The following is a 226,500-nucleotide window of genomic DNA, read 5'->3' as shown; positions in this document are numbered from 1 at the left end:
CGCGTGGGTACGCGGCGGACGTCGAGGAGACCTGGGAGGGCATCGCCTCCGTCGCCGCTCCCATCCACGACCGTCGGCGGATGCCGGTGGGCGCGGTCGGCGTGACCGGCGCCGTGGAGCGTGTCTGCCGGGACGGGGAGCTGCGGCCCGAGCTGATCGCCGCGGTGCGGGATTGTGCGCGCGCCGTCTCCCGTGATCTCGGAGCCGGGCGCTTCTGACCCGGGCCCGCCCGCCCCTCGCCGCCCCTCGCCGCCTCTCCCTTCACCCCTCGCCGCCCCTCCCCTCGCCCCTCGACGTGCAGGTGGAACCCATCCGCGCGACGATCGACAGGCGTGCGCGAGCCGCGGCCCGGCGGGCGTAGTCCGATAAGGCGGAACGATCAATAACGATCGTGTTTTCAATAACAGAACTCTTGACGAGCAAGTAACCCCGGGGTGAGACTCGCGTCCATCGGTCGGCATTGTCGAACACCTAACGGCATTACGCGCTAGAGTGTGGCAAGGCCAAGGGCCGGCACAACGACCTCACCTGAGGTCGCGGACCACCGGAGGGACCCGGGGTTCGCCTTCCCCTGGACGAAGGACAAAGGAGTCGCGGGTGTCCAGCTCCGACATCTTCATCGGCGAGACCATCGGTACCGCCGTGCTCATCCTGCTGGGCGGTGGCGTGTGCGCCGCCGTCACGCTCAAGCGCTCAAAGGCCAAGGACGCCGGCTGGCTGGCGGTCACCTTCGGGTGGGGCTTCGCGGTCATGACCGGCGCGTACCTCGCGGGCGGTGTCTCCGGTGCCCACCTCAACCCGGCGGTCACTCTCGGCCTCGCCATCGAGGGCGGCACCAAGTGGAGCGACGTTCCGCTGTACCTGGGCTCGCAGCTGCTCGGCGCGATGATCGGCGCCGTACTGGTGTGGATCGCCTACCTGGGCCAGTTCAAGGCCCACCTGACGGACCCCGAGATCCTCGCGGCGCAGCCCGTCGAGGACGGCATGGTCGACCAGAAGGCCGCCCCCGCGGCCGGTCCGGTGCTCGGCGTCTTCTCGACGGGACCCGAGATCCGTAACTACGTCCAGAACGTGCTCACGGAGATCATCGGCACGACCGTCCTGGTCCTCGCCATCCTGACGCAGGGCCTGAACGACGGCGGCAACGGCCTCGGCACCCTCGGCGCCCTGATCACCGCACTCGTCGTGGTCAGCATCGGTCTCTCCCTCGGCGGCCCCACGGGCTACGCGATCAACCCCGTCCGTGACCTCGGCCCGCGCATCATCCACTCGGTGCTCCCCCTGCCGAACAAGGGCAGCTCGGACTGGTCGTACGCCTGGGTGCCGATCGTCGGTCCGCTGGTCGGCGGCGCGATCGCCGGCGGTCTCTACAACGTCGCGTTCAAGTAGAACCGCGACAGCGACCGATGACCGCCACAGAGGCCAGAGAGCCGTCAGCAAAGAACTTCTGGAGCACACCGTGACCGACGCACACACCGCAGGCCCCTTCATCGCGGCCATCGACCAGGGCACCACTTCGAGCCGCTGCATCGTCTTCGACAAGGACGGCCGGATCGTCTCGGTCGACCAGAAGGAGCACGAGCAGATCTTCCCGAAGCCGGCCTGGGTGGAGCACGACGCCGCCGAGATCTGGACCAACGTCCAGGAGGTCGTCTCCGAAGCCGTCTCCAAGGCCGGCATCACCCGCGACGACATCAAGGCGATCGGCATCACCAACCAGCGTGAGACCACGCTGCTCTGGGACAAGAACACCGGCGAGCCGGTGCACAACGCCATCGTCTGGCAGGACACCCGCACCGACGCGCTCTGCAGGGAGCTCGGCCGCAACGTCGGCCAGGACCGCTTCCGCCGCGAGACCGGCCTCCCGCTGGCCTCCTACTTCGCAGGCCCCAAGGCCCGCTGGCTGCTCGACAACGTCGAGGGCCTGCGCGAGCGCGCCGAGGCCGGCGACATCCTCTTCGGCACGATGGACACCTGGGTCATCTGGAACCTGACCGGCGGGGTCAACGGCGGCAAGCACGTCACCGACGTCACCAACGCCTCCCGCACGATGCTGATGAACCTGCACACCATGCAGTGGGACCCGAAGATCTGCGAGTCCATCGGCGTGCCGATGGCGATGCTCCCCGAGATCCGCTCCTCCGCCGAGGTCTACGGCGAGGTCACCGGCGGCTCGCTCGGCGACCTGCTCGGCGGCATCCCCGTCGCCTCCGCGCTCGGCGACCAGCAGGCGGCCCTGTTCGGCCAGACCTGCTTCGACGAGGGCGAGGCCAAGTCCACCTACGGCACCGGCACCTTCATGCTGATGAACACCGGTGACAAGGCCATCAACTCCTACTCCGGGCTGCTGACCACGGTCGGCTACCAGATCGGCGACCAGAAGCCGGTCTACGCCCTGGAGGGCTCCATCGCGGTCACCGGTTCGCTGGTGCAGTGGATGCGCGACCAGATGGGCCTGATCAACTCCGCCGCCGAGATCGAGACGCTCGCGTCGTCGGTCGAGGACAACGGCGGCGCCTACTTCGTACCGGCCTTCTCCGGTCTGTTCGCCCCGTACTGGCGCTCCGACGCCCGCGGTGTGATCGCCGGTCTGACCAGGTACGTCACCAAGGCGCACATCGCGCGCGCCGTCCTGGAGGCCACGGCCTGGCAGACCCGTGAGATCACCGACGCCATGACGAAGGACTCCGGCGTCGAGCTCGCGGCCCTCAAGGTCGACGGCGGCATGACCTCCAACAACCTGCTGATGCAGACCCTCTCGAACTTCCTCGACGCGCCGGTGGTGCGTCCGATGGTGGCCGAGACGACCTGCCTCGGTGCCGCCTACGCCGCCGGTCTCGCCGTCGGCTTCTGGTCCTCGACCGACGAGCTGCGTGCCAACTGGCGCCGAGCCGCCGAATGGACCCCCCACATGGACGCGGGGACCCGCGACCGTGAGTACAAGAGCTGGCTCAAGGCCGTGGAACGGTCCATGGGCTGGCTCGACGAGAACGCTGCCGAGGAGTAAGAACCATGACCACCCTGCAGAGCGTCCCTGCCCTCGGGACGCATCCGGCCGCCGGTTCCCACCAGAGCCGCGCCGAGACCCGGGAGCAGCTTTCCAAGGCGACGTACGACCTCCTGGTGATCGGCGGCGGGATCCTGGGCATCTCCACCGCCTGGCATGCCGCGCAGTCGGGACTGCGGGTGGCCCTGGTGGACGCCGCCGACTTCGCCGGCGCCACCTCCTCCGCCTCCTCCAAGCTCCTCCACGGCGGTCTGCGCTACCTGCAGACCGGCGCGGTCAAGCTGGTCGCGGAGAACCACTTCGAGCGGCGTGCGGTGTCCCGTCAGGTGGCCCCCCACCTGGCGAACCCGCTCACGTTCTACCTGCCGGTCTACAAGGGTGGCCCGCACGGCGCCGCCAAGCTCGGCGCGGGCGTCTTCGCCTACTCGGCGCTGTCCGCCTTCGGTGACGGCGTCGGCCACCTGCTCAGCCCGTCGAAGGCCGCGCAGGACGTGCCGGAGCTGCGCACGGACAACCTGAAGGCCGTGGCCGTGTACGGCGACGACCAGATGAACGACGCCCGCATGGCCCTGATGACGGTCCGCGCGGCCGTCGAGGCCGGTGCCACCGTCCTCAACCACGCCGAGGTCACCGGCCTGCGCTTCACCAAGGGCCGGGTCACCGGCGCGGAGCTCAAGGACCGCATGAGCGGCGACGAGTTCGGCGTCAACGCCCGCCTGGTCCTGAACGCGACGGGCCCCTGGGTCGACCACCTGCGCAAGCTGGAGAATCCCGACGCGGCGCCCTCCATCCGCCTCTCCAAGGGCGCGCACCTCGTCCTCAAGCGCACCGCCCCCTGGAAGGCCGCGCTGGCGACGCCGATCGACAAGTACCGCATCACCTTCGCCCTCCCGTGGGAGGACATGCTGCTGCTCGGCACCACGGACGAGGAGTTCGAGGGTGACCCGGCGGACGTGCGCGTCACGGAGGCCGACACCGCCCAGATCCTGGACGAGGCCGCGTTCTCCATCCGCGACCAGCAGCTGTCGCGCGACCTGATCACGTACTCCTTCGCGGGTCTGCGGGTGCTGCCCGGTGGCCCCGGCAGCACCTCGAAGGCCAAGCGCGAGACGGTCGTCACCGAGGGCACCGGCGGCATGCTTTCGGTGGCCGGCGGCAAGTGGACGACGTTCCGCCACATCGGCCGTACGGTGATGAAGAAGCTGGAGTCGCTGCCGGGCCACCCGCTCGGCGACGACTACGAGCCGATCTCCGAGCTGCCGAAGAAGCTGCCGCTGCCCGGCATCGCCAACCCGCGCGCGGTCGCGCACCGCCTCCTGGTCGACGGCCCGGCCCCGGGCCCGCGGATGGCCGCCGACACCGCCCAGCACCTGGCGACGCACTACGGCTCGCTCTCCTTCGACATCGCCCGCCTGGCGAACGAGAACCCGGAGCTCGCCGAGCGCGTCCACCCGGACGCCCCGGAGATCTGGGCCCAGGTCGTCTACGCCCGTGACAACGAGTGGGCCGAGACCGCGGACGACGTGCTGCGCCGCCGCACCACGCTGACGATCCGCGGCCTGGCCACGGACGAGGTGCGCGGCAAGGTCGACGACCTGCTGGGCAAGAAGGCCTAGCAAGAAGGCCTGACCCCAGCGGTCGGGCTCTGAGGGGCGGCTCCCGTCGGGGGCCGCCCCTCACCCGTGCCCGGCGCTGCGTACGATCACCCGCGTGAGCTCTCCCCTGACGTCGCCCTCCGACGCGCTGCCCATCACCCGCGTCCCCCGCACCGGCCTGCCCGCGCGGGCGGTGGTCGTCGGCGACCCGGGGCGGGCGTCCGCCGTCGCCGACCTCCTGTCCGACGCGAAGGAGGTGTCGTACCACCGCGAGTACCGCACCTTCACGGGCAGTTGGCAGGGCACGCCGGTCGTCGTCGCCTCGCACGGCGTCGGCGCCCCCGGCGCGCTGCTCCTCTTCCAGGAGCTCGCCGAGGCGGGCGTCGGCACGATCCTGCGGCTCGGCACGGCGGGCGCGATCCGGCCCGGCATCCGGGACGGCGATCTGGTCATCGCGGACGCGGCGGTACGCGACGACGGCGTGACCCAGCAGCTGATCCCCGCCGAGTACCCGGCGTTCTCGGCGCCGGAGGCGGTGCTCGCGCTGCAGCGCGCGGCGCGGGCGGCCGGCGCCCCGCACCACCGCGGTGTGGTGTGGACGCGGGCCGCGTTCCAGCCGGGCTTCCTGCCGCTGCCCGGCGAGGCGTACGCGCGGGCCGGGATCGCCGCGATCGAGATGGAGCTCTCCGCGCTGCTCGTCTTCGCCGCCACGCACGGTCTCACCGCGGGCGGGGCCCTTGTCGTGGACGGCGCGAACGCCGACGAGCTGGTCGACAAGGACGCCACCGGCGGCTACGACCCGCACCGCGACGTGGTCGCTCTCGGGGTGGAGCGGGGCGCCCGGATAGCCTTGGACGCGCTGCGTCTGCTGGCCGCGGCCGAGCACTGAACGACGGACGACCAGGGAGAGCGCGACCCCGATGCATGCCACTGACCTGCCGGCCCAGGACCGCGGCGGCCCCATAGACCTGCTGGTGCACGGCGGCGACGTCCTGACCGTCGACGACGGGGGCACCGTCGTGACGGACGGCGCGGTCGCCGTCCGCGGCGGCCGGATCGTCGAGGTGGGGCCCGCGGAGCGGCTGCGCACCGCGTACGAGGCGGCGGAGGAGATCGACGCGCGCGGCTGCCTCGTGCTGCCGGGCCTGATCAACACGCACACCCATCTCGCGATGACGCTGCTGCGCGGCATCGCCGACGACGTGACGCTGCAGGGCTTCCTGGCCCGGGTGATCCCGCGCGAGGCCGAGCTGCTCTCTCCGGAGACGGTGGCCGCGGGCATGCGGGGCGCGATCGCCGAGTCCGTGCGCGGCGGGGTCACGACCGCGCTCGACATGTACTGGTTCCACGAGGCGGCCGACGACGTGGCCCGCGAGGCCGGGTGGCGGCTGCTCACCGGCCCGACGTTCATGGACGTGCCGGGTCCGCCGGACGGCCGCCCGTACGCCGAGCGGCTCGACTGGGCGACGCGGTACCTCGCCTCCCGTACGCAGGCGCCGGGTACGCGTCCGGTCGTCTTCGCGCACTCCGCGTACACGCTGGCCCCCGAGCAGCTGACGGCGATCGCCGCGCTCGCTCGCGCGCACGGCGCGCTGCTGCACCTGCACGCCGCGGAGAACGCGGGCGAGGTGAGTGTCGTCACCGAGCAGCACGGCATGCGGCCGGTGGAGCTGCTCGACTCGCTCGGCGTGCTCGGCCCCGACACGCTCCTCGCGCACGCCGTGGACCTCACCGACGCGGAGATCGCGACGCTGGCCCGCACGGGTACGGGTGTCGCGCACTGCCCGGTGTCGAACCTGAAGCTGGGCTGCGGCATCGCGCGGGTGCCCGCGCTCCTGGACGCGGGCGTCACGGTCGGTCTCGGCACGGACGGCGCCGTGAGCTCCAACACGCTCGATCTGCTCGGCGCGGTCAGGGTCGCCGCGCTCGTGCACAAGGCGGGCGGCGACCCGACGGCGGTCGGCGCCGAGCAGGCCGTGCGGATGGCGACCATCGAGTCGGCGCGGGCCCTTGGCCTCGGCGACCAGCTGGGCTCGATCGAAGCGGGCAAGCGCGCCGATCTGGTCGTCCTCGATCTGGCGCGGCCGCACCTGGCGCCCCGGCACGACCCGTGGTCGACGCTCGCGTACGCGGCGTCGGCCGCCGACGTCCGGGACACCGTGGTGGACGGCCGCGTCCTGATGCGCGACCGCGCCCTCCTGACCCTCGACGAGCCCGCCGTACTGCGGGAGCTGACCGCGGCGGCGCGCCTGAGGACGAGCGCCGTATGACGCCGGGCACCGACTTCGAACCGACCCGCGGCTTCACCGGCCGTGCCCGCGCCGCCGACCGTGACCCGCGGCTGCCGCCCGGCCAGTACGACGCGGGCGACACCTGGCCCGTCCTGTCCGCCGAGGTGACCCCGCAACTGGCCTCCGCCGACTGGACGTTCCGCGTCGACGGGCTCGTCGCGGCGCCGCGGACCTGGAGCTGGGACGAGGCGCACGCGCTGCCCGCCGCCGAGTACCGGGGCGACATCCACTGCGTGACGAGCTGGTCCAAGTTCGGGGTGCGGTTCGGCGGGGCGAGCCTGGACTCGTTCCTTGCGGCGGCCCGCCCGCTGCCCGGGGCGACGCACGTCATCGCGTACTCCCACACCGGCTACACCTCGAACCTTCCGCTGGCCGACGTCAGCGACGGGCGGGCGTGGATCGTGTGGGAGTACGGCGACGCGCCGCTGCCTCCCGAGCACGGCGGCCCGGCCCGGCTCATCGTCCCCCATCTGTACTTCTGGAAGAGCGCCAAGTGGGTGGCGGGGCTGCGCCTCACCGACCGCGACGAGCCGGGCTTCTGGGAGCAGAACGGCTACCACCACCGGGGCGACCCGTGGGCCGAGGAGCGCTACGCCGGTGACTGACCCCTCGAACACCCCTGTATCCCCTGTGTCCCCCGCTTCGGCGCCGTTCGTGCCGCCGACGGCGTTCGCCGTGCCCGGCCGTATCGACGTGAGCAGCCGCTCGGCGGCCGTGTGGCAGCGGGCGACCGTCGTGGAGATCCGCCGCGAGACCCCGCTCGTCTCGACGTTCCGGCTGAAGGTGCCCGAGTGGGAGGGGCACGTGCCGGGCCAGCACCTGATGCTGCGGCTCACCGCCGAGGACGGTTACGTCGCCCAGCGGCACTACTCGATCGCGTCCGCGCCCGACGGCAGCGGCGAGATCGAGCTGACCCTGGACCACGTGCCGGACGGTGAGGTGTCGGGCCATCTGCACACCGTGGCGCGCGTCGGCGACACGGTCGAGGTGCGGGGGCCGCTGGCCGGCTTCTTCGCCTGGCCCGGCGACCGGCCCGCGCTGCTGCTCGGGGCGGGATCGGGCGTGGTGCCGCTGATGTCGATGGTCCGCCACCGCCGCCTCGCGGGCCTTGACGTGCCGCTGCGCCTTGTCGTGTCGGCACGCACGCCCGAGGACCTGATCTACGCGAACGAGTACGCCGAAGAGACCACCGTCGTCCTGACCCGCTCCGAAGGCCGCCTGAACGCGGGCCACTTGGCCGACGTCCTTGCCGCGGCCGGACGGCCCGAGGGCGGCTGGGAGGCATACATCTGCGGCTCCAACGGGTTCGCGGAGCACGCCTCGCGGCTGCTGGTGAGCGGCGGCCAGCCGGTGGACCGGATCAGGATCGAACGCTTCGGCTGACCGGGGCCGCGCGACCAGCCATAATCGCCTGATACATCGGATGTCTTTTCGGCACCTTCGACTCCGACACCGACTCCGACACCGACTCCGGCACCGACTCCGGCACTTCTGACTGGCGAGGCGAGGTCCCCATGGCTGTCACCGACGAGGCCATCGAGAAGATCAAGGGCATGATCGTCTCAGGCGCCCTGCGCCCCGGCGACCGGCTGCCCAAGGAGAGCGAACTCGCCGCCGAACTGGGCCTTTCGCGCAACTCCCTGCGCGAGGCGGTGCGCGCTCTGGCGCTGATCCGCATCCTCGACGTGCGCCAGGGCGACGGCACGTACGTCACGAGCCTGGACCCCCAACTCCTCCTGGAGGCGCTGAGCTTCGTCGTCGACTTCCACCGCGACGACACGGTCCTGGAGTTCCTCGCCGTGCGCCGCATCCTGGAACCGGCCGCCACGGCGATGGCCTGCGCCCACATCTCCGACCGCGAACTCGACACGTTGACCGAGCAGTTGGACGCACTGGGCGCCGAGCCTTCCGTGGAGGAGCTGGTCGCCTGCGACCTGGAGTTCCATCGCGGCATTGTCCAGTCGTCCGGCAACTCCGTGCTGTGCTCCCTGCTCGACGGACTCTCCGGGCCCACCACGCGGGCCCGCGTCTGGCGCGGCCTGACGCAGGAGGACGCCGTTAGCCGCACGCTGCACGAGCACCGGGCGATCCTCACCGCGCTGCGGGACCGTGACGCGGAGGCGGCCAGGTCGTGGGCGACGGTGCACATCGCGAGCGTCGAGCAGTGGCTGCGTTCGACGCTGTGAGATCACTCCGCTCCCCTGCGTGAACGCACCCACTGCCACCCGGCGCGAAGCCGCCGTTTCCCGGCCTCGAGCGTGGGCAGTGATCACTGCATTCCCCATGCAAGGGGGCTGCGGACGGACCCCGCCGACGCCGTAAGGTTGGGGGGTACGCAAGGGAACGTCGGAAGGAGGCCTGGGTGATCGAGCTCGAGGGGGTTCCCGAGCTGGTCGACCCGGTCATGGTGGCCGCGTTCGAGGGCTGGAACGACGCCGGCGACGCCGCCTCCGCCGCGGTCGCGCATCTCGACAAGGAGTGGAAGGGCGAGGTGTTCGCGGCGCTGGACGCCGAGGACTACTACGACTTCCAGGTCAACCGCCCGACGGTCTGGCTGGACGGCGGGGTGCGGAAGATCACGTGGCCGACGACCCGGCTCTCGGTGGTGCGCGTCGGCGGTGACAAGCCCCGTGACCTCGTCCTGGTCAGGGGCATCGAGCCGTCCATGCGCTGGCGGTCGTTCTGCAACGAGATCCTGGGCTTCGCGCACGAGCTGGGCGTCGAGCTGGTGGTGATCATGGGCGCACTGCTCGGCGACACCCCGCACACCCGCCCGGTCCCGGTCAGCGGCGTGACGTCCGACCCGGACCTGGCGCGCACCATGGACCTGGAGGAGACCAAGTACGAGGGTCCGACGGGCATCGTCGGCATCCTCCAAGAGGCGTGCACCCACGCGGGCGTGCCCGCCGTCAGCCTCTGGGCGGCCGTCCCGCACTACGTGTCGCAGCCGCCCAACCCGAAGGCCACGCTGGCCCTCCTCAACCGCCTGGAAGACCTCATCGACCTGCGCATCCCGCTGGGCGAGCTGACCGAGGACGCGCGCGCCTGGCAGGTGGGCGTGGATCAGTTGGCGGCCGAGGACAGCGAGGTCGCGGAGTACGTCCAGTCGTTGGAGGAGGCGCGGGACACCGCGGAGCTCCCGGAGGCGTCGGGCGAGGCCATCGCCCGCGAGTTCGAGCGGTATCTGCGGCGGCGCGACGGCGGTGACGGCGCCGGGGCGGCGTATCTGCGGGACGCTCCCAGCGACCGCACGAGGCCGCCGAAGCCGAAGCCGACGCAGCGGCCGGGACAGGGCCCGGACGGCGAGGGCGACAACGAGGACTCCGGCCCTCCCGGTCCCCCTGATTCCTCGGACGACTGATTCCTCGGACGACTGAAGCTTCGGGCAGCCGGGGCCTCGCAGGACAGACGATGGGGCGGCACCCGCACGGGTGCCGCCCCATTGTGCTGCTCATGGCCGATGTGTGGCTCATGGCCGAATTGCGTGGGGTTCCCCTTTCAACTTCCCTTCAAACTCTGTTGCGCAAAAGTGGGGTGGACGGCTCGGTCCACCCGTAGCAAGGTGTGCCCCGGACACCGACCCAGCGCACAGCACGGCACCCGAAGGACGGAAGGGAGCGGTGAAGCGATGACCGAGCAGGCAGACCCGGCGCAGGACCCAGGAGCGAGCGGGCCCGGCCCCGATGGAATGGGATTCACCTACCGAGGAGCCGAGCAGGAACTGATCGTCGTCGCCCGGCCCGAGGCCCGGCTGCGCGCCGGCGAGCAGGACGTCCGCTCGGCCTCCGGCGCCGACGTGTCGGCCCTCAACATGTTCCTGTCCGACGAACAGCTCACCCTGGAGCCCCTGTTCGGCAGCGAGGAGCGGCTGCGGGCCGCCGCGCCCCAGGGGGACGACGGGAACGACGTACCGGACCTGGCCCTCTTCTACCGCGTCCGCGGCGGCGATGACCGGTCCGAGGAACTGCGCTCGCGGATGGCGGCGCTGCCGGGCATCGACACGGCCTACGTCAAGCCCGGCGCGGTACCGGCCTCCATCGACCCCTCGCCGACCCGGCCGCACGACCTCGGCGAGTCGGCCCGGCGCCGTAAGGAGGGCATGCCCGTCACGCCCGACTTCACCAGCCGCCAGGGGTACTTGAACCCGGCGCCCGAGGGCATCGACGCACGCTGGGCGTGGCAGCGGCTCGGCGGCTCCGGCGAGGGCGTCACCGTCGTCGACGTGGAGGGCGCCTGGCAGCTGCGCCACGAGGACCTCGCCTCGAAGCTCGCGGGCGTCGTCGTCGGCAGCCCCATCGAGGACCTGGCCTGGCGCAACCACGGCACCGCGGTGATCGGCGTCATCGGCGGCGACCGCAACAGCGTCGGCATCACCGGCATCGCGCCGGAGGCCGTGACGGCGGTCGCCTCCTTCCAGCCCCTCGGCACCGCGGCCACCATCCACGCGGCGGCCGAGCGGCTGAACAGGGGCGACATCATCCTGCTCGAACTGCACCGCCCCGGACCGAAGTTCGACTTCGCGTCGCGCGACGACCAGAAGGGCTACATCGCCATCGAGTGGTGGCCGGACGACTACGCCGCGATCCGGTACGCCACCGCGAAGGGCGTGCTCGTCGTGGGCGCCGCGGGCAACGGCGCCGAGTCCCTGGACGACGCGGTCTACGAGCGCCGCCCCGACGGCTTCCCGTCCTGGTGGCGCAACCCCTTCAACCCGGGCAACCGCTCCTCCGGCGCGGTCGTGGTCGGCGCGGGCGCTCCCCCGCCCGGCACCCACGGCCGCGACCACGGCCCCGACCGCTCGCGCCTGGCGTTCTCCAACTACGGCGCCCGGGTGGACGCGCAGGGCTGGGGGCGCGAGACCACCACGACCGGCGGCTCCTGGAACGGGGCCGGTGATCTGCAGGGCGGCGCCGAGGAGCTCGCCTGGTACACGGACACGTTCTCCGGCACGTCCTCCGCGTCGCCGATCGTCGTCGGCGCCCTGGCCGCACTGCAGGGCATGCTGAAGGCGGCGGGCCGGCCCCCGATGGCCCCGGACCGGGCCCGCGAGGTGCTGCGCTCCACGGGTTCGCCGCAGCAGGACGCGCCGGGCAGGCCCGCGTCCCAGCGGATCGGCAACCGCCCCGACGTCAAGGGGGCGGTCACGAACCTGCTGCCGTCCGCGGTGGGGTCGGGGCAGGCCGAACAGTACTGGGACGAGCTCCTCCCGTATCCCCCGGAACTCCCGCCGAGGCTCCGGCTGTTCGTTGCCGGGGAGTGGCGCAACCTCGCGAACCCCACCCCGGAGACGCGGCAGGCGGTGCACGCCGCCTTCGCGGGGGGCCGCCCGGACGTCCGCGTCTGGTTCTCGGACGACGAGATCGTCGGCCTGGTCGTCACGGGCTGACCGAAAGCGGCACGACACCGAAAGCGGCACGACAGCACTGCTGAAGGACCACAACCATTGAGGGAAGGTGGCACACGCATGAGCACCACCCCGCAGATGAGTCAGATGGGCCAGCAACAAGAACGGCAGTACGGACCGCAGCAGCACAACCAGCCGTTCGGCCAGCAGTACGGCCAGCAGCAGTACGGCCAGCAGCAGAGCCCGAGCACGGCCCCGCCGCAGCAGGGCCAGCACCAGCAGTACGGCCCCCAGCAGGGGATCCAGGGCCAACAGGGCACGCAGGGCAGCCCGCAGCAGGTTCCGCCGCAGCTGCGCCAGCAGCTCAGTCAGCTCGGCAGGCAGCAGCCGTTCCAGCACCTGCTCCAGCAGTTCGGTCCGGGCCAGGAGCAGTTCTCCCCGATGCAGCAGATGCAGCAGCCGCAGGGACAGATCCCCCAGGCGCAGGCACCGGAGATCTCCACCCAGGCCCTCCAGTCCAACGTCGCGACGGCCTTCTGGGACGTCGTCCAGCCGCTCCCGGGTCAGGCGTCCATCCTCTACCTGTACGTCGACAACGCCTGGCGCGCGTACATCGACCCCGGTCCCCAGAGCCACGACCAGGTCCAGGAGGCGTTCGCCTACGGACAGCAGGTGATCGGGTACTACGACGGCGGCAACCCCGACTACCTGCTTGCCATCGTGATCACCAAGTGACCCGCACGAGCGTCGCGCGTTTCGCGTGAACGTACGGCGGCGCCGGGCGGAGACCCTTCCGCCCGGCGCCGCTCGCCTGTCCCCGCCTGCTACGCGCAGGTGAACCGGGCCGCGGCCCAGTCCGCGTGGTCCCCGCTCTTGGAGCCGTTGGTATCGGTCGCCTTCAGCCGCACGTGCCGGGCGCCGCGCACGTCGACCTCGACCGGGACGGTCGCCGAAGCCCCCGTCACCTTCGGCGAGGTCCACAGCACCTTGCCGTCGGCCTCGACCGAGAAGGCCACCTCTCCGTAGCCGTTGATCTCGTCGTCGATGCCCGCGTCCGCGGTGAACTTCGAGCAGCGGCCGCCCGGGTAGACCTCGATGACGGAGTCGGCGTGTGTGCCGATCCCCTTCTCGTACGTCTTCCCGGCGAGGGTCAGCGTCCGGCCGTCACCGGCGCCCGACTCGCCGTTGCTCCGGTCGCGTTCGGCGGGGCCGTATCCGTTGGTGGACTTCAGCCACGCCATGTCGCTCGCCCAGGTGTCCTTCTGCGGCGCCTCGGGCATCACGCCGAGCGAGAAGCGCCCGGTGGCGGTGCGTTCCCGGCCCGCCGAACGGTAGCGGGCGCTCGCGGTGAGCGGCAGGTCGCCGGGGGCCGCGTCGCGCCCCGGAGTGACAGCGAGTTCGACGCGGCGCGTGGTGCCCGCCGGGATCCGGCCGGTGCGTGCGGCGGTGACGGCCCAGCCCTTCGGCGCGTCGAGTGTGACAGCGACGCCGGTGGCGTCCTTCGTGCCCGCCGTGACGTCGACGGCGACCTTTCCGGGGGTGCCCGCGCCGAGCTCCTGGCCCGCCGGGACGCTCACCGCGGCGTTCGCGCCGGGCACCGCGCCGCCGACGGCGCTGGTGTCGTCGAGCGTCAGCTCGAAGGAGCGGTCGGTGCGCCGCGAGGCCGTCTTCACCCGCACGGTTCCGCCCCGGTCGTCCCGGTCGTAGTACCAGCCCTGCCGGGCGCTGTCGTACGCGCCGCGCGACGCGAGCCGCGGCAGCCGGTGCCCGTCGAGCCCGACCCGGCTCGGCGCGTCGCCGGTGTGCAGCGTGAACGTGTAGGGCCTGCTGCTCTGCTTCCCCGTGAACGTGCCCTTGCTCGCGCCGATCCGCACGCTCACGTCACCCGCGCCGGAGCGCGGCGCCCGCACGTCCGCGCGCTGCGTGGCGTACTTTCCCCCGCGGTGCTGCCGGGTCACGCCGTCGTCCTCGTACAGCTCGAAGGAGGACCTGCCCTGCGGGTAGATGTCCCAGGCGAGCGGGGAGTCCGCCGTGCGGTCCTGGTAGGAGCGGATGCCGCCCGGCCACATCGGCACGCTCGCGCCGCCCTTGACGAAGAGCGGCAGTGTGTCGAGGGGCGCACTGTATCCGTCGATCGTGGTCGGCCCCTGGTAGGTGCGCCCGGTCCAGTAGTCGGTCCAGGTGCCCTTGGGCAGGTAGATGCCGTCGCGCGTGGCGGTGTCCTTGTAGACGGGTGCGACGAGGAAGTCCTCGCCGGTCAGGAACTCGTACTTGGCGGCGTCGGTCGCGGCCTTGGGGTCATGGGGGTACTCCAGGGCCAGCGGCCGCACGGCGCCCACACCGGTCTTCGTCGCCTCGTGGGCGTACGAGTAGAGGTAGGGCAGCAGCGATTCGTGCAGCTTCAGGTACTTGCGGTTGATGGAGGTGTAGGGCTCGCCCTGGCGGAAGGGCTGCTTGTCGCTGGCGGCCCAGCCGTCCATCGTCATCGTGACGGGCAGGAACATCTTCCACTGCAGATCGCGTACGTACGTCTGGGGGCTGCCGCCGAAGATGCCGTCGACGTCACCGGTCGTGTACGCCATTCCGGACATGGTGGACCCGGCGTAGGTCGGGATCTGCCAGCGGATGTACTCCCAGCTGCCGCTCTGGTCGCCGGACCACTGCACACCGCAGCGCTGCGCCCCCGACCAGCTCTCGGGGGCCCAGGTGAAGCCGCGGGCGTCGCTGTTGTCCTCGATGCCGTTGTAGGCGTCCTTGCAGCCGTCGAGTGCCTTCTTGTAGCCGTCGCCGACCCAGGCGACGTCGAGCTTGGCGACGCGCTGGCCCGCCTTGACCTGCTCGGCGATCGTGTCGAGGCCGTCCTCGGTCCACAGGCCCATCTTCATCTTGCGCTCGGCGAGGCCCTTGGAGGTCTCGGCGAGATTCTCGTAACCGCAGCCGTAGCCGTCGTTGACGAGCATCCAGCCGTTGGGCATGTCGTTCTCGACATAGCCGTCGGCGACCTTGAGGGCGTCCAGGGTGTGGCGTTCCCCGCGGTTGGCGTTGTGCAGGTAGCAGTCGGCGTCGCCGATCTCCATGCCGTAGACGGGCGGCATGAAGGGCTTGCCGGTGAGTTTCGTGTACTGCCCGATGACGTCCTTGGCCGCGTCGCCGCCGCGCCCGGCGAAGTAGTAGGCGTCGAAGCGCTGTTCCTTCGCGGTGGCGGTCACCGGCTCGGCGAAGTCGTAGGTGTTGGGGGCGTAGGTGTTGCGGAAGACGCCGTATCCGGCCGAAGAGAGGTAGAACGGCACGGAGTTGGGGTGGCCGCCGTCGTCCCAGTTGTAGTCGACGCCGACCTCGACCTTCTTGCCCCGGTGCGAGGTGCTGCCGCGGCCGTTCTGCATCCCGGCGCCGTAGAACTGCTCGTCGGCGCCGCGCGCCAGGCTCTGCGTGGTGGCGTCCTTCGTCCAGGACAGGCCCTTGGACTCGGCCCAGACCCGGCTGCCGTCGGCGCGGTACAGGGCGAAGCGCAGCGGCGACTTGTAGGCGCGCAGCGTCACCTCGGAGGTGCTCAGCTCATAACGGTCGCCCTTCTCCGCCCACGTGGTGCGGGGCGCCTTGCCCTGTGGCAGGACGATGTCCTTGCCCGCCGGATCGGTGAACGTCCCGTCGGGGGCGAGTTCGAGCCGGAACGTCCCGTCCGACACGAAGCTGACGCGGGCCTCGGCCCGGCCCGCGGTGAGCCGGTAGACGGGTCCTTCATGGGCGAACCCGGTGACGTCACCGACGGTGGTCGAGGGTTCGTCGACGGCCTGTGAGGACCCGACACCGGGCCCGGCGAACACCGCGAGGAGGCCCAGCAGAGCGGCCGCGGCCGCCGATCTGAAGCGCGTGGGAGATCTCATGGCGGAGGTCTAGCGCGTCAACGGGTGCCATGGCCATGGACTTTGATGGGCCGCTCCTGGACTTCCGGAGCGACCCATCATTCCAGCCCGTCCGGCGATTGAGGACGAGCCCGCGGGGCGATCGACCTCAGCAGAGGTCAACCGCGCGGAGACCAACCGCTACAGGGCCACGCCGAGCAACGCGTCCACCGCGCGGGACACGACACCGGGCGCACCCTCGTCCGTACCGCCCTCGGCGCCCTGCCGAACGGCCCACCGGTCGACCGCCGCGAGAGCGGCAGGCGCGTCCAGATCGTTCGCGAGGGCCTCGCGGATCTCCTCGACGAGCCCTTCCGCACCGGGCCCGTCGGGCCGGGACACCGCCGCACGCCACCGGCCGAGCCGCTCGACGGCCTCCGCGAGCACCGCGTCGGTCCACTCCCAGTCCGCGCGGTAGTGGTGCGCGAGGAGGGCGAGGCGGATGGCGGCCGGGTCGACCCCGTCGCGCCGCAGCTTCGAGACGAAGACCAGGTTGCCCTTGGACTTGGACATCTTCGCGCCGTCGAGGGCGACCATGCCCGCGTGGACGTACGCCTTGGCGAAGGGGAACTCGCCGGTCAGGGCCTGCGCGTGCGAGGCACCCATCTCGTGGTGCGGGAAGGCGAGGTCGGACCCGCCACCCTGCACGTCGAAGCCCATGCCCAGGTGGTCGAGGGCGATGGCCACGCACTCGATGTGCCAGCCGGGACGACCCCGGCCGAGGGAGGCGCCGTCCCAGCTCGGCTCGCCCTCGCGGGCGGCCATCCAGAGCATCGGGTCGAGCGGGTCCTTCTTGCCCGGACGGTCCGGGTCGCCGCCGCGCTCGGCGGAGAGAAGCTTCATCGCGGCGGCGTCGAGGCCGGACACCGCACCGAAGTGCGGGTCGGACTCGACCGAGAAGTAGACGTCGCCCTCGAGCTCATAGGCGGCGCCCATGTCCCGGAGGCGTTCGACGAGCGGCACGATGCCGGGTATCGACTCGACGGCTCCGATGTAGTGCTGCGGCGGGAGCAGTCGCAGGGCGGTCATGTCCTCGCGGAACAGGGCGGTCTCACCCTCGGCGAGCTCGACCCAGTCCTTGCCGTCGCGGATGGCGCGTTCCAGGAGCGGGTCGTCCACGTCGGTCACGTTCTGGACGTAGTGAACCTGCCGCTTGGTGTCGAGCCACACGCGCTGCACGAGGTCGAACGCGTTGTAGGTCGCCGCGTGTCCCATGTGGGTGGCGTCGTACGGAGTGATGCCGCAGACGTAGATACGGGCGACGGGACCGGGGTCAAGGGTGACGAGGCCACCGGTCGCGGTGTCGTGGATCCGGAGGTCGCGGCCCTTGCCAGGAAGGGCGGGGACCTCAGAAGCGGGCCAGGCATGCATGCTCTGAGCCTAACCGGACGGACCGTCCGTATACGAGTGGGGATCAACGAAACAGTGCCCGGTTCCGTCACTCTCGCCGGTACGGGCCGGTGCGCGGGGCCCCGCGGGGCCATGACACAGGCTCTAAACCGGTGGCCAGGGAATCGGCGGCCAGTCCCCCGTCGGCTGCGGGTGGCGCCCCGCCCGCAGCAGGGCCGCGACCCGCCCGCGCAGCGCCTCGGCCTCCACGTCGGTGATCAGCACGGCAAGGCGCTCGGCCAGGGCGGCCCCTTCCTTGAGCCCGTCCCGCAGGGTCTGCAGGACCTCGACGGCCTCGTCCGTCAGGGGCTCACCCGCCCAGCCCCACAGCAGCGTGCGCAGCTTGTTCTCGGCGTGGAAGGTGACGCCGTGGTCGATGCCGTAGAGGCGGCCGCCGGTGGCCAGCAGGTGGCCGCCCTTGCGGTCGCTGTTGTTGATCACCGCGTCGAGGACCGCGAGCCGGCGCAGCCGGACGTCGTCCGCGTGCACGAGGAGCGCCGTCCGCTCCTCGTCGACCTGCGCGAAACCGACCGCTTTCCAGCCCTCGGCCGGTTCGTCGCCGTCTACCAGGGCGAGCAGTTCCGCCTCGTCCTGGTCCTCGATCCACAGCTGGCACATGCCCTCACCGTGCGGCCCCTCCCGCAGCACGGTCGGCGGCACCAGATCCCAGCCGGTGGCCAGCGACACCTCGTACGCGGCCACCTCGCGCTGGGCGAGCGTGCCGTCGGGGAAGTCCCACAGGGGGCGCTCCCCGGCGACCGGCTTGTAGACGCAGGCGGCCTCCTGGCCCTCGTACGCGACCGTGCAGTAGAGCACCGCGTTCGAGGCCTCGCGGATCCGCCCGCGTACGGTCAGCTCCCCGCGGGTGAGGAGTGCGACGGGGTCGGCGCTCACGCGTCCCGCCGGTATCCGTTCTGGCGCGGGCATACGTGTCCTTCCGGGTCGAGCGGGAGGCTGCACAGCGGGCACGGCGGGCGGCCCGCGTTCACGACGTCGAGGGCGCGCTTGGTGAAGGCGCGGGCCTGCGTACCGGTGAGGCGGACGCGGAGCATCGGCGGGCCGTTCTCCTCGTCCTGCAGGAGCCTTTCCTCAGCGGCGGCCAGGTCGTCGTCGGAGTCGGCGTCCAGCTCGACGAGCGCCTGCGCCTCGACGATCATCCGCTCCTCGTCGCCGTCCCAGGCGAGCGCCATCGTGCCGACGCGGAACTCCTCCTCGACGGGTGAGTCGAGCGGCGCGCTGTCGGTGATCTCGGCGGGTACGACGGCCGGCACGGCGGCGCTGCCCCCGCTGCGGCGTACGACCTCGTCGAGGAGCTCCTCCATGCGCTCGGCGAGCGCGGCCACCTGGGTCTTCTCCAGGGCGACGCTGGTCACCCTGATTCCCGCGGAGGCCTGCAGGAAGAAGGTACGGCGTCCGGGCAGCCCGACCGTTCCCGCGACGAAACGCTCCGGCGGGTCGTAGAGGAACACCTGACGGGACACGTCCTGTCTCCATTGATCGACTGCGAAATACGGCTGAACGGCTATGGGCGAGCTGCGAGGGCAGCTGCGGCCCGCCTCACCCTACTGCGGGTGTCGATCACGGTGCGCCCACACCGCCCCCCACCGTGGCGTCGCCGCTCGGCGGCTCCTCGCGCGGCGCCAGCGAGGCGAAGTCGCCGGTGTCCCCGAGCCGGACGAGGAAGGGGCGCAGCCGGGTGTAGCGGATGGCGGTGACGGAGCAGGGTTCTACGGAGATGCGCTGGAAGAGGTCGAGGTGGAGCCCGAGTGCCTCCGCGACGAGGGACTTGATGATGTCGCCGTGCGAGCACATCAGGTACACGGCGTCCTCGCCGTGCTCGTCCGCCACGCGCGCGTTCCACTCGCGGACCGCCTCGGCCGCCCGCGTCTGCATGGCCCGCATGGACTCGCCGCCGGGGAACGCGGCGGCGGACGGGTGCCGCTGGACGACCTCCATCAGCGGCTCGTCGGTGAGTTCGGCGAGCTTGCGGCCCGACCAGTCGCCGTAGTCGCACTCCCCGATGCGGTCCTCCGTGTGCGCCCGGAGGCCGGGGCGGGCGGCGAGGAGCGGCGCCACGGTCTCCTGACAGCGCTGCAGGGGGCTCGTGACGACCTCGGCGAGGGGCAGTGCGGAGAGCCGTCCGGGCAGCGCGGCGGCCTGTGCGGCGCCCCGCTCGTCGAGGGCGACACCGGGGGTCCACCCGGCGAGCAGGCCGGCGGTGTTGGCCGTGGAGCGTCCGTGCCGGACGAGGATCAGCGTGGGCATGCGGCTCAGCCTAAGCGGCCCAGGGGGTGCGAAACGGGGTGGGCCGGGAAGAATGCGCGGTGTGATCGTCGACTGTGCCATTTACCGTGACGGGCGCCGCACCGAGGGCCCCGAGGACTTCTCCGACGCCCTCGACGAGGCGAGAGCGTCGGATCAGGCGTTCGTGTGGATCGGCCTGCACGAACCGACGGAGGACGAGTTCGACAAGGTGAGCCAGGAGTTCGGGCTGCACCCGCTGGCCGTGGAGGACGCCCTCAAGGCCCACCAGCGGCCCAAGCTCGAGGTCTACGACGACTCGCTGTTCATGGTCCTCAAGCCGGTCGTGTACGAGCCGGACAGCGACACCGTCTCCTCAGGCGAGGTCATGATCTTCATGGGCGACTCGTTCGTGGTGACCGTCCGGCACGGCGAGGGCGCGCCGCTCGGTGTCGTACGTCACCGCCTGGAGGCCGACCCAGCTGTCCTCAAGCACGGACCGACAGCTGTCCTGTACTCGATCGCCGACGCCTCCGTGGACCACTATCTGGAGGTCGCCGACGAGTTGCAGGCGGATCTGGAGGTCCTGGAGGCGGAGGTCTTCTCGCCGGACGGCGGCAGCGACTCCCGGAACACGGCGTCGCGGATCTACACCTTCAAGCGGCAGATCCTCGAGTTCCGCCGGGCGACGGGACCCCTGGCGCTGCCCGTGTCACGCCTCTCCGGAGCGGGCCCTTTCGGCCCCTCCGTGCCGTTCGTGGACGAGACGGCGCAGCCCTTCTTCCGGGACGTCAACGACCATCTGACGCGCGTCAACGAGTCCGTGGAGGGCCTGGACCGGCTGGTGTCGGACGTCCTGTCCGCGCACCTGGCGCAGATGAGCGTGCGGCAGAACGACGACATGCGGAAGATCTCGGCGTGGGCGGCGATGGCAGCCGTCCCCACGATGATCGCGGGCGTCTACGGCATGAACTTCGACCACATGCCCGAGCTGCACTGGGCGTGGACGTACCCGGCCGTGATCATCCTGATGGTCGTCCTTGAGGTCGTCCTGTACCGGATGTTCAAGCGGCGCGGCTGGCTGTAGCGCCCGGCCCGGCCCCGCCGTCAGGCGAACTCGGGGGCCGGGGTCGCGGTGTCGCCCAGGGCGTCGCGCCGTTCGGGCATCTTCAGGGAGACCATGCGCCGCCAGCCGCCCGCCCGCTCGTAGCCGTACATGGTGTGGATGCCCGCGGCGAGCAGCTGCCGCTTGGCGTGCGGCCAGCCGAGGATGCGCCCCATGTGGTCCATCACGGCGAGGCTCACGTCGCGGTAGATGCGGATCTCGGCGAGCGCGCACGCGTGCAGGGTGCGCTGGATGGCGCGGCCGTACCCCGCGTACGCGAACCGCAGCAACTCCTCGTGGCAGTACGCCAGGTGGTTGTCCTCGTCGTGGGAGATCATCCGCACCGCCCGGCCGATGTCCGGGTGGCCGGCGAAGTACTTGAGCAGCAGCCGCATCTGTTCGGACGCGCGCTGCTCGGTGACTCTGCTGTGCGAGAGGTAGGTGACGATGTCCTGCACGGCGAGCGGCTCGTCGGCCTTCAGCCGGTGGTGCGCGAGGCCGATGCCGTGCTTCTCCAGAAGCATCGTGTAGTCCGTGTCGTACGGGACGTCGGCCGGCCGCAGTCCGCGCTTCTTCATGAGCGCTTCGAAGATCCTGCCGTGCTTGTCCTCGTCGGCGCCGTGCCGGGCGATCCTCGGGGCGAGGGCACGCTCGCTCTCCGGGACGAGAGCGGCGATGCGGCCGTTCTCCCAGCCGCCCTGGGCCTCGCCGGAGGCGGCGATGGAGCAGAACAGCCGGAACGACTCGTCGTTGTCGAGGATCTCCCCGAAGACACCTCTGGCCGACAGCATCACTGGACCTCCATGCCCTGTGCGCGAACCTCCGCAGAGACCCACTCAAATGCGAGGTTCCCCATCGGGCAACAGCTGTACGGGTCGGCTCGGCCGAACGGAGGACACGCCACCGCCACGAGGCCGTAACCGCGGGACCTGTGGCGCGTTGTTTCCCGTGACGGCCGTGGCGGGGAAGACCCCCCGAGCCCCCACCACGGCCGCAGACTTCTCTCCCTCTCCAGCTCCTTCGGTTACGCGGCCTCTTCGGCTACGCGAGACCGGCGCGCTCCAGGGCCTCGGTGCCTGCGCGCAGCGCGGTGAGCCGCTCCTCCAGAGTGAAGCCCGCGGGGGCCAGCGTGAGCGTGGTGACACCCGCCGCCGCGTAGGCCTGCATCCGGTCGGCGATCCGGTCCACGGAACCGAGCAGCGTGGTCGAGTCGATCAGCTGCCGCGGCACGGCGGCGGCCGCCCCGTCCTTGTCGCCGCCCAGGTACTTGTCCTGGATCTCGGCGGCCTCCTTCTCGTACCCCATCCGCCGCGCGAGCTGGTTGTAGAAGTTCTGCTTGCGGCTGCCCATGCCGCCCACGTACAGCGCGGTGTACGGCCGGAACATGTCGGCGAGCGCGTCCACCTGGGAGTCCTCGCCGACGGCCAGCGGCAGCGTCGGGACGATGTCGAAGCCCTCCATCGTCTTGCCGGCCTTCTCGCGCCCGGCGCGCAGGTGCCGGACCGCGGTGTCCTCCAGGTGCTCGGCGGCCGGGAAGATCAGCAGGGCGCCGTCGGCGATCTCGCCGGTCTGCTCCAGGTTCTTGGGGCCGATCGCGGCGACGTACAGCGGGATGTGCTCACGCTGCGGGTGGACGGTCAGCTTGATGGGCTTGCCGGGGCCGCCGGGCAGCGGCAGCGTCCAGTGCTCGCCCTCGTAGGAGAGGCGCTCCCGGGTCATGGCCTTGCGGACGATCTCGACGTACTCCCGCGTGCGGGCCAGCGGCTTGTCGAACTTGACGCCGTACCAGCCCTCGGAGACCTGGGGGCCCGAGACGCCGAGGCCCAGACGGAAGCGGCCGCCGGAGAGCGAGTCGAGGGTGGCGGCCGTCATCGCGGTCATCGCGGGCTGCCTGGCCGGGATCTGGAAGATCGCGGATCCGATGTCGATACGTTCGGTCTGCGCCGCCACCCAGGACAGCACCGTCGCGGCGTCCGAGCCGTACGCCTCGGCGGCCCAGCAGACCGCATAGCCCAGCTTGTCGGCCTCCTTGGCGACGGCGAGATTGTCCGCGTCCATCCCGGCGCCCCAGTAGCCGAGGTTGATCCCGAGCTGCATGACCGATCCCCTTACCGCTGTACTCATGAGTAACGTCCCTGTGCCGGGGACTGTAGCGTGCGGTGCGCCATCCGTCAGTGACGGAGGGAACGGGTGGCCGGGTTCTCCGCGGTCGCCGGGTTGTCCACAGGCTCGCCCGTCGCGCGGGCCCGGCCAGTAATCTCAGCGCCCATGGAGCAGAGGCATCTCGGCCGGACCGGCCTTCGCGTGTCCCGCATCGGACTCGGCACCCTCACCTGGGGGCACACCGAGGAGAACGACGCCGCCGAGCTGTTGAAGGTGTTCTGGGAGGCGGGCGGCACCCTCGTCGACACGGCTGACGTGTACGGCGACGGGGAGGCCGAGTACCTGCTCGGGCGCCTGATCGAGCGGCTTGTGCCCCGGCGCGACCTGGTCATCGCGACCAAGGCGGGCAGCGTGCCCGACCCCGAGCGGCGCTTCGACGGCTCCCGGGGCCATCTGCTCGCCGCGCTCGACGCCTCGCTCGTCCGCCTCGGCACGGACCACGTGGACCTGTGGCAGGTGCACGCCTTCGACCCGGAGACACCCCTCGAAGAGACCCTGCAGGCCCTCGACATAGCCGTCAGCAGCGGGCGGGCCCGCTATGCGGGAGTCTCCAACTTCTGCGGCTGGCAGCTCGCCAAGGCCGCCACCTGGCAGCTCGCCCACCCGGGCACCCGCACCCGCCTGGCCAGTACGCAGATGGAGTACTCCCTGCTGCAGCGCGGCGTCGAGCGGGAGGTGCTGCCCGCCGCCGTCGACCTGGGCGTGGGCCTGCTGCCCTCCTCACCGCTCGGCCGGGGCGTGCTCACGGGGAAGTACCGGCACGCCACCCCCGCCGACTCACGCGGCGGCTCCGACCACCTCGCACCCTTCGTCGCGCCCTACCTCGACGACGCCGCGAGCCGCATCGTCGACGCCCTCGCGACGGCCGCCGACGGACTCGCCGCCACCCCGCTCCAGGTCGCCCTCGCCTGGGTGCGGGACCGCCCGGGAGTGAGCGCCCCGATCGTCGGCGCGCGCAACGCGCAGCAGCTCACGGCCGCATTGTCAGTGGAGAGCCTTAGTCTTCCTGACGAGATCTGCCAGGCGCTCGACGATGTGTCGGCGCCCGTGCACCGCTATCCCGATCACGACTGGAGCACGCTGTGAGTACGGAACCCGCCGCCGCGGAGGACCCCGGGGCCGCTGCCGCGGAACAGACGGAGTCGACCGGCGCGGAGGACACCACGCCGGAGGCGGCAGAGGCGGCAGAGGCACCGGAGGCGGCAGCGGTGTCGGAGGTGTCCGAGACCGAGGCCGAGATCGCCGCACAGCGGGAACTGCGGGAGCGCATCGAGCAGCGCAAGGCGTCGAAGGAAGGGCCGATCGCGGCCGGGACGAAGCTGAGCGGCACCGCGGCCGACCTGCTCGCCGCCGTGCGCGCCGTGGAGAGCGGCGAGAAGCCCGTCGCGAGCGCCTTCCGGGAACCGGAGCCCGCGCCCCGCAGGGCAGCACCGTCCCACGCGCCCGAGCCGGTGCGCCCGCAGCAGCCCGCGGCGGCGCAGGCGCCCGGTGCGGAGACGCTCGAAGCGGTCGGCGCCGTGCTGGCCGAGGGAGGTGCGCCGAGTGCCCTCGCCGAGCCGACGGCCGACGCGCTCGGTGACGGCGCCGAGGAACAACTGCGCGCGGACCCCTGGCAGTTGCTGCGCGTCGCGGGCGTGCGGCCCGAGCAGGCCGACGGCTTCGCCAGGGCCCTGCTCGGCCCGGAGTGCGGGCCCGACGACGAGCGCAGGGGCCGCGCGCTCACCGTATGGCTCCTCGAACAGGCCGCCGTCGCGGGGCACACGGCGCTCGACTCCACCGCGCTGACCGGCGCCCTCGGGCAGCGCGCGGTGCCGGATCCGGACGCGGCCGTGCAGAGCGCCGTCGCCGAGGGCGACGCCCTGGTCTTCCAGGACGCCCTCGAAGGCGCCGACGTGCCTGTCCAGCGCTCCGACGAAGGCACGCGGGACGGCGAGGAGGACGCAGGCGACGCGGACGACGAGCCCGAGCGCCCGGTCCGGGTCCTGATCGGTCTGGAACGGTACGCGCTCGCGGAGGAGAGCCTCGCCGACGGCCTCGCCCGGGTGATCAACTCCCTGCCCAAGGAGGACGGCCCGGACCCTGCGGCCGACGGCTGGGAGGCCGCCGCCGCGCAGGCGTCGGGGTCCACGGCCGAGCTGATCCGCGCCGTCGCGGGCCACGGCCTCGTGCTGCACTCCGGTGGCGAGGAGGCACGCGCCGAGCCCGCCGCTCTCGTAGCCGCGGCGTCGGCGCTGGGCCTGCGGGTCTATGCCGCCGTCCACAGCGCCGACGGGCGCGGCCGCCTCGCGCGTGCGGCCGACGGAGAGAACGGGACCGCCGAGGACGGCACCGCGGTGACCGTGGCGGGCCTGCTGTCCGGCGCCGAGGGCCCCGGGCGCGACGCGGACGGCGCGTTCGCACTCGACCTCCTGGTCGTCCTGGACGCACCGCAGCTGGACGTGGAGAGCGCGGCGATGCTCGTCGAGTCCCTGCCGGACGGCGCCCGCCTGGTGCTCAGCGGCGACCCCGGCGTGCTGTGGTCCGCGGGCCCCGGCCGGGTCTTCGCCGACCTCGTCGCCGCACGCTGCTGCCCGCAGATCGTCTCGCGCACCCCGGACCCTGGCCCCATCGGGGAGCTCACATCGGGTATCGGCATCGGCGAGCTGAACCAGGTCGAGGCGCCCGGCAAGGAGGTCGTCCTCGTGCCGGTGCGCGACGCCGCCGAGGCGATCCACCGCACCGTGCAGCTCGTCGCCGACTCAGTGCCCCGGGCGATCGGGGTGCCCGCCGAGCAGACCCAGGTCATCACGCCCGGACACGGCGGTGCCGCGGGCACCCGGGCGCTCAACACCGCGCTGAAGGAACGGCTGAATCCGGGTCCGGGCCGGTTCGGCGGCTTCGACCCCGCCGACCGCGTCGCGCACGTCCCGGCCGCGGGCCGCACGACGCTCGGCCGTGTGGTGCGGGCCGACGCGGAGGGGCTGCACCTGGAGTGCGACGGCGCCCCCGTCGTCGTACCCAAGGAGCGGGTGGAGCGGGAGGTGCGGCACGCGTGGGCGCTCACCGCGCATCAGGCGGCGGGGCTGCGCTGGCCCGCGGTGGTCGTGGTGCTGCCGGGCGACGCGGCACAGGTCCTGACCCGGCCGTGGGTCTATACGGCGTTCAGCCGCGGGGAGCGGCACCTGTCGGTCGTGCAGGGCGTGGAGCAGGCGCTGCCGCGCGCGGTGGCGGAGCGGCTCTGGAAGGACCGTACGACGCGCCTGCGGACGTTGCTGCGCCCGCAGGTGCCGGCCGCGACGGCGACGGCCTGAGCCGACCGGGCACGGCTGCACGGTGAGTGCGCTCGCCGCCCCTGGCGGAGCGGCGAGCGCAGAAGCCGTATGACGTGTGGCGTGTGACGTGTGACGTGTGTCATCGGCGGTGTGAAGGACGGCCGTCAGCGGTCGGCCTTGCGGACGGAGTCGTCGTCGGAGTCGATGTCGATCTCGTCGAGGGGCACCGCCACGTCCGGGTCGATGTCGACGTCCGGGTCGATGTCGACGTCCGTGTCGAGGCCGTCGAGCCCGTCGTCGTCCAGTTCGTCGTCGAAGACCACGCTGACGTCGAACCGGCACACCACCCGGTGCGGGTCCGCCTGGTCGAAGGGGGCGTCGAGCCACTCCCCCGGCTCGGCGGGGGCGTCCACCGCGGTGACCCAGAGCGTGGAATCGCCCTCCTCCAGGCCGAATTCCTTGTGCCGGGAGGAGATTTCGTCCGGTTCGAACTCTCCGAAGAGGACGCCGAGCGCGCTGTGCACGGTGTCGGCCGAGCCGCCGGTGCCCCTGCCCCCGCTCTCGAGGTCGGCGACCCGCTGGGCCTGGGCGAGCAGCCGCTGCGGCTCCGCCACGGCGTAGTCGCGGCGGATCAGCACGCTCAGCGCGTTCGCCTCGTCCGGGCCCTGGTACGGCGGCAGTGCGTCCTCCGTGCCGGGAATCTCGAAGGGGGTGACCTCGTCGTAGCGGTCGTAGAGGAGCTCGTCGTACTCCTCGGCCGCGGCGGCGAGTTCGTTGAACGCTTCGTAGACGGCGGGGTCGTCCTCGCCCGACCTGCGTTCGACCGCGGCCAGGTGGCGGTCGAGCGCGGTCTTGACCGCCTCGGCGGCGGCGCGTACCTCGGCAGCGGTGGGCTGCGCAGCATCAGACATAGTGCAGACGCTATCCGTACCGGGCCCATGCCCGCACAATAGATGCGATGCCGGAATACGAATTTGTCGACGTGTATGTACCGCGCGGGGTCACCCGCAAGGAAGCCACACGCCTGCTGACGGACCACGCCGAGTACGGGCACTGGGAGTTGGACCGCCTGCGCCTGCACCCCGACGGCAGTCGCAGGGTGCGGCTGAAACGGAGGATCATCCGCCAGGTACACGCCACCTGGTGAGCGCCGTACGGCGCCGTTCGGCGCCGCGTGGCGGGCCGGGCACGGGAAACGGAGCGGGCCCCGCGACGGCGGGGCCCGCTCCGTTCGGCATGCTCGGACGCGGTGGGTCAGGCGGTCGCCCGGGCCCTTCGGTAGAGCACGGTGCCCGCGAGCAGCGCGCCCGCGCCCACCGGCAGCGCGAGGCCGAGCGGCAGCTCGCTGCCCGTCGACGCCAGCTGCGCGGCCCCCTCCGGCGGCGCGAGCTGTGAGACCGCCTCCGGCGGCACGAGCCGCGAGATGCCCTCGGGCGGCGTCACCTGCTGCGTGCCCGGGTGGTTCGGGATGACGCGGTCCTCCGCGCCGCCCGGGTGGCCCGGGGTGTGCGGCTTGCCCGGGTGACCGGGCTCACCCGGATGTCCCGGCTGCCCCGGCTCGCCCGGCTTCCCCGGGTGCTCCGGCTTGCCCGGGTGCCCGGGTCCCGTCGGGGGCTTCTCGCCGCCCGGCGGGGTGACCGTGGAGCCGGATTCATTGGCGCATTCGTTGCCCACGGCGGTGTTGCCGAGGCCGCCGATGGTGACGCTGTTGCCGCAGACGTTGACCGGGACGTCGACCGGCAACTGCACGTTGTTGCCGGAGCCGACACCGGGTGAGTCGCCGCTGTGCCCGCTCGCCTTGGCCCCGCCACCGGACTGGTGCGAACCGCCGCCTCCGCGGGAGGGGTTGGCACAGTGGTTGCCCGACGCCGGGTTGAGGACCCCGACCACGTTCACGGTGTTGCCGCACACGTTGACCGGGACGTCGACCGGCAACTGCACGTTGTTGCCCGACGCCACGCCGGGTGAGTTCGAACTGCTGCCGTTGGCCCCCGAGTCCGCGTGTGCGTAACCCCCGGTCGCGGCGAGAACGCCGGTCGCGGCCGCCACGGTGATCAGGCCTTTGCGCGTGACCTGTCGCATAGCTGATTCCTGCCTTTTGCCTGCTGGAATACGTACGGACGTGCTCGCCCGTACGTGGAATGCCCGTCGGCCCCGGAGCGCTTGGCGCGCGCTCCGGGGCCGACGGACTCAGACCCTCAAGGGGTGAGGCACAACAACGTCACTTGTTGACGCAGGTGTTGCCGAAGGTGGGGTTCAGCAGCCCGATCACGGAGACCGTGTTGCCGCAGGCGTTCACCGGCACGTGGACGGGGACCTGGATAACGTTGCCCGAGATGACGCCGGGCGAGTTCACGGCGGCACCCTGGGCACCGGCGTCGGCAGCGGCAATGCCCGCACCGGCGAGCACGAGACCACCGGTGGCAGCGACAGCGGCGACGATCTTCTTGATCATTATTCCTCCTTGTTGGCAATGCAGTCCCAGCCGCGGACTGCATCACCTGTAACGAGGAGGAACTAGTGGGGCTACGAGCCTATGGTCCCTTTCACTCTTTTCAGTCAAGTACGCACGCGCTGGCGATTATTGGAGAGTCGTTTCAGCACGTGAAGCGGCCGATTCCCGGAAGGTTTCGGCCGCATTCCGTCAAGAAGCGTCGATGAACCGGTCGAGCACCCGGACGCCGAACTTCAGGCCGTCGACCGGCACCCGCTCGTCGACGCCGTGGAACATGCCCGCGAAGTCCAGCTCCGGCGGCAGCTTCAGCGGCGCGAAACCGAAGCCGCGGATGCCGAGGTCGTCGAAGGACTTGGCGTCCGTGCCGGCCGAGAGCATGTACGGCACGGCGCGGGCGATCGGGTCCTCGGCCCGCAGCGCGATCTGCATGGCGTCGACGAGCGCCCCGTCGAAGGTGGTCTCCAGAGCCTTGTCGGCATGCACGTCCTCGCGCTTGACCCGCGGACCGAGAATCCGGTCCAGATCGGCGAGGAACTCCTCCTCGTACCCCGGCAGGTAGCGGCCGTCGACGTGCGCGGTGGCCTGGCCGGGGATCACGTTCACCTTGTACCCGGCGCCGAGCTGCGTCGGGTTCGCGGTGTTCTGCAGGGAGGCGCCGATGAGCTTGGCGATGCCGCCGAGCTTGGCGAGCGTCTCGTCCATGTTCTCCGGGTCGAGCTCGGTGCCGAGGGCGTCGCCGAGCTCGTCGAGGAAGTGCCGCAGCGTCTTGGTGACCCGCACCGGGAACTTGTGCCGGCCCAGACGCCCGACGGCCTCGCTGAGCTCGGTGATCGCGTTGTCCTTGTGAATCATCGATCCGTGACCGGCGGTGCCGTCCACGGTCAGCTTCATCCAGTGCATGCCCTTCTGGGCCGTCTCGACGAGGTAGAGGCGCAGGTTCTCGTTGACCGTGAAGGAGAAGCCGCCGACCTCGCTGATCGCCTCCGTGCACCCCTCGAAGAGGCCGGGGTGGTTGTCGACGAGGTGCCGCGCGCCGTACGTGCCGCCCGCCTCCTCGTCCGCGAGGAAGGCGAGGACGATGTCCCGGGGCGGCTTGCGGCCGCTGCGCATCCGCTCGCGGACGACCGCGAGGGTCATCGCGTCCATGTCCTTCATGTCGACGGCGCCCCGGCCCCACACGCAGCCGTCCGCGATCTCCCCCGAGAAGGGGTGGTGCGTCCAGTCCGCGGCGTTGGCGGGCACGACGTCCGTGTGGCCGTGGATGAGGAGCGCGGGCCGCGACGGGTCCTCGCCCTCGATCCGTGCGACCGTGGAGGCCCTGCCGGGGTGCGACTCGAAGATCTTCGGTTCGAGACCCACCTCGGCGAGCTTCTCGGCCACGTACTCGGCGGCCTTGCGCTCCCCCGGGCCCGAGTGGTCGCCGTAATTGCTCGTATCGATCTGGATCAGTTCGCGACAGAGGTCGACGACCTCGTCCTCACCGGTGACGGCCTTGCCCGTGCTGGACCCGCTCACGCTGGTTCCTCCCGCATTCGCTGCTGGTGGTCCCCTTCATCCTCTCTCTCCGAGGCTCCGCGCCCAAGGGCGGGCGGGGGTCGTCATCAGCCGTTCACGGGGGACCAGTGGGGTGATCGAGTACCCCTGGGAGCCTGGTAATGTTCTCTCTGTCGCCGCGGGAAACGCCCCGCGAAGACAGACACCTTGTCCGGGTGGCGGAATGGCAGACGCGCTAGCTTGAGGTGCTAGTGTCCTTTATCGGACGTGGGGGTTCAAGTCCCCCCTCGGACACCAGCTGAGACCCCTGTTCATCAGGGGTCTTTTGCGTTGTGCCAGTACGCGTGGTTGCGGCGGGCCGCCCGGGTGTCGTCGTGCCGCTCGCCCAGTGTGGAGCCGTAGCTCTCGGCGAGTTCGGCGAAGGCGGCCGCCGCGCGGTCGGGGTGGCCGCTCATGCCGGTCCAGTGGGCGTGCTGCCATCGGCAGCTGAGCGAGCGGACGTCCACGGGGCCCAGCGCGCCCGACGCGTCCACGGCGAGTTCGGCGAACAGGTGGGCGGCGGATGCGGCGTCTCCGCCGATGCCGGTCCAGCGGGCCTGTTCGTGGCGGGCCTGGAGGGTGTCCGGGTGTTTCGGGCCCCGCTCGGCGGCCAGCTGGTCGGCCAGCAGGGTGTACCTCGTCGCGGCGTCCGACGCGCGCCCGCTCTCGCCCTCGGCGTGCGCCAGGGCCTGGTGGGCGAGGAGGGTGAAGTCGTGGCGGGCGCCGAGGACCTGGACGCACTGCAGCGTCAGCACGCGCAGCGCGTCCACCGCTCCCGCCAGGTCGCCGGATTCCGCCAGCTCCAGGGCGCCGCGCAGGCGTTCGGGGACATCGTCGGAGGCCATCGGGCGGAAGGCCGCGTTCGCCGCCAGGGCCAGCTGGTCGCTCGTCCCGGTGCCGCACCGCTGCGGCCTCGGCTCGCCCTTCGCGGCCAGCGTCCTGGCCGTGTGCCGGTAGGCCGCCCCCAGGGTGAGCAGTTCCGGCTCCGCGGCGGAGCCCTCGCGGAGGAAGTTGATCAGCTCGCCGGTGAACAGGGTGTGCCGTTCGCCCAGGGGGGCGCGCGCCGGGGTGTTCGCGGGGGCCGAGGCCAGGACGTACGTACCGGCTATCTCCAGCTGGCCGAAGTAGAGCGAGGCGGCGTCCCCCATCGTGTCGATGGCCCGCCCCGAGAAGCAGCAGTCGAGCAGCAGCACGCGGTTCCTGGCCGGTGCGTACGCCAGCGCCTGGCGGATCAGGTCGAAGCGCAGGCTCGACCAGCCGAGCAGCTTGGTGTCGCTCCCGGTGAGCAGGAGATGGAGCAGCCCCCGGTCGTCCAGCGCGCCGTGGCCGGCGAAGTAGACCAGGAACATGTCCTCCACTCCGCTCGCCGCGCGGCTGAGCGCCTCGCCCACCCGCTGGGGCTCCCTGACGTCGTGCAGCAGGGTGCAACGCTCGCTGGGGAGTGCGCAGTTGCCGGGTCCGGTGAGCAGGTCCCGTAGGTCTTCGAGGTTGTTGCGCACCGCGGGGAGCGGGGGGAGGGCCGCGTCGTCGTAGTCGCTGCACCCGATGAGTACCGCCTGCGAGTTTGAGCCACTGGCCAACCTCACGTCGTCCCCCTCTTGCCGCACCGCCCCACTGCCCAAATGATAGCGAGGCAACTCATTTGAGGAGCGGCGCTCTTACCGCTGTCCGAGGATTCGGGCATGCTGGCGAATCCGAAACCGACTGCAACAGGTGGGGGTCGCCATGGGACGCACGGATGTGGTGGACAACTCGGACGAGTTAGGGCACGAGGGCGGCATGCACTCCGGCACACATCCCGGCGCGCGCCCCGGCCCGAACCCCGGCACACACCAGGCTTCCGCCGTCTGCACGGCGTTCCAGCATCTGGTGGCCGATGCCGCCCTCGCCCTGGAGCCGAACAGCTTCGCCTCGGCCGTGCGGCTCCTCGACTCGGTCAGATCCAGCGGCAACTGTCTCTACGCGATCGGCAACGGCGGAAGCGCCGCCACGGCGGGCCATCTGGCCTCCGACCTCGCCATGACCTCGGGCCCGCACGCCGCGGGGCTGCGCACGAACGCGCTCACCGGCAACACGCCCCTGCTCACCGCCCTGGCCAATGACATCGGCTACGACCGCGTCTTCTCCGAGCAGCTCGCGCGCCTGCTGACCCCCGGCGACGTGGTGGTGGCCATCAGCGTCAGCGGCGACTCCCCGAACATCATCGAGGGCCTCAAGACGGCGCGGGCGCGCGGGGTGCGCTCGGTCGGGCTGCTCGGCGGCTCCGGGGGCGGCGCCGCCGCTCTGGTCGACGTGCCCCTGCTGGTGGACAGCCCCGTGTACGGCGTGGTGGAGACCGTGCATCTGGGCGTGGTGCACTCGCTGGCTCTCGCCCTGGGTACGGGGAGAGGGCACACCAGCGACATCCTGGCTCCCTCGTTCGACGGAACGCAGGGCTGACGGTGGCGCGGGGGGCCGCGCGGACGGCGGGTGCGGCGGGTGCGGCGGGTGCGGCCGATGTCGTGCTCGTGTCCGACCGCGGCCCGGTGACGTTCCGGTCCACCCCGTCCGGCCCCGTCCTGGAACACCGTCCCGGCAGTGTGACGTCGCTGCTCGACCGGTCCGCCCGGACGCTGCGCGAGGAGGTCCGCTGGCTGGCCCCTTCGACGAGCGCCGAGGACCACCGGGCCACGGCGGACGGCCGGTTCGCCGGGCTCGGGCTCGGCTACGGGTTCCGTACGGTCCCCTGCCCGCCCGCGGTCTACCGGCGATACTACGAGGACGCGGGCGTGCGGGGGCTCTGGTACGCGCTCCACGACCTCTGGGACGACCTTCCGCAGCCCCTCGACGCCGCCGGGCAGGGGCCGTTGCGGGACGGTTCGGCGCTGCGTGCGTACCAGCGGGTGAACCGGGCCGTGGCTGCCGCGGCCGCCGACGGCTGTCACGCGCGCAGCGTCGTCTGCTTCCACGACTACCAGTTCCTCACCGCCCCCGGCTTCCTCCGCGCCCGGCTGCCCACGCAGACGGTGGGCCTCTTCGTGCACGCCGCGTTCGCGGCTCCCGAGGCGCTCGCGGTGCTGCCCCGCGCCGCCCGGGGGCTGCTGCTCCGCGGCATGCTCGGGGCGGATGTGCTCGGCTTCCAGAGCGAGCGGTGGGCGGACTCCTTCCTCCGGTTCAGTGCGGCGGCCGGGTGCGAGGTCGACCGGCGGGCCGGGGCCGTCCGGCACGCCGGCGGCCGGACGCTGGTGCGCCGCTATCCGGCGCCGCCCGACCGGGAGTACCTGGCCGAGGTGTTCGGCACGCCGGAGGCGGACCGGTGGTCCGCTGCCCTGCGCGGGCTGCGGGAGGGGGTGCGCCTGCTGGTGCGCGTCGACCGGCTCGACCCGGCGAAGAACGTCCTGCGGGGCTTCGAGGCCTTCGCGCTCCTCCTCGACGAGCACCCGGAGCTGCGCCACCGCGTGCGGTTCGTGTGCTGTCTGACGCCGTCGCGGCCCGCTGTGCCGGAGTACGCGTGGTACGCGGCCCGGGTGCGGGAGGCCGTCGCGGGCATCCAGCGCGCCTTTCCCGGCGTCCTGACCGTGTACTGGGACGAGGACCGGACGCGTGCCATGGCTGCTCTGCGGGAGTACGACGTCCTGCTCGTCAACTCGGTCCACGACGGGATGAACCTGGTCGCCCAGGAAGGGGTGCTCGTGAACCGGCGGGACGGTGCGGTCGTCCTGTCGGCACGGACCGGGAGCGCCGAGCGGCTGCGCGAAGGGGCCGTGGTCCTGCCCGACCCCCGCGACGTCCGCGCGACCGCGTCGGCGCTCCGGCAGGCGCTCGCCATGCCGCTCGGCGAGCGGGCGGCCAGGGTCGAACGGATGCGTGCGCCGCTGGCGACGGCCTCGCCCGAGGCCTGGCTGCGGGCGCAGCTCGCAGACCTCGCGGAGGTACGCGACAGCAAGGGCGGCCTCTAGCGGCGGCTACGGCACGCTCTTGCCGACCAGTACGCGAAGGGCTTCGTTCACCGCCTCGGTACGGGGGTCGCCGAGGCGTGCCAGGTCTTCGAGCGCGAGGGTGTAGTAGACCGCCGCCTCCTTCAGCTGTCCCATGGCGGCCAGCGTCGCGCCCAGGTTGACCGCCGTCGCCGCGGCCCCGGGGTCGTCCCCGAAGGAGCGCCTGATCTGTAGGGCCTCGTCGAAGGCGGCCACCGCCTCGTCCGCTCGCCCGGCCGTGCGGTAGGCCTCGCCCAGGTGGTTGAGCGAGGTGCCCTGGCCGAAGAGGTCCTTGATCTCGCGCTGGATGCCGAGCGCGCGGAGCCAGCAGCCGATCGCCTCCTCGGTCCGGCCGAGGTCGCGGTAGGCGTTGCCGAGGCTGTTGAGGTCGATGCCCTCGTTCCAGCTGTCCCGGATCTCGCGGTGGATGGCGAGCGCGTCGGTGGAGTGGCGGATCGAGTCCTCGATCCGGCCCATCCGCCGCAGGGCGCCCGCGAGGTTGTTGAGGGAGGTGCCCTCGCCGTACTTGTCCCCGATCCTGCGGCGGATCGTCAGGGCCTTCTCCCAGGTCTCGACGGCCTTCTCGAACTCCTGGGTGCCGCGGTAGGCGTTGCCCAGGCTGTTCAGGGTCCAGGCCTCGCCCCGGAGGCAGCCGGAGCGCCGGGCGCCGCGGAGCCCCAGCTCGTGGGTGTCGATCCAGTCGCTCAGGAGCTTGCGCACGTTGAAGAAGCTCCACAGGACCACCGGCAGCTGCCAGGCGATCGAGTCCTCACCGCGGTGGACCGCCTGCCGCACGAGTGCGATCAGGTGAGTCCGCTCCGTGTCGCACCACCGCAGCGCCTGTGCGCCGTCGGCGAAGCGCAGCGGTTCGCACCGGTCGGACAGGTCGTCGAGTTCGATCCTGCGGCGGTGGGGCATCAGCTGCCGGTTCGCCTCGTCCGCCGTGTGCAGATACCAGAGCAGGCTCCGCCTGATGGACCCCTGCCGGGCCTCCTCCGACTCCTCCTCGTGCGCCCGCTCGGCCGCGTAGTCATGGATGAGGTCGTGGAAGCGGAAGCGGTCGGGCGCCACCTGTTCGAGGAGGTGGCAGTCGATCAGGCCGCGCAGGTACAGGTTGGTGCGCGCCTTGGGGTCGCCGGTCGCGGCGGCAGCGGCCAGCAGACTGAACTCGCCCGTGGGGTGCAGCCCCATGATCCGGAAGCACCGTGCGCTCCCGGCGCCGAGCGCGCGGTACGACCAGGAGAAGGCGGCCCGCACCTCCAGCTGTTCGGCGCCGGTTTCCTCGACGTCGGCGGTGAACGTGTCGAGCCGGTGGCGCTCGTCACCGAGGCCTTCGAGGAGGTCGGCGATGGGCCACTGCGGGTACGCCGCGACGCGTTCGCCCACGATGCTGAGGGCCAGCGGCAGATGGCCGCAGCCCGCCGCGAGTTCCTCGACGGCGCCGCGCTCGTGCAGGACGCGGTCGTCGCCGACGATGCCGGTGAGCAGTTCGACGGACTCCCGGGCGGTCAGGGTGTCGAGGCGGATGCTGCGGGCGCCGTAGCTCCCGACGAGCCCCTGGAGCCGGTTACGGCTGGTCACGATCACGACGCAGGTGGAGCTTCCGGGCAGCAGCGGGAAGACCTGCGCCGTGTTGCGGGCGTTGTCCAGGAGGACCAGCATCCGGCGCTCGTGCAGCAGGGTGCGGAACAGGGCCGCGCGCGGTTCGAGTTGCTGCGGGACCTTGGCGGGGGCCACGTCGAGGGCGTGCAGGAAGTCGGCGAGGACCTCCGCGGGTTCGAGGGGGCTGCCCGGACCGTAGCCCCGGAGGTTGACGTACAACTGGCCGTCCGGGAAGGCGACGCGCGAGCGGTGTGCCCAGTGCACCATCAGCGCCGTCTTGCCCACCCCGGGGGCTCCCCCGACGGAGGAGATCACCGCGGTGTCCGGGCCCGCCTTCTGGGGCTCGGCGAGGAGCAGGTCCAGCTCACGGAGTTCCCCTTCACGGCCGACGAATCCCGGTCTGCCGAGCGGCAGTTGATGGGGTATCGGCAGGGGCGGGCGGTCTTCCGGCGGCACTTCGGCCGACTGGAACCGCACCAGGCGGTCGATCAGCCTGCGGCTGAACTCCGGGTCCTGTGCGACGGCCCGGGACAGCTCGTCCACCGATCCGACCGCGGGCCTGCCGCGCTCGTCACCGGCCCGCCGCCCCGCCGGGCCCCGCCGCCGGTCGACCCGCTCGTCGAGCAGCCTGCGCAGCCCCTCCCAGCTGGTCTGCGTCCCCGTCGAGGGAGCGTCACGCGAGGGCGCCCCCGCGCCTGATGTACCGATCTCCCCTGCTGACACAGCTCCACCCCCGTGCGCCATGGCGAGTTGGGCGAATTATACGTCTCGCACGCGGACGCGAGACGTGTCCCTTTGGGGAGGCTTGGGTATTGTCGCGAGCGTCCGGGTTCTCCCTGAGGAGGTGCGTGACGACCGCATCATCGGATGCCTTGGTTCTCTTCGGCGCGACCGGAGATCTGGCCCGCAGGAAATTGTGGCCTGCCCTCTACCGCCTGTCCCTTTCGGAAGACTGCGTCCCGTCGATCGTCGCCGTCGGGCTGCCCGGTCTGGGCCGCGCAGGCTTCGAGACGTTCGTGGCCCAGTCCGTCCACGACGTGTGCGGCCCCTCGGACGGCCGGGTGGTGCACCGGCTGCTCGCCGGGACCCGCTTCGTCGAGGGGGACACGACCCGGCACGGCACGATCGAGGAGGTCGCCCGGTGCCTGTGGTCCGCGGTGCGGCCGGTGTACTTCCTCGGGGTTCCGCCACCGCGGGCCGCCGCCACGATCGCGACGATGGGATCCGTCGGAATTCCCCCGGGCGCCGTGCTCGTGGAGAAACCCTTCGGAAAAGATCTCGATTCGGCCCGGGTTCTCAACGATTCGCTCCTCAAGGTCTTCTCCGCCGAATCGGTGCTGCGCATCGATCACTATCTCGGCAAGGAGGCGGTGGAGAATCTTCTCGCCTTCCGTTTCTGCAATCCGTTCCCGGAGACGGCCTGGGGCCGGGAGACGATCTCCCGGGTGCAGATCACGCACTGCGAGGTCAGGGGTGTCGACAGCCGCGGATCCCTGTACGAGCAGATCGGCGCGGTCCGCGATGTCGTCCAGAGCCATCTGCTGCAATTGCTCGGCATAGTGGCGATGAGGCGGCCCGTCGACGGCACCGCGCAGGCCTTTCGCGAGGAGATCGCGCGCACTCTCGCCGCGGTGCGTCCGGTGGACCCCGGGCAGCTCGTCCGCGGGCAGTACGCGGGCTACCGGGCGGAGGAGGGAGTGGCCGCCGACTCGACGGTGGAGACGTTCGCCGCGCTGCGCCTCGACATCGATGTCGACCGGTGGCGGGGCGTCCCGTTCCTGCTGCGCTCCGGCAAGGGCCTTGCCGCCACGGCCATCGAGGTGGTCGTCGACTTCGTGCCGACCGCGCACCGCCTCTGGTTCACGCGCGAGGACCCGGGACCGGCCCGCATCCGCTTCCGGCTCGGCTCCCGCGGCGGCACCGTACTGACCCTCAACGCCCGCAGGCCCGGGGCGGATCCCGGCCCGATGGCGGTGGACCTGGACTTCGATCTGCAGGCGTCCGGCGACTCGTGGGAGGCGTACACGCATCTCCTGTCGGACGCGCTGCACGGCAGGACGGGTCGGTTCGTGTCGATGGACGCCGTGGAGGAGTCGTGGCGCATCGTGGCGCCCGCGCTGGACCGGCCGGAGGCCCCGCTGCGCTATCCGCGGGGCTCCTGGGGGCCGGCCGCGTCGGACAGGCTGCCGGGGGACGGCGGCTGGTGCGCGCCTCTGTAGGGCCCGCCGGTCAGCCGTATCCGCGTGCGGGGCCCGCTCATCAGCCGTATAGCGCCTCCGCCGCCCGGAGCGCCATGCGGTAGGCGCCCCGCACCCCCACCAGCGGGTCGAGGGCGAGTTGCACCGGGATCTCCGCGAGGAGTTCGTGGTGGCAGGCGCCGGGGCTGATGAACCGGTCCAGGAACTCCGTCTTCTCGCGGAGGAGTTCCGCCATGCCGGGCGCCTGAAGCACCCCGCTGGTCAGGGTGACGACGCCGCCCGCGGGCAGGCACACCAGGACCACAGCGCGCAGGTACTGGCCGAAGAGGGCGGCGAAGAGCCTGACGACCCCGACGCAGCAGGGGTCGCCGGCCTGCGCCGCCGAGGTGATCACGGGCGCGACGGCCGCCCCGGCGCCGCGTGCGCCGGTCACCCGGTCGTGTACGTCGGGGGCGGCCGGGATGGAGCGGCGCACGTAGTCGTACATGCGGTCGAAGCCGCGGAGGCCGCCGATCGACTCCTCGACGGTGACGACTCCCCCGATCTCCGTCCTGAGGTGTGCGAGGTACCCGGCCTCGAACTCGTCCACCGGCTGCCAGGCGATGTGGCCCGACTCGGCGGCGTGCACCGTGCCCGCCCCGTCGAGCAGGGCGCTTCCGACGCCGCTGCCGACGGAGACCGCGAGGAGTTCGCTCGTACGGGAAGCCGGTCCGTGGGAGGTGGGGGGACCGTGGGAGGTGAGGGGCCGCACCTCGTCGGGTCCGAGGTCCGCCATGCCGTGCGCCGTGGCGGCCATGTCGTTCACGACGGTGAGCTGCCGGATGCCGTGCCGCTCGGCGTACGCGGCGCGCTCGAACAGCGGCCAGCCGGGCAGGTTGGTCATCCGCACGTCGCCGTGCGCGGGGACGCGGCCCGCCACCGCGAGCACCACGGTCTCGGGCCGCAGGTCCGCCTCGTGGAGGCAGGCGGTCAGCAGGTCCTGCAGCGAGGCATGGTCGGCGGTCCGCACCTGCAGCTCCGTGCGGTCCGGCTCCGTGGTCCATCCGCCGCGCAGTCGGGTCCTCGTACCACCCACGTCGAACGCGGCCACCGGTGTACGCACTGCATCACCACTTCGGAATCCGGGTCGGGCCAATTGTCGTACGGCCGGACCGAGTTGTCGTGGGGCACAGTATGACCAGACGTCCATGCACCGCGCGGGAACGGAAGTGACGATGCCGATCGAGATCAAGGTGACGGGCCCGGGGGCGGGCGACCCGGCGCTGACGCGGAATCTGCATTCCTGGCTTCAGCGGGAGGACGAGCTGAGGGGGCGTGTCCGGCTGCGGAGCGAGGCTCCGGAGCCGGACCGGATGGGGGGCGTGGCCGAGTTGGTGCTTGTCTCGGTCAGCAGCGGCACCGTCGCCGTGCTCGTCTCGTCCGTGCAGCTGTGGATCCGGCAGCGCCGCGCGGACCTCTCCATCGTCGTGCGGCACCCCGACGGCAAGGAGGTGGAGATCGACGCCCAGCAGATCTCCGGGGCCGAGGAGTTCATCCGAACGGTGCTGCGCGATGCTGACCGCCCCCCTGACGACCCGGCCCCCTGACGCCCCTGCCCCCAGCCCCCTGGCACCCCCGCCCGTCAGCGCTTCCCGGCCAGTTCCTTGAGCGCGATGTTGAGCTGGAGGACGTTGACCCGCGGCTCACCCACGAACCCGAGGGTCCGGCCGTCGGTGTGGTCGTCGACGAGCTTCCGGACCTGCCGTACGGGCAGGTGGTTCTTCGCGGCGACGCGGTGGACCTGGAGATCGGCGTAGTCCGGGGAGATGTGCGGGTCGAGGCCCGAGCCCGAGGAGGTGACCGCGTCGGCGGGTACGTCCGCGGGCTTGATCCGGTGGTCCGCGGTGGAGTTGTCCTTGACGACGGCCGCCTTGGCGTCCTTCACCTGCTGGATCAGCTCCTTGCTGTCACCGGCGAGGTTGGTGGCACCGGACAGGAGCAGCTGGTAGCGGGTGTTGACGCTGTTCTCGCCGAGGCCGTTGGAGGGGCGCGGCTGGAACCACTTGAGGTCGGGCTCGGGGGTGTCCTGGCCCTTCTTCAGCGGCAGGTCGTAGCGCTGGCCGATGAGTTCGGAGCCGACGGTCCGGCCGTCCGCCGTCACCTCGGAGCCGTTGGCCCTGCCGGGGAAGAGGGCCTGGGCGACGCCGGTCACCGCGAGCGGGTAGATGACGCCGCAGATCACGGTCAGGACGAGCAGGGCGCGCAGGCCCGCCCCCAGCAACCGGGCGGAGTTCTTTACGGAGTTGTTCATGGCCACGTCACCCAATGCCGGGGAGGAGAGAGAGGAGTACGTCGATGATCTTGATGCCGATGAACGGGGCGACGAGCCCGCCGAGGCCGTAGACGCCGAGGTTGCGCCGGAGCATCCGGTCGGCCGTCATCGGCCGGTACCGCACGCCCTTAAGTGCGAGCGGCACGAGCGCGACGATGACCAGCGCGTTGAAGACGACCGCGGAGAGGATCGCGGACTCCGGCGACGACAGGTTCATGATGTTGAGCTTGTCGAGGCTCGGGTACGCGACGGCGAACATGGCCGGGATGATCGCGAAGTACTTCGCGACGTCGTTGGCGATCGAGAAGGTCGTCAACGCGCCCCTCGTGATGAGGAGTTGCTTGCCGATCTCCACGATCTCGATGAGCTTGGTCGGGTCGGAGTCCAGGTCCACCATGTTCCCGGCCTCCTTGGCGGCCGAGGTGCCGGTGTTCATGGCCACGCCGACGTCGGCCTGGGCGAGGGCGGGGGCGTCGTTCGTGCCGTCGCCCGTCATCGCGACCAGCTTGCCGCCGGCCTGCTCGCGCTTGATCAGGGCCATCTTGTCCTCGGGCGTGGCCTCGGCGAGGAAGTCGTCCACGCCCGCCTCGTCCGCGATGGCCTTGGCGGTCAGCGGGTTGTCGCCCGTGATCATGACCGTCTTGATGCCCATGCGGCGCAGTTCGTCGAAGCGCTCGCGCATGCCCTCCTTGACGACGTCCTTGAGGTGGATGACGCCGAGGACCCGGGCGCCGTCGGCGTCCTCAAGGGCCACGAGCAGCGGCGTGCCGCCCGCCTGTGAGATCCGGTCGGCCAGTTCTTGCGCGTCCTCGGCGACCTCGCCCCCGCGCTCCTCGACCCAGGCGATGACCGAACCGGTCGCGCCCTTGCGGACCTTGCGTCCGTCGACGTCCACGCCCGACATGCGGGTCTGCGCGGTGAACGGCACCCATTCCGCGCCGGTCAGCTCGCCCTGGTGCCTCTCGCGCAGGCCGTACTTCTCCTTGGCGAGTACGACGATGGAGCGGCCCTCGGGCGTCTCGTCGGCCAGCGAGGAGAGCTGGGCGGCGTCGGCGACCTCGGCCTCTGTGGTGCCGCGCACCGGCAGGAACTCGGCGGCCCGGCGGTTGCCGAGGGTGATGGTGCCGGTCTTGTCGAGCAGCAGGGTCGACACGTCGCCCGCGGCCTCGACGGCCCGGCCGGACATCGCGAGGACGTTGCGCTGGACCAGGCGGTCCATTCCGGCGATGCCGATCGCGGAGAGCAGCGCGCCGATGGTCGTCGGGATGAGGCAGACGAGCAGCGCCGTCAGGACGATGAGCGAGGTCTGGTCGTCGGCCCCCGCGTAGATGGCGAAGGGCTTGAGGGTGACGACGGCGAGCAGGAAGACGATGGTGAGGGACGCGAGGAGGATGTTCAGCGCGATCTCGTTGGGCGTCTTCTGGCGGGCCGCGCCCTCGACGAGGTTGATCATGCGGTCGATGAAGGTCTCGCCGGGCTTCGTCGTGATCTTGATGACGACGCGGTCGGAGAGCACCCTCGTACCGCCGGTGACGGCGGAGCGGTCGCCGCCGGACTCGCGGATGACGGGGGCCGATTCGCCGGTGATGGCGGACTCGTCGACGGAGGCCACGCCCTCGACGACGTCTCCGTCGCCGGGGATGATGTCGCCCGCCTCGCAGACGACGCAGTCGCCGACGCGCAGTTCGGTGCCGGGCACCGGCTCCTCGGTGTCGCCGGTCAGGCGGCGGGCGACGGTGTCGGTCTTGGCCTTGCGCAGGGTGTCGGCCTGCGCCTTGCCGCGGCCCTCGGCGACGGCTTCGGCGAGGTTGGCGAAGACCGTGGTCAGCCAGAGCCAGGCGGTGATCGCCCAGCCGAACCAGTCCCCCGGGTCCAGAGCCGCGAGGGCGGTGGTGACCACCGAGCCGATCAGGACGACGAACATCACCGGGGACTTGACCATCAGGCGCGGGTCCAGCTTGCGCAGGGCGTCCGGCAGCGACTTGAGCAGCAGGGCCGGGTCGAAGAGGCCCGCGCCGACCCGGGCGTCGTCGGCGCCGCGGTGGCCGGTGGGGGCGTCCTGGTGAGGGGCGCGGTCCGCGGTGGCGACCGGCCCCCCGTCCCGGTCGGTCTTGTGCGGGTCGTTCTTGTGCGGGTCGGTCTTGTGCAGCTCAGTGCTCATGACGCCAGCCCTTCGGCGAGCGGTCCCAGCGCGAGCGCGGGGAAGTAGGTCAGTCCGGTGATGATCATGATCGCGCCGACGAGGAGACCGCTGAAGAGCGGCTTCTCGGTGCGCAGGGTGCCCGCGGTGGCGGGGATCGGCCGCTGTTCGGCCAGTGAGCCCGCGAGGGCCAGGACGAACACCATCGGCAGGAAGCGGCCGAGCAGCATCGCGATGCCGATCGTGCTGTTGAACCACTGGGTGTCGGCGTTCAGGCCCGCGAAGGCCGAGCCGTTGTTGTTGGCCCCGGAGGTGTAGGCGTACAGGATCTCGGAGAAGCCGTGCGCGCCGGAGTTGGTCATCGAGTGGCCCGGTGTGGGCAGGGCCATCGCGACGGCGGTGAAGCCGAGGACCAGCGCGGGGGTGACGAGGATGTAGCAGGCCGCCAGCTTGATCTGGCGGGTGCCGATCTTCTTGCCCAGGTACTCCGGTGTGCGGCCGACCATCAGGCCCGCGATGAACACCGCGATGATCGCCATGATGAGCATGCCGTAGAGGCCGGAGCCGACGCCGCCGGGCGCGATCTCGCCGAGCTGCATGCCGAGCATCTGCAGGCCGCCGCCGAAGCCGGTGTAGGAGGAGTGGAAGGAGTTGACGGCGCCGGTCGAGGTGAGCGTGGTGGCCACCGCGAAGATCGACGATCCGGCGATCCCGAACCGGTTCTCCTTGCCCTCCATGGCCCCGCCCGCCAGGTCGTGGGCCGGGGCGCCGTGGTGGAACTCGGTCCACATCATCAGCGCGGTGAAGCCGATCCAGATCGTCGCCATCGTGGCGAGGATCGCGTAACCCTGCCGGAGCGAGCCGACCATCTTGCCGAAGGTCCGGGTGAGCGCGAAGGGGATCAGCAGGATCAGGAAGATCTCGAAGAGGTTGGAGAGCGGGCCGGGGTTCTCGAAGGGGTGGGCGGAGTTGGCGTTGAAGTAGCCGCCGCCGTTGGTGCCCAGCTCCTTGATGACCTCCTGCGAGGCGACCGCGCCGCCGTTCCACTGCCGCGCGCCTCCGGTGAACTGGCCGACCTCGTGGATGCCGGAGAAGTTCTGGATGGCGCCGCAGGCGACCAGGACGAGCGCGCCGACCACGGAGATCGGGAGCAGGATGCGGACGGTGCCGCGCACCAGGTCGGCCCAGAAGTTGCCGAGTTCACCCGTGCGGGAGCGTGCGAAGCCGCGTACGAGGGCCACCGCGACGGCGATGCCCACGGCCGCCGAGACGAAGTTCTGCACGGCGAGGCCGCCGGTCTGCACGACGTGGCCCATGGCCTGTTCGCCGCCGTACGACTGCCAGTTGGTGTTCGCCACGAAGGACGCGGCGGTGTTGAACGCCTGGTCCGGGTCGATGGACCGGAAGCCGAGCGAGCCCGGCAGCGAGCCCTGGAGCCGCTGCAGCAGGTAGAGGAAGAGGACGCCGACCGCCGAGAAGGCGAGGACACCGCGCAGGTACGCGGGCCACCGCATCTCGGTGTCGGGGTCGGCGCCGATGGCCTTGTAGATCCACTTTTCGACGCGAAGGTGCTTCTTCGAACCGTAGACGCGGGCCATGTGGTCGCCGAGCGGGCGGTGTGCCAGACAGAGTGCCGCGATCAGGGCGAGCAGCTGGAGCACACCGGCGAGGACGGGGCTCATATCCGTACCTAGAACCTCTCCGGAAAGACGAGGGCGAGGACGAGATAGCCCAGGAGGGCGACGGCCACGACGAGGCCGACGATGTTCTCGGCGGTCATAGCTTGGTCACCCCCTTGGCGACGAGTGCCACCAGCGCGAAGACCGCGATCGTGGTGGCGACGAAGGCCATGTCGGCCATCGTGGGCTCCTGACGGAAGAACGGAAGAGACGGGGAACTGCTTGATCGGACGATTAGAGGTAAGCGCCCGATCGGCCGCATCCGTCTTCCGTTGACGCCCTCCATACGGCGTCGGCGGACCTCTTGACGGGTCTCTTACGATCTGCTGCCGCTGACCGGTAAAAGAGCCCTGACCTGGACCGCTACGCCTTCGGCTCGGCGTGCCAGGTGTGGCCCGTCGTCACGTCCACGTGGTCGGGGACCTCGTCGTGGCGGTCGCCGACCGTCGGGGTGCCGGTGGGTTCGAAGAGCAGGATCCGGGCGCCGTCCGGGGCGTAGGGCCGGTGCTCGGTGCCGCGCCGGACGGTGAAGACCGAGCCCCGCGCCAGCGTCACCCTGCGCTCCCCCGCCGGTTCGCGCAGGTCGATGTGGAGCTCGCCGCCGAGGACGAGGAAGAACTCGTCGGTGTCGTCGTGGACGTGCCAGACGTGCTCGCCCTCGACCTTGGTGACGCGGACGTCGTAGTCGTTGACGGAGGTGACGATGCGGGGGCTCCACAGGGCGTCGAAGGAGGCGAGGACGTGGTCCAGGGAGACGGGCTCACTGACGGGTTCACTGACGGGTTGACTGACCGCTTCACTGTTCATGGAGTGATCTTCCGGCGTGCGGCGCCACCCCCACGAGTGCTAGAAATCGCGCATGCCGCAAGAATCCTCGCAACCATCGGCGGGCAGGCCCAGGCACCGCGTCGTGGTCGTCGTCGACGAAGGCACCAACCCCTTCGAAGTCGGCGTCGCCACGGAGGTGTTCGGTCTGCCGCGTCCCGAACTCGGCCTGGACGAGGCCCTGTACGAGCTCGTGCTCTGCACCACCGGGCCCCGAGTGCGGATGAACCACGGGTTCTTCCATCTCACCGGCGTGCCCGGACTCGACGCGGCGGAGACGGCCGACACCCTGATCATGCCGGGCCGTCCCGACAACTCCGTGCCGCGCGCTCCCGCTGTGCTCGACGCCGTCCGGCGCGCCCACGCGCGCGGCGCCAGGATCATGAGCTTCTGCACCGGCGCCTTCGCGCTCGCCGAGTCCGGCATCCTCGACGGACGCCGGGCAACCACCCACTGGCAGTGGGCACAGGCCTTCAGGGAACGCTTTCCGGCCGTACGGCTCGAACCGGACGTGCTCTTTGTGGACGACGGCGACATCCTCACCGCGGCGGGCAGCGCGGCCGCGCTCGATCTGAGCCTGTACGTGGCGCGCGCCGACTTCGGCGCCGAGGTCGCCAACTCCGTGAGCAGGCGCCTCGTCTTCGCGGCCCACCGGGACGGGGGGCAGCGGCAGTTCGTGGAGCGGCCCGTTCCACAGGTGCGGGACGAGTCCCTCGCGCCGCTGCTCGCCTGGGCGCAGGAGCGGCTCGCCGAGCCCCTCACCGTGGCGGGGCTCGCGGCCCGCGCCGGGGTCAGCCCCGCGACCCTGCACCGCCGCTTCCAAGCACAGCTCGGCACCACACCGCTCGCCTGGCTCACCGGCGAGCGCGTGACGCTGGCCTGCCGACTCATCGAACGCGGCGAGGAACGCCTCGACGTGGTCGCGCACCGCAGCGGTCTGGGCACCGCGGCCAATCTGCGCGCCCGGCTGCGCCGCGAGACGGGTCTCAGCCCGTCCGGCTACCGGCGCAGGTTCGGCCCCCGGGTGCCCGCGGCGGCTGGCCGGATCGCGGCTGCCGCCACGGCCCGGACCCCGTGAAGACTGGGCCTCCCTCACGCACCGGGCACCGCCGCCCACCGCGCCCACGCCACCGAGCAGAGGCGGACCGCCATGCCGAACGGAGCGCAGATCCTGATCAACGGCCTCGTGGACGGGGGCGTCCGCGTGTGCTTCGCCAACCCCGGCACCTCCGAGATGCACTTCGTGGCCGCACTCGACGAGGAGCCCCGGCTGCGGCCCGTGCTGTGCCTCTTCGAGGGCGTCGCGACGGGCGCCGCCGACGGGTACGGGCGGATGACGGGACGCCCCGCCTGCACCCTGCTGCACCTGGGCCCCGGCCTCGCGGGCGGCCTGGCGAACCTGCACAACGCGCGGCGGGCCGCGACGCCCCTGATCAACGTGGTCGGCGACCACGCCCTGCACCACAAGCGGCTCGACGCGCCCCTGGAGTCCGACATCGGGGCGCTGGCCCGCACGGTGTCGGCCTGGACGCGGCGTACGTACTACGCCTCGGAGCTCGCCGGTGACGTCGCGGCCGCCGTCGCCGCCGCGACCGGGCCGCCCGGCGCCGTCGCGACGCTCGTCGTGCCCGCCGACGTGTCCTGGTCGCAGGCGGCCGATCCGCCCGCCGCCGCGCCTCCCGCCCCGGCGCGGCGCGGCCTCGTCTCCGTGGACGCCGTGACGGGTGCGGCGGCGGCGCTGCGGTCCGGCGAGGACACCGCCCTGCTGCTCGGCGGCGCGGCCGCGCGCGGCGCGGGACTCGCGGCCGCGGGGCGGATCGCCGGGGCGACGGGGGCGAAGCTGCTGTGCGAGACCTTTCCCGCGCGCCTGGAGCGGGGCGCGGGACGCCCCGCCGTCGAGCGGCTCGCCTACCTCGGCGCGGGCGCGGCGCGCCAACTCGCGGGCGTGCGGCACCTGGTGCTTGCCGGGGCCGCGTCGCCGGTCACCTTCTTCGCCTACCCGGGGCAGCGCGGGTCGCTGGCCCCCGAGGGAGGCACGGTGCACACGCTCGCGACCGGCCCGGAGGACGTGACGGCGGCGCTCGAAGGGCTCGCCGAAGTGGTCGGGCCCGGCGCGAAGTCCGTACGGCAGGAGGCCGTCAGGCCCGCGCTGCCCACGGGTGAGCTGACCGCCGAGTCGGCGGCCGCCGTGCTCGGGGCGCTGCTTCCGGAGGACGCCGTGGTCGTGGACGAGGCCAACACCTCCGGTCTGTGGCTGCCCGGCGCGACCGCGGGCGCGCCGCCGCACGACTGGCTGACGCTGACCGGCGGGGCGATGGGGCAGGGCCTGCCGCTCGCGGTGGGCGCGGGGGTGGCCTGCCCGGACCGGCCCGTGCTCGCGCTGGTCGGGGACGGGGCCTCGATGTACACGTTGCAGGCGCTGTGGACGCAGGCCCGCGAGGGGCTCGACGTGACGACGGTCGTCTTCGACAACGGCTCGTACGCGATCCTGAACCTGGAGCTCGGCGCGGTCGGCGCGGCGGCGGGCGGGGCGCGGGCGCACCGGCTCCTTGACCTGTCCGGACCGTCCCTCGACTTCGTCGCGCTGGCGCGCGGCATGGGGGTGCCGGGCGAACGGGCCGCGACGGCCGAGGAGTTCGCGGCCCTCCTGAAGCGCGGCTTGGCGGAACCGGGCCCGTTCCTGATCAGCTGCACGGTACCGCCGCTGGCATAGGGGCCGAAGGTTTCTCTGCTCAGCTTTCGCCGTCCCACACGGCCCCGTGGCGGCGATGCGCGTCCGTCAGCCCGTCCCGGAAGAACTTCTCGTAGTACTCCACCTCCACGTGGTGGACCTGGAGCCACACCCCGGGCACGTGGATCGCGTCCGTGTGCGCCGGGAAACGGCCGTGCGTGTCGTGGATGTACGTGCAGATGTCGCGGGTGCAGGCGATGACTTGGTCCTCGTACGCGCTCGCCTCCGCCAGGTACCGCCGGCCGTACGCCTCCTTGTAGATGCGGGCGAAGACGTCCTTGTCGCCGTAGGTGCCGCCGGGGCCGAACTTGGCCCGGATGACGGAGTCGACCGCCGCCGCCATGGTGCGGTGCGCGGGCGGGCACGCCGCCTGGATGAGGGGCTCGCCCGTCGGCGATGTGAGGCCGACGGGGTGGGAGCGCAGGGCCGCGTACCTGGGGAGCGGGACGTGCCAGCGCCACAGGTCCGGCAGCCGCCAGCGCGGGGTGACGAAGGAGAAGCCGAGCATTTGGCCGTAGGCACGGGAGAACTTCGGGTCGCCCAGGGCGATCTGGGGGTTGATGGACGCGTGGATCCAGGCGCCGAGGCCCATTGCCTCGGCGCTCAGCATCAGGTTCTGCAGGAGCAGGTCCGCCTCGATCTGGGTGCGCATCGGGCCGAGCGCGCCGAGGGGCAGTTTCAGGTCCCCGTTGAGGAAGCCGTCGCGGACCCACTTCCGCACGCCCGCCGGACGGTAGAAGTTGCGGTCGTCGACGAGGGTGGGGCGGGCGTCGTCCGGCTGGGTGAGGAGGTACATCAGGGCGTTGATGTACTGGTGGGAGAGGTCGATGACCGGGAACAGGACCGTCGTTCCGGGCAGGTTGGACAGGAACCGGTTGGAGTCCAGGTAGGCCGGGAAGTCGCGCAGCCCCTCGGTGACGTCGAGGCGGTGGTCCAGGACGCGGACCTTCGCCCGCCGGGCCCGCTCGACCAGGCCGGTCGCGTCGAGGGGCGTGCCGGGTGCCGGGTCAAGCCTGCGCAGGAAGTACGTACCCGTGTCGTTGATCAGGAAGAAGTGCGTGCTTTGCGCGTTGTCGGGGCTGCCCGCGGTGCGGCCCGCCATGTTCATGTTGGGCTTGGCCATGATGGGCTTGCCGTCGCGCGGGTCGTCGAAGGGCCGGTCCGGCATGGTCAGTCCGGTGCAGCCGGTCAGCGCGATCAGGACCGCCTCCTCCAGTTCGGAGAGGGGGCGCGGCGCGTGCGGCGAGCGGTAGCTCATCGAGCCCGCGGGGACGGTGGCGCCGCGGCTCACCCGGTGGGTGCGGCGGCGCCAGACCGTCTCCAGGAGAGGCCTCGCGAACAGGTCCGCGAGGCCCGGGTGCCCGGGGTCGTTGTGTCCGGGGTCGCCGTCAGCCGCCCGCACGGGTGCCGCCGTCGCTCATCGGCTGCACCTGCCGCCACGGCGCGAACGCGGTGGCCCCGCGCGGCAGCAGGCCGGCGAGTTCCGGGCAGTGCCGCAGCAGGACGGAGTTCATGCCGCCCTTCTGGACCCAGTCGATGCCGAGCGGGGTGTAGATCTCGGGGCGGAAGTCGACGGTCAGGAAGCGGTCGCTCTGCAGCCGCCGGGTGGCCATCAGGATGAAGATGCGGAAGGCCGTGTCGCTGAAGCCGAAGCCGTGCGGCGGGTTCTCGGCGAACAGGCCGACGACGGTGTCGATCTCGTCGACCGATCCGTAGACGTCTTTCAGGCGGGCGACGGTCGCCGGGTCCTGCGACAGGTCCTCGAACCGGCGGATGCGCGGCTTGTGCAGGCCTTCGCGGAAGTCGTTGTAGCGGGGCACGCCGCGCCTGCGGGTGCGGACCAGGTCGACGACGGAGAGGTCGATGATCTCGCCGTCGCGCTCGAACTGCTGTAGTGCGCGCGGGAAGTTGTTCAGGGTGATCGCGCCGGGGTGGGAGATGCCGAAGGAGTACAGCGTGTCCGCGAGTCCCGTCTTGCGGATGGCGGCCTCGGCGGCGCCGCCCTGGATGTCGCGGAAGCCCAGGGTCTCCAGGCGCTGCCCGAAGTGGTGCTCGCGCATCTCGAAGTCGTCGGGGATCAGCGGGTGCATGCGGTAGACGGTGACGAAGTCCTCCGTCAGGGAGTACGGCGCGCCGTGGTGGTCGGGCAGTGTCTTGGGGATGCCGGTCAGCGAGTGGGATTCGAGCAGCCACAGGCCGAGCTTCTGCAGCCACTTGTCGGGCGGCCCGTCCCAGTTGGTGTGCAGGCCGAGGTCGATGGCCTCGGTGGCGAGGATCGCGGGGGTCCACTCCACCGTGTGGATCTTGGCGATGAGGGCCGATACGACCAGGCGGGCCGTGTGGTAGACGCTCTCCGCGCTCATCGAGGGGTAGGCGTGCCGCAGCGCGTCGCAGACCGCGTTGTGCTCGCGGGCGAAGAGGGTGTGCATGGCGCTGAGCCCCATCCACCAGCTCTCGGCGAAGCCGGTCAGCGGTATGCCGTTCGGGCCGATGGGCAAGTGGCCCTCGTCCAGGCGGAGTTTGGGCCCGCCGTCGGGCTCGCGCAGGAACTTGGCGGTCTGTTCGTTCTCGCCGTACACCTCGGAGCCGTCCCACCAGTGCGACGCGGTGTTGGCGAAGAGGACCGGCGGCTGGTCGCCGGGGAGTTCGATGCCTTCGTTCTCGGCGAACCGCATCACGCGCTCGGCGGGTCCGCCGGGGGTGTTGTGCCAGGTCGTGCCGGGCGGCAGCGGCACCTCGACGGCCTTGCCACCCGCCGGGTGGCGCCGGTGATTGACCCAGTCGTGGACCTGGAACTGGATCCAGGCGGCGGCCAGCACGTTCAGCGAGGTCGCGGGCAGGAAGGTCTCCCGGTACAGGAGTTGGCGGCTGACCGTGACCGGGTTCGGGACGTCGAAGAGGTCGGGGCGGTAGACCGGCTTGAGGTTGCGCCCGAAGGCCGCGCCGACGGCGCCCATCGCGGGCTTGGAGAGGTCGTTGTACGTCCCGTCGTAGGACCGCACGGTACGCAGCTGCTCGTCGAACGTGGGGGGTGCGGGGACGGCCTCGGGCGGCGCCTCGTGCACGTCGGTGTCGATGAGGTTGAAGCGGCGCAGTGCCTTGCGCAGGAGGACGAGGTTGAGCAGGCTCGCCTCCAGCGGCAGCTTGTGCCAGGGCACGTAGCGGTTGAGGAGGCGGAAGGCGGCGCCGACCGGTACGTCGAGCACCTTGTTGCGCAGGGGCTCCTCGGTGACGAAGCGCAGTCCGTGGCGGTGCGCCGCGCTGGCCTCGTAGGCGGACTTGCGGGCGCGGTTGAGGTTGCCGAGCGGACGGAAGTCGTCGGTGGTGAACCACGGGTTGAAGCCGATGACCTCGACGCGGCCGCCCGCGGCCCGCGCCTCGGCGGTGTCGAGGTCCTGGCTGGGGATGGTGAGGGTGGCGACGGGCAGCGCGGGGGCGACGGACTCCAGCCACTCCACGGAGCCGTCCTCGACGGGGGTGCGCTGCTCGTCGACGTAGCGCTGGACGCACAGGTCGAAGACGATGTCGTGGCGGGCGAGGCGGGTCTCCAGCTCGCGGCGCAGGTACTGGGGGTCGCGGCGCTCGGCGCCCGGCCCCGCGGTGAGGCCGTTGCCCGCCGGGCGCAGCAGGTAGCGGACCGGGCCCGCCGGGCCCCACAGGACGGCGCTGCGGCTCCAGTACGTCTCTCCCGCGAGGCTCTTGACGGTGTGCCGGGCGGCGGCCTGGACGTTGCGCCGCATGCGGGTGGCGGTGGCGTAGCCGACGGCCAGGGGGAGTTTGACGAACAGGCCGAGGGCCTTCTTCAGCGGTGTGGTCGCGCCTGCCATGGCCCGCGCGAAGGCGACGAACTCGCGGGCGTCACGGGCGTGCGACACGGGGTGGTTGGTGGCGAGCAGGTCGTGGTTCTCGTCGGCGGAGACCGTCACGCGCACGGCGACGCCGCGCAGATCGGGCGCCCCGTCGGCCTGCCGGATGCCGCTGGCGTTGGAGAGCCGCACGGTCGCGGCGTAGGCCGCTCCCGGCTGGGCGAAGCCGCAGCGCAGGGCGGCGGGGAGGTCGTCGTGGAAGCGCAGCCGGGCGTTCTCCACGCCGAGCGCGGCCTTGGCGTGCAGGGTGCGCTCGATGCCCGCGGCCCCGGCGGCGCGCCGGTTCTTCTCCTGGACCTTCATCAGTTCCTGTGCGAGGCGCTGGAACAGCCGTCGTTCGGCTTCCGGGCTGCCGCCCAGGTAGCGCTCGTAACTCTGCTGCTGTCCGGTGTCGGCCATCGGGCGCCACTTCCTTCGCACGGCTGCTTGCGGGACTGCGTACGGCACAGGGGGGCAGGCAGACGCTACTGGCGGCACCGGCGGCCCGCAGCGGCGGTTCCCGCCTATGTGCGGGAGCGTCCGCGGGCTTCGAACTGGCGGGCGGGCCAGGGCGTTTGGGCCCGTGGGCGGCTTCCGGGCGGGTGCGGAGGGTGGCACCGGGTCCTTCTTTCACACCCCGTGTGAGCTCTCGCTCCTCAGCAGCCCCATGAGCGGGGTGCGCGCGGTGGCCGGGTCCCGACGGGTGGCGGCGGCCCGAGCGCCGTTGAGTTGACGGTGTCCCGGGCCGGTGGTGTGCTCACAAGTCGGGTGTGACAGCGGCGCGTTGTGGGGGACGCCATGCGGGAGGACATCGCCAGGGGGCCGAGCTTCGCGGAGCTGCGCCCGTTCAAGAGCGCCACGGAGGGCGGGCCGGGGCAGCGCACGGTCTTTCCCGTCTACGCGGATCTGGTGGACCTCCTTGCGGCGGAGAAGGGGCTTCCGGCCACGGAGGGTCCGGTGCCGCACACCATGGCGACCTGCGCCGCGTACGCGTACGCGGGGTTCGGGAACGAGGGGGACCCGGGGACCGTCGCCATGATCATGTCGCGGCTCGGCCTGGCGGAGAACCGCTGCCGGGTCTTCGAGCAGCGCGTGGACGCCATGTACATCGCGTCGGCCGCGTATCTGATCCAGGACAAGGACCGGCGCGTGGTGATCCTCTGCTACCGCGGCACCCAGCCCGAGGACATCATCAGCATCCTCACCGACGCGGACGTACGACCGGAGACGCTCGCCGTGGACCTGGCGGGCGAGCGCCACCAGGTGCACGCGGGTTTCTACCGCAACATGCGGGCGACCCGGCACCTGATCATGCAGGCCCTCGCCCGTGCCGCGCGCGGCGAGTCCGTCGACCCCGGTGAGAAGGGCGTGCGCGGCGACGGCATGGAGGCGCTGTACATCACCGGGCACAGCCTCGGCGGCGCGATGGCCGCGCTGATGGGTGTCGCCCTGGTCCACGAGCCCCGGTACGCCCCGATCGCCGACCGGCTGCGGGCCGTCTACACCTTCGGCCAGCCGCTCCTCGGCGGTCCCGGCTTCGCCGACGCCTGCACCCGGGCCACGAACGACCGCGACGAGCACATCCTGCGCGACCGGCTCCTGCGCTACATCTTCGACCGCGACGTGGTGCCCGCCCTGCCGCCCCGGCCGGTCGGCCCCTACGCCCCCTTCGGCCGCGAGTTCCACTACCGCAGGCCGCGCGGTACGGCGGAGGGGGCGCTGGCGTTCGCGGCGGAGACGGCGATCGACGCGGTCTCGCTGCCCGGCGACCTGCTGCGCGGGCAGTTGCGCCGGATGGCGGGCCGCAGGGCGCGGGCGGCCGGGCGCTCGCTGTCCGCGCTCGCCCGCGGGGCGCGGACCGGCGGCTGGTCGGAGGTCCGCGATCCGGGGCTGCACTATCCGCAGATGGACAGTCTCGCGGGGCTCGCGGTGGTGGCGCCCCTGGCGTTCTTCGCGGCCCGCCTCGCGCTGACGCGGTCGATCCCGTTCACGTACTCCTTCGAGGACCACGGTCCGGGCCACTACGTCAACGCGCTTGCTCCGCCGGGGGTGTTGAGCGAGTACGGCGACGTGCGGTGACGGGCGGGCGGTGCGACGGCGGGGAGTCGGCCCGCTACTCGATGAAGGTGCCGTCCACGTACACCCACGCGCCGTCGAGCCGCTCGAAGCCGCTCTTCTCGTGCAGGGAGTCCGGGCGGCCGCCGTCGGTGTAGCGGGCCCGGAAGGTGACCGTGCCGGTGGTGTGGAAGGCGGTGCCCTCGGAGGTCGCCCCGATCTCCAGGCCCGTCCAGCGCAGCGCCGGGTCGAACTCGACGCGGGGCGGCCGGGTGCGCGGGTGCCAGGTGCGCAGCAGATAGCTCTCGTCCCGCACGGCGAAGGCGCTGTAGCGGGAGCGCATCAGCTCTTCGGGGGTGCTCGCGGCGGCCTCGCCCCGGTGCAGCCTGCCGCAGCACTTCTCGTACGACTGGGGGAGCCCGCAGGGGCAGGGCGTGGGGGTGGTGGGGCGTGCGGCGCGTCGGGACATGGCACCCATTCTCACCCGAAGACAGGCCCTCAGGGGGCGAGGATGTCCAGCTCCTCCAGGGCGCCCAGGGCGATCTGCCGGGTCAGCGCCTCCGCGCGGACCGCGTCGCCCTCCCTGACCGCCTCGGCGACCTTGACGTGCAGGGTGACGGCGGGCGGGTCCGGGTCCTCGAACATCACCTGGTGTGCGGTACGGCCGGTCAGGACCTCGGCGACGACGTCGCCCAGGCGGGCGAACATCTCGTTGCCCGAGGCGTTGAGGATGACCCGGTGGAAGGCGACGTCGTGGCGGAGGTAGCCCTCCAGCTGGTGTCCGCGCGAGTGGGCGACCATGCCGAGTGCGCACTCGGTGAGCTCGGCGCACTGCGCCGCGGTGGCGTGCCGGGCGGCGAGCCCCGCGGCGACCGGCTCGACCGCGGACCGCAGGACGGTGAGCGAGCGCAGTTGCCGGGCCCGGTCGGCGCCGGCCAGGCGCCACCGGATGACCTGGGGGTCGTAGACGTTCCACTCGTCGGTGGGCAGCACGGTCACGCCCACCCGGCGGCGGGACGCGACCAGGTGCATGGATTCAAGGACCCGGACCGCCTCCCGCATCACGGAGCGTGACACCTCGAAGCGCTGAGACAGCTCGTCGGTGCGCAACACGCTGCCCGGCGGGTACTCGCCTGCGGTGATGGCGGGCCCGAGGCTTTCCAGTACGCGGGAGTGCAGCCCTCGGGCCTGTGCGGTCATGGCGGAAGCCTACGAGGAGCATCACCCGAACAATAAGTCAGACTTTTATGTCACAGGCTCTTGAATTCGTCAGACCTAATGGGTTTCAGTGACGTGAACAACCACCGATGTCGATGAAGACAGCGAGGCAGGCAGCCATGAGCACCCCCCACGTCGTCGTAGTCATGGGCGTGGCAGGAACCGGCAAGACCACGATCGGCCCCCTGCTCGCGGACCGGCTCGGCGTTCCCTACGCCGAAGGCGACGACTTCCACCCGCCGGAGAACATCCGGAAGATGTCCGCGGGCACGCCGCTCACCGACGACGACCGGTGGCCCTGGCTCGACGCGATCGGCGCCTGGGCGCACGGGCGGGCCGGGCTCGGCGGGGTGGTCAGCAGCTCGGCGCTGAAGCGGAGCTATCGGGACCGGCTGCGGGGCGCCGCTCCCGGTGTCGTCTTCGTGCACCTGACCGGTGACCGGGCCCTGATCGAGGACCGGATGTCGCATCGGCAGGGGCATTTCATGCCGACCGCGCTGCTCGACTCGCAGTTCGCCACGTTGCAGCCTCTCGGCTCGGACGAGGCGGGTGTCGGCGTCGATGTCGCCGGGTCCCCCGAGGAGATTGCCGACCGGGCCGTCGAGGCGCTCGGTCGTCTTGGCTGAGCGCTCCCGCCGGTAGTTCGTTGACTGCGGGCCGCTTGTGGCTGGTCGCGGCCACGCGGCGGAGCCGCACATGTCGCAGTCCCGCGCCCCTACGGGGCGCACCCCGCACCCCGTACCACGTACAAGGAAAGCACCGTGACTCATCTCAGCGTCGAGATGCTGGCAGCGGCCCCCGCCGAACCGATCACCTCGGCGGGCCATGCCCAGCTGGGGATCGCCGTCCTCGCGGGCATCGCCGTCATCGTCCTGCTCATCACCAAGTTCAAGCTGCACGCGTTCCTCGCGCTGACCGTCGGGTCGCTGGCGCTCGGGGCCTTCGCGGGCGCGCCGCTCGACAAGGCCATCGCCAGCTTCACCCGCGGGCTCGGCGACACCGTCGCGGGCGTCGGCGTGCTCATCGCGCTCGGCGCGATCCTCGGCAAACTGCTCGCCGACTCCGGCGGCGCCGACCAGATCGTCGACACGATCCTGGCCAAAGCGGGTGGGCGCGCGATGCCCTGGGCGATGGTCCTCATCGCCTCGGTGGTCGGACTCCCGCTCTTCTTCGAGGTCGGCATCGTGCTGCTGATCCCGGTCGTCCTGATGGTCGCCAAGCGCGGCAACTACTCGCTGATGCGGATCGGCATCCCGGCTCTCGCCGGTCTCTCCGTGATGCACGGGCTGATCCCGCCGCATCCGGGGCCGCTCGTCGCGATCGACGCGGTCAAGGCCAACCTCGGCGTCACGCTCGCCCTCGGCGTCCTCGTCGCGATCCCGACGGTGGTCATCGCCGGGCCGGTGTTCTCCAAGGTGGCGGCGCGGTGGGTGGATGTGCCCGCGCCCGAGAAGATGATCCCGCAGCGCGCCTCGGAGGAGCTGGAGAAGCGCCCGGGGTTCGGTGTCACGGTCGCCACCGTGCTGCTGCCCGTCGTCCTGATGCTGGCCAAGGCACTGGTGGACATCGTGGTCGACGACCCCGGGACCACCGTGCAGCGCGTCTTCGACGTCATCGGCTCCCCGCTGATCGCCCTGCTCGCGGCCGTCATCGTCGCCATGTTCACACTGGGCCGGGCGGCCGGGTTCACCAAGGACCGGCTCTCCACGACCGTCGAGAAGTCGCTCGCGCCGATCGCGGGCGTGCTGATGATCGTGGGCGCGGGCGGCGGCTTCAAGCAGACGCTCATCGACGTCGGCGTGGGCCAGATGATCCTGGACTTCTCCAAGGACTGGTCGATCCCGGCGCTGCTCCTGGCCTGGCTGATCGCGGTGGCCATCCGGCTCGCCACGGGTTCCGCGACGGTCGCGACGATCTCCGCGGCCGGTCTCGCGGCGCCGCTCGCCGCCGACATGTCGACGGCGCACACGGCCCTGCTGGTGCTCGCCATCGGTGCCGGTTCGCTGTTCTTCTCGCACGTCAACGATGCCGGGTTCTGGCTGGTGAAGGAGTACTTCGGGCTGGACGTCGGTCAGACGGTGAAGACGTGGTCGGTGATGGAGACGATCATCTCCGTGGTGGCGGGCGGTCTTGTGCTGATCCTGTCGCTGATCATCTAGCGCGCCGTCTCCCCGGGGCTCCGCCCCGGACCCCGCTCCTCAATCGCCGGAGGGGCTGATTTTGGGGCTCACGTCCCCGACGCCTTCTCGAGCTGGAACGCCTCGTTGCCCAGGCCGATCCTGGCGTGGGCCTCGGGGTTCCTGGCCCGCAGGGACGCCCCGTAGACCACGCCGATCACGGCCGCCAGCAGGATGATCCCGGGAAGTGCCCAGCTGAGGGCCGAGTCGGGGCCCGCGCCCACCAGGACGTCGAAGTCCTTGACCGTGTAGCCCGCGATGACGAGCAGGCCTGCCGCGGCGAGCGCCGAGGCGGCGATGCGCCAGGCCTGGGCGCGGGCGGCGCCCCTGCGGGCGAAGAAGACGATCACGGCGACGGACGCGGTGGCCATCAGGAGGATCACGCCGAGCGCGCCGATGTTGCCGCCCCAGGTGAACAGGTGCAGGACGGGCGCGGTCGGGTCGCCCGCCGTGCCGTCGTCCGCGACGGCGAACGCGATGACGACGATCACCGAGACCACGGTCTGCAACAGGGAACCGGTGCCGGGGGCGCCGGTGGAGGTGTTGGTGCGGCCGAACGCGGCGGGCAGCAGCCTCTCGCGGCCCATCGCGAAGGCGTAGCGCGCCACGACGTTGTGGAAGCTGAGGATCGCCGCGAACATGCCGGTCACGAACAGCATATGAAGGACGTCGGTGAAGGTGCCGCCGAGCCGGGACTCGGTGAGGCCGAAGAGCAGTCCCGCGCTCTGCTCCCGCGCCGCGGGAACGATGCCGGACGGGCCCGCCGCGACCGTGAGCGCCCAGGAGCTGAGGGCGAAGAAGACCGCGACGAACCCCACCGCGAAGAACATCACGCGGGCCACCACGACCTGCGGGCGGCTGGTCTCCTCGGCGTACACGGGGGCCTGTTCGAAGCCGGTGAACGCCGCGATGCAGAAGCAGAGGGACGTGGCGACGCCCGCGCCGGTGAGCGTGTCCGGATTGAACGCGTGCAGCGAGAGGCCCTCCTTGCCCGGGTCGACGACGGCCGCGATGTCGAAGATGACGACGAGCGCCACCTCGACGATGAGCAGGACGCCGAGCACGCGCGCGTTGAGGTCGATCTTCAGCCAGGCGAGGACGGCGACGAGGGCCACGGTGCCGAGCGCCGGGATCCACCAGGCGACGTCGACCTCGAAGTACGTCTTCAGGAGCCCGGACACCTCGAAGCCGAGCAGGCCGTACAGACCGGCCTGGAGGGCGCTGTAGGCGACGAGGGCGACCAGCGCGGCGCCCGCGCCCGCGGTGCCGCCGAGGCCGCGGGATATGTACGCGTAGAAGGCGCCCGCGTTGTGCACGTGCCGGCTCATCTCGGCGTACCCGAGGCTGAAGAGCGCGAGGACGACGCCGAGGACGAGGAAGAGCAGGGGCTGCCCGACGACGCCCATCACGCCGTACGTGGTGGGCATGACACCGGCGACGACCATCAGGGGGCCGGTCGCGGCGAGCACGGAGAGCAGCAGGCCCGCGGTGCCGAGGCGGCCCGCGCGCAGCGCCCGCTCCTGGCCCTTGTACGTGCTGATCCCGTCGCTCGGGCTCGAACTTCCCGTCGCCATGGCGCGGTTGTCCTTTCGAAGGTACTGATCGGGGGCGGCTGGTCAGGGCCCCTGGTCAGGACGGCTGGTCAGGAGGGGCCGAGCGCGGTGGCCCGCGCGGCGGTGAACGCCTCGCCGGGGTCCCGGTCCGGGTACGACCAGGGGGCCGGGGTCGCGTGCCGTCCGATGCGGCGGAAGAGCGCGGCGGCTTCGGCCGTCCTGCCCTCGCAGGACGTCGCGTGGGCAAGGAAGTTGAGGTCGACGAGGCGGCGGGGGCGGCCCGGGCCGTCGGGCGTCTCGCCCGCGAGCCACCGGTCGAAGGCGGCCATGACACCGCGGGCGCGCCGCCCGGCCCAGTGCCCGGACGCGGCGGGGTCGGCGGACTCAAGGCCCGCGGTGGCGAGGACGCGGTAGCGCTCGGCGTGCGCGACGACGGGCAGGACCGCGAGGGGTGAGTCGGCGGGCGCCTGTTCGGCGGCCCAGGCCGCGAAGTCGTACACCTCGTGCAGCGGGTCCTGACCGGCGCCGGGGCGCCGTTCGGCGAGCCGGGCGACCATCAGGTGATGGGCGTGGTGGTGCTCGGGATGGCGGTGGCGGACCTCGTCGAAGAGGCGTACGACGTCCTCCTCACGGCCCAGCGAGCGTTCGAGCAGGAGGAGGGCGAGCCAGGGCGTCGGGTCGGCGGGGACGCGTGCGGCGGCCTCGCGGCACCGCTCGCGCACCGTGTCCGCACGCTGCTTGCCGCGCAGCGCCTTGTGCACGGCGGCGAAGGCGAGCAGCACCTCGGCGTCGTGGCTCTCGGGTTCGGCGAGCCGCCAGTCGCGCGCCCAGGCGGTGGTGGTGGGCTCTTGCCCGAGGACGTCGAAGCGGTGCCCCCTGCGGTCCCAGTCGTCGCCGGTCGCGGCGAGCAGCGCACGGGCCGCGGCCCAGCGGCCCTGCGCCAACGCGGACCGGGCAGCGGTGAGTTCGGCGTCGTCGAGTGCGGCGTCGAAGGTGTGCCCGGTGACTCTTCTGCGCGAACGGCCCAGTGGGGGTGGGGGTGGTGACACCGCGGGACGTCCTCCCCGGCGCGGCTTGCATACGGATGATCACGCACAGCAAAGCGGTAGGCACCACTCCGCGTCAAGGCCCGACGGCGGCGCCACAGCGGCGCCGCCCTTCACCAACTCACCTCACCATCCGCACACTTCACCCTTCACCTGGGCGAATTCTGTACGCGGACCCAGTACGCGGACCCAGTACGCGGACCCAGTACGCGGACCCAGTACGCGGACCCAGTACGCGGACCCAGTACGCGGAATCAGTCCACCGCGCGTGCGGCGGCGCGGCCCGCCGTGCGTCCGGAGAAGAGGCAGCCGCCGAGGAAGGTGCCCTCAAGGGAGCGGTAGCCGTGGACTCCGCCGCCACCGAACCCGGCGGCCTCCCCGGCCGCGTACACGCCGGGCAGGGGCTGTCCGCCCTCGGTCAGGACCCGCGAGGAGAGGTCCGTCTCCAGGCCGCCGAGGCTCTTGCGGGTGAGGATGTTGAGGCGCACGGCGACGAGCGGGCCCGCCGCGGGGTCGAGGATGCGGTGCGGGGCGACCGCGCGGATGAGCCGGTCGCCGAGGAACTTGCGGGCGCCGCGGATGGCCGTCACCTGGAGATCCTTGGTGAAGGGGTTGGCGATCTCGCGGTCGCGCGCGGCGAGGGTGCGACGCAGGGCTGCCTCGTCGATGAGGGGCTCCTTGGTGAGCGCGTTCATGCCGCGCACCAGGGCGCCGAGCTCCTTCTCGACGACGAAGTCGGCGCCCTGGTCCATGAACGCCTTGACGGGGCCCGGTACGTCGGCCCGCGCCCGGTCGATGACGCCGCGCACCGATTTGCCGGTGAGGTCGGGGTTCTGTTCCGACCCGCTGAGGGTGAACTCCTTGCCGATGATGCGCTGGTTGAGCACGAACCACGTGTAGTCGTACCCGGTCTTCATGATGTGGTCGAGGGTGCCGAGCGTGTCGAAGCCGGGGAAGAGCGGCACGGGCAGGCGGTCGCCGCGCGCGTCCAGCCACAGGGACGAGGGGCCCGGCAGGATGCGGATGCCGTGCCGCTCCCAGATGGGGTTCCAGTTCTCGATGCCCTCGGTGTAGTGCCACATCCGGTCGCGGTTGATGAGGTGCGCGCCGGTCTCCTCGGCGATGCCGAGCATCTTGCCGTCCACGTGCGCGGGCACCCCGGAGATCATCTTCTCGGGCGGGCTGCCGAGCCGCTCGGGCCAGTGGGCACGTACGAGGTCGTGGTTGCCGCCGATGCCGCCCGAGGTGACGATCACCGCCTGGGCCCGGTACTCGAAGGCGCCGGTCACCACGCGGCTGCTGGCCTTGCCCCGCTCGACGGCCGAGGGTTCGAGGACCTCGCCGGTGACCGTGTCGACCGTGCCCGCGCTGCGCGAGAGCCCCGTGACGCGGTGCCGGAACTTGAACTGGACGAGGCCGCGCGCCGCCCCGGCGCGCACCCGCCGGACGAACGGCGCGAGCAGCCCGGGGCCGGTCCCCCAGGTGATGTGGAAGCGCGGCACCGAGTTCCCGTGGCCCTGCGCGTCGTAGCCGCCGCGCTCGGCCCACCCGACCACCGGGAAGAACCGCACACCCTGCCCGTGCAGCCAGGACCGCTTCTCACCGGCCGCGAAGTCGACGTACGCCTCGGCCCACTTGCGCGGCCAGTGGTCCTCCGGACGGTCGAACCCCGCCGTGCCCATCCAGTCCTGGAGGGCGAGCGCGTGCGAGTCCTTGATCCGCAGCCGCCGCTGCTCCGGCGAGTCGACGAAGAAGAGCCCGCCGAAGGACCAGAACGCCTGGCCGCCGAGCGACTGCTCGGGCTCCTGGTCGACGAGGATGACCCGGCGTCCCGCGTCGACGAGCTCCGCGGTCGCCGCGAGTCCGGCGAGCCCCGCCCCGATCACGATCACATCTGCGTCGTACGCCATAGAGCTCGTCCTCCTCGACAGGGTCCCGCAAAGTTACCGACCGGTCAGATCCCGGACGGGCTCTCAGATCCTGAACAGCCGAGTGACGCACGTCAACCGACAGAGCGGGGGAACCCGTCAAGATCCGGGGAGCGGCGCGCGGGGATCGCCGCTATCGTCGGCCAAGTCTCGCTTTGCCACCCCGGCTTGGTTCCTCCTCCCCCACCCACAGGTATGTGACGTGTCGGTCCTGGTACTCGCCCTCGCCGTCGGCGCCGCCTGCTGCCTCGGCCTCGGCTTCGTGCTCCAGCAGAACGTGGCGCGCAAGGCGCCGCTGAGCGACTTCCTCTCGCTGCGGCTCCTGCTCGACCTGGTGCGGGTGCCGCGCTGGCTGGCCGGGATCGGCCTGATGGTGTGCGGCATGGTGCTCGGCGCGCTGGCTCTGGGCCGCGGGGAGATCTCCTTCGTCGAGCCGCTGCTCGCCACCCAGCTGCTGTTCGCCCTCGCGCTCTCCCGCCATCAGACCGGGCAGCCGCTCGGCCGTCAGGGGTGGGCGGGCCTGCTGCTGCTCGCGGGCGGGGTCACGGCGTTCATCGTGGCGGGCGAGCCGCGCGGCGGCACCGCGGTGACCAGCCCGCTGCGGCACTGGCTCATCGTCGGCGTGATGGTGGGCGTGGCGCTGCTCCTGACGGCGTACGCGAAGAAGTCCCGCCTCGGGGCGGCGCCGGTGCTCCTCGCGGTCGCGGCGGGGCTCCTCTACGGCGTGCAGGACTCGCTGACCCGGGTGACGGGTGACCGGTTCGCCGAGGGCGGGCTCGCGGAGGTCCTCACGGGGTGGCAGCCGTACGGGGTGCTCGTCCTCGGCGTCGTGGGTCTTGTCCTGGTGCAGAGCGCCTTCGAGGCGGCGCCGCTGCGGATGTCGCTGCCCGCGCTGACGGCCGCGCAGCCGCTCGCGGGGATCGCCTGCGGCGTGGGGTTCCTCGGCGACCGGCTGCGGACCGACACGGGGGCCCTGGCCTGGGAGGCGGCGGGGCTCGCGGCGATCGTGGCGGGGGTGGTGCTGCTCGGGATGCACCCGGCGATGCCCGGGGCTGGGCGCGGGCCTGTGGGGCGGGAGCAGCTGGATCGGTGCTGAGGGGTGAGCGCCGTCCTGTCACCGGCTTCGCCGAGTTCGTCCTCAATCGCCGGACAGGCTTGATAGTCCGCCGGGACGGGCTTGATGCGCGGGTAGCGCCTTCGTCAGTTGCTTAATAATGGCCAGCATTACAATGGGGTCATGGCCCGAACCTCTGGTCCCGAGACACGCGAGAAGCTCCTCCGCGCCGGCGAGGAGGTCTTCGCCGCGCAGGGTGTGGACGGCGCCCAGCTGCGGGACATCGTCCGGCTCGCCGGGCAGAGCAATCCGTCCGCCGTGCAGTACCACTTCGGCTCGCGCGGCGGGCTGCTCGACGCCGTGATGGCGGAGCGCCAGCGCCGTACGGAGCAGGTGCTCACCGCCGAACTCGAACGCGCCGGGGAGGCCGCGGCCGGTCTGCGCGAGCTGCTCACCGCCCTGGTGAACGCCGAGGCCACCGAGTTGCGCACCGACCGCGGACGCCGCTGCCTGCGCATCTCCGCCCAGCTCAGCCACGAGAGCGGGGTCCGCACCCGCACCCCGCACCCCACCATCGACGGCACCGTCTACTGGACGCTGATCGGACGGCTCGAAGACCGCGTGGCCCACCTGGCGCCCGGACTCCCGGAGCCGCTGCGCCTCGAACGGCTCGATCTCGCGCTCACCCTGATCGGCGCCGCCCTGGGCGACCGCGCCCGTCAGTATCTGGCGGGGGCCACCCCGCTGACCGGCGAGGAGCTCTTCCTCGCCGACCTCGTCGAGACCACCGCGGCGCTGCTGCGGGCCCCGCACCCCACCCCTGGAGACCCCTCATGACCCAGCACGACCTCACCGGCCGGACCGTCATCATCACCGGCGCCGCGCGCGGGCTCGGCGCCGAGGCGGCGCGTCAGGCCGTCGCCGCCGGGGCCCACGTCGTCCTCACCGACGTGCTCGACGACGAGGGCCGGGCCACCGCCGCCGAGCTGGGCGACCGCGCCCGCTTCACGCACCACGACGTGACGTCCGAGGAGGACTGGCGGCGCGTCGCCGACTTCGCGGTCGCGGAGTTCGGCGCCATCCACGGCCTGGTGAACAACGCCGGGATAGCCACCGGCCAGTTCCTGGAGTCGGAGTCCGTCGAACACTTCCGCAAGGTCCTCGACATCAACCTCACCGGCGTGTTCATCGGCATGAAGACCGTCGTGCCCGCAATGAAGGAGGCCGGGGGCGGCTCGATCGTCAACATCTCCTCCGCCGCGGGCCTGATGGGCCTCGCGCTCACCGCCGGATACGGCGCGTCGAAGTGGGGCGTACGCGGGCTCACCAAGATCGGCGCGGTCGAGCTCGGCACGGCCCGGATCCGCGTCAACTCCGTCCACCCCGGCATGACGTACACCCCGATGACCGCCCAGGTCGGCATCGAGAAGGGCGAGGGCAAGTACCCCAACACCCCGATGGGCCGGGTCGGCGAGCCGCACGAGATCGCGGGCGCCATGGTCTTCCTGCTCTCCGACGCGGCGTCCTACGTGACGGGCGCGGAGCTCGCCGTCGACGGCGGCTGGACGGCCGGGCCCACCGTGCAGTACGTCATGGGGCAGTGACAGTACGTCATGGGGCAGTGAGCGGCTGTCCCTGAGGTTGGATGGCGGGCATGGCGGTTGACAGTCGGCCCGTGCCCGACCCCAGCGAAGAGATGATCACCATCGTCGACGAGAACGACGAGGTGGTCGGGGAGGCCCGGCGCGGCGAGGCGTACGCGCGCGGTCTGCGCCACCGCTGCACGTTCATCCTCGCGCGGGACGCCGAGGACCGGATCTTCGTGCACCGCCGCACCCCGACCAAGCTGGTCTTCCCCTCGCTGTACGACATGTTCGTGGGCGGCGTGGTCGGGGCCCACGAGTCCTACGACGACGCCGCGCTGCGCGAGGCGGAAGAGGAGCTCGGGGTCCACGGGCTCCCGCGCCCCACCCCGCTGTTCAAGTTCCTGTACGACGGCGGGGCCGGGAAAACCTGGTGGTCCTCCCTCTACGAGGTGCGCTGCGAGCTGCCGGTGAACCCGCAGGCCGAGGAGGTCGCCTGGCACACCTTCCTCACCGCGGACGAGCTGGAGCGGCGGCTCGGCGCATGGGAGTGGGTACCGGACGGGCTCGACGCCTACCACCGTCTGAAGGCCTTTCGCGCGGGCGCCTGAGAGCCCCGCGCGAAGCCCCCGAGGGCCTTGCCCGCCCGCTGACCGGCACGGCTTATGGTGCGGCGGTGAGCAATTTCGTACAGAGTCTGCGGCTGTGGTTCGCCCCCGAGCGCGTCCGCGAGGAGGGCGACACCCCCGACTACCGCTTCTCGCTCGCCAACGAACGCACCTTCCTGGCCTGGCTGCGCACCGCCCTCGCACTCATCGGGGGCGGCTTCGCCGTCGACCAGTTCCTGCCGGACCTGCGCTGGGCCTGGCGGATCGGTCTCGCTCTCGCGCTGCTCGGCGCGGGCGTCCTGTGCTCACTGCGCGCGGTCAACCACTGGGTGCGGTGCGAGCGCGCGATGCGGCGCGGCGAAGACCTGCCGACCAGCCGCTTCCCGACCGTGCTGAGCCTGGCGGTCGCGGTGGTCGCGCTCGCCATGGTGATCGTCGTCCTGTTCGGGTGGGAGGGGTGACGCAGCCCGGTGAGCCGCCCAGCGAACCGTCCGATGAGCAGCCCAGCGAACAGTCCGGTGCGCAGCCCCGTGACCCGGGGCTACAGCCCGAGCGCACGCGGCTGGCGTGGCGGCGCACAACGCTGTCGGCCACGGTCGCCGCGGTGCTCGCCGCCCGCGCGGTGCTGCACGGCGGCCCGACCGCGCCGAACGTGCTTGCCTGCGCCCTCTGCCTGCTCCTGTGGCTCGGCTTCCTTGCGGTCGCGCACCGCAGAATGACCGGCCTGACGGCCCGCGAGCCCCGGACGATGACCCTCCGGGCGGCCCGCACGGCGGCGCTGTGCACGCTCGCCCTTGCGGTGTGCGCGGCGGCGATGGTGGTGTGAGTGCGATGGCGGCGGCGGTGGGTGGCCGCGGGCCTCGTTCCCGCCCGGCTGGTCCGCCGGGTCAGTCCTTCCCGTCCACCGGGTCAACCCTTCCCGTCCGCCGGGTCAGTCCTGCCCGTCCGCCGGGCAGTCCTCCCGGTCCGCCGGGTCAGTCCTCCCAGTCCACCGTCACGACGATCTTGCCGCGGGTGCGGCCCTCCTCGCTCCGGCGGTGTGCGTCGGCCGCCCGTTCCAGCGGGAACGTCTCGTCGACGTGCACGCTCACCACGTCCTGTTCCGCCAGCTCGGTGAGGCGGGTGAGGTCGGCCGCGTCCGGGCGTACGAAGCAGTAGTGGCCGCCCAGGCCGATCACCCCGCCGTCCGCGATGGACGCGAGGCGGCCGCCGGGCGCGAGGAGTTCGGCGGAGGTCTTGAGGGTGTCGCCGCCCACCGTGTCGAAGGCCGCGTCGACCCCTTCGGGGGCGAGCGCCCGCACCCGGTCGGCGAGCCCGTCCCCGTAGGTGACCGGCTCGGCGCCGAGCTCCCGCAGGAAGTCGTGGTTGCGTTCGCTCGCGGTGCCGATGACGCGGGCGCCCGCGTGCCGGGCGAGCTGCACGGCGATCGAGCCGACACCGCCCGCCGCGGCGTGCACGAGGACGACGTCCCCCTCGGTCACCTCAAGGGCCCGCGTGAGGACCTGGAAGGCGGTGAGTCCGGCGAGCGGCAGCCCCGCGGCCTCCGCGAAGGTCAGGTTGCGCGGCTTGCGGGCGAGGGTGCGCACGGGGGCGGCGACGTACTCGGCGAAGGTGCCGCGCGAGAGGAAGTCCTCGCGCACATAGCCGATGACCTCGTCGCCGACGGCGAACTCCGGTACGGAGGCGCCCGGTTGGACCACCACACCGGAGACGTCCCAGCCGGGGATCACGGGGAAGACGGGGTCGATGAGCCCGTCGAGGTGCCCCTCGCGGCACTTCCAGTCGACGGGGTTCACGGCCGCCGCCCGCACCTTGACCAGGACGGAGTCGGGTCCGACCTTGGGGTCGCTCACGTCCCCGTACTCGAGGACTTCGGGTCCGCCGTAGCTGCGGTAGCTGATCGCCTTCATGGGGGATTCGCTTTCGCGGAGGTCAGATTCACGGAGGTCAGGGAAACATCACCAAGGGTCCCATAACAGAATTAATAGGGCATCAGGGGCTAGCCTGAGAGGGTCAAGCCACTCCCCGCAGCCACAGAAGGTGCGCGTCATGACCACGCTCCACCACGAACACCCGGTGCACGACCACGTCCACGGCCCGGCCTGCGGCCATCCCGAGGTGCCGCACGGCGACCACGTCGACTACGCGCACGACGGCCATATGCACCGCCCGCACTCCGGCCACTACGACGAGTGCGAGCCGGCCGGCCACACCGCGCACCAGGGCCACGACCACCGGCACGGGGACGGCTGCGGCCATGACGCGGTCACGCACGGCGACCATGTCGACTATCTCCACGACGGCCACCGGCACGCGGAGCACGACGGGCACTGGGACGACCACTGAGCGCTCCGGCCGCACCGCAGTCCGACGGGGATCCGCGGGCCGGGCGTGACCGGTCGCGCGGGTCCCCGCGCTCCTTCACCGCCCGGTAGCCTCTGGACGGCATACCGACTGGTCGGCATCATGGGGTGGCAGCAGCCACCACGCCGATCAGGAGCAGCAGATGAGCGCAGACCACCCGCCGGGCCTCGACCTCGACCAGTTGCGCGGCCACCTCGACCGCGAGCGTCCTGGCCTGGTCGGCGGACCGCTCACCGCCCGGCTCATCGAGGGCGGCCGGTCGAACCTCACGTACGCGGTGACGGACGGCGCCACCCGCTGGGTGGTCCGGCGGCCCCCGCTGGGGCACGTCCTCGCCACCGCGCACGACATGAAGCGCGAGCACCGGGTGATCGAGGCCCTGCACCCGACCGACGTGCCGGTGCCCGCGCCGGTGCTGCTCTGCGAGGACGACGCCGTCCTCGGGGCGCCCTTCTACGTGATGGAGTTCGTGGACGGGACGCCGTTCCGCACCGCCGAGGAGCTCGCGCCACTCGGCCCCGAGCGCACCCGTGACGCGGTGCTCGGCCTCGTCGACACCCTCGTCGACCTGCACGCCGTGGACCCGGCGGCGATCGGGCTCGGCGACTTCGGGCGGCCCGAGGGATTCCTCGACCGGCAACTGCGCCGCTGGGGCAAGCAACTGGACGCGTCCCGCAGCCGCGAGCTCACCGGCATCGACGAACTGCACGCCGCACTCGGGCGCGCGCTCCCCGACTCCCCCGCGCCCGCCGTCGTACACGGCGACTACCGCCTGGACAACGTCCTCATCGGCGACGACGTCCGGATCAAGGCCATCCTCGACTGGGAGATGTCCACGCTCGGCGACCCGCTCACCGACCTGGGCCTGCTCGTGATGTACAGCGCCGAGCTGGAGGTGCCCGACTCCCCCGTCAGCACCACGGCGGGCGCGCCGGGCCACCCCGACCCGGCCGAGCTGATCGAGCGGTACGCCGCGCGCTCGGGGCGCGACGTGTCGGCCGTCTCCTGGTACACGGCGTTCGCCTGGTTCAAGCTCGCCGTGATCCTGGAGGGCATCCACTACCGCTACACGCTGGGCCAGACGGTCGGGGCGGGCTTCGACCGGATCGGCGAGCTGGTGCCCGTGTTCATCGAGCACGGCCGTGCCACGCTCAGGGGCCAGGCCCTCCAGGGACGACAGGAAGGCTGAGACAGAGCCATGGATTTCGCATTCGACGCCCGCACCGAAGAGCTGCGCGCGAAGCTGCTCGCCTTCATGGACGAGCACGTGTACCCGGCCGAGGCCGTCGCCGACGCGCAGCGCGCCGAACTGGCCTCGCCGTGGGACACCCCCGCCGTGGTCGAGGAGCTGAAGGCCGAGGCCCGCAGGCAGGGGCTGTGGAACCTCTTCCTGCCGGACACCGAGCACGGAGCCGGTCTGACCAACCTGCAGTACGCGCCGCTCGCCGAGATCACCGGCCGCTCCCCGCAGTTGGCGCCCACCGCGCTGAACTGCGCGGCGCCCGACACCGGCAACATGGAGGTGCTCGCGCAGTTCGGCTCCGACGAGCAGCGGAAGCGGTGGCTGGAGCCGCTGCTGGCCGGTGAGATCCGCTCGGCGTTCGCGATGACCGAGCCGGAGGTGGCGTCCTCCGACGCCACGAACATCACCACGCTCATCGAGCGCGACGGCGACGAGTACGTCATCACGGGCCGCAAGTGGTACATCTCCGGCGCGATGAACCCCGACTGCCAGATCTTCATCGTGATGGGCAAGACCGATCCGGACGGCGCCGACATCCGTCGCCAGCAGTCCATGGTGCTCGTCCCCCGCGACACCCCCGGCCTCGAAGTGCGGCGCGCCATGCGGGTGTACGGATACGAGGACCACTACCACGGCGGCCACGCCGAGGTCGTCTTCGATCACGTACGGGTGCCCGTCGCCAACCTGGTCGGCGAGGAGGGCGGCGGCTTCGCCATCGCGCAGGCGCGGCTCGGCCCCGGCCGCATCCACCACTGCATGCGGCTGATCGGGATGGCCGAGCGCGCCATCCAGCTGATGTGCGAACGCGCGGTGGCGCGCACCGCGTTCGGCAAGCCGCTGGCGCAGCAGGGCGTCGTGCAGGAGTGGATCGCCGATGCCCGCGTCGCCGTGGAGCAGCTGCGGCTGCTCGTCCTGAAGACGGCCTGGCTGATGGACACCGTCGGCAACAAGGGTGCGCACACGGAGATCCAGTCCATCAAGATCGCGACCCCGCGCGCGGTGGTCGACATCCTCGACCGCGCGGTGCAGCTGCACGGCGCGGGCGGCGTCAGCCAGGACTTCCCGCTGGCCGAACTCTGGGCGGCGGCGCGGACGTTGCGCCTCGCCGACGGCCCCGACGAGGTGCATCAGCGCTCCCTCGCCCGGCGGGAGCTGAAGAAGTACCTGTAGCCGCGCGGTCGCGGGTGCCCTCGGGCTTGTCCCCGCGTACCTCCCCCGGTCGCTTCCGCCACACCTAGGATCGGCGGGAGCGACCGGAAGGCTGGGACGAGGGTGCGCGAGACACGGAGAGCGACGGAACCGGAGACGGCGGGGCGCGCCGCCGCCGGGCGCGGGGCACCCCCCACGGGCCTGGCCGCGCTGCAGCGGCACGCGGGGAACGCGGCCACCGCGCACTGGGTGCAGCGCCAGACCGGCGGCCTGGACGAGCACTACGCCACGCGGCCCACCGAGCACCCCGAGTGGGGTCCGTACCAGGACCTGACGAAGGCCGCGGGCATCCCCCAGGCCGACGCCGAGGCCGCTTGGCAGCTGCTGCTCGGCGGGGTCGACTCGCAGGGCGCGCTCAACGACGAGGCCACGGCGCGGACGAGCGACCGCCAGGAGCAGCGCGAGATCCGCGCGACGAACACGTGGTACCAGGAGTTCGGCAGGCTCATGTCCGAGCACCTGCAGATCGACACGCCCACCATGGCCCTGTGGGCGGGCGGCTACGAGACGAGTGAGTACGCCTACTCGAAAGGCCACACGCCGCTGGCGCGGACCCGGATCGGCTCCGTGCTCAACGTCCTGGAGCTGCACCCGAACTGGAAGTTGACGGGCCCGATGTGGAGCGTCGTGTCCAAGGCCTTCGTGGACCGCGCGACCGGCCCCGTGCACATCTTCCTGCGGGCCTACACCCCGGACAGCATCCTCATCCGCCTCGAGGTGCCGCACCTGCGCCTCGTGCAGCGGCTGAACCCGGACGTGAAGCTGATCTGGCACCCCGTGTACACCGATGCGGGCGGGCAGATGAGGGAGGTCTCGCGGGACTGCCGGCTCGTCGACAACGCGGAGTACGACAAGCGGGACACCTGCGTGGCCGCCCTTTACCAGTACCTCAGGCTCTTCCACGAAGAGAGCAACACCGAGGCCACGGCCGCCCACGAGAGCATGGAGCAGCTGCTCGTCGCGAACGGCCACAAGGACGGCGTCTGAGGCGCTGTCCGAGGCAGGCAGGTCACCCGCTCACCCCGGTCGCCTCACGGCCGCAGCGCCCGCAGCAGCAGGTCCGCCAAGTGGTCGGCGACCTGCCGCTGGGTGAGCGGGCCCTGTGGGCGGTACCAGGTGGACAGGTGGTGGACCGAGCCGAAGTGGTAGTCCACCACCAGGTCCGCCGGGGTCGCCGTGGAGAAGACGCCCGACTCCTGGCCCTCCTCGATCAGGGCCCGGAACCGCTCGTGGTAGCGGCGCCGTTCGGCGCGTACCTGCTTGTTCTTCTCCGGGCTCAGGTGGTGCATGGAGCGGAAGAAGATCGCCGCGTCGTCGAGGTTGTCGATGGTGGTGACCACGACGTCCGCGGCGGCGTCGCGCACTCGCCGCTCCACGGGGGCGTCCGCGTCGGCGATGGCGTCGAGCCGCTCCTGCTGGACACGGAGCACGCGGGCGTAGACCTCGTGCAGGAGGTCGTCCTTGGAACCGAAGTAGTGGTAGAGCGCGCCCTTGGTGACGCCGGCGGCCTCCACGATCTCCTGCACCGACGTACGGTCGTATCCGTGGTCGGCGAAGAGCCTGGTGGCGGCGGCCAGCAGGCGCTGCGGAACGGGTGTGCCGTCACCGTCCGTCGTTCTGGCCACTGCCGCCACCTGCCTTTCGCGTCACTTGCCGTGCTGTGCCCGGGAACGCAGTTCCCGCCGGAGGATCTTCCCACTTGTCGTCTTCGGCAACTCCGTCAGGATCTCTATCTGCCGCGGATATTTGTACGCGGCGAGCCGTTCCTTGCAGTAGGCGGCCAGTTCGTCGGGGCCCGCGGTGCTCTCCGGACGCAGGCTGACGTACGCCTTGACGCTCTCCCCGCGATAGCTGTCGGGTATCCCGACGACGGCCGCCTCGCGTACGGCGGGGTGGCCGTAGAGGACGTCCTCGACCTCGCGCGGCCACACCTTGAAGCCGGACGCGTTGATCATGTCCTTCTTGCGGTCGACCACGTAGAGCCAGCCCGCCGCGTCCATGAACCCGATGTCGCCGGTGCGCAGTTCGCCGTCGGGGAAGGCCTCGGCGGTGGCGTCGGCGCGCTGCCAGTAGCCGGGCACCACCTGCGGGCCGCGCACGGCGATCTCGCCCTGCTCGCCGAGCGGGACCTCGTGGCCGAGGTCGTCCAGGATGCGTACGACCGTCTCGGGACCCGGGACGCCGACCGCGAGGGTGCCGGAGACTGGGTCGACCGGTGCCTCCTGGCCCGGCGGCACGGAGGCGCAGGGCGCGGTGCACTCGGTGAGGCCGTAGCCGTTGTGCAGGTAGGGGCCGAAGGCGGTGCGGAACTTCTCCACCAGGGCGGGCGGCAGCGGCGCGCCGCCGGAGGAGATCATCACGAAGGAGTCGAAGTGCGCGCGGGTCGCCGCCGGGTGCGCGGCCAGCGCCATGAAGGCCGTGGACGGGCCGACCGTGTACGCGGGTCGGTGCTCGGCGAAGGCGTCGAGGACCACGCCTGCCTCGAAGCGGTAGGCCAGCGCGAGGGTGCCCGCGTTGGCGACGCAGGCCGCGATCTGGGCGACCATGCCGGTGATGTGGAAGAGCGGCGCCATCGCGAAGTAGCAGGCGCCTTCGGGGATCCCGGAGCCGGTGCGCTGGCGCTCCGCGTTGTAGGTGATGTTGCCGTGGGTGTTGATGGCGCCCTTGGGGGTGCCGCTGGTGCCCGAGGTGTAGCTGATCAGCGCCGCGTCGGACGGGCCGAGCTCGCGGTCGGCGGGGGCCGGGAGCCCCTGGCGCGCGACCGCCACCAGGTCGTCGGCGTCGGCGGCGGGCGCCGCGCGCTCGAAGTCGAGGACCCGGGTGTCGTTGCGGGTCTGCAGGTCGAGCTGGCAGGCGGTGAGGACGACGCGCACCGGCGAGTCCGCCGCCGTATCGCGCAGATACGACTCCCACGCGCGGTCCGAGCAGATCAGCGCGGTCACTCCGGCGTCCGCGAGGACGTGCCCGACCTCCGCGGACTTGTACATCGGGTTCACGGGGACGACGGTCGCGCCCGCCTTCCACGCGCCGAGGAGGGCGAGCACGAAGTGCGGGGTGTTCTGCAGGAGGATCGCGACGCGGTCGCCACGGGCGACGCCCCGTGCGGCGAGGTGCCCGGCCACGGAGTCACTGAGGGCGTCCGTCTCGCGGTAGCTCAGGCGGCCGTCGAAGTAGGCGAGGGCGGTGTGCTCGGGGGCCCGCGCGACGGCGGCGCGGAAGGCGTGGGGCACGGAGGCGGCGGGGTGCACGGGGCCGCGCTGGACGTCGCTCAGCCGGGCGAGCCAGGGCTTGGCCGCGTACGGGGACGCGGCGGGGGATGTGCCGGAAGACGTGTCGGTCACCGCTGGGTCGCCTCCCACTTCTGCTGGAGGTGGTTCATGCTGGTCAGCCACTTGTCGGGGGTCGCGGCGCGGGCCTGGTAGTAGGCGGCGACCTCGGGGTGCGGCAGGATCAGGAAGCGGTCGTCGGCCATGCCCGCGAAGAGCGCGGCGGCGACGTCGTCGGGCTCGATCGCGGTGGGCGTGAGCACGAGGTCGCCCGCGGTGCCGGTGGCGGCGAGCATGTCGGTGCGGACGCCCTGCGGGCAGATCGCGTGGACCTTGATCCCCCGGTGGCGGTACGTGAGCGAGAGCCACTCGGCGAAGGCGTACGCGCCGTGCTTGGTGACGCTGTAGGGCGCGGCGCCGATCATGGTGAGCAGACCGGCCGCGGAGACGGTGGAGACGAACCGGCCGCTGCCGCGCTCCAGCCAGTCGGGCAGCAGCGCGTGCGCCGCCCGTACGTGCGCCATCACGTTGACGTCCCAGGCCGCGGCCCAGACCTCCTCGGGCGCGGCCTCGCTGCCGCCGGAGCCGAGCCCGGCGTTGGCGCAGTACACGTCGACCGTGCCGCCGAGCGCCTCCCGGGCCTCGGGCACGATGCCCGACGCGTCGCCCGGCACGGCGATGCCGCCCACCTCGTCGGCGACCGCCTCGGCCTTGGTGCCGTCCAGGTCGTTGACGACGACACGCGCGCCCTCGGCGGCGAAGCGGCGGGCGAGCGCGGCCCCGATCCCGCCTCCCGCGCCGGTGACGACGACTCCCTTGTCCTGCAGGGTCTCCACGATGGTTCTCCTTCGGCCTGCGGCTCCGCTTCACCGGCAGACTAACCAGTCGGTATGTCGCGGCGAAAGGGGGGCGGCAGGGGTCGGCGCGATCACCGGTAGCGGTGGGGGCGGCGGAGCGCGGCGAACTCGGTCTGCCCGGCGGGCAGGCGACCTGCGTCCGCTCAGGCCCGCACGCTGGCGTGCAGGATCCGGGCCAGTTCGCGCGGCTGGGACAGCATCGGCCAGTGCCCCGTGTCCATCTCGACGAGCCGCCAGCGCTCGCTCTTGAGCAGGTCGGCCACGTCGTCCGACGGCTCGTCCCCATCGAGCAGGCACTTGATGTACGTCGCGGGCAGCTCGCCCAGCGGGCGTTCGAGGACGGCGGGGTCGGTCAGGGTGGCGCCCGGGTGCGGTGTCGCGCCGCTCGCGATCCGGGCGACCTGTTCGCTGTCGAGCCCCTGCCCGTCGAAGTCCGCGGCGTTCAGGGGCAGCCAGAAGCCGTCGCCCTCGGCGAGCTGGGCTTCGAACGCCGCCTCGCCCTGCCACCACAGGGAGGCGAACGACTCTCCGTCGACGGGGACGTTGCTGTCGACGAACACGACACGGGTCAGCCGGTCACCGATCCGCTCGGCGGCCTGGCCGACGGGAACGCCCGCGTAGCTGTGCCCGACGAGGACGACCTCCCGCAGACCGAGGCGCTCGACCTCGTCCACGATGTCCCGCACATGAGCCTGCGGTCCGGGCACCACGTCCTGCTTGTCGGCGAGGCCGGAGAGGGTCAGGGGGTGGGCGCCGTGTCCGGCGTCCCGCAGCTCCTCGGCCACGTCCTCCCACGCCCACGAACCGAGCCACGCACCCGCCACCAGGATGAAATCCGCCATGACCCGAACGTACACGCCGAAGCCCCACGGGGGCAGACCCCACCGACCCGCGGGCGCCTGCCCGGTGACGCGGTCTCACTGCCCGAGACAGCGCGTCCCAGGTATTGACTGCCCCCTACATCCACCATGAGAGTGCCGCTCGTGCACAGCGAAGCGACAGCCACAGGAAAACAGCAGGTCCACGACGCGGAGGCGGAGGCGGCGGCAGACGCGGACGCGAGCCCGGAGAGCCTGCGCCGGGTCGCCGTGGCCTCCTTCATCGGGACGGCCATCGAGTTCTACGACTTCTACATCTACGGCACGGCGGCCGCCCTCGTCCTGAACGAGGCGTTCTTCCCGACCCTCGACCCGGTCAACGCCACCCTCGCGTCGTTCTCCACGTACGCCGTGGCGTTCGCGGCCCGCCCCATCGGCTCGGTGATCTTCGGGCACTTCGGCGACCGGGTGGGGCGCAAGTCCGTCCTGGTGGCCTCGCTGCTCCTGATGGGACTCTCGACCGCCCTCGTCGGCGTCCTGCCCGGCTACGGCACCTGGGGCGTGTGGGCCCCGCTGCTGCTGATCCTCCTCCGCTTCCTGCAGGGCATCGGGCTCGGCGGCGAGTGGGGCGGCGCGGCGCTGCTCGCGGTGGAGCACGCGCCGAAGAAGAAGCGCGGCCTGTACGCGGCCTTCCCCCAACTCGGCCCGTCCGTCGGGTTCTTCGCGGCCACCGGCGTCTTCTGGCTGCTCTCGGCCACGCTCTCCGACGACGCGTTCCGCTCCTGGGGCTGGCGCGTGCCGTTCCTGCTGTCCTTCCTCCTCGTCGCCGTCGGACTGTTCGTACGCCTCCGGATCAGCGAGACGCCGGTCTTCGCGAAGGTCATGGCGGCACAGGAGGCGAGCAAGGTGCCGACGCTCGACGTGCTCCGCCGCCATCCGCGCGAACTGCTGCTCGGCGCGGGCGGAATGGTCGTCGCGTACGGCCTCTTCTACACCGCCACGACCTACTGCCTCTCGTACGCCACCGGCACCCTGCACGTCTCCCGCAACACCATGCTCGGCCTCTCCCTGGTGGCCTGCCTCTTCCTCGCGGCCGGCACCTGGCTCGCCGCGACGCGCTCCGACGCCGCGGGCCGGCGCAGGCTGGTCCTCGTGGGGGCGGCGCTCGCGGTGGTGTGGGGGCTCGTCCTCTTCCCGCTCCTCGACACCGGGCAGCCCGTCCTCATCGCCCTCGCGATCGGCGGCGCGCTGTTCTGCATGGGCGTCGTCTACGGCCCGATGGGCGCCTTCCTGCCCGAGCTGTTCGGCACGAACGTCCGTTACTCCGGCGCCTCGCTCGCCTACAACCTGGGCGGTGTCCTCGGCGGCGCGGTCTCGCCGCTGGTCGCGACCCGGCTGCAGTCGGCTTTCGGCTCCTCCTCGGTGGGCTGGTACGTGAGCGCGATGGCGGTCGTCTCGCTGCTCTGCGTCCTGGCGCTGCCGGAGACCCGGGAGCGGGAACTTCTCTGAGAGCCTGTGCCATATCCCCGGCAGGTCGTGCGCGGGATCTGGCCAGGTGGCCCGGGCGGCAGGACCATGACGGCGTGGAGCCCTACTGGGAATTGACCTTCGACGCCGACGGCGACGTCGACACCGCGCAGCGCGCGCAGCTGCTGTCCGGCGCGGAACGTGAACGCGTCACCGATCTGCTGGTCTTCGCGCACGGCTGGAACAACGAGCAGAAGGACGCCAGGAAGCTCTTCCGGCGCTTCTTCACGCCCTGCCAGGAGCTGTGCGGGACAGGGGTGCGTCTCGGCTACGTCGGGGTGCTCTGGCCCGCCATCCGCTTCCCCGACGAACCGATCCCCGACTTCGACCCCTCGGCCACGCCCCCCGTCCCCGCCACACCGCCCGGCAGCCCCGTGCTCGACCCGGCGACGCGGCAGGTGCTCGACCGCGCCTTCCCCGACCACGGCGCGACCCTTGACCGGATCGCCGAGCTGCTCGCGGAGCGCTCACAAGTGCCCTCCCGCATGTACGAGTTCGGGCGGCACGTGCGCGAGCTGGTCTCCCTGCGCGAGACGCATCCGGCCCGGCACTTCGGCCAGGACACCGGCGCGGGCGAGCCCGCCATGCTCACCGACGACGCGGTCCAGGTCTGCGAGGTGTTCGCCGCCGCGCGCGCGGACACCGGGGAGCCCGCGCTCCTCGGCGCGCTGCGCGAGCGGCTGTGGGACGGCGCCCACGAACTGCTGCGGCAGGGCTCGTACTACGCGATGAAGCGCCGGGCGGGCGCGGTCGGCCAGTTGGGCCTCGGCCCGGCGATCGGCCTGCTCGCGGCGGACGTGCCGAGCATCAGGGTGCACCTGATCGGGCACAGCTTCGGCGGCCGCCTCGTCGCGTACGCGCTGCGCGGGATGCCCGCGGACGTGCGCGCGGTGAAGTCGGTGACGCTGCTCGAAGGCGCCTTCTCGCACTACACGTTCGCCGAGCGCCTGCCGCACGACAAGTTCCGTGGCGGCGCCCTGCACGGCATGCAGCACCGCGTCGACGGCCCGCTGGTGTCCTGCTACTCACACCACGACGACGCCCTGGGAAAGCTGTATCCGCTCGCCTCGAAGCTGGCCGGTGACTCCACCAGCTTCCTGAACCTGTGGGAGCGCTGGGGCGCCATCGGCTACAACGGCATCCGCGCCGTCGACGGCACCCAGCGCATCAAGCTGGGCCAGAAGGTGCCCGCCAAGGGGTGCGTCAGCATCGACGCCGCCTCGGTGGTGCGGCGCGGCGGCCCGCCCTCCGGCGCACACAGCGACATCTGCCACGAGGAGCTGGCACGTGTCGTGTTCGCCGCAGGGCGGATCGCCCGCGCCTGACGGGTTCCCGGCCGCGGACTACGGGCGGTGCCGCGGGAACTCGACGACCTGCTGGTAGGTCGGCCGGTTCTGCCACTGGATCGACTTGTGCGTGATGCCGCCAAGGGCCCGGTGGACGACCGAGTCCGCGCACCACTGGTCGCCCGCCTTGCATGAGTCGTCACCGGGGTAGACCTCGGTGGCGGGCTCGGCGACGGCCTGCCCGAGCGTGGCGAGCAGCGCGTCGCGGCAGGCGTCGAGCTTGCCGCCGCCGCAGTAGGTCTCGGCGAGCGGGCCCTTCACGGGCTCCCCGAGGACCTTGCGCAGATCCTTGTCGGCATAGCCCCACCAGCCGTACTGGAAGGCCGATCCCGCGTGCGCCCCGGTGGGACCGTGGCCCGCGGACGGCGCCTCGTCGGTGGCCAGTTGGGCGGTCAGGGCTCCGTAGAGGTCCTTGCCGAGGCCCGGCTCGAACTCGGCCTCGACGACCTTCGGCCACCAGGCGTCCATGATGCGCACGGCGTCGGGGTGGGCGTACGTCTTGGAGCCCGCCGCCGTCTGGTTGCGCTGCGCGCCCGCCTTGCGCCAGGCCTCCAACTGCTGGATCGCCTTGGCCAGTTGCGGATCGGTGACCGGCGCGCCGCGCAGCACCTTCAGGAGCTCGGGCAGCACCTGCTCGCCGCGCAGGTCGGTGACGGCCGCCTCGGACATGGCGCGGGTGAGCGAGGCACGGGTGACTCCGCCCTCCTCGGTCAGCTTCCTGACCCGTCCGTCGAGCAGGTCGCCGCGGTGCACGGCGCTCGCGCCGAAGCCCGCCGTGCTGAAGTCCTTGGCCTGCTTGTTGTTCCAGGAGATGTAGTAGTCCTGGTCGACCGACTGCGGGTGCTCGGCGGGCGGTGTCTGCGCCGAGGTGTTGTCCTGCGGATCGAAGTCCCGCCATTCGTACGCGGGCTCGGCCTTGACCGGCAGGGCCGGGTCGATGCCGTCCGCGCGCTCGGGGTTGGCGCCGCTGTTGTAGTACGCGATGTCGCGCGAGTCGGCGTAGAACCAGTTGAAGGCGTAGCTGATGTGCCCCGCCGCCTTCTGGAAGCTCTCGGCGTCCTTGACGTACGAGGGGTCGTTGAACATCTGGAAGCCGATGATGGAGTCGGCCTCGTGGCGGTAGGTGGAGCGCAGCGAGACGTAGGCGACGGGTGCGCCGTCGACGGTCGCGCGGTGCGTGACGATGCCGTACTTCGTGCGGAACACCTGCATGCGGTAGGAGCCGGCGGCCGTGGAGTCGGCGAGGGTCGGCTTCCAGGCGTTCTTGCGCTCCAGCTTCTCCATGGGCGTGCAGGTGCCCCGGTGCAGGTAGCCGGTCGACTGCTTCGTGGGGGTGCCGCCGCCGGGTTCGCACAGCTCGACGGCGTACGTGTCGGTGATGTCCTGCCCCGCGGACGTGGCCGACCACGCGTAGTCCTGACCGCGCCCCAGTTGGACGTACATGCCGACGCCCGCGAAGGAGACGCCCCGCGCGCTGATGCCAGGACCCTGGAGCTCCTGCTGCATGAGGAGCTGGGGCGCGAAGTAGCCGGTCTGCGGGCCGAAGACGGCGACGGGGTTGCCGCTCGCGGTGTGCTCGCCGGAGACCAGCAGGGCGTTCGACATGCCCTTCTTGTGGCCGTCGGCCCGGAACAGGTCCGAGGGCAGCACGCCCTTGTCGTACATGCCCTGAAGCGGCTTGAGCTTCTTCGGCGCCTTCACCGGGTCCTTGGCGCCGGTCCTCGCGCCGCCCTCGCGGTCGTGGACGAGCTGTTCGCGCTCGACCGACCCTGCGTCGGGCATCGCGGTGCCGCGCGCGTGCTCCGGCTTGCCCGCGTACGGGAAGCTCGTGCCGTCGTGGACGGTCTGCACGGCCTCGGGGTCGTTGCGGGCGCGGAAGGATTCCCAGACCTCCGTGCCCTTCTGGACCCCGTACTTCTCCTGGGACTTCAGCAGGGAGAGGGCGGACTCGACCTCGCCGCCGCCGCCGTTGCCGAAGAGCCCGCCGACCACGGAGGCCAGCGCGATCATGTCCGTGATCTTGAAGGGCTGGATCTCACCGGCGTTGGTGATGGCGTCGATCTTGCCGGTCAGGACGTACTCGCCGGGGAAGTAGCGGCCGTTCTTGGACTTCACGCGGTAGGCGTTGAGCCCGTCGATGTAGGCCTGCGCGTCCTCCATGGCCTGCTTGCCGCGCTCGCCCTGCGTCGACCTGATGTACTCGACCTGCTTCTCCAGGTCCTTCTCCGCGTACGGGGCCTGCGGCCAGAACTGCTGCTCCAGGCCCTGGTTGGCGAGTGCGCCGCCCGCGAACGAGGTCAGCTCGCCGCGCCCGATGTGCCGGAAGAGGTCGATGAGCCAGAGCCGGTCCTGACCGGCGGCGAAGCCCGCGCCGAACTCGGTGCCGTAGCGCGTGGTGCCCTTGATGTGCGGCACGCCGTACTTCTTGTCCCGGGTGATCGTCACGTCGTCGCGCGGCTTGGTGACGGAGGCGACCTGGCCGTCCCGCACCCCGAAGGAGGCGTCGTTGAAGAACTCGGTGAGACGGTCGTCGGTGAGCGAGGGGTAGCCGGACGACAGGGCGTCGTAGGGGCCCAACTGGTCGTCGGCGTGCGCCGGTCGGGTGCCGAGGAGCTTGTGGGCGAGGATCTCGGCGAGTGTCGCGCCGCCGTTCGCGCCGGGCGGCAGGATGTCCGCGCAGTGGCCCTCGCAGTAGTCGGTCTCCTCGGCGGACCCGGGGGGCGCGGCCGCGGCTCCCGGCAGCGGCGCCAGGAGGGCCGCGCCGAGCGCGAGCGCCGCCCCCGCCGTGAGTGTTCTGAGCCTGACGTTGCGTCGTCGCATGGGTGCTCCTCCGGATCCCTGCGGAAGGCCGATGCGCCGGAGGCTACTGGCGGGTCGTCGAACTAGAAAGATGAACATGCGTCGCCTTTTCCGAATCACCACAACGCGCCCCCCTTGTGTCTGCATCACACCTGCTCGGTAGGGCAGGCGAGAAAGTGTGCGCGATGAGGGAGCCGAATCGCGTGTCGATACGTCTACTCGTCAGCGTCGTCTCGACAACGACGCCGGCGAAAACGGAACACGGGTACCAGTACGGAAGTACGTGTGACGGAGGTGCAGGGCGATGGCCGGATTCCGGAGTCTCGCGAGACAGGTGCGTGATCCGCAGAGCGACCTGGCGCTGCGGCGCTACTCGCTGCGCAAGTGCCTGGAGAGGTTCGCACCGTACGGACACCGGGCGACCTGGGACCATCTGTGCGCCCGGGCGGGGTTCGGGCCCGAGGACAGGTCGCCCGACCCGGCGCGCCTCGTGGCGGCGCTGAACGAACTGGAGGCGGCGAGGGCGGTCTGGCTCGCCTACGAGGCGGGCTTCGCGGAACGCCGCCGCAAGGAGAAGCACGACGGGCTCAGGCGCCCCGGGAGCGTCGACGACTGGCACCGCTGCACCTGGGGCGGCTTCGGCATCGCCTGGTGCGACGACCCGGACGTCCATCCGCACGAGCCCCTCGCCGAAGTCCTGCGCAGGCTCATCGCGGCGCTGGAGAGGGAACCGGGGGCGGCCTGCCCGGTCTGTGCGGACACCGCCCTCGTCTTCAAGCACGGCCTGGCGCACGAGCCGTCGTCGGGACCGGTCTGCGCGGGCTGCGGGATCGTCGTGCCGTCCCCCCTCCTCACGCCGGACGCGGTGGCCCGCGCGCGGACGCGACGGGAGCGGCCCCTCGTGTCGGCGTGAGGTGCGGCGAGCTCAGGGTGTCTTCACGTCCGTGTGTATGGCCAGCTTGAACTGGGCGTGTATCAGCGGCGTGGCGAGCTTCACGTCTCCCACGCCGCGTACCGAGATCTTCAGGCCCAGGGGCGTGTCCGGGTGCACGAACAGCTGCCAGAGGTAGGTGCGGTACTGCCCTCCTCTGGTCGGCGCCGAGTCGGTCGTCGCGGTGGAGTCGTACCCGGTCGTGAGGTCGAGCGGGTCACGGACGTAGCGCGAGCGGTACTCGATCGGCTTGGCCGCGGGCTCCCAGAAGACCATCGCGGAGAGCAGGCCCCAGCCGTCGTGACTGGGCCAGATCAGGCCCGAGCGGGCGTCCGGGTACTTCGAGGGGCGCGTGCTGCCCTTCCCGGGGTCGTGCATGCGCCACGGGTCGTAGGACTCGTCTCCCTCGCCGTACGGAAAGCGCACCAGGTGGTAGCCGTCACTGTCGTACTTGATGCTCTGCCGTCCGTGCCGTGCGGCGTCCCACAGCAGTGAACAGATGACAACGGACATCGGCCTCTCCCCCGGTCGGCGTGCTCGGTGCGCTCGGCGTACTCGGGTACTCGACGTACTCCTGTACGTACAGGACACCGTGCTGCCGCGGCGGCGTCGCGGCTAGATGCGGTGCAGGGGATTTTCGGGAGCTCGCGCCGGATCGCGGGGCCGCGGCCGTCAGGTCCGCCGGGGCCCGCGCTCCACCATCAGCCGGGAACCGCTGTGCCGCTCGCCGAAGACGTCGTCGGGGTTGGAGAGCACGCAGGTGTCCAGGGAGAGACAGCCGCAGCCGATGCAGTCCGTGAGGTGGTCGCGCAGGCGGCCCAGTTGCTTGATGCGCTTGTCCAGTTCCGAGCGCCAGCCCTCCGAGAGGCGCGCCCAGTCCTCGCGGGTGGGCGTGCGCTCCTCGGGCAGCGAGTCGAGGGCCTCGAGGATCGTGGAGAGCGGGATGCCGACGCGCTGGGAGGCGCGGATGAAGGCGACGCGGCGCAGGGTGTCCCGGTGGTAGCGCCGCTGGTTGCCCGAGGTGCGGCGGCTGGTGATGAGGCCCTTGGACTCGTAGAAGTGCAGAGCGGAGACGGCGACTCCGCTGCGGTCGGCCAGCTGGCCGACGGTGAGTTCATGGACCTTCTCCGGAATCTGGGGCACCTCTCGAACCCTACTGGCTGGTCCGTTGACACGCGTCGGCACACACCCCATGCTGAGCAAGCGCTTAGTCTGCGTACGTTTCCGCGTGCGCTTCTGCATACGTCTAGGAGGCCAGGGACATGGCGGAGCCGAAGATCTTCACGTCGGCCGAGGAACTGCGCGCCGGGGTCGGCGGGCAACTCGGGTACAGCGACTGGCTGGAGATCGACCAGAAGCGGATCGACCTCTTCGCCGACGCCACGGGCGATCACCAGTGGATCCACGTGGACGCGGAGAAGGCGGCGCAGGGGCCCTTCGGGACGACCATCGCGCACGGCTATCTGACGCTGTCGCTGCTGCCGAGCCTGGTACCGCAGATCATGCGCGTCGAGAACATGAAGATGGGCATCAACTACGGCACCGACAAGGTCCGTTTCCCTTCGCCGGTGCCGGTCGGCTCGCGGCTGCGCGCGACGGCGCAGCTCACCGATGTCACGCCGACGAAGGACGGCGGCGTGCAGGTGACGGCCAAGGTCACCGTGGAGCGCGAGGGCGGCGACAAGCCCGCGTGCGTGGCGGAGTCGGTGTCGCGCTACTACTTCTGAGGCCCTGCTGATTACTGAGGCCCTGCTATTTTCTGAGGCCTTCCGAGGCCCCGCTATTTCCCGGGTACGGCGGGCCGGGCGCCCACCATCCGCAGCACGAGGTCGGCGTAGAGCGCGCCGACCTCGTCCGGCGTCCGGTGCCCCGCCGCGTTGAACCAGCGGGCCACGTCGATGCAGAGCGAGAGCACGGCGAGCGTGGTGCCCGGCACGTCGGGGACGTCGAACTCCCCCGCCCGCACCCCGTCGTTGATGATGTCCCGCACGGCCTCGTCCGACCTGCGGCGCAGCGCGACGATCTCCGTCCGGTGCTCCTCGCCGAGCGCGTCGAGCTCGTACTGGACGACGCGCGCGGTCATATGGTGGGCGGCGTGCCAGCCGACGAAGGAGCGCACGGCCGCCGCGAGCCGTTCGGCGGCGTCGCCCTCGCCGTCCGCCGCGGTGCGCAGGATGGCCAGGGCCTTGTCGTGGCCGATCCTGCTGATGCGGTGGAGCAGCTCTTCCTTGGTCTTGTAGTGGATGTAGAGCGCGGCGGGGCTCATACCGGCGCGGCCCGCGATGTCCCGGGTGGTCGTCGCGTGGTAGCCGCGCTCGGCGAAGGCCTCCACGGCGGCGACAAGCAGCCGCCTGGCCGCGTCGGGGCTCACCTCGCCCCACGGCTGCTCCTCGCCGCCGGTCTCCTCCGCCGCGCTCATCGCCCACTCCTTCAGCTTTCGGGAGGGACACCATACCTCTGACGGTGAGCAAGCGCTTAGAGCCAGTCCCGGGCAGGCCTCGGTCAGGGCTTGCCAAACGGGTCGTGCTCGACGAGCAGCTTGTCGACGCGGGCCTGGTCCACCCTGCTGACGATCTGCACCACCTCTTGCCGGTCCCTCACCACCTTGGCCAGGGTGAACGCGGAGGTCGTCAGATAGAGCACCGCGATGGCGAGGAAGCCCCGCACCCAGGACGAGGCGTCCAGATAGCCGATGCCGACGGCGACGGCTCCGATGGATACGGCGAAGGAGGCCACGGCCTGGCCGTAGAAGGCGTTGGTGGTCTGCTGTCTCACAGGCGGCTCAGTCATGTGCCCAGCATCGGCGGCGGCGCGCGCCACATCCGCTCGGGTACTCAGGCGCGTACTCAGAAGGCCGAAACGCCGGTCAGGGCACGGCCGATGACGAGTTTCTGAATCTGGCTCGTGCCTTCGTAGAGGGTCATGACCCGCGCGTCACGCAGCAGCTTGCCCGCCGGGTACTCGTCGATGTAGCCGTAGCCGCCGAAGACCTGCAGGGCGTTGTTGGCGGCGCGCACGGCGGCCTCCGAGGCGAACAGCTTGGCCTTCGAGGACTCCGTGGCGAAGGGCTGCCCCCGGTCGATGAGGTCGGCGACCCGCCAGGTCAGCAGGCGCGCGGCGTCCACGTCCACCGCGATGTCGGTGAGCAGCTCCTGCACCAGCTGGTGGTGGGCGATGGTCTTCCCGAACTGCTCGCGCTCACCGGCGTAGCGCACCGCGGCGTCGAGCGCGGCCTGCGCGATGCCCACGCAGCCGGCCGCCACCGACATGCGCCCCTTGGCGAGGGCCGACATCGCGACGGAGAAGCCCTTGCCCTCGGGCGCCATCATGGCCGACGCGGGGACGCGGACGTCCTCCAGGACGAGTTCGGCGGTGGCCTGGCCGCGCAGGCCGAGCTTGCCGTGCAGGGTGCGGCGGGTGAGGCCGGGGGTGTCGGTGGGGACCAGGAAGGCGGAGACGCCCTTGTGTCCCGGGGCGTCGCCGGTACGGGCGAAGAGGAGCACGACATCGGCCCAGGTGCCGTTGGTGATGAACATCTTGGTGCCGTTGATGACGTACGAGTCGCCGTCGCGCACGGCTCTGGTCGTCAGGTTGCCCGCGTCGGATCCCGTGCCCGGCTCGGTGAGCCCGAAGCACCCGACGTACTCGCCGGAGGTGAGCCCCGGCAGCCACTGCCGCTTCTGCTCCTCGCTGCCCCAGTGCGCGATGGTCTTGGCGACCAGGCCGAGGGAGACGGAGACGATGCCGCGCACGGAGGAGTCCCCGCGGCCCAGCTCCTCGGTCACCAGGCAGTACGCGAGGTGGTCGCCGCCCGAGCCGCCGTACTCCTCGTCGATGGTGAGCCCCAGGAAGCCGACCTCGCCGAGCTTCTTCACGACGGCCCGGTCGACGCTCTCGGCGCGGTCCCACTCCACGACGTGCGGGGTGATCTCACGCGCCACGAACTCCTCGGCAAGGCGGCGGACGGCGGCCTGCTCGTCGCTGAGCTCCAGGTTCACGGGGGACACCTCTCACGTCGGGTTACGGCGAGTTACTCGAATGACGTCGAGTTTTAAATTAGCACTGCTAGTTTGCTGCGGCAGCCCTACTATGTGCCGCATGGCCCGACCGCGCAAGCCCCTCCTCAGCCGAGAACGCATCGTCGGCACGGCGCGTGCTCTCGTGGACTCCGAGGGACTCGCGGCCGTCTCCACGCGCCGCCTCGCCGCCGAGCTCGGAGTCAGCGGCCCGTCCCTCTACAACCACTTCCGCACCAAGGACCAGATCCTGGAGGCGGTCGCGGACTCGGTGAGCGCACAGGTCGATCTGTCGATGTTCGAGGCCGCCGACGGACGCGACTGGCGCACGGCGCTGCACGACTGGGCGATCTCCTACCGGGCCGCCCTCACCCTGCACCCGAACATCGTCCCGGTCCTCGCGAGCGGCCCCGGCCGCCGCCCGGCGGGACTGCGGCTCGCCGACGCGGTGTTCGGGGCGATGGTCGACGCGGGCTGGCCCGCCGCGCAGGCCACGTCGATCGGCGCACTGATGCGGTACTTCATCATGGGCTCCGCGCTCGGCTCGTTCGCCGGGGGCTTCGTGGACGACGAGGCCGCGTACGACCCGGCCGACTATCCGCACCTCGGCCAGGCCCACCTGCTGGCCGACCGCCAACAGCTCATCGACGAGCGGGCCTTCGAGGCGGGCCTGCGGGCACTGCTCGACGGCCTTGCGCTGCAGTACGAACAGGTGACGGCGCGGGCCTGACGGGTCGGGGCGGCGCACGGTCCAGCCCGGCCGGAGGTCAGTCCGTGATGAAGCGCTCCACCGCCGTCACGACGAGCTCGTCCCGCTCGGCCTCCGAGAGGACGTCCGGCAGCGTGAGCTGCTCCAGGATGAGCCAATTGAGCGCCAGATAAAGGAGCTTGACCGCCTTCGCGTCCCCGGGGAGCCCGGAGGCCTCGTGGTACGCGAGGTTGGCGTCGAGGTCGGCGCGGACGCGCTCGGTGAGGACGGCGCGCAGCGCAGGGCGCCGGGTCGCTTCGAGGCGCAGTTCGAGCAGCGCCAGATAGCCCGTACGGAAGCCGCTGACCCGGCCGACGACCTCGCGCATCACCTCGACGTAGGTCGCCTTGTCCCGCTCGGCCGTCCGCTGCCGCTCGATGACCGACTCATCGGGGATGAGCCGCTCGTAGACCCGGGCGCCCGCCTGGGTGAGCAGGTCGTCGCGGTTGGCGAAGTAGTTGGAGGCGGTGCCCGTGGGCACGGCCGCCTCGGTGTCCACCGCCCGGAAGGTGAGGCCCCGGGCGCCCTCTCTGGCCAGCACCTCGATGGCGGCGTCGACCAGGGCCGCCCGTCGGCCGTCGTTCCTGCGCACCATTGACACCACTCCATTCACAGTACTATGTTCCAACCACTACGGAGAGAGTACTACAGCGGGGGTCACTGCATGCGCAAGCTCGTGTACTACATCGGCACCTCCATCGACGGATACATCGCGGGCCCCGCAGGCGAAGCCGACTTCTACCCGGTCGGCGACGAGGAGCAGGCCGCTGCCTACGCCGCGTCGATCAACGCCCGCTACCCCGAGACGGTCCCCACGGCCCTGCGTCCGCTCGTCGGCCTCGACGACTCCCCCAACCTGCGCTTCGACACCGTGCTGATGGGCCACGGAACCTACCGCCAGGCGCTGGCCCACGGCGCCCCGAGCCCGTACGCACACCTGCGCCAGTACGTGCTGTCCCGCACGCTCGACAGCGCGCCGGACCCGGCGGTGGCCGTGGCCGGAGGCGATCCGCTCGCCCTGGTCCGCGACCTCAAGCGGCGGCAGGGGCGGCCGGGTGAGTCGGAGAAGGACATCTGGCTCTGCGGTGGAGGGCAGGTCGCGGCGGCGCTGCTGCCGGAGTTGGACGAGCTGATCGTGAAGAGTTACCCGGTCGTCGCGGGGGCCGGGATCCCGCTCTTCGCCGGGAAGTTCGACCCCACGCGGTTCCGCGCGACCGCGCGCGAGACGTTCGGGAACGGGGTCCTCGTGACGTGGTTCGAGGCGGTCCGGTGATGCGGCGCCCAAGACGGTAGATGTAGTCTGCATCCGTCTATCCGGGCGACGGCTTGGCCGCCGGGCCCGGACCAAACCGAATACAGCACGCGGGAGTGGCCGTGGGGCATACGACGGATGCGCTGGACGCCGGTGGCTCGACGGGCGGCACGGACCGGGCGGTCGGGGCACCCCGCGCCCGCGCCTTCGCCGCCCAAGTACTGCGCGGGCACGGGCAGGTGACGTTCCTGCCGGGCATGGCGGCGGGCGCCTTCTTCTGCGCGGCGCTCTTCGCCGCGGGCTGGGAGTACGGGCTCTACGGCCTGGCGGGCACCGCCGTCGGCACGGCCACGGCCCAGCTCCTCGGCGTGGACCGGGGCCGCGTATCGGCCGGTCTCGAAGGCTTCAACGCCTGCCTGACAGCACTGTCGTTCGCGGTCTTCCTCGGCCCGGGGCACCTCTCGACGGCGCTGCTCGCGGTCGTGGGCTGTGCGGTCGTCACGGTCGTGACCGCGGCCGCGGTGCGACTGCTCAGTGCCCGGGGCCTGCCCGCGCTCACTCTGCCGTTCTGCCTGATCGCGACCGTGACGACGATCGCGGCGCCCGGCTTCCGGCGGATCTGGCACCACGGCGACGGCCTGGCCGCGCTCACCGCGCCCGCGACAGGACCGACCGCCCTCCACCCCGCCGACCTCGCCCACGCGTTCTTCGCGGGCTTCGGCCAGATCTTCTTCATGCCGCAGTGGTACGTGGGCGCCCTGCTGCTGCTCGGCCTCCTCGCCGCGGGCCCGCGCACGGCGGCCGTGGCGTGCCTCGGCAACACCGTCGCCATCGCCACGGCGTGGGCCCTCGGCGCTCCCGCCGCACAGATCACCGACGGCACCATGGGGTACAACGCCGTCCTCGTCGCGCTCGCCCTGTGCGGGGTCTTCCTGCCCGCGCGGGCAGCCACCCTCGCGTACGCGCTCCTCGGCGCGGCCACCGCGACGGTGCTCGGCCCGGCGGTGGCCGCGCTCTTCGCGCCGTCCGGCGGGCACGCCTTCACGTGGCCGTTCGTGCTGACCACGCTGGTGTTCCTGGCCGGGGCCAACTCCTTTCCCCGGCTTACCGGTTCGGGCCGTTCGCAGCCCGGGCGGGGCGATACCGTGACGTCATGAGTATCGCCTTCGACGCACTGGCCGCCGCAGCGCTGGGCGGAGCCGGGGGGCAGCTGGGCACCAACGCCGCCGGCGCCCTCTGGGAACGGCTCCGCGAGCGGTTCTCGCGGGACCCCGCCGTCGTGGCGGTGCTCGACGAGCGGGACGCGGCCGACCCCGACGCGGTGCGCCGACTGGGCGGGGCGCTGCGCGACCTCGCCGCTTCCGACGCCGGGTTCCAGCGCGAACTGGAGGCGCTGACAGTGCGGTTGGGGCCGATGGCGGCGCCGCAGTTCAACACGGTCAGCGACTCCCGGGGGCTGAACGCGCCGGGGTCGACGTTCACCGGCCCCATCACCATGAACTTCGATGACGAGCAGGAGCCCGACGGGCCGTGAGCAATCACGTCGACGGCTCGTCCGGGCTCAACGCGCCCGGCGCCGTCTTCCACGGCGACGTCACGTTGCACCTCAAGGGCGACAACGACTCTCGCTCCGAGCCTCGGACACGGGGGACCGAACGGCTTCTCCTTCAAGCCCTGCAGCGGGAGTTCGGCGGCGAAGGAGCCACGGTCCGGCTCCTCAACCCCGTACTCGGGCGGGAGCACCGCAGCCTCGCGGACGTGTTCGTGGATCTCACCGTGCGGCTGCCGTCGGAGGATCGGGACGACGAGAAGAGCACAGGGGGCGCCCCACGGCCCTTCGTACAGCAGTATTTCGAGAGGGAGGGGCCGTCGTTCCGGACCGTGTTGACGGGCGGCCCCGGTCAAGGCAAGACCACCGCCGCGCAGATGCTCGCCCATGTGCACCGGGCCGGTCTGCTGCGGACCTTCGACGCCAAACGGCTCTCGCCACCGACCACCACGGAACTCGATCGTGTCGAGCGCGGCCTGCGCAGGCTGAAGCTGACGCAGCCCACCGTTGCACGGTTCCCCCTCTGGGTGGAGGCGCACGCCTTCGCGTCGTACCTGACCGGCGCCACCGAGACCCGGCGGTCCCTGTGGCACTACCTCGCCCACCACTACGAACACCTCCTCAATACCGAGATCTCGACTGCGGACGTTCACACGCTGGCCGGCTCCGTGCCCACCGTGCTGATTTTGGACGGCTACGACGAGGTGTCGCCCCGGCAGCGCGCCGCCGTACTGGGCCACGTCAGGGACTGCGCCGACGACCTGCAGATGGACCAGGCCGACGCGTCGATCATCGTCACGTCGAGGCCGCAGGCGTACGGGAACGAACTGCGCCCGCACGGATTCGCCTCCTGGACCCTGACGGACCTCACCCCGGACGAGGCCCAGCAGCATGCGACCGTCCTGGTGGGCGACGACGCGGCGGGCGAGCGGCTCCTCGGGCTCTTCCGCGTGGCGGCCCGCCACGGCGACCTGCCGAACATCCTGAACACGCCCCTGCATGTCGCCCTTGTGGTCTCGATCCTGGCCGACTCCGGTGAACTGCCCTCAGGACGCCACCGGTTGTTCGCCCGCTACTACGACCACGTCTACGCCCGCGAGAAGGGCCGGGGCGGGGAGCTGGGGTCCTTCCTTGAGCAGCACCGGGGACTCGTCGACGAACTGCACCGGCGGGCTGCCTTCCACATCATGGTGGGGAGTGAGCGGCGCGACAACGAGAACGAGGTCGCACGCGGCATCCGCAGCGAGGACTTCGCCGCGATGGCCCGCTGCGTGGTGCGCGACATCGGCGTCGGCCCGACCGGCGCCGACGACGAGGAGGAGGAAGAGGAGGAGGTGGTCGAGCGGCTCCTGCGGTTCGCGGGAGAACGCCTCGTCCTGATCGTCGGCGTGGACACCGACGTCATGGGCTTCCAGATCAAGTCCCTCGTCGAGTTCCTGGCCGCCGCCCACCTCTCGGAAACAACCGACGAGCAGCTCGTGCGCGAGCGGTTCCGCGCCGTCGCCGCGAGCGAACCGTGGCGCAACGTGGCGAGGTTCATGGCCGCGGCGGCGTTCGAGCCGGAGCGCCTCGGCGAACGGGATCTGCGGGACTCGGTGGTGACGGCCCTGACCGAGCTGGACACGGCGGAATTCACCGGGACGGCGTCTCTGTATCTGCGCGGGGCGGAACTGGCCATCGATCTGCTGACGGACCTGCCGGAGCTCGATGAGCGGTACGTCCACCACCTGCTGCCCAGCGTGGATGTCATCGCCGACCTCGGCGGGCGCGCCGACCGGCTCGCCCGCGCCACGGTCTCACTCTTCGAGGGCCCCCGGCTCGACGAGCTCCTCGATCGCATGACGGCGGATACCCCGGAGCGGCACAGCCACCTCGCCCTCTGGCGCTTCCTCAACAAGCTCGCCGGGGCCGGGAACACTGCGGCGGGCGCGGCAGCCCGCGCCCACCTGGACTCGGCCTCCCCGCAACTGCTCCCCGACCTCCTGCTGGAAACCGCGATCCCCGAGGTCGCCGGGCCGGGACGGATCGTGGACTGTCTGCGCAGGGCTGACCCTCACGCGGTACGTACGGACTCGTACGCACCCTCGATCGGGCTCCCGGACTGGGCGCAGGCAGCCTGGGATGTGATGCACTCCGGGCCGAACACAACCGGCTTCAGCAGTCCGGTGCTCGAAGACATCTGGCCACTGTCCGGTACGAACACCCTGCTGGACTCGCGCTGGCTGTCGCCGCTGGCCGCACCGCCGGACGGCTGCCACCCGAACTGGGCGGCCTGGGGCGAGGCGGCGAGCATGATGGCCACGCCCACCAGCGCCGTACTCGACGCGCTCGCCCACAAGCGGTCGGACTTCTCGGACTTCTCAGCGTCGCGCATGCTGCCCTGGCCGGTTCAGGAATGGCTGGTCGGTGGGGGGCCTCCGCCGGAATCGCCCGACAACCTGGCCTGGCTTGCCGCGGAAAACCGCTGGGCGACGCACGGCGTGCGGCTGCACGACATCGACACCTACTTGCGGAAGGGCTCCCTCGACAGCCACGTGGCGTCGAGTGGCTTTCCGTTCGCAACGATCCACTGGGCAGTGCCGGTCGGTTCCGACCCCCGTATCTCCTCGCTGACCGCCGACGTCTGGAGCATCTGGTCCGCGCATCGTGGCGGTCTGCCCGAGGCACGGGCGACCATCGCCGAACGGCTGCTCCTCCCCCTCTGCGACTACGGCCTGGAGTACGACGCCCCGACGGCGTCGCCCCGGCAACTGCGCGAGGCGATCGGCTCCCTCCCCGCCTTGCAGACCTTCCACCTCTCGTACGAGACCGCTCTGCTGGCGCTCTCCGACTGCCCCGACGACTCGGAGTTCGCCGCTCTCGCACAGCGGCTCTCGCTCCAGGAGTGGTCAAGAGGGCAGGGCACGGCCCACGACGTCATCGCGCGGGCCCGCCGACTGCTCCACGACGGCACGTTCCGGTCGCTGTGCGCGACCATCGCCGAGGTCGACGACCAGCCGGAGACCTGGGACGCGCTGGTCGCCCACTGGATCACCCACGGAGACCCCAGCCACGAGGACTGGCCCCTGGTGAACCTGCTCCGGGCGGACGCGCCGTGGCCCTCGGACCGTGACATCGCGCCGGCCAGGAAGTCCCTGCCCTGGAGAGGCCTCGGGCGGCTGATCGACAACGTCCCGTACTGGTCGGCCGAATTGCGGGCCCACGTCCACGAGCGAATACAGCTCCAGGAGGCGCAGCGGTGGGGCCAGCACCCTGACCTCGTGCCCTGGCACGAGGTCACCGACCCCCTCCCCCTGGCCCTCCTGAAGCTGCGCGTCTGACGTCCGTACACAGGCCTCAGAACACGATGAGCGCCCGGCCGCCCTTCCCCGCGATCATGTTCTCGAAGGCCGCCGGGATGCCGTCGAGCCCGATCCGGTCGGTCACCAGGGCGCCCAGGTCGAGGCGGCCCGCGCGGATGTGCTCGGCGAGGACCGGGAGGTCCACCGCGGGGTCGCAGTTGCCGTAGACGCAGCCGGAGAGCGTCCGGCCCCAGTGGAAGAGCTCCAGGGCGTTGAACGTCACCTGCTGGTCCTTGCCGCCGATGCCGACCACGGTCGTGCGCCCGCCGCGCCGCGTCGACTCCCAGGCCGTGCGGATCGTCACCGCGCGGCCCACGCACTCCACGGCCACGTCGACGCCGTGGCCGCCGGTCAGTTCGCGGATGTCCTTGGCCGTCGTCTCCGAGGCGACCACGTACTCCGTGGCGCCCGCCGAGCGCGCCAGCTGCTCCTTCTCGGGCGAGACGTCCACGGCGATGATCTGCGCGGCGCCCGCGATCCTGGCCGCCTGCAGCGTGGCGAGGCCCACCCCGCCGACGCCGTACACGGCGACGGTCTCGCCCGAGCGGACCCGCGCCGAGTGGTGCACGGCGCCGTACCCGGTCAGGACGGCGCAGCCGAGCAGGGCCGCATCGGTGAGCGGGACGCCGTCCGGCACCGGCAGGACGCAGCCGGCCGCGACCACCGTCTCCTCGGCGAACGCGGCGACGTTCAGGCCGGGGTGGAGCTCCGTGCCGTCCGGCCGCTTCGCGTAGACGTCCGCGGCACCCGCGAGGGCGTTGCCGCAGAGCCACACCTCGCCGAGCGAGCAGGCGTGGCATGTGCCGCAGGACGGCGCCCAGTTCAGGACGACGCCGTCGCCGGGCGCGAGGTGCGTGACGCCCTCCCCGACGGAGAGCACGGTGCCCGCGCCCTCGTGGCCGAGGACGGCGGGTACCGGGACACGCATCGTTCCGTTGGTGAGGGACAGGTCGGAATGGCAGACCCCGGCTGCGGCGAGGCGCACCCGGACCTGGCCGGGCCCCGGCTCCGGCAGATCGATCTCGGCGATCTCCAGCGGAGAGCCGACGGCGGGGAGGATGGCGGCGCGGACCACGTTCACGTACTCCTTGGGGGAAGGTGTCGGGCTCAGGGGCAGGGCTGGGCCGAGGCGGACTGGGCGGGTCAGAATTGCAGCGATTTCGTCTGCAAGTACTCGGTCAGACCGTGTGCCCCCAGTTCGCGGCCGACGCCCGACTGCTTGTAACCGCCGAAGGGGGCCAGGGGGTTGAAGCTGCCGCCGTTGATGTCGACCTGTCCGGTGTCCATCCGGCGGGCGAACGCGACCGCCTCCGCGTCATCCGCCGCCCACACCGCGCCCGCGAGCCCGTACACGGTGCCGTTGGCGATGCGCAGGGCGTCGTCCTCGTCCTCGTACCGGATGATCGAGACGACCGGGCCGAAGATCTCCTCCTGGGCGATGGTCATCTCGGGCGTGACGTCGGCGAAGACGGTGGGCTGGACGAAGTAGCCCTTCTCCTTGCCCTCGGGCGCTTCGGGGCCTCCCGCCACTACGCGGGCGCCCTCCTCGACGCCCTTCTCGATGTAGCCGCGCACCCGCGCCCGCTGCTTGGCGTTGACGACGGGGCCGATGCGCGGGCCGTACTTGGCGGCCGCGGCCGCGGCGAGCTCCACCGCCTCGTCGTAGCGGTCGGTGTGCACCAGCATGCGGGTCCAGGCGCTGCACGTCTGGCCGGAGTTGGACATGACGTTGGCGACGCCGACGTTGACGGCCTTGGTGAGGTCGGCGCTCGGCAGGATGACGTTGGCGGACTTGCCGCCGAGCTCCAGGGCGACGCGCTTGACGGCCTTGCCCGCGGTGGCGCCGATCTGCCGGCCGACCGCGGTCGAGCCGGTGAACGAGACGAGGTCGACGCCCTCGTGCTCGGCGAGTGCCTGGCCCGCTATCGGGCCGAGGCCGGTGACCAGGTTGAACACGCCCGCGGGTATGCCCGCCTCGGCCACCGCCTCGGCGAAGAGCTGGGCGGTGAGCGGGGTGTCCTCGGCGGGCTTGAGCACGACCGTGCAGCCCGCGGCGAGCGCGGGCGCCACCTTGTTGACGATCTGGTGAAGCGGGTAGTTCCAGGGCGTGATCGCGCCGACCACGCCGACCGGCTCCAGGTAGACGGTGGAGTTGCCCACCCGCTCCTCGAAGGAGTGCGTCGCGGCGAGCTCGGCGTACGAGCCGGAGACCAGGATCGGCACACCGGCGTGCACGGCCTGCGAGAACGGCAGCGGCGCGCCCAGCTCGGCGGTGACGGTCTCGGCGATCTCGTCCTTGCGGGCGACGAGGCGGTCGCGCAGGGCGCCGATCAGGGCGGCGCGCGCGTCGGGCGCCGTGGCGGCCCAGCCGGGCAGGGCGGCGCGGGCCGCGCGGACCGCGGCGTCGATGTCCTCCGCGGTGCCCGCGGGGACCTGGCCCACGGGCTGCTCGTCGGCCGGGTTCAGGACCGTGATGCTGTCGGTGCCCGCAGCCGGTCGCCAGGCACCGTCGATGTACATCCCGTCGTGGGCCTTCATCGCATTCCTCCAGGTAGTCGTCCGCCGTCCGCGCCCCAAACTAGCGCTGATAGTTTTCTGACACCAGGGGCATCAGGGACCGGTCCCGTCACGTCACGGCGTCGGCCAGCATGAAGGCGGCCACGGCCAGCAGGACCACCGCGAAAACGCGCTGCAGCCGGGGTCCCGAGACCTTCGCCGCCAGGCGCTTGCCGTCCCACGCGCCCAGGATCGCGGCCCCGATGAACGGGCCGACCACCGCCCAGTCGAGCGAGACGGCCGCGCCGGAGCGGGTGGCCAGGGAGGCCAGCGAGTTGGCCGTGATGACCAGCAGGCTGGTGCCGACCGCGGCCTCCATCCGGAAGCCCAGGACGGTGACCAGGGCGGGGACGGCGAGGAAGCCGCCGCCCACACCGAGCAGCCCGGTCAGTGCGCCCAGACCGGCACCGGCTCCGGCCGCCCTGCCCGGGTGTACGGCGCCGCTGCCGGAGCGGGCCGTGTCGGCGGGCCGGAGCATCTTGACGGCGGCGAGGGCGGCTATGGCGGCGAAGGCGCTGGTGAGGGCAGGTTGGGGCAGGTGGGCCGCGGCGGCTCCGGCGGCGGCCGCCGGAAGTATCCCGGCGGCCGCGAACGCCGCTCCGGCCGACCACCGCACGTGCCCGGCGCGAGCGTGCGCGTACAGGGCGGTCAGCGAGGTGACGGTGACGATGACCAGACTGGCGGTGGTGGCCGCGGCGGGGGTGAAGCCGAGCAGGTAGATCAGCGCGGGCACCGCGAGGACGCTGCCGCCACCGCCGAGGGCGCCGAGGGCCAGGCCGACGACGGCGCCCGCGAGCAAGGCCAGGATCAGGGCGGTCACGCTGTTCGCCCGGTGGTACGAGGCCCGGTGATACGAGGCCCGGTGATACGGGAGTGGGCCGAGGCGGTCGGGAACATCGGGCGCCTTCTGATCGCGTGCTGCTGTGCGGGCCGAGCAAGAAGCCCGGGGGAGCAAGGAGCTCAGGGGAGCAAGGAGCTCAGGGGAGAGGGGGCAAGAAGCTCAGGGGCGGGTGATGCGCAGGCCCGCGTCGGCCGCCGCCTCGAAGCCGTCGTCGACCGCGACGACCTCGCGCCCGGTCGCGTCCAGGAGGGAAGCGGCGATCGCCGCGCGCATCCCGCCCGCGCAGTGCACCCACACCGTGCCGTCCGGCACCTCGCCGCCCCGGCCGTGCAGTTCGTGGAGCGGGATGTGCACGGAGCCCTCGATGAAGCCGTGTGCGCGTTCGGAGTCGCGGCGCACGTCGAGCACCACGGCGCCCTCGCCGCGCCCGGTCACCTCGGCGAGGTCGGCGAAGCGGGCGCGCGGGAAGGAGGCGAGCCGGTCCCCCGCACGGACCCAGGCGGCCGGGTCCCCGGTGGCGGCCCCGGCCGGGCGGTCGATGCCGACCCGGGTCAACTCCCGCTGCGCGTCGGCGATCTGCGCCGGAGTGTCGGCGAGCAGGGTGACCGGCTTGCCCCACGGGATCAGCCAGGCCAGATAGGTGGCCGGCTTGCCGGTGCCCTCGAAGTTGAACGAGCCGGCCACATGGCCTTCGGCGAAGGCGACCCGGCCGCGCAGGTCGACCACCCACTCCCCCGCCGCGAGGCGTCCGGCGATCCGCGCGGCGTCGGCGGGCTCGGGCGGGGTCAGGTCGACGGGCGCGGGGCCCGCGGCGTTGGCGGGGCCCATGTGCGCGTAGTACGCGGGCACGTCGTCCAGTCCGGCGAGTACCCGCTCCACGAAAGCGTCCACGTCCAGGGTGAACGCGTCGTTGCCGGTGCGTTCCTTGCCGATCGTGGTCGCGTCGCCCTCGGCCTGGGAGGAGGAGCAGAAGCTGCCGAAGCCGTGCGTGGGCAGCACGGGCACCTCGTCGTCGAGCGTTTCCGCGAGGCGGCGGGCGGAGCTGTGCTGCGCGCGGGCCAGCTGCTCGGTCAGCCGCGGGTCCACCAGGTCCGGGCGCCCCGTGGTGCCGATCAGCAGTGAGCCGCCGGTGAAGACGGCCACCGCGCGGCCGTTCTCCTCCAGTGCGTACGAGGTGTGGTGCGGGGTGTGGCCGGGGGTGGCTATCGCCCGCAGCACCAGGTGCTCGTCCACCTCGGACGTGTCGCCGTCCAAAACGGCGGTACGGGGAAAGGCGACGTCGGCGTCGGCCGGGACGAGGTAGCGGGCGCCGGTGAGGCGGGCCAGTTCGAGGCCGCCGCTGATGTAGTCGTTGTGCAGGTGCGTCTCCGCCACGCAGGCGATGCGTGTCCCTCGCCGGGCGGCGGCGGCGATCATCTGGTCGACGTCCCGCGGCGGATCGATGACGACCGCCGTACTCGGGCCGCCCGCGAGGTAACCGCGGTTGCCCAGGCCTTCGAACTCCAGGGTTTCAACAAAAAACACAGGATTTCTCCTTCCTCAGGTTGGTCTACCCGGGAAGTTCCCGTTTAGGGCGGCCCGGTCCTCGACCGCTCCGTACGCGTGGTTGCGCTCCGGAAGCTGTCGGCCTCTCCGGGGCCCCTCCGGGGCGGCCCCCTCCGTGCACCGAGCCCCGCCGCGACGAGCAGCAGCCCGCCCAGCATCACGAACGGCGCGGCCACGCCCGCCACTCCGGCGATCAGGCCCGCCGACGCGGGGGCCGCGACCTGGCCGAGGCGGTTGCCGGTGAGGCGCAGCGCGAGCGCCGTGGAGCGGGCGTCGGCCGGGGCCGCCTGCACGACCGTCGTCATCGAGAGCGGCTGGCCGACGCCGAGGCAGAAGCCGAGCAGGACCAGCATCACGCCGAGGCCCCACACCGGCACGGGCAGCGCGACGCCCGCGCACAGCAGCCCGCCCGACGCGCAGGTGGCAATGGTCAGTACGGTGCGGCCGAGGAGATCGATCAGCGGTGTCATCACCAGGCGGCACGCGATGGTCGCCGCGGCCCGCAGCGAGAGCAGCAGCCCGACCGTGGCGGGTGCGATGCCCCGGTGCTCGCCGACCACCGGCAGGTAGGCGGTGAGGATGTCCGTCGCGGAGAGCACGGCGAGGCTGATGAAGATGCCCGCGGGGACACCCCGCGTACGCAGGATCCGTGAGACCGGCACCTTCGGGGCCTGCCGCGCGGGACCGCCCGCCGCGCGGACGTGCTCGATGCGCCACAGCGAGGTCAGCGAGACCGCGCCGACCGCCGCCGAGACGAGCAGGGCGACGGCGCTGGTGCGGTCGATGTCGGCGCCGATCAGGGCGCCCGCCGCGAGCGGCCCGACCAGCTGGCCGAGCGAGGCGCCGATGGTGAAGTGGCCGAAGTTGCGGTCCTGTTCGGCGGGGGCGGACTGCCGGGCGACGATCGACTGGGCGCCGATGACGAAGCAGAGGTGGCCCAGGCCCATGACCCCGCTCCATGCGGCCATCGCGGCGAGCGAGTCGGCCATGCCGCTGAGGGCGCAGCCACCGGCGATCAGGACGCCGACGGGCAGCAGCGGCGCGCACCGCCCGTGGTCCGTCCGGCGTCCGAGCGGCACGGCGGCGAAGAGCGGGAGCAGGGCGTAGACGCCCGCGATGACGCCGATGGCCCGCTCGTCGGCGCCCAGCGAGAGGGCCCGGTAGGAGACGGCGGGCCGCGCCATCGACACCGCCGCCTGCGCGAAGCTGAAGGCGACGACGAGACGGAGCAGCCAGCCCCTGCGACCACCGGGCCCGGATGACGCGGTCGGCATCAGATGATGCCGAAGAGGATTCCGGCGCCGAGCACCACGAGCGAGGTGAGCACGGCCCACTTGACGGTGAACTTGGTGTGGTCGCCGAACTCGACTTTGGCCATGCCGACGAGGACGTACACGGCGGGCACCAGCGGGCTCGACATGTGCAGGGCCTGTCCGGCGATGGAGGCGCGGGCGATCTCCAGGGTGGAGACGCCGTGCGCCTGGCCCGCCTCGGCGAGGACCGGCAGGACGCCGAAGTAGAAGCCGTCGTTGGACATGAAGTACGTGAGCGGGATGGAGAGCAGGCCGGTCACCAGGCCCATGTGCGGGCCCATGCCTTCGGGGATGGCGTCGACGAGCCAGTCGGCCATGTGGTCGACCATGCCGGTGCCGGTGAGGACGCCGGTGAAGACGGCGGCGGCGAAGACCATGCCGGTGACGTTGAGGACGTTCTCCGCGTGGGCGGCGATGCGGGCCTTCTGGTCGGGCATGTGCGGGAAGTTGACGGTGAGGGCGAGCGCGGCGCCGAGCAGGAAGAGGGCCGGGATCGGCAGCCACTCCATGATCATGGCGGTGAGCAGCAGGACCGTGAGAGCCGCGTTGAACCAGTAGAGCTTGGGGCGCAGGGTAAGGCGGTTGGGGTCGAGGCCCTGGAAACCGTCGTCGTCCGCTGCCGCTTCCACTTCCGCTTCCGCATCGGTGCCGGAACCTGAACCCGCACCGGAACCGGAACCGGAACCACCAGTGGTCTTCTTCGTGAGCGACGTACGGCCGTCGTCGCCGCCTGCGCCCACGAGCACCGTCTCGTCGGCCGTCTCCTTCTCCAGGACCTCGTCGAGCGACAGCGTGCCGAGCCGCTTGCGCTCGCGCAGGCCCAGTGCGTACGAGAGGAGGAACACGGCGACGAGCCCCATGGCGAGCGCCGGGATCATCGGTACGAAGATGTCGGCCGCGTCGACCTTCAGCGCGGTCGCGGCGCGGGCCGTCGGGCCGCCCCAGGGCAGCGTGTTCATGACGCCGTTGGCGGTGGCGGCGACACCCGTCATCACCACGAGGCTCATCTTGAGGCGCTTGTAGAGCGGATACATCGCCGAGACCGTGATCATGAAGGTCGTCGAGCCGTCGCCGTCGAGCGAGACGATCGCGGCGAGCACGGCGGTGCCGACGACGATGCGCATCGGGTCCGCCTTGCAGAAGCGGAGGATGCCGCGGACGACCGGGTCGAAGAGCCCGACGTCGATCATGACGCCGAAGTACACGATGGCGAACATGAGCATGGCCGCCGTGGGCGCCAGATTGCCGATGCCGTCGAGGACGTAGTCCCCGAGATGGGCGCCCTTTCCTACGAACACGCAGAAGAGCGCGGGGATCAGCACCAGCGCCGCGATCGGCGACATCTTCTTCATCATGATCAGCACCAGGAAGGTGGCGATCATGACGAATCCGAGGATTGTCAGCATGGGGGCTACCTAACGTTCACCATCGAACTCCCACCAGGTCTGGCGGTCCGGATGACGTTAGGACCCGCCATCCAGCGTTAACAAGATGTTGACGCGCGAGCAATAAGCGCAAAACTCCTGGTCAACAGGTCAACGGGTCGACGGGGTCAGTCGAAGAGGATCAGGCCGTTGCGGGTGCCCACCGCCAGTTCGCCCCCGGGACCGACGGCCAGGGCGGTACAGACGGAGGGCAGTACGAGGCGGCTGCGCGCCGCGCCGTCGCGTACGCCCACGACGGCGAGCACCTCGCCCGCCGCCACCGCGTACTCCTCGTCTCCCGGGAGCAGCGCCACGACCCTGATGCCGAGCAGCGCGGGCGCGTGCTCGTGGGACGCGGCGAGGGCGGGCGCGACCGCCTTGGCCCGTCGGACGCCCTCCAGACGGGTCCGCCGGCCGACGGGGCGCGCCAGAGCGGCGAGCGGCTCCTCCATGGGCAGGATCCTGGTCCGCTCCTGGCCGACCACGAGCAGCTCCTGCCGCCCGCCCGCGCTCAGCGCGTACGTCCCCCACGCGGCGCGGTCCGGCAGGTGCAGGCGGCGTCCGGTCGTCACGTCCACGAGATACAGCCCGTGGTGGGAGGTCGGCAGGGCGACGAGGAGCCGGTCACCGAACCGCAGCACGCGCAGGTCGGAGAAGGACGGCTCTTGGCCGGGATCGAAACAGGGCACGTCGAGCCGGGGCCCCTCCCGCACGTCGTGCACGGCCAGCCTGCTGCCGCCCGGCCCGTCCCACACGGCAAGGGAGAGGACGCTCTGAACCCCGTCCCCGTCCCCGTCCCCACCCCCGCCCCCATCCCCATCCGATTCCCCTTCCGGCGGAAGCGCCGCGAGCCAGGCGGGACCGTGCGCGCTGTGCTCGACGGGCGTGCGCAGCGGGGTTCCGGCCCGCCGCGGCACTCGTCCGCCGCCTCGCGTGAAGTCCCAGTACTCCAGGACACTGAGCTCGCTGCGGGCGAAGAGCAAGGGGCGCGGCGCACCGTCGGGGACGGGCCACCGGGCCGCCACCAGTTCCCGCACCCCGCTCTCACACCGGCCGCAGCCGCTGGGTCAGCAGGCCGTCGCCGCCGTCGCGCACCTGGAGCGAGCCGTCCGCACTGCCCGCCACGACGTCGGTACGGCCGTGCACGGTGACGGTCGTGACAGCGGCGACGGGGCGGACCGCGTCCACCGCCTCCGTCAGGTCCAAACCCGCCGTGGTCGCCCGCAGACGCCACAGGTGACCGCGGTCGTCCCCGCACAGCAAGGCGTCGCCCGCGGCGCCGAACGACCTGACGGGCACGGGCATCCGGCGCTCCCACACCGCCCCCTTGGCCGACCGGTCGGGCAGGACCCGCAGGCGGTGGTCGTCACCGGCGCTGACCGGCCGCGGCCCCTCGGGGCCCGGCACGAAGGCGAGGGCGGAGACGCGCCCGTGGTGCGCCCCCACCGGCTCACCGGCCAACCGGCACGACGGCAGCGACCACTCCCGCACCATCCCGTCGTCCGCGCCGACGAGGAGCCTGCCGCCGCCGTCGGGTGCCAAAGCGAGCGCGGTCGTCCACGCCCGTTCGGCGGGGGCGGGCCCCTGCGCGTACCAGCGGTCGTGGGTGACGTCCCAGCAGCAGATACGGCCGGTGTCCGTGCCGACGACGACCACGTCGCGCGGTCCGACACGGCCCGTCGTGAGCCGCGCGGGGATGCCCGGTACGGTGAACTCCCGCTCGGCGACCGGCAGTCCGCCCCGCAGCACAAGCACCCTGACCCGGCCGCCGCTCTCTCCCGTGACCACGAGGTCGCGGCCGTCGGCGGTGCGGCCGATCGCCGCGCACTCGATCAGCGGGGTGTCCCAGGGGACCGGCCACGGCACGTGGCGGCGCCACAGCTCTTTGGAGTCGGCCGGGTCCCAGCAGTGGATCTCGTGGTCCTCGCCCACGCTCACCAGTACCGCCCCGCCGCCCGCTCCCCGCACCTCGCCGACCGCGAGGACCGGGCCGTGGTGGGCGGTGAACTGGGTGGAGTCCGCGGCGTGCGCGGTGGGCCACAGGCGTACGACGCCGTCGCTGCCGCCCACCACGGCCGTCCCGGCCATGGTGCACACCGCCGCCGCATCGTGCGGACGGACCTGTCCGCCGACGCGCTCTCCGGTGACCAGGTCGTACAGCTGGAGCCCCCGTTGGTTCCCCAGAACCGATACGCAGTCCACCTGGCCGAGCGCGAAGGTGGCCACGCGGACCGAGGTCCCCGCGTCGGTGCGCAGCGGCAGGCCGACCGGGCGGCCGCTGTCCACGTCGATGCGGTGCAGTTCCCCGCGCACCGTCGCGACCGCGGCGAGCCACTGCCTGCCGGCCTTGCGGACGGCCAGCGAGGCGATGGGGCCCGCGCCCTTGAGGAGGGCCCTGACCGGCAGGCCGTCGCCGAGGGAGGACAGCCGCACGGTGTCGTCGGCGCCCGCGGTCACGAGGAGCTGTCCCCGCGGGTGCTCGGTGACGAGGTCGAGGTGGGTCACCGGGCCCTCGTGGCCCGTTGTCACCACGGAGTAGGCACTGCTCCGGACGTCGTACAGCGCGGCGGTGCCGTCTCCATGACCGCACAACAGCGTCTCGGGCGACAGTCCGCGCGGCGCGGCGCAGCTCGTGACGTACCGTCGGCTCTGGTCGGAGGAGCGCGGGTCCCGGGCGCCGAAGATATTCAGGCAGGTGCCCGCGAGCCGATCGTCACGGGACGCACGCAGCCATAGGTCGCGCGAGGACACGGACCGCAGTTGTTTGCGGGTGAGCGGCACCTGGGCGGTGCCGTTCGCCAGCGCGTACACCAGGACGGACCCGTCACCGAAGCGCAGCGCGGCCCACCCCCGCTCGGCGGGCGAGCCGTGCTCCCTGGCCAGGACCACCACCTGCTCGGCCACCGTCAGGATCGAGCGGCCGTACGCGTCCTCGGCGTCGAAGCCCGGCTCCGGCGGCAGTTGCCACGTCGAGCAGCCCCCGGACGGCATGTCCCACAGGTGGAGCAGACGGCTGCGTTTGGCCGTGTACGACCGCCCGACGGCGTCCAGTTCCACGTACTCGTCGTGGCTGAGCACCGCGGCGTGCCCGGGGTGCCGCGGCGGTCCCGACCACGTGGCGGAGAACAGGTCGTTGCCGACCTGGGTGGCCCCCCCACCGCTCCCCCGTGTCCAGGTCCCAGCACTGCGCGCGCTCCCGCCAGGGCCGCCGCTCGAAGAACCAGGCTCCTTTCCCGTCCTCGCCGGGCGCGACCACCCCGTACGCCGTCCCGTACCCCATCCCCTCGTACCGCCGCGGTCCCTCATGCGGGTTCCACGCCGCCCACCGCGCCCGCCACGGCAGCGCACCGCCCTCGTCGCAGGACGCGGCGAGCGCGTCCGCCCTGCGGCACACGGCCGCGAGCCGGAGCCGCGCCCGCGCCCCGGAGTCGGGGCCCGTCACGCCCTGGAACCGCAGCAGCTCCTCCACGTCCCGCACCGCCCGCCCGGCCCTGCGCCCCGCCGCCGTCCTCAACCCCGGGAGCGCCGCCAGGAGTTGGCCGGGGTCGGAGTCGAGGACGAAGCGGGCCTCCTGCACCAGCGGGTCGAGGACGCCGCCCTCTCCGGCGTGCAGCGCCAGGTACCGGCGTACGTAGGGGTGGTCGAGGCCGCGCAGGGACTCGGTGACCTTGCGCTGGACGCGGGCGGCGTCCTGGTGTTCGCGCAGGTACTCGATGAGGGCCCGGTGGTAGACGCGGTAGACGGAACCGCCGCCCTCGACGCTCTCCACGACGTACGAACCGGCGGCCTGCCGCAGCCACACGATGTGCTCGTCACGGTAGTCGCGTCCGGTGATCGCGGAGGCGAGCCGGGGCCAGATGCCCGCCCAGGGCAGGCCCGCGCCCTGCGCGTAGGCCAGCGGGAGCAGCAGGTCCCTGGCCTGTCCGGCCTTGGGGCCGAGGCGCTGCACCAGGTCGCGCTCCATCGCCTCGCCGGGCAGCCGTGGCAGCTCGTCGCACCACCGCCGGTCGTAGGGGTCCGGCGGGTGCGGTTCGCGGGCGATGGTGCGGGCGGTGATGCGGGCGACGAGGAAGGACCGGCCCGCCGCATCGGCCACGGCCTGCGCGATGGCGTCGACGAGTCGGTCATCGGCGGTGGCGAGCGCCGAGCCGGGGACGGTGAGCAGCTTGCGGGTGTAGGCACGGACGGCTCCGGGGTCCGCGTAGCGCGCGTCGTCGAGGTCGACGCGCCGGGCCGTGCCGGGCAGGCGCCGCGCGATGTGCGGGCGGGCCCCGATCAACAGCCGTAGCGGCAACTGGCGTTGGGGGTCGGCGAGCGGGATCAGGAGTTCGTCGACCGTCTCGTGCGGGGCGAGCGCCTCGTCCACGGAGTCGACGAGGACGACCAACGGGCGCTTTCTGAGCTGGAGTTCGGCGGCGAGCGCGCCGAGTGATCCGGCGGCGCAGCCCGCGGCGGCGGCGAGCGCGTCCAGGAGCTGCGGGGTCGACTTGTGGCTCGCGTTGACGGCGACGTCGACGGCGCCGCGCTCGGGTACGGCGTCGGGCAGTTCACCGCGCTCCACGGAGTCCCTGCGGTCCGGGTCGGTGAGCACCGCGACCATGCCGAGGAGCGAGGACTTGCCGGAGCCGGGGTCGCCGGTGACCACGCACAGGCGCTCGGCCGACCGCTGCGGGCTGAGCCAGGAGGCGAGGTCGGCGAGGGCCGTGTGGCGCCCTGTGAAGTTCCAGACCTCGTCGTGGGAGACGTCGGTGCCGCGGGCGCGGGGCAGGAAGAAGCTCAGGAGCTCCTGTTCGCGTGCGGCCCGTTCCCGCGAGCGCAGGGCGACGATGCGGTCGATCTCGTCGAGCTTCAGGCCTGCCGCGTCCGGGATGTGCCGGGGGTTGGGCAGGAAGGCGGGGATCGCGGCCCTGCCGTGGCTGAACGACCAGACGGGGACCTGGGTCGCGGGCACCTCGGGGTCGGCGGCGACCGCGTTCATGACGTCGTTGAGGCTGATGTGGGCGGGCGCGTGCCCGGCGGTCGCCCGGCGGCGCACGGCGCGGTCGAACGCGACGGAGAGCGCCCCGGCGGAGCTCTCCTCCTTGCGCCGCGACGAGCCGACGAGCACGAGCCCGGTGCTGCTGGTGGCCGTGCGGCGGCCACGCCTGGCCTCCAGGGCGCTGCTGAGCGCCTTGTCCGTGCCCTCCTCGGCGTAGCAGGCGTCGATCATCACGAGGAGGCGTTCGAAGGCGGTCTCCTCCCAGAGCTGCGCGATCAGGTCGTCGGTGGGCAGTGCGGTGCCGCGCAGATCGTCCGCGTCGCTGTCGGCGAGGAGGAGGTAGTGGCGGCCGCTGTGCTCGGATGTGACGCCGTGCGTGGCGATGTAGAGCACCACGTAGTCGTCGGGGGTCCGCTCCGGTGCCCGCGCGAACGTGCGCAGGGTGTCCAGGAGTCCGGCGCGGGTGGGGTCGATGCCGGGGTCCGCGCCCCGCTGGTAGCCGAGCGTGCCGAGGAAGAGGTCGTCGACGCGGCGGACGTCGTCGGCCAGTTCGGGCAGGGCGAGTTCGGGGTGGCGGCGCACGTCCGGCACCGCCGTGGAGATCAGGAAGCGGCGCGCGGTGTCGTCCGGCGGGCGCGGCGGGCCGACCGCCTCAGGCGAGGTGGCAGCCATCGGACACCGCCCGGCCCGCCTCGGGAGTGTTGAGGTAGCGGGTGGCGTCGTGGGCGCGGGCGCCGTTGTGCACGAGGTGGTTCACGACCCGTTCGCCGAAGAGCGGCCGGAGGTCCTTCGTCGGCGCGACGGCATCGCCCTCGTCGGAGATGTTCGTCCAGTGTGCGACGCGGCCCGGCCAGCGGCCGGGGCCCGCACCCTCGCCGGTGCGCAGCCGCTCGAAGACCAGGGTGCGGATGCCCAGCGGGGAACCGAGCGTCACCAGCGAGCGCACCGGCCACTCGGGGTGGGCGCAGAGCGCCTCGTAGGCGACCACGCTGCCCAGGGAGTGGCCGACGAGCACCCGGGTGTCGTCGGTGACGGCCGCCGCGACGCGCCGCTGCACGGCTTCGCGCACGGCCGGGTCGCACAGGTAGGCGCGGACCTGCTTCAGGTCGTGGATGAGGGCGCGCGGTGCCAGGCCCGCGAAGAAGCGCGAGTTGTCGAGGGCGTTGAGGGCCCGCTGTACGGAGCGCGGTGCGCGGGCGAGGGTTCGGGCGTCGGGCGACACGACCGCTCTGTCCGTACGGGCCGCCTCCGCCCAGAGGGCGAGCAGCAGCTCGGTCTCGAATCCGGCGCCGACGTCACCGGCGTCAAGGGGCGCGTCGCGCGCGGCGAGGGTGCGGCCCCGGGGGCGGAACAGGTCGCCGTAGAAGGCGCACGTCACGTCGTCCGCGGCGAGCGCGGGCGCTTCGGCCCTGGTCAGCCCGTCGGTCAGCGCGGGGAACCAGGAGCCGTGCAACTCCCTTTCCCCGCTGAACTGTTGACCGACGCCGTGCAGGCAGACGACTCGCGCCATCGAGCACCCCCGGTTCCTCCCTCGGGTGCGATCACCTTAGCAACGAAGGCTCCGTGCGCACCCTGCCTCAGCGGGGCCCTTCGAGGCGGCACCCCAGGTAGGCGTGGAGCAACTCCCGCGCTTCATCGATCAGTTGGGCGTCACCGGTCGGGTCGGCGCGGAACGCCAGCTGGAGGACCGCGTCGACCGCCTCGACGCCGACCAGCATCGTGCGGCGCAGGGCGGCGTCGAGCGGGCGGTCCAGGTGGACGGCGAGCAGGGCGGCCACCCGCTCGGCGACCTGGAGGTTCGCGTCGGGCATCGCCTCGGGGGCGGAGGGGACGCCGAAGTCGACGAGCCCGAAGCCGGGGACCGTGCGCATCATCACCAGGTACTCGTCGAAGGCCGCGTCGACGGCGCCGCGCCAGTCGCCGTGCTCGATGCCGGTCACGCGGGCGGCCACCCGTTCCGCGTACGCGTCGAGGTTGCGGTGGGCAAGGGCGTCCGTGAGTGCTCTCTTGTTGCCGAAGAACCGGTAGACCGAGCCGATCGGGACGCCCGCGCGCTGGGCGACGGCGCGGGTGGTGAGGCCTTCGTAGCCGGTCTCGTCCAGGACGGCGGCGCAGGCATCGAGGATGCGTGTCAGGCGCTCGGCGCTGCGCTCCTGTACGGGGACGCGGCGCATGGAGGCCGGGGGCCGCGGGTCGGGCCGCGGGCCGGGGTGCAGGCCGGGGTGCGGGTCCTCGGGCGGGTTCGGGTGGGGCATTCCGGGAGAGTAGAGCATGGCTCACATTCACGCTTCCTCTTGCGGAAGGAAAAAGCGAATCCTACGGTGTCCCATAGGAATCACTGATGAGGGAGCGGTGTGATGATCGGGGACCACGCAGGCAACGCGGACCGAACGGACGCGAGCGACGCACGCAAGACCGCAGAAGGGCTGGCCTATCTCTCCGGCTTCGGCAACGAACACAGCTCCGAAGCCGTGCCCGGCGCCCTGCCGCACGGCCGCAACTCCCCCCAGCGCGCCCCCCTGGGCCTCTACGCCGAGCAGCTGAGCGGCAGCGCCTTCACCGAGCCCCGCGCGCACAACCGCCGCTCGTGGCTGTACCGCATCCGCCCCTCGGCCGCGCACCCGCAGTTCACGCGCGTCGACAACGGCGCGCTCCGCACCGCCCCCTTCGCCGAGTCGGCCCCCGACCCGAACCGGCTGCGCTGGAACCCGCTCCCCGACCCCGCGCCCGGCACGGACTTCCTGGCGGGCCTGTGGACGCTGGGCGGCAATGGGGACGCGACGCAGCGCACCGGCATGGGCATCCACCTCTACCACGCCAACTCCTCGATGCGGGACCGCGTGTTCAGCGACGCCGACGGTGAGCTGCTCGTCGTGCCCGAGCACGGCGGGCTGCTGCTGCGCACTGAGTTCGGGCTGCTGCACGCGGAGCCCGGCGAGGTCGCGCTGATCCCGCGCGGCGTCCGCTTCCGCGTGGAACTCCTCGACGCGACCGCGCGCGGTTACGTGTGCGAGAACTACGGCGCGCCCTTCCAGCTCCCCGACCTCGGCCCGATCGGCGCCAACGGCCTGGCGAACGCCCGGGACTTCCGGGCGCCCGTGGCGGCGTACGAGGACGTCGAGGGCCCGGTGGAGGTGGTGAACAAGTTCTGCGGCAACCTGTGGCGGGCGACGTACGACCACTCGCCGCTCGACGTGGTCGCCTGGCACGGCAACCACGTTCCGTACGTGTACGACCTGCACCGCTTCAACGTGATCGGCTCGATCAGCTACGACCACCCGGACCCCTCGATCTTCACGGTCCTTACCTCGCCGTCCGACACCCCGGGCCTCGCGGGCGTCGACTTCGTCGTGTTCGCGCCGCGCTGGCTGGTGGGCGAGGACACCTTCCGGCCGCCGTACTTCCACCGGAACGTGATGAGCGAGTACATGGGCCTCATCGAGGGCGCGTACGACGCGAAGGCAGAAGGCTTCGTGCCCGGCGGCGGGTCGCTGCACAACATGATGTCCGCCCACGGACCCGACCGCGAGACCTTCGAGAAGGCGTCGGCGGCCGAGCTGAAGCCGCACAAGATCGACGACGGCCTTGCCTTCATGTTCGAGACCCGCTGGCCGGTGACCGCGACCGAGCAGGCAGCGACCGCGTCCCACCTTCAGCGCGGCTACGACGACGTGTGGCAGGGTCTGGAGCGCCACTTCCGCAACTGACGCAAAACCACTCTGATTCGGAGAGACGTGACCGCTTTCGCCCCGGACTCGATCGTCCTGAATCGGAAACTTCCGCTCTGGTACCAGGTGTCGCAGTCGCTGCGCGCCTCGATACTGGGCCGCACGCCCGAGGCCCCGCTCCGGCTGCCCACCGAGGAGCAGCTGGCGGGGCACTACGGAGTGAGCGTGCTGACCATGCGGCAGGCGCTCAAGGAGCTGGAGGACGAGGGGCTGATCACCCGCCACCGGCGGCGCGGCACCTTCATCGAGCCGAGCGCCCACCGCGGCTCGCCCGTCCGCCTCCTTGGCTCGGTCGACGCGATCGTGGCCCAGCAGTCGGGCATGACCACCCGGCTCCTCGACCACGGCACCGCCCCGCTCACCGCCGAACTCGCCGGGCACTTCCCGGACTCGGCCGAGGTGGCGACGTACCACCGGCTGCGCTGCGACGAGAAGACCGGGGAGCCCACCAACCACGCCCGCAACTTCGTCCGCCCCGACCTCGCCGCCCGCATCGAGCCGGACGACCTCGTGCGCTGGCCCATGACGAAGGTCCTGCGCGATGTGGTGGGCGTCCGCATCAGCCGCATCACCGACACCGTCGAGGCCACGCTCGCCGACCCGGAGACCGCCCGGCTCCTCGAAGTGCCGCTGCTCAGCCCGATCCTGCACTACACGGGCATCACCTACGACGAGGACGGCCGGACCCTCGACGTGGCCCGCATCCACTACCGCGGCGACCGCTTCTCCTTCTCGGTCACTCTCGACGCCACGTGACGGACCCGGCCGGACACGTCGTACGATGCCGGGCGTGACGCACGACGAAGCGCCGCTGCTCGCGGACCTCATGCCGTGGTCCGTCGCACCGCTCCGGCCGGGCCGCGGGTGGCCGATGGGCCCGGACGCGGCCTCCCTGAAAGCCCGCTGGGACGCCCTCGTCCGCGCCCGCGGCGACGACCGCGAGGCCCTCTTCCGCCCCACGCGCGCCCGCACCCTGCACACCGCGGTGACCCAGCTGCCCGGCCACCGCGGCGGAACGGGCCGCCTTGCCAGGGAGAGCGGTCCCTGCCCCGAGCCCGTCCGTATCCTGCACGGCCCCTACGACGAGCAGTGGCTCATCCCCGACCACCGCCTCCTGGACGTCGCCCGCCCCGAACTGTGGCGGGTCGCGGGCGAGGGCCAGCTCTTCGCCGTGGAACAGGGTTACGTGCCCGGGGCCGCGGGGCCCGCGGTCCTCGTGACCGGGGTGCTCCCGGACGGGCGCTCGCCCGCCGGGCGGCCCGGCCGGATCCGGCCGCTGTTCCGCCGCCCCGGGGGCCTGGAACCCAATGTGGCGCCGGGGCTGCTCGCACACCTCTCGGACGTGCTCGGCGGGGAGGTCACCGCGCGGGACGTGCTGGCGTGGGTGCTGGCGGCCGGTACCGGGTCGGCGGCGGGCTGCCGGGTGCCGCTCCCCCGCGACGCCGATGTCTGGGCGCGGGGTGTGGAGCTCGGCGGGCGATTGCTGCGGCTGCACCTGCGCGGCGACGGCGAGCGGCCGAAGCTGCCCGGCGGCCGCAGGCCGTACGTCCGGGCCCCGCTGCCCGCACGGCCCACCGCCCTGTCGTACGACGCCGAGGAGGAGCTCCTGCTGGTCGGCGACGAGGGCGTCATCTCGCCGGTGCCGAAGGAGGCGTGGGAGTACGAGGTGAGCGGCGTGCGCGTCGTGGAGCGCTGGTTCGCGCTGCGCACGGAGGCGGCGGAGGCCGGGACACTTGAGGCGATCCGCCCCACGACCTGGCCCCAGACGTGGACGTCCGAGCTGCTCGAACTGATCACGGTGCTCGCACTGACCGCCGAACTGGGGCATGAGCGGGAGCAGTTGACGGCCTCCCTGGACAGCACCGCCACCACCACCGCCACCACCACCGCCACCATCACCGGGGACGAGCTGCGCCGGGCGGGCGTCCTGCCCGTGCCCGACACGGCCCGGCGCCCCGCCTCGGTCCTCGACCACCGCGAAGAGGGCCCGGACGGGCAGTTCGCCCTGCTCTAAAGCCCTTCGCCCGGTTCGGGCCGGAACGAGTCGAGGAGTCGGCGCAGCGCCCGCTCGAAGCTCTCGTCCGCGTCACCGGGCGGCGGCGCCCCCGTCAGCATCGCCGCGAGGCGCGGGTACGCCCCGTCCGCCAACTGCCCGGTCAGATAGGCGAGCCGCACCTCCTGCTCCTGGTCGGCCGACCACGGCAGGCCCCTGGTGCGCTCGGCGGACGCGATCTCGTTGGCCACGGACGTCAGCGCCGTGCCGTTGACCATCGCGATGAGCTCCATCTTGGTGCCGTAGGGCGCGTCGAGGGTCTCCAGGACGCCGAGGCAGTGTTCCAGGTAGCGCAGCGCGTTCGGGCTGAAGCCATGGACCGTCGACATCACGCGCACCATCCACGGGTGCCGGTGCAGGATCGCCCTGGCCTGCCGCCCGATGCCCAGCATCCCGGCGTACCAGTCGGCGCCCACGGCCTCATCGGACAGCTCGTACTCGCCGCTGACCGCGTCGACCATGAGCTCGTAGAGGTCCTCCTTGCGCGGCACGTAGTTGTACAGCGACATGGTGCCGCAGCCGAGATCGCCCGCCACGCGGCGCATGGACACCGCGTCGATGCCGTCCGCGTCGGCGATGCGGACGGCCGCCGCCGCGATGTCGGCCCTGCTGTACGCGGGCCTGGGGCCGCGTCCCGCACGCTCGGGGCGCGCCCAGATCACTTCGGGAGTGGCCGCTCGGCCCGCCATGGATCATCACCTCGCCCACCATGTTAGTTACGTACAGCGTACGTAGTGAGGTACCGTGCCGTCATGACTTCTACGTACGCTGTACTTAGTGAGGGTCTGGAGAAGCGCTTCGGCTCCGGCGGCACGGCCGTCGACGCGCTGCGCGGCCTGGACCTCGCCGTCGCCGAGGGCACCGTCTGCGGACTCCTCGGCCCCAACGGCGCGGGCAAGACCACCGCGGTGCGAGTGCTCGCCACCCTGCAGGCGCCGGATGCCGGGACCGCCCGGGTCGCGGGCCACGACGTGGTGCGGGACCCGGCGGCGGTGCGCCGGCGCATCGGCGTCACCGGCCAGTACGCGTCGGTGGACGGCGACCTGACCGGCCGTGAGAACCTGCGGCTCTTCGGACGGCTGCTGCGGGCACCGCGGGGACGCACCGACGAGCTCCTCGAACAGTTCGGGCTCACCGAGGCCGCCGAGCGCCCGGCCCGCACGTACTCCGGCGGCATGCGGCGCCGCCTCGACCTCGCGGCGAGCCTGATCACCAGGCCCGCCGTGCTCTTCCTCGACGAGCCCACCACCGGCCTCGACCCACACAGCAGGAACGGCATCTGGGAGGCCGTGCGCCGGCTCACCGACGAGGGCACGACGGTGCTCCTGACGACCCAGTACCTGGAGGAGGCCGATCAACTGGCCGACGACATCGTGCTGATCGACGGCGGCCGGGCGGCGCACCACGGCACCCCCGCGGAGCTCAAGGCCCTGATCGGGAACTACGCGGAGGTCGTCGTGGACCGGGACGCGGCGCTGCCCGCCGCGGCGGCGGTGCTCGACCGGCTGACGGGCGCCGCGCCCGTCCTCGACGCGGCGAACCGTACCGCCGGGGTGGTCGCCCTCGACCCCGCGCTCACGCTGCCCCGGCTCGTCCGCGAACTGGACGCGGCGGGCGTCCCCGTCGTGGACGCGAGCCTGCGGCGGCCTTCGCTTGACGACGTCTTCCTGCGCCTCATCCCATGAGCTCCGCCCCCGCTCCCGCCCGCGCCCCGCACCCCGAAGTCCACCCCCGACCTCCGGAGATCTCCCCCATGAGCGCCCTCCTCCACGACGGCACCGCCGTACTCGGCCGGCATCTGCGGCGCGTCCGGCACGCGCCCGCGATCCTGGTCATGACCCAGACGATGCCCATCGTCTTCCTGCTCTTCTTCGGCTACGTCTTCGGCAGCGCCCTCGCGATGCCCGGCTCCGACTACCGGGCCTACCTCGTGCCGGGAATGTTCGTGGCGACCGCCGCGGGCGGCATCATGAACGGCATGTTCACCGCCGCCCAGGACACGCACCGCGGCGTGTTCGACCGGCTGCGGACGCTGCCGATGAGCAGGGCGGCGGTGCCGCTCGGACAGGCGCTCGCCGACCTGGTGACCACGGCGGCGGGCCTTGTGCCACTGGCGCTCGTCGGGCTCGCCATGGGGTGGCGGATCGAGGGTGGGCCGCTCGCCGCGGCAGGCGCGTTCGGGCTGCTGCTGCTCTTCCGGTTCGCGACCACCTGGGCCGGCATCCTGCTCGGGCTCGCCTCGCAGAGCGAGGAGGCGGCGGGCCAGCTGGGCAGCGCCACGTTCATGCTGCCGCTGCTGTCGAGCGCTTACCTGCCGACCGACGATCTGCCGTCCGGGCTGCGCCTGGTCGCCGAGTGGAATCCGATCAGCGCGGTGGCGACGGCGGTACGTGATCTGTTCGGCAACGCCCCCGTCCCCGCGGACGCGGCGTGGCCGGTGACGCATCCGGTGGCGGGGGCGGTCCTCTGGTCGCTGGCGCTGCTCGCGCTGTGCGTACCGCTCGCCGCGCGCCGGTACGCGCGCGGCGGAAGCTGAAAACCTGTGGTGCTCAGGCTCAGGGCATGGGTGGGCCGGGGTGGTGGTGATAGGTGACGGGGTGGAGCGGAGTGGGTGGGAAAGACCCGCCGCAGAGCGGCGGTTCCGTCCCGGGGACCACCCGCGGTCAGCGTCCGCCGAACAGCGAACGCCGCAGCCTGCGCAGTGGCGCGAAGAGCGAGACTCGCCTCACTCGAGCACCCCTGCTGCTGCGGGCGTGCGCGGCGTCACGTGAGGTCAGCTCACGCATCAGCAGTGTCGCCTCGTGCGACTCGCGCTGCGGGACGGCAGGGCCGCCCAGCACCGAGAGATGACGATCGAGACGCGAACTGCTCGCGCTGCTGCCACAAGTGATCGCAGGGACACGCGCCCTGCTGCGCACCGTTATCTGTTCCATGTCACTCCCCACCCGTACGAGGGCACCCGGCCCAGGGCAGGTTAACCCTATCGCCCTGTCATGACACTCGTGTATCCCGGTCACAGGATTCACCTACCCCACAAGGAGGTTGACGATTACTCTCCGGATCTGCGGGATTCCAGGGCGAGTTGGACATACACCCTGAGAACGGTCGCCCGCAGCCGCCGGAGGCGCGCCGGTGATGACGTGGGCACCGTGCGCGCATCGGCGTACGTGGGTTATCTCACGTGCGGTTTTCCCGGCCCCGTGGCCTCCAGACAGCCCCTCAGCCGCAGCAGCCCGTCCCGCATCCGGGTCTTGACCGTCCCCAAAGGGACGGACAAGCTCCGGGCCACCTCCCGATAGGTGAACCCGTCGTAATAGGCGAGCGTGACGGCCTGGCGCTGCAGGTCGGTCAGGTGACCGAGACAGCCGCGCACCCGCTCCCGGTCGAGGCTCGCCTCGACCTCCTCGGCGACCTGGTCGAAGGCGGGACCGTCCCCGTACCGCGCCGCCCGCGCCTCGCGGTCCCGCGCCGCCCGCACGCTGCGCACCCGGTCCACGGCCCTGCGGTGGGTGAGCGTCAGGATCCAGGACAGGGCGCTGCCTCGCGCCGGGTCGAACCGGGGCGCGATGCGCCAGACCTCGACGAGCACCTCCTGGGCCACCTCCTCGGACTGCGCGTGATCGCGCACCACTCTGCGTACGAGTCCGAAGACCTGGCCCGACACCAGTCCATACAGCTCCTCGAAAGCCTGCTCGTCCCCCTCGGCGACCCGTAGCAGCAGCTTGTCCGCCTCCACCCGTTCCCCCTCCCCCGCTTCCGCTCCGCCGGCTGTCCGGCGCCAGACATTCGGCGCGGGAGGCGCCGCGGATGCGAAGGGCGCGACATCGGCCCAATCCGCCCGCGCCGCGGCCCCGAATGGCTCCTGTCAGTCAGGTACATCAGGCTCATGAGGACGCGTGAGGACGGATGGGATGAAAGCGAACACCGGGAATCGGGCGGGGCGTCGCGGCCTCGCCACGCTGGTCTGCGGCGCACTCGCCGCCGGGGGGCTCGTGGCCGCCGGGGTGAGTGCGCTGGAACCGGGGGCCGCCCGGGCCTCCAGCCACCGGGAGGCCCCGCTGATCTCGGGGCAGCCGCAGTACGACAACACGGACGTGTACGCGTTCGTCAGCCCCGACAAGCCCGACACCACGACGCTCGTGGCGAACTGGATCCCCTTCGAGGAACCCGCGGGCGGGCCGAACTTCTACCTCTTCCCCGAGGACGCCCGCTACGACATCCACATCGACAGCGACGGGGACGGCCAGGGCGATCTGCTCTACCGGTGGACGTTCGACACCAAGGTCAGGAACGGGAACACCTTCCTTTACAACACCGGCCCCGTGACGGCCCTCGACGATCCCGACCTCAACATCACACAGACGTACGACATCGATCTGCTGAAGCTGAAGGACCAGAAGGTCGTCTCCACGAAGAAGATCGCCAACGGCCTGCCGATCGCCCCGTCCCGGGTGGGCAAGGCATCGATGCCCGACTACAAGAAGCTGCGCGACCAGGCCGTGCGCAAGGTCGCGGGCGGCGGCACGTCGTACGTCGGGCAGGCGGACGACCCCTTCTTCCTCGACCTGCGGGTCTTCGACCTGCTGTACGGGGGAGACCTGTCTGAGGTCGGCCGGGACACGCTCAAGGGCTACAACGTGAACACGGTCGCGCTGCAGGTGCCGAACGCCGAGATACGCCAGTCGGAGAAGCAGCCGACGGTCGGCATCTGGTCGACGACCGAGCGCAAGAACGCCGGAGGCGACTGGGCCCAGGTGTCCCGGCTCGGCAATCCGCTGGTCAACGAGGTCGTGGTGCCGCTGCGTGACAAGGACAAGTTCAATGCCTCGGCGCCGTGGGACGACGCCCAGTTCCTCCCCTACGTACAGAAGCCCGAGCTGCCGAAGCTCCTGGAGAAGTTCTACGGCGTGAAGGCGCCCGCCGAGCCCAGGAAGGACCTGGTCTCCGTCTTCCTGACCGGCGTGCAGGGCCTCAACCAGCCGCCCGGCGTGCGCCCCGCGGAGACGTTGCGCCTCAACACCTCCATCAAGCCGTCCGCCGACCCGAAGCGGCTCGGTGTCCTCGACGGCGACAACGCGGGCTTCCCGAACGGGCGGCGCCTCGCCGACGACGTCGTCGACATCGAACTGCAGGCGGTCGCGGGTGAACTCGTGGGGGCCAAGAATGATCTGGGCGACGCGGTGAACGCCAACGACCAGGCGTTCGGCGGGACCTTCCCCTATCTGGCGCTGCCCACGTCCGGCTCGCGCGGTCCGGTGACCGGCGGGGGCACCGACGGGACCTCGGCGCGCGACGCCCTCGCGGGCGGAGCCGTACCACCGGCCTCGTCCCCGCCCTCGTCCGGCGACTCCGACGACACGGTGCTCATCGCCTCCGCGGCGGCCGGGGCGGCCGGAGTGCTCCTCGTGGGGCTCGGCCTCGGCTGGTGGCGGTCCCGGCGGCGCGCGGCCGCCGGAATCTCCTGACAGACCGAAAGGCCGAAAGGCCGAAAGACCGTCCGCGACAGCGGACTTACCCCGAACGGGCACGGCTCGCGGCGCATCCTCCCGCGGGCCGCGCCGCCATCCGCCATCCATCATCCGTCATCCGTCATCCGGGAAGGTCTGGTCGCCTTCATGACACGCAACTCCGTACGGAGCGCCGTGGCCGTCGTCGCCCTCGCGCTCGTCCTCACCTCGGGCGCCGTCGTGCTCGGCGGCGACGACGGGACGGAACAGCCCGCCGTCGCCACCGGACCCGCGCCACGGCCCGACGCACTCCGCGGCGGGAACCTGGACCGGGGCGTGGACACGCTCCGGGCCCATCTGCGCACCCAGCCGAAGGACTCCGTCTCCTGGGCCACGCTCGGCACGGCCTACGTCGAACAGGCCCGCACCCGCGGCGACCCCGCCCTCTACGGCGCCGCCGACCGCGCCCTGGACCGCTCGCTGAAGCTGCGCCCCGGCAACGACGCGGCGCTCGCGGGGCGCGCCGCGGTGGCCGCCGCCCGGCACGACTTCCGCGGGGCCCTGCGGTACGCCACCGATGCGCTCGCCGCGAACCCTTACGGCGAACGGGCGTTGGCCACCCGTATCGACGCCCTGGTGGAGCTCGGACGGTACGGCGCGGCGGCCCGCGCGGCCGACGAGGCGGACGCGCGGCGGCCCGGGGTCCCCATCTTCACGCGGTACGCGTACGTACGGGAGTTGCGCGGCGACGTGACGGCCGCGCGGCGCGTCCTGGGGCGGGCGCTCGACGGGGCGTCGGCGCCGGGCGACGTGGCGTACGTGTCGACCGCGCTCGGTCAACTGGCCTGGCGCCAGGGCGACTACGGCACCGCCCTTCGGCACTGCGGGACCGCGCTGCGGGCCGACGCCGGTTACCTCCCCGCCCTGGAGTGCCGGGCCAGGGCCCGTGCGGCGCGCGGCGACACGGCCTCGGCGCTCGCCGGGCTGCGGTCGGTCGTGGAGCGGCAGCCGCTCCCGGGGCCGGTGCTCGCGCTCGGCGAGCTGTACGAGGCGCGGGGCGATGCGGAGCGGGCCCGGGAGCAGTACCGCCTCGTGGACACCTGGGTCGCGCTGGCCCGCGCGAACGGGGTCGACCCCGATCTGGACACCGCGCTCGCCGAGGCCGACCACGGGGACCGGGCGGTCGCCCTGCGGGCGGCGCGGGCGGAGTGGCAGCGGCGCCGGACCGTGCACACGGCCGACGCGCTCGGGTGGGCCCTACATGTGAACGGGCGGGACAAGGAGGCGCTGCCCTATGCGCGGCGGGCGACGAGCACCGGGTTCCGCGAGGCGTCGTTCCTCTACCACCGGGGCATGATCGAGCGGGCCACCGGCGAAGACCGGGCCGCGCGGGGGTCGCTGCAGGCGGTACTGCGGTTGAACCCCGGCTTCTCGCCGCTGGGTTCACGCGCGGCGCGTGCGGCGCTGCGGGCGCTCGGGGGCGGTGCTCCATGAGGCTCCGGGCGAGGTCGGCGAGGCCGCGTCCCGGTCGGCGGCCGAGGGGCGTGGGCAGGCGGAAGTGGCTTCTGGGGGCCGCGGCGGCGCTGGGGGTGACCCTCGCCCTTGGCGCCCCCGCCGGTACCGCGTACGCCCACCCCCTGAACAACTTCACCGTCAGCCATTACGACGGGCTCCTTGCCGAACCGGGCCGCCTGAAGGTCGACCACGTGGAGGACCTCGCCGAGATCCCGGCCGCCCAGGCCGCACCCCGCATCCGCGAGGAGGGCCGCGACAGCTGGGCCCGCCGACGCTGTCAGGACGCCGCCGACGGCATCCGGGTCGGCGTCGCGGGACGCCCGGCCGAGCTGACCGTGGGCACCGCGCGGGTCCGCGCCCGACCGGGCCAGGCGGGGCTCGACACCCTCCGCGTCGAGTGCGCTCTGAGCACTCCGCTGCCCCGGGGCGAATCCGTCACCGTCCGGTTCCGCGGCGGTGCGGGGGACGACAGGACCGGTTGGCGCGAGATCACCGCCCGCGGCGACCGGATGACTCTCGCCCGCTCCGACGTACCGGAGTCCTCCGCGTCGAAGCGGCTCACCCGGTACCCGAAGCGCCTGCTGTCCGCGCCGCCCGACACCACGTCGGCGGCACTGCGGATCACGTCCGGCGGCCCGGCCCTCGCCGACGCGGGACCGGAGGAAGGGGAGGGGATCGCCGCCGTCCTGCCCCGCGGCGCCGACCGGTGGACCCAGGCCCTGACCGGGCTCGTCGGACGGCATCCCCTCACCCTCGGCTTCGCGTCGCTCGCCCTCGGCACCGCCGTGCTCCTCGGTGCCCTGCACGCGCTCGCCCCCGGGCACGGCAAGACGCTGATGGCGGCCACCGCGGCGGCCCGCGGCCGTGCCCGCGCCCGCGATGTGCTGCCGCTCGCCGCGTCCGTGACCGTGACGCACACGCTGGGCGTGCTCGCCCTCGGCCTCCTGGTGAGCGGGGGTTCGGCCGCGGGCCCGTCGGTGGTCGCCTGGCTCGGCGTGGTGAGCGGACTGCTCGTGTCGGGTGCGGGCGTGCTGCTCGTACGCCGGGCGTGGCGGCGGGGGCGAGGTCGGGGTGGTGAACATGGTCATGGTCACGGGCACACGCACGACCATGGGCATGGGCATGGGCATGGGCATGGGCACGGACACGGGCACGGGCACTCGCACCACACCCACTCCCACTCCGGCTCCCCCGTGGGCAGCCTCCGCGGCATGCTCTTCCTCGGGTTCGCCGGAGGCCTGGTGCCCAGTCCCTCCGCCGTCGTCGTCCTCGTCGGTGCCGCCGCGCTCGGCGAGGCCTGGTTCGGGCTGCTGCTCGTGGTGGCGTACGGCATGGGGCTCGCCGTCACGCTGTCGGCCGCGGGGTTCCTCGTGGTCCGGGCGGGGGCCTTCGCGGGGCGGCGCATCGGGCCCGGGTGGCTGAGCCGCCGTGCCCGGCGGTTCCTGCCGATGGGCTCTGCCTGCGTCGTCCTCGCCCTTGGGTGTGGATTGGTGTTCAAGGGGGCCGCAACCGCGCTCGGTTGAGCTACTTTTGTCGAGAATCTCACCGCTGCGGATGGGGGCGCCCGTGAACCAGCCAGAGCGCGTGATCGCCGGGCGCTACCGCCTCCTCGCCCCCTTGGGCGAAGGCGGTATGGGCACCGTGTGGCAGGCTCGTGACGAGGTGCTCGGGCGTGAGGTGGCCGTCAAGGAGGTGCGCGCCCCCGCCGGTCTTCCGGCGACCGAGGTCGACCGGCTGTACGCACGCCTGGAGCGCGAGGCCTGGGCCGCCGCCCGCATTCCCCACCGCAATGTGGTCACGGTCTACGACGTCGCGAGCGAGGGCGGCCGTCCGTGGATCGTCATGGAGATGGTGCGCGGCCTCTCCCTGTCCGACGTGCTGGAGGCCGAGGGGGCGCTGCCCCCGCAGCGGGCCGCCCACATCGGCGCCGAGGTCCTCGCCGCCCTGCGCGCCGCCCACGACGCCGGAGTCCTGCACCGGGACGTGAAGCCCGGCAATGTCCTGATCGCGAACGACGGCCGGGTGGTCCTCACTGACTTCGGTATCGCCCGGGTCGAGGGGAGTTCGGCGCTGACGATGACCGGCGAGGTCATCGGATCGCCCGAATTCCTGGCCCCGGAGCGGGCGTTGGGGCACCACCCCGGGCCCGCCTCCGACCTCTGGTCGCTCGGCGTCCTGCTGTACGCCGCCGTGGAGGGCAGCTCGCCGTTCCGCCAGGACACCCCGCTGAGCACGCTGCGGGCGGTCGTCGACGAGCCGTTGCCGCCCTCCCGTGGCGCCGGTCCGCTCGCCCCGGTCATCGAGGGGCTGCTGCGCAAGGACCCGGCCGAGCGGATGTCGGCCGCGGACGCCGAGAGCGACCTGCGGATCGTGGCCGCGGGCGGCACCCCGCACTCCGGCTCCCCCCTCCCCTACATGCCGACGGCCACGGCCGAGCGGCCGCCGCCCGGGCCGACGCCGCCCGTCCCCTTCCCCGTGACCCCACCGCCGTACACGGCGCCTCCCGCCGGCACCACGGCCACCACGGCCACCACGCCCGCCCGGTCCCGCCGCGCGGTGGTCGCCCTGGTGGCGGGCCTCGTCGTGCTGGCGCTCGCGCTGGGCGGGATCACGTACGCGCTGGTCAATCGCGACGGCGGAGACGGGGACAACAGTTCGGGCAGCGACAGCGGCGGCAAGTCGAGCAGCGGCCAGGGCGGCGACAGCAGCGCGTCGCAGGATCCGGGCAGCGGATCGGCCGGAGCCGGATCGAGCAGCTCGTCGGACGGCGACGGCGACGAGAGCAAGTCGACGAACGGGGGCGGCGGAGGGAACGGCGGCGGCAACCACGGCGGCACCACGGCCCCGCCCGCCCAGTCGGTGAAGGTGTACGTGGCCGGTGCTCACACGCGGTACGAGGGTGCGTGTCCGCCGGCGCCCGGTCAGGCGCCCTCGTTCACCGCGACGTTCACGGTGGGGCGCGCCCCCGCCACCGTCCAGTACCGCTGGGTGACCCGGTCGGGGCAGTCGGGCGACCCCGGCTGGAAGACGCTGTCGTTCGCCTCGGGAGGCGGGAAGACGCGGCAGGTCAACCACGTCGAGACCGCGTACGACACGGGGGGCGGGACGTACGAGAACACGATCAGCGTCCAGGTGCGGAGCCCCGTGACGACCACGTCGAACGCGGTCGCGTACTCGGTGAGCTGCGCGCAGGAGACCCCGACGGGCGGGGCCTCCTACACGCCGAGCGCGTAGGCCGGGGTCAGGCGGCCTGGGTGAACACGGGGAGGTAGCCACCGGACTGGCCGGCGGCGGTGGGGTGGTAGGACTCGCCGATGTTGGTCCAGTTCACGCTGTGCAGCCAGGGGCTGCCCGAGCAGATCTCGTGCCCGGCGAAGGCGGACGTGACGTTGCCGAACGCGAAGCCGTGGTCCGCGGCCCGCTTGGCCGTGGTCGTGTTGAGGTAGTCGGATGCGTCGTTGATGGCGGTCCGCTCGCGCTCGGAGAGACCGGCGAGGCAGCCGCCGCCCAGCTTGTAGAAGCGGGGGTAGCCGAGGACCACGACGTGGGCGGAGGGGGCCTTGGCGGCGATCGCGTCGTAGACCTTGTCGAGGTTGCCGGGCAGGGTGGATTCGACGTACTTGCGCGCCGTCGCGATGCGCGCGAGACAGTTGCTCTCGGACTGCAGCACACAGGTCGTCATGACGTCGGCGAAGCCCGCGTCGTTGCCGCCGATGGAGATCGAGACGAGGCCGGTGCCGGAGCCGAGCGGGCCCAGCTGGCCGGAGAGAACATCACCCGTACGAGCGCCCGAGCACGCCGCGAAGTTGAAGCTCGAGGGTGAGTGGGCGGCCGCCCACAGGGCGGGGTAGGCGCGAGTGCTGCGCTTGCAGTTCCCGCTGCCGCTGTCGTAGTTGCCGGCGCCGACGCCCGAGGAGTAGGAGTCGCCGAGGGCCACGTAGCCGGTCGCCGCGGCCCGTTGGCCGGTCGACTGGTCCGCGTGAGCCGCTGCCGCTCCGGTGAGAGCGAAGGCGACCGCAAGGAGGAGCGAGGACATGTATGCCGTGATTCTGGACAATTTCATGGAACCTCCCTTAGCAGGGTTTCTGCCACGACCGTGGTAGCACGCACCCCCGGCCATCGATAGTGTCCATGTCAATTTCTTCCTGCACAATTGGCTTGCCCACGCGGGGAGTTCACCAACACTTACGGGGTATGGCGGGGAACATCTGCACACCCCCTCCGCATCTTGACGGGCCCTCGGAGCCTGCGCGACATTGAAGCCCGGCATCCGGCGCTTCGGGGGGCGAGTCGCCCATGCAAACCATCGGGAACACGGCACTGTCCGCGGACACGGGTCGACACGCCGGGCAGGACACGGGCCGACGCACCGGGCAGGACACCAAGAAGGACCTGCTGCCGCTGCTCGCCGGTGCGGGCGTCGCCGTGGGCGCCGTCGGCGCGATGCTCGCGCTCGTCGACCTCAGTTCGCCACTGCGGGCCCCCTTCACCCTCTTCTTCCTCCTCGCCGCGCCGGGCGCCGCGATCGGCGCCGCGCTGCGGGCGCTCACACCGTGGGGCCGGACCGTGGCCGCCGCGTCCGGGTCCTTCGCGGTCAACCTCCTCGTGGCGCAGGGCATGCTGGCCCTGCACCTGTGGTCGGTACGCGGCGGCGTCTCCGCCGTCGCCGCGGTCAGCGCGCTCATCCTCCTGCCGACAGCCGTACGGCGCCTGCGCCGCCGTACGGCGAGAAGGTGGACTCCCTGACGTGAACATCACCGTGCACCGCCCCGGCGACCTCACCGCCGCCGACCGGGTGGCGTGGACCGCCTTGCAGTCCAAGTCGCATCTCGACGGCGCGACCGAGCTCGCCAACCCCTTCCTCTCCCCCGAGTTCGCTCTCGCGACGGCGCACGAGCGGCGCGGGGTGCGGATCGCCGTCGTACGCGAGGACGGCGAGCACGCGGCGTTCCTCCCCTTCCAGCGGTCCACCACCGGCGTCGGCCGGGCCATCGGACTCGGCGTCTCGGACTGCCAGGGCCTCGTGCACCGGCCGGGTTTCGACTGGGACGCCAGGGAATTCCTCCGGGCCTGCGGGCTCGCCGTGTGGGAATTCGATCACCTGGTGGGCGGGCAGACGCCGTTCGAGGCAAGCGCCTCCGGTTCCTTCCCCTCACCCGTCATGGACATAGACCGGGGCTACGAGGCCTATCTGAACCAACTGCGCCTACAGTCGCCCAAGTTCACCCGATCGACGCTGGCCAAGGAGCGCAGACTCGGCCGCGACCACGGCGCCGTGCGCTACGTGCACGACGAGCGCGACCCCCGGGTCCTCGCCACGCTGATGGGCTGGAAGTCGGCGCAGTACCGCAGGACGGGCCGCAGCGACCGCTTCGCGCACCCCTGGATCGCCCGCCTGGTGCGCCGGCTCTTCCACACCCGTACCGACTCGTTCGCCGGGATCCTGTCGGTCCTCTACGCCGGGGACGTGCCGGTGGCCGCGCACTTCGGGCTGCGCTCCGAGCGGATCCTCGCGTGCTGGTTCCCGGCGTACGACCCGGCGTTCTCGAAGTACTCGCCCGGCCTGGTCCTGCATCTGCGCATGGCCGAGGCCGCCGCCTCCGACGGCATCGCACACCTCGATCTCGGCCGCGGCCAGAAGAGCTACAAGGACTCCCTCAAGACACGCGAAGTCACCGTGTCCGAGGGGTGGGTGGCGCTCCGGCACCCGGTGGCGTTCGGACACCTGGCGCGCCGCGCGCCGGTCAGGGCGTTGCGGAACACCGTGCAATCAAGACCGGAATTATTCGAACCGGCCGACAAACTGCTCAAGCACATGGGCCGAATTCGATCTAGGGGCCAGAATTAGAACGGTCCGAATGTGATCGCACAGATTACCCAAATCATGAAAAACGTGAGACCACGTTCCAGGTCTTGCCATACAGTCCCAATCATCAATACCGTCGTACATCCACCCGCAACGGCCCATCACGCAAATGCGATCCAGGGGAGGGCTCAGGGTCGCGATGGGGCCGATGTGGGGCGCGGTAGGGGGGTGCCGTGCTCGGTTACCGCTCGTCAGCCGAGACACGTCCCGCGCTATGCCAGCTCACTCGGCATGCACGGAGATCTATTTCGTCATGCTCAAGTGTGAACCCCCCTTTCGACCCGGATCAATTACCGGACTGCCCGGGGGCGGGCCGTCCACCGGACGAGAGGGACCACCGGACTCATGAGTTCTTTTGTGCGCCCGACAGACGCCGGACAGGACCCGTTGAACGAGATCACCAGAAACTACCGGCCGATCTCCACGCACTTGGCGATCACGCCGCCGGTGAGTGTCGTGATACCCGCCATGAACGAAGCGGAGAATCTTCCGTACGTGTTCAAGACACTCCCCGAGTGGATCCATGAGGTCGTCCTCGTCGACGGCAATTCCACCGACGACACGGTGGCCGTCGCCCGCGAGCTGTGGCCGGACGTCAAGGTGGTGCGCCAGCTCGGCAAGGGCAAGGGCGACGCCCTGATCACCGGCTTCGCCGCGTGCACGGGCGACATCATCGTGATGGTCGACGCGGACGGCTCGGCGGACGGCAGCGAGATCGTCTCCTACGTCTGTGCCCTCGTCTCCGGCGCGGACTTCGCCAAGGGCTCCCGGTTCGCCAACGGCGGCGGCACGGACGACATGACGCCGATCCGCAAGCTCGGCAACCACGTCCTGTGCTCCGTCGTGAACACCAAGTTCGGCGCGCGCTACACCGACCTGTGCTACGGCTACAACGCCTTCTGGCGGCACTGCCTCGACAAGATCGAGCTCGACTGCACCGGCTTCGAGGTCGAGACCCTGATGAACATCCGGGTCGTCAAGGCGGGGCTCAAGGTGCAGGAGATCCCGAGCCACGAGTACCTGCGGATCCACGGCACCAGCAACCTCAGGGCCGTCCGGGACGGCATCCGCGTACTGAAGGTGATCCTCAGCGAGCGCTCCCACCGCGGCAGACGCGGCGCGCGGCGCAAGGGCCCGCGGGGGCTCCCCCTCGGCGCCGGTCAGGGAGAGGTGTCTTGAACACGGAGATCTCCGTGGTCGTCTGCGTGTACACCGAGGACCGCTGGGCGGACATCCTCGCGGCCGTGTCCTCGGTGCGCGCGCAGTCCCTCGCGGCCCTGGAGATCCTGCTCGTGGTCGACCACAACCTCCCGCTCCTCGACCGGCTCGCCAAGGAGTACAAGGAGACCGAGGGGGTGCGGGTGCTCGCCAACGCGGGCCCCCGCGGCCTCTCGGCGGGCCGCAACACCGGGATCGCCGCCTCCCGCGGCGCCGTCATCGCCTTCCTCGACGACGACGCCGTCGCCGAGCGGGAGTGGCTGCGGCACTTCGCCGAGGGGTACGAGGACCCGCGGGTCCTCGCCGTCGGCGGGCGCACCCTGCCCGCGTGGGAGTCCGGCCGACGGCCGGTCTGGTTCCCCGAGGAGTTCGACTGGGTCGTCGGCTGCACGTACCGGGGACTGCCCCCCGGCCGGGTCCGCGTGCGCAATGTCCTCGGCGGCAACGCCTCGTTCCGGCGCACCGCCTTCGACGCGGCGGGCGGCTTCGCCACCGGCATCGGGCGGGACGGCGACAAGCGGCCGCTGGGCTGCGAGGAGACGGAGTTCTGCATCCGCCTCACCCGTGCACGGCCGGACGCGGTGCTGATCGTCGACGACCGCTCGGTGATCCACCACCGGGTGCCTGCCGCCCGCGAACGGTTCCGCTACTTCCGGGCCAGGGCGTACGCGGAAGGCCTGTCCAAGGCTTTGGTGGCCCGGAGCGTCGGCGCGGGCAAGGGGCTTGAGTCCGAGCGCCGCTACACCACGCGCGTGCTGCCCGTCGGCATCGGCCGCGGCCTGCGCGACGCGGCGCTCGGCCGCCCCGGCGGCGCGGGCCGTGCGGGGGCCATTGTGACGGGAGTGCTCACCGCGGCAGGGGGGTACGTACTCGGGAGCGTCCGCGCACGCAGGGGTGGCGCCACGTTCTCCGTCGGGGAGATCGGGGAGATCGGGGAGGGCACGGGCGGCGAGGGGGCTGCGGCATGAGCACGGAACCCGTGCCGATACTGATGTATCACTCCGTGGCCCGCGCGCCGAACGAGGCGACGCACGGTCTCTCGGTCTCGCCCGACACCTTCGCGCGCCAGATGGACGTGCTCGGTGAGCGGGGCTTCACCCCGCTCACCGCCTCCCAACTGGCCGCCGTCTGGCGCTCGTCCAAGCAGACGCTGCCCGCCAGGCCCGTGCTGATCACCTTCGACGACGGCTATGAAGGGGTGCACCGGCACGCGCTGCCCGTGCTCGCCCGGCACGGTTTCGTGTCGACCCTGTTCGTCTCCACCGGCTGGCTGCGCGGGGAGTACGACACCGGGGGCGGCCTTGACCGGATGCTCGACTGGGACCAGGTGCGCGAGCTCGCCGCGGCGGGGGCGGAGATCGGCGGACACAGCCACACCCACCCCGAGCTCGACCAACTGCCCGAGGACCGGCTCTGGTTCGAGCTGCGGCGCTGCCGCGACATCGTCGCCGACCAGCTGGGCACCCGGCCCGCGTCCTTCGCGTACCCGTACGGCTACTCCAGCCGCCGGGTGCGCGAACGCGTGCGCGAGACGGGGTACACCCAGGCGCTCGCCGTCGGCAACGGCCTGGCCCGCCGCGGCCAGGGACCCTACGCGCTGCGGCGCGTGACCGTGCGCCGCTCCACCGGCGCCGAGGAGTTCGAACGGCTGGTGGCGGGCGGCTCCATCGGCCGTGACTTCGCCAGGGACCGCGCCCTGACCAAGGGGTACGCCATGGTCCGCAGAGCCCGACAGATCCGCCGGAAGGCAATCCGTACCCGTGTCTGACACGACCACGGCCCAGGCCGGCGTCGCCGGGGCCACGCACACCGCGGGGCGGCCCGCCACCGGCCCGCTGTTCCGCAACGCGTACGCGCTGATGCTCAACACCGGCATCTCCGGCGTGCTCGGCGTGGGCTTCTGGCTGGCCGCCGCGCGGTACTACTCGGAGTCGGCGGTCGGGCAGGGCTCGGCGGCCATCGCCGCGATGAAACTCCTCGCGGGGCTCACCGCCGTGACGCTGACCGGCGCCCTCGCGCGGTTCATACCGATCGCGGGCCGCGCCACGGGAAAGCTCATCTTCCGTACGTACGCGGGCAGTTCGGTCGCCGTGGCGCTCGCCGCGCTGGTCTTCCTGCTCACCCTCGACCTGTGGGGGCCCTCGTACCGCTTCCTGCACGGCCCCGTGCACGGCATCGGCTTCGTGCTCGCCGTCGTCGCCTGGTCGGTCCTCACCCTGCAGGACGGCGTCCTGACCGGGCTGCGCAACGCGCTCTGGGTGCCCGTCGGCAACACCGCCTTCTCCGTCGCCAAGCTCGGGCTGCTCATCGCGATGGCCGCGGCGGTCCCCACCGCGGGCGTCTTCGTGTCCTGGGTCGCCTCGATCCTCGTATCGGTCATCCCGCTCGGCTGGCTGGTCTTCCGGCGCCTGGTACCCCGGCACGTCAAGGCCACCGACGGCAGGACGCGGCCGCCCACCCTGCGCGAGATCGGCCGCTTCCTCGCGGGCGACTACACCGGCTCGCTCTTCTCGCTCGCCGTGGTCTACCTCGTCCCGGTGATCGTCGCCTCGCAGGTCAGCTCGGTCGACAACGCGTACTTCTACATCACCACCACCATCGGCGGCACGGTCAACCTGCTCGCCATCAACATGGGCGCCTCGCTGACCGTCGAGGGCGCGCACGACCCGGCGCTGCTCGCCGCCAACACCCGCTCGGCGCTGCGCCGGATGGCCACGATCATGCTGCCGGTCTGCGGGATCCTCTTCCTGGCGGCCCCGCTGATCCTGCGCATGTTCGGGCAGGGGTACGCGGACGCGGCCACGCCGCTGCTGCGCTGGTTCGCGGTGGGGGCGCTGCTGCGGGTCGTCATGGAGACGTACTTCGCGGTGCGGCGCGCCCAGAGCGAGACCTCCGGGATCGCCTGGCTGCAGGGCCTGTTGTGCGTCCTGGTGCTCGGCCTGACGCTGCTCCTGCTGCCGCGGATGGGGCTGACCGGCGCGGGCGTCGCGGAGATCTCCAGCCTGGCGGTGATCGTGGCCATCGCGGCGCCGAAGCTGTACCGGGTGGTGCGGACGGCGCCCCCGGAACCGGCCGAAGGGACGGCGCCGGACGGTGACCTGGCCGATCTGGGCACGCCGGAGGCGTACGCCGAGCCGGGCAAGGAGCGTCACGGACCCGCGTGGGCCCTGCGGGAGTCGCTCGACTCGGACACCCTCCAGCTCGCCGTGCTGCTCGACTTCGAACACCAGGAGCGCAGGCCCGACGTGCGGCCGGGCCCCGGCACGCCCGCCGCCGGAACACCCGCGGCGCGGAGCGAGGGGGACCCCATGGACCACCGGCCCACCTGGGCGACGAGCACCCCGGCCGCCGGGCCCTCCGCATCCGTGTCCACGCCCCCGGCGGAGGCGCCGGGCCGGGACGCCTCCGCACCGCCGACGGCTGCCCCGGCTCCTCCTCCCGCCGCGCCCGCCGCGCCCGCCGCGCCCTCGCAGGCCCGGCCCCGCCACGTCCTCGTGATGGCGTTTCTCCTCGTCACCGCGCTCGCCCTGTACTGGCTGCCCGTCCTCGGCCTCGGCGAGAAGGACCTGGAGGACATGGGCGGGCTCGGGCTGGTCTCCGTCCTGCCGAGGCCGACGCTGCTCGGCGCCGTCCTCCTGGTCGTCGTGTTCGCCGCGCTGCTCTGGATGGACCGGCCGCTCAAGAGCCTCCTGCTCCTCACGCTGCTCGCCACGGTGGTGTCTCTGCACGCGCTGCCCGCGGTCATCGAGACCGAGCCGCGGTTCGCCACGGCCTGGCAGCACCTGGGCTTCATGGAGTACATCGACCGGACCGGCTCCGCGGTGCCCGACCTGGACGCGCGCTGGAGCTGGCCGGGCTTCTTCGCCGCGGCCGCCTTCCTCGCGAAGGCCTGCGGCGTCTCGGACCTGACCGAAGTGATCCGCTGGTGGCCGACGGCCGTGCAACTGCTCTACCTGGCGCCGATGTTCCTGCTGGTGCGCTCCATGCGGGCGTCCTGGCGCGCCAAGTGGGCGGGCCTGTGGATCTTCGTCCTGAGCGGCTGGGTCGGCCAGGACTACTTCTCTCCGCAGGGCTTCACGTATCTGCTCTACATCGCCTTCGTCGCGATCCTCCTGGTGTGGTTCCGTGCCCCGCGCGTGCTGTGGGCCAAGCGGCGCCCCGGGGAGAGCGAGGTCGAGCCGACGGGGCGCGGGGAGCGCGCGGTCCTGCTCCTGGTCCTGATGGGCCTGTTCGCGGGGACGGTGCCCGCGCACCAGCTGACGCCGTTCGTGATGCTCGGCGTCCTCACGGTGCTCGTCCTGGTCGGCCGGTCCGAGCTGCGCGGCCTGCCGCTCCTCTTCGGCGTGCTCGTCGTCGTCTGGCTCGGCTTCCTCGCCGAGCCCTACTGGTCGGGGCACTTCGACGACCTGTTCGGCGGGGTCGGGGGCGTGGGCGGCAACGTGTCCTCGTCGGTATCGGGACGGATCGAGGGCGGCAGCTCGACGCATCAACTCGTGCTCTACGCGCGCGTGGCGATGGCGGGCAGTGTCATGGCGGTCGCCTGCTGGGGCTGGTGGCGGCGGCGCTTCCACAAGTACAGCGAACGCTCGCTCGTCGTCCTCACCTTCGTGCCGTTCCTGGGCTTCGGCATGCAGTCGTACGGCGGCGAGATGGCCCTGCGCGTCTTCATGTTCGCGCTGCCGGGCGCGGCCCTGCTCGCGGGGCTCGCGCTGTTCCCGCGCACGGGCGCCACGCCGGAGGAACGCGACCGCGACCGGGTGAGCCTCGCGCCGCTCGCCGCGCTCCTCGCGGGGCTCGTCCTGATGGGCGGCTTCCTGGTGGCCCGCTGGGGCAACGAGCCCTTCGAGCGCATCCGTCCGGGCGAGGTCACGGCGATGGAGTACGTGTACGCGCACGACGAGCCGACGGTGCGGCTGCTCTGGATGAGCAACGACACGGTCGACGACGTGACCCCCGCGATGCCGTGGGGCGCCCGCGACATGGAGAAGGTGGAGTACGTCCCCACGCTCGCACCCGCCGACCCGGTCCTGGTCTCCGGCCTGGTGAAGGCCCTGAAGGACGCGGGTCCCCACTCGTACCTGATGATCAACCGCAGCCAGACGACCTACCTTCAGCTGGACGCCGGGTACCCCACCTCCTGGGAGCCGCGACTCCTGCGCAATCTCGACGAAAGACAGGACCTGCGGAAGGTCTTCGGCAACGACGACGCGAGCGTCTACCAGCTCACCGAGCAGCCGGACGGCCGGGTCGCCAGGGCCGATCCGGGGCCCGCCGGGCCGAAGGTGACCTGGACGCCGTGGTCGGTGGTGGGCGGTTTCGCCGCCGTCGCCCTCATCCTGCTGCTCGGGGCGCGCGAGATGGTGCGGGTCGCCGCGGCGCCGAGCGTGCGGCAGCAGCGGTGGCTGCAGAGCAGCTTCTGGTTCTCGCTGCCGCTGCTCGCGGTGCTCCTCGCGTCGCTGATCCAGCGGTTCCTGACGATGGCGTGAGCGGGGGGATCACCGCTTCAGCCACTTCACCTCGTATCCCGCCAGGTCGAACCGCTCTCCGTCGACCTCCGCGCCGATCTCCCGGTCGAGGGTGTTCACCACGAGGACCGCCTCGTCGTCGGCGAGCACCCGGACCGCCGGCCGGTCGTCGGCGGCGACCGGCACCTTCTCGTACCGCGTGCCGGGGCCGAACTCCTTGCCGAACCGCTCGATGAGCCGCAGCATCGGCAGTTCGGCACCACCGCCGGACACCCGCGTGGACGTCCAGAGGCAGCCCGCGCACGCGGTGCCGTTCTTCTTCTGCGGGTTCCAGTAGAAGCCGCTGGTGGCGCCGCCCCGCGCGATCGCCATCAGGCCGGACGCCTGCACGGCGACGCGGTGCGCCTCGGACCAGTCGTCGCGGTCGTCCTGACTGTCGCCCGGCTCCACGTAGTACTCGGCCCACCACAGCGGCAGGCCGCCGGTCCGCGCGCGCAGCCACGTGCCGACGGCCGTGAACTTGTCGGTGGCCTTGAACTCGTCGGGGAGCATCTCGTCGTCCTCGGTGTAGCTGGCGCCGTCGACGACGACGAAATCGGCGCCCGCCTTGTTCTTGTTCCAGTACGCGAAGGCGTCGAGGGGCCGCTGGTCCATCCGGCCCCAGGGCCCCTTCGGCTCCTTCGCCACGCCCTCGGTCCTGCGCGGGTCCACGCTGTCCATGACCAGGTAGGGGCCGCCGACCATGATGCCCTCGTCGACCTTCTTGAGCTCCTTGTAGATGAGGTTGTAGAGCTCGGTGTAGCCCTCGTAGTCCCAGCGGTGCTCTTCGTTGTTCCAGAAGCCCTTGAACTCGTTCCAGACGACGAAGTGACGTACGTCGGGATAGCGCTTGGCGACGGTCGCGGCGAGCTTCGCGAAGTCCTCGTAGTGGGCGCGGACAGGGGCCTTCTCCAGGGAGGGGCGGCTCCAGTCGGTGTTGTCGGCGCCGGGCTTGCCGCCCTTCATCCAGTCGGGGGCGCAGCACAGCGTCACGACGGGCGTGCCCTCGCTTCCCCGGACGAAGTCCATCCGGCGGTCCATCGCGGAGAAGTCGTAACGCCCCTTCACCGGCTCCGGGTTGCCCGCGCCCCAGCCCATGATGTGCTGGATCTGCGGGATGGACCTGCCCTGGCCCGCGAGTTCGCGGCGGACCCGTTCGACGGCGGCCTCGTCCCCGTCGTCCGCGCTGTACTGGGTGTGCGTGAAGCCCCAGCCCACCTGGGGCTTCGCGGCGCCGGTCGGGACGGCCGGGGTGCCGTACACCTTGTCGCCGTCGGGGGTGGTGCCCGCGGTGCTGCCCTTGTCGCCGGGAACCGTGTTGACGAGTGTGATCACCAGGGCCAGTGCGACCAGTCCGACACCGAGCAGGGCGGCGAGACGCCAGCGCCGTGCTCCCGATTTCCACCCATGACGTGCCATCAAGTACCAGAGTATCGGCGCGCGTCGGCGGACGCACTGCGGAAACCTGATGCACGAGTGCGGGTGCGTGCCGGATCATGGCGGCATGTCTGCGAACCCACAGGACGCCCTGCCGATCCGGCTCAACGTCGACGACAGCGACTCCCCGTCGGATGTCGTGGACGCGCTCTTCCTCGGCCGTTTCGCCACGGGCGAGCAGCCCTTCTCGCACAGTGCGAACATCGACCGCGTCAAGTCCGGCTCCACGCTGCTGCCGCCCGGGGCCTCGGTGCTGCGCGCGGCCCGCGACGACGACCGCAGCGCGACGCTGGCCGAGGGCGAAGGATGGACCCTGCTCGTCTCGCGCTGGAACCGCGGCGCGGACGTCACGGTGACGGCGACCACCGCCGAACTGGCCGAGCGGGTCCTGACCCAGGCCACGGACGACGCGCAGGACGAGCCCGAGCCCCAGCCGGAGAACGTGACCATGGGCTTCTGGTACGTCTCCCCGCGGCGCGGCCCGCACCGCACCACCCGGCAGATCTCGGCCGGTACGTGGGAGGAGGTGCGGCCCAACTACACGGCGCCGGTCGCCGACGCCATGGACTCGCTGATGAAGACCACGCCCGAGGACATCTCGGGGCGCCTCCTGCTGCTCCACGGGCCGCCGGGCACGGGCAAGACCTCGGCGCTGCGGACGCTGGCGCGGTCCTGGCGCGACTGGTGCCAGGTGGACTGCGTCCTCGACCCGGAGCGGCTCTTCAGCGACGTCGGCTACCTCATGGACATCGCGATCGGCGAGGACGACGGGACGGCGAAGGGCCGCTGGCGGCTGCTGCTCCTTGAGGACTGCGACGAGCTGATCCGCGGCGAGGCGAAGCACACGGCGGGCCAGGCGCTCTCGCGGCTGCTCAATCTCACGGACGGCCTGCTCGGCCAGGGCAGGAACGTGCTGGTGGGCGTCACGACCAACGAGGACCTGGAGCGCCTGCACCCCGCGGTGGTCCGCCCCGGCCGCTGCCTGGCCCGCATCGAGGTAGGCGCGCTGACCCGTCGCGAGGCGGTGGAGTGGCTCGGCACGGAGGAGGGCGTGGGCCGCGAGGGCGCGACCCTGGCGGAGCTCTTCGCGCTGCGCCGCGGCACGAGCCCCACGTCGGTCCCGGGGCAGCGGGAGGGCGCGGACTCGGGCTTGTACCTGTAGCCGCCCGCGCGGCCGCTGTTACTGCCCGCGTACGGTATGGGCGGCCTACCCGGCATCCCCGTAAGCCGCGCGCAGCGCGTCCCGTACGGCCGATGTCGCGTCCGCCTCCGAGAGCCCGAGCCGCCGCACCCGCTCCGCGTACGCCTGCGCCTCGGACGCGGCGGTCCGGGCCGCCGCGTCACCGGCCGCGGCGACGAACGTCCCGTTCCGGCCGCGCGTCTCGATGACTCCGTCGGCCTCCAGGGCCCGGTAGGCCTTGGCGACCGTGTTGGCCGCGAGCCCGAGGGACTCGGCGAGCCCCCGCACGGTGGGCAGCTTGTAGCCGACCGGCAGCTCCCCCGACCTCGCCTGCCCGGCGATCTGGGCCCGCACCTGCTCGTACGGCGCGTCGCCCGCGCCCCCATCGATGTCGATCTTCAACGTCACGCAGTGATTGTCCCGCACGGGCCACCTCGTCGGCACATCCGCGCGCCCGGACTCCTCGCCCGCGAAAATGGGAGGCACCCCGCACGGCCCCCGCGTACCGTGCCGCTCCATGACAGTGATCGTTCGAGCCCTGAGCGCCGACGCACCGAGAGCCGCCGCGGACGACGCCGGCTTCGCCGCGGTGCGCCGGGCCTGTGTGCCCGCCATGCTCGCCACCCCCGCCTCGGTCGCCTTCGACCGTGCGCAGGCCCATCCGGACTCCGGATACCGGCAGTTGATCGCCGAGGTGGACGGCGAGATCATCGGCACGGCGCAGGTGGGGCTCGCGTACGACAGCCCGGAGCCCGGCCAGGGCTTCGCCAATGTGTACGTCCATCCGGAGCGGCTCGGCCGGGGTGCCGGAACGCTCCTGCTGCGCACCGCCGAGGAGTATCTGGCGGGCGCGGGCGCGCAGACCGTGTACTCGTGGGTGCTCGACTCCCCCGCGAACCTCGCCTTCGCCGCCCGCCACGGCTATGCGGCGCGGCGCAGCGCGCACTTCCTCCGCCTCGATCTGGCGCACGGCACGCTGCCGCCCCGCGAGGCGCCGCCCGCCGGGGTCGAGCTGGTCAGCGGGTCGGTGTTCGCGGACGACGCGCGGCCGTTCTTCGCGCTCGACGCGGAGACGGTGGCCGACGAACCGAGCGACGTCGCCGCCGAGTTCACGGACTACGAGCACTGGCTCGCCGAGACCTGGCACCACCCTCTGGTCAGCCGGGAGCTGACCACCGTGGCGCTGGTGGACGGGGTCCCCGCGGCGTTCAGCCTGGCCCGCGCGGACGGCGCGGGGCGTTACGCGTCCGGCATGACGGGCACCGCGCGCGCCCACCGCGGCCGCGGTCTGGCCAAGGCCGCCAAGAACGACTCCCTGCACCGGGCCCGCGAGGCCGGGTACACGGAGGCGTTCACGGGCAACGACGCCGGGAACGAGCCGATGCTGGCGATCAACAAGTGGTTCGGTTACGAGATCTGCGATACGGAGGTCCGCCATGTCCGCACCCTCGGCTGACGCGGCGCGGGAGACGGCCACCCTGGACATCGCCCTCATGAAGGCGGGCCGGACGAAGATCCGCTATCCGGCGCGTCTTTTGCACGACGACGGCAACCACGTCACGGTCTCCGCCCCCTGGGCGGCCCCTGGCGTCCGTGACTTCGGCTTCGTGCGCTTCGAGCCGGGTGACGTCTTCACCGAGCACTACTGGCGCGACCGGTGGTACGCCGTCAAGGAGGTGTACGGCGCGGACGGCGCCCTCAAGGGCTGGTACTGCGACGTGACGCGCCCCGCGGTCCGCGACGGCGCCGTCCTTACGGTGGAGGACCTCGACCTGGACCTGTGGTGCTCGGCCGACGGCAGCGCCGTACTGCGCCTGGACGAGGACGAGTTCGCGGCGAGCGGCCTGGCCGCGGCGGATCCGGCGGCGGCCGAAGCGGCGGCCTTGGCCCTGGACGAGCTGGAGGCGAGGGCCCGCGGCGAGGGCTTCGGGACCATCGTCTGACAGCCCTCGATCAGAAAGCGGGACCGAACAGGTCTACCGAGTGCTCCGAATGGACATCGGTAAGGCAGGGAGTCGGGAAGCCGGGAGGCCGTCATGCGTCGAGTGACCACGCACAAGCCCGCGAGCAAGTCCGTCAGCCGCCGGGTGCGGGAACGTCAGGAGGCGGAGGTCAGGCCGCGGGAGAGGCCCGAGGTCCGCAAGGACATCCAGCGGACGTGGTGGCCGGACGGCTGAGCCGGGGGGGGTGATCCCCCCGTCAGTTCCGCGCGAGCCGCTTGCGGTAGTGGATGCGGTCGTAGGGCCCGTCCATCCGCCGCTCGACGACCTCGTATCCGTAGCGAGGGTAGATCTTCTGGTTCTCCCACATCAGCGCGTTGGTGTAGAGCCGTACCTCGATGAGCCCCAGTGCACGCGCGTGTGCGTCCACGAAGGCGAGCAGACGCCGGCCCACCCCCTGCCCCGCGGCATCGGGGTGGACCGCGATCGACTCCAGGAGGAGCCGCCCTTCGTACGGGCGCGGGACGAGCACCAGGAGACCCACCACGGGGTCCCCGGTGACGTACACGAAGCCCGCCGCCACATCGGCCGCGTGGTCGGCCTCCATCGGGGCGGGGACGCGCCCGATGCGTTCGATGTAGCGGTGGTAGGCCGCGTCGGTGACCGCCCGCACGGCGGGCACGTCGGCGGCGGTGGCGAGACGGATGTCCGTGGGGCCCTCGTGGGTGGTCATGCCTCTACGTCTACGTCACGGCGCCGCGCCCGCACCACCGCCTTCTTCAACAAGGGCCACGCCACGATCAGGACGATGAGGCCATAGACCGTCACGGAGAACGGCGTGTCGACGAGGCCGGATACGCTGCCGTCGCTGATCTGCAGGGCGCGGCGCAGCTGTTGCTCGGCGTTCGGGCCGAGGATGACGCCGATGACGGCGGGCAGGATCGGCAGCCCGTAGCGCCGCATGCCGAAGCCGAGCAGGCCGATGACGAGCAGGATCACGAGGTCGAGGGACTCGCCGCCGACCGCGTAGGCGCCCACGGCCGCGAAGAAGAGGATGCCCGCGTAGAGGTAGGGCCGCGGGATGCGCAGGAGCTTCGCCCAGACCGGGGCGAGGGGCAGGTTCAGCGCGAGCAGGAGCACCATGCCGACGAACAGCGAGGCGATGAGGCCCCAGACCAGGTCCGCCTCGCGTTCGAAGAGGAGCGGGCCCGGCTGGATGCCGTACTGCTGGAAGGCGGCGAGCAGCACGGCGGCGACGGCGGTCGTGGGCAGGCCGAGCGTCAGCATGGAGACGAGGGTTCCCGCGGCCGAGGCGGACGACGCCGACTCGGGGCCCGCGACGCCCTCGATGGCGCCCTTGCCCCACTCCTCCTTGTGCTTGGACAGGCGCTTCTCGGTGACGTAGGAGAGGAAGGTGGGGATCTCGGCGCCACCGGCGGGGATCGCGCCGAACGGGAAACCGATGAGGGGGCCGCGCAGCCAGGCCTTCCAGGTGCGCCGCACGTCCTTCTTCGCCAGCCAGGGGCGGCCGACGGGAATCGCCTGCCCGCTGGTGCGGCGCAGGTGGGCGGCGACCCACAGGGCCTCGCCGATCGCGAAGAGCCCCACGGCGACGATCACCACGTCGATGCCGTCGGCGAGTTGGAGCGAGCCGAAGGTGAGCCGCTGCTGGCCCGTCATCTGGTCGAGGCCGACGAGGCCGATGGTCAGGCCGATCAGGAGCGAGGCGAGGCCGCGGATGCGGGAGGAGCCGAGCACGGAGGTGACCGCGATGAACGCGAGCACCATGATGGCGAAGTAGTCGGGCGCGCCGATGTCGACGGCGAGGTCGGCGACCGTCGGCGCGAGGACCACCAGGAGCGTCGTACCGATCATGCCGCCCGCGAAGTGGCCGATGGCGGCGGCCGCGAGGGCCTGGGCGCCGCGCCCCGACCTGGCCATCGGATGGCCTTCCATGGCGGCGACGACGGCCGCGCTCTCACCGGGTGTGTTGAGCAGGATCGACGTCGTCGAGCCGCCGAACATCGCGCCGTAGTAGATCCCGGCGAACATGATGAAGGCGCCGGTCGGTTCGAGTCCGTACGTCACCGGGAGCAGCAGGGCCACCGCCATCGCGGGGCCGATGCCGGGCAGCACACCGATCGCCGTGCCGAGCAGGACGCCGACCGCGGCCCACAGGAGGTTGATGGGGGTGAGGGCCGTGCCGAAGCCGTCCATCAGGGAGTTGAAGGCGTTCATGTCACAGCACTCCCATCAGGGGGCCGCCCGGCAGGGGCACGCCGAGCAGGTTGTTGAAGACTTCGTGGGTGACGACGGAGAGCGCGGCGGCGATGAGGGGGTCGCGGTCGAAGTGGCGGCTGCCGAGCGCGAAGGCGGCGCCCCAGAAGAGCAGCGCCCCGGCGATCGGGAAACCGGCGGGTTCGATGAGGACGGCGGTCATGAGGAAGACGCCCGCGAGCAGCAGCACGGTGCGCCAGTCGGCCGGTTCGGACAGGTCGATGTCCTCGCCGCCCTCGGCCTCGCCGCGTCCGCCGCGCAGGACGTCGACGGCGAGCAGGACGGCGACGACGAGCAGCGCGCCGCCGACCACGATGGGCACGGTCTTCGGGCCGATCGGGCCGCGCTGGGTGATGTCGACGTCCATGGTGAGCGCGTCGGTGAGGACGAGCGCGCCGAGGGCAAGGAGCAGGACGCAGACGCCGAGTTCGGAGTGTTCGCGCAGCCAGGTGCGTCGGCCCTGCGGGCGCTTCTCCGTGAGGTCGGTGGTGGTCACAGTCCCAGCTCCTTCAGTACCGACACGACGCGCTTGTCCTGGGCGTCGAGGAAGTCGCCGAATCCGTCCCCGGTCAGGAAGGCGTCGTCCCAGCCGTTCTTCTTCAGGGACGCGCGCCACTCCTTGGAGGCGTGCAGCTTCTTGACGAGTCCGGTGAGCTTCTTGCGCTCGGCGTCGGTGAGGCCGGGCGGGGCGACGATGCCGCGCCAGTTGGTGAAGTCCACGTCGTAGCCGGACTCCTTGAGGGTGGGCCCGTCCAGGCCCTTCACCCGCTTCGGTCCGGTGACGGCGAGCAGCCGCAGCTCGCCCGACTTGATCTGGTCGAGGTACTCGCCGACTCCGGAGACGCCGAAGGCGACCTTGCTGCCGAGGATGGAGGCGAGGAGTTCGCCGCCGCCGTCGAAGGGGACGTAGTTGACCTCCTTCGGCTCGATGCCGGCGGCGCGGGCCATCAGCATCGGGGCCAGGTGGTCGGGCCCGCCGGGCGACGAGCCGCCGCCCACGGTGACCTTGCCCGGGTTCATCTTCCAGGCGTCGACGAGCTGGCCGATGGTGTCGTACGGGGAGTTCTTCGAGACCACGACGACGTCCTGCTCCTCGGTGAGGCGGGCGATCGGTGTGGTGTCGGCGAGGGTCTTCGGGGAGTGGTTGGAGCGGGCGGCGCCCACCACGCCGAGGCCCATGGACATGGCGAGCTTGCCGTTGCCGTGCTCGCCGACGAGGCGGGTCAGGCCGACGGTGCCGCCCGCGCCCGGCAGGTTGAACACCTCGATGTCGTGGGTGAGTCCGGCGTCCTCGGCGTTCTTCGCGGCGGTGCGCGCGGTGATGTCGTAGCCGCCGCCCGGCGTGTTGGGGACCATGAAGCGCAGCCCGGGGATCCGCGTGCCGGTCTCGTCGCCGCTGCCCGGGGTGAGCAGCGGCGGCGCGACGAGCACGAGGAGCGCGGCCCCGAGCAGGGCGAGGGGTGTGCGCAGGCGCACGTGTGCCACCACCTGTCGGTCGGTAGTCGGGTGTGAGGTGGCCCACATGTTGCCCGCGCGTCAACAACCTGTCTCTCTTCCGGAACCAACGGACGTTGTGGTCGTTGTGGTCGCGCCCATAGCCTGCGGCGATGACAAGGGTGCTGGTCGTGGACGACGACTTCATGGTCGCCAAGCTGCACAGCCGCTACGTCGCGGCGGTGGAGGGCTTCACCGTGGCCGGGGTCGCGCACAGCGGCGCGGAGGCGGTCGACGCGGTGCGACGCCTTCACCCCGATCTCGTCCTCCTGGACGTGTACTTGCCCGACATGGACGGCATCGCCGTACTGCGCGAGCTGCGCGCCGCCGAGGAGCGCGAGCCGTCACGCCGGCCGGTGGACGCTCTGTTCATCACGGCCGCGCGGGACGCGGAGATCGTCCGGGCCGCGCTGCGGGCCGGCGCGCTGCACTACCTGATCAAACCGTTCAACCAGACGGCTCTGCACGAGCAGTTGAGGCACGTGGCGGCGCTCCGGGCGCGCCTCGACGGCCTGCGGGAGGCCCGCCAGGAGGACGTCGACCAGCTCTTCGGCACCCGCCCGCCCGGCTCCCGCGAACTGCCGAAGGGCCTGGCCGCCCACACGGCGGAGCTGGTGGAACAGACCCTGCGCGGCCATCCGCCGGGCCTCTCGGCGTCGGAGTGCGCGCGGGCGGGCTCCCTGTCCCGGGTGAGCGCGCGCCGCTACCTGGAGTTCTTCGTGACCACGGGACGCGCGGAGGTGACGCTCCGGTACGGGGGGACGGGGCGGCCCGAGCGGCGGTACCGGTGGGTGGGGTGAGGGCAATTCGGGCACGACCTGAGCGGAGTCCGAAGGCTCCCTTAACCGCACCATAAGGATCACCGTTTACCGCTCCCAGCAGGGGATTTCGCGGATTTCAGGGGCTAGCTTTCTGGTCGCCGGGGCGATGACGAACCGTCGGTACCGCTGGTGCTCGGGGGGCTGTGCCGCCCGTTCGCCGTCGCCCCATGTCCCCTGAACCGCTGCTTGAGGAGAGCCCCCATGACCGCCCGCCGCAAGATCGCCGCGCTCGCCGCCGCCGGTGTCGCCCCGCTCGCCCTGACCGCCCTGTCGACCGTGCCCGCCGCCGCGCACGGCTCGATGACGGACCCGGTCAGCCGGGTGTCCGCGTGCTTCCAGGAGGGCCCGGAGTCCCCGAAGTCGGCCGCCTGCAAGGCCGCCGTCTCGGCCAGTGGCGTGCAGGCCTTCTACGACTGGAACGCGGTGAACGTCGCCAACGCCGCGGGCAAGTCGAAGGAGATCATCCCCGACGGCAAGCTGTGCAGCGCCGGCAACGACAAGTACAAGGGCCTCGACCTGCCGCGTGCCGACTGGCCGTCCAGCAAGCTCGCCGCGGGCAACCACACGTTCCGCTACAAGGGCACCGCCCCGCACAAGGGCTCCTTCGAGCTGTACGTCACGAAGGACTCGTACGACCCGAGCAAGCCCCTGAAGTGGTCGGACCTGGAGGCGAAGCCGTTCGTCGACGTCGCCGACCCGAAGATGGAGAACGGCGACTACGTCTTCGACGGCAAGGTCCCCGCCAAGTCGGGCCGCCACCTGATCTACTCGATCTGGCAGCGCTCGGACTCCCCCGAGGCGTTCTACACCTGCTCCGACGTCGTCTTCGGCAAGGACTCGGGCGGTTCCGGCGCCGCTCCCGCCCCGGCCGCCTCCGCCCCCTCCGAGCAGGAGATCGCGGCGGGCGCCGACAAGTCCACCGTCGAGCACCACGGCCACGGGGACGCGAACGCCCACACGGGCGCCGAGGCCACCGGTGCCGAGCCCGCGGCGGACGAGGCGGGCGGCGACAACCGGCCCGAGGTGAACGGCGGCGCCGAGAAGCCGGTCACCACGGCGAACGACAACCTCGCCGAGACCGGCGGCGACAGCACCACCCCGTACATCGCGATCGGCGGTGCCGCCGCCCTCGCCGTCGGTGCCGCGGCGATGTTCGGCACGGCGCGCCGCCGCGCGGCCGGCCGCCACGGCCGCTGAACGGTCTGAGCACGACAGCACGGCAGAGGGCCGTCGCTCCCCGCGGTCGGGGGGAGCGACGGCCCTCGTGCGTCGCGTGTTGTGTGTTGTGTGTCGAGGTCAGGACAGGCACGTGCTCGGGGTCGCGTGGGCCGGGTCGAGGGCGTTCGCCACCTCGTGGTGGGCGACGCGGTCCAGGATGCCGATCGCCACGTGCTCCGACAGGGCGACGGGGCACAGGTCCTGCAGGGTCACGTTGCGCACGTCGGGGCCCGCGAGGAATTGGGTGCGATACGGGGTGACCACCTCGTCGTACTTGGTGGCGATGACGGTGTAGCGCACGCCGGGGACCGTGTCCCCGCCCGCGTTGAGCTTGGTCAGGAAGGGCGACCCGGCCACCTGGTCGGCGAGGCCCGGGGTGTTCATGGTCAGCAGGTCCTCGATGCCGGGGAAGTACGGCAGCAGCTTGGTGAGGCCGAGCAGGGTGGTGCCGTGGTTGTCGGGGGCGAGGCCGATCATGGCGTTCACCTTCTCGGCGCCGCCGAGGAACTTGAGGTAGTAGCGGGGCATCATGCCGCCCTGCGAGTGGCCGACGAGGTCCGCCTTCTTCGCGCCTGTCGAGGCGAGCACCTTGTCGACGAAGCCGTCGAGCTGCTCGGCCGACTTGTCGATGGGGCCGAGCCCGTTGAAGAACGGCACGCCCGGCAACTGGCCGTAGTCCAGGGAGTAGACGCAGTAGCCGCGCTTGACCAGATAGGGCGCGAGGACGAGCCAGTTGTCGACGGAGTTCCCGAACGTGCCGTGCACGAGGACGACCGGGCGGGGGTGGGCGGCGGACGGTTTGCAGGCGTAGTCGTTCCAGCCGCTCGACGAGGCGGACGTCCCGGACGTTCCGGACGGGGCGGTCGAGGCGGCCGCCGTGGCCACGGGGGTGAGGGTGGCCGCGCCCGTGACGAGCAGGGCGGCCGCGAGCGCGCGCAGCGCGCGTCTCCAGGGCAGCATCGTGTGATCTCCTTGCGGCTCAAGGGAGTTGCGGGAGAGGTACGCCCTGTGACCCGGATCGACAGGATGCCGTGCACACGTCAAATTACGCGCCAGTAGATGAAGAGTGAAGCGGCGCGACGGCAAAAGTTCCAGTGCTCACTGGCACGGTCGGAGCGGGGCGGCCGGAGCGGGGCCCGGGCGCATCGAACGGCGTTGTCAGTGCCTCCTCCTAGAGTGAAATCACTCGCCAAACAGTCGGGAGAAGGAGCAGAACCATGTCCGCCAACAGGATCCAGCACAAGGTGAATCACGTCGCGCTGGTCGTGGACTGTTCGGGTTCCATGCGTCCGCACCAGAGCCAACTCGTGCGCGTCGTCGACGAGTTCGTATCGGGCCTGAAGGCCGAGTCGGACAGCCTCGGCCACGAGACCCGCATCAGCCTCTACTCCTTCGACCACCGGGTGGAGAACCTGGTGTGGGACATGGACGTGAAGCACCTGCCGTCCATGCGGGGCCTGTACCGCGTCAACAACGGAGCCACCGCCCTGATCGAGGCCTCCCTGAAGTCCCTGGACGACCTCGGCCACATATGGGAGGAGTACGGCGAGCACAGCTTCCTGCAGATCGTGGTGACGGACGGCGAGGAGAACGCCTCCGGCGGCGACCGGCGGCACGACGGCGACATGACCATCCTCGGCCCCTGGCTCGACCGGATCGCGTCGACGATGGGCGGCCTGCCCGAGCACTGGACCTCCGCGATCCTCGTCCCGAACTCCCTGGCCAAGCGGACCGCCCAGAACTACGGCTTCCCCGCGGGCAACATCGCCATCTGGGACGCGGATTCCACGGAGGGCGTCGAGGAGGCCATCGGCACCGTGCGCGCCGCCGCCACCAGCTTCCTGCGCGCCCGCGAACAGGGCGTGCGCGGCACGAAGAACCTGTTCGCCGTCGGCCAGGACATCTCGATCGACGAGGTCCGGGCGAACCTCGAACCGATCCCGGCGACCATGTACCGGCTCCTGAAGGTCGACAAGGAGGCCGAGATCCGCCCCTTCGTCGACTCGCACCCGGGCGTGACGTACGAACGCGGCGCGTGCTACTACCAGTTGGGCGCGCGCGCCCAGGTCCAGCCGAACAAGGAAGTCATCGTGGTCGAGAAGGACACCGACCGCGCCTATACGGGAGACGCGGCGCGCAGCCTGCTGTTCGGTACGGGCATCCAGGGCACCGTCTCGGTGAAGGCGGGCAACAACCCGAAGCTGGAGGTCTACGTGCAGAGCCGCTCGGTGAACAGGAAGCTCAAGCCGAAGACGCGACTGCTCATCATGGTCTGAGAGCCGACCCCCTAGGACGGTGGGGGTCACGCCGCCAGCGTCCCCGGCACGATCGCGCCGGGGCCGAACTTCGCCCGCGCCCGGTCGGCCACCTCCTCGATCCGGCGGGCCTTCTCGTCCACCGGGTCGAACGTCAGCTGGTGGGCGGCGCGTTCGGCGGGCCCGATCCCCTCGGCGCGCAGGGACACGGCCCGCACCCGGGCGCGCTGCAGGCCGAGCGCCTCGTACATGCGGTAGGCGGCCGCGGTCAGTGCGGCGGAGTGGGCGGTCGGCTCGGGCAAGGTGCGGCTCCGGGTGATCGTCGCATAGCCGGTGCGGTCCGCGTACCGCACGGTGAGGGTCAGCGTGCGGCACACCTGGGCCTCCCCGCGCATCCTGACGCCCAGCTCCTCGGCGCCGGAGAGCAGGGCGCGGCGGTGCCGGGAGGGGTCCAGCTCATCGCGGGGGAAGGGGCGTTCGACGGCGACCGAGCGCGCGGCGGCGTTCGGCGCGACCTGGGTGCGGTCGACACCCCGCGCCTTCTCGCGCAGCTCGCGGCCCGCACGGGCGCCGACGAGCCGCTGCAGGGTGGACAGGGGCGCGGCGCCGACCTTCTCCAGGGAGTCGAGGCCGTACTCGCAGAGGGTGCGGGCGGTGGCGCGGCCGATGCCGGGCAGCTCACCGACCGGCCGCCCCGCGAGGAACTCCGCCACGCCGTCCGCGCCCTCGGGCACCGCGCGGGTCGTCCCCGGCGCGGCGCCCCGCGCGGCCATCCGCGCCAGCATCGGTCCTGGGCCCGCGCCGATCGCGCACTCCACCCCGTACAGCGCGAGCGCCCGTACCCGGATCAGGGCGGCAAGATCGACGGCGCCCCGCCGGAAGTACCGGCGCGCGCCACGCACGTCGACGAGCGCGGCGTCCGGCGGGAGCGCCTCGACCTGCGGGGTGAACTCGCCGAGCAGTGCGATGAGTTGGGGCAGCACGGCCTCGTACATGGGCGGCAGCAGGAAACGTACGTAGAGGGTGGTGGTCCTGTTGTTCATCCCGCGCTCCCCGAACTCTGGTGCCACAGCTTCCTGCCGGCGCCCACGGCGCCCTCGCCCGCCGGGCGCAGATCCGCCCAGGGGTGCATCTCGTACCCCGTGGCCATGCGGATGCGGCGCCCGCCCGCCGGGTCCTGCCCCTCTCCGGAACCCGGAGCGGCCCCGGGCTCCGGCTCCGCGAGGCGCCGCGCCACCGCGTCGAGTCCGCCCTCCTTCCGCGTCTCCACCAGGTCCGCCAGGTTCCACGCCGCCGCGCCCACCACGCTGAGGCTGCGCGGCCCGCGGCGCTGCACCACGCCGCGTACGAGCAGCAGCCAGGAGTGGAAGACGGTGTGCGCGCACCGCTCGTGGGCGTCGTCGAAGAAGGCCAGGTCGACCAGGCCAGTGCCGTCGTCCAGGGTGGTGAAGATGACGCGTTTGCCGGAGCGGATCGGCGGGGTCTGGGTGGCGGCCTTGGCGCCCGCGACCAGGACGGTCGCGCCGTGTTCGGCCTCGCGCAGGCGGCGGGCGTCGAGTACGCCGAGCTCATCGAGGAAGCCGCGGTGGTCCCCCATGAGGTGGCGCGAGGAGTCCATGCCGAGGACGCCCAGTTCGGCGCTGAGCCGCTCCGCGTCGTCCAGGTCGGGCAGGCCCGCGGGGGCCGTCTTCCGCCCGCCGGCCAGGGGCAGTTGGGCGCCGGCCGCGCCCCGTGCGCCGCGCCGCAGCTCGGCGAGGTGCAGTTGCAGGTCGCGGCGGTTGGCACCGAACGCGTCGAGCGCGCCGACCTGCGCGAGCCGCTGTGCGACCGGCTTCGAGGGCCTGGCGCGCTCCCAGAAGTCGACGAGTGAGGAGTAGGGCTGCCCGTCGGCGATCCGGGCGGCCTCGGCTTCGCTGATGCCGTGCACGTCGCAGAGCGCGAGGCGCAGGCCCCACGTGTCCGGAGCCGCGCCAGAACCAGACACCAGTTCGATACGGTGAGCGACCGCGGACCGGTTCACGTCAAGCGGCAGGATCGGCACCCCGCGCCGCCGCGCGTCCGCGAGCAGCAGCCGCTTCGGATACATGCCGGGGTCGTGCGTGAGCAACCCGGCGTAGAAAGCGGCCGGGTGATGGGCCTTCAGCCAGGCCGACTGGTACGTCGGGACGGCGAAGGCCACCGCGTGCGCCTTGCAGAAGCCGTACGAACCGAAGGCCTCGACGATCCCCCAGGTGCGGCCGATCGTCTCCGCGTCGTACCCCCTGGCCGCCGCGTGCTGCGCGAACCAGAAGCGGATCCGGCCCTGCGCCTCGGGGTCGGAGAGCCCGCGGCGCACCCGGTCCGCCTCGTCGCGTCCGCAGCCGGTCATGATGTTCACGATCTCGATGATCTGCTCGTGGAAGACGACGACTCCGTACGTCTCCGCAAGGGGGCCCGCGAGGTCGGGGTGCGGATGGCGGACGGGCGCGCGGCCGTGCCTGGCCTCGATGAAGGGCCGCACCATGTCGGCGGCGACCGGGCCCGGCCGGAACAGCGAGATGTCGACCACCAGGTCGTGGAAGGTCGCGGGCTGAAGGCGTCCGACCAGGTCCCGCTGGCCCGGCGACTCGATCTGGAAGCAGCCGAGCGTCTCGGTGGACTTGATGAGCCGGTACGTCGCCGGATCGCCCGGCGGCACCTGGCGCGGGTCGTCGAGATCCACGGCATCGCCCGTGGCCCGCTCGACCTCCGCCACCGCGTGCGCCATCGCCGACTGCATCCGCACGCCGAGCACGTCCAGCTTGAGCAGGCCGAGGTCCTCGACGTCCTCCTTGTCGAACTGCGACATGGGCAGACCCTCGCCGCTGGTCGGCACCACGGGGGTGCGGGCGAGCAGCGAGGCGTCGGAGAGCAGCACCCCGCACGGGTGCATGGCGACGCCGCGCGGCAGCGCGTCAAGCGCCTCGACCAGCTCCCACAGCCGGTCCCTCTCGCCCAGCTCCGCGGCGATCTGCCGCAGTTCGGGCAGCTCCTCCATGGCGGCGCGGGCATCGCGCGCGCGGATGTGCGGGAAGGCCTTGGCGATCCTGTCGATCTCGGCCGGGTCCATGGACAGCGCGGCCCCCACGTCGCGCACGGCGTGCCGCACGCGGTACGTCTCGGGCATGGCGACCGTCGCGACCCGCTCGGTGCCGAAGCGGTCGATGATCGCGCGGTAGACCTCCAGGCGGCGGGCCGACTCGACGTCGATGTCGATGTCCGGCAGGACGTGCCGCCGCTTGGACAGGAACCGCTCCATGAGCAGCCCGTGCTCGACGGGGTCGGCGTGCGCGATGCCGATGAGGTGGTTGACCAGGGAGCCCGCGCCGGAGCCGCGCGCCGCGACCCGGATGTCCAGGTCCCTTACGTCGTCGACGACTTGGGCCACGGTCAGGAAGTACGAGGCATAGCCGTGGTGGTCGATGATGTCCAGCTCGTGGTGCATCCGCTCCCAGTACTCACGCCGGGAGTCGTAGCCGCGCCGCACCATGCCCGCCGCCGCCCGCGAGGCGAGGACGCGCTGCGCGGTGCGGCGCCCGGCGCCGACCAGGCGCGGCTCGGGGAAGCGCACGGACCCGATGCCGATGTCGTCCTCGGGGTCGACGAGGCACTCGGCGGCGGCCGTCCGGGTCTGTTCGAGCAGGCGGTGGGCGGTGTCGCGGCGGAAGCCCGCCGCCTCGACGACGCGCTCGGCGATGCGCAGCATGTCGTCCGCGCCCTTCAGCCACCGTTCGCCGCTGTCGAGCTCCTTGGTCGGGTCGACGGGGACGAGGCGGCGCGCGGCGTCGAGGACGTCGGCGACGGGGCCCTGCCCCGGGTCGGCGTAGCGCACGGCGTTGCTCAGCACGGGGCGCACGCCCTGCTCGGCGGCGAAGCCGAGGGTGCGCGCGGCGAGCCGCAGCGAGCCGGGGCCCGTGCCCTCGCGGCCGTGCCAGGCGGACTCCAGGCGCAGCGCGTCGCCGTAGCGCTCGCGCCAGGGGGCGAGGAGGCGGGCGGCGCGGTCGGGGCGTCCCGCGGCGAGCGCGCGCGCCACGTCGGAGGCCGGGCCGAGCAGTACGGTCAGGCCCTCTCCGTGGTTCTCCTGCCACGGCAGGACGGGCGGCCCGCCGGCGGCGTCGGCGCGGTGCGCGGCGGTGATCAGCCGGCAGAGCGCGGCCCAGCCGGTGGCGCCGTCCCGGGCGAGGAAGGTGACGCGCGGGGTCGACTCGTCGATGAAGGCACCTCCGCGCACGGGCGCCCGGCGACGTCCACCGGCCTCCGGTGCGGGTGCCCCCACGGCGAGCTCGGCCCCGAACAGCGGCCGTACGCCCGACTTGGCGCAGGCCTTGGCGAACCGGACGGCGCCCGCGAGGGTGTCCCGGTCGGTGAGGGCGAGGGCGTCCATGCCCCGCTCGGCGGCGCGTTCGGCGAGCCGCTCCGGGTGCGAGGCCCCGTACCGCAGGGAGAACCCGGAGACGGTGTGCAGATGCGTGAACCCTGACATCACGCACCTCCTTGCACCCTGAGCCGATCCGATCTCACATCCCCCGTCTCCACCATAGACCAGTTTCGAACTTACGTACGACACATACGTTCGATTCATGAGCGAGGCCCGGCGCCGCCCCTCCCGCGTCGCCCGTTCGGCCCATCCCACCTGCGAGAACGACCGCGGACCCCGAGCGTTGAGGCATGAGCTTCGCCGATGAATTCAAGAGCGCCGTCACCCCACGAGCAGCCCTGCTCGTCATCGGCGTACTCGCCCTGCAGCTGCTGTTCATCGCCTCCTACGTAGGGGCCCTGCACCATCCGAAACCCAAGGACGTGTCCTTCGGAGTCGTCGCCCCCGGCCCCGCGGCCGAACAGACGGCCGACCGGCTGAAGAAGCTCTCCGGCGACCCGCTCGACCCCCGTGTCCTCAAGGACGAGGCCACGGCCCGCCGCCAGATCATGGACCGCGACATCGACGGCGCCCTGCTCGTCGACCCGAAGGGCACGAACGACACCCTCCTGGTCGCGTCCGGCGGCGGCACCGCCCTCTCCAGGACCCTCACCGAGCTCGTCACCGAGGTGGACGCGGCCCAGAAGCGCACGGTGAAGACCGACGACGTGGCCCCCGCCTCGGGCCAGGACTTCAACGGCCTCTCGTCCTTCTACCTGGTCGTCGGCTGGTGCGTCGGCGGCTACCTGTGCGCGTCGATCCTCGCGATCAGCGCGGGCTCCCGCGCCGCCAACGTGTCGCGCGCGGTCATCAGGCTCGGCACCATGGCGCTCTACTCGATCGTCGGCGGACTCGGCGGCGCGGTCATCATCGGGCCGATCCTCGGCGCCCTGCCCGGCAGCGTCCTGGGCCTGAGCGGACTCGGCGCCCTGGTGATCTTCGGGGTCGGCGCGATCACGCTCGCCCTCCAGGCGCTCACCGGCATCGTGGGCATCGGCCTGGCCGTCCTCCTCATCGTCATCGGCGGCAACCCGAGCGCCGGCGGCGCCTTCCCGCTGCCGATGCTGCCGCCCTTCTGGCAGGCGATCGGACCCTGGCTGCCGCCGGGCGCGGGCACCTGGGTGGCCCGCTCCATCGCCTACTTCGAAGGCAACTCGATCACCCGTGCGCTCCTCGTCCTCTCCGCCTGGGCCGTCGTCGGCGTCGTCGTCACCATCGCCCTGTCCGCCCGCCGCGGGGCGCCGCACAGCAGCTCGATCGACCTCAGCGGCACGAGCTACGGCAGAGGCATCGGGTGACCTGAGCCCCGGCCCGGCCCTCACCCCGGCCTTCCCAGGGGTGATTGTCAGACCCGGGTGCGAGGCTGACACGCATGATCCGCACACTCGCCGTCGAGAACTACCGCTCCCTGCGCAAGCTGATCGTCCCGCTGGACCGGCTGAACGTGATCACAGGGGCGAACGGCACGGGCAAGTCCAGCCTGTACCGCACCCTGCGGCTGCTCGCCGACTCGGCCACCGGCGGCGCGGTCGCCGCCCTGGCCCGCGAGGGCGGCCTGCCGTCCGCGCTCTGGGCCGGTGAGCGCAAGGCGGAGCCCGCGGGCCTGAAGCTGGGCTTCGCGGGCGACGAGTTCGGGTACGCGGTCGACTTCGGCCTCCCCCAGTCCAGCGGCGCGGGCCCCGGCGGCACCCCCTCCATGTTCGGCCTCGACCCCGAGATCAAGCGCGAGTCCACCTGGGCCGGGCCCGTCCTGCGGACCGCCGCGCTGCTCTGCGACCGCGCGGGCCCCGCCGTGCGCACCCGCACGGCCGACGGCGGCTGGCACCGCACCCAGGGCATCCGTCCGTACGACAGCATGCTCAGCGAGTTCGCCGACCCGCAGCTGGCGCCCGACCTGCTGCGGCTGCGGGAGCTGATCCGCTCCTGGCGGTTCTACGACCACGTGCGCACCGACGCCGACGCACCCGCCCGCGCCGCCCGCGTCGGCACCCGCACCCCGGTCCTCGCCCACGACGGCGCGGATCTGGCCGCCGCCCTGCAGACCATCCGGGAGACCGGCGACGACCGGGCGCTCGACGACGCGGTGGACGACGCCTTCCCCGGCAGCACGGTGCGGATCGCCGACAACGGAGGACGCTTCGAACTCCAACTGCACCAGCGCGGCCTGCTGCGCCCCCTCGGCCCGGCCGAGCTGTCCGACGGCACGCTGCGCTATCTCCTGTGGACCGCCGCGCTGCTCACCCCGCGACCGCCCGCCCTCCTCGTCCTGAACGAACCGGAGACGAGCCTCCACCCGGACCTCCTGCGCCCCCTCGCCGACCTGATCGTCACGGCCACGAAGGACACGCAGATCGTCCTGGTGACCCATGCCCGCCCGCTCGCCGAGGCGGTCGCCGAGGACGCGGCCCGCCACCGGGTCGACGTCAACTCCATAGAACTGGTGAAGGAGTCGGGCCGGACGACGGTGGCGGGCCGGGAGAGCCTCTTGGACGAGCCGCTCTGGTACTGGCCCAAACGGTGACAGCCCGGGGCGGCAGGTACTCCCCAAAAGCAGGTACTCCCAAAAAAGAGCCCCGCCCCCGCATTTCGCGGGGGCGGGGCAGAAACTCCGGCCGGGCTCAGCCGATTTCCGCACCGTAGGCCGACAAGGCCTCCGGCACCGGCTGGAAGAACGTCTCCCCGCCCGCGGAGCAGTCGCCGCTGCCGCCCGAGGTGAGACCCAGCGCGGTGTCACCGGCGAAGAGCGCGCCGCCGCTGTCACCGGGCTCGGCGCAGACCGTGGTCTGGATCAGGCCGTGGACCTGCCCTTCCTGGTAGTTCACCGTGGCGTCGAGCGCGGTGACCTCACCGTCGTGGACCTGGGTGGTGCTGCCGCTGCGCGTCACCTTCTGGCCGACCGTGGCGTCCCCGGCCTTGCTGATCGCCTGGGTGCCGCCGTAGAGGTTCACCTCGCTGGGGTGCGGGGTGTCGCCCGTGTACTTCACGATCGCGTAGTCGTTGTCCGGGAAGCTCGACTCCTCCGTGGTGCCGATCTCACCGCCGCCCTGCGAGTCGGACCAGCTCTTCACCGCGTTGCCGCAGTGACCGGCCGTCAGGAAGTACGGCTCGCCGCCCTTGACGACGTTGAAGCCGAGCGAGCAGCGCGAGCCGCTCCCCCAGATCGCGTCGCCGCCGGCGAGGAAGGCCTTGTACTCGCCCTTGCTCCGCTTGAGTTCGGCCTTGCCGCCGAGCTTCTTCACGATCGCGCCGACCTTGTCGAGCGCGGCGCCCTTGACCGTGCGGTCCGCCGTGACGACCACCTTGTTGGTCGCCGGGTCCATCGCCCACGAGGTGCCGGGCACGGCCGCCCTGTCGTCGAGCGTGGCGCGGGCACTCTTCAGCTCGGCCAGCGAGTTCTCGACGATTCTCGCCTTGCCGCCCGCCGACTCGACCGCGTCCGCCGCGCTCTTGTTCAGCACGTTCACGACGAGAGACTTGGCCTTGGCGTCGTAGTACGTTCCCGCGGCGTCCGCGCCGAGGTCCTTGCCGAGGGCCGAGGCGAGCTTTCCGGCCTTCGCCACCGAGAGGGTGTCCGGCGTGGGGGCCGGGGAGTTCTCACTCGCGTTCGCACTCTGGAAGGTGATTCCCGCGGCGACCAGCGCGGCGATGCCCGCGCCTGCCACGGCGGCACGGCGCTTGGGTATGCGTCGGTGCTTCAAAGCTCACGACCTCCTGTGGGGGGAACGATCCGTGGGGGGAGCGGTCCGTCCGGCGTGGGGGCCTGACGGACCGGAAGGCTTGCACGGCACGGAGTCGCCACGCTGAAGAAGCCGCGTCCATGCCAATTTGGCCTGGCCCACTATCCCGATGCCCCGAGGTCGCACACAAGGTCTACTTCCGGACGCGCACGCGGAAACGATCGCGCTCCCTCCGTGCGCCGGGCGGGCAGGACCCGCCACGTCGGTTCCCGCTGCAAACACCGCGTGCGAGCAACGATCGTCAGCCTGTGAGGACTAGTCCTGTCCGGTTCTCGCCCCTCCCGAGGGCCCCGGACCCCCTGATTCCGGCAGCTTCACCGGCGGTGCCTGCTGCGCCCGTTCCAGGAAGCGGAGGAGTTCCACCGGGAAGGGCAGGACGAGGGTGGAGTTCTTCTCGGCGGCGACGGCCACCACGGTCTGCAGGAGCCGGAGTTGGAGCGCCGCGGGCTCCTCGGACATCTCGTGGGCGGCCTCGGCGAGCTTCTTGGAGGCCTGGAGTTCGGCGTCGGCGTTGATGACGCGGGCCCGTCGCTCGCGGTCGGCCTCGGCCTGGCGGGCCATGGAACGCTTCATCGTCTCGGGCAGGGAGACGTCCTTGATCTCGACGCGGTCGATCTGCACGCCCCAGCCGATGGCCGGGGAGTCGATCATCAACTCAAGGCCCTGGTTGAGCTTTTCGCGGTTGGACAGCAGGTCGTCCAGATCGCTCTTGCCGATGATGGAGCGCAGCGATGTCTGCGCCATCTGCGAGACCGCGAACCGGTAGTCCTCCACCTGCATGACCGCCTCGGCCGCGTCGACCACCTTGAAGTAGATGACCGCGTCCACCCGGACCGTGACGTTGTCCCGGGTGATGCCGTCCTGCGCGGGCACGGGCATCGTCACGATCTGCATGTTGACCTTGCGCAGCCGGTCGACCCCGGGCACCACCATCGTGAAACCGGGGCCGCGCACGGAGCGCTGGAGCTTGCCCAGACGCAGCACCACACCGCGCTCGTACTGCTTGATCACACGCGCCGCCGCCATCGCGTAGACCACCCCGACGGCCCCGAGGGTCGCCCCCACCGCCACCAGCTCCTCGACCATGCCGGCCCCCCAGGGTCCGAATTGGGCGTGTTGGGTGTGCTCTTCGAAGGTAACGCCGGTTCGGGCACAAAGGGAGAGGGCGCAGGGGAAAGCCCCCGCCGGAGTCCGGACGGGGGCTCACCCGCTGGCTGCAGTCTCAGCTGTCGTTCAGTCGTTCAGTCGTTCAGTCGTTCAGTCGTTCAGTCGTTCAGTCGTTCACGCGAGTCAGAAGACGCTGACGTTGTACGCGCGCAGCGCCTCGGTGACGGGCTGGAAGAAGGTCGTGCCGCCCGAGGAGCAGTTGCCGCTGCCGCCGGAGGTCAGGCCCAGCGCCGTGGAGCCCGCGTACAGCGGACCGCCGCTGTCGCCCGGCTCGGCGCAGACCGTGGTCTTGATCATGCCGTAGACGACGTCGCCGCCGCCGTAGTTGACGGTCTGGTTCAGCGCGGTGACCTTGCCGCTGTGCGTGCCGGTCGTGGAGCCGCGCCGGGTGACGGTCTGGCCGACGGTGGGGTCGGCGGCCCGGGTGATGTCCTGGCTGCCCACGGTGCCGGACTTGGTGACCGAGTTGTTGGTGTACTTGACGATGCCGTAGTCGTTGGTCGGGAAGCTGGAGCCCGACGTGGTGCCGAGCACGGTGGTCTTCGCCGAGTTGGACCACCAGGTGCCCGCGCCGTCGGTGCAGTGCCCCGCGGTCAGGAAGTAGTAGGCGCCCGCGCTGTTGCGGACGTTGAAGCCGAGCGAGCAGCGCCAGCTGCTCGCGTAGATGGCGTCGCCGCCGGAGATGTACTTCTGGAACGTGCCGGGGGTGCGCTCGATCTTCAGGGCGTCGGCCCCTGCCGCGGCCTTGAGCTCGGCGATCTCGGAAGCGGAGACCGTGCTGTCGGCGGTGACGACGACCTGCTTGGTCTGCGCGTCGATGCCCCAGGCGGTGCCCGCGACGTCGGCGCCGAGCACGGCGTCGCTGGCCTGTTCCAGCTGTGCCGTGCTGAGGGTCTCCATGCCGTCCCGCGCGTTGGCCGCGGGCACGGCGAGCGCCCCGGCGGCCACGAGTCCGGTGGCCACGGCCAGCAGACGGGTGTGTCTTGCTATGCCGCTGTGGGGGGTGGTGCGCCTGTTCCTCACGTAGTTCCTCCCGAGGGAAGTCAGTGGGTCCTTGTGGGTTGAAGACCCGTGAGGCGCAGCCAAAGAGCAAGCCCTGGTTCCGCATACGCCGTGCTCCTGACAAGCGCTGCTCGGGAGTATTGGGGCCGGGCAAGGACCGCACAAGGGCGCCTTTCGGCCGCCGACCGATACACCTCGGCCAGCCCCGGTGGTCTCGTACCTCTCGTACGCCACCGGGGCTTGCCGTGTTCTGCTGCGTGCTCGGACGCCTGCGTGCTCCGACGTCTCAGCGGTCGCGAAGGTTCCGTTCTCCCGCCGCGATCTCGGTGACCAGGGTGTTGCCGGGCGGCGGGAAGGGACAGATGAAGTGGTCGGCGAAGGCGCACGGGGGCAGCAGCGCGCGGTTGAAGTCGACGGCGGTGCGGCCGTCGGCGTCGGGCGCGGCGGGCCGCAGGAAGCGGAAGCGGTAGCTGGACGTGCCGCTGGTGGCGTCCGCGAAGACCGCCCACAGTGACCCGTCACCCTCCACACTCACCTGGAGGGTGTGCTCGACTCCCCCGAGCCGGAAGGAGAGTTCGCCGTCGAGGCCGAGGCCGCGCTCCTTGCCGTCCGCGTTGCCGACCGTGACGGTGCGGTCCTCGCCGAACGGGGTGAAGCGCCCGGGTACGGTCCAGCGGGTGTCGTACGCGGTGGCCTCGATGCCACGGAAGACGTGGCGCGCGGTGGCGTCGGGGTCGAAGTCGCGTACGGCCCAGAGGCCTTCGCGCCGCATGACGACGAGGCGGCGCCTGCCGTGCGCGACGCGGGCGGCGTCGACCGGGCCGCTGTCGGCGGTCAGCCGGACCTCGCCGGTCAGCGGCCGCCCGTCGACGGTGAGACCGGTGTCGGTGAGACCGGTGTCGGTGAGACCGGTGTCGGGGCCCGCGGTCAGGACGATCGCGTCGGGCGTCTCGGTCCAGCGCCCGGGGATGCCCGGAAGGTGCCCGTCCGCATGGTCCGCGAGCCAGTGCGTGCCGGTGAGGGCGAGCGGCCCGTAAGGAGCCGACACCGTCTCCGTCCGCTGCTCGTGCCAGTGCTTCCAGTCCTGCGCGGCGTCCGCGGCCCGGCCGTCGGAGAGGTGCTCGGTGTGCTCGGTGCTCATACCGGTCAACCCTTCCATACGGGCTCGCGAAGCCCGAGGTGCGAGCGCAGCGTCGCACCCCGGTATTCCGTGCGGTACGCGCCGCGTTCCTGGAGCAGCGGCACCACGCGTTCGACGAAGTCGTCGAGCCCGCCGGGGGTGAGGTGCGGCACGAGGATGAAACCGTCGGCGGCTTCGGTGCGCACGGCCTCCTCGAGTTCGGCGGCGACCGCCTCCGGGGTGCCGATGAAGGACTGGCGGGCCGTCGTCTCAATGACGGTCTGGCGGATGGAGAGCCCCTTGGACTCGGCGAGTGCCCGCCACTTCGCGGCGACGGCGAGCCGGTCGGTGATCCGCACGCGGCCCTGGACCAGTTCGGACGCGGGGTCCGGGTCGATGTCCGGCAGCGGCCCGTCCGGGTCGTACGCGGACAGGTCCACGCCCCAGACCTGTTCCAGGGCGAGGATCGCGTTCTGCGGGGTCACCTGCAGGCGGCGGATCTCGGTGGCCTTCTCCTGCGCCTCGGCCGCGGTGTCGCCGAGCACGTAGGTGACGCCCGGCATGATCTTCAGGTCGTCGGCGGAGCGTCCGTACCGCGCGAGGCGGCCCTTGACGTCGGCGTAGAAGGCGCGGCCCGCCTCCGGTGTGCCGTGCCGCGTGAAGATCACGTCGGCCGCCGACGCGGCGAACTCCCGGCCCTCGGGCGAGTCTCCCGCCTGGATCACGACGGGGTGCCCCTGCGGGGAGCGCGCCACGGTGAACTCGCCCTCGATCGCGAAGTGCCGCCCGTGGTGCGCGAAGGGCCGCGGCCGGCCCTCCGGCGTCCAGGAGTCCCACAGTTCGCGTGCCGTCGCCAGGAACTCGGCGGCGCGGGTGTACCGGTCGGCGCGGTCGAGGTAGCCGCCCCTGCGGAAGTTCTCGCCGGTGAAGGCGTCCGAGGTGGTGACCACGTTCCAGGCGGCGCGGCCCTCGCTCAGATGGTCAAGCGAGGCGAACCTGCGGGCGAGTTCGAAGGGCTCGTTGAAGGTCGCGTTGACGGTGCCCGCGAGGCCGAGCCGTTCGGTGACGGCGGCGAGTGCGGTCAGGACGGTGAGCGACTCGGGCCGCCCGACCACGTCCAGGTCGTGGATCCGCCCCTTGTGCTCGCGCAGGCGCAGCCCCTCGGCGAGGAAGAAGAAGTCGAAGAGGCCGCGTTCGGCGGTGCGGGCGAGCGAGGCGAAGGACGAGAAGTCGATGTGCGAGCGGGACCTGGGATCGGACCAGACCGTGGTGCTGTTGACGCCGGGGAAGTGGGCGGCGAGGTGGATCTGCCGGGGGCCGCGTGTCATGAGAGCACCCCCGCGAGCGCGGCGTACTGGTTGGCGGGCCTGGCGAGCCCCAGATGCTCCCGGAGGGTGCTGCCCGGGTAGAAGGTGCGGAAGAGGCCGCGGTGCTGGAGCAGCGCGACGGTGCCGTTGACGAGCCGTTCCAGGTCGCGGCGCGGCTCGACGGGCGTGAGGTGGAAGCCGTCGACGGTGCCCGCGCGGTGCCAGCCGGTGATCAGCTCGGCCAGGTCGACGGGGCCGCCCCGGTAGGCGGGCCCCTCGGCGGTGGGCAGCGGTCCGCCGCCGTGCCCGGGCTCCGCGGCACACTCCCCGCCGCCGAGGTCGACGTCGAGGGCGGCGAACACCCGCAGCGTCTGCGGGTCTCGCCCGAACCGCGTCGCCAGGACCCGCAGTTCGGCCCGCGCGGCACCGGCCCGCGCGGCGGACGAGGTGCGCACGAGGGCGACGTCCGCGTGCCGTGCCGCGGTCTCGCGGGCCTGCGGCGCCGTCGCGTCGACGACCCGCACCGGATGGCCCTGGGGCGGCCGGGGCACGATGGACGGGCCCCGCACCGAGAAGGCGCTCCCTTCGAAGTCGACGTAGTGCAGTCTGTCCCGGTCGATGAAGCGACCGGTGGCCACGTCCCGTATCTCCGCGTCGTCGTCCCAGCTGTCCCAGAGCCGGGCGGCGACATCGGCGACCTCACCGGCCTCGTGCCACAGCTCCTCGCGCAGCGCGGCCCGGCGCCGCCCGAAGAGCCGGGCCTCGGCCTCGGTCGTCGACACGTCGACCTGCCAGCCGGCCCGCCCGTGGCTGACCCAGTCGAGGGTGGCGACGGCGGCCTGTACGTGGAACGGCTCGGTGTGCGTGGTCGTGACGGTCGGTACGAGTCCGATGCGTCCGGTGCCGGGCGCGATCCTGGCGGCGACGGCGAGGGCGTCGGGTCCGGGCCGCGCGAAGGAGTCCCCGAGCGTCACGAAGTCCAGCGCCCCGCGCTCGGCGAGCAGCGCGAGATCGACGTAGGAGTCGGCCCGGTACACACCGGGGAGGTCGATGGCGGCGGCGAGGTGGAGGGGGCCGCGGCCGGTGCCTCGGTTGGTCATCGGCTGAACCTTTCTGGAATGGCGTGGAGGGTTTTGAGGAACCCCGGTGGAGGTCTTGAGGGACCCGGCGGAGGCCCCGAGGGACCCGGCGGAGGCCCTGAGGGACCTAAAGGACCTTGGAGAGGAAGGCGCGGGTGCGGTCGTGCCGCGGCCTGTCGAGTACGTCGGCGGGGGCGCCCTGTTCGACGACGCGCCCGTCGTCCATGAAGACGACGGCGTCGGCCACCTCGCGGGCGAAGCCGATCTCGTGGGTGACGACGATCATCGTGGTGCCCTGTCCGGCCAGGTCCTTGATGACGTCGAGCACCTCGCCGACCAGTTCCGGGTCGAGCGCCGACGTCGGCTCGTCGAAGAGGAGCAGCTTCGGCTCCAGGGCGAGCGCACGGGCGATGGCTACGCGCTGCTGCTGCCCGCCGGAGAGCTGCCGGGGGTAGGCGTCCGCCTTCTCGGCGAGACCGACCCGGTCCAGGAGCGCCCGCGCGGCCCGCGTCGCTGTGGCGCGCGGCCGCTTGAGGGCGGAGACCGGCGCCTCGACGACGTTCTCCAGGACGGTCAGGTGCGGGAAGAGGTGGAAGTTCTGGAAGACGAAGCCGATCCGGGTGCGCTGCTTGAGCACCTCGCGTTCGGGCAGCTCGTACAGCGTGTCGCCGGACCGCCGGTGACCGACGAGCGAGCCGTCGACGGCGACCCAGCCCCCGTCGGCCTTCTCCAGGTGGTTGATGGTGCGCAGGAGGGTGGACTTGCCGGATCCGGAGGGGCCGAGGACGACGGTGACCTCGCCCCTGCCGACCCGGAGATCGACGCCCTTGAGCACCTCCAGGGGCCCGAACGACTTGCGCACGGCGCGGAGTTCGACCATGGAGGAGGTGGCAGAAGTGGCAGTGGACATGGGGTTCCTCGGGGCTCAGGAGGTGCTCAGGAGGTGCGCAGGAAGTCGAGTACGGCGCGGGCGGTGGCGTCGTTCTGCCGGAAGGTGGGGCTGTTGGTCCGCGGCCGGGTGAACGCCCCCGCGCCGCGCGCGTCGGTCTGCGGCCCGAGCGCGAAGCGGCGCGGATGCGGCACGCCCGCACGGTCGAGCACCCGCCCGTCGGCCGGGTCGACGGCGAGGAGTCCCGCTCCGGTCGCCGCGGCTCCCTCGGCGTGCAGGTCCCGCAGGAGCGGGTCGCGGGTGCGGTCGAGGGTCGGCTGCGGGAGGCGTGCCTCGACGAGGGCGCGGGCCTCGGTGACGTGGCCGGGCAGGGTGGGGCTCTCGGCACGGAACACGCCGCCCTCGGCGCTCACTCGGACGTCCGCGCCGAGGAACCGTACGACTCCGGCGCGCGAGAGGGCGAGCAGGTTCCGGAGCCGGGGGCCGGGCGGTCCCGACGCGAGGAGGCTGAAGAAGCCGTGCCACCACGTCCCCACGTCGCCGAGCCGGACCACCTGCCCGTAGACGGAGAGCAGTCCGAGGAACACGGCGAGGTCGGTGCTGTGCCGGGGGTCGTGCCGACGTGCGAGGTCGGCGGCGACATGGCCGCGCAGCGCGTCCTGCAGTTCCTCGTACGAGGTGTGGCGCGTCCCGGCCAGGGGGTGGTCGAGGGCCGCGAGGTCGAGCCGGTCGGCGGGGTCGGGCACGGCGGAGGCGATGAGGACGTCCAGTTCGGGGCTGCCGGGCGGGCAGACCGCGTACTTCTCCTCGAAGTCCGTCCAGGCCGTCCCGGTCCGCTCCGGGTGGGCGGTGAACAGGCGGTGGTAGTGGGCGAAGCCGAGTTCCTTCTCGATGAGCGGCCAGACGTCCCGGCGGAAGTCGAAGCCGTCGGGGCGGGCGAGCAGCGCGTCGATCTCGGCGGGGCCCAAGTAGCGTGGCAGCGGCGGCCGTTCGCCCGTCCAGTCGTAGCCGATCTTGGAGTGGTAGGGCACGCCGCGCCGCGAGCCGACGTACAGCAGGGGCTCGCGCCCGGACGGCACGTACCTCTCCCCCTCGTACCGCCCGCCGCGCCCCTCCGTGAGCAGCACCATCAGGTCGACGAAGGCGAGTCCGAGGCCGCGCACGATGACGGGTTCGCCGGGCGCGAGCCGCGACAGGTCGCTGTCCGCGGTGAAGTCGGGCGGCAGGTGCACGAGACCGTGCCGCTCGGCGTACGCGGTCAACTCGCCCTGTTCGGCGTCGGGTTCGGCGTCCAGGTGGCCCTGGGCGAGGATGACGAGGTCGGCGGTGAGAGGGCTGTCCGCGCCGTCGAGGAGCACCTCCTGGCGGGCGTCGCGCGCCCCGGTGACGCGCAGCGCCCTGCGCCGGTGATGACGGACGACGGCGTGGGACGGCAGGGCGGCGACGGCCCTCTCGTACACCCAGCGCAGATAGCCGCTCTGCTCGCGGCGGCTGAGGAAGGCCCGCCCGTCGCGCCCGGTCCACTCGTGCAGGGCGGGTCCCGGCAGGACGGGTCCCGCCACCTCCACCGTCTCGTCGGTGAACATCGTGACGTCCTGGGCCTGCGAGTTCATCCAGAGCAGCGGCGACTGATCGCTGCGCCAGACGCGGCCGCCGCCCGGCGGATACGGGTCGACGAGATGGATGTCGAGGCCCGGCCCCCGGTACAGCTCGGCCGCGTTGGCGGCGATGCGCTCCAGGATGCCGGTGCCGCGCGGCCCGGCCCCCACGATCACCAGCGAGTGCCTCATCGCGCGCGCTCCGACCCGCGCGCATAGTGCCGTTCGACGTAGTACTGGCCGACGCTGAGCACCGAGGTGACCACGACGTACCAGAGGGTGGCGACCATGAGCAGCGGGATGACCTGGTAGGTGCGGTGGTAGACGAGCTGAACGGAGTAGAGCAGGTCCTGCACGGCGATGACGGAGACGATCGAGGTGCCCTTGAGGGTGCCGATCAGCATGTTCCCGGCGGGCGGCACGATGGACCGCATGGCCTGCGGCAGCACGATCCTGCGCCACCTGCGCCACCGCCCGAGCCCCAGCGACTGCGCGGCCTCGATCTGGCCGCGGTCGACGGAGAGGATCCCGCCGCGCACCACCTCGGCGGCGTAGGCGGCCTCGTGCAGGGTGAGGCCGATGACGGCGATGGTGACCGGGCCGAGCAGGTTCACCGTCCGCACGCCGAACACCTGCGGGTACAGCGCCCCGATGTTGAACCAGAAGAGCAGCTGCACCAGGATCGGCATCGACCTGAAGAACCAGACGTACGCCCAACTCACGGATCGCAGCACGGGGTTGGCGGAGAGCCTCGCCATGGCGAGCAGCGCGCCGAGCGCGAAGCCGAGCACCATGACGAGGGCGGTCAGCCAGAGCGTGAGCCCGAGACCGCGCAGCACGGACTCCGAGGTGAAGTAGTCGGCGACGACGCCCCACTGGAACGCCTCATTGTGTACGACGGAGTTGACGGCGAACGCGAGCAGGGCCAGGACGGCGACGGCCGCGGCCCACTGCCCCACGCGGGGCCGGGGCACGATGCGCGGAGCGTCGGGGAGGTCTGACGGGTCCCGGGAAGGAGGGGCGGTCGCCACTTTCCCGGCGAGGGTGCCGGAATCGGGGAGGTTGCCGGAGTCGGTGAGGGTGTCGGAAGACATGCGGAAGGCTCCGTGGATACAGAAGATCGAACACGGGTGACGCCTTCACACGGACCGAGCCCCTCAGCACGATCCGCCATCGACATTACGTGGCGCTTCGCATGCGCTGTCAAGGCTGTCCAGGATATGAGCCTTACGTCTCACGGCAGTTGACGCGGAAACGGATGCCTGTTCCACTTGGCCCATGCATCCGCAGCAGTGGCTGGTCAAGCGCTCCCACATCGACTTCGGTCGCGTGTGGTCGGCGTCCTGTTGATGTCCTCCTGAGCCGACCCCCTGCGCCGCACGCCCCCTTGATCTCTTGAGCTCGCCTGACCTCTTGAGTTCGCTTGATCTCTTGAGTTCGCTCGGCGTCCGCCGGGCCCTCTCCCCCGCACGGGTCGGCACCCTGCGCTCACTCCACGACGCCCGTGCGCCCGCACGCCGTCGCCCTCGCCCTCGCCTTCACACGCGCACTCCGCCGCCCCGCTCGTCACGGGCGACAACACCCCCCTCGCATCCCTCGTACGTCTCGTATCCCCTCGTACGTCCGCTTCGCCCTGCCCTGCCGAGCTGGAGAACCCTCACGCCATGAGCACGCCCCCGCGTTCCCGCCGCATCCCGGCGGCCTTCGCCCTGATCACCGCCGCCACCCTCGCGCTGACCGCCTGCGGGTCGGGCGACGCGACGAACACCGCGGGCGGCGCGGCCCCCGCGGGCAAGGGCGGCAAGATCCCCACCGCGGACGTCGTCTCCTCCGTCGGGAGGAACGAGGCGGCGGCGCGGCTGCTGCCCCCGGACGTACGAGACCGGGGCACCCTCGCCGTCGCCTCGTCCGTCGGCGGCACCCCGCCCGGCGCGCTCTACCTGGAGGACGGCAGGACGATCGTCGGCCAGGACATCGACTTCGCGGACGCGGTGGCCAAGGTGCTCGGGCTGAAGCTGAAGCGGGAGCCCGCGAGCTTCGAGGCGATCCTGCCCGCCCTGGGCAGCGGCAAGTACGACCTGGGCACGGGCAACTTCGGCGTCACCGACGAGCGCCGGAAGTCCATCGACTTCGTCACGTACATCAACGACGGCCAGGGCTTCGCCGTGCGCGAGGACAGCGACCTGAAGAAGGTCACCGGCTTCGAGCAGCTCTGCGGCCTGAACGTGGCGACCGGGGCGGGCACCACGTTCGAGGCCACCCTTGAGGACAACAAGCACGTCTGCGAGGAGGCGGGCAAGAAGCCGTACGGCGTGAAGACGTACGCCGAGCCGGGCGCACTCTGGGCCGCGCTGCAGCAGGGCCGCGCCGACGCGGTGATGTCCACCATCAACGGCCTGCGCTATGCGGTGCGGCAGCAGGACGGCCTGCGGTTCCTCGGCGAGTACCACCGGCTCGACGTCGGCTTCGCCTTCAAGAAGGGCACGAAGCTCGCGCCCGCGTTCCGCGCCGCGGTGGACCGGCTGATCGCGGACGGCACGTACGACCGCATCCTGAGGAAGTGGGGCACGCGGGGCTCCGCGATCGAGAAGTCGCAGATCTCGCCCCATGAGATCAAGGACTGACAGGCAGTCACGCGCCCCGGGCTACAGCCCGCAGTCACAGCACGAACAGCACTCGCAGATGCCGCAGCAGCCGCAGTCGCAGTCGCCGCAGTTGCTGCAGCAGCCCTCGCGCTTCTTGCGGGACCAGGGGCCTTCGTACGTGTCGGCGCAGCACACCTTGCAGGTGCAGCAGAGGCCGATGGCGACGGCGCACCCGGCCCAGAAGCCGCGCTTGCCGGGCTTCGGCGGCTGCGGGTCGAAGGCAGGACCACCGCCGAAGCCGCCGGGCCCGCCGGGCCCTACGGGTCCGTCAGGGCCACCCGGACCGCCGGGCGCGCCGCCCCCGTAGGGGTTGCCACCCCCGTACGGAGCGTCGCCCCCGAACGGAGCGCCGCCCCCGTAGGGGTTCTGCGCCCCGTACGGGCCACCCTGATGCGCCGTCACCTGACCCGCGTGCCCCGCGTGTCCCGCATGCCCGCACCCGTCCGTCCCGAACGCCCGGTCGACCGACCTCGTCAGCTCGTGCGCGAGCAGCACGTGCGCCAGCTTGCCGTCGGTGAATTCGGCGTCGCGCAGCGCGAGCCGGATGCCGTGCAGCGCGTCGTCGGCCAGGCGCCGGGCCTCGGCCAGGGTCGTGCCGGTCGCGGTGAGCGGGTTCCAGGCACCCGACGCGGCGTCAGCTTCCCTGTCCTCCACGGCGTCGAGCAGGTGGGCGAGCCTGCCGAAGAGGCGGCCCGCCTCGGCGAGCGGCTCCGCGTTGCCGGGCCGCCCGGCGAGCACGGCGGTGTGCGCGAAAGCCGCCGCGGTCGCGGTCTCGGTCGGCTCGGTGACCGTGAGCAGCGAGGTGCCGGGCCCCGCCAAGGCCTCGATCCCGGCCTGCCGTTCGACGGCGTCGACCAGGACCGCCGTGTCGAACCCCACATCGGCGCCGGTCCGCGCGCCCGCCCGGTCCCAGCCCCGGGCCACCCGCCGGGCCGCGACGGCCACCGGCCGACGCGCCAGGACCCCGTCGCCGTCGACGACATGGTCCCGGACCTTGGCCGAGGCGAGCACCAGCGAGACGGCGGCGGCGAGCCGTGCACCCTCGCCCCGGGCCACGGAGGCGGTCCGCATCCCGCGCAGCGGGCAGGGGCCCGCGGTGCGCCGCCACCCCGTGGCGCGCTCGGTTTGAGCCTCCGTCAGGACCGAGATGATGAGCCCGTCGTAGTTGGTGACGACGCGGGCGAACTGCCCGTGATCACTGCGCAGCGCGAGGCAGAGCCCGCACAGGTGGGCCATCCACTGGGTCTTGAGCCCCTCACCGAGGCGATGGGTGCAGGGCCTGACGATTCCGAACAAGACGACTCCCCCGAGTGGCCTGAATTTGATCAACTCCGCGCATCGTAGCGACGGCTCCGTTCACCCGTACGCACCGGCCGTCACCCATACGCCGTGAAGAATCATATTTCACTCACAGTCAGCAGCCGTACACAGCACGACCCTTGGAGCGCACCGCACATCGACGTGTTGACTCTGCACCAGTACCGTCACGAAAACCCCGCGCGGCGACTATCCACTTGGCGCATCATCCGCATCATGGACGACGATAGGGATGCGGAATCCAGGGAAACCGCTGTGAGAGGAGGCGTCCATGGGATCGGTGCGCAAGGCGAGTGCTTGGCTTGGCCTCGTCGACGACGACAACAACGAGCGTTACTACGACGACGGCTACGAAGACGACCGGGCTGAGGGGCCCGACCAGCCGGAGGCCTGGGTCACCGACCCGCGAGTGCGGGTGGCGGCCGAGGCGACCGGGGAGGAAGAGCGGCGGATCGGGACCGTGACCCCGGACAGCTTCCGGGACGCGCGCCACATCGGTGAGCTCTTCCGGGACGGTGTCCCGGTCATCATCAACCTCACGTCCATGGAGCCGACCGATGCCAAGCGCGTGGTCGACTTCGCGGCCGGTCTCACCTTCGGCCTGCGCGGTTCGATCGAGCGGGTGGCGACGCGGGTCTTCCTGCTCACCCCCGCCGACACGCAGATCGTCAACGGCGAGGCCAAGGGCCGCGCCGCGGACGGCTTCTTCAACCAGAGCTAGGCAGGGCCGCTCACCGGAACGCGTCGAGACCGGTGAGCGCCTTGCCGAGTACCAGCTGATGCATCTCGGTGGTGCCCTCGTAGGTGAGCACCGACTCGAGGTTCGTCGCGTGCCGCATGACGGGGTATTCGAGCGAGATCCCGTTGGCGCCCAGGATCGTCCTGGCCGTGCGGCAGATCTCGATCGCTTCCCGTGCGTTGTTGAGCTTGCCGAAGCTGATCTGTTCGGGACGGAGCCGGCCCGCGTCCAGGCGTCGCCCCAGGTGGTGGGCGAGCAGGATGCCCTTGTGCAGTTCGAGGGCCATGTCGGCGAGCTTGGCCTGGGTGAGCTGGAAGCCACCGATGGGCCGGTCGAACTGCTCGCGGGTCTTCGCGTACTCGACGGCCGCCTCGAAGGAGGAGCGGGCCGCGCCCATGGCTCCCCAGACGATGCCGTAGCGCGCGTGGGAGAGACAGCTCAGCGGCCCCTTCAGGCCGACGACCTCGGGCAGTACGGCGTCCGCGGGCAGCCGTACCTCGTCGAGGACCAGCTCACTGGTGACGCTCGCGCGCAGCGACCACTTGTGCTTGATCTCGGGCGCCGAGAACCCCTGCGCGTCGGTCGGGACGACGAATCCCCTGATGCCCTCGTCGGTCTGGGCCCAGACGACGGCGACCCCGGCCACCGACCCGTTCGTGATCCACATCTTGCGCCCGGTGAGGAGCCAGTCCGTCCCGTCCTTCTTGGCGTGCGTGCGCATGGACGCCGGGTCGGAGCCGTGGTCCGGTTCGGTCAGGCCGAAGCAGCCGATGATCTCGCCCGCGGCCATGCCCGGCAGCCAGCGCTGCTTCTGCTCCTCGGAGCCGAAGCGGTGGATGGCGTACATCGCGAGGGAGCCCTGTACGGAGACGAGGGAGCGGATTCCGGAGTCGGCCGCTTCGAGCTCCAGGCAGGCGAGCCCGTACTGCACGGCGCTGGCGCCCGCGCAGCCGTATCCCTGCAGGGACATGCCGAGCGCCCCGATGGAGCCGAGTTCGCGGGCCAGCTCCCGGATGCCGGGCAGCTCACCCCTCTCGTACCAGTCGGCGATGTGCGGCAGGACCCGGTCGGTCGCCCAGGTGCGGACGGTGTCCCTGATCGCGAGGTCCTCCGGGTCCAGGAGGTCGTCGATGCCGAGGGGGTCGGCGGGGTCGAAGGGCGGCAGAGGGGTGCGGGCGCTTGCGGACATGCGGGCCTCCGGCGACACAAAACTAGCGGTGGTAGTTAGCTACGGCTCGCGCTGACGTTACGCAGGCAGTGTGGCGCACGTCCAGAGCGTCCAGGGGCCTTTCAGGGGCGCGGGGAACTGCGCGACCAGCCGAAGAGAGCCCGCACCCGAAGAACCCGGCCGCCGAGAGGTTCAGACGTCCACGGACGATCCGGCGCCGACCCGCGCAGGGTCCCGAGGAGCCGGCACCCCCTGCTCAAGCCGCGCCGCAGGCGCCCCGCACTCCATGCCCCGCGGCAACCGCAGCGCCGCCACCGCACCGAGCAGCAACAACCCGGCGCTGACCAGCAACGTCACATGCAGCCCGTGCACGAAGGAGTCCCGCGCCGCGGCCCGCAGCGCCGCACCCGGCCCCCCGCCGAGCCGCGCGGCGACGTCGTACGCCTCGCCCAGCGAGTGGCTCGCCGCCGCACTGTCCGCAGCCGGAACGCCCCGCACCGCGGAGAGCCCCGGCGCGTACGCGGCGTTCATGACGCTGCCGAGCAGCGCGATGCCGATACCGGCGCCGAGCTGGTAGGAGGTCTCACCGATCGCCGCGGCGCCGCCCGCCTGGGCCTGCGGAGCCTCGCTCAGCATCGACTCGTACGCGCCGAACAGCGTGGTCTCCAGGCCGAAGCCGAGCAGCACGAAGCCGACGAGGAGCAGTGTGTCGTTGGCGTGGCCGCCCATGCCGGTGAGGAGCAGCACGGCGAGCGCGGTGAGGCAGAAACCCGCGCAGACCATCGTGCGCGGGCCAAGGCCGCCGAGCATCTTCGAACCGGCGAGGCCCGCGGCCATCGCGGCGATGGTCAGGGGCAGCAGGCGCAGCCCCGTCTCCAGCGGGGAGAGGCCGAGCACCAGCTGCAGATACTGCGCGGCGATCAGTTCGAGGCCCACGAGGGCGAGCATGGCGAGGACGATGCAGCCCACCGAGGTGCTGAACGCGGGCCGCGTGAACATCGACAGATCGACCAGCGGGTACGTACGCCGGCGCTGCCGGTGGACGAAGCCCGCGAGCAGGGCGCCGCCCACGACGAGCGCGAGCAGCGTCGTGAGGCCGAACGGCGACTCACCGCCGCCGAGCCGCTTCACGCCGAGCACGAGACCGAAGAGTCCGCCGGCGGCCATCAGCGCGCCGACCACGTCCCACGGCCCGTTCCTGCCGCCGGTCGACTCGGGCAGCAGCAGGCGTCCGATGGGCAGGCTGACCAGCATGAGCGGGATGTTTATGAGGAAGACCGAGCCCCACCAGAAGTGCTCGAGGAGGAACCCGCCGAGCAGCGGGCCAACGGCCGCGCCCACCGCGGCCACCGCGCTCCAGAGCCCGATGGCGACGGCCCGCTCGCGCCGGTCGGGGAAGACCTGGCGCAGGATCGACAGGGTCGCGGGCATGATCATCGCGCCGCCGACGCCGAGCAGCGCGCGGGCCGCGATGAGGACCTGTGCGTTGTCCGCGAGGGCCGCGATCGCCGAGGCGACGCCGAAGAGGGCGTAGCCGAGGAGGAGGACGCGTCTGCGGCCGACGCGGTCGCCGAGCGTGCCGAAGAGGATGAGGAGCGCGGCGCAGACGAGTGGATAGATGTCGACTATCCACAGGAGTTCGATCGCGCCGGGCTTGAGGTCCTCGGTGACCGCGGGGACCGCGACGTGCAGCACGGTGGCGTCGACGGCGACGAGCAGCAGGCTCACGCAGAGGACGACGAGCACGACCCAGCGGTTGGCCCCGGCACCGGCCCCGGATCCCCGACGGCTCTGCGGTACTGCGGCCGTGGTCGTCCCGGACATGTGCGTACCTCCCAGTGGTCCCTCGCGTCGGCGGCCTGCGGGAGGTGGTCTGCGGGAGGTGAACTCCCTGTTCCGGCGGCGCCGACAAAGGCGAGTGAGCCGTCAGAGTACGCGAGTCGACGCGCGGGGCACGTGGCGGACCTCTCACGGTTGTACGGATGCGGTGTGGTGTGCGCCACGCCTGCGCCACGCCGCTGCCTTCCGGCCACGCCCCGGGCGCGCGTCCGATCCTCCCGACGGCCGATAATCGAGCCCGTGACTGATCTTGATCAACGCCTCTCGCCGTCCCCGGCGGGCCGTGCGCTGCGCCGCGCGGCTCCCGCGCTCCTCGTGTACGCCGGGGTGCGCGCGCTGGGTCTCGCCGTGCTCGCGGTGTGGGGCGCGGCGGCGGGCAAGAGCCCGCACACGCTGCTGTCCGCCCGCTGGGACTCGCTCTGGTACACCCGCGTCGCCGAGCACGGGTACGGCTGGGAAGTGACGCTGCCGGACGGCAGCGTCCACTCGAACCTCGCGTTCTTCCCCCTGCTGCCCTGGCTGGAACGGCTCGTTTCCGCCGTCAGCCCCTTGTCGTTCGCGGACGCGGGTCTGGTGGTGAGCGGGCTCGCGTCGCTCTTCGCCGCGGCCGGGATCTTCGCGATCGCCGACCGGCTGTACGGGCGCCGGGCCGGGATCTGCGCGGCCGCGCTCTGGGCGGTCCTGCCGGTCGGCATCGTGCAGTCGATGGCGTACAGCGAATCCTTGTTCACGGCGCTCGCCGCCTGGTCGCTGTACGCGGTGCTCAGCGGGCGGTGGGTGACGGCGGGCCTGTTCGCCTCCCTCGCGGGGCTGACCCGGCCGGTGGGCGCCGCGGTGGTCGCCGCGATCTGGGTGGCGGCGGCCGTGCGGATGCACCGTGAGCGGCGGGCGGACCCGCGGATGATCCTCGGCGTGGTGCTTGCCCCGGTCGGCGCCGCCGCCTATGTGCTGTGGGTCGGCCACCGCACGGGCGACGGCCTGCTCGGCTATCTCGACGTCCAGGCGGGCTGGGGCAACGGCTTCGACTTCGGCTACGCCTTCGCGCGGTTCGTCGGGGAGAAGTTCACCTCCGTCCCCGGCGCCCTCGCGGGCCTCGGTCTCATCGTCGGCGTCGCCCTGGTCGTCTGGCTGTACGTCCTCGGCGTACGCCGGAAGCAGCCGTTGCCGCTGCTCGTGTACAGCGGGATCGTCGTCGCGCTCGCCCTGTGCGCGGCCGGATACTTCGGCTCGAAGCCGCGGCTCCTGATGCCCGCCTTCCCGCTCCTGCTGCCGGTCGCGGTGGCGCTGGCCCGGCTGCGTACGTCCAGGTCGGCGCTGGTCCTGGGGGTCGTGGCCGTGGCGAGCGCGGTCTACGGGGCGTTCTGGCTGCACGGCTCGGGCCCGCCCTGATCACGTCATGATCATTTCTTCGGCCTCCGGTGATCGGACGCCAAATTCCGCACCAGGACCCGGTGAACGAATTCATAAGGGCCATAAAACAGCTTCGGAAATGATCAACGAATTACGTAAGGGCGTCACCGCGGAATAAGGAAACCCCAGGAATAAACCACGTCCTGAGATCAATCCCACATCACATCGTCATCACAAAGCCACTGATTCGGCCTAGTGCCTGACTCACTCGCTGTAACGTCGATTGGGTGCGTACCGAACGAAACCTCACCCGTCTTGACCGGGTCTTCGCCCGTCTTGACCGTGAGCCGGAACGACCGGCCCACCTCGACGTGCCGAGGATGAGCCGGCACAGGGTCGTGCTCTTCAGCGCGACCCTGGCCTTCTACCTGGCCATCGTCGTCGCCGTCCTCGCCACCTCGTGGCTGGTCCGGTTCGACTGGCAGGTCATGTTCTTCCGGCCGTATCAGCAGTGGCCCGAGATCCACGCCTTCCTCGACTACTGGGTCGTCCTCGGCCAGCGCGGCCCGACCGCCGTCATGGTCGCGGCCTGGCTCGGCTGGCGCTCCTGGCGTCAGCACACCCTGCGCCCGCTCCTGATGTTCGGTGCCGCACTGCTCCTGCTCAACATCACCGTCGGCGCCGCCAAGCTCGGCATGGGCCGCCTCGGCCCGCACTACGCCACCGTGATCGGCTCGAACGAGATGTGGCTCGGCGGCGATATATTCCCCTCGGGACACACCGCCAACGCCGTCGTGACCTGGGGAATCCTGGCCTACCTCGCCTCCACCCCGCGCACCCGCCGCTATCTGTCGGCGCTCTCCGCCGTGGTCTCGCTGAGCGTGGGCCTCACCACCGTCTATCTCGGTACGCACTGGCTGAGCGACGTCTTCCTCGGCTGGGCCGCGGGCCTGCTGATCCTGCTCGCGCTGCCCTGGTGCGAGACCCTGATCACCCGCGTCGAGGCCGCGATCTTCAGCCTCCGCGAGGCCTGGCGCGCCCGCCGCACCGGCATCATCACCGTGCCCGGCCCCGAGCCCACGCCGGTCGGCGTCCCCGCGATGGTCCCGCAGCGTGCGGCGGCCGACGACGAGCTGCCCGCGCGCGAGCCCGTCGGCGCCGCCCGCTCCGCACGGGCCCCGGCCTACCTGGCGCCGGGCCCGCACACCACCCGCTCCGAGCGGAGCCCGGTCACCCCGGCGGGCAGCCGCCGCCCGCCGCACACCGACCGCGCCTCACGCGGCACCACGACGCCGCGCCCGGTGCCGGGCGGCTGACCGCCGCAGAGAGGGCCACGGACAGCAGAGAGCGCCACAGACAGCAGGAGCGCCACAGACAGCGGGGGCCGGTACGCACAGCCCATCCCCCGCACCGCGAAGGCCCCGGCTCCGTTCAGGAGTCGGGGCCTTCGCCCTGTGTCTGCGGCCGGTCAGCCCTTCCAGCAGCGCGCGACGACGCCTTCCTTGACCTCGAAGTTGAGCCGCCCCGCGAGGTACTCCATCGTGATGACGGTGCCCGGCGCCAGCGACCTGACGGTGGACCAGCCGCGCTCGCGCGCCTGCCGCTCGGCGCCGTCGGCCGGCAGGCCCACGTAGCTGTCCGGGGTGTCCTGGGGCTCGGTGGGAGGAGTCGGAATAGGTGCCATGCGCGCCACGTTAGGCGGCGCGGCACCGGCGGGGAAGCCCGGGGGCGGGCACCATGCGTCACCGATACCTCTCCGGTCACGCTTTTGTCACAGGATCACCACGTGCGTTTCGGTCGAACTCCGTCACACGAACGGGCGGTTCCGTCCTTGAACCGGCGTAATTCACGGGCGTCTTCGAGTCACTCGCAAGCGGTCTTCGAGGCCTGCGGACAATTCCGCGCCGAATAACATCACGGGCCCTTTACGGACCCTCCGTATTTCCGATTCGCGGCCGCCGTCCGGGATGTGACGAGGCGTGGGGGAATTCTCGATTCCGGGTCCCCTTCGGTCTGGTCCGTCCGCGCGCGGGGCGCCTGGAGTCGGCGTGTACGCCCCCTGTCGGAGCGAGGTCGACACGAGCATCATGGCGTGAGCTCCAACAGGCTTCGGGCAGGCCCGGCACGCGATGGCGAAGGGGCGGTCGATGGGGACCGAGACGGCGAGCGCGACCGAACAACCGGTGCGGGACCGACGTCCCGGCCGGATCATCGTGGACTGGCTGACCACCACGGACCACAAGAAGATCGGTCACCTCTACCTGATCACCTCGTTCGTCTTCTTCCTGCTCGCCGGCGTCCTCGCCCTGCTAATGCGGGCCGAACTGGCCCGCCCGGGGCTGCAGCTGATGACCAACGAGGAGTTCAACCAGGCCTTCACCATGCACGGCACGATCATGCTGCTGCTCTTCGCGACGCCCACGTTCGCCGGGTTCGCCAACGAGATCATGCCGCTGCAGATCGGCTCGCCCGACGTCGCCTTCCCACGGCTCAACATGCTCTCGTACTGGCTGTTCCTCTTCGGCGGCCTGATGGTGATCGGCTCGCTGTTCGTGCCGAGCGGGCCCGCCGGGTTCGGCTGGTTCGCGTACGCCCCGCTCAACAGCATGGAGCGCTCACCCGGCATCGGCGCCGACCTGTGGATCATGGGGCTCGCGCTCTCCGGCTTCGGCACGATCCTCGGCTCGGTCAACTTCCTGACCACCATCATCGGGATGCGCGCACCGGGCATGACGATGTTCCGGATGCCCGTCTTCACCTGGAACGTGCTGTTCACGTCGATCCTGGTGCTCATCGCGTTCCCCGTGCTCGCCGCCGCGCTGCTCGTCCTGGAGGCGGACCGGCGCCTGAACTCGCTCGTCTTCGCCCCGGAGAACGGCGGTGCGCTGCTGTGGCAGCACCTCTTCTGGTTCTTCGGGCACCCGGAGGTCTACATCATCGCGCTGCCGTTCTTCGGCATCATCTCGGAGATCATCCCGGTCTTCAGCCGGAAGCCGATCTTCGGCTACCTGCCGCTCATCGGCGCGACGATGGCCATCACCGGTCTGTCCGTCGTCGTGTGGGCGCACCACATGTTCGCCACCGGCGGGGTCCTGCTGCCCTTCTTCTCCTTCGTGTCCTTCCTCATCGCGGTCCCGACGGGCGTCAAGTTCTTCAACTGGACGGGCACGATGCTCAAGGGCTCGCTCTCCTTCGAGACGCCCATGCTCTGGTCGGTCGGCTTTCTGGTCAGCTTCCTCTTCGGCGGTCTCACCGGGGTCATCCTGGCCTCGCCGCCGCTCGACTTCCACGTCACCGACTCGTACTTCGTCGTCGCGCACTTCCACTACGTCGTGTTCGGCACCGTCGTCTTCGCGACCTTCGGCGGCTTCTACTTCTGGTGGCCGAAGCTGACCGGCAAGATGCTCGACGAGCGCCTTGGGAAGATCCACTTCTGGACCCTCTTCGTGGGCTTCCACACGACGTTCCTCGTCCAGCACTGGCTGGGCGCCGAGGGCATGCCGCGCCGATACGCGGACTACCTGTCGGCGGACGGCTTCACGCTGCTCAACACCGTCTCGTCCATCGGCGCGTTCCTGCTCGGCATGTCCACCCTGCCGTTCCTCTACAACCTCTGGAAGACGGCCAAGTACGGCAAGAAGGTCGAGGTCGACGACCCCTGGGGCTTCGGCCGTTCCCTGGAGTGGGCCACGTCCTGCCCACCCCCGCGGCACAACTTCGTCACCCTGCCCCGGGTCCGCTCGGAGTCCCCGGCGTTCGATCTGCACCATCCCGAGTACGCGGCGTACGCGGCGCCGGGGGCTGACCGGGCGCGCCAGGATCCGCAGACGGAACACCCCGGTCCAGGGCCCGGCTCAGGAGGTCCCTCGACGACCTGACCCGGTCGGCGAGTGCGGCGGGCTCGACGACCTCGAACTCGATGCCCATGAACAGCACGTGGAAGACCATCACGTCCAGGCTCGCCGCCCCCGTGCGCAGCAGGCAGGTCTCCTCGGTCTCGGGCTCCAGGGTGCCGTCGGCGGGGCTGAGGCGCTGGGCCGCCTCCGCCATGGGGACGAGGAGGCGGACCACGGCCCGCGCGGCGTACGCGCGGGTGGAGATGCCCTTCGCGACGTACGCGGCGAGGTCGTCGGCGGGCGGGGGGCGCGGCGTGAAGCGCGGCCCGTGCGGCGGCCTCGGCTCGATGCGGTCCGCGCGGAACGTACGCCAGTCGTCGCGGTCGAGGTCCCAGGCCACGAGGTACCAGCGGCGCTCGGTGCACACCAGTCGGTACGGCTCGACGGTCCTGCGGGTCGTACTGCCGCCGTGGTCGCGGTAGTCGAAGCGCAGCCGCTCCGCGTCCCGGCACAGGTCGGCGAGTTGGGTGAGGACGCTCGGGTCCACGCCCTGCGGCTGCGGGGCCCGCAGCATCGGCACGGTGAACGCGTTCAGCGCGCCCACGCGGCGGCGCAGCCTGCCCGGCAGCACCTGTTCGAGCTTGGACAGGGCGCGGACCGACGTCTCGCCGATGCCCTCGATGCCCTGTCCCGCGGAGGTGCGCAGGCCGACGGCGACCGCCACCGCCTCGTCGTCGTCCAGGAGCAGCGGCGGCAGCTCGGCCCCCGCGCCGAGCTGGTATCCGCCGCCGGTGCCGGGGCTGGCGTTGACCGGGTAGCCGAGCTCACGCAGCCGGTCCACATCGCGCCGGACCGTGCGCGGGGTCACGCCGAGCCGGTCGGCGAGGTCCGCGCCGGACCAGTCGCGGTGGGCCTGCAGCAGGGAGAGCAGGCGGAGCAGTCGTGCCGAGGTCTCCAACATGGACGTGATTGTGCCCCTGCTCGAGGACAGCCACGGTCCGCGACGGTCAGCTGTCCGCCGCCTCCTCCGCCGCGCCGTCCATCGCGCGGACGCGCACGGCCAGGTCGTTGTCGTTGGTGTAGTACGGGCCCGCCTCGACCTTGCCGTGCTCCGCCGTGTCGAGGACGACCACCGGGTAGGTGAAGATCGCCTTCTTGTCCGCGACGTCGTCGAGGAGCCGGGCGAGGCGCACCCGGGGGCCGCCGTCGCCGGCCGGGAGCAGCCACAGGTCCCAGGGTCCCGTGCCGCCCTCGGCGAGCGGCCCGTAGGGCAGCGTGACGGTGAACTCCGGTCCCTCGGTGACGGCTTCGGCCTGGTGTACGCGGCCCGGCTCGTCGCGCCGGACGGCCTCCACGTACGCGTCGGCGGAGAGCTCGGTGCCGTACACCCGGCCGCGCACGGCCATCCTGTCGGCGGAGATCTCGACCTCGCCGGCCTCGGCGTGCGGCGCGCGCAGCCAGCTGCGGACCGAGAGGTTGCCCTGCTTCGTCGCGTACGGGATGCGCACCGCGACATGGCCGCGGCTGCCGCTGGGCGCGCGGTCGACCAGCGAGCGCAGGTCGTTCACGCCCGGCATGAGGCGGCGCAGCTCGCCGCCCGCGACCTGTGCGTACGCGTTCCAGCGGCCCTCGGCGAGCTCGACGCTGCTGGGCAGCGCGGCCCGCAGCCTGCCGTCCGCGGACGGGGAGAGCGGCAGGCGTACGTAGTCCTCGGCGGAGTCGGCGTCGCGGCGGCGCAGCAGCAGGTGGGCGGCGTCCGTGCCGGGCTCACCGGGGTCCGTGACGTCGAAGGTCAGTCCTCCGGCGGAGTCGGCGATGCAGTCGGCGCGCGGTGCCCCGGGCGCGTCGTCCCCGTCTCCGGCGTGCGATGCCGCCTGCGAGGTGGCCAAGGCCGTCATGCGGTCGATCCCTTCGTCTGTACCCGGCCGAGATCTCGCACCGCGTACGCGCCCCCGAGCAGCGCGCCGCGCGTGCGGTGCAGGGAGCCGCGCATCCGGCCCCCCAGCGAGCCTCCGCGGGTGATCATCCCGGAGAACATCGCGTCGTAGCGCTCGGCGATGCGCTGCGGGTCGAAGCGCTCGGAGTCCTGGAGCGCCGCGCCCGCCATCTGCTGCCGGAGCGAGTCGTTGTTGATCAGTTCGAGCAGTCCGCCGGCGATGGCGTCGGCGTTGCCGGTCTCGACGAGCCGCCCGTCGACGCCGTTGGAGATGATCTCGCCGGGGCCGTGCGGGCAGTCGGTGGCGACCACCGGAAGGCCGCAGCGCATCGCCTCGACGATCGTCATGCCGAAGGACTCCAGGCTGGAGGTGACGGCGGCGATGGAGCCCTTGGCCCACTCGGGCTCGATGGGGTGGGCGGGGCCCATCAGGAAGACGTGGTTGTACAGACCGAGCTCGTCGATCAGGGCGCGCAGCTTGTCCTTCTGCTTGCCGCCGCCGTAGATCCGCAGCCGCCAGTCGGGGCGCTCGCGCCGCACCTTGTCGAAGGCCCTGATCAGCAGGTCGTACCGCTTGACCGGGGCGAGCCGGCCGGCCGCGACGACCCACTTGTGGGTGCCGTCGGCGGGCTCGATGCCGGGCGCGGGCACGGGGTTCGGCACCGCCTGGATGTGGACGCCGGGCAGCCGCATCATGCGGGTGTACGAGCGTGCGTCGGCCTCGGTCGTCGTCGTCAGGACGTCCAGGCGCGGGTACACGCTGCGGAGCTGGCGGCGCAGTTCCCTGGAGTGGCTGTCGAGCGTGAGGTGCTCCTGGCCGACGCGCAGCGGGCCGCGCGCGGTCTGACGGGCGATGTGCACGTTGATGCCGGGCCGCGTGCCGACGACGACGTCCGACTCCAGGGAGGAGAGGTGAGCGGCGATCCGCCGGTCGGTCAGCGCGCTGTACTGCTTGTAGCGGCCCTCGGCGCTGGGGAACGTCCGGGCCGGACGCAGGTGCTCCGGGTCGTCGCCTTCGTACCCTGCCGTGCCTTTGCGCAGGTCGACGAGGTGGCTCAACCGTACGCGCTGGTCAGGCGCGAAGATCGGCTCGTCGCGGTGCCGGAAGACGGAGACGACCTCGACGTCATGCTGCTGGGCCAGCGTGTTCGCCAAGTTGTACGTCGTCCGGATCGTCCCTCCGATTCCGTACGCGTTGTGAATCAGGAAAGAGATGTGCATGCGTCCCCGTATTCCGCGCTTCCATGCGGACAGTCCCCCTCGTCCGCCTACCGAAGGGTTAGACGGGGATTCCTGGCCAAGGGTTGGGTTTCCTCACCATCCTGTTCCCGAACAGTTGCGTGATCGGAAGCCAGAAATGGGAACCTTTTTGCGAAGCGGCGCATCAAGGCTGGTAGGAGAGCTGGGGGACGTCAAAGCAGTTCGTGGTCATGTCGCCGCCTTGGGTGACCCAGCCGTGGTCATCTTGCCAGCGGGCCACCGACATGCACGTCCGACGCGACGTGGGGGGCTCCGAACGGTGCTCGAAGGAGACCGGTACGAGCAGCCCCCGCGCGGAGTACGAATTGTTACGGTCCATGAAGCGGTCCACGCACGCACGCGTGATGTCCCCCTCGCGCAGGACCGCGCAGGACCGCGCCGCGTCGGTGAACCACATGGCGGCGGCCCAGCCCTCCACCTGCCACTGCGCGAGCGCCCTGCCCTTCATGGCGGCCCGGAACTCGCGCACGGCCGGGTGCCCGGTGTCCTCGTAGTTCCTGCTCGACCCGGTCGCCCAGAGGGCGTTGCGGCAGCGGGGCGCGTCCTTGTAGTCGTCGCCGACGGTCGAGGTCCAGTTCTGCACGTTGGTGACCTTGGCGGTGACCTTCGCCCCGACGTCGTCCATCGCCTCGCACAACCGGGCGTTGCCGTGCGTGTCCATCGCGTCGAAGACGAGGTCGGCGCCCTGCTCCTTCAGGTCGGCCGCGGCGGCGCGGAAGTTGGGCAGCGCGAAGTCGACCTGTTCGGTGACCACCTTGTAGCCCTCGGCCTTCAGGCCCCGGGTGACGAGCCTGGCGTACGCGGCCGACGCGGCCTGGTTGTAGGAGACGACGGCGGCGGTCCGCGCACCCTGCTCCCGCTTGAAGTAGCGGTAGACCTCGGTCCCGCCGTACAGCTTGCCGCCCCACCCCGGCCGCCCCTTCCGCGGGGCGAGGCTGCCGTAGATCCCGTACAGGTGCGGGTAGGTGTCGTACGCGGAGCCGATGGGCTGGCCCCCGACGTCGGGCACGCCCGCGCGGGAGACCCGCGCCGCGCCCGCGTAGTCCAGGGCGGACGTGGCCACCAGGGCGACGACCCGCCGCTCCTCGACCAGCCTGTGCACGCAGTCGTTGTTGCCGACCCCGCTGCCGCCGTCGTCGCAGGTGAGCACCTCGACCTTGCGGCCCGCGAGGCCGCCGCGCGCGTTCAGCCTCTCGAAGTAGGCCTTGGCGCCGTCCCGCGGCCCGGTGAACGCGGCGCCGCCGACCGGGCTGGTCGCGCTGGTGATGATGCCGACCCTGACCGGCGCTCCCCCGGCGGGCGCGGGCGCCGTGCCGCGGCCCTCGAAGTCGCTCTCGGGCAGCCGGCTCCCACAGGCCGTGCCCGCCACCAGGAGTGCGACGGCCAGGAGCGCCTCAACAGCCGGGACCGGGCGACGCATTCCCGCTCAGCTTCACCAGCGCGCAGAGGGTCTTGACGGACACCTTCCAGGTGCCGTCCTCGTCGACGGCCGTCCCCGAGGCGTCGGGCAGCGCGGTGGCGCCCTTCAGCGTCAGCGCGTACGTCACCTCCGCCTCGGTCGCCGAGCCGAACTCGACCTTGCCGACCTCCGCCGCGACCTGCTGCCCCCGTTTGTCGCCGCTGAAGCTCTGAAGGACCTTCCGCATCCCCGCGCCGTTCTCCAGGACGGCTTCCTTCTCCTTCAGCGACACCTCGGGGTCGAAGAACTTCTCCCAGTTCTCGCGGACCTGCTTCTCCGCGGCGGCCGGATCGGCGGGCGCGGACGCACTGTTGCCTGCCGGGCTCTTCGACTTCGCCACCGACGGCTCGGGCGGCGTGGATCCGTCCCCGCCTCCGCTGTCGTCACCGCAGGCCACGGCGGCCGGGGCGATCAGCAGGACCGCGGCGGCCGCGAGCGCCGCGCTGCGCACCCTGCCCCGCCCGAGGTACGTCCCTCGCCTGGGGCTGCTCCCGAGAACCATCTGGCTCACCACCGGGTGTCGGTCCGGACCGGCTCGGCCCGGAGCTTTCAGGGTCAGCTTCCAGAGGGCATAGTGCAAGCCATCGGCTGACATGGACAGCCCACCGACGTGACTGATGTGACCGACGACGTGTCCCAGGGGGCCTCGATGCGGGCGGATCGGACAGTTCCCGAGGTGTGGGCGGCCCTCGCGGCGCTCGCCGTCGGCGCGGTGCTCTGCGTGATCGGCTGGTACGGCGTCTCCGGGGAGCGTTTCGCCGAACGGCAGCTGCCCTATCTCGCCTCCTGCACGGTGCCGGGTGCCGCGCTGATCGTCGCGGGCGCGGTGCTGCTCACACACGGCAGGAGCACCCTGGCGGCGGCGCGCGTCGAGGAGCTGTACGGCCTCTTGGTGACGGCGGAACCCGCGGCCTCCGGGGAGCCGCCCGCCGCTCCGGTGGCGACCGGCGCCGCGCTCCTCATGATCCCCGGCGGAACGCTCTGGCACCGCGCGGACTGCCCCCTGGTCGAGGGAAAGCCGGCGGCGGCCCCGGCGGACGCCACCATCCTGGCGGCGGACGCCCTCGCCCCCTGCCCGATCTGCGAACCCCCGCGCCCCCCGGAGCCGGACGGCCCGCAGGGCGCCCCCGAACCGGCCCCGGAGCACTGACCGGTGGCGTCCCTGAGCTACGACCTCACACTGGCCGGGCTCTCGGTCGGCAGCGCCGCCGCCCTCACCGGCATCGGCCTGATCGTCACCTACCGCGCGACCGGCGTCCTCAACTTCGCGCACGGCGCCATCGCCATGGTCTGCGCCTACGTCCTGCGCCAGCTGACCGCCGAGTGGCACTGGCCGCTGCCCCTGGCCACGGCGTGCACGCTGCTGCTCGTCGCGCCGGGCATCGGACTGCTCCTTGACCGCGCCGTCTTCCGCCCGCTCGCGGTCCTCGGCACCGATCCGGCGCAGACCCTGGTCGCCTCGATCGGCGTCTTCGTCCTGCTCGTCGGCGGGGCGGCCCTCGTCTGGGGAACGGGCGCCCGCTCGGACGCGCCCGTCCTCCTCTCCCCCGACCCCTGGGCACAGTTGGGCACCGCCGTCGTCCTCGCCGCGGCGGTGGGGGCGACGACCCTCTGGACCCGCTTCGGCGGCGAGCTGCGCGCGGTGGTCGACAACCGCGGCCTCGCCGTGCTCTCCGGCATCGACGCGGACCGGGTGGCCGCGGCGGGCTGGGCCTTCGGCTCCTGTACGGCGGGCCTCACCGGTGTCCTGCTCGCCCCCTATGTGCGTCTCGACCCGTACGGGATGCCGCTCCTCGTCATGGAAGTGGTGGCCGTCGCCGTGGCCGCCGGCATGCGCAGCCTGCCCGTCGCCGTGGGCGTGGCCCTCGGCCTCGGCGTGGCGCAGAGCCAGCTGACCCGCCTGCACCCCGGGGGGCTGCCCGAGCAGCTCCTGCAGACGGCCGGCGCGAACCTCTTCGTGATCGCCCTGCTGGTCGCGGCGCTGGTCCTGCCGGGCGTCGGCACCCGGGACGCGCTGCCCCGGACCGCGAGGACCCGCGTCCCGACGCCGCCGGGCGCGTGGACGGTGGCGGGGGTCCTCTTCCTGCTCCCGCTCGGCTTCGCGGGCCCGGACCTGACGACCGCGGTCCAGGTCCCGGCGCTCGCGGTGATCCTCCTCTCGCTCGTGATCGTCACCGGCAGAGGCGGCCAGATCTCCCTGGGCCAGGCGGCGTACGCGGGGCTCGGCGCCCTCTTCACGGCCCTGCTCGCGGCGGGCCGCTTCCCCGGCCTGCCCGAGCTGCCGCACGTCCCGGCCCTGGCGGTCGCCGTCCTCCTGGTGGCGCCGCTCGGGCTCCTCACCGGGTGGCCCGCGATCAGCCGCCACGGTCTGGCGCTGGCCCTCGCGACGTTCGCGGTCGGCGTGGGCGTCAGCCGCTTCGTCTTCACACAGCCGTACGCGACGTCGGGCCTGACCCTGGGCCGCCCCGCGGGCTTCGCGGGCGACCGCGCGTACTACGCACTCGAACTCGTCCTCCTTGCCGGGGCGTTGCTCCTGGTCACCGCGTTGCGCCGGGGCCGTACGGGCCGTGCGCTCGCGGCGCTGCGGGACCACGAGGCGGGCGCGGCGGCCGCCGGGGTGGCGGTCCCGGCCCTCAAGCTCACCGCGTTCGTCACGGGGGCGGCGCTCGCGGCGCTCGGCGGCGGCATGCTCGCCGTGGGGCAGCGCGCGTTCGACGCCGGGGCGTACGACCCCGTGCGCGGGCTCCTCTGGTTCGCGGCGGTGGTCGTCATGGGCTCGGACAGCGTTCTCGGGGCGATGGCCGCGGCGGCCCTCCTCGTCGGTCTGGACGCGGGCACGCGCGGCGGTGTGGCGGCGGCCGTGATCGGCCTCCTCGCGGTCCTGATCGGCCGCTTCCCCGGCGGCCCGTACGAGGCGCTGCGCACGGTCACCCGGCGGCTGCGCCGGACCCCGCGCCTCACCCCGCTCGGCGAAATGATCCGGGTGACCGCCCGGGGCGCCGCCGACCCGGCCCCGCGGCAGGAGAAGGCATCCACCGGGCCGCACCACGAGAACAGCGGGCGCACCGATACCCCCGCGCCGGACCCCGCACTCGATCGCGCCGCGCCCGATCGCCCCGCCCTGACCGCCCACCACATCACCGTCGCCTACGACGGTTTCACCGCCCTCAACGACGTCACCCTCACCGTCCCGCCGGGCCGCGTCACCGCCGTGGTGGGCCCCAACGGCGCGGGCAAGAGCACCCTCTTCCACTGCCTGGCCGGCACCCTGCGCCCCGCCGCGGGCCGCATCACCCTCGGCGCCCGCGACATCACCCGGCTGCCCGCGCACGCCCGGACCCGCACCGGCACGGCCCGCACCTTCCAGCAGCTCGCGGTCTTCCCGTCCCTGACGATCACGGAGAACGTCCGGGTGGGCGCGGAACAGGCGCCACGGCGCACCCCCGACGCGACCGCCCGTGCGCTGCGCCTCCTTGACCTCACGGGGCTGCGCGCGCACCCCGCCGCCGGGCTTCCCACCGGCACCCTCAGACGCACGGAACTCGCCAGGGCCCTCGCGGGCAACCCCCACACCCTCCTCCTCGACGAGCCCGCGGCGGGCCTGGACGCGTCCGAGGTGCGGGCCCTGGCCACTCTGTTGCGGGCCCTCGCGGCCGACGGCATGGCGCTTCTGGTGGTCGAGCACGACCTCGACCTGGTGGCGGGGCTCGCCGACACCGTGCACGTGATGGCGGCGGGCCGCATCGTCACCACGGGTCCGGCGGACCAGGTCCTGGCGCAGGCCCGCTGAATGCGCGGCATGGAGCTGCGCGACGCCCGCGTCCACTACGGCCCCCTCGAAGCCCTGCACGGCGTCACCCTCGCGGCCCCCGCCGCCGCCCTCACCGTCCTCATCGGCCGCAACGGCGCAGGGCGCACCACCACCCTGCGCGCCCTGGCCGGCACGGTCGCCCTGTCCTCGGGCGCGGTCCTGCGCGACGGCCGCGACGTCACGCGCCGGACGGCGCACGAACGGGCCGCGCAAGGGCTGTGCTTCGTGCCGGACCGCCGGGCGGTGTTCGCCTCCCTCACCGTCGCGGAGAACCTCGGCCTCTCGCACCCGGCGGGCGGCCCCGCCCGGGCCCTGGACGCCTACCCCGAGCTGCGCCCGCTCCTTTCCCGCCGCGCGGGCACCCTCTCGGGTGGCGAACAGCGCATGCTGGCCCTCGCCCGTGCCCTGCTCTCGGGCGCCGGGGTGGTCCTCGCGGACGAGCCGACGCAAGGCATGTCACCCGGCGTCGCGACCCGGACGTACGCGCTCCTGGGCGCCTTGGACGCGTGCGTCGTCCTGGCCGAGCAGCGGCTGCCGCCCGCCCTGCGCGAGGGCGCGGGCCGGACGGCGGTCGTGCACGAACTGCGCCGGGGCGCGGTGGTGTTCAGCGGGGAGCCGGGAGAGCTCAGAGCCCGTCCTTGACGCCCTTCCCGGCCGCCGAACGCCCCGGAATGACGAGCACGACGCCCACGCCGATCCGGTCGGGACGGCTCCCGATCCTGGCGCGGTTGGCCTTGTACAGGGCCTGCCAGCCTCCCTTCACCTGGTAGCGGCGCGCGATCGAACTCAGCGTCTCGCCCGCCTTCACCCGGTGGACGCGGCGGTCGAACCGCTCGATCCGCAGCTTCTTGGAGCAGGCGGGCCAGGCGTTCCACCCCTGGGCCGCCACCACCTTCTCGGCGACCTTGATCTGCTCCTCCTTGGTGGCGAGATCGGCGCGCGGCGCGTACGCGAGCCCGCCGTGCTCCTCCCAGGTGGGCTGGTAGAACTGCAGCCCGCCGTAGAAGCCGTTGCCCGTGTTGGTGTCCCACCGGCCGTTGCTCTCGCACTCGGCGAGGCACTGCCACGGCCCCTTGGCCGCGGAGCAGTCCTCCGCGGCGGCGGCGCCGGGCCTCGACGGTGGGGCCGCGGACGCGGCGGCCGACGGCAGCACAAAGGCAGCCAGGGTCACGCCGACGACCAGGGACACGGATCGGAATCGCTTGGTCAGCTTCGGGTGCATCGGGTCACGCTAGGCAGCTCCGCGGCGGGCCCCTGCTGTGCCGCGCCGCCGCGGAGCCGACCCCACCCGGTCGGACTATCAGCAGGTCAGACCGAGAGCCGCTGCCCCGGCACGATCATGTCCGGGTTACCGCCGATGACCTGCTGGTTGGCCGCGTACACCCGTTGCCAGCTGGTGCCGTGCCGGGCCGCGATGCGGCTGAGGGTGTCGCCCTGCCGGACGGTGTAGTTCCCGGGAGCGCCGCGCGAGACTCCCCGGTCGGAGCGGGCGGCGGCCTTGCCGGGCCGCTGTCCGACGGCCTTGGGCGCCGGTTTGGCCGCCTTCGGCACCGGTGCCGCGGCCGACGGTGCGCCGCCGTAGGCGCCGGCGCGGGCCGAGCAGGTGGGCCACGCGCCCCAACCCTGGGCGCGCTGGACCTTGGCGGCGACGGCGATCTGCTGCGCCTTCGACGCCCTGTCGGCGGTCGGCGCATAGGCCCCACCGCCGTACGCACGCCACGTACCGGCGGAGAACTGCAGCCCGCCGTAGTAGCCGTTGCCCGTATTGATCTGCCAGTTTCCGCCGCTCTCGCACCGTGCGATGCGGTCCCACACTCCGCTGTCCGCCGCACCGGCCTGGCCGGTCGCGGCAAGCAGGCCCAGCGGGGCAAGGAGTGCGGCCCCTCCGATCACTGCCTTGGTGCGCGTGCTCTTGGGACGTGCGGACATGAAAATCCCTCTCGAAGGACCCGGGCTCCCCCTGGCCGTCCGAGCCCCTTCGCGCGTCCGGCGCCGGGGGTCCCGGTCGGCCCCGCGCGCCGGTGTCGGTGTTCGAGCTGGCTGCTGCGACCGGCGGCGTACCCGAGCGGTGCTCGCTGCACACGGCGGTGGAATGTAGGAGCCCTCCCGCCCGCCATCAAGCAAGCCCTTGTCGCGCCAGGCCAGTTGAGTGTTACCGGCGGTATCAACGAGTTCCGGACACCCACCTCATCAGCCGATATCGCCATTTACCAGCCATCCACTCCTCTCGGTTGTGACTCAGCTCACCCCCTCAACTTCCATGCCCCCGGCACCTGTTGGCGCGGAGTGACGGATTCCGCCGCTCCGTTGACCCTCCGCTGCGGATGGTTCGATTCCGTTCCCCTTCGCGCGTGACCTGCGCCACTGATCCACCGTTGTCTCTCTATGAGCCGGGCACGGTCCGGCTCGCCACACCCTCCCCATGCACCACAGATGACGATCCCGAGGAGCCACCCGTGCCGCGCATGCTCGACGTCAGCGACGACGTACGCGCCGAGATCGGCGACGAAGAAGCCGACCGGCTGCTCGCCGGAGACAACACCCCGGGCAGTTACGACTGCACGTCCTGCCGCACCCCGGGCGACGCCGAACAGGAGCGCACCAGCACGGTCCTGTTCGTCGGCGACGAGACGGCCGTGCTCGCCTTCGCCCACTCCACCTGCCTGCCCTCCCAGATCGTCACGGTCTCCGAGGAGCAGCTGCAGGGCGCCGTGCGGTCGATCACCGGAGACGAGGGCGCGGCGGCGGCCGACGCCGCGCCGAACCAGGCGGTGCTCGGGGTGACCAGCGGCCTCGTCCTGATCGAGGGCGACCTGCGCCCCGCGCTCGTCGTCGAGCCGACCGGCGCCATCGCCCGCCCCGGCGCCGCGCCGGGCGGCGGTGACGACTTCCTGCCGCTCCTGATCGAGCAGGGCTTCATGCCGGTCGCCTCGCTCGACTCCGTACCGGCCCCGCTGCCCGGCTGGTCGGTGCTGCTCGCCATGGGCCAGCTGCACGCCGTCCTGCAGCCCGGCACCGGCGGCGGCTCCCCCGTCGCCTGGTGGCAGGCGCACCACCCGCTCCAGGTCACCGAGGACTGGCGGACCGCGGCCAACAAGACGCAGACCGTGCTGCTCTTCGCGGCGCCCGTCGGCTCCATCGGGCGGCAGCCGCGCGAGGACATGCTGCGGGGCGCCCTGGACAAGGCGGCGACCCACGGACGGCTCGTCGCGGCCTCGATGCCGCTCGCCGGAACCTGAGCATGCGGGTGCCGGGGGCCGTGCCCGGAGCCCGGAGGCGCCGGTCACACTTCTGCCCGACCGGGAAAGCGGGCAGGGCCCCGCATCCGCAGGGCGACGGTTTCGTTGGCACTGACGTGCACACATACGACCCCTCCCGCCCCCGGCCGGCGTATCAGAGCCCCATCCCCTCCATGCGTACGGCGCAGGACACGACGGGCAGCCACTCGGCCACACCCATCTACGACACGCTGTACTCGGAGTACCTCAGGGCCTTCAGGGCCCTGCCGGGCGACCGGTCCGGCGAGGAGGACATGGGGTTCATCGGCTTCGGTACGGGACCGTACGGCTACCAGCACCGGGCCGACGGGCGGCACGACCAGCGCTACGGCTCGTACGGCCAGTTCCAGGTGGCGCGCTACGGCCAGCACGAGCACTACGCGACGGGCCACCACCAGTTCCCCGCGGCCCTGCCCCCGGGCCCGCGCCGCGAGCACTGAGCCCGCACACCCCGGACAGCCGAATGCCCGGCCCCCACGACGGGGACCGGGCATTCGCGTACGAGCTGTTGCTGCTCGGCCGTTACTTCTTACGGCCGCGCTTCTCGCGCACGCGCACCGAGACGTGGATCGGCGTGCCCTCGAAGCCGAACTCCTCGCGCAGACGGCGCTCCAGGAAGCGGCGGTAGCCCGCCTCGATGAAGCCGGAGGCGAAGAAGACGAACCGCGGCGGCTTGGTGCCCGCCTGCGTGCCGAAGAGGATGCGGGGCTGCTTGCCACCGCGGACCGGGTGCGGATGCGAGGCGACGATCTCGCCGAGGAACGCGTTCAGACGCCCGGTCGGCACGCGCGTCTCCCAGCCCTCAAGGGCCGTCTCGATCGCCGGGACGAGCTTCTCCATGTGGCGCCCGGTGGCCGCCGAGACGTTGACGCGCGGCGCCCAGGCGACCTGGGCGAGCTCGGTCTCGATCTCCCGCTCCAGGTAGTAGCGGCGCTCCTCGTCGAGGGTGTCCCACTTGTTGTACGCCACCACGATCGCGCGACCGGCTTCGACGGCCATCGTCACGATGCGCTGGTCCTGCACCGAGATGGACTCGGAGGCGTCGATGAGGATCACCGCGACCTCCGCCTTCTCCACGGCGGCGGCGGTACGCAGCGAGGCGTAGTAGTCGGCGCCCTGCTGGAGGTGGACGCGCTTGCGGATGCCCGCCGTGTCGACGAACTTCCAGGTGACGCCGCCCAGCTCGATGAGCTCGTCGACCGGGTCGCGGGTGGTGCCCGCCAGTTCGTTGACGACCACGCGGTCCTCGTTGGCCACCTTGTTGAGCAGCGAGGACTTGCCCACGTTCGGACGGCCGATGAGCGCGATGCGGCGGGGGCCGCCGACGGCCACGCCGAAGGTCTGCTCGGGCGCCTCGGGGAGCGCCTCGAGGACGGCGTCCAGCATGTCGCCGGTGCCGCGGCCGTGCAGCGCGGAGATGGGGTGCGGCTCGCCGAGACCCAGGGCCCACAGGGCGGTGGCGTCGGCCTCGCCGGAGGGGCCGTCGACCTTGTTGGCGCAGAGCACGACGGGCTTGCCGGCCTTGCGCAGCAGGCGCACGACGGCCTCGTCGGTGTCGGTGGCGCCGACGGTGGCGTCCACGACGAAGACCACGGCGTCCGCGGCCTCGATGGCGTACTCCGCCTGGGCGGCGACGGACGCGTCGATGCCGAGCACGTCCTGCTCCCAGCCGCCGGTGTCGACGAGCTTGAAGCGGCGGCCCGCCCACTCGGCCTCATAGGTGACGCGGTCGCGGGTCACGCCCGGACGGTCCTCCACGACGGCCTCGCGGCGGCCGATGATGCGGTTCACCAGGGTCGACTTGCCGACATTGGGACGGCCGATGACGGCGAGGACGGGCAGCGGGCCGTGACCCGCCTCCTCGATGGCGCCCTCGACGTCCTCGATGTCGAAGCCCTCTTCGGCGGCGAGCTCCATGAACTGTGCGTACTCGGCGTCGCCGAGCGCCCCGTGGTCGTGCTCGGCAAAGCCGTCGCCCTCGGGCTGGATCTGGTCGTTCATGAAGTCCGTACCTCGTCGTTCATCGTGGTGATCGGTGCACCGGCCTCTCGTATCGGTCGGGGCACTACTTGATAAGTCTCGCTCAGCGCCCGGTCAGGCGCCTGGCGTTTTCCAGGTGGGCGGTGAGCCGTTCCTGGATGCGCACGGTCGCCTCGTCCAGCGCCTTGCGCGTACGCCGCCCGCTTCCGTCGCCCGCGTCGAACGGGTCGCCGAAGACGACGTCGACCCTGCTGCGCAGCGGAGGCAGCTGCTTTATCAACCGTCCGTTGCGCTCGGTGCTTCCCAACACCGCCACCGGGACGACCGGGGCGCCGGAGCGCACCGCGAAGTACGCGAGCCCGGCCCGCAGCGACGCGAAGTCGCCGTCGCCCCTGGTGCCCTCGGGGAAGATCCCGAGGACGCCGCCCTGCTTCAGGACGTCCAGGGCCCCGGTGATGGCCGTCCGGTCGGCGCCCGACCGGTCGACCTTCACCTGGCCGATGGCGTCCAGGAAGGGGCCGAGCGGGCCGATGAACGCTTCCTTCTTGATCAGGAAGTGCGTCGGCCGGGGCGCGACGCCCATGACCATCGGGCCGTCCACGTTGTGCGAGTGGTTGACGGCCAGGATCACGGGGCCCGTGGCGGGCACCCGCCAGGAGCCGAGCACCCGCGGCTTGAACAGGCCGTACATGAGGCCGACGCCGATGCGGCGGCCGACCTCGGCACCCCGCTCGCTCACTTCGCGGCCCGCTTCTCCTCGACGAGGGTGACCACGCATTCGATGACCTGCTGGAGCGTGAGCTCGGTGGTGTCGACCTCGACGGCGTCGTCGGCCTTGGCCAGCGGGGACGTCTTGCGGCTGGAGTCGGCCGCGTCCCGCTTGATCAGGGCTTCCTGGGTCGCCTTGACGTCGGTGCCCTTCAGCTCGCCGGAGCGGCGGGCCGCGCGGGCCTCGGGCGAGGCGGTGAGGAAGATCTTCAGGTCGGCGTCGGGCAGCACGGTCGTACCGATGTCACGGCCCTCGACGACGATGCCCTTCTCTGCCGACTCGGCGATGGAGCGCTGCAGCTCGGTGATGCGGGTGCGCACCTCGGGGACGGCGCTGACGGCGCTGACCTTGGAGGTGACGTCGCCGGTGCGGATGGGTCCCGCCACGTCCGTGCCGTCGACCGTGATGGTCGGGGCGGCCGGGTCCGTGCCGGAGACGATCTCGGGCTTGCCCGTGACGGCGGCGACGGCGGTCGGGTCGGTGAGGTCGATGCCGTTGTGCACCATCCACCAGGTGATCGCCCGGTACTGGGCCCCGGTGTCCAGGTAGCTGAGGCCGAGCTGGGCGGCGACGGCCTTCGAGGTGCTCGACTTGCCCGTGCCGGAGGGGCCGTCGATGGCGACGATCACGGCTGCCGGGGCGGCGGTTGCTGCGGAGTCCACGGGGTGCGGGCACCTTTCGCTGTACGCGGGCCAGGAAAGCGGGGCGCGATTGCGCCCCGCACAAGGTTACTGGCTCGCACAGCCTGTCCCGACAGCCCCTGCGACGGCCGTCCCGGCACACCAGCCCCGGGGGCTACTGCCGGATCGACCAGCCACGCTCCCGCAGCGCCGCGCTGAGGACGGGCGCGGCCGTCGGCTCGACCATCAGCTGCACCAGGCCCGCCTGCTGCCCGGTCGCGTGTTCGATGCGCACGTCCTCGATGTTGACGCCCGCCAGGTCCGCGTCGGCGAAGATCCGGGCCAGCTGGCCCGCCTTGTCGTCGATGAGCACCGCGACGATCTCGTACGCGGCAGGGGCCGTCCCGTGCTTGCCGGGCACCCGGGTACGGCCCGCGTTGCCGCGCCGGAGCATGCCCTCGACCCCGGCCGCGCCCTCGGACCGCTTCGCCTCGTCGGCCGACTGCAGGGAGCGCAGCGCCGTCACCGTCTCGTCCAGGTCGGCGGCGACGGCGGCGAGCAGGTCGGCGACGGGTCCGGGGTTGGCGGAGAGGATGTCGATCCACATCCGCGGGTCGGACCCGGCGATCCGCGTGACGTCGCGGATGCCCTGGCCGCACAGCCGTACCGCCGTCTCCTCCGCGTGCTCCAGGCGGGCCGCGACCATGCTGGAGACCAGGTGCGGCATGTGCGAGACGAGGGCGACCGCGCGGTCGTGGGCGTCGGCCTCCATGACGACGGGCACGGCGCGGCAGAGCGCGACCAGTTCGAGGGCGAGGTTGAGCACCTCGGTGTCGGTGTCCCGGGTCGGGGTCAGCACCCAGGGCCGCCCCTCGAAGAGGTCGGCGGTGGCGGCCAGCGGGCCGCTGCGCTCGCGCCCCGACATGGGGTGCGTGCCGATGTACGGGGACAGGTCGAGGCCGAGCTCCTCCAGCTCCCGGCGCGGGCCGCCCTTGACGCTCGCCACGTCCAGGTAGCCGCGGGCGACCCCGCGCCGCATGACGTCGGCCAGGGTGGCGGCGACGTACGACGGCGGCACGGCGACGACACAGAGGTCGACGGGGCCTTCGGGGGCCTCGTCGGTGCCGGCGCCGAGCGCGGCGGCGGTGCGGGCCTGCGCCGGGTCGTGGTCGGCGAGGTGGACGGCGACGCCGCGGGAGGCGAGGGCCAGGGCTGCGGAGGTGCCGATCAGGCCGGTGCCGATGACGAGGGCGGTTCTCACTGGGCGATGTCCTTGCGGAGTTGTCGAGGTGCGCGAGGAGGCGTACCGACTGCTGTACGACAAGCGTAGTCAGCGCCCGGCACGGGAGCGCGCGGCGCCCGTCTGCCGAGACGGACGCCGCGCGGTGCGGGGCCGGAACCACTCCCTGTCGCCGCTTGGGCCGATTGGGGGGGTGTTCAGCCCTGGACGGGAGGGGCGCGGGTCCGCTTGCATGGAGGGTCGGCAGGTGCCGTGCCTCGGGGGAGGCCCGCATGAAGCGTTCAGGTCCACTCCTCACCCTTCTCGCGGGGCTGCTGCTCGCCCTCTTCACGCTCTCGCTCAACGCGACGACGGAGACGGGGAGTTCGTCGTACGGACGGCAGACGCAGACGCCCGACGCCTCGACATCAGCCGAGAAGCCGAGCGAGAAGCCGGGCGAGAAGCCAGGCGAGAAGAAGCCGGGCGGGAAGCCGAGCGAGAAGCCGACAAAGCGACCGGAGCGGAAGCCGCCGCCCGACGCCCAGTACGCGGGCCGCACCGACGACGACACCGCCGCGGTCTCCGTCTCCGTGCGCGACGGGCGGGCCGTCGCGTACTTCTGCGACGGCCACGACACCGAGTCCTGGCTCAAGGGCAAGGTCGAGGACGACGGCTCGATGCGGCTCACCGGCAAGCACGGCGCGAAGCTGACCGGACGGATCGCCGACGACAAGGTGCGCGGCACGGTCGACATCGACAAAGAGACCTGGAAGTTCACCGCCCGCAAGGCCGTCAAGCCGTCCGGGCTCTACCGCGCGACGACCGAGGTGCGCGGCGCGAAGCTCGACGGCGGCTGGATCGTCCTCGCCGACGGCAGCCAGGTCGGCATCCTCACCCGCGACGGAAAGCGCGCCCCGGCCCCGCGGCTCGACCCGCGCACCGGCGCCGTCCGGGTCGGCAGCGACGTCCTCACCGCCCGCCCCGTGGCGCCCTAGCGGCCCAGCAGCGCAGAGGGAGAGCCCGCATGACCGTCGACCCGAACGCCCCCACCCAGGGCGGCTTTCCCGTCCCCAGGCGCGCGGGCGGGCACCGCCGTCCGAACGCCGCCCGCTTTCTGCTGCCCGCACTGGTCGCGGCGGCCGTGGCGGTCGGCCTCGGCGTGTACGGCAAGGCCCACGACCCGGCGGGCACGGCGTTCAACCTCGCCGGGTTCAGCAGCACGGGCGCGGTCAAGTCCTGGCTCGGCACGACGGCGTTCGCCTTCGCGCTGGTCCAGGTCGTCTCCGCGCTGATGCTGTACGAAAGGATCCCCGGGCCCTCCTGGGCGGCGGGCCTGCACCGCTGGTCGGGCCGGATCGCCTTCCTGGTCGCCGTGCCGGTGGCGGTGCACTGCCTCTACGCCTTCGGCTACCAGTCGTACTCGACCCGCGTCCTGTGGCACTCGCTGCTCGGCTGCTTCTTCTTCGGGGCGTTCAGCGCCAAGATGCTGCTGCTCCGCGCGGAGCGGCTGCCCGGCTGGCTGCTGCCCCTGGTCGCGGGCGCGGTCCTCGCGGCCCTGGCCGTGATCTGGCTGACGTCGGCGCTGTGGTTCTTCCGCACGGTCGGGGTGACGACATGAGCGGCGGCCGGGGCGCGCCCCGCCGGGCGGTCCTCGCTGCGGGCGCGGCGGGCGCGGCGGCGCTGGCCGCGGGGTGCAGCAAGTACGGCGACGAGGGGGCCGAGCCGCAGCCGTCGCAGCCGCCCGCGCCGAGCGTCACCGCGCCTACCGGCACCGCCCCCACGTCGAAGGCGCCGCCCGGCGAACGGCCGCCTGCGGGCCCGGAGCTGGCGAAGACCTCGGAGATCCCGGTGGGCGGCGGCAAGGTCGTCAAGGACAGGAAGGTCGTCGTGACGCAGCCGGAGAGCGGCACCTTCAAGGCCTTCTCGGCGGTCTGCACCCACGAGGGCTGCACGGTGGCGGAGGTCGCGGACGGCACGATCAACTGCCCCTGCCACGGCAGCAGGTACCGGGTCGCCGACGCCTCGGTCGCCGGTGGCCCGGCACCGCGTCCGCTGTCCGAGGAGAAGATCACGGTCACCGGAAATTCGATCACCCTCGGCTGACCGCGGCCCGTACGCTCGCCCCATGCACCCCCGGGACCTCGCCCTCGTACGCGACCACACGATCTACTCCTGCGTGATGGGCTCGCGCGCCTTCGGTCTCGCCACGCAGGACAGCGACACCGACCGCAGGGGCATCTTCCTGGCCCCCACCCCGCTGTTCTGGCGGTTCGAGAAGCCGCCCGCACATCTGGACGGGCCGGCCGGGGAACAGTTCAGCTGGGAGCTCGAGCGCTTCTGCGAGCTCGCCCTGCGCGCCAATCCGAACGTCCTGGAGTGCCTGCACTCGCCGCTCGTGGAGCACGTCACGGACACCGGCCGCGAACTGCTCGCCCTGCGCGGCGCGTTCCTCTCGCGCGAGGCCCACGACACCTTCGCCCGCTACGCGCTGGGCCAGCGCAAGAAGCTGGAGGCGGACGTCCGCAGCCACGGCGCCCCGCGCTGGAAGCACGCCATGCACCTGCTGCGGCTCCTCATCGCCTGCCGGGACCTGCTGCGCACCGGCGAGCTGACGATCGACGTCGGCGACCACCGCGAGCCGCTGCTCGCGGTCAAGCGCGGCGAGGTCTCCTGGCCGGAGGTCGAGGCCCGGATGAACCGGCTGGCGGCCGAGGCCGAGGAGGCGGCGCCGCACAGCCCGCTCCCGGCCGGTCCCGACCGGGAGCGGATCGAGGACTTCCTGTTCCGTACGCGCCGGTCGTCAGCCCTGGATCCCCTCGAACCCCTGGAGCCGCACGCGGACCACGAGGTCGTGCAGGGCGTCGTACGCCGTGTGGGAACCGGGCAGCACTGAGTCCGCCTGCGCCGCGTCGAGGTCGGCGTGCAGCCGCTCCACGTCGGCGGCCACGCGCGCGTGGTCCACGTCGGCGCCGACGTGCTCGGCCGTGCTCTTGGCGGTGATGAGCTCCGGCAGGTACTCGGGGGCGCCCGCGACCTCGCCGCAGAGCGTGGGCAGATCGGCGACGACCTGACCGCTGCGCATCAGGTGGATGCCGGTGAGCAGCACGCGGAAGGTGTAGAGCAGCGGCTTGAGCTCGCCGTTCTTCTCGAAGAGGCGCCACTGGGTGGTGGCGAACCCGCGGTAGTGGTGGGCGTGGTGGCTGGTGAGCACGGTGGGGGCGAGCGCGACGAGCTCCGCGTGCGCGCCGGTGGTGTGCACGACCAGCGGGGAGAGCAGCTGCTCCAGGACGTAGCCGTTGTTCCGCAGCATCAGGCGGACGAACTTGCGCAGGTCGTGCGTGACGAGGTCCATCTCGACGCCGTCCCTGTCCCACATCCTCGACCGGGTCTCCGCCGGCTCCCCGAGCCCCACCAGATCGGCCACCGGAAGCAGGTGCACGCCGCGCAGATCCACGTCCGAGTCGCGGGACGGGAAGCCGTAGAGGTGGGCCCCTGAGACGGTCGCGAAGAGCAGCGGGTCGGCCTGCTCGGCGACGACGGACGCGAGGTCGATGTCCAGGTCGGGGCCCAGGTCAACTGTCATCCCTCAAGCATCCCAGAGCGCCCCGAACTCCAGGAGTCCTGCCCGGTACTCGATCCGCGCCACCCACTCGGCGGGCCAGGCGTCCGCGCCGATGCGGGCCCCCGCGAACGCCCCGGCCAGGCACGCGATCGAGTCGGAGTCCCCCGACGTGCAGGCGGCCCTGCGCACCACGGTGACGGGCTCGTCGACGAACTGCAGGAAGCAGAGCAGCGCGGTGGCGAGCGCCTCCTCGGCGATCCAGCCCTCGCCGGTGGCCAGGCAGGGGTCGGTCTCCGGGTTGGCGTGCCTCAGCGCGGCTTCGAGGTGTTCGAGGACGGCCAGGCACTCGTCCCAGCCGCGGGCGATGAACGCGCGCGGCGTCGGGGCCTCGCCCCTCGTCCACAGCTCCCCGAGCCAGCGCGCGTGGTAGACCTCCCGGTTCTCGTACGCGTAGGAGCGAAGGAGTCCGACGAGTCCGGTCGGCTCGGCGCCCTCGGCGAGCAGCCGCACGGCGTGCGCGGTGAGGTCGGACGCGGCGAGCGCCGTCGGGTGGCCGTGGGAGAGCGCGGACTGCAACTGGGCGGCGCCCGCCCGCTGTTCGTCGCTCAGGCCGGGCACGAGCCCGAGGGGCGCGACGCGCATGTTGGCGCCGCAGCCCTTGGAGTGCACCTGGCTCGCCTCCTCCCACGGCTTGCCGGTCTTGAGGAGGTAGCAGGCCTTCAGGCAGGTGTTGCCGGGTGCGCGGTTGTTCTCCGGCGACTGGTACCAGTCCACGAACTCCTCGCGCACCGGCCGCTCCATGCGCTTCGGTCCGAGGCTCCCCCGCTCCATCGCGGTGCGCAGGCCGCGGGCGAGCGCGAGCGTCATCTGGGTGTCGTCCGTGACGATCGCGGGCGTCGGCAGCTCCATCTCCCGCCAGGGCCCGCATTTGGTGAGGATCGAAGGGACGTCGTTGAACTCGGTCGGGAAGCCGAGTGCGTCGCCGAGGGCGAGGCCCATGAGGGATCCGGTGGCGGCGCGCTTCATGAGGGCTGTCCTTCCGGGGTGGGGCGGAGCAGGGGCGGGTGCAGGGCGGTGGCGGTACCGGCCCGGAAGAGAGCGGCGGGCTTCCCGCGGCCGCCGGTCAGCCGGGCGGCGCCGGGGACCGCCTCGACGAGGCCTGCCGTGCCGACGACCTTGCGCCGGAAGTTCGCGGGGTCGAGCTCGGCGCCCCACACGGCTTCGTAGACCTGCCGCAGCTCACCGAGGGTGAACTCGGGCGGGCAGAAGGCGGTGGCGAGGCCGGTGTACTCGAGCTTGGCGCCGACCCGGTCGTGGGCGTCGGCGAGGATCCGGTCGTGGTCGAAGGCGAGCGGCCGGTACGTCGCCGGGGTGTACGGCAGCCAGGCCGCGCGGGCCGCGTCGCCTCCCCCGCGGACCTGCGGCGGGTCGGGGACGAGCGCCGCGAAGGCGACGGAGACGACCCGCATGCGCGGGTCGCGGCCCGGGTCGCTGTAGGTGCGCACCTGCTCGAGGTGCAGCCGTCCGATGTCCGCGATGCCGGTCTCCTCGGCGAGTTCGCGGCCCGCGGCCTCCTCGGCCGACTCGTCGGGGAGCACGAATCCGCCGGGCAGGGCCCAGCGCCCGGTGTACGGTTCCTGGCCGCGCTCGACGAGCAGCACGTGCAGCGCGCCGTCCCGGACGGTGAACACCGCCAGGTCCACGGTGACGGCGAACGGTTCGAAGGCGTACTTGTCGTAGCCCTGCATGCACGACCACCCCCCTCTCTTAACAGTCACCTGGACTATAAAGAGAGGGGGGTGGTTCGGGCAAGCGATTCCCGCAGGTCCGCGATTTCTACCGGCCTACAGGTCGACTTCCTGCATCAGCATCCCGACCTCGGTGTTCGACAGGCGCCGCAGCCAGCCGGACTTCTGGTCGCCCAGGGTGATCGGCCCGAAGGCGACCCGCACCAGCTTGTCCACGGGGAAGCCCGCCTCGGCGAGCATGCGCCGCACGATGTGCTTGCGGCCCTCGTGGAGGGTGACCTCGACCAGGTAGTTCTTGCCGGTCTGCTCGACGACGCGGAAGTGGTCGGCGCGGGCGTACCCGTCCTCGAGCTCGATGCCGTCCTTGAGCCGCTTGCCCAGGTCACGCGGGATCGGGCCCACGATGTGCGCGAGGTAGACCTTCTTCACCCCGTACTTGGGGTGGGTCAGGCGGTGCGCCAGCTCGCCGTGGTTGGTGAGCAGGATGACGCCCTCGGTCTCGGTGTCGAGCCGCCCCACGTGGAACAGCCGCGCCTCACGGTTGTTCGTGTAGTCGCCGAGGCACTGACGGCCCTCGGTGTCCTCCATGGTGGAGACGACACCGGCGGGCTTGTTCAGCGAGAAGAACTGGTACGACTGGGTGGCGACCGTCAGGCCGTCGACCTTGATCTCGTCCTTCTCGGGGTCGACACGCAGCCCCTGCTCAAGGACGATCTCGCCGTTGACCTCGACGCGGGCCTCGTCGACCAGCTCCTCGCACGCACGGCGCGAGCCGTAGCCCGCACGGGCCAGGATCTTCTGCAGGCGCTCGCCCTCCTGCTCGGCGCCCGGGAACGTCTTGGGCGGGCTCACCTTGGGCTTGCCCGCGTACCGCTCGCGGTTGCGCTCCTCGGCCCGCGCGTCGTACTCACGGGAGGTGGCCGGGGCCCAACGCCCCCGTCCGGCGCCCTGACCCTGCTTGGGCCCGCCCTTGGCGCCGCCGCGCGCCGAGGCACCACGGCCCGACTTCGGACCGTCCTGCGTCCCGCCGGAACCTACGTCGTAGCGCCGCTCCTCCGGACGCGGCCTCTTCGGACGGCCGCTGTCGCCCTGCTTGTCGTCACGGCTCCGACCGGTAGTGCCCCGGTTGTCGCCACCGCGGCCGCCGGTGTTCCCTCGGCCGCCGCTGTTGCCGCGGCCGCCGCTGTTGCCACCACGGCTCCCGCCGTTGTTTCCGCTGCTGTTCCTGCCGCTGCTGCTTCGCATCAAAGTTCCGTCTAGTCGACTGTGTCCTGGGTGTACTCGTACCCCGGCGCATCGGGTGCGTCCGGGTCGAACGACGGGACCCCTTCCAGCGTCTCGCCCTCGATCGCGTCCGCCTCGGGGAGGAAGGGCGCGAGCTCGGGGAGCTCGGCCAGGCCGCGCAGGCCCATCCGCTCCAGAAAGTAGTTCGTCGTCCTGTACAGGATCGCACCTGTTTCGGGTTCCGCGCCCGCCTCCTCCACCAGACCCCTCTGGAGAAGGGTGCGCATCACGCCGTCACAGTTCACCCCGCGCACCGCGGAGACCCGGGAACGGCTGACCGGCTGGCGGTACGCGACGACCGCGAGGGTCTCCAGAGCCGCCTGGGTGAGCCGCGCCTGCTGCCCGTCAAGGACGAAGCCCTCCACGGCTGCCGCGTACTCGGGCCGTGTGTAGAAGCGCCAGCCGCCCGCCACGAGGCGCAGCTCGAAACCGCGCTTCTGCGCGGTGTACTCGTCGGCGAGATCACGCAGCGCGACGGCGACCTCGCGCCTGCCGCGCTGCAGGATCTTCGCCAGATGTTCCTCGGTGGCCGGTTCGTCGACGACCATCAGGACGGCCTCAAGGGCGGGCCGCAGCTCCAGCCCGGCCACGGCTCCGGCAAGCTCGCCCACGGGGCTCTGCTGCGCGCTCACGCCTTCTCCTCCATCGGCTCGGGGGCCCGGTCGAACTCGTCGGTCACGGTGGGCTCCGCCGCGCCGTCCCCGCCCGCCCATCTGACGAGCAGCTCGCCGAGAGGGTCGGCCTGGTCGAGGGTGACGGCCTTCTCGCGGTAGAGCTCAAGAAGGGCCAGGAAGCGGGCGACGACCGTGAGGGTGTCCCCCGCGTCCGCCACGAGCTCCTGGAAGCTGGCCTCGCCCTGTTCCCGCAGCCACGCGATCACCAGACCGGCCTGCTCCTGCACGGAGACCAGCGGGGCGTGGATGTGCTCGACGTAGACCTGTGGCTTCGCGCGCGGCTGCATCGCCTTCACGGCGAGCTTGGCGAAGCCCTCCGGCCCGATGCTGATCACGACCTCGGGCAGCAGCTCGGCGTGGTGCGGTTCGAGGCCCACGGTCCGCGGATAGCGCCGCGCCTCGTCGTCGAGCCGCCCTTGGAAGATGTCCGCGATCTGTTTGTACGCGCGGTACTGCAGCAGCCGGGCGAAGAGCAGGTCACGCGCTTCGAGCAGCGCCAGATCGGCCTCGTCCTCGACCTCGGCGACGGGCAGCAGCCGCGCCGCCTTCAGATCGAGCAGGGTGGCGGCGACGACCAGGAACTCGGTCGTCTGGTCCAGGTCCCAGTCCGCCCCCATGGCCCGGATGTGCGCCATGAACTCGTCGGTCACCTTGGACAGCGCGACCTCGGTGACGTCCAGCTTGTGCCGGGAGATCAGCTGGAGCAGCAGATCGAAGGGTCCCTCGAAGTTCGCGAGGCGGACCGTGAACCGCCCGTCGTCGGGTGCGTCCCGCGTCTCCTCCGCGGACGCCGCCACATCAGGCACGGCCTCATCCGGCACGGCCTCATCCGGCACGGCCGCGGCAGGCTCCGCCCCTGGCCCGCGCCCCAGGGCGCGGCGCCGGGCGGACGGGGGCGGTACGGAGTCGTTCGTGGCCATCAGGCGGGAACGCTACCCCTACCGCCCGCGAAGCCGTCGTACGAGAATGCTCGCGTCCCCGCGCGACTCCAGGTCGGCGAGGACGACGGCGACCGCCTCGCGCACGATGCGCCCGCGGTCGACCGCGAGGCCGTGCTCACCGCGCAGCACGAGGCGCGCGTGCTCCAGGTCCATCAGTTCCTCGGCGGAGACGTACACGGTGATCTTCTCGTCGTGCCGCTCGCGCCCGCTGGGCCGGCGGTTGGCCGCCCGCGCCCTGCGCCGCGCCTGCGCGGTCGACGAGCCGCCGGACTTGCCGCCCTGCGGAGCCGAACCTTCCGGCGCCGCACGGCGTCCGGCGCCCTTCTCGCCCTCGGCGGCGGCCGCGCGGCTGCGTGACTCGGCCCCGGACTCCGCGTCCGCGGCCGTGTGTTCGGCGGGTTCACCGCCGTCGCCCTGCGCCGCCGTCTCCTCGGCGGACGCGGCCGTCTCGTCGCTCTCGCCCGCCGGAGCGGGCACCCGCGCCTCGCCGTTGGCCGGGCGCCGCGGCGACGACGACTGCAGCGCCATCCCCCCGGTCGTACGGAACAGTTCGTCGGCCCCGGGCAGACTCACTCGGCGTGACACCGGGCGAGCACCTCCCTGGCGAGCTGGCGATAGGCGGCCGCGCCGACCGAGTTGGAGGCGTACGTCGTGATCGGCTCACCGGCGACCGTGGTCTCCGGGAAGCGGACCGTGCGCCCGATGACCGTGTGGTAGACGTGGTCGTCGAAGGCCTCGACCACGCGCGCGAGCACCTCACGGCTGTGCACCGTGCGGGAGTCGTACATGGTCGCGAGGATGCCGTCGAGCTCCAGGTCGGGGTTGAGCCGCTCCTGGACCTTCTCGATGGTCTCGGTCAGCAGGGCCACACCGCGCAGCGCGAAGAACTCGCACTCGAGCGGCACGATCACCTTGTGGGCCGCCGTCAGGGCGTTCACGGTGAGCAGGCCGAGCGAGGGCTGACAGTCGATCACGATGTAGTCGTAGTCCTGCATCAGCGGCTTCAGCGCCCGCTGCAGCGTGGACTCGCGCGCGACCTCGCTCACCAGCTGCACCTCGGCAGCCGACAGGTCGATGTTGCTCGGCAGCAGGTCCATGTTCGGGACCGCCGTCTTCAGGAGCACCTCGTCCGCGGACATGCCGCGCTCCATGAGGAGGTTGTAGACCGTCAGGTCCAGCTCCATCGGGTTCACCCCGAGGCCCACGGAGAGGGCGCCCTGCGGGTCGAAGTCGACGAGCAGGACCCGGCGTCCGTACTCCGCGAGGGCCGCGCCCAGGTTGATGGTCGACGTCGTCTTGCCGACGCCGCCCTTCTGGTTGCACATCGCGATGATCTTCGCGGGGCCGTGATCGGTCAGCGGGCCCGGGATCGGGAAGTACGGCAGCGGGCGTCCCGTGGGACCGATGCGCTCGCGGCGCTGACGGGCGGCGTCCGGCGCGAGCGTGGCCGCGTACTCCGGATCGGGCTCGTACTCGGCGTCGGGGTCGTAGAAGTGCCCCTGGGGCAGTTCCTCGTAGTCGGCGAGGTGGGTGTGGGTCTTATCGCCACTCCGGTCGCCGGCCATGGCGTTCACGTGATGGCCATCCATGCTCTGGGGTGCTGGCTGTGTCGGCTGGGGGCCCTGCCGGGCTTCGAAGGTGCGGACAGCGACCGAGCCGACGGCCTCGAGCCCTACGGGACCCTGGTCCCGCACAGACGTTCCTGGTTGACCACCCCCGGGAGCAAATGTCGACTCATTCACAAGTCGTCTTACCTCCTTGGTGACCAGGAAATTTCTCGATAGGTCAGCGTGGCACCATGCCGACGGTTGGCGACTCTATGGCGTGTCACCGCTCCACAGCAACACAATCCGCCGGACCCGGCCCGATGTGTCGGCAACGGAACACCCTTGTGTCAAGGGCGTACGGCTCCTCATCGCCACGTTTCGGGGGTGGGCGAAACGGTTAAAGGGTTACGTTCGCGGCTAGTTGAGCGTGTCCACACTGATACGCATACGGCCGGACCCCTCTCAAGGTCCGGCCGCTGGCGTGAGATTGACGACTTTCGTTGACGAAAGTGTCGTAAGACCGACCGGAGTCGGTCACCCGGTTCAGCCGAGGAGCGACTCCAGCTCGACGTGCTCCAGGCCGTGGGCCTCGGCGACCTCCCGGTAAACGACCTTGCCGTCATGGGTGTTGAGACCCAGGGCGAGCGCCGGGTCGCGGCGCAGGGCCTCGACCCAGCCGCGGTTCGCCAGCTCGACGATGTACGGCATCGTCGCGTTGGTCAGCGCGTACGTGGAGGTGTTCGGCACCGCGCCGGGCATGTTGGCGACGCAGTAGAAGACCGAGTTGTGGACCGGGAAGGTCGGCTCGGCGTGGGTGGTCGCGTGCGAGTCCTCGAAGCAGCCGCCCTGGTCGATCGCGATGTCGACAAGGACACTTCCCGGCTTCATGCGGGAGACGAGCTCGTTGGTGACCAGCTTCGGGGCCTTGGCGCCCGGGATGAGGACGGCGCCGATGACCAGGTCGGCCTCGAGGCAGGCCTTCTCCAGCTCGAAGGCGTTGGAGACGACGGTCTGGATCTTCGTGCCGAAGACCTTGTCCGCCTCCTTGAGCTTGTTGATGTCCTTGTCGAGCAGGGTCACGTGGAAGCCCATGCCGATGGCGATCTGCGCGGCGTTCCAGCCCGAGACGCCGCCGCCGATGACGACGGCCTTGCCCGCGGCCACGCCCGGGACGCCGCCCGGCAGGACACCGCGACCGCCCTGGGCGGCCATCAGGTGGTAGGCGCCGACCTGCGGGGCAAGGCGGCCCGCGACCTCGGACATCGGGGCGAGCAGCGGGAGCGCGCGGTTGGCGGTCTCCACCGTCTCGTACGCGATGGCGGTCGTGCCCGAGTCCAGGAGCGCGTCCGTGCACTCCTTGGAGGCGGCCAGGTGCAGGTAGGTGAAGAGGGTCTGGTCCTTGCGGAGGCGGTGGTACTCCTCCGCGATGGGCTCCTTGACCTTCAGGAGCAGGTCCGCGGTGGCCCAGACCTCATCGGCGGTGTCCAGGATCCGCGCGCCCGCCGAGACGTACTCGGCGTCCGTGATCGAGGAGCCGACGCCGGCGTTCCGCTCGATGACGACCTGGTGGCCGTGGCGCACCAGCTCGTGCACACCGGCGGGGGTGATGGCCACCCGGAACTCGTTGTTCTTGACCTCGCGGGGGATGCCGACCTTCATCGTCGATCACGGTCCTTGGCTCAGGGGATTTCTCGGGCAATGCAACGCATACCGGTGCGCGTGGGGGCGCAACGGGAGACACCGCGGAGGTACGCGGCGGAGCCAGTCTAATGAAGGATTTCTCGCTGTCTAGCCTTCCAATACTTCAATCTTCTGCAGATGTACTACGGATTTCGTAGGCGGAAGGCTACGCTCCACCGTTCCTTTCAAGCCTCGCGACCTGCGGGAGCTCTTCTCCCAGCATGCGCTCGGCCGCGCTGCGGTGCAGCCGGGCCGCCGCAGGGTCACCGAGCCGCTCCAGGGTGTCCGCGAGACGGAGCTGCAGCGCCGCCTGCAGCCGCACGTCCTCGGCGTGCCGCGCCCACTCGACGGCCTCCTGACAGGTGCGCAACGACTCCTCGGGCCGCCCCGCGTACTCCTGCACGCGGGCCATCTCGCTCAGCGCCCGCGCCTGGGCCGTGACGTCGCCGTTCCTGCGGTGCCCGGTGACCGCCGAACTCCAGTTGCGCAGCGCCTCGCCGTACCGCCCCGCGTAGGTGTGCACCGTGCCGATCCGGCCGTACAGGCGGGCGGCGTCCGCGCGCTCGCCGCGGGCCAGCCGGTGGGCGAGCGCCCTGCCGAACCAGTCCGAGGCCCGCGGCCAGTCCCCCAGCTCCTGGTAGGCGCCGCCGACGGATTCCATCGCGCGGCCGGTGGCGTACGGATCGCCCGCCGCCCGCCCGGCGTCGAGAGCCGCCCGGTAGCGGGCCAGCGCGTCCTGCGTCCGGCCCGTCTGCGCGTCCAGGTCCGCGAGGTTCAGCAGCGCCGCGGCCTGCTCGCGCGGCAGGTTCCGCCGCTCGGCCACGTCAAGGACGAGGCGGTGGATCCCGTACAGCTCGGGAGCCGCGGCCTCCGTGCCGCGGTGCGCGACCAGGGCCCGGGTCAGGGCCGCCATCAGCCGCCGCGCGAGGGTGTCGAGCTCCCCGTCGGCGACGGCGAGCCGGGCGGCGGCCAGCAGCGCGGGCTGCCGGATCCGCAGCCACTCGGCGGCGACGCGCTGGTTCGGGAAGCGCAAAGCGCGCGGCAGCCCGGCGAGCTTCTTGCGGGCGGCGGAGCCGTCGGGCTCCGTGACCGCACGGCAGGACTGCAGCAGCCGCACGGTCCGCTCCAGCATCCGGGCCCTGGCCAGCTGGAGCTCGGCCGGGCGGTCCTGGCTCTCGGTGCGGGCCCGGAGCAGCGGCACCAGGCAGCCGGGCACCTCGTACTGCGGCAGCGGGGAGGCGACGGCGCGCACGAGCCCGAGCGAGGCGAAGTCGTCCAGCGTGGTCTTGGCCCCCGAGACCGAGCAGCCCGCGAGCGCGGAGGCGGTGTGCGGGTCGACGTGGCCGGCCGGGGCGAGGCTGAGGAGCCGCAGTATCCGTGCGGCGGTCGAGGGCAGCGAGGCATAGGTGTGAGCGAAGACACGCGCGAGGGCCGAGCCCTCGTCGGGCAGCGCCCGCACCCGTTTGGCCAGGTCGGCGACGGCGGCCTTGGGCCGCTCCGAGAGCCAGCCCCCGGCAAGGACAAGGGCCGCGGGATGCGCCGCGCACACCTCGACGAGCGACTCCGCGGAGCCCGGGTCGACGGTGATGCGGACGGGCCCGGCGGCGCGGGCGAGGAGTTCGACGGCGGCCTCTTTGTCCAGGCCGCCCAGCGTGCACGGGCGCACGTCGGGGATGCCGGTGAGCGGGCCCTCGGAGACCGCGACGACCAGGCAGTCGGGCGCGTCGGGAAGCAGCGCGTCGACCTGCTCGGCGTCCGCCGCGTCATCGAGGAGCAGCAGCGCCCTGCGGCCGGAAAGCGCCTCCCTGAGGGTGTCGGCGAGGTCGTCCTCCGCGGCCCCCGGCGGCGCCGGCACGCCCAGCGTGCCGAGCAGGTCCCGGGCGGTGCGCTCGGTCGGCACACGGCTGCCGTCGGGCTCGGTGAGGTGGGCGCGCAGCACCCCGTCGGGGTACGCGCCGGCGAGCTGCCGGGCGAGTTCCTCGGCGAGCGAGGTGCGGCCCGAACCGGGGCGGCCCGCGACGAGCAGGACGCGCGCGCGGGGGGCCTTGCGGCCCGAGAGGGTGTCGAGTCCCGCGCGGTCGATGTCGGCGCGGAGCTCTTTCAACTCCCGGCGTCTGCCGAGGAACTGAGCCTTCGTCGACTGCAGGGAAGCACTCGCGGGTGACGGCACCGCACCACCCGCCGCCGCACCGTCCGTGTCGACCGCCTGATCCGTCACGGGCCACGCTCCCGTCCGCTGCGCACGAACCCGCCGGGGCTCCGGGCGGGACGCTTTCAGAGCCTAGTTCAGGCCCTGCGCCCCACCCGGTCACGCGGCGCGCACAAGTCGCCCGATCGGATCAGCGGATCGTCACACCGGACGGTTTCCGGACGGTTCCGGGCGCTCAGGCCTCGAAGGGGCGGGCCGGCCAGGGCGCCTCGGCCGGGCGCAGCGCGTCGACGCCGTCGCCGTTCAGAACCGCCTGCAGCGAGAGGGCGCCGACCACCAGGCAGTTGTTGTGCAGCTCACCGGCGAGCACGCCGCGCACGAGCTCCTCGAGAGGCACCCGGGCGAGCTCCATGTCGGACTCCTCCTCGGAGACCTCGAAGCGCTCGCCCTCGGCCTCGGAGAGGTCCTGGGCGAGGAAGACGCGCACGGCCTCGTCGCAGCCGCCGGGGGTGGTGTAGACGTCGGTGAGGACCCGCCAGTCCTCGGCCTTGACGTGCGCCTCTTCGTAGAGCTCGCGCTGGGCGGCGTGCAGGGGGTTCTCGCCGGGGATGTCGAGAAGGCCCGCGGGGATCTCCCAGAGCTTGTGGCGCACGGGGTGGCGGTACTGGCGGATGACCAGGACGCGGCCCTCGCCGTCGAGCGCGAGGACGGCCACGGAGCCGGGGTGGACCTGGTAGTCGCGGTGGACGACGGACCCGTCGGGCATGACCACGTCGTCGGTGCGCACGGAGGTCTTGTTGCCCACGAACGGGGTCTCCGTCGCCGTGACCTGCCACTCCTCGGCGGTGTCCTTGATCGTCATGCGCTGTCCTCCCACACGTGCAAACAGAAACCGGGGTGCGTGCCTCGTGAGAGACGCGCACCCCGGCAACCGTATCGCCCCGGTGTTACTTGCCGGACTTGCCGCCCTGCTTGCGCTGGCCCTGCTGGCGCTCGACGGCCGCCTTCACGAGACCGGCGAAGAGCGGGTGCGGGCGGGTCGGACGGGACCGCAGCTCCGGGTGGGCCTGGGTGGCGACCAGGTACGGGTGGACCTCACGCGGGTACTCGACGTACTCGACGAGCTTGCCGTCCGGGGAGGTGCCGGAGAACTGGATGCCCGCCTTCTTCTCCAGGTCGGCGCGGTAGGAGTTGTTCACCTCGTAGCGGTGGCGGTGGCGCTCCTCGACGTACTCCTTGCCCTCGTACACCTCGCGCACGATGGAGCCATCGGCGAGCTTGGCCGGGTACATGCCAAGGCGCATCGTGCCGCCCATGTCGCCCTCGCCCGCGACGATGTCGAGCTGCTCGGCCATGGTGGAGATCACCGGGTGGCCGGTGGCCGCGTCGAACTCCGTGGAGTTCGCGTCGGGGATGCCCGCGAGGTTGCGGGCCGCCTCGATGACGATGCACTGCAGGCCCAGGCAGATGCCGAGCAGCGGCACCTTGTTCTCGCGGGCGTACTGGATCGCGCCGACCTTGCCGGAGACGCCGCGGTCGCCGAAGCCGCCGGGAATCAGGATGGCGTCGCAGTCGGCGAGCTGCTTCTGGGCGTCGGCCGGGGTCTTGCAGTCGTCCGATGTGACCCACTTGACCTTGACGCGGGCCTTGTTGGCGAAGCCGCCCGCGCGCATCGCCTCGGTGATCGAGAGGTAGGCGTCCGGCAGGTCGATGTACTTGCCGACGAGCGCGACGGTGACCTCGTGCCGCGGGTTGTGCACGCGGTCGAGCAGGTCGTCCCACTGCGTCCAGTCGACGTCGCGGAACGGCAGGTCGAGCTTGCGCACGACGTAGGCGTCCAGGCCCTCGGTGTGCAGGACCTTCGGGATGTCGTAGATCGACTTGGCGTCGATGGCGGCCACCACGGCGGCCTCGTCGACGTCGCACATCAGCGAGATCTTGCGCTTGATGGCGGTGGGCACCTCGCGGTCGGCGCGCAGCACGATGGCGTCCGGCTGGATGCCGATGTTGCGCAGCGCGGCGACGGAGTGCTGGGTCGGCTTGGTCTTCAGCTCGCCGGAGGGGCCGATGTAGGGCAGCAGCGAGATGTGCACGACGAAGACGTTGTCGCGGCCCACCTCGTGGCGGACCTGGCGGACGGTCTCCAGGAACGGCAGGGACTCGATGTCGCCGACCGTGCCGCCGACCTCGGTGATCACGACGTCGACGTCGTCCGTGGCCATGCGGCGGATGCGGTGCTTGATCTCGTTGGTGATGTGCGGGATGACCTGGACGGTGTCGCCGAGGTACTCACCGCGCCGCTCCTTGGCGATCACCTGGGAGTAGACCTGGCCCGTGGTCACGTTCGCCGAGCCGTCGAGGTCGACGTCGAGGAAGCGCTCGTAGTGGCCGATGTCCAGGTCGGTCTCGGCGCCGTCGTTGGTGACGAACACCTCGCCGTGCTGGAAGGGGTTCATCGTGCCGGGGTCGACGTTCAGGTACGGGTCGAGCTTCTGCATCGTGACGCGCAGGCCCCTGGCCTTGAGCAGCGCACCGAGACTCGACGCAGTCAGGCCCTTGCCGAGGGAAGAGGCGACACCCCCGGTGACGAAGATGTGCTTGGTCGTCGTGGCTGTGCTGTTTCGAAAAGCAGCGGGCTGCATAGCCAAAGGGGGGCTCCCGTGGTCGCGGTCTGGAGGGTGCGTTCCGGCGCCCTCACCAGGGATCCGGGGAGGCGCCGTCGCTGCGGTTCGGGGGTTCTATGACCACCGGCTCACGGGCTACCAGGGTATCAGCGCCGGACCGGGCCCGCTTCCGGCCACGCTCCGCCACCGGGCGCACACATGCTGGTCACGGGAACCCCGGTCACAAGACTTGCACATTCGCCACTTCTGCCCGGCACACCGGCTCTCACCTGCCGCTCACCCGTTCGGCGGCGGCTCGTTGCCGGGAGGGGCGCGCAGATCACCGAGGTGCGTCGTATCCTGCTCGGACACTCGCTGCCGAGCCCCTCCGGCACACGGCACCATCCCGCCTTGCACCCGGAACAAGCGCTCGTCAACGATCACTTGACCGCTGATCAGTAAGCGCCCCGCGGGGCGAACGTGGCCGTTCGACTGGAGATGCACGTGGCCGGGCGCATCGAGGACTACGCACTCATCGGAGACATGCAGACCGCTGCCCTGGTCTGCCGGGACGGCACAGTCGACTGGCTGTGCCTGCCCCGCTTCGACTCCCACGCCGTATTCGCCGCCCTCTTGGGCACCGACGAGCACGGATTCTGGCGACTCGGGCCCGCATACAGCCCGGACGCGCAGCCACCCGCTGCCACGCGCCGCACGTATCGCGGCGATTCCCTGGTGCTCGAATCCGAGTGGGACACGGCGCGCGGCACTGTCCGCGTGATCGATTTCATGCCGCCGCGCGACACCGACGCGCCGCAGCTCGTACGGATTGTCGAAGGTGTCACCGGGCGCGTGCCGATGCGTTCGGCCCTGCGGATGCGGTTCAGCTACGGCCGTGTGGTGCCCTGGGTGCACAAGGTCGACGGGCGCACGGTGGCCGTCGCGGGGCCGGACTCCGTGTGGCACGACACGACCGCCGAGACGTACGGCAAGGACCTGACCACGTACTCGGACTTCACGGTCGCGCCGGGCGAGCGGATCGCGTTCACCATCTCGTGGCAGCCCTCGCACAAGGACCAGCCGGCCCTTCCCGAGCCCGAGGCGGCGCTCACCGCCACGGAGACCTTCTGGCGGGAGTGGGTCGAGCACTGCACGTACCACGGCCCGTACCGCGAGGCCGTGATCCGCTCGCTGATCACGCTCAAGGCGCTGACGTACGCGCCGACCGGCGGGATCGTCGCGGCGCCCACCACCTCGCTGCCCGAGGACATCGGGGGCTCGCGCAACTGGGACTACCGCTTCACCTGGCTGCGCGACGCCGCGATCACGCTCTCCTCGCTGCTGCGCACCGGCTACCGCGAGGAGGCCCGCGCCTGGCGCGAGTGGCTCCTTCGCGCGGTGGCGGGCGACCCGGAGAACCTGCAGATCATGTACGGCATCGCGGGCGAGCGCGAGCTCGGCGAGACCGAGCTGGACTGGCTGCCGGGGTACGAGGGCTCGCGCCCGGTCCGGGCGGGCAACGGCGCGGCGGGCCAATTGCAGCTCGACGTGTACGGCGAGGTCACCGAGGCGCTGCACCTGGCGCACATGACGGGCCTCGCCCGCAACGACTACGCCGCCCTCCTCCAGCTCAAGCTCATCCGCTATCTGGAGGGCCACTGGGACGAGCCGGACGAGGGCATCTGGGAGGTGCGCGGCCCGCGCCGCCACTTCGTGCACTCCAAGGTGATGGCCTGGGTCGCCGTGGACCGCACCATCAAGCTCATCGAGTCCGGCGACGCGGACGGCCCGCTGGAGAAGTGGCGCGACCTGCGCGACGACATCCACCGGGACGTGTGCGAGAAGGGCTACGACCCGGAGCGGAACACCTTCACGCAGTCGTACGGCTCCAAGGAGCTGGACGCCTCGCTGCTGCTTATCCCGCAGATGGGCTTCCTGCCGCCCGACGACAAGCGGGTCATCGGCACGATCGAGGCGATCCAGCGGGAGCTCTCGACGCCGGACGGGTTCATCCTGCGCTATCCGACGTCGGGTGACGACGAGGGCGTGGACGGTCTGGAGGGCGATGAGGGGGCGTTCCTCGCCTGCTCGTTCTGGATGGCCGACGACCTGGCGATGATCGGCCGGGTCGACGAGGCCCGCAAGCTCTTCGAGAAGCTCCTCGCGCTCCGCAACGACCTGGGGCTGCTCGCCGAGGAGTGGGACTCCGGGCTGCAGCGCCAGGTCGGCAACTTCCCGCAGGCGTTCAGCCACGTGCCGCTGATCGACACGGCACTGCGGCTGACGGCTTCGGGGGCGTACGGGGGGTAGCCGCTCCCTCAGAGCCTGTGTCATATCCCCGGCCGGGCGGACGGCGACGGGCTCCTGCCCGTCGCCGTTCGCGCGTAGATCCCGCGCCCCGGTAGCGTCCGCGCCATGGACAGTCAGGGCACTCAGGGCGGCATCACCGTGCAGCGCGCGCTGGAACTTCCGGGGTTGCGCGGTGGGCTCCCCGAGGTCGTCGCGGGCGCGGAGCGGTTGCAGCGGACCGTGCGGTGGGTGCACGCGGGCGAGGTCCCCAACATCGCCTCGCTGCTCAAGGGCGGCGAGCTGCTGCTCACCACCGGCCTCGGGCTCGGCGCGCGCCCGGCCGACCAGCGCGCCTTCGTGCGCGATCTGGCCGAGCGCGGCATCGCCGCCCTGGTCGTCGAGCTCGGACCGCGCTTCAGCCGGCTCCCCGCCGCGATCGTGGAGACGGCGCGGGCCGCCGGACTGCCGTTGGTGCAGCTGCACCGCGAGGTGCCGTTCGTGACGGTCACCGAAGAGGTGCACACCGAGATCGTCAACGGCCACTACACGCTGCTGCGGCAGGCCGAGGAGGTGCACCGGCGCTGCACGGAGGCGCTGCTCGGCGGGGGCGGCATCCCGCAGGTCCTCGGGATCCTCGCGGAGTTCAGCGGCAACCCGGTGTTCCTGGAGACGTCGGAGGGCCAGCTCCTGTACGCCGCCGGGGCGGGCACCGAGTGCGCGGACCCGCTCCAGGTGTGGGAGGGGCTGCGCGGCCGCCCCGTCGACCGGGAGGGTCCGCCCGCGAGCGCGGTCCTCGTCGACGTGCCGGGCGGCGGGCCCGGCGCGGGCTCGGTGCGGGCCCGGCTCGTGCTGCTCGCCGTGGAGTCGGCGCCGCTGCCGGTGCACCGCATCGCGGCGGAGCGGGCGGCGGGCAGCCTCGCCGTGGTGCTCATGCAGGCCCGCCAGGAGGAGGAGCTCGCGGCGCGCGGGCGTGGCGACTTCCTCACCGACCTCGCGGAGGGCCGGATCGCCGCCGAGGACGCGCCCGCGCAGGGCCGGGTCCTCGGCTTCAAGCCGGTCCCGGCCGACAGCCCGCTCCTGCCGGTGGTGATGCGGCTCGCGGACGGGCTGCCGACCGGCGGCGGCTGGGCGGTCCTCGCGCGCGCGGTCGCCGAGGAGCTGGCGTCGGTGGGGGTCCCCGCGCTCCTCGGCGTACGCCCCGTCGAGGGCCGCGTGCCCCTCCTCCTCGGCCTGCGCTCGGAGACCGAGCGCACCGCGGTGGCCGACCGCGTCGCCGCCGCGCTGCGGGCCGGGGTCGAGCGGGCCGGGATGCAGCGGCCGGGGGCGCAGCCGCCGGTCGTGGTGGTCGGGGTCGCGGGCGGCTGGGCGGCGGCGTCGGCGGGCCTGCGGCACGCGGCGGAGACCGCGACGGCCGCGCAGGGCCTCTCCGACCGCCCCTGGTACGACGCGCGGCGGCTCGACATCGACCTGCTCCTCTGGCGGCTGCACCGGCACGACGAGGACGGGGTCCTCGCGGCGTTCGTGGACCGTGCGATCGGCCCGCTGCGCGCCCACGACCAGCGCTCGAAGCCGCCGCTGCTGCCCACGCTGCAGACGTACCTGGCGCACGCGGGCCGCAAGGCGGAGACGGCGCGCGAACTGCACCTGAACCGGCAGACCCTGTACAACCGCCTCGCCCGCATCAGCGAGTTGCTGGGCACCGATCTGGAGGACCCGCAGACGGTGCTCGCCCTGAGCCTGGCGCTGCGGGCGCGCAGGCACGTGGCATAGGGCGGCGCAGGGCGTCTCTGCCGGATCTCAGCTGTACGGCAGGGGCTTGGTCAACTCGTCGTAGACGCTGAGGACTTGAGTGACCGTTTCGTCCTCGGTCGGCCAGGTGGCGGCCTGGACCGCGCCCTTGTGCGTGAGCTCGGCCCGGCGGACCGGGTCGGCGAGGAGGCGTACGACGGCGGTGGCAAGCGCCTCCGCGTCGCCGTAGGGGACCAGCTCGGCCGCGTCGCCGACCAGTTCGGGGACGCCGCCGACCGCGGTCGCCACGAGCGGCACGCGCGCGTGCAGGGCCTCCTGGGCGAGCACCGAGCGGGACTCCCAGCTGCTGGGCAGCACCGCGACATCGGTGGCCGCGAGGAGTTCGGGGACGTCGTCGCGGCTCCCGACGAGCCGGGCCGGGAGCCGCTCGTCCTCGATGCGGCGCTGCAGGGCGGCCCGTTCGGGCCCCTCCCCCGCGACGACGAGGAGCGGCTGCGGGTCCAGGTGCCGCCAGGTGCGGGTGGCGTCCAGGAGGACGTCGTAGCCGCGGTTCGGCTCCAGGGCACCGACGGCCAGGATCAACGGGCGGTCCACGGCGCCCAGTTCGGCACGTGCCTTGTGGAGGAGGCAGTCGGGCTCCTCGGCGCTGTCCGGCCTGCGCGGCGCGGGCAGGGCGACGGCCGCGAGGCGGGCGTCGCGCGCGCCCCTGCCGCGGGCCCGGTCGACGAGGTCGGACGAGGTGGCGAGGACCACGGCCGCCGCGCGGGCGACGCGCCGCTCAAGGAGGTGCAGTACGCGGGCGCGGGCGCCCTCCACGTGCGCCCGGGTGTGCCAGGTGACGACGAGCGGGGTGTGGCGCCCGGTCAGCGCGACAGTGGCGCGCAGGGCGGCGTGCAGCCCGTGCGCGTGGACGAGGTCGGCGTCGGCGCAGGCCGCGCGGAGGGCGGCCACGGAGGCGGGGTCGCCGCTGCGGGGCACGGAGACGTGCCGGGCACCGGCGCCGGTGAAGTCGTAGAGGCGAGCGGCCTCGTCGGGGGCGCACACGGTGACCCGCACGCCCCGGGCGGCGAGTCCGGCGGCCAGCGATCTGACGTGCGCGCTGCTGCCCGCACTGCCACCGCCGAGGACCTGAACGGTGTGCAGTGGCGTCTGTCCGTGCGGCGAGTGGCTGCTCACGTGGCTCACGTGGCGGGGGCTCCTGGGTCTGCGTCGGTCGTTGCTCGGACTGGTACTCGGGCAGATGCTGCGCCAAGGATGCCAGCCCATACGGCCGTTCCGGCACTGCCGAAAGGTCACTTCCGCATTTGGCCGGACAACTCCGCGGGAGGGATCACCCACACGGGTGAGGGTTGCGAGGGTACGTACGCGGGGACGCCGCGGCACCCTCGTACGCCGCGAGCGAGCTGATCTTGTCCCCGCACACCGCCGCGGCCACCAGCGCCGTCGCATGCACGGCCAGGCCCGTGCGTCCGTTCCCCGCGGCGATGGCACTGCCAAGGGCGGCGCCCAGGGCGTGCGCCCCCGCGTCGCCGATCATGGCGCGCTCACCGAGGTCGTCGGGGAGCACGGCGGCCGCGGCGCCCATGGCAGCGGCGGCGGCGACCGCGCCGGTCCCCTTGCGCGCCAGCCCCGGCGCCCCCAGCGCGAGCACGACCGCACCGGCCCGGCCCGGACGTACGTCCACGAGGTTGACGAGGTGGGCGGTCCCCGCGATCACCACACCCGCGAGGACCTTGTCCAGGGGACGCTCCTTGAGCAGCGACCCGGCCACGAGCCCCGCCGCCGAGACGCCGAACAGCTTCACGGCACCGCTGGTGACCTCGCCGTCCCGCAGCGCGGAGAGGTGCGCGCGGAAGCCGCGCCGGGGATCGCCCTGCCCCGCCATGTCGTCGTAAAGGCCGCAGGCACCGGCGACGAGCACGGCCGAAGCGGCGGCGGCCCGGGGCGCGGCGGGCAGCGCGGCGAGGCCGGCCGCGGTGCCGAGGGCGGCGGCGGGACCGGCGTACAACGCGACTTTCCGGCCCGCGTAGTTGGTCCGCGTCCACCGGGCGGGCCCGCCGGGCGGGCGGGTCCGGAGCGCGGCGGTGGCCACGCGGGTGAGGGCGGCGGCGGTGAGCAGAGCGCCGAGACGCCCGGACGTGCGTGCGACCATGTCGATCACCCTACGTCCGGCCGTACGACCGGCCGGGGCGCCCCCTCACCGGCCGCGGAAGGCCGCCCCTACCCGTCCCCCCGAGCCGTGGCGAGCAGTTCCTCCGCATGGGCCCGCGCCGTCTCCGAGTCCTCCTGGCCCGCCAGCATGCGCGACAGCTCCCGCACCCGGTCCTCGCCCTCAAGGACCTGCACTCCGGAGCGCGTCACCATGCCGTCGTTGGTCTTCTCCACCAGCAACTGGCGGTCGGCGAAGGCCGCGACCTGCGGGAGGTGTGTGACGACCACGACCTGCGCCGACTTGGCGAGGCGCGCGAGGCGGCGCCCGATCTCGACCGCCGCCTTGCCGCCGACGCCCGCGTCGACCTCGTCGAAGAGGTACGTGGGCACCGGGTCCGTGCCCGCGAAGACCACCTCGACGGCGAGCATCACGCGGGACAGCTCACCGCCCGACGCGCCCTTGGCGATGGGCCGGGCCGGGGCGCCCGGGTGGGGTGCGAGGTGGAGCTCGACCTCGTCGACGCCCGCGGGCCCGTACGCGACCGTGCGGCCCCCGACCTCCACACCGTCGGCCCCCTCCGGGACCTCCGTGCTGCTGATGTCGATCGACACGCGCGCGTGCGGCATGGCCAGCGAGGCCAGCTCCTCGGTGACGGCGGCGGCGAACCGCGAGGCCGCCTCCTGCCGGGCGTCGGTCAGCGTCTGGGCGAGCACGGCGAGTTCGCCGCGCAGCGCGTCCCGCTCGGCGGTCAGGTCACCCAACCGGTCGTCGTCACCCTCCAGATCGGCGAGCCGCGCGGCACCGTCCTCCGCCCAGGCGAGGACGGCGTCGATGTCCGCACCGTACTTCCGGGTGAGCTGCGTCAGCGCGGCCCTGCGCTCCTCGACCGCGGCGAGCCGCAGCGGATCGGCGTCCAGGTCGTCGGCGTACCCGGCGAGCTCTCCCGCCACGTCGCCGAGCAGGATCCCGATCTCACCGAGCCGGTCGGCGAGGGCGGAGAGGTCGGGGTCGTGGGACCGTACGGCCTCCAGGGCCCGGGACGCGCCCGCCACCAGGGCCGCGGCGTCGATGCCCTCCGGGTCCTCGGGGTTGCCCGCGAGCGCGGCGTGCGCGGACGTCGCGGCGGAGGCGAGGGCCTCGGCGTGGCCGAGCCGCTCGGCCTCGGCGGCGAGTTCGGTGTCCTCGCCCGCGCGCGGTTCGACGCCCGCGATCTCGTCGAGGCCGAAGCGCAGCAGATCCGCCTCCTGCGCCCGCTCTCGCGCGCGTGTGGTGATCTCCTCGACCTCGGTGGTGACGGCCCGCAGTCTGCGGTAGGCGGTGGTGTACTCGGTGAGCGGCGCGGCGACCGCGTCGCCCGCGTACCGGTCGAGGGCGGCGCGCTGCCTGGCGGGCTTGAGCAGGCCCTGCTGGTCGGTCTGGCCGTGCACGGCGACGAGGTCGTCGGCGAGTTCGGACAGCAGCCCGACCGGGACGGAACGCCCTCCGAGGTGTGCGCGTGAGCGCCCCTCCGCCGAGACGGTACGGCTGATGAGCAGCGCACCGTCGTCCAGTTCGGCCCCGGCCTCCTCCGCGCGTACGACAGCGCTGGCACCCGGGGGCACCGCAATGCGCCCCTCCACCACCGCCGACTTGGCGCCGATCCGCACCAGGGCGGGATCCGCGCGTCCGCCGAGCAGCAGGCCAAGGCTGGTGACCACCATCGTCTTGCCCGCACCGGTCTCACCCGTCACGGCGGTGAAGCCTGGCGAGAGCTCGACGACAGCGTCGTCGATGACTCCGAGCGACCGTATCCGCATCTCCTCCAACACGCACCTGACCATACGAGGTTTCCCCGGTGCCCCGCGACGTCGCCCCTGTGTCGGTGCGTGAAGGTGCAGGTTGGCGACCGGCCACAAGAGACGGTGTCACTCTCCGAGGGGACGTCCGCCGGGCCGGGCGGCGACAGGGTGGGGTTTTCCCCAGCACGATCCACCGGCCCGCCGCATGGCGCCGCCCCCGCACCCGCCGCGACCATGATCCACATGGCGACAGGACTGGCAAAGGCGGCGCTGCGCGCGCACCGCCCGGCATTCGTGGGCACGGCGGTGGCCGCGTTCTTCGCGGCGACCGTGGTGAGCGCGTCGACGATGATGCTCGGCACGACGAGCACCGACCGCACCGATATCACCGGCGGGCTCTCCGCGGCCGCGCGCGAACAGATCAGGGAGAACGGCGTGGGCGACATGGCGGTCGTCCTCCTGATCGGTTCCATCTACATGTCGATATTCGTGGTCGTCTCGACCATGGGAACGGCCGTCGCGCAGCAGCACCGCGAACTCGCGATGGTCCGCTCCATCGGCGCCAGGCCCCGCCAGATCCGCCGCGCGGTGGCCGTCCAGGCCCTCGCCGCGTCCGTCCCCGCCGCGCTCGCCGGCTTCGTGCTCGGCGGCTTCGGCGCCCGCTGGTGGCATGCGGGCATGGTCGACCACGGGCTGCTCCCCGCCGAGGTCACCTTCCGGTTCAGCTGGCTGGCGCTGCCGGTCTGCGTCGGCGTGGCCGTGGTGACGACGACACTCGCCGCGTTCCTTTCCGCGCTGCGGTTCTCGCTCCTTCGCCCCGCCCGCGCCCTCTCCGAGGCGGCGACGGGCCGGCGTGGTCTGGGAGCCCTGCGGGCGCCCCTGGGCGTGCTCGCCGTGGCGGGAGCGTGCGCGGTCGCCGTACTCCTGTCCCGGCAGCCCGCGGACGAGGCGGGCGAGGGCGCCTTCCTCGTCCTCATCCTCTTCTGCGTGGGCGCCGGGCTGCTCGGCCCGCGGCTCATCGGCCCCGCGGCCTGGCTGGTCTCCGCGGCCGTGGGCCGGTTCGGCCCGAGCGCACGCCTGGCGATGCTCAACGTCCGCTCCCAGCCCCGCCGCTTCTCCGCCGCGGTCGTCCCCCTCGTCCTCGTCGTGGGCTTCGGCCTCACCAAGATCGGCATGCATACGACGGCCAAGCACCGCACCGGCTCCGCGGGCAGCACGGGAGAGGTCTGGCTCGACTACGTGGGCACGGGTCTGTACGCGGGCTTCGCCGCCATCGCCGCGGCGAACACCCTCGCCATGATCTCGTTCGAACGCCGCCGCGACGTCGCGCTGCTGCGGGTCATCGGCAGTCAGCGCGCGCAGGTGCGGGCCATGGCCGCCTGGGAGGCCGTGGTCGTCGCGGGGACCGCGCTGCTGCTCGGCGGCGCGATCGCCCTCGCCACGCTTGCGCCGATCCTCAGCACGGCTTTCGGCAGCGCGCTGCCGTACCTGCCGTGGCCGGTGTCGGCCGGGGTGGCGGTGGGCACCTTGCTGCTCACCCTGCTCGCCACGGGCGTCCCGGTCCACACGACGATGCGCCGCAGCCCGATCCCCGCACTCACCACGACGTAGCCCGCCCCCTCAAGGGGCGCGGGGAACTGCGCGACAAGCCACACACAACCCGCACCGCGCACCTCACCCGGAGCGCCCCCCTCGGAGCGTCACCGCCCAACCCAGCGGAGCGTCACGGCGCGCCCCGCCACCCCGACACCGGCAGCGCGAACTTGGCGACAAGTCGATCCGTGAACGACGCGTGGTGCAGCCGGGCGAGCCGTACCGGCACCTCACCCCTGCGCACCTCTACCCGCGCCCCCGACGGCAGTTCCACGGTCCGCCGCCCGTCGCACCACAGCACCCCGTGCGGCGTGTGCGGCTGGACCTCGACGGCGAGCACCGAGTCCGGCGAGGTCACAAGGGGCTTGGCGAAGAGGGCGTGCGCGCTGATCGGCACCATGAGCAGCGCCTCCACCTCCGGCCACACCACGGGCCCGCCCGCCGAGAACGCGTACGCCGTCGAACCGGTCGGTGTGGCGCACACGATGCCGTCGCACCCGAAGCCGGTGACGGGCCGCCCGTCGATCTCCAGGACGACCTCCAGCATCCGCTCCGGAGACACCTTCTGCACGGCGGCCTCGTTCATGGCCCAGTCCCGGTGCATGACGTCGCCGTTGCGGCGCACGACGACGTCGATCGTCATGCGCTCCTCGACCTCGTACGCCCTGGTGACCACGCGGTCGACGACCTTGTCGAGGTCGTCCCGCTCGGCCTCCGCGAGGAAGCCCACGCGCCCGAGGTTCACCCCGAGCATCGGCACTCCGGAGGCGCGGGCGAACTCGGCGCCGCGCAGCAGCGTCCCGTCACCGCCGAGGACGACGATCAGCTCGCAGTCGTCGATGCAGTCGGCCGTCGCCTCCTTGACCGTCTGGACCTCGGGCGGCAGCGGCAGATCCACGGCCTCCGCCTCAAGGACCCGCACGCCGAGGCCGCTGCGCAGCAGCCCCTGGACGACGAGTTCGGCGCTGCGGATGGCCGCGGGGCGGCCGGTGTGCGCGAGCAGGAAGACCGTCCTGGCCTCTCCCGGTCGGCTCTCTCTCGTCTGGGTCTCTCGGATCTGGGTCTCTCGGATCTGGGTCAACGGGGCCCCTCCGCCACGGCACGGTCAACGTCCGCCGGGTCCAGCTCGTCGGCCCCGGCGCGCAGCCACAGAAAGTACTCGACATTCCCGGAGGGTCCCGGCAGCGGGCTCGCGGTCACCCCGCGCACCCCGAGGCCGAGCCCCCACGCCTGCCGTGCCACCCCGCGCACGGCATCGGCGCGCAGTTCGGCGCTGCGCACCACACCGCCGCTGCCGAGCCGCTCCTTGCCGACCTCGAACTGCGGCTTGACCATGAGGACGAGGTCCGCGTCGGGCGCCGCGCACCGCGCCAGGGCGGGCAGCACCAGGCCGAGCGGGATGAAGGAGAGGTCTCCGACGATCACGTCGACGGGGACCCCGTCGATCGCCTCCCGCGTCAACTCACGTACGTTCGTGCGGTCCTTCACAGTGACCCGGTCGTCGCTCTGCAACGACCAGGCGAGCTGGCCGTAGCCCACGTCGACGGCGACGACGTGCGCGACACCGGCGCGCAGCAGCACGTCGGTGAAGCCGCCGGTGGACGCGCCCGCGTCCAGCGCCCTGCGGCCCTCGACGACCAGCCCCAGCGGCCCGAAGGCGGCGAGGGCGCCCGCCAGTTTGTGCCCGCCGCGCGAGACGTAGTCGGGGTCGTCGTCAGCCGGCGAGACCACGATCGCGGCGGCCGTCTCCACCTGCGTCGCGGCCTTGGTCGCGACGGTCTTGCCGACCGCGACCCGGCCGGCGGCGATCAGCTGGCTCGCGTGCTCGCGCGAGCGCGCGAGCTTCCTGCGGACGAGCTCGGCGTCGAGGCGGCGTCGTGCCACTCCTGCCACGTTCGGTTCAGCTCCTGTCGTTCCTGTCGTACGAGGATGTCGGCGCGCCGGTGGGTGCCGGCGGGCCGGGGCGCGTGTCGAGCGCGGTCAGCGCGTCGCGCAGGCCCCGGTGTACATCCTCGTACACCTCGGTGTGGCCGTCCGTGGCGAGGTGGTCCGCGTCGCCGAGCCGGGCGAGCACGGCGTCCACGCCCGCGTCACCGGTGGGGGTGCGCCCGATGCCGAGGGGCGCGGGGACAGCGGGGTCCTGCGACGGCTCGTCCGGCGTCTGCGGCTCCGGATCCACCGACTCCGCTTCGTGCTCTTCGGGACCCGCGTAGGAGTCGCTGGGGCCCGCGTAGGAGTCGCTCATGGCACGACGCTACCCCGAAGGCCTGGGGTACGGTCGATCACGATGGCGACCATGGCGGAGTGCCGTACGGCACTCGACAGACTCTCGGACGATCTCGCGTCCGCCGACGGCGACGTGCGCGGCGCCGCGGCCCTGAACCGCTCGCTGAGCTGCCGCATCACCGACCTCGACGTGACCTTCACCGGCCGCCTCGAGAACGGCCGGATCACGGTGCTCGACAGCCACCCGGGCCCGCCGCGCGAGAAGGCGGAGATCCGTCTCGCGATGGCCGGGGACGACCTGCTCGCGATGGTGGACGGCGAGCTCAACTTCGCGAAGGCGTGGGCCTCCGGCCGCGTCAGGCTGGAAGCGGGCTTCCGGGACCTGCTCCGGCTCAGGTCGCTGCTCTAGCCAGGCTCCGGCGGCCCCCGCGGGCGGCCGGGATCACCAGCGGAGTCCCGCTCTCCGGGTCCTCGATGATCTGGCAGTCGATGCCGAAGGCCTCCTTCACCAGCTCCGCCGTGACGATCTCGGACGGTGGGCCCTCGGCGAGCACGGCGCCGTCGCGCAGGGCGATGAGGTGCGTGGCGTAGCGGGCGGCGTGGTTCAGGTCGTGCAGGACGGCGACGAGCGTGCGGCCCTGCTCCTCGTGGAGCTCGGCGCAGAGGTCGAGGACATCGAGCTGGTGCTGGATGTCGAGGAAGGTCGTCGGCTCGTCGAGGAGCAGCAGCGGGGTCTGCTGGGCGAGGGCCATGGCGATCCAGACGCGCTGGCGCTGGCCTCCGGAGAGCTCGTCGACATAGCGCTCGGCGAGCTCGCGCACGCCGGTCGACTCCATGGACTCGTCGACGATCCGCTCGTCGTCCTCCGACCACTGCCGAAGGAGGCCCTGATGGGGGTAGCGGCCGCGGGCGACCAGGTCACCGACGGTGATGCCGTCGGGCGCGATGGACGACTGCGGCAGCAGGCCGAGCGTCTTGGCGACCTTCTTCGCCGGCATCGACTGGATGACGTTCCCGTCGAGCAGCACCCGCCCCGCGGACGGCTTGAGCATCCGGGACAGGGCCCGGAGCAGCGTGGACTTGCCGCAGGCGTTGGGGCCCACGATCACGGTGAAGGAGTTGTCGGGGATCTCGACGGACAGCTTCTCCGCGATGACGCGCTGGTCATAGCCGAGGGTGACGTCGTCGGCGACGAGCCGGTTCACAGCAGCACGCTCCTGGTCCTGGAGTTGGTTCTCGTTCACATGCGTCCCGCTCATATGCGTCCCGCTCATATGCGTCGTCCCGTTTTCATACGCGTCCCGCCTTGCGCTGGCTGACGAGCAGCCCCAGCAGATAGACGCCGCCGAGCACGCCGGTGACGACACCGACGGGCAGCTGGTCCGCGCCGAAGGCCCGCTGCGAGGCCCAGTCCGCGACGATCAGGAGCGTGGCGCCCATGAACATCGCGGGCATCAGATTGGGTCCCGGCGAGCGGGTGAGCCGGCGGGCCAGCTGCGGCGCGGTGAGCGCGACGAAGCTGACGGGGCCCGCGGCGGCGGTGGCGGCCGCGGTGAGCAGTACGGAGGCGGTGAGCAGCACGAAGCGGGTGCGTTCGACCCGTACGCCGAGCGCGTTGGCGACGTCGTCGCCCATCTCGAGCATCCGCAGCGGCCGCCCGTACACGAGCACGAGCGGTACGAGGACGGCGCAGAGCACGAGCAGCGGCCAGACCTGCTCCCAGTCACGGCCGTTCAGGGAGCCGGTCATCCAGACCACGGAGCGGGCGGCGTCGACGAAGTCGGCCTTGGTGAGCAGATAGCCGTTGACGGCCGTGATGAACGCGGAGACGCCGATGCCGACCAGGACGAGCCGGTAGCCGTGCACACCCCGCTTCCAGGCGAGCAGATAGATGGCGAAGCCGGTGACGAGACCGCCGGCCAGCGCGCCACCGGCGACCTGAGCCGCGCCGCCGTGGAATACGACGATCACCGTGAGCGCCCCGGCGGTCGACCCCTGTCCGAGGCCGAGCACGTCCGGGCTGCCCAGCGGGTTGCGGGCGATGGACTGGAAGAGGGCGCCGCCGAGCCCGAGGGCCGCGCCGACCAGGAGCCCGACCAGGACCCGCGGCAGGCGCAGGTCGTTGATGATGAGCTCCTGTCCGGCGTCACCGTTGCCGAGCAGGGTGCGGACGACGTCGGCGGCCGGGATGGGGAAGTCGCCGGTGCCGATCAGGACGACGCTCGCGGCGAGCGCGGCGACGGCGAGCAGGACGACGACCACGGTCGTGCGGACGTCGAGCCGGACGGAGAGGCCGCCCCGGGTGCGTACTGCCTTCACAGCTGGGCCAACTTCCGCCGACGTACGAGAAAGACGAAGACCGGCGCGCCGATGACCGCGGTCACGATCCCCACCTGGAGCTCCGCGGGCCGCGCCACGATGCGCCCGACGACGTCCGCGCCGAGCAGCAGCACCGGCGAGAGGAGGGCCGCGTACGGCAGGATCCACCGCATGTCGGGGCCGGTGAAGGAGCGCACGATGTGCGGCACCATCAGGCCGATGAACACGATCGGGCCGCAGGCCGCGGTCGCGGCCCCGCACAGCAGGGTCGCCGCGGCCATGGACAGCGCGCGCGTGCGGTTGAGGTGGGCGCCGAGCGCGCGGGCCGTGTCGTCGCCCATGGCCATCGCGTTGAGCGGCCTGGCCAGGGAGAGGGCGAGGACGGCGCCGACCGCGAGGAAGGGCAGCACCTGCTTGATGGTGTCCATGTTGGCGGAGGCCAGGGAGCCGACCGTCCAGAAGCGCATCTTGTTGAGCGCGGCGCCGTCCATGATCATGACGGCCTGCAGATAGCCGTAGAGCGCCGCGCTGATCGCGGTACCGGCGAGGGCGAGGCGCACGGGGGTCGCGCCGCGCGCGCCGCCGAGGACGTAGAGCAGGACGCCGACGGCCATGGCGCCGACGAAGGCGAACCAGACGTAGCCGCTCAGTGAGGTGACGCCGAAGAAGCTGATCGCGCTGACGACCGCGGCGGAGGCCCCGAGGTTGATGCCGAGGAGCCCGGGGTCGGCCAGCGGATTGCGGGTGAGCGCCTGGAGGACGGCGCCGGAGAGGCCGAGGGCCGTCCCGGCGAGCAGCCCGAGCAGGCTGCGCGCGAGCCGTTCACCGACGACGACGTCCCCGTACGTTCCGGTGTCCTGGAACAGCCCGTGCCAGACCTGGTCCATGGACATCGATTTGGCGCCGACCGCGATGCTCGCGAAGAACACGAGGAGCAGGACGGCCGCCGATACGAGCAATCCGACGCTGCGTATCGCGCGGCGCTCGGGCGGCGCGGAGGCGGCCTCCGCGCGGGCTTCTGGGGGACTGTCGACCAACACCTGGTTAGGTTAGCCTACCCTCCCACCTGGTTGCCCGCGGCCGGGAACGTCCCCCGGGAAGCGTACCGAGATCCGGGAAGCGTACCGAGATACCGAGAAGGCCCCCGGAAGCATCCCGGGCCGCCCGCCCACCTCACACGCCCAGCCGGGCAAGCACCTTCTTCGCGTCCAGGTCGCACGTGCCGTCCCCCGCCTCCGTCCAGGCCGCCGCGCAGAGCGCCCGCAGCCCGTCCATGGCGTCGCCGTCACCGTCCAGCGCGAGCTCCCCGTCCCGCACGGAGGCGGTCCATCCGCCGCAGCCGAAACCACCCTCCGCCGGGGCGACCTCGGGCTGGCCGGTGAGCATTCCGCGCAGATCCGCGGCCACGTACGTCGGCCGGTGCTCGGGCCGGGCGGCAAGCAGCTGCGCGCCGTCCGTGACGCCGGTCAGCACGAGCAGCGAGTCCACCTCCCCGTTGGAGGCCCCCTCGATGTCCGTGTCGAGGCGGTCGCCCACCACCAGAGGACGCTCCGCACCCGTCCGCAGGATCGTCTCCCGGTGCATGGGCGGCAGCGGCTTGCCCGCCACCTGCGGCTCGGCGCCCGTCGCGATCCGTACGACCTCGACGGCCGCGCCGTTGCCCGGCGCGATGCCGCGGGCGCTCGGGATCGTCAGGTCCGTGTTGGACGCGAACCACGGAACCCCGCGCGAGATCGCGTAACAGGCCTCCGCGAACCGCCCCCACGCCAGGTCGGGGCCCCCGTACCCCTGCGCGACCGCCACCGGATCGTCGTCGGCCGACTCGACCGGCTCCAGGCCCCGCTCGCGCAGCGCGACCCGCAGCCCCTCGCCACCGATCACCAACACCCGCGCGCCCTGGGGTACTTGCTCACTGACCAGGCGGGCCACCGCCTGAGCCGACGTGATGACGTCCGGCCCCCCGGTCGCGATGCCCAGCTCCGTCAGATGCTCCGCCACCGCGTCCGGCGTGCGCAGCGCGTTGTTCGTGACGTACGCCAGGTGCATGCCGCCGTCGCGAGCCGTGCCCAGCGAATCGACGGCGTGCGCGATGGCCTGCCCGCCCGTGTACACCACCCCGTCCAGGTCGAGCAGAGCCGTGTCGTAGACCTCGCTCAGCGCCCGCTCACTGCCCGCGGGACGCGTCCTGACGCCCCGCCCCGCACTCCGGTCCGCGGTCTGGCTCATTGCACATCGCTCCTCGCTCGATCCCACTCCCCCGATCATCGCTTATGCCACTGACACACATACGATGCCCTAATGAACACAGCGGGTCACACCGACGCCAGCGGCCTCGACCTGATCCCGTTCCGGGGCGTGCGCTACGTCCCCGAACGGGTCGGCAGTCTCGCCGCGGTGACCTCACCCCCGTACGACGTGGTCGTACGGCCGGACGGCCTGCTCCACCTGGAATCCGCCGACCCGCACAACATCGTCCGGCTGATCCTCCCGCAGGCCACCACCCCGGCCGCCCGCAACCGACAGGCCGCCGACACCCTCCACACCTGGCTCGCCGAAGGCATCCTCGCCCCCGACACCGAGCCCAGCCTGTACGTCTACGAACAGCAGGACGACGACATCCTGCAGCGCGGCATCATCGGCGCGCTCCGCCTCTCGGAGACCGAGGACGGCATCGTCCTCCCCCACGAAGGCGTCATGCCGCACGTCGTCGAGGACCGCGCGGCCCTCATGCGGGCGACCTCGGCCAATCTGGAACCGCTGCTTTTGACCTACCGCAGCGACGGCGAGAACGATCCCAAGGGCGCGACGGCCGTCATCGAACGCACCGCCCGGCGCGAGCCCCTCCTCTCCACGACCACGGAGGACGGGTTCCACCACCGCCTGTGGCCCGTCACCGACCCCGCCGAGATCGCCGAGATCCAGACGGATCTCTCCCACCACCAGGCGCTGATCGCGGACGGCCACCACCGCTGGGCGACCAACCTGCGCCTGCGCGCCGAGCACCCCTCACCGAGCGCCTGGGACTACGGCCTGGTGCTCCTGGTGGACACCGTCCGCTATCCGCTGCGCGTCCGCGCCATCCACCGCTACCTCCACCGCCTTCCGGTGGCCGCCGCCCTGCACGCCCTCGGCGGCTCCTTCCGCATACGTACCGTCGAGGGCCCGCTCGGCAACGCCGTCGAAGCCCTGGCCCGCGCCGCCGCCGACAGCAACGCCTTCGTCCTCGCGGGTGACGGAGCCTTCCACCTCATCGACCGCCCCTCCCCGGACCTCCTCGCCCGTACGATCCCGGACGACCTCCCCGAGGCCTGGCGCACCCTGGACGCGACGGTCCTGCACGCCACCCTCCTCGACCACATGTGGCGGATCCCCGACACCCCCGACCACATCGCGTACATCCACGACACCGCGGCGACGGTCGAGAAGGCGGAGCGCGACGGCGGTACGGCGATCCTGATGCACCCGGTCCGCGAGGAGGTCGTGCGCGACCTCGCCCAGCAGGGCGTCACGATGCCCCGCAAGTCGACCTCCTTCGGCCCGAAACCGGCCACCGGCCTGGTCCTGCGGGATCTGACCTGCTGAACGCCGTCAGCCCCGGCGCCGGGCGTTGAGCCGGGCGGCCTGCCGCGTCAGGTGATCGCGCTCGGCGAGGTCGGACGCCTTCCGGGCAGCCTCTACGTACAGCAGGGCTGCCGTCGTCAGATCGCCGTCGCGCTCATGGAGGTAGGCCGCCACCGCGGTGTGCCTGGGCAGTGCGTCGTCGACTACGGAGAGGGCCGCCAGACCCGCACGCGGCCCGTCCGCCTCGCCGACGGCCACCGCCCGGTTGAGCCGGACGACCGGGCTTTCGGTCAACCGCACGAGCTCGTCGTACCACTCCACGATCTGTACCCAGTCGGTCTCCCCCGCGGTGGGCGCGTCGGCGTGCAGCGCCGCCACGGCGGCCTGCGCCTGGAACTCGCCGAGCCGGTCGCGGGCGAGGGCCGCCTGCAGGATCCCCACACCCTCAGCGATCATCCGGGTGTCCCACCGGCTCCGGTCCTGCTCGGCGAGCGGCACCAGGCTGCCGTCGGGCGCGGTCCGGGCAGCGCGCCGGGCATGGTGGAGCAGCATGAGCGCGAGCAGCCCCGCCACCTCCGGGTGGTCGATCGCGGCCGCGAGCTGCCGGGTCAGCCGGATCGCCTCGGCGGCGAGGTCGACGTCCCCGGAGTAGCCCTCGTTGAAGACCAGATAGAGGACACGCAGCACGGTCGCGACATCCCCCGGCCGATCGAACCGTACGGCGGAGACGGTGCGCTTGGCCCGGCTGATGCGCTGCGCCATGGTCGCCTCGGGCACCAGGTAGGCCTGGGCGATCTGGCGGGTGGTGAGCCCGCCGACGGCGCGCAGCGTGAGCGCCACCGCGGACGACGGCGTCAGCGACGGGTGGGCGCACAGGAAGTAGAGCTGGAGCGTGTCGTCCACACCGGGCGCGGGCCCCGGCGCGGGCTCCTCCTCGGCGACGTCCTCACGCCGACGGCGGGCGGTGTCCGCCCGGGCCGCGTCGAGGAACCGGCGCCAGGCCACGGTGACCAGCCACCCCTTCGGATCCCTCGGCCGGTCGTCCGGCCAGCCGCGGACCGCCTCGATCAGCGCGTCCTGCACGGCGTCCTCGGCCGCCGCGAAGTCGGCTCCGCGGCGGACGAGGATGCCGAGCACGCTCGGCGTGAGGCTCCGTAGCAGGGCCTCGTCCATCGACGGGCTCACTCCGAGATGGTGGGCGGCGCGTGCAGGAACGGGCGCAGCTCCAGCCACTCGTGGATCGGCTTCCCGCCCGCCCCGGGAGCCGCGGACAGCTCACCGGCCAGCTCGACGGCGCGCTCGTAACTGTCGACGTCGATCACCATCCAACCGGCGATGAGGTCCTTGGTCTCGGCGAACGGGCCGTCGGTGACCGGCGGCCGCCCCTCACCGTCGTACCGGACGAACGTCCCCTCGGGCGCCAACGCCTGGCCGTCGACGAACTCACCGGTCTTCTCCAGCCGGTCCGCGAAGTCCCGCATGTACTTCACGTGCGCCGAGATCTCCTGAGGCGTCCACTGGTCCATCGGCACGTCGTTGGCGGGAGCGGGGGCACCGCGGTAGTGCTTGAGCAGCAGGTACTTGGCCATCGTGCGTCTCCTCGATGTTGTGCGACCCATTCTGGTCACCTTCACTACGAGGACGGAGCCGGTCGGGCATTCTCGACACCGCCCCCGAACTTTTTTCAACGAGGCCGGGAAAGACGAGGCCAGGAAAGAGGCCAGGAAACACAAAGGCGGGCCCCCTCAGGAGCCCGCCCTTCATACGTCGATCATCCGCTGACTCAGCAGGTCAGCCCTCGTCAGCATCCCGACGAACCGGCTCCTCGGAGCCTTCGGTGTCCTTGGAGTCGTCAGAGTCAACGGAGGCTTCGGAGCCCTCAGAGGAGTCGTCGGATCCGTCGGAGCCGTCGGAGTCTTCCAAGCCCTCCGCGCCGTCCCGCTCCTCGTCCTCCACCAGTACGTCCACGAACTCGACGCCCTCCAGCTCAGCGAGCCGGTCCGAGGCGTCGGTGCTGCCGTCCTTGTCGGACTCGACGACCTTCGCGAACCACTCACGCGCCTCGTCCTCGCGACCGGCCGCGAGCAGCGCGTCGGCGTACGCGTACCGCAGGCGAGGCGTCCAGGGCTGCGCCGAGTTCGACGCCAGCTCGGGGCTCTGCAGGGTCACGATGGCGGCGTCGATCTGGCCCAGGTCGCGGCGCGCCCCGGCGGCGACGAGCCGCATCTCGACCTGTGCGGCCTTGTCGAGCTTGTGCACCTCGGGGGCACCGGCCATCTCCAGCGCCTTCTCGGGCCGGCCGAGACCGCGCTCGCAGTCCGCCATGACGGGCCACAGATCGACGCTGCCGGTCATCCGGCGAGCAGCCCGGAACTCGGCGAGCGCCTCGCTGTACTTCTGGTTCGCGTACGCGGCGAAGCCCGCGGCCTCACGCACGGAGGCGACCCTGGAAGCCAGCCGCAGAGCGATCCGCGAGTAGGCGTACGCCTCCTCGGGCTCCTCGTCGATGAGCTTGGCGACCATCACCAGGTTCCTGGCGACGTCCTCGGCCAGCCCCTTGGGAAGGCTCTGCAGCTCCTGCTGTACGTCCTTGTCGATCTCGTGCCCCGTGACCTCGTCCGGGATCGGCAGCCGCTTGATGGGCTCGCGGTCACGGTCGTCACGCCCACCGCGGTAGCCACCGCGGTCGCCGTCGCGTCGGTCGTCACGCCGGTCATCCCGACGGTCGTCGCGCCCACGGAACCCACCGGGACGGCCGCCCCGGTCGTCGTCGCGCCGCGGCGCACGCCCACGGTCGTCTCCGCGCGGCGCCCGGTCGTCGCGCCCACGGTAGCCACCGCCACTGCCGCCACTACGGTTGTCATCGCGACGGAAGCCGCCACGGTCACCGCGATCATTGTCACGACGGTCATCACGCCGGTCATCGCGGCGGAAGGGGGGACGGTCACTGCCACCGCGGTCGTCGCGGCGGAAGGGGGGACGGCCGCTGTCACCGCGGTCGCCACGGTCGTCGCGGCGGAAGGGGGGACGGTCATTGTCGCGACGGTCACCACGGTCGTCACGGCGCGGCGCACCGGAGGTACCACGGTCATCGCGACGGAACCCACCACGGTCACCATCACGCCGGTCGTCCCGACGGTCATCACGACCACGGTAGCCACCGCCACCGCCACTGCCGCCACCACGGTTGTCATCGCGACGGAAGCCGCCACGGTCACCGCGATCATTGTCACGACGGTCATCACGCCGGTCATCACGACGGAAGGGCGGACGGTCACTGCCACCGCGGTCACCACGGTCGTCGCGACGGAAGGGCGGACGGTCACTGTCGCGACGGTCGTCACGGCGCGGCGCACCGGAGGTACCACGGTCATCGCGACGGAACCCACCACGGTCACCATCACGCCGGTCGTCCCGACGGTCATCACGACCACGGTAGCCACCGCCACCGCCACTGCCGCCACCACGGTTGTCATCGCGACGGAAGCCGCCACGGTCACCGCGATCATTGTCACGACGGTCATCACGCCGGTCGTCACGACGGAAGGGCGGACGGCCGCTGTCACCACGGTCATCGCGACGGAAGCCGCCACGGTCACCACGGTCGTTGTCACGACGGTCATCGCGACGCGGCGCACCGGAGACGGACCGGTCGTCACGGCGGAAGCCACCACGGTCACGGTCATCCTGGCGCGGCCCGCTGGGTCGGTCATCGCGCCGGAACGGGGGGCGCCCACCGCGGTCCCGATCGCCCTCGCGTCGGTCGTCACGGCGGTCGTCGCGTCCGCGGTAGCCACCGCCACCGCCGCCACCACGGTTGTCGTCACGGCGGAACCCGCCGCGGTCACCACGGTCACCGCGATCGTTACGGTCGTTGTCGCGTCGCGGAGCCCCGCGGTATCCGCCCCGGTCACCACCGTCCCGGCTGCGCTGGTCGCGCTCCGGTCGCTCATCGGGAGAGTTGGGGGACATCGGTGACTCCTAGTCTTCGGTACCGCAGTCATTCTCGCGCAGCCTGCAGGCCGGCGCGCTTCGACAAAAACAAAAGGACCCTTGGTCCCAGCGTGGACGCTGGGACCAAGGGTCCTCAAAAATTGTTCGGCGGCGTCCTACTCTCCCACAGGGTCCCCCCTGCAGTACCATCGGCGCTTTGAGGCTTAGCTTCCGGGTTCGAAATGTAACCGGGCGTTTCCCTCACGCTATGACCACCGAAACCCTATGAAATATCCTACGGAACCGTAGGATCCCAAACAGGGCAGCGAACAAGCACACTCTTCAATTAATTAGTGACGCTGTTCAGCCGACACAACTGTTCGTTGTTTCAGAACAAACACAGTGGACGCGAGCAACTGAGGACAAGCCCTCGGCCTATTAGTACCAGTCACCTCCACCCGTTACCGGGCTTCCAGATCTGGCCTATCAAC

General features: G+C 72.1%; 198 protein-coding genes, 1 tRNA gene, 1 rRNA gene and 1 pseudogene (1 of these 201 only partly in view). 89 read left to right on the top strand and 112 right to left on the bottom strand.

The genetic code is table 11. The annotated features are described in order from the left end of the window. From ABZ953_RS27665 to ABZ953_RS27610, 12 genes are all read left to right on the top strand, one after another. Window positions 1-218 carry the end of an IclR family transcriptional regulator gene (locus tag ABZ953_RS27665; protein WP_361728827.1) on the top strand. It extends 547 nt beyond the left edge of the window, so only the last 218 of its 765 coding nucleotides appear in the window; the start codon falls outside the window, past its left edge; its stop codon occupies window positions 216-218. A gap of 379 nt (window positions 219-597) precedes the next feature. Beyond that, window positions 598-1,389 carry an MIP/aquaporin family protein gene (locus ABZ953_RS27660; protein WP_361728824.1) on the top strand — a complete coding sequence of 264 codons (792 nt, stop codon included), beginning with the start codon at window positions 598-600 and terminating at the stop codon, window positions 1,387-1,389. A 70-nt stretch (window positions 1,390-1,459) separates the two neighbouring features. Continuing rightward, window positions 1,460-3,007, top strand: coding sequence for a glycerol kinase GlpK (gene glpK / locus ABZ953_RS27655; protein ID WP_361728821.1), 1,548 nt, complete (start codon window positions 1,460-1,462; stop codon window positions 3,005-3,007). A gap of 5 nt (window positions 3,008-3,012) precedes the next feature. Further along, complete coding sequence (locus tag ABZ953_RS27650) at window positions 3,013-4,623, top strand: glycerol-3-phosphate dehydrogenase/oxidase (protein ID WP_361728818.1); 1,611 nt, start codon at window positions 3,013-3,015, stop codon at window positions 4,621-4,623. Window positions 4,624-4,717: 94 nt separating this feature from the next. Beyond that, window positions 4,718-5,491 carry a purine-nucleoside phosphorylase gene (locus ABZ953_RS27645; protein ID WP_361728815.1) on the top strand — a complete coding sequence of 258 codons (774 nt, stop codon included), beginning with the start codon at window positions 4,718-4,720 and terminating at the stop codon, window positions 5,489-5,491. Between the two features lie 31 nt (window positions 5,492-5,522). After that, complete coding sequence (locus tag ABZ953_RS27640; RefSeq protein WP_361728812.1) at window positions 5,523-6,872, top strand: amidohydrolase; 1,350 nt, start codon at window positions 5,523-5,525, stop codon at window positions 6,870-6,872. Beyond that, complete coding sequence (locus ABZ953_RS27635) at window positions 6,869-7,498, top strand: sulfite oxidase-like oxidoreductase (RefSeq protein WP_361728809.1); 630 nt, start codon at window positions 6,869-6,871, stop codon at window positions 7,496-7,498. Before ABZ953_RS27640 ends, ABZ953_RS27635 begins: the two co-directional genes overlap by 4 nt. Beyond that, complete coding sequence (locus tag ABZ953_RS27630; RefSeq protein WP_361728806.1) at window positions 7,491-8,276, top strand: ferredoxin reductase; 786 nt, start codon at window positions 7,491-7,493, stop codon at window positions 8,274-8,276. The genes ABZ953_RS27635 and ABZ953_RS27630 overlap by 8 nt, the downstream gene beginning before the upstream one ends. Window positions 8,277-8,407: 131 nt before the next feature. Beyond that, complete coding sequence (locus ABZ953_RS27625) at window positions 8,408-9,079, top strand: FadR/GntR family transcriptional regulator (protein ID WP_361728803.1); 672 nt, start codon at window positions 8,408-8,410, stop codon at window positions 9,077-9,079. 176 nt (window positions 9,080-9,255) lie between these two features. Further along, window positions 9,256-10,254: a PAC2 family protein gene (locus ABZ953_RS27620; protein ID WP_361728800.1), complete on the top strand. Its 999-nt coding sequence runs from the start codon at window positions 9,256-9,258 to the stop codon at window positions 10,252-10,254. Window positions 10,255-10,521: 267 nt separating this feature from the next. Beyond that, window positions 10,522-12,279 carry a S8 family peptidase gene (locus tag ABZ953_RS27615; protein ID WP_361728797.1) on the top strand — a complete coding sequence of 586 codons (1,758 nt, stop codon included), beginning with the start codon at window positions 10,522-10,524 and terminating at the stop codon, window positions 12,277-12,279. 78 nt (window positions 12,280-12,357) lie between these two features. Further along, a complete protein-coding gene (locus ABZ953_RS27610) occupies window positions 12,358-12,972 on the top strand; it encodes a hypothetical protein (RefSeq protein ID WP_361728794.1) in 615 nt (204 codons plus the stop codon). An 89-nt stretch (window positions 12,973-13,061) separates the two neighbouring features. Here the strand turns inward: ABZ953_RS27610 and ABZ953_RS27605 are convergent, their stop codons facing one another. The 5 genes from ABZ953_RS27605 to ABZ953_RS27585 form a co-directional block, all read right to left on the bottom strand. After that, window positions 13,062-16,121, bottom strand: coding sequence for an NPCBM/NEW2 domain-containing protein (locus ABZ953_RS27605; protein WP_361728791.1), 3,060 nt, complete (start codon window positions 16,119-16,121; stop codon window positions 13,062-13,064). 159 nt (window positions 16,122-16,280) lie between these two features. Beyond that, window positions 16,281-17,510 (bottom strand): cysteine--1-D-myo-inosityl 2-amino-2-deoxy-alpha-D-glucopyranoside ligase, encoded by a 1,230-nt coding sequence (mshC, locus tag ABZ953_RS27600; RefSeq protein WP_361728788.1) that lies wholly within the window; start codon window positions 17,508-17,510, stop codon window positions 16,281-16,283. Between the two features lie 123 nt (window positions 17,511-17,633). After that, on the bottom strand, window positions 17,634-18,455 hold the full coding sequence (locus ABZ953_RS27595; RefSeq protein ID WP_361728785.1) for an SCO1664 family protein: 822 nt from the start codon (window positions 18,453-18,455) through the stop codon (window positions 17,634-17,636). Beyond that, on the bottom strand, window positions 18,419-19,009 hold the full coding sequence (locus ABZ953_RS27590) for a DUF3090 domain-containing protein (protein WP_361728782.1): 591 nt from the start codon (window positions 19,007-19,009) through the stop codon (window positions 18,419-18,421). The genes ABZ953_RS27595 and ABZ953_RS27590 overlap by 37 nt, the downstream gene beginning before the upstream one ends. A gap of 97 nt (window positions 19,010-19,106) precedes the next feature. Beyond that, window positions 19,107-19,793, bottom strand: a complete 687-nt coding sequence (locus ABZ953_RS27585; protein ID WP_361728780.1) for a histidine phosphatase family protein — start codon at window positions 19,791-19,793, stop codon at window positions 19,107-19,109. A 61-nt stretch (window positions 19,794-19,854) separates the two neighbouring features. Here ABZ953_RS27585 and corA point away from each other — a divergent pair, with 61 nt between their 5' ends. After that, a complete protein-coding gene (gene corA, locus ABZ953_RS27580; RefSeq protein WP_361728777.1) occupies window positions 19,855-20,856 on the top strand; it encodes a magnesium/cobalt transporter CorA in 1,002 nt (333 codons plus the stop codon). 20 nt (window positions 20,857-20,876) lie between these two features. Here the strand turns inward: corA and ABZ953_RS27575 are convergent, their stop codons facing one another. Together ABZ953_RS27575 and ABZ953_RS27570 are read right to left on the bottom strand one after the other, a co-directional pair. Next, window positions 20,877-21,665 carry a ferritin-like domain-containing protein gene (locus ABZ953_RS27575; RefSeq protein ID WP_361728774.1) on the bottom strand — a complete coding sequence of 263 codons (789 nt, stop codon included), beginning with the start codon at window positions 21,663-21,665 and terminating at the stop codon, window positions 20,877-20,879. 250 nt (window positions 21,666-21,915) lie between these two features. After that, on the bottom strand, window positions 21,916-22,971 hold the full coding sequence (locus ABZ953_RS27570; RefSeq protein WP_361728771.1) for an LLM class F420-dependent oxidoreductase: 1,056 nt from the start codon (window positions 22,969-22,971) through the stop codon (window positions 21,916-21,918). A gap of 171 nt (window positions 22,972-23,142) precedes the next feature. On the opposite strand from ABZ953_RS27570, the gene ABZ953_RS27565 reads away from it, so the two are divergent. Continuing rightward, window positions 23,143-24,123, top strand: a complete 981-nt coding sequence (locus ABZ953_RS27565; protein ID WP_361728768.1) for an aldo/keto reductase — start codon at window positions 23,143-23,145, stop codon at window positions 24,121-24,123. Then, window positions 24,120-26,327, top strand: a complete 2,208-nt coding sequence (locus tag ABZ953_RS27560; RefSeq protein WP_361728765.1) for a helix-hairpin-helix domain-containing protein — start codon at window positions 24,120-24,122, stop codon at window positions 26,325-26,327. The genes ABZ953_RS27565 and ABZ953_RS27560 overlap by 4 nt, the downstream gene beginning before the upstream one ends. A 125-nt stretch (window positions 26,328-26,452) precedes the next feature. Here the strand turns inward: ABZ953_RS27560 and ABZ953_RS27555 are convergent, their stop codons facing one another. Continuing rightward, on the bottom strand, window positions 26,453-27,199 hold the full coding sequence (locus ABZ953_RS27555) for a hypothetical protein (RefSeq protein WP_361728762.1): 747 nt from the start codon (window positions 27,197-27,199) through the stop codon (window positions 26,453-26,455). A 47-nt stretch (window positions 27,200-27,246) separates the two neighbouring features. On the opposite strand from ABZ953_RS27555, the gene ABZ953_RS27550 reads away from it, so the two are divergent. Next, on the top strand, window positions 27,247-27,435 hold the full coding sequence (locus ABZ953_RS27550; protein ID WP_361728759.1) for a DUF5703 family protein: 189 nt from the start codon (window positions 27,247-27,249) through the stop codon (window positions 27,433-27,435). 107 nt (window positions 27,436-27,542) lie between these two features. Here the strand turns inward: ABZ953_RS27550 and ABZ953_RS27545 are convergent, their stop codons facing one another. The 3 genes from ABZ953_RS27545 to ABZ953_RS27535 all read right to left on the bottom strand — a co-directional run bounded on the left by ABZ953_RS27545 (window position 27,543) and on the right by ABZ953_RS27535 (window position 30,258). After that, a complete protein-coding gene (locus ABZ953_RS27545) occupies window positions 27,543-28,370 on the bottom strand; it encodes a chaplin family protein (RefSeq protein WP_361728757.1) in 828 nt (275 codons plus the stop codon). Window positions 28,371-28,509: 139 nt separating this feature from the next. Continuing rightward, on the bottom strand, window positions 28,510-28,743 hold the full coding sequence (locus ABZ953_RS27540; RefSeq protein WP_361728754.1) for a chaplin: 234 nt from the start codon (window positions 28,741-28,743) through the stop codon (window positions 28,510-28,512). Window positions 28,744-28,932: 189 nt separating this feature from the next. Then, on the bottom strand, window positions 28,933-30,258 hold the full coding sequence (locus ABZ953_RS27535; protein WP_361728751.1) for a M20/M25/M40 family metallo-hydrolase: 1,326 nt from the start codon (window positions 30,256-30,258) through the stop codon (window positions 28,933-28,935). A 188-nt stretch (window positions 30,259-30,446) separates the two neighbouring features. Between ABZ953_RS27535 and ABZ953_RS27530 the strand changes: the two genes are divergently transcribed. After that, window positions 30,447-30,534, top strand: a tRNA-Leu gene (locus ABZ953_RS27530). 17 nt (window positions 30,535-30,551) lie between these two features. Here the strand turns inward: ABZ953_RS27530 and ABZ953_RS27525 are convergent. Then, window positions 30,552-31,862: a caspase family protein gene (locus ABZ953_RS27525; protein ID WP_361728748.1), complete on the bottom strand. Its 1,311-nt coding sequence runs from the start codon at window positions 31,860-31,862 to the stop codon at window positions 30,552-30,554. Between the two features lie 139 nt (window positions 31,863-32,001). Between ABZ953_RS27525 and ABZ953_RS27520 the strand changes: the two genes are divergently transcribed. Both ABZ953_RS27520 and ABZ953_RS27515 read left to right on the top strand, forming a co-directional pair. Beyond that, window positions 32,002-32,715 (top strand): SIS domain-containing protein, encoded by a 714-nt coding sequence (locus ABZ953_RS27520; protein WP_361728746.1) that lies wholly within the window; start codon window positions 32,002-32,004, stop codon window positions 32,713-32,715. Between the two features lie 2 nt (window positions 32,716-32,717). Further along, complete coding sequence (locus ABZ953_RS27515) at window positions 32,718-34,214, top strand: trehalose-6-phosphate synthase (RefSeq protein WP_361728743.1); 1,497 nt, start codon at window positions 32,718-32,720, stop codon at window positions 34,212-34,214. A gap of 6 nt (window positions 34,215-34,220) precedes the next feature. Here the strand turns inward: ABZ953_RS27515 and ABZ953_RS27510 are convergent, their stop codons facing one another. Then, window positions 34,221-36,557 carry a tetratricopeptide repeat protein gene (locus ABZ953_RS27510; RefSeq protein WP_361728740.1) on the bottom strand — a complete coding sequence of 779 codons (2,337 nt, stop codon included), beginning with the start codon at window positions 36,555-36,557 and terminating at the stop codon, window positions 34,221-34,223. Window positions 36,558-36,682: 125 nt separating this feature from the next. Between ABZ953_RS27510 and ABZ953_RS27505 the strand changes: the two genes are divergently transcribed. Beyond that, a complete protein-coding gene (locus ABZ953_RS27505) occupies window positions 36,683-38,053 on the top strand; it encodes a glucose-6-phosphate dehydrogenase (RefSeq protein WP_361728737.1) in 1,371 nt (456 codons plus the stop codon). 40 nt (window positions 38,054-38,093) lie between these two features. Here the strand turns inward: ABZ953_RS27505 and ABZ953_RS27500 are convergent, their stop codons facing one another. Beyond that, complete coding sequence (locus tag ABZ953_RS27500) at window positions 38,094-39,134, bottom strand: glucokinase (protein WP_361728734.1); 1,041 nt, start codon at window positions 39,132-39,134, stop codon at window positions 38,094-38,096. Window positions 39,135-39,246: 112 nt separating this feature from the next. Here ABZ953_RS27500 and ABZ953_RS27495 point away from each other — a divergent pair, with 112 nt between their 5' ends. After that, window positions 39,247-39,618 carry a hypothetical protein gene (locus tag ABZ953_RS27495; RefSeq protein ID WP_361728731.1) on the top strand — a complete coding sequence of 124 codons (372 nt, stop codon included), beginning with the start codon at window positions 39,247-39,249 and terminating at the stop codon, window positions 39,616-39,618. 35 nt (window positions 39,619-39,653) lie between these two features. Here ABZ953_RS27495 and ABZ953_RS27490 read toward each other — a convergent pair whose 3' ends face one another. The 5 genes from ABZ953_RS27490 to ABZ953_RS27470 form a co-directional block, all read right to left on the bottom strand. After that, on the bottom strand, window positions 39,654-40,322 hold the full coding sequence (locus tag ABZ953_RS27490) for a potassium-transporting ATPase subunit C (RefSeq protein WP_361728728.1): 669 nt from the start codon (window positions 40,320-40,322) through the stop codon (window positions 39,654-39,656). 7 nt (window positions 40,323-40,329) lie between these two features. Further along, a complete protein-coding gene (gene kdpB / locus ABZ953_RS27485) occupies window positions 40,330-42,504 on the bottom strand; it encodes a potassium-transporting ATPase subunit KdpB (RefSeq protein WP_361728725.1) in 2,175 nt (724 codons plus the stop codon). After that, window positions 42,501-44,165 carry a potassium-transporting ATPase subunit KdpA gene (gene kdpA, locus ABZ953_RS27480; protein WP_361728722.1) on the bottom strand — a complete coding sequence of 555 codons (1,665 nt, stop codon included), beginning with the start codon at window positions 44,163-44,165 and terminating at the stop codon, window positions 42,501-42,503. Before kdpA ends, kdpB begins: the two co-directional genes overlap by 4 nt. Before the next feature lie 8 nt (window positions 44,166-44,173). Continuing rightward, window positions 44,174-44,263, bottom strand: coding sequence for a K(+)-transporting ATPase subunit F (gene kdpF / locus ABZ953_RS27475; protein ID WP_033264828.1), 90 nt, complete (start codon window positions 44,261-44,263; stop codon window positions 44,174-44,176). Window positions 44,264-44,525: 262 nt separating this feature from the next. Beyond that, window positions 44,526-44,969 carry a cupin domain-containing protein gene (locus ABZ953_RS27470; RefSeq protein ID WP_361728719.1) on the bottom strand — a complete coding sequence of 148 codons (444 nt, stop codon included), beginning with the start codon at window positions 44,967-44,969 and terminating at the stop codon, window positions 44,526-44,528. 52 nt (window positions 44,970-45,021) lie between these two features. Here ABZ953_RS27470 and ABZ953_RS27465 point away from each other — a divergent pair, with 52 nt between their 5' ends. After that, window positions 45,022-46,065 carry a helix-turn-helix domain-containing protein gene (locus ABZ953_RS27465; protein ID WP_361728716.1) on the top strand — a complete coding sequence of 348 codons (1,044 nt, stop codon included), beginning with the start codon at window positions 45,022-45,024 and terminating at the stop codon, window positions 46,063-46,065. 72 nt (window positions 46,066-46,137) lie between these two features. Continuing rightward, on the top strand, window positions 46,138-47,700 hold the full coding sequence (locus tag ABZ953_RS27460; protein WP_361728713.1) for an acetolactate synthase large subunit: 1,563 nt from the start codon (window positions 46,138-46,140) through the stop codon (window positions 47,698-47,700). Window positions 47,701-47,719: 19 nt separating this feature from the next. Here the strand turns inward: ABZ953_RS27460 and ABZ953_RS27455 are convergent, their stop codons facing one another. Together ABZ953_RS27455 and ABZ953_RS27450 are read right to left on the bottom strand one after the other, a co-directional pair. Beyond that, window positions 47,720-49,120, bottom strand: coding sequence for a hypothetical protein (locus ABZ953_RS27455; RefSeq protein WP_361728710.1), 1,401 nt, complete (start codon window positions 49,118-49,120; stop codon window positions 47,720-47,722). Next, entirely contained in the window at window positions 49,107-51,983 is a 2,877-nt protein-coding gene (locus ABZ953_RS27450; RefSeq protein WP_361728707.1) for a peroxidase family protein, read from the bottom strand. Before ABZ953_RS27450 ends, ABZ953_RS27455 begins: the two co-directional genes overlap by 14 nt. A gap of 378 nt (window positions 51,984-52,361) precedes the next feature. Here ABZ953_RS27450 and ABZ953_RS27445 point away from each other — a divergent pair, with 378 nt between their 5' ends. Continuing rightward, a complete protein-coding gene (locus tag ABZ953_RS27445; protein WP_361728704.1) occupies window positions 52,362-53,642 on the top strand; it encodes a lipase family protein in 1,281 nt (426 codons plus the stop codon). Window positions 53,643-53,676: 34 nt separating this feature from the next. Here the strand turns inward: ABZ953_RS27445 and ABZ953_RS27440 are convergent, their stop codons facing one another. Together ABZ953_RS27440 and ABZ953_RS27435 are read right to left on the bottom strand one after the other, a co-directional pair. Further along, window positions 53,677-54,087: a YchJ family metal-binding protein gene (locus ABZ953_RS27440; RefSeq protein WP_361728701.1), complete on the bottom strand. Its 411-nt coding sequence runs from the start codon at window positions 54,085-54,087 to the stop codon at window positions 53,677-53,679. A 29-nt stretch (window positions 54,088-54,116) separates the two neighbouring features. Beyond that, window positions 54,117-54,818, bottom strand: a complete 702-nt coding sequence (locus tag ABZ953_RS27435) for a FadR/GntR family transcriptional regulator (protein WP_361728698.1) — start codon at window positions 54,816-54,818, stop codon at window positions 54,117-54,119. Between the two features lie 137 nt (window positions 54,819-54,955). Between ABZ953_RS27435 and ABZ953_RS27430 the strand changes: the two genes are divergently transcribed. Beyond that, window positions 54,956-55,462 carry a gluconokinase gene (locus ABZ953_RS27430; protein WP_361728695.1) on the top strand — a complete coding sequence of 169 codons (507 nt, stop codon included), beginning with the start codon at window positions 54,956-54,958 and terminating at the stop codon, window positions 55,460-55,462. A gap of 135 nt (window positions 55,463-55,597) precedes the next feature. Beyond that, window positions 55,598-56,995 carry a gluconate:H+ symporter gene (locus ABZ953_RS27425; protein ID WP_361728692.1) on the top strand — a complete coding sequence of 466 codons (1,398 nt, stop codon included), beginning with the start codon at window positions 55,598-55,600 and terminating at the stop codon, window positions 56,993-56,995. A gap of 68 nt (window positions 56,996-57,063) precedes the next feature. On the opposite strand, the gene ABZ953_RS27420 is transcribed toward ABZ953_RS27425, so the two are convergent. From ABZ953_RS27420 to ABZ953_RS27410, 3 genes are all read right to left on the bottom strand, one after another. Further along, a complete protein-coding gene (locus ABZ953_RS27420) occupies window positions 57,064-58,587 on the bottom strand; it encodes an APC family permease (protein WP_361728689.1) in 1,524 nt (507 codons plus the stop codon). A gap of 68 nt (window positions 58,588-58,655) precedes the next feature. Further along, window positions 58,656-59,615 carry a hypothetical protein gene (locus ABZ953_RS27415; protein WP_361728687.1) on the bottom strand — a complete coding sequence of 320 codons (960 nt, stop codon included), beginning with the start codon at window positions 59,613-59,615 and terminating at the stop codon, window positions 58,656-58,658. Between the two features lie 251 nt (window positions 59,616-59,866). Beyond that, window positions 59,867-61,522 (bottom strand): FAD-binding dehydrogenase, encoded by a 1,656-nt coding sequence (locus ABZ953_RS27410; protein WP_361728684.1) that lies wholly within the window; start codon window positions 61,520-61,522, stop codon window positions 59,867-59,869. 220 nt (window positions 61,523-61,742) lie between these two features. Here ABZ953_RS27410 and ABZ953_RS27405 point away from each other — a divergent pair, with 220 nt between their 5' ends. The 6 genes from ABZ953_RS27405 to ABZ953_RS27380 all read left to right on the top strand — a co-directional run bounded on the left by ABZ953_RS27405 (window position 61,743) and on the right by ABZ953_RS27380 (window position 65,611). Further along, on the top strand, window positions 61,743-62,636 hold the full coding sequence (locus ABZ953_RS27405) for a DMT family transporter (protein WP_361728681.1): 894 nt from the start codon (window positions 61,743-61,745) through the stop codon (window positions 62,634-62,636). A 141-nt stretch (window positions 62,637-62,777) separates the two neighbouring features. Further along, on the top strand, window positions 62,778-63,431 hold the full coding sequence (locus ABZ953_RS27400) for a TetR family transcriptional regulator (protein WP_361728679.1): 654 nt from the start codon (window positions 62,778-62,780) through the stop codon (window positions 63,429-63,431). Beyond that, window positions 63,428-64,198, top strand: coding sequence for a glucose 1-dehydrogenase (locus ABZ953_RS27395; protein ID WP_361728676.1), 771 nt, complete (start codon window positions 63,428-63,430; stop codon window positions 64,196-64,198). The genes ABZ953_RS27400 and ABZ953_RS27395 overlap by 4 nt, the downstream gene beginning before the upstream one ends. A gap of 92 nt (window positions 64,199-64,290) precedes the next feature. Continuing rightward, a complete protein-coding gene (locus ABZ953_RS27390) occupies window positions 64,291-64,788 on the top strand; it encodes an NUDIX domain-containing protein (protein WP_361728881.1) in 498 nt (165 codons plus the stop codon). Between the two features lie 65 nt (window positions 64,789-64,853). After that, window positions 64,854-65,246: a DUF202 domain-containing protein gene (locus tag ABZ953_RS27385; RefSeq protein ID WP_361728673.1), complete on the top strand. Its 393-nt coding sequence runs from the start codon at window positions 64,854-64,856 to the stop codon at window positions 65,244-65,246. Continuing rightward, a complete protein-coding gene (locus tag ABZ953_RS27380; RefSeq protein ID WP_361728670.1) occupies window positions 65,243-65,611 on the top strand; it encodes a DUF202 domain-containing protein in 369 nt (122 codons plus the stop codon). The genes ABZ953_RS27385 and ABZ953_RS27380 overlap by 4 nt, the downstream gene beginning before the upstream one ends. Window positions 65,612-65,759: 148 nt before the next feature. On the opposite strand, the gene ABZ953_RS27375 is transcribed toward ABZ953_RS27380, so the two are convergent. Further along, window positions 65,760-66,695: an NADP-dependent oxidoreductase gene (locus tag ABZ953_RS27375; protein ID WP_361728667.1), complete on the bottom strand. Its 936-nt coding sequence runs from the start codon at window positions 66,693-66,695 to the stop codon at window positions 65,760-65,762. Window positions 66,696-66,834: 139 nt separating this feature from the next. Here ABZ953_RS27375 and ABZ953_RS27370 point away from each other — a divergent pair, with 139 nt between their 5' ends. The 4 genes from ABZ953_RS27370 (at window position 66,835) to ABZ953_RS27355 (ending at window position 70,588) form a co-directional block, all read left to right on the top strand. Beyond that, window positions 66,835-67,131, top strand: coding sequence for a hypothetical protein (locus ABZ953_RS27370; protein WP_361728664.1), 297 nt, complete (start codon window positions 66,835-66,837; stop codon window positions 67,129-67,131). A 160-nt stretch (window positions 67,132-67,291) separates the two neighbouring features. Beyond that, window positions 67,292-68,338 carry a phosphotransferase family protein gene (locus ABZ953_RS27365; protein WP_361728661.1) on the top strand — a complete coding sequence of 349 codons (1,047 nt, stop codon included), beginning with the start codon at window positions 67,292-67,294 and terminating at the stop codon, window positions 68,336-68,338. Window positions 68,339-68,347: 9 nt separating this feature from the next. Beyond that, entirely contained in the window at window positions 68,348-69,562 is a 1,215-nt protein-coding gene (locus tag ABZ953_RS27360; RefSeq protein ID WP_361728658.1) for an acyl-CoA dehydrogenase family protein, read from the top strand. Window positions 69,563-69,664: 102 nt separating this feature from the next. Beyond that, on the top strand, window positions 69,665-70,588 hold the full coding sequence (locus tag ABZ953_RS27355; RefSeq protein ID WP_361728655.1) for a hypothetical protein: 924 nt from the start codon (window positions 69,665-69,667) through the stop codon (window positions 70,586-70,588). Between the two features lie 44 nt (window positions 70,589-70,632). Here ABZ953_RS27355 and ABZ953_RS27350 read toward each other — a convergent pair whose 3' ends face one another. The 4 genes from ABZ953_RS27350 to ABZ953_RS27335 form a co-directional block, all read right to left on the bottom strand. Next, a complete protein-coding gene (locus ABZ953_RS27350) occupies window positions 70,633-71,226 on the bottom strand; it encodes a TetR/AcrR family transcriptional regulator (protein WP_361728652.1) in 594 nt (197 codons plus the stop codon). Window positions 71,227-71,247: 21 nt separating this feature from the next. Next, on the bottom strand, window positions 71,248-72,942 hold the full coding sequence (locus tag ABZ953_RS27345; protein WP_361728649.1) for an AMP-binding protein: 1,695 nt from the start codon (window positions 72,940-72,942) through the stop codon (window positions 71,248-71,250). Next, window positions 72,939-73,706 (bottom strand): SDR family oxidoreductase, encoded by a 768-nt coding sequence (locus tag ABZ953_RS27340; RefSeq protein ID WP_361728878.1) that lies wholly within the window; start codon window positions 73,704-73,706, stop codon window positions 72,939-72,941. Before ABZ953_RS27340 ends, ABZ953_RS27345 begins: the two co-directional genes overlap by 4 nt. A 161-nt stretch (window positions 73,707-73,867) precedes the next feature. Next, entirely contained in the window at window positions 73,868-74,566 is a 699-nt protein-coding gene (locus ABZ953_RS27335) for an alpha/beta hydrolase (RefSeq protein ID WP_361728646.1), read from the bottom strand. Between the two features lie 231 nt (window positions 74,567-74,797). Here ABZ953_RS27335 and ABZ953_RS27330 point away from each other — a divergent pair, with 231 nt between their 5' ends. Together ABZ953_RS27330 and ABZ953_RS27325 are read left to right on the top strand one after the other, a co-directional pair. Further along, window positions 74,798-76,051 carry an MFS transporter gene (locus ABZ953_RS27330; protein WP_361728875.1) on the top strand — a complete coding sequence of 418 codons (1,254 nt, stop codon included), beginning with the start codon at window positions 74,798-74,800 and terminating at the stop codon, window positions 76,049-76,051. A 74-nt stretch (window positions 76,052-76,125) separates the two neighbouring features. Beyond that, window positions 76,126-77,394: a serine-threonine protein kinase gene (locus ABZ953_RS27325; RefSeq protein ID WP_361728643.1), complete on the top strand. Its 1,269-nt coding sequence runs from the start codon at window positions 76,126-76,128 to the stop codon at window positions 77,392-77,394. An 18-nt stretch (window positions 77,395-77,412) separates the two neighbouring features. Here the strand turns inward: ABZ953_RS27325 and ABZ953_RS27320 are convergent, their stop codons facing one another. Continuing rightward, window positions 77,413-80,235, bottom strand: coding sequence for a penicillin acylase family protein (locus ABZ953_RS27320; protein ID WP_361728640.1), 2,823 nt, complete (start codon window positions 80,233-80,235; stop codon window positions 77,413-77,415). A 283-nt stretch (window positions 80,236-80,518) separates the two neighbouring features. On the opposite strand from ABZ953_RS27320, the gene ABZ953_RS27315 reads away from it, so the two are divergent. Then, window positions 80,519-81,127 (top strand): hypothetical protein, encoded by a 609-nt coding sequence (locus ABZ953_RS27315; RefSeq protein WP_361728637.1) that lies wholly within the window; start codon window positions 80,519-80,521, stop codon window positions 81,125-81,127. Between the two features lie 12 nt (window positions 81,128-81,139). Here ABZ953_RS27315 and ABZ953_RS27310 read toward each other — a convergent pair whose 3' ends face one another. Further along, window positions 81,140-81,658 carry a hypothetical protein gene (locus tag ABZ953_RS27310; protein ID WP_361728634.1) on the bottom strand — a complete coding sequence of 173 codons (519 nt, stop codon included), beginning with the start codon at window positions 81,656-81,658 and terminating at the stop codon, window positions 81,140-81,142. Window positions 81,659-81,817: 159 nt separating this feature from the next. Further along, window positions 81,818-82,288 (bottom strand): redox-sensitive transcriptional activator SoxR, encoded by a 471-nt coding sequence (soxR, locus tag ABZ953_RS27305; RefSeq protein ID WP_361728631.1) that lies wholly within the window; start codon window positions 82,286-82,288, stop codon window positions 81,818-81,820. A gap of 119 nt (window positions 82,289-82,407) precedes the next feature. On the opposite strand from soxR, the gene ABZ953_RS27300 reads away from it, so the two are divergent. After that, window positions 82,408-82,872: a MaoC family dehydratase gene (locus tag ABZ953_RS27300; protein WP_361728628.1), complete on the top strand. Its 465-nt coding sequence runs from the start codon at window positions 82,408-82,410 to the stop codon at window positions 82,870-82,872. Window positions 82,873-82,925: 53 nt separating this feature from the next. Here the strand turns inward: ABZ953_RS27300 and ABZ953_RS27295 are convergent, their stop codons facing one another. The 3 genes from ABZ953_RS27295 to ABZ953_RS27285 all read right to left on the bottom strand — a co-directional run bounded on the left by ABZ953_RS27295 (window position 82,926) and on the right by ABZ953_RS27285 (window position 85,143). Further along, a complete protein-coding gene (locus tag ABZ953_RS27295; protein ID WP_361728625.1) occupies window positions 82,926-83,564 on the bottom strand; it encodes a TetR/AcrR family transcriptional regulator in 639 nt (212 codons plus the stop codon). A gap of 83 nt (window positions 83,565-83,647) precedes the next feature. Then, window positions 83,648-83,935, bottom strand: a complete 288-nt coding sequence (locus tag ABZ953_RS27290) for a YiaA/YiaB family inner membrane protein (RefSeq protein ID WP_361728622.1) — start codon at window positions 83,933-83,935, stop codon at window positions 83,648-83,650. A 56-nt stretch (window positions 83,936-83,991) separates the two neighbouring features. Then, a complete protein-coding gene (locus ABZ953_RS27285; protein ID WP_361728619.1) occupies window positions 83,992-85,143 on the bottom strand; it encodes an acyl-CoA dehydrogenase family protein in 1,152 nt (383 codons plus the stop codon). Between the two features lie 100 nt (window positions 85,144-85,243). Here ABZ953_RS27285 and ABZ953_RS27280 point away from each other — a divergent pair, with 100 nt between their 5' ends. Beyond that, window positions 85,244-85,891, top strand: a complete 648-nt coding sequence (locus tag ABZ953_RS27280) for a TetR/AcrR family transcriptional regulator (protein WP_361728616.1) — start codon at window positions 85,244-85,246, stop codon at window positions 85,889-85,891. 37 nt (window positions 85,892-85,928) lie between these two features. Here the strand turns inward: ABZ953_RS27280 and ABZ953_RS27275 are convergent, their stop codons facing one another. Further along, window positions 85,929-86,504, bottom strand: coding sequence for a TetR family transcriptional regulator (locus ABZ953_RS27275; protein ID WP_361728613.1), 576 nt, complete (start codon window positions 86,502-86,504; stop codon window positions 85,929-85,931). Between the two features lie 69 nt (window positions 86,505-86,573). On the opposite strand from ABZ953_RS27275, the gene ABZ953_RS27270 reads away from it, so the two are divergent. From ABZ953_RS27270 to ABZ953_RS27255, 4 genes are all read left to right on the top strand, one after another. Beyond that, window positions 86,574-87,182, top strand: a complete 609-nt coding sequence (locus tag ABZ953_RS27270; protein ID WP_361728610.1) for a dihydrofolate reductase family protein — start codon at window positions 86,574-86,576, stop codon at window positions 87,180-87,182. A gap of 200 nt (window positions 87,183-87,382) precedes the next feature. Then, the gene (locus ABZ953_RS27265) at window positions 87,383-88,318 is read left to right on the top strand and encodes an urea transporter (RefSeq protein ID WP_361728873.1); all 936 of its coding nucleotides are present in this window, start codon (window positions 87,383-87,385) and stop codon (window positions 88,316-88,318) included. Then, window positions 88,315-88,695, top strand: coding sequence for a hypothetical protein (locus ABZ953_RS27260; protein WP_361728608.1), 381 nt, complete (start codon window positions 88,315-88,317; stop codon window positions 88,693-88,695). The genes ABZ953_RS27265 and ABZ953_RS27260 overlap by 4 nt, the downstream gene beginning before the upstream one ends. Next, window positions 88,692-92,030 (top strand): hypothetical protein, encoded by a 3,339-nt coding sequence (locus ABZ953_RS27255; RefSeq protein WP_361728605.1) that lies wholly within the window; start codon window positions 88,692-88,694, stop codon window positions 92,028-92,030. The genes ABZ953_RS27260 and ABZ953_RS27255 overlap by 4 nt, the downstream gene beginning before the upstream one ends. Window positions 92,031-92,046: 16 nt before the next feature. Here the strand turns inward: ABZ953_RS27255 and ABZ953_RS27250 are convergent, their stop codons facing one another. The 11 genes from ABZ953_RS27250 to ABZ953_RS27200 all read right to left on the bottom strand — a co-directional run bounded on the left by ABZ953_RS27250 (window position 92,047) and on the right by ABZ953_RS27200 (window position 106,882). Beyond that, window positions 92,047-93,126, bottom strand: a complete 1,080-nt coding sequence (locus tag ABZ953_RS27250; RefSeq protein WP_361728870.1) for a Zn-dependent alcohol dehydrogenase — start codon at window positions 93,124-93,126, stop codon at window positions 92,047-92,049. A gap of 68 nt (window positions 93,127-93,194) precedes the next feature. Continuing rightward, a complete protein-coding gene (locus tag ABZ953_RS27245) occupies window positions 93,195-94,589 on the bottom strand; it encodes an aldehyde dehydrogenase family protein (RefSeq protein ID WP_361728602.1) in 1,395 nt (464 codons plus the stop codon). Between the two features lie 88 nt (window positions 94,590-94,677). Beyond that, the gene (locus ABZ953_RS27240; RefSeq protein ID WP_361728599.1) at window positions 94,678-95,427 is read right to left on the bottom strand and encodes a sulfite exporter TauE/SafE family protein; all 750 of its coding nucleotides are present in this window, start codon (window positions 95,425-95,427) and stop codon (window positions 94,678-94,680) included. A 180-nt stretch (window positions 95,428-95,607) separates the two neighbouring features. Beyond that, a complete protein-coding gene (locus tag ABZ953_RS27235; RefSeq protein WP_361728596.1) occupies window positions 95,608-96,972 on the bottom strand; it encodes an MBL fold metallo-hydrolase in 1,365 nt (454 codons plus the stop codon). Window positions 96,973-97,016: 44 nt separating this feature from the next. Further along, window positions 97,017-98,267, bottom strand: coding sequence for an MFS transporter (locus tag ABZ953_RS27230; protein ID WP_361728594.1), 1,251 nt, complete (start codon window positions 98,265-98,267; stop codon window positions 97,017-97,019). Beyond that, the gene (locus ABZ953_RS27225; RefSeq protein WP_361728591.1) at window positions 98,267-99,712 is read right to left on the bottom strand and encodes a citrate:proton symporter; all 1,446 of its coding nucleotides are present in this window, start codon (window positions 99,710-99,712) and stop codon (window positions 98,267-98,269) included. Before ABZ953_RS27225 ends, ABZ953_RS27230 begins: the two co-directional genes overlap by 1 nt. A gap of 146 nt (window positions 99,713-99,858) precedes the next feature. Further along, window positions 99,859-100,767, bottom strand: a complete 909-nt coding sequence (locus ABZ953_RS27220; RefSeq protein ID WP_361728588.1) for a hypothetical protein — start codon at window positions 100,765-100,767, stop codon at window positions 99,859-99,861. Between the two features lie 7 nt (window positions 100,768-100,774). After that, on the bottom strand, window positions 100,775-102,235 hold the full coding sequence (locus ABZ953_RS27215; RefSeq protein WP_361728867.1) for a WD40 repeat domain-containing protein: 1,461 nt from the start codon (window positions 102,233-102,235) through the stop codon (window positions 100,775-100,777). Window positions 102,236-102,554: 319 nt separating this feature from the next. Beyond that, complete coding sequence (locus tag ABZ953_RS27210; RefSeq protein WP_361728586.1) at window positions 102,555-105,380, bottom strand: caspase family protein; 2,826 nt, start codon at window positions 105,378-105,380, stop codon at window positions 102,555-102,557. Then, window positions 105,361-106,218, bottom strand: coding sequence for a hypothetical protein (locus ABZ953_RS27205; RefSeq protein ID WP_361728583.1), 858 nt, complete (start codon window positions 106,216-106,218; stop codon window positions 105,361-105,363). Before ABZ953_RS27205 ends, ABZ953_RS27210 begins: the two co-directional genes overlap by 20 nt. A gap of 67 nt (window positions 106,219-106,285) precedes the next feature. Beyond that, window positions 106,286-106,882 (bottom strand): TetR/AcrR family transcriptional regulator, encoded by a 597-nt coding sequence (locus ABZ953_RS27200; RefSeq protein ID WP_361728864.1) that lies wholly within the window; start codon window positions 106,880-106,882, stop codon window positions 106,286-106,288. Between the two features lie 183 nt (window positions 106,883-107,065). On the opposite strand from ABZ953_RS27200, the gene hmgA reads away from it, so the two are divergent. From hmgA to ABZ953_RS27185, 3 genes are read left to right on the top strand one after another with little or no spacing between them, the layout of a single operon-like run. Continuing rightward, window positions 107,066-108,415 (top strand): homogentisate 1,2-dioxygenase, encoded by a 1,350-nt coding sequence (hmgA, locus tag ABZ953_RS27195; protein WP_361728581.1) that lies wholly within the window; start codon window positions 107,066-107,068, stop codon window positions 108,413-108,415. Window positions 108,416-108,442: 27 nt separating this feature from the next. Then, a complete protein-coding gene (locus ABZ953_RS27190; RefSeq protein ID WP_361728578.1) occupies window positions 108,443-109,192 on the top strand; it encodes a GntR family transcriptional regulator in 750 nt (249 codons plus the stop codon). A 25-nt stretch (window positions 109,193-109,217) separates the two neighbouring features. Then, window positions 109,218-110,450 (top strand): type ISP restriction/modification enzyme, encoded by a 1,233-nt coding sequence (locus ABZ953_RS27185; RefSeq protein ID WP_361728575.1) that lies wholly within the window; start codon window positions 109,218-109,220, stop codon window positions 110,448-110,450. Here the strand turns inward: ABZ953_RS27185 and ABZ953_RS27180 are convergent. Continuing rightward, window positions 110,447-111,178: a TetR/AcrR family transcriptional regulator C-terminal domain-containing protein gene (locus tag ABZ953_RS27180; RefSeq protein WP_361728572.1), complete on the bottom strand. Its 732-nt coding sequence runs from the start codon at window positions 111,176-111,178 to the stop codon at window positions 110,447-110,449. The two genes, ABZ953_RS27185 and ABZ953_RS27180, sit on opposite strands and share 4 nt — an antisense overlap. Before the next feature lie 63 nt (window positions 111,179-111,241). Here ABZ953_RS27180 and ABZ953_RS27175 point away from each other — a divergent pair, with 63 nt between their 5' ends. Together ABZ953_RS27175 and ABZ953_RS27170 are read left to right on the top strand one after the other, a co-directional pair. Beyond that, on the top strand, window positions 111,242-112,174 hold the full coding sequence (locus ABZ953_RS27175; protein WP_361728569.1) for an ATP-binding cassette domain-containing protein: 933 nt from the start codon (window positions 111,242-111,244) through the stop codon (window positions 112,172-112,174). A gap of 68 nt (window positions 112,175-112,242) precedes the next feature. After that, on the top strand, window positions 112,243-113,025 hold the full coding sequence (locus ABZ953_RS27170; protein WP_361728567.1) for an ABC transporter permease: 783 nt from the start codon (window positions 112,243-112,245) through the stop codon (window positions 113,023-113,025). Between the two features lie 127 nt (window positions 113,026-113,152). On the opposite strand, the gene ABZ953_RS27165 is transcribed toward ABZ953_RS27170, so the two are convergent. Further along, on the bottom strand, window positions 113,153-113,422 hold the full coding sequence (locus ABZ953_RS27165) for a hypothetical protein (protein WP_361168343.1): 270 nt from the start codon (window positions 113,420-113,422) through the stop codon (window positions 113,153-113,155). A 239-nt stretch (window positions 113,423-113,661) separates the two neighbouring features. Further along, complete coding sequence (sigK, locus tag ABZ953_RS27160; RefSeq protein ID WP_361728564.1) at window positions 113,662-114,225, bottom strand: ECF RNA polymerase sigma factor SigK; 564 nt, start codon at window positions 114,223-114,225, stop codon at window positions 113,662-113,664. Window positions 114,226-114,400: 175 nt separating this feature from the next. Here sigK and ABZ953_RS27155 point away from each other — a divergent pair, with 175 nt between their 5' ends. From ABZ953_RS27155 to ABZ953_RS27140, 4 genes are all read left to right on the top strand, one after another. After that, window positions 114,401-115,954 (top strand): DUF4331 domain-containing protein, encoded by a 1,554-nt coding sequence (locus ABZ953_RS27155; RefSeq protein WP_361728561.1) that lies wholly within the window; start codon window positions 114,401-114,403, stop codon window positions 115,952-115,954. 150 nt (window positions 115,955-116,104) lie between these two features. Further along, complete coding sequence (locus tag ABZ953_RS27150) at window positions 116,105-117,430, top strand: hypothetical protein (protein WP_361728558.1); 1,326 nt, start codon at window positions 116,105-116,107, stop codon at window positions 117,428-117,430. Then, entirely contained in the window at window positions 117,427-118,974 is a 1,548-nt protein-coding gene (locus tag ABZ953_RS27145; RefSeq protein WP_361728555.1) for a nickel transporter, read from the top strand. Before ABZ953_RS27150 ends, ABZ953_RS27145 begins: the two co-directional genes overlap by 4 nt. A 31-nt stretch (window positions 118,975-119,005) precedes the next feature. Next, window positions 119,006-120,685, top strand: a complete 1,680-nt coding sequence (locus tag ABZ953_RS27140; RefSeq protein ID WP_361728552.1) for a serine/threonine-protein kinase — start codon at window positions 119,006-119,008, stop codon at window positions 120,683-120,685. A 7-nt stretch (window positions 120,686-120,692) separates the two neighbouring features. On the opposite strand, the gene ABZ953_RS27135 is transcribed toward ABZ953_RS27140, so the two are convergent. Continuing rightward, entirely contained in the window at window positions 120,693-121,514 is an 822-nt protein-coding gene (locus ABZ953_RS27135) for an SGNH/GDSL hydrolase family protein (RefSeq protein WP_361728549.1), read from the bottom strand. Between the two features lie 233 nt (window positions 121,515-121,747). On the opposite strand from ABZ953_RS27135, the gene ABZ953_RS27130 reads away from it, so the two are divergent. The 6 genes from ABZ953_RS27130 (at window position 121,748) to ABZ953_RS27105 (ending at window position 130,021) form a co-directional block, all read left to right on the top strand. Continuing rightward, window positions 121,748-122,197 carry a hypothetical protein gene (locus ABZ953_RS27130; RefSeq protein WP_361728546.1) on the top strand — a complete coding sequence of 150 codons (450 nt, stop codon included), beginning with the start codon at window positions 121,748-121,750 and terminating at the stop codon, window positions 122,195-122,197. A gap of 1 nt (window position 122,198) precedes the next feature. Further along, window positions 122,199-123,299, top strand: coding sequence for a GNAT family N-acetyltransferase (locus ABZ953_RS27125; RefSeq protein ID WP_361728543.1), 1,101 nt, complete (start codon window positions 122,199-122,201; stop codon window positions 123,297-123,299). 363 nt (window positions 123,300-123,662) lie between these two features. Then, entirely contained in the window at window positions 123,663-124,496 is an 834-nt protein-coding gene (locus ABZ953_RS27120; protein WP_361728541.1) for a glycosyltransferase family 2 protein, read from the top strand. Continuing rightward, complete coding sequence (locus ABZ953_RS27115; RefSeq protein WP_361728538.1) at window positions 124,493-125,503, top strand: glycosyltransferase family 2 protein; 1,011 nt, start codon at window positions 124,493-124,495, stop codon at window positions 125,501-125,503. Before ABZ953_RS27120 ends, ABZ953_RS27115 begins: the two co-directional genes overlap by 4 nt. Then, on the top strand, window positions 125,500-126,303 hold the full coding sequence (locus tag ABZ953_RS27110; RefSeq protein WP_361728535.1) for a polysaccharide deacetylase family protein: 804 nt from the start codon (window positions 125,500-125,502) through the stop codon (window positions 126,301-126,303). The genes ABZ953_RS27115 and ABZ953_RS27110 overlap by 4 nt, the downstream gene beginning before the upstream one ends. Window positions 126,304-126,394: 91 nt before the next feature. Further along, window positions 126,395-130,021, top strand: coding sequence for a lipopolysaccharide biosynthesis protein (locus ABZ953_RS27105; protein ID WP_361728862.1), 3,627 nt, complete (start codon window positions 126,395-126,397; stop codon window positions 130,019-130,021). A 9-nt stretch (window positions 130,022-130,030) separates the two neighbouring features. On the opposite strand, the gene ABZ953_RS27100 is transcribed toward ABZ953_RS27105, so the two are convergent. Further along, on the bottom strand, window positions 130,031-131,458 hold the full coding sequence (locus ABZ953_RS27100; RefSeq protein WP_361728532.1) for a xylan 1,4-beta-xylosidase: 1,428 nt from the start codon (window positions 131,456-131,458) through the stop codon (window positions 130,031-130,033). 85 nt (window positions 131,459-131,543) lie between these two features. On the opposite strand from ABZ953_RS27100, the gene ABZ953_RS27095 reads away from it, so the two are divergent. Next, window positions 131,544-132,638, top strand: coding sequence for a DUF5925 domain-containing protein (locus ABZ953_RS27095; protein WP_361728529.1), 1,095 nt, complete (start codon window positions 131,544-131,546; stop codon window positions 132,636-132,638). Between the two features lie 45 nt (window positions 132,639-132,683). Here the strand turns inward: ABZ953_RS27095 and ABZ953_RS27090 are convergent, their stop codons facing one another. Continuing rightward, window positions 132,684-133,064, bottom strand: coding sequence for a GntR family transcriptional regulator (locus ABZ953_RS27090; protein WP_361728526.1), 381 nt, complete (start codon window positions 133,062-133,064; stop codon window positions 132,684-132,686). 109 nt (window positions 133,065-133,173) lie between these two features. Here ABZ953_RS27090 and ABZ953_RS27085 point away from each other — a divergent pair, with 109 nt between their 5' ends. From ABZ953_RS27085 to ABZ953_RS27075, 3 genes are all read left to right on the top strand, one after another. Then, window positions 133,174-134,112 carry a GNAT family N-acetyltransferase gene (locus tag ABZ953_RS27085; protein WP_361728523.1) on the top strand — a complete coding sequence of 313 codons (939 nt, stop codon included), beginning with the start codon at window positions 133,174-133,176 and terminating at the stop codon, window positions 134,110-134,112. Further along, window positions 134,093-134,599 carry a DUF402 domain-containing protein gene (locus tag ABZ953_RS27080; RefSeq protein ID WP_361728520.1) on the top strand — a complete coding sequence of 169 codons (507 nt, stop codon included), beginning with the start codon at window positions 134,093-134,095 and terminating at the stop codon, window positions 134,597-134,599. The genes ABZ953_RS27085 and ABZ953_RS27080 overlap by 20 nt, the downstream gene beginning before the upstream one ends. Window positions 134,600-134,692: 93 nt before the next feature. Further along, on the top strand, window positions 134,693-134,833 hold the full coding sequence (locus tag ABZ953_RS27075; protein WP_361728517.1) for a hypothetical protein: 141 nt from the start codon (window positions 134,693-134,695) through the stop codon (window positions 134,831-134,833). A gap of 22 nt (window positions 134,834-134,855) precedes the next feature. On the opposite strand, the gene ABZ953_RS27070 is transcribed toward ABZ953_RS27075, so the two are convergent. Genes ABZ953_RS27070 through ABZ953_RS27055 form a run of 4 tightly spaced genes read right to left on the bottom strand, consistent with a single transcriptional unit; the run spans window position 134,856 to window position 138,349 of the window. Further along, a complete protein-coding gene (locus tag ABZ953_RS27070; RefSeq protein ID WP_361728514.1) occupies window positions 134,856-135,329 on the bottom strand; it encodes a GNAT family N-acetyltransferase in 474 nt (157 codons plus the stop codon). Then, window positions 135,326-136,834, bottom strand: coding sequence for a tripartite tricarboxylate transporter permease (locus ABZ953_RS27065; protein WP_361728511.1), 1,509 nt, complete (start codon window positions 136,832-136,834; stop codon window positions 135,326-135,328). Before ABZ953_RS27065 ends, ABZ953_RS27070 begins: the two co-directional genes overlap by 4 nt. Before the next feature lies 1 nt (window position 136,835). After that, entirely contained in the window at window positions 136,836-137,369 is a 534-nt protein-coding gene (locus ABZ953_RS27060; RefSeq protein ID WP_361728509.1) for a tripartite tricarboxylate transporter TctB family protein, read from the bottom strand. Beyond that, the gene (locus ABZ953_RS27055; RefSeq protein WP_361728859.1) at window positions 137,366-138,349 is read right to left on the bottom strand and encodes a tripartite tricarboxylate transporter substrate binding protein; all 984 of its coding nucleotides are present in this window, start codon (window positions 138,347-138,349) and stop codon (window positions 137,366-137,368) included. The genes ABZ953_RS27060 and ABZ953_RS27055 overlap by 4 nt, the downstream gene beginning before the upstream one ends. Window positions 138,350-138,480: 131 nt before the next feature. On the opposite strand from ABZ953_RS27055, the gene ABZ953_RS27050 reads away from it, so the two are divergent. Both ABZ953_RS27050 and ABZ953_RS27045 read left to right on the top strand, forming a co-directional pair. Further along, window positions 138,481-139,167 carry a response regulator gene (locus tag ABZ953_RS27050; protein WP_361728506.1) on the top strand — a complete coding sequence of 229 codons (687 nt, stop codon included), beginning with the start codon at window positions 138,481-138,483 and terminating at the stop codon, window positions 139,165-139,167. Between the two features lie 222 nt (window positions 139,168-139,389). Beyond that, window positions 139,390-140,385, top strand: coding sequence for a lytic polysaccharide monooxygenase (locus ABZ953_RS27045; protein WP_361728503.1), 996 nt, complete (start codon window positions 139,390-139,392; stop codon window positions 140,383-140,385). Between the two features lie 99 nt (window positions 140,386-140,484). Here ABZ953_RS27045 and ABZ953_RS27040 read toward each other — a convergent pair whose 3' ends face one another. Further along, window positions 140,485-141,366, bottom strand: coding sequence for an alpha/beta fold hydrolase (locus ABZ953_RS27040; protein WP_361728500.1), 882 nt, complete (start codon window positions 141,364-141,366; stop codon window positions 140,485-140,487). A gap of 257 nt (window positions 141,367-141,623) precedes the next feature. Here ABZ953_RS27040 and ABZ953_RS27035 point away from each other — a divergent pair, with 257 nt between their 5' ends. Next, complete coding sequence (locus ABZ953_RS27035) at window positions 141,624-142,682, top strand: vWA domain-containing protein (RefSeq protein WP_361728497.1); 1,059 nt, start codon at window positions 141,624-141,626, stop codon at window positions 142,680-142,682. Window positions 142,683-142,708: 26 nt separating this feature from the next. Here ABZ953_RS27035 and ABZ953_RS27030 read toward each other — a convergent pair whose 3' ends face one another. Both ABZ953_RS27030 and dnaE read right to left on the bottom strand, forming a co-directional pair. Further along, window positions 142,709-143,704: a hypothetical protein gene (locus ABZ953_RS27030; protein ID WP_361728494.1), complete on the bottom strand. Its 996-nt coding sequence runs from the start codon at window positions 143,702-143,704 to the stop codon at window positions 142,709-142,711. After that, window positions 143,701-147,162, bottom strand: a complete 3,462-nt coding sequence (gene dnaE / locus ABZ953_RS27025) for a DNA polymerase III subunit alpha (RefSeq protein ID WP_361728491.1) — start codon at window positions 147,160-147,162, stop codon at window positions 143,701-143,703. The genes ABZ953_RS27030 and dnaE overlap by 4 nt, the downstream gene beginning before the upstream one ends. 185 nt (window positions 147,163-147,347) lie before the next feature. On the opposite strand from dnaE, the gene ABZ953_RS27020 reads away from it, so the two are divergent. Both ABZ953_RS27020 and ABZ953_RS27015 read left to right on the top strand, forming a co-directional pair. Continuing rightward, window positions 147,348-148,394: a DUF3533 domain-containing protein gene (locus ABZ953_RS27020; RefSeq protein ID WP_361728488.1), complete on the top strand. Its 1,047-nt coding sequence runs from the start codon at window positions 147,348-147,350 to the stop codon at window positions 148,392-148,394. Between the two features lie 74 nt (window positions 148,395-148,468). Continuing rightward, window positions 148,469-149,617, top strand: a complete 1,149-nt coding sequence (locus tag ABZ953_RS27015; RefSeq protein ID WP_361728485.1) for an AAA family ATPase — start codon at window positions 148,469-148,471, stop codon at window positions 149,615-149,617. Window positions 149,618-149,714: 97 nt separating this feature from the next. Here the strand turns inward: ABZ953_RS27015 and ABZ953_RS27010 are convergent, their stop codons facing one another. From ABZ953_RS27010 to ABZ953_RS26970, 9 genes are all read right to left on the bottom strand, one after another. Continuing rightward, the gene (locus ABZ953_RS27010) at window positions 149,715-150,794 is read right to left on the bottom strand and encodes a S1 family peptidase (protein ID WP_361728482.1); all 1,080 of its coding nucleotides are present in this window, start codon (window positions 150,792-150,794) and stop codon (window positions 149,715-149,717) included. Between the two features lie 294 nt (window positions 150,795-151,088). Continuing rightward, window positions 151,089-151,919 (bottom strand): slipin family protein, encoded by an 831-nt coding sequence (locus ABZ953_RS27005; protein WP_361728480.1) that lies wholly within the window; start codon window positions 151,917-151,919, stop codon window positions 151,089-151,091. 204 nt (window positions 151,920-152,123) lie between these two features. Next, window positions 152,124-153,023: a S1 family peptidase gene (locus ABZ953_RS27000; RefSeq protein ID WP_361728478.1), complete on the bottom strand. Its 900-nt coding sequence runs from the start codon at window positions 153,021-153,023 to the stop codon at window positions 152,124-152,126. Between the two features lie 265 nt (window positions 153,024-153,288). Further along, complete coding sequence (locus ABZ953_RS26995; protein ID WP_361728475.1) at window positions 153,289-154,143, bottom strand: DUF1684 domain-containing protein; 855 nt, start codon at window positions 154,141-154,143, stop codon at window positions 153,289-153,291. 5 nt (window positions 154,144-154,148) lie between these two features. Beyond that, window positions 154,149-155,450: an NtaA/DmoA family FMN-dependent monooxygenase gene (locus ABZ953_RS26990; protein ID WP_361728472.1), complete on the bottom strand. Its 1,302-nt coding sequence runs from the start codon at window positions 155,448-155,450 to the stop codon at window positions 154,149-154,151. After that, window positions 155,447-156,529, bottom strand: coding sequence for an LLM class flavin-dependent oxidoreductase (locus ABZ953_RS26985; RefSeq protein ID WP_361728469.1), 1,083 nt, complete (start codon window positions 156,527-156,529; stop codon window positions 155,447-155,449). Before ABZ953_RS26985 ends, ABZ953_RS26990 begins: the two co-directional genes overlap by 4 nt. Window positions 156,530-156,635: 106 nt before the next feature. After that, window positions 156,636-157,418, bottom strand: coding sequence for an amino acid ABC transporter ATP-binding protein (locus tag ABZ953_RS26980; protein WP_361728466.1), 783 nt, complete (start codon window positions 157,416-157,418; stop codon window positions 156,636-156,638). Window positions 157,419-157,444: 26 nt separating this feature from the next. Then, on the bottom strand, window positions 157,445-159,187 hold the full coding sequence (locus ABZ953_RS26975; protein WP_361728463.1) for an FAD/NAD(P)-binding protein: 1,743 nt from the start codon (window positions 159,185-159,187) through the stop codon (window positions 157,445-157,447). Then, window positions 159,184-160,089, bottom strand: coding sequence for an amino acid ABC transporter permease (locus ABZ953_RS26970; RefSeq protein ID WP_361728460.1), 906 nt, complete (start codon window positions 160,087-160,089; stop codon window positions 159,184-159,186). Before ABZ953_RS26970 ends, ABZ953_RS26975 begins: the two co-directional genes overlap by 4 nt. Before the next feature lie 570 nt (window positions 160,090-160,659). Here ABZ953_RS26970 and ABZ953_RS26965 point away from each other — a divergent pair. Then, on the top strand, window positions 160,660-161,619 hold the full coding sequence (locus ABZ953_RS26965; protein ID WP_361728457.1) for an ABC transporter substrate-binding protein: 960 nt from the start codon (window positions 160,660-160,662) through the stop codon (window positions 161,617-161,619). A gap of 21 nt (window positions 161,620-161,640) precedes the next feature. On the opposite strand, the gene ABZ953_RS26960 is transcribed toward ABZ953_RS26965, so the two are convergent. Then, the gene (locus ABZ953_RS26960; protein WP_361728454.1) at window positions 161,641-162,936 is read right to left on the bottom strand and encodes a DUF5685 family protein; all 1,296 of its coding nucleotides are present in this window, start codon (window positions 162,934-162,936) and stop codon (window positions 161,641-161,643) included. Between the two features lie 292 nt (window positions 162,937-163,228). On the opposite strand from ABZ953_RS26960, the gene sepF reads away from it, so the two are divergent. Then, window positions 163,229-163,678 carry a cell division protein SepF gene (sepF, locus tag ABZ953_RS26955; RefSeq protein ID WP_361728451.1) on the top strand — a complete coding sequence of 150 codons (450 nt, stop codon included), beginning with the start codon at window positions 163,229-163,231 and terminating at the stop codon, window positions 163,676-163,678. A gap of 10 nt (window positions 163,679-163,688) precedes the next feature. On the opposite strand, the gene ABZ953_RS26950 is transcribed toward sepF, so the two are convergent. Both ABZ953_RS26950 and ABZ953_RS26945 read right to left on the bottom strand, forming a co-directional pair. Beyond that, entirely contained in the window at window positions 163,689-164,885 is a 1,197-nt protein-coding gene (locus ABZ953_RS26950; RefSeq protein ID WP_361728448.1) for an acyl-CoA dehydrogenase family protein, read from the bottom strand. Between the two features lie 171 nt (window positions 164,886-165,056). Next, window positions 165,057-166,688 (bottom strand): MFS transporter, encoded by a 1,632-nt coding sequence (locus ABZ953_RS26945; RefSeq protein ID WP_361728445.1) that lies wholly within the window; start codon window positions 166,686-166,688, stop codon window positions 165,057-165,059. Between the two features lie 255 nt (window positions 166,689-166,943). On the opposite strand from ABZ953_RS26945, the gene ABZ953_RS26940 reads away from it, so the two are divergent. Together ABZ953_RS26940 and ABZ953_RS26935 are read left to right on the top strand one after the other, a co-directional pair. Beyond that, the gene (locus ABZ953_RS26940; protein ID WP_361728442.1) at window positions 166,944-168,092 is read left to right on the top strand and encodes a glycosyltransferase family 39 protein; all 1,149 of its coding nucleotides are present in this window, start codon (window positions 166,944-166,946) and stop codon (window positions 168,090-168,092) included. A 248-nt stretch (window positions 168,093-168,340) separates the two neighbouring features. Next, a complete protein-coding gene (locus tag ABZ953_RS26935; RefSeq protein ID WP_361728439.1) occupies window positions 168,341-169,369 on the top strand; it encodes a phosphatase PAP2 family protein in 1,029 nt (342 codons plus the stop codon). Between the two features lie 152 nt (window positions 169,370-169,521). Here ABZ953_RS26935 and ABZ953_RS26930 read toward each other — a convergent pair whose 3' ends face one another. Next, a complete protein-coding gene (locus tag ABZ953_RS26930; protein ID WP_361728436.1) occupies window positions 169,522-169,737 on the bottom strand; it encodes an I78 family peptidase inhibitor in 216 nt (71 codons plus the stop codon). Window positions 169,738-170,200: 463 nt separating this feature from the next. On the opposite strand from ABZ953_RS26930, the pseudogene ctaD reads away from it, so the two are divergent. After that, window positions 170,201-171,838, top strand: a pseudogene (ctaD, locus tag ABZ953_RS26925) (cytochrome c oxidase subunit I); the annotation flags it as partial. On the opposite strand, the gene ABZ953_RS26920 reads toward ctaD, so the two are convergent. The 5 genes from ABZ953_RS26920 to ABZ953_RS26900 all read right to left on the bottom strand — a co-directional run bounded on the left by ABZ953_RS26920 (window position 171,774) and on the right by ABZ953_RS26900 (window position 177,046). After that, window positions 171,774-172,850, bottom strand: coding sequence for a YafY family protein (locus ABZ953_RS26920; protein WP_361728433.1), 1,077 nt, complete (start codon window positions 172,848-172,850; stop codon window positions 171,774-171,776). The pseudogene ctaD and the gene ABZ953_RS26920 overlap by 65 nt on opposite strands. 46 nt (window positions 172,851-172,896) lie before the next feature. After that, complete coding sequence (locus tag ABZ953_RS26915; RefSeq protein WP_361728430.1) at window positions 172,897-173,787, bottom strand: hypothetical protein; 891 nt, start codon at window positions 173,785-173,787, stop codon at window positions 172,897-172,899. After that, the gene (locus ABZ953_RS26910) at window positions 173,784-175,046 is read right to left on the bottom strand and encodes a glycosyltransferase family 4 protein (RefSeq protein ID WP_361728427.1); all 1,263 of its coding nucleotides are present in this window, start codon (window positions 175,044-175,046) and stop codon (window positions 173,784-173,786) included. The genes ABZ953_RS26915 and ABZ953_RS26910 overlap by 4 nt, the downstream gene beginning before the upstream one ends. A 163-nt stretch (window positions 175,047-175,209) precedes the next feature. Continuing rightward, window positions 175,210-176,505 (bottom strand): ABC transporter substrate-binding protein, encoded by a 1,296-nt coding sequence (locus ABZ953_RS26905; protein ID WP_361728424.1) that lies wholly within the window; start codon window positions 176,503-176,505, stop codon window positions 175,210-175,212. After that, window positions 176,480-177,046 carry a hypothetical protein gene (locus tag ABZ953_RS26900; RefSeq protein ID WP_361728421.1) on the bottom strand — a complete coding sequence of 189 codons (567 nt, stop codon included), beginning with the start codon at window positions 177,044-177,046 and terminating at the stop codon, window positions 176,480-176,482. The genes ABZ953_RS26905 and ABZ953_RS26900 overlap by 26 nt, the downstream gene beginning before the upstream one ends. Before the next feature lie 147 nt (window positions 177,047-177,193). Between ABZ953_RS26900 and ABZ953_RS26895 the strand changes: the two genes are divergently transcribed. Genes ABZ953_RS26895 through ABZ953_RS26885 form a run of 3 tightly spaced genes read left to right on the top strand, consistent with a single transcriptional unit; the run spans window position 177,194 to window position 180,997 of the window. Next, window positions 177,194-177,694, top strand: coding sequence for a hypothetical protein (locus tag ABZ953_RS26895; RefSeq protein WP_361728856.1), 501 nt, complete (start codon window positions 177,194-177,196; stop codon window positions 177,692-177,694). Window positions 177,695-177,697: 3 nt separating this feature from the next. Then, window positions 177,698-180,334 (top strand): ATP-binding cassette domain-containing protein, encoded by a 2,637-nt coding sequence (locus ABZ953_RS26890; protein WP_361728418.1) that lies wholly within the window; start codon window positions 177,698-177,700, stop codon window positions 180,332-180,334. Beyond that, window positions 180,335-180,997, top strand: coding sequence for an ATP-binding cassette domain-containing protein (locus ABZ953_RS26885; protein ID WP_361728415.1), 663 nt, complete (start codon window positions 180,335-180,337; stop codon window positions 180,995-180,997). Here ABZ953_RS26885 and ABZ953_RS26880 read toward each other — a convergent pair. Both ABZ953_RS26880 and ABZ953_RS26875 read right to left on the bottom strand, forming a co-directional pair. Continuing rightward, entirely contained in the window at window positions 180,981-181,577 is a 597-nt protein-coding gene (locus ABZ953_RS26880; RefSeq protein WP_361728412.1) for a transglycosylase family protein, read from the bottom strand. The two genes, ABZ953_RS26885 and ABZ953_RS26880, sit on opposite strands and share 17 nt — an antisense overlap. Before the next feature lie 86 nt (window positions 181,578-181,663). Next, on the bottom strand, window positions 181,664-182,284 hold the full coding sequence (locus ABZ953_RS26875) for a transglycosylase family protein (RefSeq protein ID WP_361728409.1): 621 nt from the start codon (window positions 182,282-182,284) through the stop codon (window positions 181,664-181,666). Window positions 182,285-182,811: 527 nt separating this feature from the next. Here ABZ953_RS26875 and ABZ953_RS26870 point away from each other — a divergent pair. Next, on the top strand, window positions 182,812-183,594 hold the full coding sequence (locus ABZ953_RS26870) for a hypothetical protein (protein WP_361728406.1): 783 nt from the start codon (window positions 182,812-182,814) through the stop codon (window positions 183,592-183,594). 173 nt (window positions 183,595-183,767) lie between these two features. Then, window positions 183,768-184,073: a hypothetical protein gene (locus ABZ953_RS26865; protein WP_361728403.1), complete on the top strand. Its 306-nt coding sequence runs from the start codon at window positions 183,768-183,770 to the stop codon at window positions 184,071-184,073. A gap of 82 nt (window positions 184,074-184,155) precedes the next feature. On the opposite strand, the gene der is transcribed toward ABZ953_RS26865, so the two are convergent. The 4 genes from der to ABZ953_RS26845 form a co-directional block, all read right to left on the bottom strand. Then, the gene (der, locus tag ABZ953_RS26860; protein WP_361728400.1) at window positions 184,156-185,634 is read right to left on the bottom strand and encodes a ribosome biogenesis GTPase Der; all 1,479 of its coding nucleotides are present in this window, start codon (window positions 185,632-185,634) and stop codon (window positions 184,156-184,158) included. An 82-nt stretch (window positions 185,635-185,716) separates the two neighbouring features. Further along, window positions 185,717-186,391 (bottom strand): lysophospholipid acyltransferase family protein, encoded by a 675-nt coding sequence (locus ABZ953_RS26855; protein WP_361728397.1) that lies wholly within the window; start codon window positions 186,389-186,391, stop codon window positions 185,717-185,719. Continuing rightward, complete coding sequence (cmk, locus tag ABZ953_RS26850; protein ID WP_361728394.1) at window positions 186,349-187,044, bottom strand: (d)CMP kinase; 696 nt, start codon at window positions 187,042-187,044, stop codon at window positions 186,349-186,351. The genes ABZ953_RS26855 and cmk overlap by 43 nt, the downstream gene beginning before the upstream one ends. 133 nt (window positions 187,045-187,177) lie before the next feature. Next, the gene (locus ABZ953_RS26845; RefSeq protein WP_361728391.1) at window positions 187,178-188,263 is read right to left on the bottom strand and encodes a prephenate dehydrogenase; all 1,086 of its coding nucleotides are present in this window, start codon (window positions 188,261-188,263) and stop codon (window positions 187,178-187,180) included. Between the two features lie 251 nt (window positions 188,264-188,514). Here ABZ953_RS26845 and ABZ953_RS26840 point away from each other — a divergent pair, with 251 nt between their 5' ends. From ABZ953_RS26840 to ABZ953_RS26825, 4 genes are read left to right on the top strand one after another with little or no spacing between them, the layout of a single operon-like run. Further along, a complete protein-coding gene (locus ABZ953_RS26840) occupies window positions 188,515-189,216 on the top strand; it encodes a hypothetical protein (protein WP_361728388.1) in 702 nt (233 codons plus the stop codon). Window positions 189,217-189,245: 29 nt separating this feature from the next. Next, on the top strand, window positions 189,246-189,839 hold the full coding sequence (locus ABZ953_RS26835) for a DUF6529 family protein (protein ID WP_361728385.1): 594 nt from the start codon (window positions 189,246-189,248) through the stop codon (window positions 189,837-189,839). After that, a complete protein-coding gene (locus tag ABZ953_RS26830) occupies window positions 189,836-190,324 on the top strand; it encodes a Rieske (2Fe-2S) protein (RefSeq protein WP_361728382.1) in 489 nt (162 codons plus the stop codon). Before ABZ953_RS26835 ends, ABZ953_RS26830 begins: the two co-directional genes overlap by 4 nt. Before the next feature lie 22 nt (window positions 190,325-190,346). Beyond that, window positions 190,347-191,114, top strand: a complete 768-nt coding sequence (locus ABZ953_RS26825) for a nucleotidyltransferase domain-containing protein (protein WP_361728379.1) — start codon at window positions 190,347-190,349, stop codon at window positions 191,112-191,114. Here ABZ953_RS26825 and ABZ953_RS26820 read toward each other — a convergent pair. From ABZ953_RS26820 to ABZ953_RS26765, 12 genes are all read right to left on the bottom strand, one after another. Then, a complete protein-coding gene (locus ABZ953_RS26820) occupies window positions 191,022-191,792 on the bottom strand; it encodes a nucleotidyltransferase domain-containing protein (protein ID WP_361728853.1) in 771 nt (256 codons plus the stop codon). The genes ABZ953_RS26825 and ABZ953_RS26820 overlap by 93 nt on opposite strands. Before the next feature lie 15 nt (window positions 191,793-191,807). Continuing rightward, on the bottom strand, window positions 191,808-192,809 hold the full coding sequence (locus ABZ953_RS26815; protein ID WP_361728376.1) for an ADP-ribosylglycohydrolase family protein: 1,002 nt from the start codon (window positions 192,807-192,809) through the stop codon (window positions 191,808-191,810). Beyond that, window positions 192,806-193,531, bottom strand: coding sequence for an NUDIX domain-containing protein (locus ABZ953_RS26810; protein ID WP_361728373.1), 726 nt, complete (start codon window positions 193,529-193,531; stop codon window positions 192,806-192,808). The genes ABZ953_RS26815 and ABZ953_RS26810 overlap by 4 nt, the downstream gene beginning before the upstream one ends. A gap of 96 nt (window positions 193,532-193,627) precedes the next feature. Further along, complete coding sequence (locus ABZ953_RS26805) at window positions 193,628-194,776, bottom strand: pseudouridine synthase (protein WP_361728370.1); 1,149 nt, start codon at window positions 194,774-194,776, stop codon at window positions 193,628-193,630. An 11-nt stretch (window positions 194,777-194,787) separates the two neighbouring features. Further along, window positions 194,788-195,363: an SMC-Scp complex subunit ScpB gene (scpB, locus tag ABZ953_RS26800; protein WP_361728850.1), complete on the bottom strand. Its 576-nt coding sequence runs from the start codon at window positions 195,361-195,363 to the stop codon at window positions 194,788-194,790. A gap of 80 nt (window positions 195,364-195,443) precedes the next feature. Next, window positions 195,444-196,409 (bottom strand): segregation/condensation protein A, encoded by a 966-nt coding sequence (locus ABZ953_RS26795; protein WP_361728367.1) that lies wholly within the window; start codon window positions 196,407-196,409, stop codon window positions 195,444-195,446. An 18-nt stretch (window positions 196,410-196,427) separates the two neighbouring features. After that, window positions 196,428-197,015, bottom strand: a complete 588-nt coding sequence (locus ABZ953_RS26790) for a hypothetical protein (protein WP_361728365.1) — start codon at window positions 197,013-197,015, stop codon at window positions 196,428-196,430. Continuing rightward, window positions 197,000-198,124 carry a ParA family protein gene (locus tag ABZ953_RS26785; protein WP_361728362.1) on the bottom strand — a complete coding sequence of 375 codons (1,125 nt, stop codon included), beginning with the start codon at window positions 198,122-198,124 and terminating at the stop codon, window positions 197,000-197,002. Before ABZ953_RS26785 ends, ABZ953_RS26790 begins: the two co-directional genes overlap by 16 nt. Before the next feature lie 396 nt (window positions 198,125-198,520). Continuing rightward, window positions 198,521-199,636: an alanine dehydrogenase gene (gene ald / locus ABZ953_RS26780; RefSeq protein WP_361728360.1), complete on the bottom strand. Its 1,116-nt coding sequence runs from the start codon at window positions 199,634-199,636 to the stop codon at window positions 198,521-198,523. A gap of 187 nt (window positions 199,637-199,823) precedes the next feature. Then, the gene (locus tag ABZ953_RS26775; RefSeq protein WP_361728847.1) at window positions 199,824-201,761 is read right to left on the bottom strand and encodes a tetratricopeptide repeat protein; all 1,938 of its coding nucleotides are present in this window, start codon (window positions 201,759-201,761) and stop codon (window positions 199,824-199,826) included. A gap of 280 nt (window positions 201,762-202,041) precedes the next feature. Further along, window positions 202,042-202,668, bottom strand: coding sequence for an NUDIX hydrolase (locus ABZ953_RS26770; RefSeq protein WP_361728357.1), 627 nt, complete (start codon window positions 202,666-202,668; stop codon window positions 202,042-202,044). Between the two features lie 85 nt (window positions 202,669-202,753). After that, window positions 202,754-204,448 (bottom strand): CTP synthase, encoded by a 1,695-nt coding sequence (locus tag ABZ953_RS26765; protein ID WP_361728844.1) that lies wholly within the window; start codon window positions 204,446-204,448, stop codon window positions 202,754-202,756. Between the two features lie 459 nt (window positions 204,449-204,907). Here ABZ953_RS26765 and ABZ953_RS26760 point away from each other — a divergent pair, with 459 nt between their 5' ends. After that, on the top strand, window positions 204,908-206,719 hold the full coding sequence (locus ABZ953_RS26760; protein WP_361728841.1) for a glycoside hydrolase family 15 protein: 1,812 nt from the start codon (window positions 204,908-204,910) through the stop codon (window positions 206,717-206,719). Window positions 206,720-206,824: 105 nt separating this feature from the next. Next, on the top strand, window positions 206,825-208,468 hold the full coding sequence (locus tag ABZ953_RS26755) for a PucR family transcriptional regulator (protein WP_361728355.1): 1,644 nt from the start codon (window positions 206,825-206,827) through the stop codon (window positions 208,466-208,468). Between the two features lie 27 nt (window positions 208,469-208,495). On the opposite strand, the gene ABZ953_RS26750 is transcribed toward ABZ953_RS26755, so the two are convergent. From ABZ953_RS26750 to recN, 3 genes are all read right to left on the bottom strand, one after another. Beyond that, window positions 208,496-209,632 carry a glycosyltransferase family 4 protein gene (locus ABZ953_RS26750; protein ID WP_361728352.1) on the bottom strand — a complete coding sequence of 379 codons (1,137 nt, stop codon included), beginning with the start codon at window positions 209,630-209,632 and terminating at the stop codon, window positions 208,496-208,498. A 145-nt stretch (window positions 209,633-209,777) separates the two neighbouring features. Beyond that, a complete protein-coding gene (locus ABZ953_RS26745) occupies window positions 209,778-210,599 on the bottom strand; it encodes a hypothetical protein (protein ID WP_361728349.1) in 822 nt (273 codons plus the stop codon). Between the two features lie 68 nt (window positions 210,600-210,667). Further along, entirely contained in the window at window positions 210,668-212,419 is a 1,752-nt protein-coding gene (gene recN / locus ABZ953_RS26740) for a DNA repair protein RecN (protein ID WP_361728346.1), read from the bottom strand. A gap of 201 nt (window positions 212,420-212,620) precedes the next feature. Between recN and ABZ953_RS26735 the strand changes: the two genes are divergently transcribed. After that, window positions 212,621-213,988 carry an FtsX-like permease family protein gene (locus ABZ953_RS26735; protein WP_361728343.1) on the top strand — a complete coding sequence of 456 codons (1,368 nt, stop codon included), beginning with the start codon at window positions 212,621-212,623 and terminating at the stop codon, window positions 213,986-213,988. 112 nt (window positions 213,989-214,100) lie between these two features. Here the strand turns inward: ABZ953_RS26735 and ABZ953_RS26730 are convergent, their stop codons facing one another. Genes ABZ953_RS26730 through ABZ953_RS26720 form a run of 3 tightly spaced genes read right to left on the bottom strand, consistent with a single transcriptional unit; the run spans window position 214,101 to window position 216,215 of the window. Next, a complete protein-coding gene (locus ABZ953_RS26730) occupies window positions 214,101-215,042 on the bottom strand; it encodes an NAD kinase (protein ID WP_361728838.1) in 942 nt (313 codons plus the stop codon). Between the two features lie 5 nt (window positions 215,043-215,047). Continuing rightward, entirely contained in the window at window positions 215,048-215,863 is an 816-nt protein-coding gene (locus ABZ953_RS26725) for a TlyA family RNA methyltransferase (RefSeq protein WP_361728340.1), read from the bottom strand. 7 nt (window positions 215,864-215,870) lie between these two features. Then, window positions 215,871-216,215, bottom strand: coding sequence for a hypothetical protein (locus ABZ953_RS26720; protein WP_361728337.1), 345 nt, complete (start codon window positions 216,213-216,215; stop codon window positions 215,871-215,873). Between the two features lie 42 nt (window positions 216,216-216,257). Here ABZ953_RS26720 and ABZ953_RS26715 point away from each other — a divergent pair, with 42 nt between their 5' ends. Continuing rightward, a complete protein-coding gene (locus ABZ953_RS26715) occupies window positions 216,258-216,605 on the top strand; it encodes an SCP2 sterol-binding domain-containing protein (RefSeq protein ID WP_361728334.1) in 348 nt (115 codons plus the stop codon). On the opposite strand, the gene ABZ953_RS26710 is transcribed toward ABZ953_RS26715, so the two are convergent. The 4 genes from ABZ953_RS26710 to ABZ953_RS26695 form a co-directional block, all read right to left on the bottom strand. Further along, on the bottom strand, window positions 216,589-217,455 hold the full coding sequence (locus ABZ953_RS26710; protein WP_361728331.1) for an ABC transporter ATP-binding protein: 867 nt from the start codon (window positions 217,453-217,455) through the stop codon (window positions 216,589-216,591). The two genes, ABZ953_RS26715 and ABZ953_RS26710, sit on opposite strands and share 17 nt — an antisense overlap. 31 nt (window positions 217,456-217,486) lie before the next feature. Continuing rightward, the gene (locus ABZ953_RS26705; RefSeq protein ID WP_361728328.1) at window positions 217,487-218,515 is read right to left on the bottom strand and encodes an iron chelate uptake ABC transporter family permease subunit; all 1,029 of its coding nucleotides are present in this window, start codon (window positions 218,513-218,515) and stop codon (window positions 217,487-217,489) included. Next, the gene (locus ABZ953_RS26700; RefSeq protein ID WP_361728325.1) at window positions 218,512-219,555 is read right to left on the bottom strand and encodes an iron chelate uptake ABC transporter family permease subunit; all 1,044 of its coding nucleotides are present in this window, start codon (window positions 219,553-219,555) and stop codon (window positions 218,512-218,514) included. Before ABZ953_RS26700 ends, ABZ953_RS26705 begins: the two co-directional genes overlap by 4 nt. Window positions 219,556-219,688: 133 nt before the next feature. Further along, window positions 219,689-220,741 carry an HAD hydrolase-like protein gene (locus ABZ953_RS26695; protein WP_361728323.1) on the bottom strand — a complete coding sequence of 351 codons (1,053 nt, stop codon included), beginning with the start codon at window positions 220,739-220,741 and terminating at the stop codon, window positions 219,689-219,691. A 72-nt stretch (window positions 220,742-220,813) separates the two neighbouring features. Between ABZ953_RS26695 and ABZ953_RS26690 the strand changes: the two genes are divergently transcribed. Continuing rightward, window positions 220,814-222,097, top strand: a complete 1,284-nt coding sequence (locus tag ABZ953_RS26690) for a DUF1015 domain-containing protein (protein ID WP_361728320.1) — start codon at window positions 220,814-220,816, stop codon at window positions 222,095-222,097. 6 nt (window positions 222,098-222,103) lie between these two features. Here ABZ953_RS26690 and ABZ953_RS26685 read toward each other — a convergent pair whose 3' ends face one another. The 3 genes from ABZ953_RS26685 to ABZ953_RS26675 all read right to left on the bottom strand — a co-directional run bounded on the left by ABZ953_RS26685 (window position 222,104) and on the right by ABZ953_RS26675 (window position 224,707). Next, window positions 222,104-223,249 carry a DUF6596 domain-containing protein gene (locus tag ABZ953_RS26685; RefSeq protein ID WP_361728835.1) on the bottom strand — a complete coding sequence of 382 codons (1,146 nt, stop codon included), beginning with the start codon at window positions 223,247-223,249 and terminating at the stop codon, window positions 222,104-222,106. A gap of 8 nt (window positions 223,250-223,257) precedes the next feature. Beyond that, on the bottom strand, window positions 223,258-223,665 hold the full coding sequence (locus ABZ953_RS26680; protein ID WP_361728317.1) for a YciI family protein: 408 nt from the start codon (window positions 223,663-223,665) through the stop codon (window positions 223,258-223,260). A gap of 202 nt (window positions 223,666-223,867) precedes the next feature. After that, window positions 223,868-224,707 (bottom strand): tetratricopeptide repeat protein, encoded by an 840-nt coding sequence (locus ABZ953_RS26675; RefSeq protein ID WP_361728832.1) that lies wholly within the window; start codon window positions 224,705-224,707, stop codon window positions 223,868-223,870. On the opposite strand from ABZ953_RS26675, the gene ABZ953_RS26670 reads away from it, so the two are divergent. Then, complete coding sequence (locus ABZ953_RS26670) at window positions 224,678-226,054, top strand: hypothetical protein (RefSeq protein WP_361728884.1); 1,377 nt, start codon at window positions 224,678-224,680, stop codon at window positions 226,052-226,054. The two genes, ABZ953_RS26675 and ABZ953_RS26670, sit on opposite strands and share 30 nt — an antisense overlap. 118 nt (window positions 226,055-226,172) lie before the next feature. Here the strand turns inward: ABZ953_RS26670 and rrf are convergent. After that, a 5S ribosomal RNA gene (gene rrf / locus ABZ953_RS26665) occupies window positions 226,173-226,289 on the bottom strand. Window positions 226,290-226,500 lie beyond the last annotated feature (211 nt).

Origin of the sequence: Streptomyces sp. NPDC046465 (assembly GCF_040646035.1) — a bacterium.
Taxonomy (GTDB): Bacteria; Actinomycetota; Actinomycetes; order Streptomycetales; family Streptomycetaceae; genus Streptomyces.
Note: the sequence above shows the minus strand (reverse complement) of the source record. Positions and strands in the feature narration are given on the sequence as shown.

What these genes read in the sequence shown, in the direction of transcription:
- ABZ953_RS27650 (WP_361728818.1), top strand. Translation starts at nt 3,013, where the DNA reads ATGACCACCCTGCAGAGCGTCCCTGCCCTCGGGACGCATCCGGCCGCC.
- ABZ953_RS27640 (WP_361728812.1), top strand. Translation starts at nt 5,523, where the DNA reads ATGCATGCCACTGACCTGCCGGCCCAGGACCGCGGCGGCCCCATAGAC.
- ABZ953_RS27635 (WP_361728809.1), top strand. Translation starts at nt 6,869, where the DNA reads ATGACGCCGGGCACCGACTTCGAACCGACCCGCGGCTTCACCGGCCGT.
- ABZ953_RS27625 (WP_361728803.1), top strand. Translation starts at nt 8,408, where the DNA reads ATGGCTGTCACCGACGAGGCCATCGAGAAGATCAAGGGCATGATCGTC.
- ABZ953_RS27615 (WP_361728797.1), top strand. Translation starts at nt 10,522, where the DNA reads ATGACCGAGCAGGCAGACCCGGCGCAGGACCCAGGAGCGAGCGGGCCC.
- ABZ953_RS27610 (WP_361728794.1), top strand. Translation starts at nt 12,358, where the DNA reads ATGAGCACCACCCCGCAGATGAGTCAGATGGGCCAGCAACAAGAACGG.
- ABZ953_RS27605 (WP_361728791.1), bottom strand. Translation starts at nt 16,121, where the DNA reads ATGAGATCTCCCACGCGCTTCAGATCGGCGGCCGCGGCCGCTCTGCTG.
- mshC (WP_361728788.1), bottom strand. Translation starts at nt 17,510, where the DNA reads ATGCATGCCTGGCCCGCTTCTGAGGTCCCCGCCCTTCCTGGCAAGGGC.
- ABZ953_RS27595 (WP_361728785.1), bottom strand. Translation starts at nt 18,455, where the DNA reads ATGCCCGCGCCAGAACGGATACCGGCGGGACGCGTGAGCGCCGACCCC.
- ABZ953_RS27585 (WP_361728780.1), bottom strand. Translation starts at nt 19,793, where the DNA reads ATGCCCACGCTGATCCTCGTCCGGCACGGACGCTCCACGGCCAACACC.
- ABZ953_RS27575 (WP_361728774.1), bottom strand. Translation starts at nt 21,665, where the DNA reads ATGCTGTCGGCCAGAGGTGTCTTCGGGGAGATCCTCGACAACGACGAG.
- ABZ953_RS27570 (WP_361728771.1), bottom strand. Translation starts at nt 22,971, where the DNA reads ATGCAGCTCGGGATCAACCTCGGCTACTGGGGCGCCGGGATGGACGCG.
- ABZ953_RS27565 (WP_361728768.1), top strand. Translation starts at nt 23,143, where the DNA reads ATGGAGCAGAGGCATCTCGGCCGGACCGGCCTTCGCGTGTCCCGCATC.
- ABZ953_RS27555 (WP_361728762.1), bottom strand. Translation starts at nt 27,199, where the DNA reads ATGTCTGATGCTGCGCAGCCCACCGCTGCCGAGGTACGCGCCGCCGCC.
- ABZ953_RS27550 (WP_361728759.1), top strand. Translation starts at nt 27,247, where the DNA reads ATGCCGGAATACGAATTTGTCGACGTGTATGTACCGCGCGGGGTCACC.
- ABZ953_RS27545 (WP_361728757.1), bottom strand. Translation starts at nt 28,370, where the DNA reads ATGCGACAGGTCACGCGCAAAGGCCTGATCACCGTGGCGGCCGCGACC.
- ABZ953_RS27540 (WP_361728754.1), bottom strand. Translation starts at nt 28,743, where the DNA reads ATGATCAAGAAGATCGTCGCCGCTGTCGCTGCCACCGGTGGTCTCGTG.
- ABZ953_RS27520 (WP_361728746.1), top strand. Translation starts at nt 32,002, where the DNA reads ATGGGACGCACGGATGTGGTGGACAACTCGGACGAGTTAGGGCACGAG.
- ABZ953_RS27495 (WP_361728731.1), top strand. Translation starts at nt 39,247, where the DNA reads ATGCCGATCGAGATCAAGGTGACGGGCCCGGGGGCGGGCGACCCGGCG.
- ABZ953_RS27490 (WP_361728728.1), bottom strand. Translation starts at nt 40,322, where the DNA reads ATGAACAACTCCGTAAAGAACTCCGCCCGGTTGCTGGGGGCGGGCCTG.
- kdpB (WP_361728725.1), bottom strand. Translation starts at nt 42,504, where the DNA reads ATGAGCACTGAGCTGCACAAGACCGACCCGCACAAGAACGACCCGCAC.
- kdpA (WP_361728722.1), bottom strand. Translation starts at nt 44,165, where the DNA reads ATGAGCCCCGTCCTCGCCGGTGTGCTCCAGCTGCTCGCCCTGATCGCG.
- kdpF (WP_033264828.1), bottom strand. Translation starts at nt 44,263, where the DNA reads ATGACCGCCGAGAACATCGTCGGCCTCGTCGTGGCCGTCGCCCTCCTG.
- ABZ953_RS27470 (WP_361728719.1), bottom strand. Translation starts at nt 44,969, where the DNA reads ATGAACAGTGAAGCGGTCAGTCAACCCGTCAGTGAACCCGTCAGTGAG.
- ABZ953_RS27465 (WP_361728716.1), top strand. Translation starts at nt 45,022, where the DNA reads ATGCCGCAAGAATCCTCGCAACCATCGGCGGGCAGGCCCAGGCACCGC.
- ABZ953_RS27460 (WP_361728713.1), top strand. Translation starts at nt 46,138, where the DNA reads ATGCCGAACGGAGCGCAGATCCTGATCAACGGCCTCGTGGACGGGGGC.
- ABZ953_RS27450 (WP_361728707.1), bottom strand. Translation starts at nt 51,983, where the DNA reads ATGGCCGACACCGGACAGCAGCAGAGTTACGAGCGCTACCTGGGCGGC.
- ABZ953_RS27445 (WP_361728704.1), top strand. Translation starts at nt 52,362, where the DNA reads ATGCGGGAGGACATCGCCAGGGGGCCGAGCTTCGCGGAGCTGCGCCCG.
- ABZ953_RS27440 (WP_361728701.1), bottom strand. Translation starts at nt 54,087, where the DNA reads ATGTCCCGACGCGCCGCACGCCCCACCACCCCCACGCCCTGCCCCTGC.
- ABZ953_RS27435 (WP_361728698.1), bottom strand. Translation starts at nt 54,818, where the DNA reads ATGACCGCACAGGCCCGAGGGCTGCACTCCCGCGTACTGGAAAGCCTC.
- ABZ953_RS27430 (WP_361728695.1), top strand. Translation starts at nt 54,956, where the DNA reads ATGAGCACCCCCCACGTCGTCGTAGTCATGGGCGTGGCAGGAACCGGC.
- ABZ953_RS27420 (WP_361728689.1), bottom strand. Translation starts at nt 58,587, where the DNA reads ATGGCGACGGGAAGTTCGAGCCCGAGCGACGGGATCAGCACGTACAAG.
- ABZ953_RS27410 (WP_361728684.1), bottom strand. Translation starts at nt 61,522, where the DNA reads ATGGCGTACGACGCAGATGTGATCGTGATCGGGGCGGGGCTCGCCGGA.
- ABZ953_RS27400 (WP_361728679.1), top strand. Translation starts at nt 62,778, where the DNA reads ATGGCCCGAACCTCTGGTCCCGAGACACGCGAGAAGCTCCTCCGCGCC.
- ABZ953_RS27395 (WP_361728676.1), top strand. Translation starts at nt 63,428, where the DNA reads ATGACCCAGCACGACCTCACCGGCCGGACCGTCATCATCACCGGCGCC.
- ABZ953_RS27390 (WP_361728881.1), top strand. Translation starts at nt 64,291, where the DNA reads ATGATCACCATCGTCGACGAGAACGACGAGGTGGTCGGGGAGGCCCGG.
- ABZ953_RS27375 (WP_361728667.1), bottom strand. Translation starts at nt 66,695, where the DNA reads ATGAAGGCGATCAGCTACCGCAGCTACGGCGGACCCGAAGTCCTCGAG.
- ABZ953_RS27370 (WP_361728664.1), top strand. Translation starts at nt 66,835, where the DNA reads ATGACCACGCTCCACCACGAACACCCGGTGCACGACCACGTCCACGGC.
- ABZ953_RS27365 (WP_361728661.1), top strand. Translation starts at nt 67,292, where the DNA reads ATGAGCGCAGACCACCCGCCGGGCCTCGACCTCGACCAGTTGCGCGGC.
- ABZ953_RS27360 (WP_361728658.1), top strand. Translation starts at nt 68,348, where the DNA reads ATGGATTTCGCATTCGACGCCCGCACCGAAGAGCTGCGCGCGAAGCTG.
- ABZ953_RS27335 (WP_361728646.1), bottom strand. Translation starts at nt 74,566, where the DNA reads ATGGCGGATTTCATCCTGGTGGCGGGTGCGTGGCTCGGTTCGTGGGCG.
- ABZ953_RS27320 (WP_361728640.1), bottom strand. Translation starts at nt 80,235, where the DNA reads ATGCGACGACGCAACGTCAGGCTCAGAACACTCACGGCGGGGGCGGCG.
- ABZ953_RS27315 (WP_361728637.1), top strand. Translation starts at nt 80,519, where the DNA reads ATGGCCGGATTCCGGAGTCTCGCGAGACAGGTGCGTGATCCGCAGAGC.
- ABZ953_RS27310 (WP_361728634.1), bottom strand. Translation starts at nt 81,658, where the DNA reads ATGTCCGTTGTCATCTGTTCACTGCTGTGGGACGCCGCACGGCACGGA.
- ABZ953_RS27300 (WP_361728628.1), top strand. Translation starts at nt 82,408, where the DNA reads ATGGCGGAGCCGAAGATCTTCACGTCGGCCGAGGAACTGCGCGCCGGG.
- ABZ953_RS27295 (WP_361728625.1), bottom strand. Translation starts at nt 83,564, where the DNA reads ATGAGCGCGGCGGAGGAGACCGGCGGCGAGGAGCAGCCGTGGGGCGAG.
- ABZ953_RS27290 (WP_361728622.1), bottom strand. Translation starts at nt 83,935, where the DNA reads ATGACTGAGCCGCCTGTGAGACAGCAGACCACCAACGCCTTCTACGGC.
- ABZ953_RS27280 (WP_361728616.1), top strand. Translation starts at nt 85,244, where the DNA reads ATGGCCCGACCGCGCAAGCCCCTCCTCAGCCGAGAACGCATCGTCGGC.
- ABZ953_RS27275 (WP_361728613.1), bottom strand. Translation starts at nt 86,504, where the DNA reads ATGGTGCGCAGGAACGACGGCCGACGGGCGGCCCTGGTCGACGCCGCC.
- ABZ953_RS27270 (WP_361728610.1), top strand. Translation starts at nt 86,574, where the DNA reads ATGCGCAAGCTCGTGTACTACATCGGCACCTCCATCGACGGATACATC.
- ABZ953_RS27260 (WP_361728608.1), top strand. Translation starts at nt 88,315, where the DNA reads ATGAGTATCGCCTTCGACGCACTGGCCGCCGCAGCGCTGGGCGGAGCC.
- ABZ953_RS27245 (WP_361728602.1), bottom strand. Translation starts at nt 94,589, where the DNA reads ATGAAGGCCCACGACGGGATGTACATCGACGGTGCCTGGCGACCGGCT.
- ABZ953_RS27230 (WP_361728594.1), bottom strand. Translation starts at nt 98,267, where the DNA reads ATGCCGACCGCGTCATCCGGGCCCGGTGGTCGCAGGGGCTGGCTGCTC.
- ABZ953_RS27225 (WP_361728591.1), bottom strand. Translation starts at nt 99,712, where the DNA reads ATGCTGACAATCCTCGGATTCGTCATGATCGCCACCTTCCTGGTGCTG.
- ABZ953_RS27210 (WP_361728586.1), bottom strand. Translation starts at nt 105,380, where the DNA reads ATGGCTGCCACCTCGCCTGAGGCGGTCGGCCCGCCGCGCCCGCCGGAC.
- ABZ953_RS27205 (WP_361728583.1), bottom strand. Translation starts at nt 106,218, where the DNA reads ATGGCGCGAGTCGTCTGCCTGCACGGCGTCGGTCAACAGTTCAGCGGG.
- ABZ953_RS27200 (WP_361728864.1), bottom strand. Translation starts at nt 106,882, where the DNA reads ATGCGCCGCGTCCCCGTACAGGAGCGCAGCGCCGAGCGCCTGACACGC.
- hmgA (WP_361728581.1), top strand. Translation starts at nt 107,066, where the DNA reads ATGATCGGGGACCACGCAGGCAACGCGGACCGAACGGACGCGAGCGAC.
- ABZ953_RS27185 (WP_361728575.1), top strand. Translation starts at nt 109,218, where the DNA reads ATGCCGGGCGTGACGCACGACGAAGCGCCGCTGCTCGCGGACCTCATG.
- ABZ953_RS27180 (WP_361728572.1), bottom strand. Translation starts at nt 111,178, where the DNA reads ATGGCGGGCCGAGCGGCCACTCCCGAAGTGATCTGGGCGCGCCCCGAG.
- ABZ953_RS27175 (WP_361728569.1), top strand. Translation starts at nt 111,242, where the DNA reads ATGACTTCTACGTACGCTGTACTTAGTGAGGGTCTGGAGAAGCGCTTC.
- ABZ953_RS27170 (WP_361728567.1), top strand. Translation starts at nt 112,243, where the DNA reads ATGAGCGCCCTCCTCCACGACGGCACCGCCGTACTCGGCCGGCATCTG.
- ABZ953_RS27165 (WP_361168343.1), bottom strand. Translation starts at nt 113,422, where the DNA reads ATGGAACAGATAACGGTGCGCAGCAGGGCGCGTGTCCCTGCGATCACT.
- ABZ953_RS27155 (WP_361728561.1), top strand. Translation starts at nt 114,401, where the DNA reads ATGAAAGCGAACACCGGGAATCGGGCGGGGCGTCGCGGCCTCGCCACG.
- ABZ953_RS27150 (WP_361728558.1), top strand. Translation starts at nt 116,105, where the DNA reads ATGACACGCAACTCCGTACGGAGCGCCGTGGCCGTCGTCGCCCTCGCG.
- ABZ953_RS27145 (WP_361728555.1), top strand. Translation starts at nt 117,427, where the DNA reads ATGAGGCTCCGGGCGAGGTCGGCGAGGCCGCGTCCCGGTCGGCGGCCG.
- ABZ953_RS27140 (WP_361728552.1), top strand. Translation starts at nt 119,006, where the DNA reads ATGGGGGCGCCCGTGAACCAGCCAGAGCGCGTGATCGCCGGGCGCTAC.
- ABZ953_RS27135 (WP_361728549.1), bottom strand. Translation starts at nt 121,514, where the DNA reads ATGAAATTGTCCAGAATCACGGCATACATGTCCTCGCTCCTCCTTGCG.
- ABZ953_RS27130 (WP_361728546.1), top strand. Translation starts at nt 121,748, where the DNA reads ATGCAAACCATCGGGAACACGGCACTGTCCGCGGACACGGGTCGACAC.
- ABZ953_RS27120 (WP_361728541.1), top strand. Translation starts at nt 123,663, where the DNA reads ATGAGTTCTTTTGTGCGCCCGACAGACGCCGGACAGGACCCGTTGAAC.
- ABZ953_RS27110 (WP_361728535.1), top strand. Translation starts at nt 125,500, where the DNA reads ATGAGCACGGAACCCGTGCCGATACTGATGTATCACTCCGTGGCCCGC.
- ABZ953_RS27105 (WP_361728862.1), top strand. Translation starts at nt 126,395, where the DNA reads ATGCTCAACACCGGCATCTCCGGCGTGCTCGGCGTGGGCTTCTGGCTG.
- ABZ953_RS27100 (WP_361728532.1), bottom strand. Translation starts at nt 131,458, where the DNA reads ATGGCACGTCATGGGTGGAAATCGGGAGCACGGCGCTGGCGTCTCGCC.
- ABZ953_RS27095 (WP_361728529.1), top strand. Translation starts at nt 131,544, where the DNA reads ATGTCTGCGAACCCACAGGACGCCCTGCCGATCCGGCTCAACGTCGAC.
- ABZ953_RS27085 (WP_361728523.1), top strand. Translation starts at nt 133,174, where the DNA reads ATGACAGTGATCGTTCGAGCCCTGAGCGCCGACGCACCGAGAGCCGCC.
- ABZ953_RS27080 (WP_361728520.1), top strand. Translation starts at nt 134,093, where the DNA reads ATGTCCGCACCCTCGGCTGACGCGGCGCGGGAGACGGCCACCCTGGAC.
- ABZ953_RS27075 (WP_361728517.1), top strand. Translation starts at nt 134,693, where the DNA reads ATGCGTCGAGTGACCACGCACAAGCCCGCGAGCAAGTCCGTCAGCCGC.
- ABZ953_RS27070 (WP_361728514.1), bottom strand. Translation starts at nt 135,329, where the DNA reads ATGACCACCCACGAGGGCCCCACGGACATCCGTCTCGCCACCGCCGCC.
- ABZ953_RS27065 (WP_361728511.1), bottom strand. Translation starts at nt 136,834, where the DNA reads ATGAACGCCTTCAACTCCCTGATGGACGGCTTCGGCACGGCCCTCACC.
- ABZ953_RS27050 (WP_361728506.1), top strand. Translation starts at nt 138,481, where the DNA reads ATGACAAGGGTGCTGGTCGTGGACGACGACTTCATGGTCGCCAAGCTG.
- ABZ953_RS27045 (WP_361728503.1), top strand. Translation starts at nt 139,390, where the DNA reads ATGACCGCCCGCCGCAAGATCGCCGCGCTCGCCGCCGCCGGTGTCGCC.
- ABZ953_RS27040 (WP_361728500.1), bottom strand. Translation starts at nt 141,366, where the DNA reads ATGCTGCCCTGGAGACGCGCGCTGCGCGCGCTCGCGGCCGCCCTGCTC.
- ABZ953_RS27035 (WP_361728497.1), top strand. Translation starts at nt 141,624, where the DNA reads ATGTCCGCCAACAGGATCCAGCACAAGGTGAATCACGTCGCGCTGGTC.
- ABZ953_RS27030 (WP_361728494.1), bottom strand. Translation starts at nt 143,704, where the DNA reads ATGAACAACAGGACCACCACCCTCTACGTACGTTTCCTGCTGCCGCCC.
- dnaE (WP_361728491.1), bottom strand. Translation starts at nt 147,162, where the DNA reads ATGTCAGGGTTCACGCATCTGCACACCGTCTCCGGGTTCTCCCTGCGG.
- ABZ953_RS27020 (WP_361728488.1), top strand. Translation starts at nt 147,348, where the DNA reads ATGAGCTTCGCCGATGAATTCAAGAGCGCCGTCACCCCACGAGCAGCC.
- ABZ953_RS27015 (WP_361728485.1), top strand. Translation starts at nt 148,469, where the DNA reads ATGATCCGCACACTCGCCGTCGAGAACTACCGCTCCCTGCGCAAGCTG.
- ABZ953_RS27005 (WP_361728480.1), bottom strand. Translation starts at nt 151,919, where the DNA reads ATGGTCGAGGAGCTGGTGGCGGTGGGGGCGACCCTCGGGGCCGTCGGG.
- ABZ953_RS26995 (WP_361728475.1), bottom strand. Translation starts at nt 154,143, where the DNA reads ATGAGCACCGAGCACACCGAGCACCTCTCCGACGGCCGGGCCGCGGAC.
- ABZ953_RS26990 (WP_361728472.1), bottom strand. Translation starts at nt 155,450, where the DNA reads ATGACACGCGGCCCCCGGCAGATCCACCTCGCCGCCCACTTCCCCGGC.
- ABZ953_RS26985 (WP_361728469.1), bottom strand. Translation starts at nt 156,529, where the DNA reads ATGACCAACCGAGGCACCGGCCGCGGCCCCCTCCACCTCGCCGCCGCC.
- ABZ953_RS26980 (WP_361728466.1), bottom strand. Translation starts at nt 157,418, where the DNA reads ATGTCCACTGCCACTTCTGCCACCTCCTCCATGGTCGAACTCCGCGCC.
- ABZ953_RS26975 (WP_361728463.1), bottom strand. Translation starts at nt 159,187, where the DNA reads ATGAGGCACTCGCTGGTGATCGTGGGGGCCGGGCCGCGCGGCACCGGC.
- ABZ953_RS26970 (WP_361728460.1), bottom strand. Translation starts at nt 160,089, where the DNA reads ATGTCTTCCGACACCCTCACCGACTCCGGCAACCTCCCCGATTCCGGC.
- ABZ953_RS26965 (WP_361728457.1), top strand. Translation starts at nt 160,660, where the DNA reads ATGAGCACGCCCCCGCGTTCCCGCCGCATCCCGGCGGCCTTCGCCCTG.
- sepF (WP_361728451.1), top strand. Translation starts at nt 163,229, where the DNA reads ATGGGATCGGTGCGCAAGGCGAGTGCTTGGCTTGGCCTCGTCGACGAC.
- ABZ953_RS26950 (WP_361728448.1), bottom strand. Translation starts at nt 164,885, where the DNA reads ATGTCCGCAAGCGCCCGCACCCCTCTGCCGCCCTTCGACCCCGCCGAC.
- ABZ953_RS26945 (WP_361728445.1), bottom strand. Translation starts at nt 166,688, where the DNA reads ATGTCCGGGACGACCACGGCCGCAGTACCGCAGAGCCGTCGGGGATCC.
- ABZ953_RS26930 (WP_361728436.1), bottom strand. Translation starts at nt 169,737, where the DNA reads ATGGCACCTATTCCGACTCCTCCCACCGAGCCCCAGGACACCCCGGAC.
- ABZ953_RS26920 (WP_361728433.1), bottom strand. Translation starts at nt 172,850, where the DNA reads ATGTTGGAGACCTCGGCACGACTGCTCCGCCTGCTCTCCCTGCTGCAG.
- ABZ953_RS26915 (WP_361728430.1), bottom strand. Translation starts at nt 173,787, where the DNA reads ATGACGGCCTTGGCCACCTCGCAGGCGGCATCGCACGCCGGAGACGGG.
- ABZ953_RS26910 (WP_361728427.1), bottom strand. Translation starts at nt 175,046, where the DNA reads ATGCACATCTCTTTCCTGATTCACAACGCGTACGGAATCGGAGGGACG.
- ABZ953_RS26905 (WP_361728424.1), bottom strand. Translation starts at nt 176,505, where the DNA reads ATGCGTCGCCCGGTCCCGGCTGTTGAGGCGCTCCTGGCCGTCGCACTC.
- ABZ953_RS26900 (WP_361728421.1), bottom strand. Translation starts at nt 177,046, where the DNA reads ATGGTTCTCGGGAGCAGCCCCAGGCGAGGGACGTACCTCGGGCGGGGC.
- ABZ953_RS26895 (WP_361728856.1), top strand. Translation starts at nt 177,194, where the DNA reads ATGCGGGCGGATCGGACAGTTCCCGAGGTGTGGGCGGCCCTCGCGGCG.
- ABZ953_RS26885 (WP_361728415.1), top strand. Translation starts at nt 180,335, where the DNA reads ATGCGCGGCATGGAGCTGCGCGACGCCCGCGTCCACTACGGCCCCCTC.
- ABZ953_RS26880 (WP_361728412.1), bottom strand. Translation starts at nt 181,577, where the DNA reads ATGCACCCGAAGCTGACCAAGCGATTCCGATCCGTGTCCCTGGTCGTC.
- ABZ953_RS26875 (WP_361728409.1), bottom strand. Translation starts at nt 182,284, where the DNA reads ATGTCCGCACGTCCCAAGAGCACGCGCACCAAGGCAGTGATCGGAGGG.
- ABZ953_RS26865 (WP_361728403.1), top strand. Translation starts at nt 183,768, where the DNA reads ATGCGTACGGCGCAGGACACGACGGGCAGCCACTCGGCCACACCCATC.
- der (WP_361728400.1), bottom strand. Translation starts at nt 185,634, where the DNA reads ATGAACGACCAGATCCAGCCCGAGGGCGACGGCTTTGCCGAGCACGAC.
- ABZ953_RS26855 (WP_361728397.1), bottom strand. Translation starts at nt 186,391, where the DNA reads ATGCGTGGTCACCCTCGTCGAGGAGAAGCGGGCCGCGAAGTGAGCGAG.
- ABZ953_RS26840 (WP_361728388.1), top strand. Translation starts at nt 188,515, where the DNA reads ATGAAGCGTTCAGGTCCACTCCTCACCCTTCTCGCGGGGCTGCTGCTC.
- ABZ953_RS26835 (WP_361728385.1), top strand. Translation starts at nt 189,246, where the DNA reads ATGACCGTCGACCCGAACGCCCCCACCCAGGGCGGCTTTCCCGTCCCC.
- ABZ953_RS26830 (WP_361728382.1), top strand. Translation starts at nt 189,836, where the DNA reads ATGAGCGGCGGCCGGGGCGCGCCCCGCCGGGCGGTCCTCGCTGCGGGC.
- ABZ953_RS26825 (WP_361728379.1), top strand. Translation starts at nt 190,347, where the DNA reads ATGCACCCCCGGGACCTCGCCCTCGTACGCGACCACACGATCTACTCC.
- ABZ953_RS26815 (WP_361728376.1), bottom strand. Translation starts at nt 192,809, where the DNA reads ATGAAGCGCGCCGCCACCGGATCCCTCATGGGCCTCGCCCTCGGCGAC.
- ABZ953_RS26810 (WP_361728373.1), bottom strand. Translation starts at nt 193,531, where the DNA reads ATGCAGGGCTACGACAAGTACGCCTTCGAACCGTTCGCCGTCACCGTG.
- ABZ953_RS26805 (WP_361728370.1), bottom strand. Translation starts at nt 194,776, where the DNA reads ATGCGAAGCAGCAGCGGCAGGAACAGCAGCGGAAACAACGGCGGGAGC.
- scpB (WP_361728850.1), bottom strand. Translation starts at nt 195,363, where the DNA reads ATGGTCGTCGACGAACCGGCCACCGAGGAACATCTGGCGAAGATCCTG.
- ABZ953_RS26795 (WP_361728367.1), bottom strand. Translation starts at nt 196,409, where the DNA reads ATGGCCACGAACGACTCCGTACCGCCCCCGTCCGCCCGGCGCCGCGCC.
- ald (WP_361728360.1), bottom strand. Translation starts at nt 199,636, where the DNA reads ATGAAGGTCGGCATCCCCCGCGAGGTCAAGAACAACGAGTTCCGGGTG.
- ABZ953_RS26770 (WP_361728357.1), bottom strand. Translation starts at nt 202,668, where the DNA reads ATGACGATCAAGGACACCGCCGAGGAGTGGCAGGTCACGGCGACGGAG.
- ABZ953_RS26765 (WP_361728844.1), bottom strand. Translation starts at nt 204,448, where the DNA reads ATGCAGCCCGCTGCTTTTCGAAACAGCACAGCCACGACGACCAAGCAC.
- ABZ953_RS26760 (WP_361728841.1), top strand. Translation starts at nt 204,908, where the DNA reads ATGCACGTGGCCGGGCGCATCGAGGACTACGCACTCATCGGAGACATG.
- ABZ953_RS26755 (WP_361728355.1), top strand. Translation starts at nt 206,825, where the DNA reads ATGGACAGTCAGGGCACTCAGGGCGGCATCACCGTGCAGCGCGCGCTG.
- ABZ953_RS26745 (WP_361728349.1), bottom strand. Translation starts at nt 210,599, where the DNA reads ATGGTCGCACGCACGTCCGGGCGTCTCGGCGCTCTGCTCACCGCCGCC.
- recN (WP_361728346.1), bottom strand. Translation starts at nt 212,419, where the DNA reads ATGGTCAGGTGCGTGTTGGAGGAGATGCGGATACGGTCGCTCGGAGTC.
- ABZ953_RS26735 (WP_361728343.1), top strand. Translation starts at nt 212,621, where the DNA reads ATGGCGACAGGACTGGCAAAGGCGGCGCTGCGCGCGCACCGCCCGGCA.
- ABZ953_RS26720 (WP_361728337.1), bottom strand. Translation starts at nt 216,215, where the DNA reads ATGAGCGACTCCTACGCGGGCCCCAGCGACTCCTACGCGGGTCCCGAA.
- ABZ953_RS26715 (WP_361728334.1), top strand. Translation starts at nt 216,258, where the DNA reads ATGGCGACCATGGCGGAGTGCCGTACGGCACTCGACAGACTCTCGGAC.
- ABZ953_RS26710 (WP_361728331.1), bottom strand. Translation starts at nt 217,455, where the DNA reads ATGAGCGGGACGCATGTGAACGAGAACCAACTCCAGGACCAGGAGCGT.
- ABZ953_RS26695 (WP_361728323.1), bottom strand. Translation starts at nt 220,741, where the DNA reads ATGAGCCAGACCGCGGACCGGAGTGCGGGGCGGGGCGTCAGGACGCGT.
- ABZ953_RS26690 (WP_361728320.1), top strand. Translation starts at nt 220,814, where the DNA reads ATGAACACAGCGGGTCACACCGACGCCAGCGGCCTCGACCTGATCCCG.
- ABZ953_RS26685 (WP_361728835.1), bottom strand. Translation starts at nt 223,249, where the DNA reads ATGGACGAGGCCCTGCTACGGAGCCTCACGCCGAGCGTGCTCGGCATC.
- ABZ953_RS26680 (WP_361728317.1), bottom strand. Translation starts at nt 223,665, where the DNA reads ATGGCCAAGTACCTGCTGCTCAAGCACTACCGCGGTGCCCCCGCTCCC.